This window comes from Nocardioides carbamazepini (assembly GCF_024614185.1).
Taxonomy (GTDB): domain Bacteria; phylum Actinomycetota; class Actinomycetes; order Propionibacteriales; family Nocardioidaceae; genus Nocardioides; species Nocardioides carbamazepini.
On sequence record NZ_JAHTLF010000016.1, the window covers coordinates 168100 to 395042 of the forward strand.

General features: G+C 72.0%; 213 protein-coding genes and 3 tRNA genes (2 of these 216 only partly in view). 158 read left to right on the forward strand and 58 right to left on the reverse strand.

All coding sequences use genetic code 11. From position 1 onward, the window contains the following. Positions 1–251, reverse strand: partial view of a type II toxin-antitoxin system TacA family antitoxin gene (locus KVF89_RS13570; RefSeq protein ID WP_257426168.1) — the 5' portion only. Its footprint begins 85 nt before the window's first position; the window shows 251 of its 336 coding nt (coding positions 1–251); the start codon lies at positions 249–251; its stop codon lies off the left edge, out of view. A gap of 72 nt (positions 252–323) precedes the next feature. Here KVF89_RS13570 and folP point away from each other — a divergent pair, with 72 nt between their 5' ends. The 11 genes from folP to KVF89_RS13625 all read left to right on the forward strand — a co-directional run bounded on the left by folP (position 324) and on the right by KVF89_RS13625 (position 13086). Continuing rightward, the gene (folP, locus tag KVF89_RS13575) at positions 324–1196 is read left to right on the forward strand and encodes a dihydropteroate synthase (protein ID WP_257426170.1); all 873 of its coding nucleotides are present in this window, start codon (positions 324–326) and stop codon (positions 1194–1196) included. A 2-nt stretch (positions 1197–1198) separates the two neighbouring features. Continuing rightward, positions 1199–1606: a dihydroneopterin aldolase gene (gene folB / locus KVF89_RS13580; RefSeq protein ID WP_257426172.1), complete on the forward strand. Its 408-nt coding sequence runs from the start codon at positions 1199–1201 to the stop codon at positions 1604–1606. Further along, positions 1603–2172, forward strand: coding sequence for a 2-amino-4-hydroxy-6-hydroxymethyldihydropteridine diphosphokinase (gene folK / locus KVF89_RS13585; RefSeq protein ID WP_257426173.1), 570 nt, complete (start codon positions 1603–1605; stop codon positions 2170–2172). Before folB ends, folK begins: the two co-directional genes overlap by 4 nt. A gap of 18 nt (positions 2173–2190) precedes the next feature. Then, positions 2191–2694 carry a DUF3180 domain-containing protein gene (locus tag KVF89_RS13590; protein WP_257426175.1) on the forward strand — a complete coding sequence of 168 codons (504 nt, stop codon included), beginning with the start codon at positions 2191–2193 and terminating at the stop codon, positions 2692–2694. Between the two features lie 168 nt (positions 2695–2862). Next, positions 2863–3459 (forward strand): hypothetical protein, encoded by a 597-nt coding sequence (locus KVF89_RS13595; protein WP_257426177.1) that lies wholly within the window; start codon positions 2863–2865, stop codon positions 3457–3459. 118 nt (positions 3460–3577) lie between these two features. Further along, positions 3578–7180, forward strand: a complete 3603-nt coding sequence (locus tag KVF89_RS13600; RefSeq protein WP_257426179.1) for a CDP-glycerol glycerophosphotransferase family protein — start codon at positions 3578–3580, stop codon at positions 7178–7180. Positions 7181–7219: 39 nt separating this feature from the next. After that, the gene (locus tag KVF89_RS13605; RefSeq protein ID WP_257426180.1) at positions 7220–8401 is read left to right on the forward strand and encodes a hypothetical protein; all 1182 of its coding nucleotides are present in this window, start codon (positions 7220–7222) and stop codon (positions 8399–8401) included. Beyond that, a complete protein-coding gene (locus KVF89_RS13610) occupies positions 8398–9261 on the forward strand; it encodes a hypothetical protein (RefSeq protein WP_257426182.1) in 864 nt (287 codons plus the stop codon). The genes KVF89_RS13605 and KVF89_RS13610 overlap by 4 nt, the downstream gene beginning before the upstream one ends. Then, positions 9258–10496, forward strand: coding sequence for a hypothetical protein (locus KVF89_RS13615; protein WP_257426184.1), 1239 nt, complete (start codon positions 9258–9260; stop codon positions 10494–10496). Before KVF89_RS13610 ends, KVF89_RS13615 begins: the two co-directional genes overlap by 4 nt. Beyond that, positions 10493–11650, forward strand: a complete 1158-nt coding sequence (locus tag KVF89_RS13620; protein WP_257426185.1) for a hypothetical protein — start codon at positions 10493–10495, stop codon at positions 11648–11650. The genes KVF89_RS13615 and KVF89_RS13620 overlap by 4 nt, the downstream gene beginning before the upstream one ends. A gap of 38 nt (positions 11651–11688) precedes the next feature. Further along, the gene (locus KVF89_RS13625; protein ID WP_257426187.1) at positions 11689–13086 is read left to right on the forward strand and encodes a bifunctional cytidylyltransferase/SDR family oxidoreductase; all 1398 of its coding nucleotides are present in this window, start codon (positions 11689–11691) and stop codon (positions 13084–13086) included. Positions 13087–13107: 21 nt separating this feature from the next. Here the strand turns inward: KVF89_RS13625 and KVF89_RS13630 are convergent, their stop codons facing one another. Then, positions 13108–14226: a hypothetical protein gene (locus KVF89_RS13630; protein WP_257426189.1), complete on the reverse strand. Its 1119-nt coding sequence runs from the start codon at positions 14224–14226 to the stop codon at positions 13108–13110. 198 nt (positions 14227–14424) lie between these two features. On the opposite strand from KVF89_RS13630, the gene KVF89_RS13635 reads away from it, so the two are divergent. The 9 genes from KVF89_RS13635 to KVF89_RS13675 all read left to right on the forward strand — a co-directional run bounded on the left by KVF89_RS13635 (position 14425) and on the right by KVF89_RS13675 (position 22611). Next, positions 14425–15336, forward strand: a complete 912-nt coding sequence (locus tag KVF89_RS13635) for a Rossmann-like and DUF2520 domain-containing protein (RefSeq protein ID WP_257426191.1) — start codon at positions 14425–14427, stop codon at positions 15334–15336. A 46-nt stretch (positions 15337–15382) separates the two neighbouring features. Next, on the forward strand, positions 15383–16264 hold the full coding sequence (panC, locus tag KVF89_RS13640) for a pantoate--beta-alanine ligase (RefSeq protein WP_308212721.1): 882 nt from the start codon (positions 15383–15385) through the stop codon (positions 16262–16264). 16 nt (positions 16265–16280) lie between these two features. After that, positions 16281–16700: an aspartate 1-decarboxylase gene (gene panD, locus KVF89_RS13645; RefSeq protein WP_257426193.1), complete on the forward strand. Its 420-nt coding sequence runs from the start codon at positions 16281–16283 to the stop codon at positions 16698–16700. 25 nt (positions 16701–16725) lie between these two features. Further along, a complete protein-coding gene (locus KVF89_RS13650) occupies positions 16726–18423 on the forward strand; it encodes an L-aspartate oxidase (protein WP_257426195.1) in 1698 nt (565 codons plus the stop codon). Beyond that, the gene (gene nadC / locus KVF89_RS13655) at positions 18420–19370 is read left to right on the forward strand and encodes a carboxylating nicotinate-nucleotide diphosphorylase (protein ID WP_257426196.1); all 951 of its coding nucleotides are present in this window, start codon (positions 18420–18422) and stop codon (positions 19368–19370) included. Before KVF89_RS13650 ends, nadC begins: the two co-directional genes overlap by 4 nt. Beyond that, positions 19367–20143 (forward strand): type III pantothenate kinase, encoded by a 777-nt coding sequence (locus KVF89_RS13660; protein WP_257426197.1) that lies wholly within the window; start codon positions 19367–19369, stop codon positions 20141–20143. The genes nadC and KVF89_RS13660 overlap by 4 nt, the downstream gene beginning before the upstream one ends. Positions 20144–20238: 95 nt before the next feature. Next, a complete protein-coding gene (locus tag KVF89_RS13665) occupies positions 20239–20574 on the forward strand; it encodes a histone-like nucleoid-structuring protein Lsr2 (protein WP_257426199.1) in 336 nt (111 codons plus the stop codon). Positions 20575–20707: 133 nt separating this feature from the next. After that, entirely contained in the window at positions 20708–21946 is a 1239-nt protein-coding gene (locus KVF89_RS13670) for a sensor histidine kinase (RefSeq protein ID WP_257426200.1), read from the forward strand. Then, the gene (locus KVF89_RS13675; RefSeq protein WP_257426202.1) at positions 21943–22611 is read left to right on the forward strand and encodes a response regulator; all 669 of its coding nucleotides are present in this window, start codon (positions 21943–21945) and stop codon (positions 22609–22611) included. Before KVF89_RS13670 ends, KVF89_RS13675 begins: the two co-directional genes overlap by 4 nt. A gap of 25 nt (positions 22612–22636) precedes the next feature. Here the strand turns inward: KVF89_RS13675 and KVF89_RS13680 are convergent, their stop codons facing one another. Further along, on the reverse strand, positions 22637–24178 hold the full coding sequence (locus KVF89_RS13680) for a hypothetical protein (RefSeq protein ID WP_257426204.1): 1542 nt from the start codon (positions 24176–24178) through the stop codon (positions 22637–22639). 235 nt (positions 24179–24413) lie between these two features. On the opposite strand from KVF89_RS13680, the gene KVF89_RS13685 reads away from it, so the two are divergent. Further along, entirely contained in the window at positions 24414–26978 is a 2565-nt protein-coding gene (locus KVF89_RS13685) for an ATP-dependent Clp protease ATP-binding subunit (RefSeq protein WP_257426205.1), read from the forward strand. Positions 26979–27157: 179 nt separating this feature from the next. Here KVF89_RS13685 and KVF89_RS13690 read toward each other — a convergent pair whose 3' ends face one another. After that, the gene (locus KVF89_RS13690) at positions 27158–28030 is read right to left on the reverse strand and encodes an HhH-GPD family protein (RefSeq protein ID WP_257426207.1); all 873 of its coding nucleotides are present in this window, start codon (positions 28028–28030) and stop codon (positions 27158–27160) included. A gap of 94 nt (positions 28031–28124) precedes the next feature. Between KVF89_RS13690 and KVF89_RS13695 the strand changes: the two genes are divergently transcribed. Continuing rightward, a complete protein-coding gene (locus tag KVF89_RS13695; protein ID WP_257426209.1) occupies positions 28125–28943 on the forward strand; it encodes a hypothetical protein in 819 nt (272 codons plus the stop codon). Positions 28944–29010: 67 nt separating this feature from the next. After that, complete coding sequence (locus KVF89_RS13700) at positions 29011–29403, forward strand: hypothetical protein (protein ID WP_257426211.1); 393 nt, start codon at positions 29011–29013, stop codon at positions 29401–29403. Positions 29404–29432: 29 nt separating this feature from the next. Here the strand turns inward: KVF89_RS13700 and disA are convergent, their stop codons facing one another. Together disA and radA are read right to left on the reverse strand one after the other, a co-directional pair. Beyond that, positions 29433–30506 carry a DNA integrity scanning diadenylate cyclase DisA gene (gene disA / locus KVF89_RS13705; protein ID WP_257426213.1) on the reverse strand — a complete coding sequence of 358 codons (1074 nt, stop codon included), beginning with the start codon at positions 30504–30506 and terminating at the stop codon, positions 29433–29435. 111 nt (positions 30507–30617) lie between these two features. Then, the gene (gene radA, locus KVF89_RS13710; RefSeq protein WP_257426214.1) at positions 30618–32048 is read right to left on the reverse strand and encodes a DNA repair protein RadA; all 1431 of its coding nucleotides are present in this window, start codon (positions 32046–32048) and stop codon (positions 30618–30620) included. 116 nt (positions 32049–32164) lie between these two features. Here radA and KVF89_RS13715 point away from each other — a divergent pair, with 116 nt between their 5' ends. Further along, positions 32165–33163, forward strand: coding sequence for a LacI family DNA-binding transcriptional regulator (locus KVF89_RS13715; RefSeq protein ID WP_257426216.1), 999 nt, complete (start codon positions 32165–32167; stop codon positions 33161–33163). A gap of 113 nt (positions 33164–33276) precedes the next feature. Here the strand turns inward: KVF89_RS13715 and KVF89_RS13720 are convergent, their stop codons facing one another. The 3 genes from KVF89_RS13720 to KVF89_RS13730 all read right to left on the reverse strand — a co-directional run bounded on the left by KVF89_RS13720 (position 33277) and on the right by KVF89_RS13730 (position 35501). Continuing rightward, positions 33277–33978 carry a class I SAM-dependent methyltransferase gene (locus KVF89_RS13720; RefSeq protein WP_257426218.1) on the reverse strand — a complete coding sequence of 234 codons (702 nt, stop codon included), beginning with the start codon at positions 33976–33978 and terminating at the stop codon, positions 33277–33279. 8 nt (positions 33979–33986) lie between these two features. Then, positions 33987–34625: a VOC family protein gene (locus tag KVF89_RS13725; RefSeq protein WP_257426219.1), complete on the reverse strand. Its 639-nt coding sequence runs from the start codon at positions 34623–34625 to the stop codon at positions 33987–33989. 114 nt (positions 34626–34739) lie between these two features. Next, positions 34740–35501 (reverse strand): DUF3109 family protein, encoded by a 762-nt coding sequence (locus KVF89_RS13730; RefSeq protein WP_257426221.1) that lies wholly within the window; start codon positions 35499–35501, stop codon positions 34740–34742. Between the two features lie 59 nt (positions 35502–35560). On the opposite strand from KVF89_RS13730, the gene KVF89_RS13735 reads away from it, so the two are divergent. The 6 genes from KVF89_RS13735 (at position 35561) to proC (ending at position 40302) form a co-directional block, all read left to right on the forward strand. Further along, entirely contained in the window at positions 35561–36499 is a 939-nt protein-coding gene (locus KVF89_RS13735) for a Ppx/GppA family phosphatase (protein WP_257426223.1), read from the forward strand. After that, on the forward strand, positions 36496–37320 hold the full coding sequence (locus tag KVF89_RS13740; RefSeq protein WP_257426224.1) for a sugar phosphate isomerase/epimerase family protein: 825 nt from the start codon (positions 36496–36498) through the stop codon (positions 37318–37320). The genes KVF89_RS13735 and KVF89_RS13740 overlap by 4 nt, the downstream gene beginning before the upstream one ends. Beyond that, complete coding sequence (locus KVF89_RS13745; protein WP_257426226.1) at positions 37317–37907, forward strand: TetR/AcrR family transcriptional regulator; 591 nt, start codon at positions 37317–37319, stop codon at positions 37905–37907. Before KVF89_RS13740 ends, KVF89_RS13745 begins: the two co-directional genes overlap by 4 nt. Positions 37908–37934: 27 nt before the next feature. After that, positions 37935–38651, forward strand: coding sequence for an ABC transporter ATP-binding protein (locus tag KVF89_RS13750; protein ID WP_257426229.1), 717 nt, complete (start codon positions 37935–37937; stop codon positions 38649–38651). Then, positions 38648–39382 carry an ABC transporter permease gene (locus KVF89_RS13755; protein WP_257426231.1) on the forward strand — a complete coding sequence of 245 codons (735 nt, stop codon included), beginning with the start codon at positions 38648–38650 and terminating at the stop codon, positions 39380–39382. Before KVF89_RS13750 ends, KVF89_RS13755 begins: the two co-directional genes overlap by 4 nt. Before the next feature lie 101 nt (positions 39383–39483). After that, positions 39484–40302, forward strand: coding sequence for a pyrroline-5-carboxylate reductase (gene proC, locus KVF89_RS13760; RefSeq protein ID WP_257426232.1), 819 nt, complete (start codon positions 39484–39486; stop codon positions 40300–40302). A 191-nt stretch (positions 40303–40493) separates the two neighbouring features. Here proC and KVF89_RS13765 read toward each other — a convergent pair whose 3' ends face one another. The 5 genes from KVF89_RS13765 to KVF89_RS13785 form a co-directional block, all read right to left on the reverse strand. Then, positions 40494–41186 (reverse strand): HAD family hydrolase, encoded by a 693-nt coding sequence (locus tag KVF89_RS13765; RefSeq protein ID WP_257426234.1) that lies wholly within the window; start codon positions 41184–41186, stop codon positions 40494–40496. 32 nt (positions 41187–41218) lie between these two features. Next, entirely contained in the window at positions 41219–42175 is a 957-nt protein-coding gene (gene trpS, locus KVF89_RS13770) for a tryptophan--tRNA ligase (protein WP_257426236.1), read from the reverse strand. A gap of 147 nt (positions 42176–42322) precedes the next feature. Beyond that, on the reverse strand, positions 42323–42934 hold the full coding sequence (locus KVF89_RS13775) for a TetR/AcrR family transcriptional regulator (RefSeq protein ID WP_257426238.1): 612 nt from the start codon (positions 42932–42934) through the stop codon (positions 42323–42325). Further along, positions 42931–43383, reverse strand: a complete 453-nt coding sequence (locus tag KVF89_RS13780) for a hypothetical protein (RefSeq protein WP_257426240.1) — start codon at positions 43381–43383, stop codon at positions 42931–42933. The genes KVF89_RS13775 and KVF89_RS13780 overlap by 4 nt, the downstream gene beginning before the upstream one ends. After that, complete coding sequence (locus tag KVF89_RS13785) at positions 43383–44813, reverse strand: MFS transporter (protein WP_257426241.1); 1431 nt, start codon at positions 44811–44813, stop codon at positions 43383–43385. Before KVF89_RS13785 ends, KVF89_RS13780 begins: the two co-directional genes overlap by 1 nt. A gap of 353 nt (positions 44814–45166) precedes the next feature. Here KVF89_RS13785 and KVF89_RS13790 point away from each other — a divergent pair, with 353 nt between their 5' ends. The 4 genes from KVF89_RS13790 (at position 45167) to KVF89_RS13805 (ending at position 48112) form a co-directional block, all read left to right on the forward strand. Then, on the forward strand, positions 45167–45382 hold the full coding sequence (locus tag KVF89_RS13790) for a helix-turn-helix domain-containing protein (protein ID WP_141005928.1): 216 nt from the start codon (positions 45167–45169) through the stop codon (positions 45380–45382). Positions 45383–45677: 295 nt separating this feature from the next. Then, complete coding sequence (locus KVF89_RS13795) at positions 45678–45779, forward strand: 30S ribosomal protein bS22 (RefSeq protein ID WP_008356322.1); 102 nt, start codon at positions 45678–45680, stop codon at positions 45777–45779. 79 nt (positions 45780–45858) lie between these two features. Then, positions 45859–46920, forward strand: a complete 1062-nt coding sequence (locus KVF89_RS13800) for an NAD-dependent epimerase/dehydratase family protein (RefSeq protein ID WP_257426271.1) — start codon at positions 45859–45861, stop codon at positions 46918–46920. Continuing rightward, positions 46913–48112: a lysophospholipid acyltransferase family protein gene (locus KVF89_RS13805; RefSeq protein WP_257426273.1), complete on the forward strand. Its 1200-nt coding sequence runs from the start codon at positions 46913–46915 to the stop codon at positions 48110–48112. The genes KVF89_RS13800 and KVF89_RS13805 overlap by 8 nt, the downstream gene beginning before the upstream one ends. Positions 48113–48147: 35 nt before the next feature. Here the strand turns inward: KVF89_RS13805 and KVF89_RS13810 are convergent, their stop codons facing one another. The 3 genes from KVF89_RS13810 to KVF89_RS13820 form a co-directional block, all read right to left on the reverse strand. Continuing rightward, positions 48148–49311 (reverse strand): DUF5667 domain-containing protein, encoded by a 1164-nt coding sequence (locus KVF89_RS13810; protein WP_257426275.1) that lies wholly within the window; start codon positions 49309–49311, stop codon positions 48148–48150. 133 nt (positions 49312–49444) lie between these two features. Continuing rightward, a complete protein-coding gene (locus KVF89_RS13815; protein WP_257426277.1) occupies positions 49445–50323 on the reverse strand; it encodes a sigma-70 family RNA polymerase sigma factor in 879 nt (292 codons plus the stop codon). Positions 50324–50476: 153 nt separating this feature from the next. Further along, complete coding sequence (locus KVF89_RS13820) at positions 50477–51358, reverse strand: HAD family hydrolase (RefSeq protein WP_257426278.1); 882 nt, start codon at positions 51356–51358, stop codon at positions 50477–50479. Between the two features lie 42 nt (positions 51359–51400). Here KVF89_RS13820 and KVF89_RS13825 point away from each other — a divergent pair, with 42 nt between their 5' ends. From KVF89_RS13825 to hemB, 9 genes are all read left to right on the forward strand, one after another. Continuing rightward, positions 51401–53020, forward strand: a complete 1620-nt coding sequence (locus KVF89_RS13825) for a class I adenylate-forming enzyme family protein (RefSeq protein ID WP_257426280.1) — start codon at positions 51401–51403, stop codon at positions 53018–53020. Beyond that, positions 53017–53268 (forward strand): glutaredoxin family protein, encoded by a 252-nt coding sequence (locus KVF89_RS13830; RefSeq protein WP_257426281.1) that lies wholly within the window; start codon positions 53017–53019, stop codon positions 53266–53268. The genes KVF89_RS13825 and KVF89_RS13830 overlap by 4 nt, the downstream gene beginning before the upstream one ends. 166 nt (positions 53269–53434) lie before the next feature. After that, complete coding sequence (locus KVF89_RS13835; protein ID WP_257426283.1) at positions 53435–54139, forward strand: redox-sensing transcriptional repressor Rex; 705 nt, start codon at positions 53435–53437, stop codon at positions 54137–54139. 76 nt (positions 54140–54215) lie between these two features. Next, positions 54216–55523, forward strand: a complete 1308-nt coding sequence (locus tag KVF89_RS13840; protein ID WP_257426285.1) for a glutamyl-tRNA reductase — start codon at positions 54216–54218, stop codon at positions 55521–55523. Continuing rightward, positions 55520–56551 carry a hydroxymethylbilane synthase gene (gene hemC / locus KVF89_RS13845; protein WP_257426286.1) on the forward strand — a complete coding sequence of 344 codons (1032 nt, stop codon included), beginning with the start codon at positions 55520–55522 and terminating at the stop codon, positions 56549–56551. The genes KVF89_RS13840 and hemC overlap by 4 nt, the downstream gene beginning before the upstream one ends. Then, positions 56548–58218 (forward strand): bifunctional uroporphyrinogen-III C-methyltransferase/uroporphyrinogen-III synthase, encoded by a 1671-nt coding sequence (locus KVF89_RS13850; RefSeq protein ID WP_257426288.1) that lies wholly within the window; start codon positions 56548–56550, stop codon positions 58216–58218. Before hemC ends, KVF89_RS13850 begins: the two co-directional genes overlap by 4 nt. 259 nt (positions 58219–58477) lie before the next feature. Beyond that, a complete protein-coding gene (locus KVF89_RS13855; RefSeq protein ID WP_257426290.1) occupies positions 58478–58999 on the forward strand; it encodes a SigE family RNA polymerase sigma factor in 522 nt (173 codons plus the stop codon). 28 nt (positions 59000–59027) lie between these two features. Continuing rightward, positions 59028–60377, forward strand: a complete 1350-nt coding sequence (locus KVF89_RS13860) for a hypothetical protein (protein ID WP_257426291.1) — start codon at positions 59028–59030, stop codon at positions 60375–60377. Between the two features lie 88 nt (positions 60378–60465). After that, on the forward strand, positions 60466–61461 hold the full coding sequence (gene hemB, locus KVF89_RS13865) for a porphobilinogen synthase (protein WP_257426292.1): 996 nt from the start codon (positions 60466–60468) through the stop codon (positions 61459–61461). Between the two features lie 187 nt (positions 61462–61648). Here hemB and KVF89_RS13870 read toward each other — a convergent pair whose 3' ends face one another. The 4 genes from KVF89_RS13870 to KVF89_RS13885 all read right to left on the reverse strand — a co-directional run bounded on the left by KVF89_RS13870 (position 61649) and on the right by KVF89_RS13885 (position 65556). Continuing rightward, positions 61649–62719, reverse strand: a complete 1071-nt coding sequence (locus tag KVF89_RS13870; RefSeq protein WP_257426294.1) for a glycosyltransferase — start codon at positions 62717–62719, stop codon at positions 61649–61651. After that, a complete protein-coding gene (locus KVF89_RS13875; protein ID WP_257426295.1) occupies positions 62716–63642 on the reverse strand; it encodes a Gfo/Idh/MocA family protein in 927 nt (308 codons plus the stop codon). The genes KVF89_RS13870 and KVF89_RS13875 overlap by 4 nt, the downstream gene beginning before the upstream one ends. After that, a complete protein-coding gene (locus KVF89_RS13880; RefSeq protein ID WP_257427610.1) occupies positions 63639–64175 on the reverse strand; it encodes a dTDP-4-dehydrorhamnose 3,5-epimerase family protein in 537 nt (178 codons plus the stop codon). Before KVF89_RS13880 ends, KVF89_RS13875 begins: the two co-directional genes overlap by 4 nt. 148 nt (positions 64176–64323) lie before the next feature. Then, positions 64324–65556, reverse strand: a complete 1233-nt coding sequence (locus tag KVF89_RS13885) for a lytic transglycosylase domain-containing protein (RefSeq protein WP_257426297.1) — start codon at positions 65554–65556, stop codon at positions 64324–64326. Positions 65557–65765: 209 nt separating this feature from the next. Between KVF89_RS13885 and hemL the strand changes: the two genes are divergently transcribed. Genes hemL through ccsB form a run of 6 tightly spaced genes read left to right on the forward strand, consistent with a single transcriptional unit; the run spans position 65766 to position 71795 of the window. Then, positions 65766–67088 carry a glutamate-1-semialdehyde 2,1-aminomutase gene (gene hemL, locus KVF89_RS13890; protein ID WP_257426299.1) on the forward strand — a complete coding sequence of 441 codons (1323 nt, stop codon included), beginning with the start codon at positions 65766–65768 and terminating at the stop codon, positions 67086–67088. Next, on the forward strand, positions 67085–67777 hold the full coding sequence (locus KVF89_RS13895; RefSeq protein ID WP_257426301.1) for a histidine phosphatase family protein: 693 nt from the start codon (positions 67085–67087) through the stop codon (positions 67775–67777). The genes hemL and KVF89_RS13895 overlap by 4 nt, the downstream gene beginning before the upstream one ends. Continuing rightward, positions 67774–68355: a TlpA disulfide reductase family protein gene (locus KVF89_RS13900; protein ID WP_257426302.1), complete on the forward strand. Its 582-nt coding sequence runs from the start codon at positions 67774–67776 to the stop codon at positions 68353–68355. Before KVF89_RS13895 ends, KVF89_RS13900 begins: the two co-directional genes overlap by 4 nt. After that, a complete protein-coding gene (locus KVF89_RS13905; protein WP_257426304.1) occupies positions 68348–69109 on the forward strand; it encodes a cytochrome c biogenesis CcdA family protein in 762 nt (253 codons plus the stop codon). The genes KVF89_RS13900 and KVF89_RS13905 overlap by 8 nt, the downstream gene beginning before the upstream one ends. Beyond that, positions 69106–70731: a cytochrome c biogenesis protein ResB gene (gene resB / locus KVF89_RS13910; protein ID WP_257426306.1), complete on the forward strand. Its 1626-nt coding sequence runs from the start codon at positions 69106–69108 to the stop codon at positions 70729–70731. Before KVF89_RS13905 ends, resB begins: the two co-directional genes overlap by 4 nt. After that, entirely contained in the window at positions 70728–71795 is a 1068-nt protein-coding gene (gene ccsB, locus KVF89_RS13915) for a c-type cytochrome biogenesis protein CcsB (protein WP_257426307.1), read from the forward strand. Before resB ends, ccsB begins: the two co-directional genes overlap by 4 nt. Before the next feature lie 36 nt (positions 71796–71831). Here ccsB and KVF89_RS13920 read toward each other — a convergent pair whose 3' ends face one another. Then, complete coding sequence (locus KVF89_RS13920; protein WP_257426309.1) at positions 71832–72071, reverse strand: hypothetical protein; 240 nt, start codon at positions 72069–72071, stop codon at positions 71832–71834. Positions 72072–72153: 82 nt separating this feature from the next. Between KVF89_RS13920 and KVF89_RS13925 the strand changes: the two genes are divergently transcribed. Then, complete coding sequence (locus KVF89_RS13925; protein WP_257426310.1) at positions 72154–72417, forward strand: DUF4229 domain-containing protein; 264 nt, start codon at positions 72154–72156, stop codon at positions 72415–72417. A gap of 40 nt (positions 72418–72457) precedes the next feature. On the opposite strand, the gene KVF89_RS13930 is transcribed toward KVF89_RS13925, so the two are convergent. After that, complete coding sequence (locus KVF89_RS13930; protein ID WP_257426311.1) at positions 72458–73339, reverse strand: 1,4-dihydroxy-2-naphthoate polyprenyltransferase; 882 nt, start codon at positions 73337–73339, stop codon at positions 72458–72460. 115 nt (positions 73340–73454) lie between these two features. Here KVF89_RS13930 and KVF89_RS13935 point away from each other — a divergent pair, with 115 nt between their 5' ends. The 24 genes from KVF89_RS13935 to KVF89_RS14050 all read left to right on the forward strand — a co-directional run bounded on the left by KVF89_RS13935 (position 73455) and on the right by KVF89_RS14050 (position 100507). Continuing rightward, positions 73455–74480: an AMP-binding protein gene (locus KVF89_RS13935; RefSeq protein ID WP_257426313.1), complete on the forward strand. Its 1026-nt coding sequence runs from the start codon at positions 73455–73457 to the stop codon at positions 74478–74480. Then, positions 74477–75445, forward strand: coding sequence for an o-succinylbenzoate synthase (locus KVF89_RS13940; protein ID WP_257426315.1), 969 nt, complete (start codon positions 74477–74479; stop codon positions 75443–75445). Before KVF89_RS13935 ends, KVF89_RS13940 begins: the two co-directional genes overlap by 4 nt. Next, a complete protein-coding gene (gene menD, locus KVF89_RS13945; protein WP_257426316.1) occupies positions 75442–77049 on the forward strand; it encodes a 2-succinyl-5-enolpyruvyl-6-hydroxy-3-cyclohexene-1-carboxylic-acid synthase in 1608 nt (535 codons plus the stop codon). Before KVF89_RS13940 ends, menD begins: the two co-directional genes overlap by 4 nt. A gap of 165 nt (positions 77050–77214) precedes the next feature. Continuing rightward, positions 77215–79080, forward strand: a complete 1866-nt coding sequence (locus KVF89_RS13950; protein WP_257426318.1) for a cation:proton antiporter domain-containing protein — start codon at positions 77215–77217, stop codon at positions 79078–79080. Between the two features lie 35 nt (positions 79081–79115). Next, complete coding sequence (locus tag KVF89_RS13955; RefSeq protein WP_257426320.1) at positions 79116–79754, forward strand: MBL fold metallo-hydrolase; 639 nt, start codon at positions 79116–79118, stop codon at positions 79752–79754. A gap of 92 nt (positions 79755–79846) precedes the next feature. Further along, the gene (locus KVF89_RS13960; protein WP_257426322.1) at positions 79847–80527 is read left to right on the forward strand and encodes a hypothetical protein; all 681 of its coding nucleotides are present in this window, start codon (positions 79847–79849) and stop codon (positions 80525–80527) included. A gap of 8 nt (positions 80528–80535) precedes the next feature. Next, positions 80536–81225: a demethylmenaquinone methyltransferase gene (locus KVF89_RS13965; RefSeq protein WP_257426323.1), complete on the forward strand. Its 690-nt coding sequence runs from the start codon at positions 80536–80538 to the stop codon at positions 81223–81225. Between the two features lie 67 nt (positions 81226–81292). Then, positions 81293–82486, forward strand: a complete 1194-nt coding sequence (locus KVF89_RS30405; protein WP_257426325.1) for an ATP-binding protein — start codon at positions 81293–81295, stop codon at positions 82484–82486. Between the two features lie 195 nt (positions 82487–82681). Continuing rightward, the gene (locus tag KVF89_RS13975; protein ID WP_257426326.1) at positions 82682–83038 is read left to right on the forward strand and encodes an NADH-quinone oxidoreductase subunit A; all 357 of its coding nucleotides are present in this window, start codon (positions 82682–82684) and stop codon (positions 83036–83038) included. 49 nt (positions 83039–83087) lie between these two features. Continuing rightward, positions 83088–83642: a NuoB/complex I 20 kDa subunit family protein gene (locus KVF89_RS13980; RefSeq protein WP_257426328.1), complete on the forward strand. Its 555-nt coding sequence runs from the start codon at positions 83088–83090 to the stop codon at positions 83640–83642. Further along, a complete protein-coding gene (locus tag KVF89_RS13985) occupies positions 83639–84370 on the forward strand; it encodes an NADH-quinone oxidoreductase subunit C (protein WP_257426330.1) in 732 nt (243 codons plus the stop codon). The genes KVF89_RS13980 and KVF89_RS13985 overlap by 4 nt, the downstream gene beginning before the upstream one ends. Further along, positions 84370–85713 (forward strand): NADH-quinone oxidoreductase subunit D, encoded by a 1344-nt coding sequence (locus KVF89_RS13990; RefSeq protein WP_257426331.1) that lies wholly within the window; start codon positions 84370–84372, stop codon positions 85711–85713. Before KVF89_RS13985 ends, KVF89_RS13990 begins: the two co-directional genes overlap by 1 nt. Further along, complete coding sequence (gene nuoE, locus KVF89_RS13995; RefSeq protein WP_257426332.1) at positions 85710–86417, forward strand: NADH-quinone oxidoreductase subunit NuoE; 708 nt, start codon at positions 85710–85712, stop codon at positions 86415–86417. The genes KVF89_RS13990 and nuoE overlap by 4 nt, the downstream gene beginning before the upstream one ends. Next, positions 86414–87724: an NADH-quinone oxidoreductase subunit NuoF gene (nuoF, locus tag KVF89_RS14000; RefSeq protein ID WP_257426334.1), complete on the forward strand. Its 1311-nt coding sequence runs from the start codon at positions 86414–86416 to the stop codon at positions 87722–87724. Before nuoE ends, nuoF begins: the two co-directional genes overlap by 4 nt. After that, the gene (locus KVF89_RS14005) at positions 87721–90168 is read left to right on the forward strand and encodes an NADH-quinone oxidoreductase subunit G (RefSeq protein WP_257426335.1); all 2448 of its coding nucleotides are present in this window, start codon (positions 87721–87723) and stop codon (positions 90166–90168) included. Before nuoF ends, KVF89_RS14005 begins: the two co-directional genes overlap by 4 nt. Next, entirely contained in the window at positions 90165–91487 is a 1323-nt protein-coding gene (gene nuoH / locus KVF89_RS14010) for an NADH-quinone oxidoreductase subunit NuoH (protein ID WP_257426336.1), read from the forward strand. Before KVF89_RS14005 ends, nuoH begins: the two co-directional genes overlap by 4 nt. Continuing rightward, complete coding sequence (gene nuoI / locus KVF89_RS14015) at positions 91480–92094, forward strand: NADH-quinone oxidoreductase subunit NuoI (protein WP_257426338.1); 615 nt, start codon at positions 91480–91482, stop codon at positions 92092–92094. Before nuoH ends, nuoI begins: the two co-directional genes overlap by 8 nt. Continuing rightward, the gene (locus tag KVF89_RS14020; RefSeq protein WP_257426340.1) at positions 92091–92903 is read left to right on the forward strand and encodes an NADH-quinone oxidoreductase subunit J; all 813 of its coding nucleotides are present in this window, start codon (positions 92091–92093) and stop codon (positions 92901–92903) included. Before nuoI ends, KVF89_RS14020 begins: the two co-directional genes overlap by 4 nt. Next, entirely contained in the window at positions 92900–93193 is a 294-nt protein-coding gene (gene nuoK, locus KVF89_RS14025; RefSeq protein ID WP_257426342.1) for an NADH-quinone oxidoreductase subunit NuoK, read from the forward strand. Before KVF89_RS14020 ends, nuoK begins: the two co-directional genes overlap by 4 nt. A gap of 10 nt (positions 93194–93203) precedes the next feature. Then, complete coding sequence (gene nuoL, locus KVF89_RS14030) at positions 93204–95162, forward strand: NADH-quinone oxidoreductase subunit L (protein WP_257426343.1); 1959 nt, start codon at positions 93204–93206, stop codon at positions 95160–95162. Next, the gene (locus KVF89_RS14035) at positions 95162–96679 is read left to right on the forward strand and encodes an NADH-quinone oxidoreductase subunit M (protein WP_257426344.1); all 1518 of its coding nucleotides are present in this window, start codon (positions 95162–95164) and stop codon (positions 96677–96679) included. Before nuoL ends, KVF89_RS14035 begins: the two co-directional genes overlap by 1 nt. Next, a complete protein-coding gene (gene nuoN, locus KVF89_RS14040; protein ID WP_257426345.1) occupies positions 96679–98289 on the forward strand; it encodes an NADH-quinone oxidoreductase subunit NuoN in 1611 nt (536 codons plus the stop codon). Before KVF89_RS14035 ends, nuoN begins: the two co-directional genes overlap by 1 nt. Next, the gene (locus KVF89_RS14045; RefSeq protein ID WP_257426347.1) at positions 98286–99308 is read left to right on the forward strand and encodes a polyprenyl synthetase family protein; all 1023 of its coding nucleotides are present in this window, start codon (positions 98286–98288) and stop codon (positions 99306–99308) included. Before nuoN ends, KVF89_RS14045 begins: the two co-directional genes overlap by 4 nt. Before the next feature lie 116 nt (positions 99309–99424). Further along, positions 99425–100507, forward strand: coding sequence for a Fic family protein (locus KVF89_RS14050; protein WP_257426348.1), 1083 nt, complete (start codon positions 99425–99427; stop codon positions 100505–100507). Between the two features lie 44 nt (positions 100508–100551). Here KVF89_RS14050 and rarD read toward each other — a convergent pair whose 3' ends face one another. After that, complete coding sequence (rarD, locus tag KVF89_RS14055) at positions 100552–101460, reverse strand: EamA family transporter RarD (RefSeq protein WP_257426350.1); 909 nt, start codon at positions 101458–101460, stop codon at positions 100552–100554. Positions 101461–101574: 114 nt separating this feature from the next. Here rarD and KVF89_RS14060 point away from each other — a divergent pair, with 114 nt between their 5' ends. Beyond that, a complete protein-coding gene (locus tag KVF89_RS14060; protein WP_257426352.1) occupies positions 101575–102012 on the forward strand; it encodes a hypothetical protein in 438 nt (145 codons plus the stop codon). Between the two features lie 97 nt (positions 102013–102109). On the opposite strand, the gene KVF89_RS14065 is transcribed toward KVF89_RS14060, so the two are convergent. Next, the gene (locus tag KVF89_RS14065; protein WP_257426353.1) at positions 102110–103234 is read right to left on the reverse strand and encodes a 2-oxoacid:ferredoxin oxidoreductase subunit beta; all 1125 of its coding nucleotides are present in this window, start codon (positions 103232–103234) and stop codon (positions 102110–102112) included. Beyond that, positions 103231–105249: a 2-oxoacid:acceptor oxidoreductase subunit alpha gene (locus tag KVF89_RS14070; RefSeq protein WP_372497935.1), complete on the reverse strand. Its 2019-nt coding sequence runs from the start codon at positions 105247–105249 to the stop codon at positions 103231–103233. Before KVF89_RS14070 ends, KVF89_RS14065 begins: the two co-directional genes overlap by 4 nt. Before the next feature lie 321 nt (positions 105250–105570). Here KVF89_RS14070 and KVF89_RS14075 point away from each other — a divergent pair, with 321 nt between their 5' ends. Genes KVF89_RS14075 through KVF89_RS14095 form a run of 5 tightly spaced genes read left to right on the forward strand, consistent with a single transcriptional unit; the run spans position 105571 to position 109755 of the window. Beyond that, positions 105571–106611: an extracellular solute-binding protein gene (locus KVF89_RS14075; protein WP_257426358.1), complete on the forward strand. Its 1041-nt coding sequence runs from the start codon at positions 105571–105573 to the stop codon at positions 106609–106611. Then, positions 106608–107456 carry a sulfate ABC transporter permease subunit CysT gene (cysT, locus tag KVF89_RS14080; RefSeq protein WP_257426359.1) on the forward strand — a complete coding sequence of 283 codons (849 nt, stop codon included), beginning with the start codon at positions 106608–106610 and terminating at the stop codon, positions 107454–107456. Before KVF89_RS14075 ends, cysT begins: the two co-directional genes overlap by 4 nt. Further along, a complete protein-coding gene (locus KVF89_RS14085; RefSeq protein WP_257426361.1) occupies positions 107449–108297 on the forward strand; it encodes a sulfate ABC transporter permease in 849 nt (282 codons plus the stop codon). The genes cysT and KVF89_RS14085 overlap by 8 nt, the downstream gene beginning before the upstream one ends. Continuing rightward, entirely contained in the window at positions 108294–109292 is a 999-nt protein-coding gene (locus tag KVF89_RS14090; protein ID WP_257426362.1) for a sulfate/molybdate ABC transporter ATP-binding protein, read from the forward strand. Before KVF89_RS14085 ends, KVF89_RS14090 begins: the two co-directional genes overlap by 4 nt. 10 nt (positions 109293–109302) lie before the next feature. Continuing rightward, on the forward strand, positions 109303–109755 hold the full coding sequence (locus KVF89_RS14095; protein ID WP_257426364.1) for a hypothetical protein: 453 nt from the start codon (positions 109303–109305) through the stop codon (positions 109753–109755). Here the strand turns inward: KVF89_RS14095 and KVF89_RS14100 are convergent. Beyond that, on the reverse strand, positions 109709–110194 hold the full coding sequence (locus KVF89_RS14100; protein WP_257426365.1) for an SRPBCC domain-containing protein: 486 nt from the start codon (positions 110192–110194) through the stop codon (positions 109709–109711). The two genes, KVF89_RS14095 and KVF89_RS14100, sit on opposite strands and share 47 nt — an antisense overlap. 43 nt (positions 110195–110237) lie before the next feature. Here KVF89_RS14100 and lhgD point away from each other — a divergent pair, with 43 nt between their 5' ends. Beyond that, positions 110238–111443, forward strand: a complete 1206-nt coding sequence (lhgD, locus tag KVF89_RS14105) for an L-2-hydroxyglutarate dehydrogenase (protein WP_257426367.1) — start codon at positions 110238–110240, stop codon at positions 111441–111443. Here lhgD and KVF89_RS14110 read toward each other — a convergent pair. Continuing rightward, positions 111416–112192 carry a lytic murein transglycosylase gene (locus KVF89_RS14110; RefSeq protein ID WP_257426369.1) on the reverse strand — a complete coding sequence of 259 codons (777 nt, stop codon included), beginning with the start codon at positions 112190–112192 and terminating at the stop codon, positions 111416–111418. The two genes, lhgD and KVF89_RS14110, sit on opposite strands and share 28 nt — an antisense overlap. A gap of 12 nt (positions 112193–112204) precedes the next feature. Then, the gene (locus KVF89_RS14115) at positions 112205–112696 is read right to left on the reverse strand and encodes a YajQ family cyclic di-GMP-binding protein (RefSeq protein WP_257426370.1); all 492 of its coding nucleotides are present in this window, start codon (positions 112694–112696) and stop codon (positions 112205–112207) included. 119 nt (positions 112697–112815) lie between these two features. Between KVF89_RS14115 and KVF89_RS14120 the strand changes: the two genes are divergently transcribed. From KVF89_RS14120 to KVF89_RS14130, 3 genes are all read left to right on the forward strand, one after another. Then, positions 112816–112897: transfer RNA gene (locus KVF89_RS14120), tRNA-Tyr, on the forward strand. A 257-nt stretch (positions 112898–113154) separates the two neighbouring features. Beyond that, positions 113155–114204 (forward strand): LLM class flavin-dependent oxidoreductase, encoded by a 1050-nt coding sequence (locus KVF89_RS14125; RefSeq protein WP_257426371.1) that lies wholly within the window; start codon positions 113155–113157, stop codon positions 114202–114204. 104 nt (positions 114205–114308) lie between these two features. After that, the gene (locus KVF89_RS14130) at positions 114309–115946 is read left to right on the forward strand and encodes a flavin-containing monooxygenase (RefSeq protein ID WP_257426373.1); all 1638 of its coding nucleotides are present in this window, start codon (positions 114309–114311) and stop codon (positions 115944–115946) included. A gap of 52 nt (positions 115947–115998) precedes the next feature. Here KVF89_RS14130 and KVF89_RS14135 read toward each other — a convergent pair whose 3' ends face one another. Next, the gene (locus KVF89_RS14135) at positions 115999–116781 is read right to left on the reverse strand and encodes an SDR family NAD(P)-dependent oxidoreductase (protein ID WP_257426375.1); all 783 of its coding nucleotides are present in this window, start codon (positions 116779–116781) and stop codon (positions 115999–116001) included. Positions 116782–116928: 147 nt separating this feature from the next. On the opposite strand from KVF89_RS14135, the gene KVF89_RS14140 reads away from it, so the two are divergent. From KVF89_RS14140 to KVF89_RS14180, 9 genes are all read left to right on the forward strand, one after another. After that, positions 116929–117876, forward strand: a complete 948-nt coding sequence (locus KVF89_RS14140) for a zinc-binding dehydrogenase (RefSeq protein ID WP_257426377.1) — start codon at positions 116929–116931, stop codon at positions 117874–117876. Positions 117877–117894: 18 nt separating this feature from the next. After that, on the forward strand, positions 117895–118806 hold the full coding sequence (locus KVF89_RS14145) for an alpha/beta hydrolase (RefSeq protein WP_257426378.1): 912 nt from the start codon (positions 117895–117897) through the stop codon (positions 118804–118806). Further along, positions 118803–119540: an SDR family NAD(P)-dependent oxidoreductase gene (locus KVF89_RS14150; protein WP_257426380.1), complete on the forward strand. Its 738-nt coding sequence runs from the start codon at positions 118803–118805 to the stop codon at positions 119538–119540. The genes KVF89_RS14145 and KVF89_RS14150 overlap by 4 nt, the downstream gene beginning before the upstream one ends. Positions 119541–119619: 79 nt before the next feature. After that, a complete protein-coding gene (locus tag KVF89_RS14155) occupies positions 119620–121194 on the forward strand; it encodes a sugar ABC transporter ATP-binding protein (RefSeq protein ID WP_257426382.1) in 1575 nt (524 codons plus the stop codon). After that, on the forward strand, positions 121191–122348 hold the full coding sequence (locus tag KVF89_RS14160; RefSeq protein WP_257426384.1) for an ABC transporter permease: 1158 nt from the start codon (positions 121191–121193) through the stop codon (positions 122346–122348). Before KVF89_RS14155 ends, KVF89_RS14160 begins: the two co-directional genes overlap by 4 nt. 71 nt (positions 122349–122419) lie before the next feature. Then, positions 122420–123574, forward strand: coding sequence for a sugar ABC transporter substrate-binding protein (locus tag KVF89_RS14165; RefSeq protein WP_257426386.1), 1155 nt, complete (start codon positions 122420–122422; stop codon positions 123572–123574). 87 nt (positions 123575–123661) lie between these two features. Beyond that, positions 123662–123910: a hypothetical protein gene (locus tag KVF89_RS14170; protein WP_257426388.1), complete on the forward strand. Its 249-nt coding sequence runs from the start codon at positions 123662–123664 to the stop codon at positions 123908–123910. Between the two features lies 1 nt (position 123911). Beyond that, positions 123912–124646, forward strand: a complete 735-nt coding sequence (locus tag KVF89_RS14175; protein WP_257426390.1) for an SDR family NAD(P)-dependent oxidoreductase — start codon at positions 123912–123914, stop codon at positions 124644–124646. 159 nt (positions 124647–124805) lie between these two features. Beyond that, positions 124806–125477, forward strand: coding sequence for a TetR/AcrR family transcriptional regulator (locus KVF89_RS14180; protein WP_257426391.1), 672 nt, complete (start codon positions 124806–124808; stop codon positions 125475–125477). A 17-nt stretch (positions 125478–125494) separates the two neighbouring features. Here the strand turns inward: KVF89_RS14180 and KVF89_RS14185 are convergent, their stop codons facing one another. Further along, positions 125495–126319: an acyl-CoA thioesterase gene (locus tag KVF89_RS14185; RefSeq protein ID WP_257426393.1), complete on the reverse strand. Its 825-nt coding sequence runs from the start codon at positions 126317–126319 to the stop codon at positions 125495–125497. A 55-nt stretch (positions 126320–126374) separates the two neighbouring features. Between KVF89_RS14185 and KVF89_RS14190 the strand changes: the two genes are divergently transcribed. From KVF89_RS14190 to KVF89_RS14280, 19 genes are all read left to right on the forward strand, one after another. Further along, a complete protein-coding gene (locus KVF89_RS14190; RefSeq protein ID WP_257426395.1) occupies positions 126375–127925 on the forward strand; it encodes an AMP-binding protein in 1551 nt (516 codons plus the stop codon). Further along, positions 127922–128875 carry a cyclase family protein gene (locus KVF89_RS14195; RefSeq protein WP_257426396.1) on the forward strand — a complete coding sequence of 318 codons (954 nt, stop codon included), beginning with the start codon at positions 127922–127924 and terminating at the stop codon, positions 128873–128875. Before KVF89_RS14190 ends, KVF89_RS14195 begins: the two co-directional genes overlap by 4 nt. Continuing rightward, on the forward strand, positions 128872–130098 hold the full coding sequence (locus KVF89_RS14200; protein WP_257426398.1) for an acyl-CoA dehydrogenase family protein: 1227 nt from the start codon (positions 128872–128874) through the stop codon (positions 130096–130098). Before KVF89_RS14195 ends, KVF89_RS14200 begins: the two co-directional genes overlap by 4 nt. A 31-nt stretch (positions 130099–130129) precedes the next feature. Continuing rightward, positions 130130–131260, forward strand: coding sequence for an acyl-CoA dehydrogenase family protein (locus tag KVF89_RS14205; protein WP_257426400.1), 1131 nt, complete (start codon positions 130130–130132; stop codon positions 131258–131260). Next, positions 131257–131631 (forward strand): hypothetical protein, encoded by a 375-nt coding sequence (locus tag KVF89_RS14210; RefSeq protein WP_257426402.1) that lies wholly within the window; start codon positions 131257–131259, stop codon positions 131629–131631. The genes KVF89_RS14205 and KVF89_RS14210 overlap by 4 nt, the downstream gene beginning before the upstream one ends. Then, positions 131628–132350: an SDR family oxidoreductase gene (locus KVF89_RS14215; RefSeq protein ID WP_257426404.1), complete on the forward strand. Its 723-nt coding sequence runs from the start codon at positions 131628–131630 to the stop codon at positions 132348–132350. The genes KVF89_RS14210 and KVF89_RS14215 overlap by 4 nt, the downstream gene beginning before the upstream one ends. Beyond that, complete coding sequence (locus KVF89_RS14220; protein WP_257426406.1) at positions 132337–133863, forward strand: class I adenylate-forming enzyme family protein; 1527 nt, start codon at positions 132337–132339, stop codon at positions 133861–133863. Before KVF89_RS14215 ends, KVF89_RS14220 begins: the two co-directional genes overlap by 14 nt. 74 nt (positions 133864–133937) lie before the next feature. After that, positions 133938–135068: a thiolase C-terminal domain-containing protein gene (locus KVF89_RS14225; protein WP_257426407.1), complete on the forward strand. Its 1131-nt coding sequence runs from the start codon at positions 133938–133940 to the stop codon at positions 135066–135068. Next, complete coding sequence (locus tag KVF89_RS14230; RefSeq protein WP_257426408.1) at positions 135065–136234, forward strand: thiolase C-terminal domain-containing protein; 1170 nt, start codon at positions 135065–135067, stop codon at positions 136232–136234. Before KVF89_RS14225 ends, KVF89_RS14230 begins: the two co-directional genes overlap by 4 nt. 11 nt (positions 136235–136245) lie before the next feature. Then, positions 136246–137196, forward strand: coding sequence for a Zn-ribbon domain-containing OB-fold protein (locus KVF89_RS14235; RefSeq protein WP_257426409.1), 951 nt, complete (start codon positions 136246–136248; stop codon positions 137194–137196). Beyond that, entirely contained in the window at positions 137193–137999 is an 807-nt protein-coding gene (locus tag KVF89_RS14240; RefSeq protein WP_257426410.1) for an enoyl-CoA hydratase/isomerase family protein, read from the forward strand. The genes KVF89_RS14235 and KVF89_RS14240 overlap by 4 nt, the downstream gene beginning before the upstream one ends. A gap of 66 nt (positions 138000–138065) precedes the next feature. After that, positions 138066–138911, forward strand: coding sequence for a cyclase family protein (locus KVF89_RS14245; protein ID WP_257426412.1), 846 nt, complete (start codon positions 138066–138068; stop codon positions 138909–138911). 16 nt (positions 138912–138927) lie between these two features. After that, positions 138928–139470, forward strand: coding sequence for an acetyl-CoA carboxylase biotin carboxyl carrier protein (locus tag KVF89_RS14250; RefSeq protein WP_257426413.1), 543 nt, complete (start codon positions 138928–138930; stop codon positions 139468–139470). 3 nt (positions 139471–139473) lie between these two features. Next, positions 139474–140841, forward strand: a complete 1368-nt coding sequence (locus tag KVF89_RS14255; protein WP_257426414.1) for an acetyl-CoA carboxylase biotin carboxylase subunit — start codon at positions 139474–139476, stop codon at positions 140839–140841. After that, a complete protein-coding gene (locus tag KVF89_RS14260) occupies positions 140838–142325 on the forward strand; it encodes a hydroxymethylglutaryl-CoA lyase-like TIM-barrel protein (protein WP_257426415.1) in 1488 nt (495 codons plus the stop codon). Before KVF89_RS14255 ends, KVF89_RS14260 begins: the two co-directional genes overlap by 4 nt. 93 nt (positions 142326–142418) lie before the next feature. Continuing rightward, the gene (locus KVF89_RS14265) at positions 142419–142856 is read left to right on the forward strand and encodes a MaoC family dehydratase (protein ID WP_257426417.1); all 438 of its coding nucleotides are present in this window, start codon (positions 142419–142421) and stop codon (positions 142854–142856) included. Between the two features lie 86 nt (positions 142857–142942). Then, the gene (locus tag KVF89_RS14270; RefSeq protein ID WP_257426418.1) at positions 142943–143986 is read left to right on the forward strand and encodes an LLM class flavin-dependent oxidoreductase; all 1044 of its coding nucleotides are present in this window, start codon (positions 142943–142945) and stop codon (positions 143984–143986) included. Beyond that, complete coding sequence (locus tag KVF89_RS14275) at positions 143986–144825, forward strand: mycofactocin-coupled SDR family oxidoreductase (RefSeq protein ID WP_257426420.1); 840 nt, start codon at positions 143986–143988, stop codon at positions 144823–144825. Before KVF89_RS14270 ends, KVF89_RS14275 begins: the two co-directional genes overlap by 1 nt. Positions 144826–144827: 2 nt before the next feature. Further along, entirely contained in the window at positions 144828–145304 is a 477-nt protein-coding gene (locus KVF89_RS14280; RefSeq protein WP_257426421.1) for a 2,4'-dihydroxyacetophenone dioxygenase family protein, read from the forward strand. A 43-nt stretch (positions 145305–145347) separates the two neighbouring features. Here KVF89_RS14280 and KVF89_RS14285 read toward each other — a convergent pair whose 3' ends face one another. From KVF89_RS14285 to KVF89_RS14295, 3 genes are read right to left on the reverse strand one after another with little or no spacing between them, the layout of a single operon-like run. Further along, the gene (locus tag KVF89_RS14285; RefSeq protein ID WP_257426423.1) at positions 145348–146022 is read right to left on the reverse strand and encodes an EthD domain-containing protein; all 675 of its coding nucleotides are present in this window, start codon (positions 146020–146022) and stop codon (positions 145348–145350) included. A 7-nt stretch (positions 146023–146029) separates the two neighbouring features. After that, complete coding sequence (locus tag KVF89_RS14290; protein WP_257426424.1) at positions 146030–146794, reverse strand: enoyl-CoA hydratase/isomerase family protein; 765 nt, start codon at positions 146792–146794, stop codon at positions 146030–146032. 4 nt (positions 146795–146798) lie between these two features. Then, the gene (locus tag KVF89_RS14295; RefSeq protein ID WP_257426426.1) at positions 146799–147596 is read right to left on the reverse strand and encodes an SDR family NAD(P)-dependent oxidoreductase; all 798 of its coding nucleotides are present in this window, start codon (positions 147594–147596) and stop codon (positions 146799–146801) included. Between the two features lie 108 nt (positions 147597–147704). On the opposite strand from KVF89_RS14295, the gene KVF89_RS14300 reads away from it, so the two are divergent. Next, complete coding sequence (locus KVF89_RS14300; protein WP_257426427.1) at positions 147705–147905, forward strand: hypothetical protein; 201 nt, start codon at positions 147705–147707, stop codon at positions 147903–147905. Between the two features lie 14 nt (positions 147906–147919). On the opposite strand, the gene KVF89_RS14305 is transcribed toward KVF89_RS14300, so the two are convergent. The 7 genes from KVF89_RS14305 to KVF89_RS14335 all read right to left on the reverse strand — a co-directional run bounded on the left by KVF89_RS14305 (position 147920) and on the right by KVF89_RS14335 (position 161316). After that, positions 147920–150796 carry a PKD domain-containing protein gene (locus KVF89_RS14305; protein WP_257426428.1) on the reverse strand — a complete coding sequence of 959 codons (2877 nt, stop codon included), beginning with the start codon at positions 150794–150796 and terminating at the stop codon, positions 147920–147922. Between the two features lie 120 nt (positions 150797–150916). Then, the gene (locus KVF89_RS14310; protein WP_257426434.1) at positions 150917–152350 is read right to left on the reverse strand and encodes an exopolysaccharide biosynthesis polyprenyl glycosylphosphotransferase; all 1434 of its coding nucleotides are present in this window, start codon (positions 152348–152350) and stop codon (positions 150917–150919) included. After that, a complete protein-coding gene (locus KVF89_RS14315; protein WP_257426436.1) occupies positions 152347–152850 on the reverse strand; it encodes a glycosyltransferase in 504 nt (167 codons plus the stop codon). The genes KVF89_RS14310 and KVF89_RS14315 overlap by 4 nt, the downstream gene beginning before the upstream one ends. Further along, complete coding sequence (locus KVF89_RS14320; protein WP_257426438.1) at positions 152847–153296, reverse strand: UDP-N-acetylglucosamine--LPS N-acetylglucosamine transferase; 450 nt, start codon at positions 153294–153296, stop codon at positions 152847–152849. The genes KVF89_RS14315 and KVF89_RS14320 overlap by 4 nt, the downstream gene beginning before the upstream one ends. A 119-nt stretch (positions 153297–153415) precedes the next feature. Then, complete coding sequence (locus tag KVF89_RS14325; RefSeq protein WP_257426439.1) at positions 153416–154102, reverse strand: response regulator; 687 nt, start codon at positions 154100–154102, stop codon at positions 153416–153418. Continuing rightward, the gene (locus KVF89_RS14330; protein WP_257426441.1) at positions 154099–155568 is read right to left on the reverse strand and encodes a sensor histidine kinase; all 1470 of its coding nucleotides are present in this window, start codon (positions 155566–155568) and stop codon (positions 154099–154101) included. The genes KVF89_RS14325 and KVF89_RS14330 overlap by 4 nt, the downstream gene beginning before the upstream one ends. A gap of 237 nt (positions 155569–155805) precedes the next feature. Beyond that, positions 155806–161316, reverse strand: a complete 5511-nt coding sequence (locus tag KVF89_RS14335; protein WP_257426443.1) for a PKD domain-containing protein — start codon at positions 161314–161316, stop codon at positions 155806–155808. Positions 161317–161563: 247 nt separating this feature from the next. Between KVF89_RS14335 and KVF89_RS14340 the strand changes: the two genes are divergently transcribed. The 5 genes from KVF89_RS14340 to KVF89_RS14360 are packed head-to-tail and all read left to right on the forward strand — an operon-like array spanning position 161564 to position 167792. Then, the gene (locus tag KVF89_RS14340) at positions 161564–162958 is read left to right on the forward strand and encodes a hypothetical protein (RefSeq protein ID WP_257426445.1); all 1395 of its coding nucleotides are present in this window, start codon (positions 161564–161566) and stop codon (positions 162956–162958) included. Between the two features lie 11 nt (positions 162959–162969). Further along, a complete protein-coding gene (locus tag KVF89_RS30410) occupies positions 162970–164463 on the forward strand; it encodes a lipopolysaccharide biosynthesis protein (protein ID WP_257426446.1) in 1494 nt (497 codons plus the stop codon). Next, entirely contained in the window at positions 164460–165335 is an 876-nt protein-coding gene (locus KVF89_RS14350; protein WP_257426448.1) for a sulfotransferase family protein, read from the forward strand. The genes KVF89_RS30410 and KVF89_RS14350 overlap by 4 nt, the downstream gene beginning before the upstream one ends. Further along, positions 165332–166606, forward strand: a complete 1275-nt coding sequence (locus tag KVF89_RS14355) for a class I SAM-dependent methyltransferase (RefSeq protein ID WP_257426450.1) — start codon at positions 165332–165334, stop codon at positions 166604–166606. The genes KVF89_RS14350 and KVF89_RS14355 overlap by 4 nt, the downstream gene beginning before the upstream one ends. A gap of 1 nt (position 166607) precedes the next feature. Further along, positions 166608–167792, forward strand: a complete 1185-nt coding sequence (locus tag KVF89_RS14360) for a hypothetical protein (protein WP_257426451.1) — start codon at positions 166608–166610, stop codon at positions 167790–167792. A 37-nt stretch (positions 167793–167829) separates the two neighbouring features. Here KVF89_RS14360 and KVF89_RS14365 read toward each other — a convergent pair whose 3' ends face one another. The 4 genes from KVF89_RS14365 to KVF89_RS14380 form a co-directional block, all read right to left on the reverse strand. Further along, a complete protein-coding gene (locus tag KVF89_RS14365) occupies positions 167830–169269 on the reverse strand; it encodes a cellulase family glycosylhydrolase (protein WP_257426452.1) in 1440 nt (479 codons plus the stop codon). A 281-nt stretch (positions 169270–169550) separates the two neighbouring features. After that, positions 169551–170474, reverse strand: coding sequence for a glycosyltransferase family 2 protein (locus tag KVF89_RS14370; RefSeq protein ID WP_257426454.1), 924 nt, complete (start codon positions 170472–170474; stop codon positions 169551–169553). Next, complete coding sequence (locus tag KVF89_RS14375; RefSeq protein WP_257426456.1) at positions 170471–171202, reverse strand: CDP-alcohol phosphatidyltransferase family protein; 732 nt, start codon at positions 171200–171202, stop codon at positions 170471–170473. The genes KVF89_RS14370 and KVF89_RS14375 overlap by 4 nt, the downstream gene beginning before the upstream one ends. Beyond that, on the reverse strand, positions 171199–173241 hold the full coding sequence (locus KVF89_RS14380) for a hypothetical protein (RefSeq protein ID WP_257426458.1): 2043 nt from the start codon (positions 173239–173241) through the stop codon (positions 171199–171201). The genes KVF89_RS14375 and KVF89_RS14380 overlap by 4 nt, the downstream gene beginning before the upstream one ends. Positions 173242–173464: 223 nt before the next feature. On the opposite strand from KVF89_RS14380, the gene KVF89_RS14385 reads away from it, so the two are divergent. Beyond that, the gene (locus KVF89_RS14385) at positions 173465–174277 is read left to right on the forward strand and encodes a hypothetical protein (RefSeq protein WP_257426459.1); all 813 of its coding nucleotides are present in this window, start codon (positions 173465–173467) and stop codon (positions 174275–174277) included. After that, a complete protein-coding gene (locus tag KVF89_RS30415; RefSeq protein ID WP_257426461.1) occupies positions 174255–174953 on the forward strand; it encodes a response regulator transcription factor in 699 nt (232 codons plus the stop codon). The genes KVF89_RS14385 and KVF89_RS30415 overlap by 23 nt, the downstream gene beginning before the upstream one ends. Before the next feature lie 28 nt (positions 174954–174981). Here KVF89_RS30415 and KVF89_RS14395 read toward each other — a convergent pair whose 3' ends face one another. The 7 genes from KVF89_RS14395 to KVF89_RS14425 all read right to left on the reverse strand — a co-directional run bounded on the left by KVF89_RS14395 (position 174982) and on the right by KVF89_RS14425 (position 184095). After that, a complete protein-coding gene (locus tag KVF89_RS14395; RefSeq protein ID WP_257426462.1) occupies positions 174982–176502 on the reverse strand; it encodes a sensor histidine kinase in 1521 nt (506 codons plus the stop codon). A gap of 78 nt (positions 176503–176580) precedes the next feature. Continuing rightward, positions 176581–177675, reverse strand: coding sequence for an ABC transporter ATP-binding protein (locus tag KVF89_RS14400; protein ID WP_257426464.1), 1095 nt, complete (start codon positions 177673–177675; stop codon positions 176581–176583). Continuing rightward, positions 177672–179015, reverse strand: a complete 1344-nt coding sequence (locus tag KVF89_RS14405; protein ID WP_257426467.1) for an ABC transporter permease — start codon at positions 179013–179015, stop codon at positions 177672–177674. Before KVF89_RS14405 ends, KVF89_RS14400 begins: the two co-directional genes overlap by 4 nt. Before the next feature lie 203 nt (positions 179016–179218). Then, positions 179219–180223 (reverse strand): iron ABC transporter substrate-binding protein, encoded by a 1005-nt coding sequence (locus KVF89_RS14410; protein ID WP_257426469.1) that lies wholly within the window; start codon positions 180221–180223, stop codon positions 179219–179221. Then, positions 180220–182790 carry an AMP-binding protein gene (locus KVF89_RS14415; RefSeq protein ID WP_257426472.1) on the reverse strand — a complete coding sequence of 857 codons (2571 nt, stop codon included), beginning with the start codon at positions 182788–182790 and terminating at the stop codon, positions 180220–180222. The genes KVF89_RS14410 and KVF89_RS14415 overlap by 4 nt, the downstream gene beginning before the upstream one ends. Before the next feature lie 46 nt (positions 182791–182836). Then, positions 182837–183316 carry a nitroreductase family deazaflavin-dependent oxidoreductase gene (locus tag KVF89_RS14420; RefSeq protein ID WP_257426473.1) on the reverse strand — a complete coding sequence of 160 codons (480 nt, stop codon included), beginning with the start codon at positions 183314–183316 and terminating at the stop codon, positions 182837–182839. A gap of 179 nt (positions 183317–183495) precedes the next feature. Beyond that, entirely contained in the window at positions 183496–184095 is a 600-nt protein-coding gene (locus KVF89_RS14425; RefSeq protein ID WP_257426475.1) for an RDD family protein, read from the reverse strand. A gap of 148 nt (positions 184096–184243) precedes the next feature. Between KVF89_RS14425 and mptB the strand changes: the two genes are divergently transcribed. Then, complete coding sequence (gene mptB, locus KVF89_RS14430) at positions 184244–185782, forward strand: polyprenol phosphomannose-dependent alpha 1,6 mannosyltransferase MptB (RefSeq protein WP_257426476.1); 1539 nt, start codon at positions 184244–184246, stop codon at positions 185780–185782. A gap of 122 nt (positions 185783–185904) precedes the next feature. Beyond that, positions 185905–186954, forward strand: a complete 1050-nt coding sequence (locus tag KVF89_RS14435) for a hypothetical protein (protein WP_257426478.1) — start codon at positions 185905–185907, stop codon at positions 186952–186954. Between the two features lie 80 nt (positions 186955–187034). On the opposite strand, the gene KVF89_RS14440 is transcribed toward KVF89_RS14435, so the two are convergent. After that, positions 187035–188171, reverse strand: coding sequence for a glycosyltransferase (locus KVF89_RS14440; RefSeq protein ID WP_257426479.1), 1137 nt, complete (start codon positions 188169–188171; stop codon positions 187035–187037). A gap of 82 nt (positions 188172–188253) precedes the next feature. Between KVF89_RS14440 and KVF89_RS14445 the strand changes: the two genes are divergently transcribed. From KVF89_RS14445 to KVF89_RS14500, 12 genes are all read left to right on the forward strand, one after another. After that, on the forward strand, positions 188254–189252 hold the full coding sequence (locus KVF89_RS14445) for a pirin family protein (RefSeq protein ID WP_257426481.1): 999 nt from the start codon (positions 188254–188256) through the stop codon (positions 189250–189252). Then, positions 189249–189641 (forward strand): CidA/LrgA family protein, encoded by a 393-nt coding sequence (locus KVF89_RS14450; protein WP_257426482.1) that lies wholly within the window; start codon positions 189249–189251, stop codon positions 189639–189641. The genes KVF89_RS14445 and KVF89_RS14450 overlap by 4 nt, the downstream gene beginning before the upstream one ends. Continuing rightward, entirely contained in the window at positions 189638–190345 is a 708-nt protein-coding gene (locus KVF89_RS14455; protein WP_257426484.1) for an LrgB family protein, read from the forward strand. Before KVF89_RS14450 ends, KVF89_RS14455 begins: the two co-directional genes overlap by 4 nt. A gap of 159 nt (positions 190346–190504) precedes the next feature. Then, a complete protein-coding gene (locus tag KVF89_RS14460; RefSeq protein ID WP_257426486.1) occupies positions 190505–191902 on the forward strand; it encodes an amidase in 1398 nt (465 codons plus the stop codon). A 62-nt stretch (positions 191903–191964) separates the two neighbouring features. Then, positions 191965–192037: transfer RNA gene (locus KVF89_RS14465), tRNA-Thr, on the forward strand. Positions 192038–192111: 74 nt separating this feature from the next. Continuing rightward, positions 192112–192185 (forward strand) — tRNA-Met (locus KVF89_RS14470). Between the two features lie 41 nt (positions 192186–192226). After that, positions 192227–192397, forward strand: a complete 171-nt coding sequence (gene rpmG, locus KVF89_RS14475; protein WP_028654832.1) for a 50S ribosomal protein L33 — start codon at positions 192227–192229, stop codon at positions 192395–192397. Positions 192398–192558: 161 nt separating this feature from the next. Then, positions 192559–192954 (forward strand): FAS1-like dehydratase domain-containing protein, encoded by a 396-nt coding sequence (locus tag KVF89_RS14480; RefSeq protein WP_257426491.1) that lies wholly within the window; start codon positions 192559–192561, stop codon positions 192952–192954. A gap of 11 nt (positions 192955–192965) precedes the next feature. After that, positions 192966–193367 (forward strand): MaoC/PaaZ C-terminal domain-containing protein, encoded by a 402-nt coding sequence (locus KVF89_RS14485; RefSeq protein ID WP_257426493.1) that lies wholly within the window; start codon positions 192966–192968, stop codon positions 193365–193367. Positions 193368–193370: 3 nt separating this feature from the next. Further along, on the forward strand, positions 193371–194405 hold the full coding sequence (locus KVF89_RS14490; protein WP_306809576.1) for a UDP-N-acetylmuramate dehydrogenase: 1035 nt from the start codon (positions 193371–193373) through the stop codon (positions 194403–194405). 142 nt (positions 194406–194547) lie between these two features. Further along, complete coding sequence (locus KVF89_RS14495; RefSeq protein WP_257426496.1) at positions 194548–195555, forward strand: hypothetical protein; 1008 nt, start codon at positions 194548–194550, stop codon at positions 195553–195555. Positions 195556–195757: 202 nt separating this feature from the next. Continuing rightward, positions 195758–197998, forward strand: a complete 2241-nt coding sequence (locus KVF89_RS14500) for a hypothetical protein (RefSeq protein ID WP_257426497.1) — start codon at positions 195758–195760, stop codon at positions 197996–197998. Positions 197999–198060: 62 nt separating this feature from the next. Here the strand turns inward: KVF89_RS14500 and KVF89_RS14505 are convergent, their stop codons facing one another. Next, positions 198061–198729, reverse strand: coding sequence for a class I SAM-dependent methyltransferase (locus tag KVF89_RS14505; protein WP_257426499.1), 669 nt, complete (start codon positions 198727–198729; stop codon positions 198061–198063). A 191-nt stretch (positions 198730–198920) separates the two neighbouring features. Here KVF89_RS14505 and KVF89_RS14510 point away from each other — a divergent pair, with 191 nt between their 5' ends. Beyond that, complete coding sequence (locus KVF89_RS14510) at positions 198921–199925, forward strand: hypothetical protein (RefSeq protein WP_257426500.1); 1005 nt, start codon at positions 198921–198923, stop codon at positions 199923–199925. A 263-nt stretch (positions 199926–200188) separates the two neighbouring features. On the opposite strand, the gene KVF89_RS14515 is transcribed toward KVF89_RS14510, so the two are convergent. Then, positions 200189–200458 (reverse strand): hypothetical protein, encoded by a 270-nt coding sequence (locus KVF89_RS14515; RefSeq protein WP_257426502.1) that lies wholly within the window; start codon positions 200456–200458, stop codon positions 200189–200191. On the opposite strand from KVF89_RS14515, the gene KVF89_RS14520 reads away from it, so the two are divergent. Next, positions 200433–201113: a hypothetical protein gene (locus tag KVF89_RS14520; protein ID WP_257426503.1), complete on the forward strand. Its 681-nt coding sequence runs from the start codon at positions 200433–200435 to the stop codon at positions 201111–201113. The genes KVF89_RS14515 and KVF89_RS14520 overlap by 26 nt on opposite strands. 61 nt (positions 201114–201174) lie before the next feature. Here the strand turns inward: KVF89_RS14520 and KVF89_RS14525 are convergent, their stop codons facing one another. Together KVF89_RS14525 and KVF89_RS14530 are read right to left on the reverse strand one after the other, a co-directional pair. Then, positions 201175–202197 (reverse strand): adenosine deaminase, encoded by a 1023-nt coding sequence (locus KVF89_RS14525; protein ID WP_257426504.1) that lies wholly within the window; start codon positions 202195–202197, stop codon positions 201175–201177. 75 nt (positions 202198–202272) lie between these two features. Next, positions 202273–203136, reverse strand: coding sequence for an alpha/beta fold hydrolase (locus tag KVF89_RS14530; protein ID WP_257426506.1), 864 nt, complete (start codon positions 203134–203136; stop codon positions 202273–202275). A gap of 249 nt (positions 203137–203385) precedes the next feature. Between KVF89_RS14530 and KVF89_RS14535 the strand changes: the two genes are divergently transcribed. From KVF89_RS14535 to KVF89_RS14630, 20 genes are all read left to right on the forward strand, one after another. Then, positions 203386–205392, forward strand: a complete 2007-nt coding sequence (locus tag KVF89_RS14535; RefSeq protein WP_257426507.1) for an oxidoreductase — start codon at positions 203386–203388, stop codon at positions 205390–205392. A 40-nt stretch (positions 205393–205432) separates the two neighbouring features. After that, positions 205433–206506 carry a class I SAM-dependent methyltransferase gene (locus KVF89_RS14540; RefSeq protein WP_257426509.1) on the forward strand — a complete coding sequence of 358 codons (1074 nt, stop codon included), beginning with the start codon at positions 205433–205435 and terminating at the stop codon, positions 206504–206506. After that, entirely contained in the window at positions 206506–206820 is a 315-nt protein-coding gene (locus KVF89_RS14545; protein ID WP_257426510.1) for a hypothetical protein, read from the forward strand. Before KVF89_RS14540 ends, KVF89_RS14545 begins: the two co-directional genes overlap by 1 nt. Continuing rightward, positions 206817–207197 (forward strand): nuclear transport factor 2 family protein, encoded by a 381-nt coding sequence (locus tag KVF89_RS14550; protein ID WP_257426513.1) that lies wholly within the window; start codon positions 206817–206819, stop codon positions 207195–207197. The genes KVF89_RS14545 and KVF89_RS14550 overlap by 4 nt, the downstream gene beginning before the upstream one ends. A gap of 65 nt (positions 207198–207262) precedes the next feature. After that, positions 207263–208366 carry an ABC transporter substrate-binding protein gene (locus KVF89_RS14555; RefSeq protein ID WP_257426514.1) on the forward strand — a complete coding sequence of 368 codons (1104 nt, stop codon included), beginning with the start codon at positions 207263–207265 and terminating at the stop codon, positions 208364–208366. A 51-nt stretch (positions 208367–208417) separates the two neighbouring features. Next, entirely contained in the window at positions 208418–209266 is an 849-nt protein-coding gene (locus KVF89_RS14560) for an ABC transporter ATP-binding protein (RefSeq protein WP_257426516.1), read from the forward strand. Between the two features lie 7 nt (positions 209267–209273). Then, positions 209274–210197 (forward strand): ABC transporter permease, encoded by a 924-nt coding sequence (locus KVF89_RS14565; protein ID WP_257426517.1) that lies wholly within the window; start codon positions 209274–209276, stop codon positions 210195–210197. Then, entirely contained in the window at positions 210194–210955 is a 762-nt protein-coding gene (locus tag KVF89_RS14570) for an SDR family NAD(P)-dependent oxidoreductase (protein WP_257426519.1), read from the forward strand. The genes KVF89_RS14565 and KVF89_RS14570 overlap by 4 nt, the downstream gene beginning before the upstream one ends. A gap of 35 nt (positions 210956–210990) precedes the next feature. Further along, complete coding sequence (locus tag KVF89_RS14575) at positions 210991–212352, forward strand: M20/M25/M40 family metallo-hydrolase (RefSeq protein ID WP_257426520.1); 1362 nt, start codon at positions 210991–210993, stop codon at positions 212350–212352. Continuing rightward, positions 212349–213182 (forward strand): alpha/beta fold hydrolase, encoded by an 834-nt coding sequence (locus KVF89_RS14580; RefSeq protein WP_257426521.1) that lies wholly within the window; start codon positions 212349–212351, stop codon positions 213180–213182. Before KVF89_RS14575 ends, KVF89_RS14580 begins: the two co-directional genes overlap by 4 nt. Continuing rightward, the gene (locus tag KVF89_RS14585; protein ID WP_257426523.1) at positions 213179–213604 is read left to right on the forward strand and encodes an Ohr family peroxiredoxin; all 426 of its coding nucleotides are present in this window, start codon (positions 213179–213181) and stop codon (positions 213602–213604) included. Before KVF89_RS14580 ends, KVF89_RS14585 begins: the two co-directional genes overlap by 4 nt. Before the next feature lie 49 nt (positions 213605–213653). Continuing rightward, entirely contained in the window at positions 213654–214439 is a 786-nt protein-coding gene (locus KVF89_RS14590; RefSeq protein WP_257426526.1) for an IclR family transcriptional regulator, read from the forward strand. Then, positions 214439–215665, forward strand: coding sequence for a CaiB/BaiF CoA transferase family protein (locus tag KVF89_RS14595; protein WP_257426528.1), 1227 nt, complete (start codon positions 214439–214441; stop codon positions 215663–215665). Before KVF89_RS14590 ends, KVF89_RS14595 begins: the two co-directional genes overlap by 1 nt. Positions 215666–215736: 71 nt before the next feature. Continuing rightward, on the forward strand, positions 215737–216579 hold the full coding sequence (locus KVF89_RS14600) for a cyclase family protein (RefSeq protein ID WP_257426529.1): 843 nt from the start codon (positions 215737–215739) through the stop codon (positions 216577–216579). Next, positions 216572–218011: an MmgE/PrpD family protein gene (locus tag KVF89_RS30420; protein WP_257426531.1), complete on the forward strand. Its 1440-nt coding sequence runs from the start codon at positions 216572–216574 to the stop codon at positions 218009–218011. The genes KVF89_RS14600 and KVF89_RS30420 overlap by 8 nt, the downstream gene beginning before the upstream one ends. 23 nt (positions 218012–218034) lie before the next feature. Continuing rightward, positions 218035–219501, forward strand: coding sequence for a dihydroorotase (locus KVF89_RS14610; protein WP_257426532.1), 1467 nt, complete (start codon positions 218035–218037; stop codon positions 219499–219501). Then, positions 219501–220418, forward strand: coding sequence for an HpcH/HpaI aldolase/citrate lyase family protein (locus KVF89_RS14615; RefSeq protein ID WP_257426534.1), 918 nt, complete (start codon positions 219501–219503; stop codon positions 220416–220418). Before KVF89_RS14610 ends, KVF89_RS14615 begins: the two co-directional genes overlap by 1 nt. Then, positions 220415–221287 (forward strand): DUF3891 family protein, encoded by an 873-nt coding sequence (locus tag KVF89_RS14620; RefSeq protein WP_257426536.1) that lies wholly within the window; start codon positions 220415–220417, stop codon positions 221285–221287. Before KVF89_RS14615 ends, KVF89_RS14620 begins: the two co-directional genes overlap by 4 nt. 305 nt (positions 221288–221592) lie before the next feature. Further along, the gene (locus KVF89_RS14625) at positions 221593–222855 is read left to right on the forward strand and encodes an FAD-dependent oxidoreductase (protein WP_257426537.1); all 1263 of its coding nucleotides are present in this window, start codon (positions 221593–221595) and stop codon (positions 222853–222855) included. 116 nt (positions 222856–222971) lie between these two features. Further along, positions 222972–224468, forward strand: coding sequence for an aldehyde dehydrogenase family protein (locus KVF89_RS14630; protein ID WP_257426539.1), 1497 nt, complete (start codon positions 222972–222974; stop codon positions 224466–224468). A 29-nt stretch (positions 224469–224497) separates the two neighbouring features. Here the strand turns inward: KVF89_RS14630 and KVF89_RS14635 are convergent, their stop codons facing one another. Next, on the reverse strand, positions 224498–225289 hold the full coding sequence (locus KVF89_RS14635; RefSeq protein ID WP_257426541.1) for an IclR family transcriptional regulator: 792 nt from the start codon (positions 225287–225289) through the stop codon (positions 224498–224500). Positions 225290–225444: 155 nt separating this feature from the next. Here KVF89_RS14635 and KVF89_RS14640 point away from each other — a divergent pair, with 155 nt between their 5' ends. Both KVF89_RS14640 and KVF89_RS14645 read left to right on the forward strand, forming a co-directional pair. After that, positions 225445–226539, forward strand: a complete 1095-nt coding sequence (locus tag KVF89_RS14640) for an ABC transporter permease (protein WP_257426543.1) — start codon at positions 225445–225447, stop codon at positions 226537–226539. A 41-nt stretch (positions 226540–226580) separates the two neighbouring features. Then, positions 226581–226943, forward strand: partial view of a sugar ABC transporter substrate-binding protein gene (locus KVF89_RS14645; protein WP_257426544.1) — the 5' portion only. The gene runs 795 nt beyond the window's last position; 363 of the gene's 1158 nt are visible here — the first part of the coding sequence; the start codon lies at positions 226581–226583; its stop codon lies off the right edge, out of view.

Sequence of the window (226943 nt, forward strand, 5' to 3'; positions counted from 1 at the left end):
GGAGGCTCGTCCAAGGCGGCGAGCAGCCCGTCGAAGAACTCGTCGCTGACGACCGTGCGGCGCATCAGGATCTCGTCGATCTGCTCGTTGGTTGCCCGAACGATCAGATCCGTCCCGCTGAGGCCTTCCTCGCGCGCGGCCTGTTCGAGGCGAGCCTTGAACTCTGGGGACACGCGAAGGTTCAGTCGCTCCGTGCGTGGCCCGTCGGTCCAGACGTGGTCGACCCTGCGCTTGTCCATGGGCTTGTCCATAGCAGCCTCCCGTGATGTCTGTGCATCGTACGTACATCGGACGGGTGCGGGCAAGCCCTTAGGGTTGCCGGCATGACTGCGCCGTCGGCCCCGCTGGTGATGGGGGTCGTCAACGTCACACCCGACTCGTTCTCCGACGGTGGCCGGTACGACGATCCGCAGCGCGCCGTCGAGCACGCCCGCGCGCTGCTGGCCGAGGGCGCCGACATCCTCGACGTCGGCGGTGAGTCCACCCGTCCGGGAGCGACCCGGCCGCTGCTCGCGGAGGAGCTCGACCGCGTCGTACCCGTCATCGAGGCGCTCGCCGCCGACGGTGCGATCGTCTCCGTCGACACGATGCGCGCCGAGGTCGCGGCGCGCGCGGTCGCGGCCGGTGCCCGGATCGTCAACGACGTCTCCGGGGGGCTGGCGGACCCGGGGATCCTCGAGGTTGTCGCCGGCACCGGGGCCACCTATGTCGCGATGCACTGGCGCGCCCACAGCGACCGGATGCAGCAGTTCACCGAGTACGACGAGCAGGGCGGTGTCGTCGCCGCCGTGCGCGCCGAGCTGGCCGAGCGGGTCGCGGCGATCCGGGCCGCGGGCGTCCGTGACGACCAGATCGTGCTCGACCCCGGGCTCGGGTTCGCCAAGCTCCCGCACCACAACTGGGAGCTCCTGCGCCGCCTCGACGTGCTGGCGGACCTCGGGTACCCGCTCCTGGTCGGGGGGAGTCGCAAGACCTTCCTCGGGCGGCTGCTCGAGGACGCCGCCGGCCGGCCGCGACCGGTGGGCGAGCGCGACGCCGCCAGCGTCGCGTTGAGCGGCCTGCTCGCGGCGGGGCTCGGCGGGGCACCGGTGTGGTGCCTGCGGGTCCACGATGTGCGTGCCCACCGCGACGCCCTCGCGGTTGCGGCACAGTGGGGGGCAGCCGCGGATCGGGCCGCGGCGCCGGAGAGGGACTGAGAATGAGTGACGAGCTGAGCATCCTCGGCATCGAGTGCTTCGCCCACCACGGCGTCTTCGACCACGAGCGACGCGACGGTCAGGTCTTCGTGATCGACCTGGCGCTCGGCGTCGACACCGCCCCCGCGGCGGCCTCGGACGATTTGCGCGACACCGTGGACTACGGAAGCCTCGTGGACCAGGTCGTGGCCGTCGTGACGAGGGATCCGGTCGACCTGATCGAGACCCTCGCGCAGCGGATCGCGGACACCTGCCTGTTGGACCCTCGTGTTGAATGGGTGCGTGTGACCGTCCACAAGCCGGATGCGCCGATCCAGGCGACGTTCGCCGACGTACAGCTCACCATCGTCCGACGCCGTGAGGCGGCAGGGGTGGGAGACCGAACCGGGAAGGCAGAGGGCCCAGCATGACCGAGACCCCCAATCCGAATATCGTCGACGCGGACACGCTGACTGGCGAGATGCGACCGATCCGTCGGATGGTGATCGCGCTCGGCTCCAACCTGGGTGAGCGGTTCGCGACCCTGCAGGGGGCGCTCGGCGCCCTGGCGGACACCCCGGAGGTCTGGGTCACCGGCGTCTCCCCGGTCTACGAGAGCGTCCCGGTCGACTGTCCGCCCGACGCGCAGAACTTCCTCAACGCGGTGGTCCTGGCCGACACCACGCTGTCGGCCCACCGGCTGCTCGACCGCGCGATGGCCATCGAGGACGCCTTCGACCGCGAGCGCGGCGAGGTCAAGAACGCGCCGCGCACGCTCGACGTCGACCTGATCGTCGTCGGCGACCGCCGCAGTGACACCGAGGAGCTGCGGCTGCCGCACCCGCGGGCCCACGAGCGGGCGTTCGTCCTGCAGCCGTGGCTCGACGTCGAGCAGGACGCCGTCCTGCTCGATCGCGGACCCGTGGCCGACCTGCTGGCCGTGATCGGTGCCGACGGCCTCACCCGCCGCGACGACCTGGTGCTCGCGAACGAGTGAGACCCGAGTGATCCGCGCGTGAGCCGGGACCCGATCCCTCGGCCCGAGGACCCCGAGCGGCCCCCCGGGCCGTCGCCGGACGGGCTGCGGCCGACGGGCCTGCCCACCCTGCTGGTGTGGGTGGCGATCGGACTGGTCGGAGGCTGGGCCCTCCATCCGCTGTGCGACCGGCTGGGCGTCGTACCTCCGCTGGTGTCGGCGGCACAGCCGCTCGCGCTGCTGCTGCTCGCCACGATCCTCGGCTATGTCGCCTGGGTGACGCACCGCGCCGTGCACGTGCGCCGTGAGCGACTCGAGGCGCATCAGGCCGTCAACCGACTGGTGCTCGCCCGCGCCAGCGCCCTCGTCGCGGCGCTGGTCACCGGCGGGTACGTCGGCTACGCGCTCTCGTGGGTCGGCGACGCCGCCGAGCTGGCCGACGAGCGCCTGGCCCGCTCGCTCGTGGCCGCCGCCTGCGCGCTCGCCGCGATGGTGGCCGGACTCCTTCTCGAGAGGGCCTGCCGGATCCACGACGACCGGTAGACGCACGCTCGCGCGTCGTACCGGACATCTCTGCTGTGAAATCGCTGGCTGGGGGACATTCCTGTCCGGTACGACGAACCCCCGGACCCGCCCGGCTGTGACGGTTGGGACGGATGTGACAAGCGTGTCTGCCGCGTCCGGGCCGTCTCGAGGCTTACCGTGCTGGGCATGACCTCCCCTGGCACGTCCGGCAACCGTCGCCGTCAGCGGTCGACCCGCGTCGTGGTCGCCGTGCTGCTCATCGTGCTCGCGGCGCTCGCCGTCGCCGGCACCGCCGTGACCGGCTCCTGGCTCCTGGTCACGATCGCCGCGACCGCCGCCGTCCTGCTGGGCGCGGCCGCCACCAAGATCACCCACACCGAGCTCCTGGACTCCCGTCAGGAGGCTGCCCGCGACCGCGCCGCCCAGGCGCGCGCCTACGCCGAGCTGACCGAGGTCCGCACTGCGGAGAACGTCGAGTTCGCCGCCGACATGACCGGCAAGGTCGCCAAGCGCGACGCCACCATCACCCGCCTCGAGAAGCGCCTCGGCGACGCCGCCGCCGAGCTGGCCGACGCCCGCCGTGAGCTGGCCGAGGCCGGCGACCGGGCGGAGGAGGCGCAGCGCACCGCCGACCGTCTCACCGAGCGGCTGGCGGACGCGGAGGAGCGGGCCGGCCAGGCCGTCGTCCGGGTCGCGGAGCTCGAGGCCGAGCTCGACGTACTCACCGCCCAGATCCACGCCCTCGAGGCCCAGGCCCGCGCGCAGGCCCGTCGCCCCGCCTGACGACGTGTGCGGCCTGCCGGCCGAGGTGCTCTCGGGTTCAGCCCTGACACCCCGTCGGGAGCGAGACGGTCGGTAGCATCGGGCGACCGCCCGTCGACCCCGGAAGGACGCTGCCGCCTTGGCATTCGACCGCGCCCGTGCCCAGCAGAGCCTGATCCGGCTCGCCAAGGCAGGACCCGGGAGGCTGCGCGGCCCGGTCGGCCGCGCCACCCGCAGGTTCCGCGGTGAGTTCGCCGGCCCGCTGGTCACCGTGGTGCTGCCGGTCAGCGACGACGACACCACCCGGATCGGCACCTGCCTGGACTCGCTGAAGGTGCAGACCTACCGCAACCTGGAGATCCTGGTCGTGCGCTTCGGGCGGCACGACCGGGTCACCGCGACCGTGCGCGAGCACGCGGCGGGGGACTGGCGGATCAAGACCCGGCTCCGCGTGGAGAGGTCCCTCGCCGCGGCCCGCAACGCCGGCGTCGCGGCAGCATCGGGGGAGCTGGTCGTGGTCGTCACCCATGCCGGTGACGACTTCGTCCACACCGGCATCGAGCGGCTCGTCGAGGCGCACCACCGCTCGAACTCGCCCCTGGTCGTGGGTGCGATGCGCGAGCCCGACATCGCCGGCTGGATCCCCGACTCGGCGTACGACGCCGCGCACCACACGCCCGTGCGCGGCACCACGCTCGCAGCCACGCCGGTCGCGGTCACCGACCTCGGCCTGGGCAACAAGCTCTTCACCCGGACGTCGTGGCGGCAGACCGGCGTGCGCTTCACCGACGAGTTCCCCGACGGTGCCGACGTCGCCCTCGCCCTGCTGGAGAAGGCGTCCGCCGTCGACCTGCTGGCCGACTTCACCTACATCCCGACCGAGCGTCGCGACGGCGTCCAGGTCGGCACCGTCCCCGATGTGCTCAGCGGGCTGGCCGGCTGGATCGACCGTAACGACCACACCTGGCACCGGGTCGAGGCGCTCGGCCTCCCCGAGGTCCGCGACTGGTTCCTGTGGGGCGTGCTCGACACGGCCGTGCAGCCGCTCATCGCGGACGTCGAGCGGGCCGACGAGAGCCAGTGGCAGACCCTGCGCGACCACGTCGCGATGCTCCTCGCCGCCGCCGACGAGCACGTCTGGGCGCGGCTCAACGCCGAGTCCCGGGTCAAGCTGTGGCTGCTGCAGGGCGGTCACCGCAAGGCGCTCGAGGACTTCCTCGGCGCCCGGCTGTTCACCCGCGGCAACCGGCCCACCGAGATCCGCGACGGCAGGGTCTGGGCACTCCTGCCGCACCACGACGACGCCGAGCTCGGCATCCCGCGCGAGCTGTTCGAGATGACCGCAGACGAGACCCGGTTCCGGGCGATGCTGCGCGAGGCCCGCTGGGTGGACGCCGCCACGCTCGAGCTGACCATCTTCGCGGCCATCGACTTCGTCCACATGACGGCGAGCCCGGCGATCTCCTGCGCCCTCGTCGACCGCGACGCCGGCCGCCGGATCCCGCTGGAGATCCGGCAGTTCCGCGACGCCCGCGCCAACCAGGCGCTGCGCCGCCACCAGGACTTCTCCTGGGGTGCCTTCGACGCCGTCGTCCCGGTCGCCGACGTGGTCGCGGCCGGTGCTGGCGGCGACGGGACCGCCACCTGGGTGGTCGAGGTCGACATCGACGTCGACGGCGTACGACGCTCCGGCGCCGTGCCGCTCATCGACGAGCAGGCCTCGGCCGGCTTCATCGGCCGCGACCACCTCGCGCCGCGCCCGGTGGCCGGCTCGGTGGTGGCCTTCAACCCGCGCTCCGACGTCGTTGGCCTGCGGATCCGCCCCGACCGTGGTCCGCGGCTGCGCACGCTGGAGGTGACCGGTCGCACGGTGTCCGGCGTCCTCGACCAGGCGGCCGACGGCGGGAGGGTCACCGGGCTGCGGGCGACCCAGGGCACCCAGCAGGTCCGGGCCGAGACCACCGAGGGTCCCGACGGGATGGCGTTCCGTCTCCAGCTGCCCGCCGCCTGGACCGGTCAGCGCCGCTGGCAGGTGCAGGCGCTCACCGCCGACGGCCGCGAGGTCGCACTCGGCTGGCCCGCGGCCGCGCCCCAGTGGCTCGGCGTGGGCACCGGCGAGGTGGTCGGCTCCCGTACCGCCGCGGGCGACACCGAGCTCTACGAGGCCGCCGGCACCCTGGTCGTCGACGACATCGTCGTGGAGGGTCTCCGGCTCGACGTGACCGGTCACTGGCTCGGCGCACCGGCACCCGGCGACGCGCGCCTCGCCCTGCTCACCCAGGTCGGCGGCACCGAGGTCCTCACCGCCGAGCTCCACCCCGGCGACGACCCCGGCGAGGTCCGCGCCAGCGTCACCCTGACCACCGACCGCTGGGGCCTCGGCGACCGCCCTCTCGCCCCGGCCTGGCTCTGGCTCGCCGTCACCACCGGCGACACCACGGTCCGGGCGCTCCTCGGCGAGCGCGGCATCGACCGGCTCCACCACTTCATGGTCGGGACCGACCACCCCGGCTATTCGGCCCGCGTCGTGCAGGAGGGCCGCGTCGCCGGCGTCGAGCTGTTGCCGGCCGTGCCGGTCGAGGAGCGGGTCCCCTACGGCCAGACCCAGCTCCAGGAGTGGTACGCCGACGGCGACATCCCGCTCGAGCCCGGCTCCGTCTACTTCCAGTCCTACGTCGGCGCCTCCGCGACCGACAGCCAGCTCGCGCTCCACCACGAGCTGCGGCGCACCCGTCCCGAGCTCACGCTCTACTGGGGTGTCGCCTCGGCGGCCTCCTGGGTGCCCGACGGCGGCGTCCCGGTCGTGATGACCACGCGCGAGTGGTACCGCGTCCTGGCCGCCGCCGGGCAGCTGTGCATGAACATCGACCCCGAGCGCTGGTTCCGCAAGCGTCCCGGCCAGCGGCTGCTGCAGACCTTCCACGGCTACCCGTCCAAGTCGATGGGCATCCGGATGTGGGACGCCAAGCACTATCCGCCTCGGCGCATCGAGCTGGAGCTGGCCCGCACCTCGAAGCAGTGGGACCTGATCCTCACGCCCGAGCCGGACATGGACCAGTACTACCGCCGCGAGTACGCCTACGACGGCCCGATCCACAGCGAGGGCTACCCGCGCGACGACGTCCTCGTCAGTGACCGGGCCGACGCCGTCCGCGAGGACGTACGCCGCCGGCTCGGCATCGCGCCGCACCAGAAGGCGATCCTCTACGCCCCCACGTGGCGCGACGACCAGGCCACCAACTGGCGCGCGGCCGACGCCGTCCACCACCTCGACATCGGCGCCGCCGCGCGTGACCTCGGGCCCGACTACGTCCTGCTGCTGCGCGGCCACCGGTTCCACAACCCGGCCGGCGACGGGACGGACCGGGCCGGCGCGACCCGGTTCCTCGACGTCACCGAGTACCCCGAGATCAACGACCTGATCCTCGCCGCCGACGCCGCCGTCCTCGACTACTCGTCGCTGCGCTTCGACTTCGCCCTCACCCGCCGGCCGATGGTCTTCCTGGTCCCTGATCTCGACACCTACGTCGGCGGTGTGCGCGGCTTCCTCTACGACTACGTCCCCACCGCCCCCGGACCGCACGTCGACACCGCCGACCAGGTCGTCGACCTGCTCCGCGACATCGACGGCCTCCGGCGGCGGTACGCCGACGCGACGGAGACCTTCCACCGGCGCTTCAACCGGTTCATGGACGGCCACGCCGCGGAGCGGGTCGCGGCCGCCTTCTTCGGGGGCCACTAGGATCAGACCTTCCGCCCGATCGAAGGAGTTGTCCGCGCGATGCGTTCTGTGGCCCTGCCCGACGCCCTGCCGGACGGCTCACGGTTCATCCACATCGGCCTCCCCAAGACCGGTACGACGGCTCTCCAGGGCGCTCTCGACCGGGCCCGGCCGCGGCTGGAGGAGCTCGGCGCGCACAACGTCGGCAAGGGCCGGCACGAGATGCGGGTCGGCCAGGTCGCGGCCGACGGCCTGGCCGAGTTCTGGCAGGGCAGCTGGGAGCAGCGCTGGCAGGAGCTGGCGCGGGACTTCCGCACCTCCACCGCGCGCTGCACCTTCTGGTCGAGCGAGTCGCTGAGCCACGCGAAGGGGGAGCGGGTCGCCTATCTCGCCGACGAGCTCGGTGCCGACACCCACGTCGTCGTCACCCTGCGCCCCCTCGCGCCACTCATGGTGTCCCAGTGGCAGCAGTGGCTGCGCCGCCGCGGCGTGCAGTCCCTGGAGGAGTGGGCGGCCAGCCAGTTCGAGGCGGTCTCCGTCGGCGGCGAGGTGAGCGTCGACTACATCCGGTTCGCCCCGATGCTGCACCGCTTCAGCCTGCGCCGGATCGTCGAGGAGTGGGGCCCGGTCTTCGGTGAGGACAAGATCGTCCTCGTCGTCCCCGACGCGAGGGACCGGGCGCGCACCCTCCGCGTCTTCGAGCACCTGATGGGGGTGCCGGAGGTGCTCGAGGCCGTGCCGGAGGGCAATGCGTCACTGCCCTACCCCGAGGCCGAGATGCTGCGGCAGTTCAACCGCGCCTATACCGACCACGACGGCGATCACGCCACGTGGATGGAGGCGATCGGCGTGCTGGCCCGCATCCCGCTGCGTGACTACACCAACACGCTGACCCCGCAGCCGATCCGCGCCCCGCGGTGGGTGGCCGAGCGCGCCAACGAGTACGCCGCTGCCTGGAACGCCGCCGTGGAGGCCTCGGGCGTCACCGTGGTCGGTGACCTCGCCGGCCTCCTCGTCGACCCCGCCGACTACGCCGAGGAGGTCGCGGTACCGACGGCCGTCGACGTGGCGAGCGCCGGGCGCCTGATGGACGTCGTCTTCTCGGCGGCGCTCCGGCACGCCTCCCACCGGCACGAGGCCGCCGCGGTCGCGCCGGGAGCGACCGACCTGACGGCGTACGGCGGGCGGCAGCTGCTCGGCGAGCTCGGCCGCCGCGCCCGGCGCCGGGTGACAGGTCGATGAGCCACCTCGCGAAGAGCCTGCTGCACGTCCCGGACGCCACGGGCGGGATGAACGCCTTCGCGGTCCCGACCTGGTGGGCCTCGCTGGAGGACGAGCGGGTCACCCGCGACGAGGACGAGCGGCCCGACGTGACCGTCGTCCATGTGGACGGGCTGCCCCACGACCGGACGCTGCTCGTCGTCGGGGGCGTCGCGGAGCTGCTGACCGAGCCCACGCTCGCCGGCCTCGAGTCCTGGGTGAGCGAGGTGCGGGCGATCCACGCCGCGGCCGCGGCGCCCGTGCATCTCGCGGTCTCGCTCGACGAGGTGACCTCGCTCGAGCAGCTGCTCGCCCTCGCGGCCGGCCGGCGCTGGCCACGGTTCGACGTCGCCGCCGCGGCCGCGCACACGCGACAGCCGGGCGCCGACCCGGTCCCCCCGCAGAGCGTCCCCGGCGGCCAGGACGCCGCCCGCGCGTACGCCGACGCGCTGGTCGCGCAGGTGGAGGTGCTGCTGCCGCCGGCCTGGCAGACCGCCGCCGACGGCGCCGCCGACGCGACCGCCTGCATCAGCCGGGCCCTCGACACCGACCCGGACGTCGGGCCCGCCGCGGCGCGGGTCCTGCGCGACGCCTGCCGGGCCGCGCTCGCCGGGCTGGAGGCCGACGGCGTCACCGTCAGCGGCCCGCGCGACGCGCTGCTCTGGCCGGTGCCCGCCGAGCGGGGACTGGTCCCGATCGACGTCGCCGCCGACGCGGCGCTCGAGGTGATGCTCGGCGTGCTCGAGCGTCCGGTCGACCTCGCCGCGGACCGGCCCGTCGTCGTACCCGTGGCGGAGCTGCCGGCCCGCGCGCTCCTCGCCCGACTGGGAGGAGGCCGATGATCCGGCCCCTGCCCGACGGCACCACCCTGGTCCACATCGGTCCCTACAAGACCGGCACCACCGCCATGCAGGGCGCGCTGTGGGAGGCCCGCCCGGCGCTCGCCGAGCACGGCGTCGCCTACCCGGGCGAGCTGGCGCACGAGATGAACGCGTCGATGGCGGTCGCCCTCGGCCGGGTCGACCCCGGCAAGGACCTCGACGCCTTCCGGCAGCGCTGGTTCGACCTGGTCGCGCAGCTGCGCGCCGAGCGGCCGCGGATCGGGGTGCTCAGCAGCGAGGTCTACTGCGAGGCCACCGCCGAGGGCGCGCGCACCGTGCTCGACACCCTCGGCCCGCGGACCCACATCGTGATCACGGTGCGCCCGATCGTGCGGCTGCTCGGCTCGCAGTGGCAGCAGTACGGCCAGAACGTCCCCGTGCCGCCCTACGACGACTGGCTGCGCGCGATCCTCGACCCGGCCGCCGTCGGCGAGCCCGACGGCCGGACCGGTGGCGAGGGGGTGACGCCGTCGTTCTGGCGGCGGCACCGCCACGACCTGCTGGTCGAGCGCTGGGTCGACCTCGTGGGCGGCGACCGGGTCACCGTGGTGGTGGTCGACGACCGCGACCACCGGGGGCTGCCGGCCGCCTTCGAGGGCCTGCTCGGGCTTCCCGAGGGGCTGCTCCGCCCGCCGGTCGACAAGACCAACCGGTCGCTCACCTTCGCCGAGGCGACGTTGATGCAGACGCTCGTGGACCGCACGTCCGGGGCGCCGTGGTCGAGCGCCGACCACGGCCGGTTCATCCGCTTCGGCGCCGCCCGCGGCCTGCAGGCCGCACCCCCGGACCCGGCCGCGGAGCGACTGCTCACCCCCGGCTGGGCGATCGACCGGGCTCTCGAGGTCGGCGCCGACATGGCCGTCCGGATCGGCGCGTCCGGCGCGCGGGTCGTCGGTGACCTCGGCCTGCTGTCGGACCGCGCGCTCGCGCCCGCGGAGGGCGAGAACGCACCGGTCGCCACGATCGACCCGGGCGCGGCGGCCGCGCTCGCCGCCGGCATCATCAGCAAGCTCACCGGCGTCCACCCCCGCCCCGAGCACCGTGACCTCGCCGGTCCTGTCGAGCGCGCGGTGTGGTCGCGCCACCGCGCGGTGGTCGAGGAGTGGGACGCCGCCCGTGAGCGTGAGGGCGCCCGCGCGAGCGCCGCCCGTGAGCTGGCCCGCCGCGCCCGCCGCCGGCTCGGGGGCGCCTCGTGACCACCGCGCTGCCCGACGGCGCGAAGCTGCTGCACATCGGGATGCCCAAGACCGGCACCACCGCGCTCCAGCACTCGCTGTGGGCGGCGCGCGCCGCCCTGGAGGAGCACGGCGCCCACAACGTCTCGCGCCGCGCCCACGAGCGGAAGGTCGCGATCACCGCCGCCGGCAACGTCCGCTCCTACTGGGCGGCCGAGCACGAGCGCTGGCAGCAGCTGGCCCACGAGTTCCGCACGTCCACCGCCCGGCGCACCTTCTGGTCGAGCGAGTCCCTGTCGCTGGCCGCGCCGGAGCGGATCCGCGGGCTGCGCGAGGAGCTCGGGCCGTCGTACGTCGTGACGACGATCCGCGCCCTCGCGCCCCAGCTCGCCTCGCGCTGGCAGCAGGGCCTGCGCCGCGCCGATCCGCTGCCGCTCGACGACTGGCTGCGCGCCCGCTTCGCCGAGGAACCGCTCGGCGGTGTCGGTGCCGGGTTCGTGCCCGGTCAGGCGCTGCGCCGGCTCAACCCGCGGCGGGTGCTGCAGGACTGGGGTGCGGTGTTCGGCGAGGAGAACCTGGTCTTCGTCGTGCTCGACCCGGGCGACCACGCCTGGTTGCTGCGCGCCTTCGAGGGCCTGCTCGGCGTCCCCGAGCTCCTCCAGCCGTCGCCGTCGCGCAACCTCTCCCTGCCGCTGCCCGAGGCCGAGATGCTCCGCCACCTGGCCGCGGCCTATCGCGGCCACGGCGGCGACCTCGATGCCTGGATGGCGACCGCCGGCGACACCCGCCGGATCAGGCTGCGGCCCGTCGTCGAGGCCGCCCCGCGGCACCAGACGGTCCGGGTGCCGCGCTGGGCGGCCGAGCGCGCCGACGAGTACGTCGCCGACTGGGTCGAGGCACTGGCGTCCTCCGGCGCCCGGGTGGTGGGCGACGTCCGCCACCTGTTCAGCGACCCCGCCACCCACCCGGTCGAGACCGAGGTGCCCGAGGTCGTCGACGTGGCGTCCGCCGGGCGGATGATGGACGCCTACTTCCGGGTCGGGCTCACGCTGCCGGCTCAGGATCCGGCGCCGGACCCCGATCCCGCGCCCGGCGCCGGTGGCTTGGAGGCGGTGAGTGGCCGGGACCTCCTGCGCGAGCTGCGCCGGCGGGCCCTGCGTCGACGGGCTCGTTGAGTGGGTCGCTGAGTGGCCCGCGTGGGAGACTGCGGCCCATGACGAGGAATGTCGCCGTCCTGCTCGCCGGCGGTGTCGGGAGCCGGGTCGGGCTCGACATCCCGAAGCAGCTCATCAAGGTCGCGGGGAAGACCCTGTTGGAGCACACGCTGCAGGCGCTGCACGACCACGCCGACGTCGACGAGGTCGTCGTGATGATGACGCCGGGACACACCGACGCGGTCCGCGACATCACCCGCAAGGGCGGGTACCCGAAGGTCACCGCCATCCTCGAGGGCGGCGAGACCCGCAACGACACCACGCAGCGCGCCATCGACCACCTGACCGCGGCCGGCGACCCCGCCGAGACCCGGATCCTGCTCCACGACGCGGTCCGCCCGCTGGTCACGCCGCGGATCATCGGCGAGTGCTTCACCGCGCTCCGGTCGTACCCGGCCGTCGACGTCGCGATCCCGTCGGCCGACACGATCATCGAGGTCGCCGCCGACGACACCATCTCCAGCATCCCGCCCCGCGCCTCGCTGCGCCGCGGCCAGACGCCGCAGGCGTTCCGGCTCGACGTCCTCGCCAAGGCCTACGAGGTCGCCGCCGGCGACCCGGACTTCACGGCGACCGACGACTGCAGTGTCGTGCTGAAGTACCTCCCGGACGAGCCGATCATCGTGGTCCACGGCGACGACCGGAACATGAAGGTCACCGAGCCGATCGACGTCTACATCGCCGACAAGCTCTTCCAGCTCACCGGCATCGACCTGCCTCGCGCCCGCGACGAGGCCGGCTACCGCGCGGCCCTCGAGGGCAAGACGATGGTGGTGTTCGGCGGCAGCTACGGCATCGGCGCGGACATCGCCGAGCTCGCCCGGTCGTACGGCGCCACGGTGCTCAGCTTCAGCCGCTCGACCACCGGCACCGACGTCGGCAAGCGCGCCGACATCGCGGCCGCGGCCAAGGAGGCGGTCGCCCAGGCGGGCTCGATCGACTTCGTCGTCAACACCGCCGGCGTGCTGCCCCGCGGCGAGCTCCTCGAGACCACCGAGGAGACGATCTATGCGGCGACCGACATCAACTACCTCGGCCCGATCTTCATCGCCCAGGAGTTCTATCCGCACCTGGCGGCCGCGCAGGGGTCCCTGCTGCTGTTCACCTCCAGCTCCTACACCCGCGGCCGCAGCGGCTACAGCCTGTACTCCTCGGCGAAGGCCGCCACGGTCAACCTGACCCAGGCGCTCGCCGACGAGTGGGCCGACGCCGGGGTCCGGGTCAACTGCATCAACCCCGAGCGGACCGCGACCCCGATGCGCACCAAGGCCTTCGGCCAGGAGGCGCCCGGCACGCTGCTCGACTCCCAGACGGTCGCGCACACCTCGGTCGACGTGCTCATCTCCGACCAGTCCGGGCACGTCTACGACGTCCGCAAGGACGACCCCTTCGCCTGACGCGCGTCGGGGACCCGGACATCACCCCCGGCGACCGAGCAGGCCCCGCCGCCCGCGGGTCGATCCCGGTCCCGGTGGCGCCTCCCGCGTCGGCGCCGCGGCCAGCCGGTCGGCCGCCAGCGCGAGCCCCGCGGCGAACCACGCGGCCACCGCGGCGTCGACCGCCCCAGGCGGTTCCGGCGTGGTGGCGACGTCCGCGACGCGCGTCGACGCTATCGAGTCGAGGTCGCCGTGGACCGGGACGCCGAGGGACCGGATGGTGTCCGCCATCTCCCGGCCGATGTCGTTGGCCTGGCGGATCGCCCAGTCCGGCGTCACCAACCCGGCCTCGCCGGGCGCGGGCTCCCGCGCCTTGAGGTGGTCCTTGAGGTGGCGGAACAGCCGTACGTAGTGCTCGGCTCCGAGCCCGAGGGCGGTGTAGTCGTCGTTGAAGCGGCGCAACAGCTCCGCCTCGTCCGCGGTCAGCGAGCGGTTCTCCTTCGCGTCCTGACCGGCCAGCGTCTCCGGGCGCAGGCCGAGCAGCCGCTCGAAGGTGTGCGGCAGGAACCGGTGGTCACCGGAGTCCAGGACGACCACCACCACATGGTCGCTGCCGACGTGCTCCGCCCAGCGCCGGACCAGCTCGTCGTGCCGGTGGCGGGTCCAGAACTCCCGAGGCTCCGGCGCGGTCACGTCGGTGAGCACCACGCGCAGCCATGCGTCGTACCCGTAGGTGCTCTGCCGCTGCAGGCCCTGCTGGTACTGCGACGACAGGATCCGGGCCAGCGGCCGCAGCGTGACCGCGACCCAGAGGTCGTCGGCGCCGACCTCCTGCACGATCCTGGCGACCTGCGCGTCCGACGCGTCGGAGAGGAACTCGCTGCTGAAGACGCGGCGCTCGCCGCCGTCGGCGGTCAGCTCCCCGACGACCGCGTGCCAGGCCCGCTCGGCCCGGGCCGGGTCGCGGCCGGGGACCGGGCGCCCGGTCACGTACCGCGCGGCCTTCGCGTCGTGCCGGCTCCGTGAGGCGTACCGGACACCCTGCCGGGCCAGCTCCGGCCGCGCCTGGTGGAAGGCGCTCTGAAGGGCGGTGGTGCCGGTCTTGTGCGGTCCGACGTGCAGCAGCCTGGCGCCGGCGGGCAGGGCGGACGGCGTCGACATGAGCCCGAGCCTAGGAGGCCACGGCGGCGTGTGATGCAGGCCACCGGACCGACCCGTTCCGGGGCTCCCCGCGCAGGCGTACCGTTGAGGTGTCCCGGAACCCCGGGACGACAACACTGAGCACAACGTCCGGTACCCACACCGGCTCCCTCCGCAAGCGGAGAGAGTGGTCGGAGGGACGGGAACGAAAGGTTCACGATGTCCCACGTCTTCCGTGTGGGTGTGGTCGGCGCCGGCCGGGTCGGCGCCGTTCTGGCCGCGGGTCTCCGCGCAGCCGGCCATCCCGTCGTCGCCGCCGCCGGTGAGTCCGACGCGTCGCGTCGTCGTGCCGCCGAGCTGCTGCCGGGTGTCCCGCTGCGCAAGCCGAGCGACGTCGCGCGCGAGGCCGAGCTGCTGCTGCTCACCGTCCCCGACGACATGCTGCCCAACGTGGTGAAGGTCCTCGCCGACAGCGGCGCCCTCCACGCCGGCCAGGTCGTCGCCCACACCTCCGGCCGCCACGGCCTCGCCGTGCTGGCGCCCGCCGCCGCGGTCGGCGCCCGCGTGATCGCGCTCCACCCGGCGATGACGTTCACCGGCACCGCCGTCGACCTCGAGCGGCTGCACGGCTGCGTCTTCGGCCTCACCGCCGGCCCGGCGGAGCGCGAGCTCGCCGAGGCCCTCGTGGCCGACCTCGGCGGCCGCCCGACCTGGGTGCCCGAGGAGATGCGCACGCTCTACCACGCCGGCCTCGCCCACGGCGCCAACCACCTGGTCACCCTGGTCAGCGAGGCGATGGGCCTGCTCAGCGCCGCCGGCGTCGACGACCCCGCTGGCACCCTGCGTCCGCTGCTCGACGCGGCACTCGACAACGCGCTGGCCAACGGCGACGCCGCGCTGACCGGTCCGATCGTGCGCGGCGACGTCCGGACCGTCGCGGCCCACCTGAAGGACATCTCCGCCAAGGCGCCCGACACCGTGCGGTCGTACGTCGCGATGGCGTGGGCCACGCTCGACCGCGCCGTCACCGACGGCCGGCTGCTGCCCATCCGGGCCCAGGCGATCGCCACGGTCCTCAGCGCCTACGGCGACCGCCGCGTCCTGCCCGAGCCCCGGGTGGAGTCCGCATGAGCACCCCGCTCCGCTCCGCCGCCGAACAACGCCGTAGGGACCCCGCGTGACGGTCCTGACCACGCCCGCCGTCGCACGCAGCCGGGCCGAGCTCGCCGGCCTGCTCGCGGGCCGCGGCACGGTCGTCCTGGTGCCGACCATGGGCGCGCTGCACGAGGGCCACGCGACGCTGATGCGGATCGCGCGCGAGCGCGCCGGCGCCGACGGCACCGTCGTCGTCTCGGTCTTCGTCAACCCGCTCCAGTTCGGCCCTGGCGAGGATCTCGACCGCTACCCGCGCACGTTCGACGCCGACCTCGCGCTCGCTGCGACCGAGGGCGTCGACGTGGTGTTCGCACCCGTCGTCGCCGAGATGTACCCCGACGGCGTGCCCCACGAGGGCGTTCCGTCCGAGGCGGTCACCGTCCAGCCCGGCCCGCTCGCCGACGTGCTCGAGGGCGCCAGCCGGCCGGGCCACTTCCGCGGGGTCCTCACCGTCGTGGCCAAGCTCTTCGGCCTGGTCCGTCCCGACGTCGCGGTCTTCGGCGAGAAGGACTACCAGCAGCTCGCGCTGATCCGCCGGATGGCCGCCGACCTCTGTCTCGGCATCGACGTCGTCGGCGCCGAGACGGACCGCGAGCCCGACGGACTGGCCCGCTCCAGCCGCAACCGCTATCTCGACGCCGAGCAGCGGCAGCAGGCGGCCACCCTGAGCCGGGCGCTGCGCGCGGCCCAGGAGCGGGCGTCGTACGGCGTCCCGGCGGCGCGCTGGGCCGCGATGAACGTCATCAAGGGGGAGCCGGGCGTGGAGCTCGACTACCTCGCCCTGACCACGACGGGCCTCGGTGAGCTGCCCGACTACCCCGAGACCGGCACCGAGGGCCGGATCCTCGTCGCCGCCCGGGTCGGCACCACCCGGCTCATCGACAACATGCCCCTGCAGTTCTGACCAGAGGGAGACTCCTGTGCTGCGCACCATGATGAAGAGCAAGATCCACCGTGCCACCGTCACGCAGGCCGACCTGCACTACGTCGGCTCGGTCACCGTCGACGAGGACTTGCTCGAGGCCGCGGACCTGCTGGCCGGCGAGCTCGTCCACATCGTCGACATCACCAACGGTGCCCGCCTGGAGACCTACACGATCGCCGGCGAGCGGGGCAGCGGCGTGATCGGCATCAACGGTGCCGCCGCCCGGCTGGTCCACCCCGGTGACCTGGTCATCCTGATCGGCTACGGCCAGATGACCACCGAGGAGGCCAAGGAGCACCAGCCGCACGTGGTGTTCGTGGACGCCGACAACAAGATCATGGCGACCGGCTTCGACCCCGCCGAGACGTTCGGCGACCCCAGCCTGTCCCGCGGTGACGTCACCGCGGCGCACTGACGTCGCGGGTCAGTAGTCTGCTGGGATGCCAGAACAGCTGCGCCTGCCCGGACGCCTCACCGCGCCGAGCCCGGGTTGGACCACGCGTGCCGACGTCGTCATCGTCGGCTCCGGCATCGCCGGGCTGACCGCCGCGCTGCGGCTGCGCGGCCGGGTCGACAAGATCCTGGTCGTCACCAAGGACGTGCTCAACGCCGGCTCCACCCAGTGGGCCCAGGGCGGCATCGCCGCGGCGCTCGGCCCGGGCGACACGCCCGAGCAGCACGAGGCCGACACCCTCGTCGCGGGAGCGGGGGCGTGTGACGGCGCCGCCGTACGCGTCCTGGTCAACGAGGGCCCCGAGGCGGTGCGTGAGCTGATCGCGCTCGGCACCAACTTCGACCACACCGACGACGGTGAGCTGTCGCTGACCCGCGAGGGCGGCCACCACCGCGACCGGATCGCGCACGCTGGCGGCGACGCCACCGGAGCCGAGATCCAGCGCGCGCTCATCGCCGCGATCGAGGCGGCCCCCGACATCGAGGTCATCCAGCACGCGCTGGCGGTCGACCTGCTGCTCGGCCCCGGCGCCACCGACGCCTCCGGCGCGTCCGGCCCGCGGGCCGTTGCCGGCCTCACCCTCCACGTCATCGGCGAGGGCGAGCGCGACGGCGTCGGCGCCGTCCGCTGCCGCGCCGTCGTGCTCGCCAGCGGCGGCCTGGGGCAGGTGTTCTCGCAGACCACCAACCCTGCCGTCACCACCGGCGACGGCATGGCGCTCGCGCTCCGCGCCGGTGCCACGCTGCGCGACCTGGAGTTCGTGCAGTTCCACCCGACGGTGATGTACCTCGGCCCGGACTCCCGCGGCCAGCAGCCGCTCATCTCCGAGGCGGTCCGCGGCGAGGGCGCCTTCCTCGTCGACGACGACGGCAACCGGATCATGCAGGGGGTCCACGAGCTCGCCGACCTCGCTCCGCGCGACGTGGTCGCCAAGACGATCATGAAGCGGATGCTCGAGACCGGCCGCCCGCACCTGTGGCTCGACGCGCGGCACCTCGGCTCCGACAGCGCAGCGTTCTGGGAGCGCCGGTTCCCGACCATCCTCGCCACGGCCCGGTCCCACGGCATCGATCCGGTCACCCAGCTGATCCCCGTCGCGCCCGCCTGCCACTACGCCTCCGGCGGGGTGCGGACCGACCTGCTCGGCCGCACCGACGTGCCCGGGCTCTACGCCACCGGCGAGGTCGCCTGCTCCGGCGTCCACGGCGCCAACCGACTCGCCTCCAACTCGCTGCTCGAGGGTCTGGTGTTCTCGCGCCGGATCGCCGAGGTGCTGCCCGGCGAGCTGTTGCCGTGGCGCGAGCCGTCCGCCGACGGGCGCACGCCGGGCATCGTGGCGGGTGACATCCGCCGCGAGCTCCAGGAGACGATGAGCTCGCGTGTCGGCGTACTGCGCTCCGCACCGGGGCTGGCCGAGGCGGGCGTCGTCCTCGACAAGCTCGCCGGTCACGCCGCCGAGACCGTGGACCAGGCCTCCTGGGAGGCGACGAACCTGCTCACCATCAGCGCGGCCCTCTCCGACGCGGCCGCGCTGCGGCAGGAGACCCGCGGCTCGCACTGGCGCGAGGACTTCCCCGAGCGTGACGACGTCCACTGGGCCGGGCACTTCGACGTGACGATGGAGGACGGCCTCACCAGGGTCGCCTTCGCCCCGGCTCCGGCCACCGACGGAGGACTCTCGTGATCGTTCGCACGCCCTTCGGTGACCTCCCCTCTGCGCTGGTCGACGAGGTCGAGGCGGCCGGGTTGGACGCCCACGCTGTCTACGACCACGTGGCGCTCGCCTTCGAGGAGGACCTGCCCGGCGGCGTGGACGACGTCACCAGCGACGCGATGCCCGACATGGGCACGGCGGTCGCGGACTTCGCCGCGCGCGAGCCGGGAGTCGTGGCCGGGCTGGCGATCGCCGAGCTGGCGTTCGTCTACGCACTCGGCGACACCGTGGCCGTGACCGGGCGGGTGCCGGACGGCACGCGGGTGACACCGGGCGATGTCGTCCTGACGGTGTCGGGACCGGTCCGCGGCGTCCTCACCGCCGAGCGGACCGCCCTCAACTTCGCCTCCCATCTCTCCGGCGTCGCGACCGCGACCTCCCACTGGGTCGACGCACTCGCCGGCACCCGGGCGCGGGTCCTCGACACCCGCAAGACGCTGCCGGGCTGGCGGGCGCTGCAGAAGTACGCCGTGCGCTGCGGGGGCGGCGTCAACCACCGGTTCAGCCTGGTCGACCGCGCGATGGTCAAGGACAACCACGCCGTCGCGGCGGGTGGCGTCGTCGCCGCCTACGAGGCGGTCGTGGCCAAGCACCCCGGCCTGCGGGTCGAGGTCGAGGTGATGGACCTCGACGAGCTGCGCGCGGTGCTCGCCGCGGGCTGCACCGAGATCCTGCTCGACAACATGAGCACCGCCGACATGGCCGAGGCGGTCCGGATCAACGCCGCGGTCGGTGACGCGGCCACCCTGGAGGCCTCCGGCGGCCTCACGATCGAGCGGGCCCGCGAGGTCGCGGAGACCGGCGTCGACTTCATCTCGGTCGGTGCGCTCACCCACTCGGTGAACGTCTTCGACCTCGGCCTGGACTTCCGGCCACACGGCGGCTCGGCCCCCGTGGACCCCCGGACAGGCGGATGAGTCTCCTCGCGGCCGACATCGGCAACGCCCACACCGTGCTCGGTCTCGTCTCCGACGGGGCCGTCCACGCTGACTGGCGGGTGTCGACCGCGGAGCACCGCACCGCCGACGAATGGGGCGTGCTGTTGCGCGGACTGCTCGGCACCCGTGCGGAGGAGGTCACCGGAATCGCGGTCTGCTCGACGGTTCCGGCGGTCCTCAACGCATGGCGCGAGATGCTGCCCGCACATTTCCCTGACATTGCCTGTGTCATCGTCGAGCCCGGCATTCGCACCGGCGTCCCCATTCTCGTCGACAATCCGCGCGAGGTCGGCGCCGACCGCATCGTCAATGCCCTCGCCGCGGCTGCCGATTTCGAATGCCCTGCCATCGTCGTCGATTTCGGCGGCACCGCCACGACCTACGACGTGGTCGACGCGTCGGGTCGCTATGTCGGCGGTGCCATCACGCCCGGGATCGAGATCTCCCTCGACGCGCTCAGTCGGGGCGGTGCCCAGCTGCGGATGGTCGAGCTGGTGCGCCCGCGCGGCGTGATCGGGAAGAACACTGTCGAGGCGCTTCAGTCCGGAATGGTCTTCGGAGTGGCCAGCCAGGTCGAGGGCATGGTCGAGCGGCTGGTCGCCGCGCTCGACAGCTCGGCGGGCGACGTCTCGGTGATCGCGACCGGCTATCTCGCCCCACTCGTCGTCGACGAGTGCCGCTGCTTCACTCATCGCGCGCCCTGGTTGACCCTGCGCGGGCTGGAAAAGGTATTCCTCCGCAATCAGCGCTGATTCATTTTCGCGCCCGCTTGTGCAAGGATTGAAATACCGCGTCGGCACGGGCGCGCGTAAACCTTGCAAAGCTATTCTCCGAGGAGTCCCACGCCATGGCACAGAAGGTCAACATCGTCCTCGTCGACGACATCGACGGCAGCGACGCCAACCAGACCGTCACCTTCGGTCTCGACGGTTCCAATTACGAGATCGATCTCAACGACGAGCACGCCTCCGCGCTGCGTGAGGCGCTGGCGCCGTACGTCGGCCACGGCCGCAAGGTCGGCCGCGGGGGCGGCGGAGCCAAGCGCGGGCGCGCCGCAGCCGCGGCGTCGGGCGGTGTGCCGGCCAAGGAGGTCCGGGAGTGGGCCCGCGCGAACGGGTTCGCGGTCCCCGAGCGTGGCCGGATCCCCGCCGACGTACGTGAGGCGTACGACAACGCGCACTGACCTCTCCGCTGAGCCGGACCGCGAGGTCCGCTCCGCTCGTTGTCGGCGACCGGGGGTCCCCCGCACGGGGGACCCCCGGTTCCGCTCGGGCGAGGGTGGTGACGCAGGTCGCGGCCGCCCGAGGATGGATGGCATGCTCTCCGCTCTGCTGAAGCCGCACGACCGGCCGATCCCGGCGTCGTACGTCGTGGCCGCCGTCACCGCGAGCGCGGTCGTCGCGATCTGCTTCGTGACCGCTCGCTGGACGCCCTGGTTCGTCGAGGACTGGGGGATCGGCTACGGCACGTACGGCGTGATCACGACGGCCGCCCTGAGCTTCATCGGGCTCGGCCTGGCGCTGGTCCTGGCGCCGGCCTGCTGGCTGGCCTTCCGGTGGCCGGCGTTCGCGATCTGTCTCGCGTGCGCGCCGCTGGTCGTCACGTTGCTCGACCCGAGCCGGGCGCCGCTGCACTTCGGCGTCGTGGCCAACCTCGGCGCGGTGGCCGTGACGGTGGCCTGGCGTCGCCCGCTACTGGCGGTGCTGGCTGTCGGCATCGCGTACGCCGTCGTCCTGGTCTGGCTACGAGGCGGGGGTGACATGGCGGCCCCGTTCCGCGCGTCGATCGAGCTGCAGTACTCGGAGCCGGTCCAGATCGGCATCGTCTACACCGTCGCGCTCGGCCTCCTGCTCGTCTTCGTGCTGTGGTTCCGCTCGACGGCGATGCGCGAGGAGCAGCGGGTGCGCCTCGTGGCGCGGGAGGGTGCCGTGACCGAGCAGGGCGCGGTGGTCGCCGAGCGGGCGCGGCTGGCCCGCGACCTCCACGACGTGGTGGCCCACCACGTGTCGCTGATCGCCGTGCGCGCCGAGACCGCCCCCTACACCGAGCCCGACCTCGACCCGGCCGGGCGCCGGGTGCTCGCCGAGGTGGCCGCCGAGGCGCGGCTCGCACTCGACGAGCTGCGGGGCGTGCTGGGCATCCTCGGCCGGGCCGGCGACGCCGAGCGCGCACCGCAGCCGACCCTCGCCGACGTCGCCGCGCTCGTGGAGCGCACCCGGAGGTCGGGGCAGGAGGTCCGTCTCGCCGGCGACGTGCAGGCACCGGTCGGCGCGGCGGCCGGGTACGCGGCGTACCGCGTCGTCCAGGAGGCCCTCACCAACGCCCGCAAGCATGCGCCGTCGGCCCCTGTCGACATCGAGATGGCGGCGACACCGCGGCTGCTGGCGGTGCGTGTGTCCAACCCGGTCGCGCAGCCGGCGACCGAGCTCGGGTCCGGCCGCGGCCTGGTCGGGATGCGGGAGCGCGTGGAGGCGCTCGGCGGCCGGCTCCGGATCCAGGCGGCGGGGGAGCGGTTCGAGGTGGAGGCCACGATCCCGACCGGAGGTCCGCGATGACGGTGGCCGAGCGGGCGGTCCGGGTGGTCGTCGCCGACGACCAGCCCGTCATCTGCTCCGGCTTCGCCGCACTGCTCGCCGCCCAGGCGGGCATCGAGGTCGTCGGCACCGCCGGCGACGGTCGCGACCTGGTGGGACTGGTCGCCCGCACGCGGCCCGACGTCGCGCTGGTCGACGTACGGATGCCGGAGATGGACGGCATCGAGGCCACCCGGCTGATCACCGCCGACCACCCGACCCGGGTCCTCATCCTGACGACCTTCGACCTCGACGCCTATGTGTACGACGCCGTGCGCGCCGGAGCGAGCGGGTTCCTGCTCAAGGACGCCACCGCCGAGCGGCTCGTCGAGGCGGTCCGGATGGTCGCCGAGGGCGCGGTCCTGCTCGCGCCCGCGGTCAGCCGCCAGCTCGTGGCGGCCCGCTTCGCCGAGGTCCCCGGAGCCAGGCCCGAGCCGGCCGCCTCCCGCGACCTCAGCCCGCGGGAGCGCGAGGTGCTGCTGGAGCTCGCCACCGGCCGGTCGAACGCCGAGATCGGCGAGGAGCTGCACATCGCGCCGGAGACGGTGAAGTCCCACGTCGCGGAGGTGCTGCGCAAGCTGGGACTGCGCGACCGGATCCAGGCGGTCGTGTACGCCTACGAGCACGGGCTGGTGCCGCGCGGCTGACGCCGCACGGACCGGTCGAGCGGGCTCAGCGCAGGCCGGGAGGAAGGACCGGCTCGGGCGGGGGCGGTGCCCAGTCCGTCTTGCCGCGCTCGAGCTCGTCGTTGAGGCCGGTGAAGTCCGCCTGGCTCCCCTCGTCGGCGCCCTCGATCCACCCGGCCGCGGTCGCCAGCTCCTTGCCCGCGTCCACCAGTTCGCGCGCCGAGCCGGTGGCGACCTTGTCGAACTCGGCCAGGATCTCGGCGAACCCCTCCTGCGGACCGCTCAGCCCGTAGCCCAGCGGCCAGCCGCGCTTCCAGATGTCGGCGGGTGCGAGGCCGTAGGTGTCGTCGGCCGCCTTGGCGAAGATGCTGGCGATGATCGGCACCTGGTTGATGCCCACGTCCTTGAGGGCGCCGGTGTGCACCCGGATCTGCTCGGCCGTGGTGATGCCCGCGTCGAGGCCGGCGCCGGGATGGATGTGGAGGTAGTCGAGCTTCACGGTGCCGATGTCCTCGTTGAGCCGGCGGGCGCAGTGGTACAGCTCCTCCTCCTGCGCGAAGGTGGCCCGCCGCAGGGTCAGGATCGCCTCCTCGAAGTTCTTGGCGACCTGCTCGGCCGTGCTCGCCGAGAGCGGCTTCGGCGGGTCGGGCTTCGCCTTGTTCTCCGGGATGACCGCCTGGAGGAACCCGACGACCCCGGACGCGCCGGTGACGAAGGGCTTGGCGGGCGGCGGGACGAAGATGCCGGCGAGATCGAGGAACGCCTTGACGATCTTCAGGTCGATGTTGAAGTTGAAGTCGGGCGGGTCGTAGTTGAAGGCGTTCTTGGCCGCCTCGCACAGCGCCATGATGTCCACTCCGGCGGACTTCCACAGCTCGGCCTCGCCGCCCAGGATGAGGGTCAGGCCGAGGGCGATCTGGCCCTGGTTCTGCATGACCGTCCCGACCCGGACCGGGCCGTACTTGCTGCGGAAGGCGTAGACCATGTTCGAGTCGACGTCGGCGCCGACGTACTCGGAGAAGAGGTCGAACGCCGTGGTCCGGCTCGGGTCCGTGAACGACGGGCGCCACTCGTCGGCCGTCGGCTTGTCGAAGCCCGTCGTGGGCGTCAGCTCCTGGAGCGCCTGGCCCGCCTTGGCGGCGTCCTGCGCGAAGCGGCCGTGGTCGGGGAGGGTGTCCCAGCCCTCGAGGATCGACTCGATCCGCTCCAGCCACGGTTGGTAGCAGGAGGTCCACGGGTCGACCTGGCAGACGTAGCCGGGGAAGCCGTTGACCTCCTCCTCGCGCACCAGCGTGGTGCCGGGCGGGAAGCTGCTCGACGTGAGGGCGGCCCCGTCCTCGCGGTCCCACTGGCCGTGGGCGTTCATCGACACCCCCGGCACGAAGAACTGCACGGTCCCCGTCGGGCCGCTGACCGCCGGCAGCGTGGTCCCCGAGAGAGCGGGGTAGGGGATCATCGATCCCTGGTTGAACCCGGTCGAGGCGTCGCCCTCCCAGCCGACGCCCTTCTCCTCGAACATCATCTTGATGGCGTTGTGGGCGATCGTCTTCTTGTAGTCGGTGATCGCCTGACTCGAATAGGTGGCCACGTGTTCCCTCCTGGTGGGTGCCCCCAGTGAATGTGCAGACACGTGCCCTGCCTCACGCCCGCCAAACAATCACCCGGATCGGGGTCCGCCGACCGCTTCCTGGACGCCGATCGCCGCGCGGGACCGAGGGCGTTCGCTGACAGCGGACGGATCAGGGTCCTTGGGCTGGAACGCGTAGGGTGTGAGAGGGGTTGTATCCCTTGAGCAACCCCGTGTGACGTGTGAGGAGCGTGCAATGTTCGAGCGGTTCACAGACCGTGCCCGCCGGGTGGTCGTGCTGGCCCAGGAAGAGGCCCGCATGCTCTCCCACAACTACATCGGGACCGAGCACATCCTGCTCGGCCTCATCCACGAGGGCGAGGGTGTCGCCGCCAAGGCGCTCGAGTCGCTGGACATCTCCCTGGAGGCCGTGCGCGCCCAGGTCGAGGAGATCATCGGCCAGGGCCAGCAGGCGCCGTCGGGTCACATCCCCTTCACCCCCCGCGCCAAGAAGGTCCTGGAGCTGTCCCTGCGCGAGGCGCTGCAGCTCGGCCACTCCTACATCGGCACCGAGCACATCCTGCTCGGCCTGATCCGGGAGGGCGAGGGTGTCGCCGCCCAGGTGCTGCAGAAGCTCGGCGCCGACCTCAACCGGGTCCGCCAGCAGGTCATCCAGCTGCTCTCCGGCTTCCAGGGCAAGGAGGGCACCGCCGCGGCGGCCAGCACCGGCAGCTCCGGCAGCGGCGACCAGCCGTCGTCCTCGCTCGTCCTCGACCAGTTCGGCCGCAACCTGACCCAGGACGCCCGCGAGGGCAAGCTCGACCCGATCATCGGCCGCGCCGCGCAGATCGAGCGCGTGATGCAGGTGCTCTCTCGCCGTACCAAGAACAACCCGGTGCTCATCGGCGAGCCCGGTGTCGGCAAGACCTCGATCGTCGAGGGCCTGGCCCAGGACATCGTCAAGGGCAACGTCCCCGAGACGCTCAAGGACAAGCAGATCTACACCCTCGACCTGGGTGCGCTGGTCGCCGGCTCGCGCTACCGCGGTGACTTCGAGGAGCGCCTGAAGAAGGTGCTCAAGGAGATCCGCACCCGCGGCGACATCGTGCTGTTCATCGACGAGATCCACACCCTCGTCGGCGCCGGTGCGGCCGAGGGCGCCATCGACGCCGCCTCGATCCTCAAGCCGATGCTGGCTCGGGGCGAGCTGCAGACGATCGGCGCGACCACGCTCGACGAGTACCGCAAGTACCTCGAGAAGGACGCCGCCCTCGAGCGCCGCTTCCAGCCGATCCAGGTCCCCGAGCCGTCGATCGCCGACACGATCGAGATGCTCAAGGGCATCCGCGACCGCTACGAGGCGCACCACCGGGTCACCATCACCGACGAGGCGCTGGTCTCCGCGGCCACCCTCGCCGACCGCTACATCTCCGACCGCTTCCTGCCCGACAAGGCGATCGACCTCATCGACGAGGCCGGCTCGCGGCTGCGCATCCGCCGGATGACGGCGCCCGCCGACCTGCGCGAGTACGACGACAAGATCGCCGAGGTGCGCCAGCGCAAGGAGGCGGCCATCGACGGCCAGGACTTCGAGGCGGCCGCGCGCCTGCGCGACGAGGAGAAGCAGCTGATCCTGGCCAAGTCCGAGCGCGAGAAGCAGTGGCGCGCCGGTGACATGGACGAGGTCGCCGAGGTCGACGAGGAGCTGATCGCCGAGGTGCTCGCCGTGGCGACCGGCATCCCGATCGTCAAGCTCTCCGAGGAGGAGTCCACGCGGCTGCTCAAGATGGAGGACGAGCTCCACAAGCGCGTCATCGGCCAGGAGGAGGCCGTCAAGGCACTCAGCCGGGCGATCCGTCGTACCCGTGCGGGGCTCAAGGACCCCAAGCGTCCGGGCGGCTCCTTCATCTTCGCCGGCCCGTCCGGCGTCGGGAAGACCTGGCTGTCCAAGACGCTCGCCGAGTTCCTCTTCGGCGACGAGGACGCGCTGATCCAGCTCGACATGTCGGAGTTCGGCGAGAAGCACACCGTCTCGCGGCTCTTCGGCTCGCCTCCGGGCTATGTCGGCTACGAGGAGGGCGGCCAGCTCACCGAGAAGGTGCGCCGCAAGCCGTTCTCCGTCGTCCTCTTCGACGAGGTCGAGAAGGCCCACCCCGACATCTTCAACAGCCTGCTGCAGATCCTCGAGGAAGGTCGCCTGACCGACTCGCAGGGCCGGGTCGTGGACTTCAAGAACACCGTCATCATCATGACCACCAACCTCGGCTCGCGCGACATCGGCAAGTCGGTCGGCCTGGGCTTCAACTCGGGGGATGCGGCCGGCTCCTACGACCGGATGAAGGCCAAGGTCTCCGACGAGCTCAAGCAGCACTTCCGTCCGGAGTTCCTCAACCGGGTCGACGAGATCATCGTCTTCCCGCCGCTGTCGCAGGACCAGATCGTCGCGATGGTCGACAACATGATCGCCGCGGTGGAGGTCCGGATGAAGGACCGCGACATGCGACTCGAGCTCACCCAGAAGGCGAAGAACCTGCTCGCCGAGCGCGGGTTCGACCCCGTCCTGGGTGCTCGCCCGCTGCGCCGCACGATCCAGCGCGAGATCGAGGACGTGCTCGCCGAGAAGATGCTGTTCGGCGAGGTCGGCCCCGGCCAGATCGTGCTCGTGGACGTCGACGGCGAGGGCGCGGCCGCGACCTTCACCTTCGAGGGGCAGAAGGTCGGCGAACTGCCCGACCTGCCGCCGCTCGAGACCGTCTCCGAGACGATCGCGGACGTGGGTGACGCCGCCGAGGGCGACCTGCCCGCCGCCGGCAACGACTGAGGTTCCGCGACCCGTCGCAGACTGAACTCGGATCCTCACCGACCCGGCGCACGTTGAACGGGAATCTGCATCGACCCGTCGCAGACTGAACTCGCCTGGTTCAGTCTGCGACGGGTCGGCGTCGTTTCTCGTTCAGTCTGCAACGGGTCGGCGTCGTTGGTGATTCAGTCTGCGCCGGGTCAGGGGAGGGCGTAGCGACCGTCGGGATGCACGGCGACCAGGCCGTCGGCGACCAGGGAGGCCAGCGCCCGCTCGCGCTGGTCGTCCTTGTCCCAGGCCAGGTCGAGACGGGGCTTCTCGACGGCCCCGGGGGCGTCGCGGAGCACGGCGAGGAGCCGGCCGCGGCACTGGCGATCCGTGCCGGCGTAGGTCTGCACCGGACGCGGCGGGCCGTCGTACGCCGGCGCGCCGGCCCGCTGCCAGGTGCACCGGTCGGTGACCGGGCAGCCGCCGCAGCGCGGGCGGTCGGCGGTGCAGACCAGCGCGCCGAGCTCCATCACCGCGACCGACCAGGTCGCGGCGGTCGGCGGATCCGCCGGCAGCAGGGCCGCTCCGAGGTCGCGCTCCGCGCGGGTGACCGAGCGCGGCGGGAACTCGGTGCCGGTGACGGTCCGGGCCAGCACGCGCCGCACGTTCGTGTCGAGAACGACCTGACGCTGCCCGTACGCGAACGCCGCGACGGCCGCCGCGGTGTAGTCGCCGATGCCCGGCAGGGCCAGCAGGTCGTCGTACGCCGCCGGGACCTCGCCGCCGTGCTGCTCGGTGATCGCCGTGGCCGCCGCGTGCAGCCGCAGCGCCCGGCGCGGATAGCCCAGCCGGCCCCAGGCGCGGACCGCCTCGCCGGACGACTCCGCCGCCAGCGCGGCCGGCGTCGGCCAGCGGGTCAACCAGACCTCATGGACCGGCAGGACCCGTGCCACGGGGGTCTGCTGCAGCATGAACTCGCTGACCAGGACCGACCAGGGGCTCGCGTCCGGGCGTCGCCACGGCAGGTCGCGGGCGTGCTCGTCGTACCAGCGCAGGATCGGCTCGACCAGGGTGCTCGTCGTCATAGTGGGTCCATGGTGACCTGTCGCTCAACAGCGGCCCGCACGAGCCCCGGCGGGTCAGCGAGGATCGCGCGGCACCGCTGACTACCGTCGTCCCATGCCGTCCAGGTCTGGGTCCCGCCGCCCGAGCCCCGCTCGCGGTGCGACGCCCGGCAGGTCACTCCCGTCGGCGGTGTACTGGCGGCGGCGGGTGTTCGTGCTCGGAGTCGCCTTCGCCCTCGTGTTCGTGATCGCCCGGGTGCTCACGGCCGGCAGCGACGCCCGCGCCGGCGACCAGCCGGCCGCGGAGCAGGCCGGCGGCCAGGTCGAGTCGGAGTCGGCCGGGTCCACCACCGGGGCGGACGGGGCCGGCGAGGGCGCTGGCGCGGGGTCCGACGACCAGCAGGCGGACGGGGCGGGGGCGACCGGGCCGACGGCACCCGCGATGCCGACCCTCGCCGAGCCCCAGGGCGAGTGCGCCCCGGCTGACGTCATCATCACGCCGTCCGTGGCGGAGGGCGCCCTCGCGGGCCGCGACGTACCGGTCACCCTGACCCTCCAGACCCGCGAGTCGGAGGCCTGCACCTGGCAGGTCAGCGCCGCGACGCTCGTCGTCAAGGTCGCCCAGGACGGTGGCGACGTGTGGACCACCCGGCAGTGCCCGCAGGCCGTGACCGAACAGCCCGTCGTCGTACGACGAGCCGTGACCACCACCGTCCAGGTCGTCTGGAACGAGGCCCGCGAGTCCACCGAGGGCTGCACCCACCGCGCCGGCTGGGTCCGGCCGGGCACCTTCACCGTCGCGGCCGCGGCGCTCGGCGGCGAGCCGGCCCAGGCGGACTTCGCGCTCGGTGCCCCCGTGCCGGAGACGATCCAGGTCACGCCGAAGGCGAAGAACACCAAGAAGGCCAAGCAGCCGAAGACGCCGACCAACTGACGCGCCCCGCCCCGCGCCTCGCCCCGCGCCTCGGTTTGGGGGCCGCAGCGCAGGGGAGGAGCGCCACGTGCACCTCTCACGGATTCTCGGGACCGGAGCGGCACTGCTGCTCGCCACCACGCTCACCGGCTGCGGGGGATCGCCCGGCGACGCCAGCGCGGACGAGTTCTGCGCCGTCTGGGCAGCTGATTCGGGGAACACCGTCGATGCCGCGCACGACCGGGCGAAGGCGCTCGACGATGTCGGCACCCCCGACGACATCGACGACGCGGCGCGGTCCGGGTTCGAGGTGTTCGTCGACCAGCTCGGTGACGTCGACGAGGCGCAGCTCCGGGAGCTCGACCAGGTCGCCGCCGACGCGGCCGGTCTCGCGGAGGTCTACGGGATCGACGAGGACGATGCCGCCGACGTCCTCGCCTTCTTCGCCTACGCCAACGGGGCGTGCGCCGACGCTGGGTGAGTCACCGTCGGTCGCTCCTGGGCTCGGGCTCAGACGTAGCGCTCGAGGATGGTCGACTCGGCCAGTCGGCTGAGCCCTTCGCGGACACTGCGGGCCCGCAATTCGCCGACGCCTTCGACCGCCTGGAGGTCGTCGATGCCGGCCGAGAGCAGCTTCTGCAGGGTGCCGAAGTGGTCGACCAGGCCCTCCACGACGGTGGCGGGCAGGCGCGGGACCTTGGTCAGCAGGCGGTACCCGCGCGGGGCGACGGCGCCGTCGAGGTGCTCGCCGGTCCCGATGCCGAGCACCTTGGCGACCGCGGACGGATCGACCAGGTCGGTGGACGAGAGCTGCTCCAGCTTCGCCAGCAGGTCGCCGGGCTCACGGCTGCGGCGCCGGGACGGGACGTAGTCACGGATGACCAGCGCGCGCTCGGTGTCGACGCCGGTCACCAGCTCCTCGAGCTGGAGGGCGAGCAGCCGGCCGTCGGTGCCGAGCTCGAGGACGTAGTCCTCGATCTCACGGGCGATCCGGCTGACCATCTCCAGGCGCTGGGCGACGACCGCGACGTCGCGGACCGTCACCAGGTCTTCGATCTCCAGCGCGGACAGCGTGCTGGACACCTCGTCGAGGCGCAGCTTGTAGCGCTCCAGGGTGGCCAGGGCCTGGTTGGCGCGGGACAGGATCTGACCGGAGTCCTCGAGGACGTGACGGGTCTCCCCGACGTACGCCGCGATGATCTGCATCGACTGCGACACCGAGATCACCGGGTGGCCGGTCTGCTTGGCGACCCGGTCCGCGGTGCGGTGGCGGGTGCCGGTCTCCTCCGACGGGATCGACTGGTCGGGCATCAGGTGCACGGCGGCGCGGACGATCCGGTTGACGGTGCCGTCGACGATGATCGCGCCGTCCATCTTGGCCAGCTCACGCAGCCCGGTGGCCGTGAACGGTACGTCGAGCTCGAAGCCGCCGGTGCACAGGCTGTCGACCAGCCGGTCACGTCCGAGCACGATGAGCGCGCCCGTCCGGCCGCGGAGGATCCGTTCGAGGCCGTCGCGCAGCGGCGTGCCGGGTGCGATGGACGCGAGCGCCTCGCGGAGTCGGAGATCGGCCGACGTGACCACTGGTGGTGCTCCCTGCTCGTGTGCTGCCCGGACGGAGTCACCCTATCCGCGCAGGGCACGCCTCATGCCGGGATATTCGACCACGGCGTCGTCGATGGTGGACGACGGGTCCTACTCGACCACCTCCAGCGCGTGCTTGGTCCGCTGATCGAGGTGTAGCGCCCGCAGGGCGGAGGCGACATCGGGCACCTCGATCACCCGCATCCCGTCGACGGTCCGCTCGCTCCCGGTGCGCCGCACGCCCTGCGCCGTGCCCGGGTCGGCGGGGACCACGGCCATCGCGAAACCGAGCCGGGCGGCCTCGGCGAGTCGCTGGGGAAGGTCGCGGACCCGGCGCAGCTCGCCGGACAGCCCGATCTCGCCGAGAGCGACCACTCCGGCCGGAGGAGCACTGACGAAGTGCGCCGAGGCGATGGCGATGGCCAGGGCGAGGTCGGCGCCGGGGTCGTTGATCCGCGCCCCGCCGACGGTGGACGCGAAGACGTCATGCTGGTGGAGCCGCAGCCCGCAGTGCTGCTGGAGAACGGCGAGGATCATCGCGAGCCGGGAGCCGTCGACGCCCGAGGTGGTGCGACGGGGGCGCTCGGCAGGAGAGAGGGTGACCAGTCCCTGAACCTCGGCCAACAGCGGCCGCCGGCCCTCCATGGAGACCGCCACACAGGTGCCGGCGACCCGGCCGTGATGGCGTTCGACGAAGATGCCGGTCGGGTCCTCGACGGTGCGGATGCCGTCGGGGCCGAGGTCGAAGCAGCCGACCTCGTCGACCGGGCCGAACCGGTTCTTGACCGCCCGCAGCATCCGGAACCGGGAGTTGCGCTCGCCCTCGAAGTGGAGGACGACGTCGACGAGGTGCTCCAGGACCCGGGGGCCGGCGATCGCGCCGTCCTTGGTCACGTGGCCGATCATCACGACGGTGACATCGCGGCTCTTCGCCATCCGCACCAGCGCCTGTGCGACCTCCTTGACCTGGGTGACGCCGCCCGGCACGCCGTCGACGCCGGAGGCGCTGATGGTCTGCACGGAGTCGATCACCACCGTGCTCGGTCGGACCTCCTCGATGTGGGTGAGCACGGCTCCGAGATCGGTCTCTGCCGCGAGGTAGAGCTCGTCGTGGATGCCGCCCGTGCGGTCGGCGCGCAGCCGCACCTGCGCGGCCGACTCCTCGCCGGTGACGTAGAGGGTGCGCTGGCGGGCGGCGGCGGTCCGGGCGGCCACCTCGAGCAGCAGGGTCGACTTGCCGACGCCGGGCTCACCGGCGAGCAGGACGGCCGCGCCGGGCACCAGGCCGCCGCCGAGGACCCGGTCGAGCTCGGGCACCCCGGAGCGATGGTGGACGGCGTGCTCGGCGGACACCTGCCCGATCGGCACCGCGGCGTGCGTGACCGGCGCGGCCGTCGTGCGGCGCGTCGGCCCCCCCGTCGCGGCCGCCACCTCGGACACCGAGCCCCAGGCCTGACACTCGCCACAGCGCCCGACCCAGCGTGCTGTCGACCAGCCGCACTCACCGCAGCGATAGGTCGAACGTACTTTCGAACCAGCCATGGCACGACAGTAGGACAGACGGCCGACACAAGTCCCCCGGCACGCGGCGGCTGTGGAGATCGACGTGGGAGAATCGGGCGGTGGACACCCCCCGACCGCCGGCCACCCTCGCTGACGTGGCTGAGCGGTCCGGCGTGTCCCGGCAGACCGTGTCCAACGCGATCAACAACCCGGACCTGCTGCGGCCCGAGACCCTCGCGCGGGTGCAGCAGGCCATCGAGCATCTCGACTACACCCCCAACCAGGCGGCGCGGCACCTGCGCACCCGCTCCTCGCACCTGGTCGGGCTGCGGCTGAGCCCGCCCCAGGAGTTCACCGCCAACATGGCGATGGACCGGTTCGTGCACGCCCTGGTGGAGGCCTCGCGCGAGGTCGGCTACCACGTTCTGCTGTTCTCGGGTGGCCGGGTGGCCGAGGGGGAGCGGCCGGATCCGCTCGGTGGCTACGACGATCTCCTCCGCTCGACCGCCGTCGACGCGTTCGTGGTGACCGACACCTACCTCGGCAACCCGCAGACGGTCGGGCTGGCCCAGCGGCGTGCGCCGTTCGTGGCGTTCGGGCGGCCGTGGGACGACGCGGCGGCGGACCATCCGTGGGTGGACGTGGACGGCGCGGCCGGGGTCGAGGCCGCTACCGAGCACCTGCGGAGCCAGGGGCACGAGCGGATCGCCTGGCTGGGCTGGCAGCCGGGCTCGCGGATCGGCGAGGACCGACGAGCCGGCTGGCACCGCGCCATGACGGCCCTCGAGCTCCCGACGGCAGGCCTGGAGGCCGCCGTCGAGGACGACGTGCTCGCCGGCGGTCGCGCGGCGGCGTCGCTGCTCGAAGCGAGCGCGCCGACGGCGTTCGTCTGCGCGTCCGACACGCTCGCGGTCGGTGTGCTCGGTGCCCTGTCCGATCGCGGCCTGCAGCCGGGCCGCGACGTCGCCGTCGTGGGGTTCGACGACTCGCAGGTCGCCCAGGTGATGGGGCTGTCCTCGGTGCGCCAGCCGCTCGAGGAGGTGGCGGTGCACCTGGTCGCGGCGCTGCGTGGGCTGCTCGCGCCCGCGCATCCCGTGACCGCCGGGGTGCTGCTCCAGCCGACGCTCCGGATCAGGGCGTCGAGCGTTCGGTAGCGGGCCGCCGTCGGCCGGCAGCGTGGCGCCCGCGCGCAGCGCATCGACGGCAAGCGTGGGCCCGAAGGGTCTGCGCGCCGCCGTTGATCGGCGACACGCTCGGCCCAAGTGGTTCAGAAGGTCTTGGACCAGAGGTTGACCGCGTAGTCGACCTCCAGCCCCTGGTGCTCGCGCAGGATCTCCTCGGCGACCTCGCGCGTGAACTCGATCCGTACGACGGCCTCCAGGTCCGCGCGAGACGCGAACCGCCAGCCCATGTCGACCCGGTCGAGGGTCCAGCCGCGCACACTCCAGAACCGCTCGGTGTCCGTCGGCGGGTCGAGGTGCGGATAGCCACGGCGGAACCAGCCGCCGAACGTGGAGCGCGAGCCGTCGTTGTCGATGATCAGCGCGACGCCGCCGCGACGTACGACGCGGTCCAGCTCGACCAGCCCGGGCTCGCTGCCGCGCCCGAAGAAGTAGGCCCAGCGGGCGTGCACCACGTCGACGGACGCGTCGGGCAGGGGGATCTCCTGGGCCGTGCCGCGGAGCACCTCGGCATGGGCGACGCCGCGGGTGCGCAACCGGCGCCCGGCGAGCTTCGCGAGGCCGGCATGCGGCTCGACACCGATCACGCGCGCCGCGGTCTCGGCGAACCGGGGGAGGTGGAAGCCGGTTCCGCAGCCCAGGTCGAGCACGACCCGGTCGTCCCAGGTGGCGCGCCCGCGCATCGCCGCCCAGAGGCGGCCGTCGGGGTCGGCCGCGCGGTTCTCGAGCTCGTAGGTCGCCGTGTGGTTCCAGATGTTGGGGCTCGGAATCGTGCCCCGGGGCTGCATCGGCAGGGTCAGATGCGGACGACGCCGCTCGGCGTGAGCACCTGGGCGGCGAGGATGCCGGGGGTGCCGTGCGGGGCGACCCACTCGACCTTCACGTCCTCCAGCGGCGCCTCGACCGTCTCGCCGAGCCACTCGCTGACCCGCTGCGGGTCGCCGGCGATCTCGATGCCCGCCAGCGACACGGTGCCGTCGGCGCCCGTCGAGGGGTGCAGGTCGGTCGGGATGTCCCACTGCAGGAAGAACGGGAGCTGCGGGTCGGCGATGAGGCCGTTGATGCCGATCTGCTTCCAGCGCAGCTCGGTGCCGTCGGGACGGTGCCGCGACCCTGGCACGGCCGAGCGGCCGAGGCGCTCCTCGACGACCGCGATGTCCGGGACCGCGACGGCCCAGCCGAGCCACCCGCCGCCGAGGCCAGAGCGGGCCTTCACTGCCTGGCCGAAGGGCGCCTTGTCGGATGCCGGGTGATCCAGCGCCTCGACGACCTCGAGGTAGGTGCCGTCGGTCAGGGGGAGGATCATGTTGCGGGTGCCGAAGCGCGGGTGGATGCCGCCGTCGACGAACTCACGCCCGATCGCTGCACCCAGGCGAGCTGCCGTGCTCGCAAGTCCGTCGGGGCCGGCGGCATAGGAGAGATGATCCAGGCGCATGCCAGACATTCTGAGCATGCCGGGAGTGGTCCGACGAATCGGGGTCCCTGTCTCTTGACGTCGAGAGGTGGGGCGTCAGGGTCCGGATGGCCGGTTGCCTACCGTGGTGAAGCGTCAGCGGGGGTCGGCGGGGTGCAGGGCCAAGGCCGATCGGGAGCGCAGGTGCGCCTCGCAGCGGCGCACCAGCTCGTCGTACGCCTCCTGCCCCATGAGCGCCACCAGCTCGGGCTCGTTGGTGACGTAGACCGGCTCGACGCCGACGTGGGCCTCGGTGTTGCCGGAGCAGTACCAGTCGAGGTCGTGGCCGCCCGGGCCCCAGCCGCGGCGGTCGTACTCGGTGATGGTGACCTCGACGTACGACGTGCCGTCCATCCGCTCGATCTCGCGGAAGGTACGCCGGATGGGGAGCTGCCAGCACACGTCCGGCTTGGTCTCCAGCGGGTTGCGCCCGAGCTCGAGCGCCAGCCCGTGCAGCGCGCAGCCGGCGCCGCCGGCGAAGCCCGGCCGGTTGGAGAAGACGCACGAGCGCTGGCCGTCGACCTCGTGCATGCGGGTCTTCCGCTCGCCGTCCTCGTCCTTCTCGACCCAGTCCTTGCGCTTGACCGGCCGGCCGGGGTGGGACTGCCAGTGCTCCGGCGTCAGCTGGTCGACGAAGGTCTTGACGCGCTTCTCGTCCTCCTTGTCGGCGAAGTGCGCGCCGAGCGTGCAGCAGCCGACGTCAGGGGAGTCGGCGTAGATGCCGGCGCAGCCGCTGCCGAAGATGCAGGTGAAGGACGACGTGAGCCAGGTGAGGTCGCACTTGAGGACCTCGGTCTCGTCGGCCGGGTTGGTGAACTCCACCCACGCACGGGGGAAGTCGAGTGGGACCTCGGGCACTCACCCCACACTAGTGGTCGCGTGGTCGTTTGCACGCCTGCGGCTAGTACCGTGGACGTATGCGTCTGGGTGTGCTCGACATCGGCTCGAACACCGGCCACCTCCTGGTGGTCGACGCCCATGGCGGTGCGGCCCCGCTGCCGGCGTACTCCTACAAGGAGCCGCTGCGCCTCGCCGAGCACCTCGACGCGAACGGCGACGTGTCGCCGACCGGTGTCGAGGCCCTGACCGCCTTCACCGCGCAGGCGCTGGTCGTGGCGGAGGAGAAGGGCTGCGAGGAGATGCTCCCCTTCGCCACCTCGGCGGTCCGCGACGCGGGCAACTCCGAGGCGGTGCTGGCCCACGTGGAGGCCCAGACGGGCGTGCGGATCGCGGTGCTGCCGGGCGAGGACGAGGCGCGGTTGACCTTCCTCGCCGTACGGCGCTGGTTCGGCTGGTCCGCGGGCCGGCTCGCCGTGTTCGACATCGGTGGCGGCTCGCTGGAGATCGCTGCCGGGTCCGACGAGCGCCCCGACGTCGCCTGGTCGCTTCCGCTGGGTGCCGCGCGGCTGGCCAGAGCGGAGTTCGCTGCGCGGCCCGACGAGGACCAGCTGCGTCAGATCCGGCGCCGGATCCGTGCCGACATCGCCCGCGACGCGGGCCACCTGCTGCGCGCCGGTACGCCGCACCGCGCGTCGGCGACATCGAAGACCTTCCGCTCCCTGGCCCGGATCTGCGGTGCGGCGCCCTCGGGCGACGGGCCGCTGGTCCCGCGCACGCTGCCGCTGGGCGAGCTGCGCCAGTGGATCCCCAAGCTGGTCGCGATGACGCCGGAGGAGATGGCGGCGCTGCCGGGGGTGTCCTCGGACCGGGCGCACCAGATCGTGCCGGGTGCGCTGGTCGCCGAGGCGTGCATGGACATCTTCGACCTGTCCGAGCTGGAGATCTGCCCGTGGGCCCTGCGTGAGGGCGTGATCCTCGAGCGGATCGACAAGCTGAGCGTCAACGACCCGTCATGACGACCGGCGCTCCGGGGCGTCCCCGGATCGGGCTCTCCACGAGCTCGGTCTACCCGGAGTCGACGGCCCATGCCTTCACGTACGCCGCCGCGGTGGGCTATGAGGCGGTCGAGGTGATGGTCGGCATCGACGCCCTCTCCCAGCAGGTGGATGCCGTCCGGCAGCTGTCCGAGCACCACGAGATCCCGATCAGCGCCATCCACGCGCCCTGCCTGCTGTTCACCCAGCGGGTCTGGGGCGTCGAGCCGTGGGGCAAGCTCGAGCGCTCCGCCGCGATGGCACGGGCCGTGGGCGCCGAGGTGGTCGTGGTGCACCCGCCGTTCCGCTGGCAGCGGGAGTACGCCCGCGACTTCGTCAACGGGATCGCCGCGCTGGAGGAGTCGTCGGGGATCGCGTTCGCGGTGGAGAACATGTACCCGTGGCGCGCCTCCCGCCGCCGGATGGAGATGTACCTGCCCGGCTGGGATCCCTCCGAGGAGCCCTACGCGAACACCACGATCGACCTGTCCCACGCGGCGATCGCCCAGTCCGACCCGGTCGCGATGGCCGAGCGGCTCGGCCCGCGGCTGCGGCACGTCCACCTGACCGACGGCACCGACTCCGCGAAGGACGAGCACCTCGTGCCGGGACGCGGCACGACGGGTGCCGACGCGTTCCTGCGGCAGCTGGCGGCCACCGGCTTCGCGGGCGAGGTCGTGCTGGAGATCAACACCCGGCGCTGCACGACGCGCGAGGAGCGGGAGGCCGACCTGCGGGAGTCCCTGGAGTTCGCGATCGAGCACCTCGCCGTCGTACCCGCCGACGCCGGGGACGGCGCGTGACCTCGTCGGTCCGGGGCCGGCGCCGCGGCAGCCCGGACACCCGCGCCGCCATCCTGGCGGCGGCCCGGGCCCGGTTCGCCGAGGCGGGCTTCGCCGGTACGACGATCCGCGGCGTCGCCGGCGCCGCGGGCGTGGACCCGGCGCTGGTGCACCACTACTTCGGCTCGAAGGACGACCTGTTCGTGGCCGCGCTCGAGCTCCCGGTGGATCCGCGGGCGGTGCTGGCCGACCGGGTCGCGGGTCCGCTCGAGGGGGCGGGCGAGCGGCTGCTCCGGGCGCTCCTGTCGGTGTGGGACGACCCCGCGGTGCGACCGGCACTGCTGGCGATGGTGCGCCGGCTGATCGAGCCCGGCGGCGACGCGCTGTTCCGCGAGGGCTTCCTCCCCGTGGTCCTGGTGCCGCTGGGCTCGGCGCTGGGCGTCGACGCGCCGGAGCGGCGGATGCAGCTGGTCGCGAGCCAGGTGATCGGCGTGATCGTGCTGCGCTACGTCGTCCGCGCCGAGGTGATCGTCGCGATGGACGCCGACGCGCTGGTGGCGGCGTACGCGCCGGTGCTGGACGGCTTCCTCGCGGGCCCCTTGCGCTGAGGTCGCGCCAGGCGCATTATTCAACACATGATGAATTCGGTCGTGGCGATCGAGGGGCTCCGCGTCGTGAGGGGCGGCCGGCCGGTGCTCGACGGTCTCGATGTCGCGATCGGTCCGGGCGTGACCGGGCTGCTCGGGCCGTCCGGGTGCGGCAAGTCCACGCTGCTGCGCAGCATCGTCGGCGTACAGCGGGTCGCGGCCGGCGCCGTGACGGTGCTCGGTGAGCCGGCGGGCAGCCGGCCGCTGCGCGAGCGGGTCGGCTACCAGACCCAGTCCGCGAGCATGTACGACGACCTGACGGTCCTCGAGAACCTCCGCTTCTTCGCCCGGGTGCTGGGCCTGCCGCCTCCCGCGGCCGAGGAGGCCCTGGCGGCGGTGGATCTGGGTGGTCACCGTGACGGGGTGGTCGGGCGGCTCAGCGGCGGCCAGCGCTCGCGGGTCGGGCTCGCCGTCGCCCTGCTGGGGGCCCCGGACCTGCTGGTGCTGGACGAGCCGACCGTCGGCCTCGACCCGGTGCTGCGGCGTGACCTGTGGGCGCTCTTCCACCGGATCGCCGACGCCGGCACCGCCGTCCTGGTGTCGAGCCACGTGATGGACGAGGCGGAGCGCTGCGACGCGCTGCTGCTCATGCGGGCGGGCCGGATCATCGCCCACGGCACGCCGGCCGAGATCAAGGAGTCGCAGGGGGCGGCCGACATCGAGTCGGCCTTCCTTGCCCTCGTCGAGCAGGGGGACGCGGCATGACGCCCCGGGTCACCGTGGCGATCGCCGTCCGCGTTCTCACCCAGCTGCGTCGCGACCACCGCACGCTGGCGATGCTGCTCGTGCTGCCCTGCCTGCTGCAGGCGCTGCTGTGGTGGATCTTCCAGGACACCCCGCTGGTCTTCGACCGGATCGGACCGGCCCTGCTGGCGATCTTCCCGTTCTTCGTGATGTTCCTCGTCACCAGCATCACCACGCTCCGCGAGCGCTCCGGAGGCACCCTGGAGCGGCTCTTCACCATGCCGATGGGCCGCCTCGACTTCCTCGGCGGCTACGCCCTCGCGTTCGGCGCGGTCGCCGCGGTGCAGGCCGCGCTCGCGGCCGGGGTCGCGATCGGGCTGCTCGACCTCGACCTGCGCGGCCCGGACGTGCTGCTGGTGGTGGTCGGTGTCGCCGACGCGGTGCTCGGCACGGCCCTCGGACTGTTCGTCTCTGCGTTCGCCCGGACCGAGTTCCAGGCGGTGCAGTTCCTGCCGGCCGTGGTCGTGCCGCAGATCCTGCTCTGCGGGCTGATCGTGCCGCGCGACCGGCTGCCGCAGGTGCTCGAGGCGGTGGCGAACGTGCTGCCGCTGACCTGGGCGGTCGACGCGATGGAGCACCTGGCGACCACGACCCGCACCGGCGAGGTCTGGCGCGACGTCGGCATCGTGGTGGCCTTCGCCCTGGCGGCGCTCGCCCTCGGGGCCGCGACGCTCCGGCGCCGTACCGACTGATCCGAGCCGTCGAGAGCCCCGTGTGACGAGGACGCGCTCGGCCGGAGTGGCGCAGCGTCCTGCCGACCTGAGACTCTTCCTCACGTCGTTGGTCTCCAGAAGTGAGTGAGCAGGACGTGGGCGAGAAGCGGACCGCTGTCATCGGTGCGGGTGTGATGGGGGAGACCCTGCTGTCCGGCCTGATCCGGGCCGGCCGGAGCGCGGCGTCGCTCGTGGTGGTCGAGAAGCGTGCCGAGCGCGCGGCCGAGCTCGCGGAGAGGTACGGCGTCCGCGTGGTCGACGGCGTCGCCGAGGCTGCGGCAGCGGACACGGTGCTGCTGGTCGTCAAGCCGCAGGACATGGCCGACGTGCTCACTGAGCTCGGCCCGACGCTGCGGCCCGGCCAGCTGCTCGTGTCGCTCGCGGCGGGCATCACCACCGGCTTCGTCGAGTCGCGCGTGCCCGACGGCGTCGCCGTCGTCCGGGTCATGCCCAACACGCCCGCGCTGGTGGACCAGGGCATGGCGGCCATCTCGCCCGGCACCCACTGCGACGAGAGCCACCTCGCCGAGGCCGAGGACCTGATGGCGTCGGTCGGCCGGGTGGTCCGGGTCCCCGAGAACCAGCAGGACGCCGTCACGGCGATCAGCGGCTCCGGGCCGGCGTACGTCTTCTTCGTGGTCGAGTCGATGATCGAGGCGGGCGTCCACCTCGGGCTGCCGCGGACCATCGCCCAGGAGCTGGTGATCCAGACCCTGGTCGGCTCGGCGACCATGCTCCGCGAGACCGGCGAGCACCCCGCGGTGCTGCGGGAGCAGGTCACCTCGCCCGGTGGTACGACGGCTGCGGCCCTGCGCGAGCTCGAGGTGCACCGGGTGCGAGCCGCCTTCCTGGCCGCGCTCGAGGCTGCGCGGGATCGCTCCCGGGAGCTGGGCAGCTGACTCGGTTGGCGTTGAGTCGTCGGTTCTGACCTGTTGAGTCGTCGGTTCTGACCTGTTGAGTCGTCGGTTCCGACCGGTCGAGTCGTCGGTTCCGACCGGTTGAGTTCGCGGCGACGGCGGGACAGATCTGGCGAGTCGACAGGTCAGAACTGACGAGTCAACAGGTCAGATGTGACGACTCAACCCCAAACTCAGGCCACCTGGGCCAGGCCGCGCACGGTCTGCACCCGTCCGCCGGCCCGGCGGCCGTCGTGGCGGCCGTAGCGGTCGAGCAGCCGCGCCTGCAGGCCCGCCCGCTGGGCGCCGACGACGTCGTGGCGCAGCGAGTCGCCGACCATGAGCGTCGCGGCGGGCGCGGCGCCGAGGCGCGCGCAGGCGGTGAGGTAGGAGCGGGGGTCGGGCTTGGCCGCCGGCAGTTCTGACGACGCGAAGACGGGGACGTCGGCGCGGAGCAGCCCGGTGCGGCGCAGCTTCTCGGTCTGGATGGCCAGCTCGCCGTTGGTGAGGATGCCGACCGGCAGTCCGGCCCGGCGGGCGCGCTCGATCGCCGCGGCCGCGTCGTCGAATGCCCGCCAGGCGGCGCGGTAGCAGCCGAGGAAGCCGGCGTAGACGTCGTCGGCGAGCGCGTCGTCGGACAGGTCCCAGCCGGGCAGGAAGTCGCGGATCCGTGCCCGCCGGTGCTCGGTGTAGGTCACCTCGCCGCGCTGGGCGCGCTCGTAGTGGCGTGCCTCGAGCACGAACCACCGCTCGACGTGGGTCTCGAGCTCGGTCGGTGACTCCGCCAGGCCGAGCCCGGCCAGCCACGCCCGGAGGCCGCGGTCGGCCGCGCCGCGATGGTCCACCAGGGTGTCGTCCAGGTCGAGGAGCAGGGCCTGGAACGTCATGCGGAGCAGTCTGCCAGCGGCCGCCGACACCCTCACAGCCCCATCGCGCTCCGCGCCGCCGTCAGGACAGGGCCGGTCACCTCGCGGCACCGCTCCGCCCCTCGGGCATAAACCTCGGCGACGTGGGCCGGGTCCGCGGCCAGCTCCCGGTACCGCTCCTGGAGCGGCCCCAGCTCCGCCACCACCGCGTCGGTCACGGCCGTCTTGAGGGCGCCGTAGGTCGCGATCCCATCCGCCGAGCCGCCGCAGGCGACCAGGATGTCGATCAGGTTGGTGACGCCCGGCTTGGCCGTGCGGTCGGTGCGTACCGCGTCCGGCCCCGTCTCGGAGTCGGTGACGGAGCGGGCGACCTTCCGGCGTACGACCTCCGGCGGGTCGAGCAGCGTGATCGACCCCGCCTCCGGGCCGGACTTGCTCATCTTGCGGGTGGGGTCCGCGAGGTCCATCACCCGCGCGCCCGCCGGCGGCACGGTGATCTCTGGGATCGTGAACACCTCGCCGTAGGTGGCGTTGAACCGCAGTGCGAGGTCGCGCGTGAGCTCGACGTGCTGGCGCTGGTCGTCGCCGACCGGCACCCGCGTGGGCCGGTAGAGCAGGATGTCGGCCGCCATCAGGACGGGATAGGTGAACAGTGAGGTGCGCACCGACTCCCGACGGCGAGACTTCTCCTTGAACTGGATCATCCGGCCGAGTTCGCCGGTGGTTGCGACGCACTCCAGCAGGTACGCGAGCTCGGCGTGCGCCGGCACCTGGCTCTGCCGGAACAAGATGCTGTCGTCCAGTCCCGCCGCGAGAAGCAGGGTGGCCTGCTCGGTGACCGCGGCCCGCAGCGTCTCGGGAGAGCGGGGTGTCGTGAGGGCATGCAGGTCGGAGATGCCGTAGAAGCAGTCCGCCCCGGCTTGTGCCGCGCGCATCGGGCGGAGGGCGCCGAGGAGGTTGCCGAGAGTCAGCCGACCGCTCGGCGTGAGGAGGGAGAGACGTCGGGGCATGGAGTGCTCCTGGGGTAGGCCCACGGGCGCCGGGACCGTCCGGAGAAGCACGACGGCCGCCCGTGGGCGGCCGATGATGGGTGTGTCGAGGGCGGCCGCCGTCAGGCGGCCCACCAGGTGAAGCTCATCGGGGTCGACACCCCTCGATCATCGCACGAGGCGCAGTACGCCGACGTCGGGGACCGTCTGCCCCGGCGGGGTCAGCAGCCCCAGCATCGTGGCCGCGATGGCGTGCGCGGCCTCGTCGGCGGGCAGCTCGCCGGCGTAGACCGACGTGGCGGCGGCGTGGGTGACGGTGTGCATCGTGGTCACCAGCCAGGACACCGGCAGATCGGTGCGGAAGCGGCCCAGGTCGCGGCCGTGGTCGATCAGTCGCTGCGCCCGCTCGCGCGGCTCGCTGTGGGCCGCGGCCATCTCGGCGACCGGCATGCTCTTCTCGGCGGCGACCACCAGGGCGCCGTACCGGAGGGTGACCTGCCAGGTCGCGTCGATCAGCCGGACCAGGGCGGCGGCGGGGTCGCCGGAGAGGTCGATGCCGCGCAGCGACGCCTCCGACTCCCGCATCGCCCGCTCGACGACCGCCGCTACCAGTACGGCGCGGTTCTCGAAGTGCCCGTAGAGGGTCACCCGGCCGACGCCGGCCGCCTTCGCGATGTCGTTGATGCTGGCGTCCGGGTCGCGGGCCAGGGTGGCGGTGGCGGCGTCGAGGATCGCCTCCACGTTGCGGCGCGCGTCGGCACGGCGTGGACGAGTGGTCACGAGGCCATCATCGTGGACGCCCGGTCGCTGCCGCCGCGGCGCGGGTGGCAGCCGGCGTACTCCTCCCAGCGCCAGGCCATCGCGGCCAGCATCAGCACGAACATCGCCACGTGGCCGACCAGCATCAGGCCGCCCGCGTCCAGGACGCCGGTCCAGTACAGGGGCAGCGCGACCGCGAAGCCGGCGTACATGACGGCGCACATCTCGACGATCGGTGCCCACCGGTGGCCCCGGAAGCGCATCCAGCCGGCCATCGGCAGCGCCATCGTGGTCGCCATCACGAGCGTCTCGACGCTCGCGGAGCGCAGCCATGACGAGTCGTCGGCGGCACCGGTCGCGAGCAGCCAGACCGGCCAGAGCAGCATCATGCCGATCAACATGGCGGCGACCATCTCGCCGTAGTGGAGCGCGAACCTGCGGATCTGTCGGGTGCTCGGTGTGGTGCTCATCAGTGCAGACCTCCGGTGGGGTGGGTGGCTCCGGGCGTGTGCCCGGGAACGGAGACGAGGGAGAGGACGGCCGCGGCGACCGCCACGCCGGCGGCCACCGCGAACCCGTGGACGAAGCCGGTGGTCGTGGTGCCGGCGATGCTGGCCGCGGCGACGCTCGAGATCACCGCGGCACCGAGCGAGGCGCCGAACTCGTGGAACGTGCTGACGATTCCCGAGACGATCCCCGACTCGTGGGCCTGGACGTGGCCGAGGGCCGTGGCCGACGCGGCCACGAAGAGGGCGCCCAGGCCGAGCGCGGCCCCGGTGAGGCCGAGGACCACGGCGGCCGAGCCGTCGACCAGGGCCGGTACGGCGAACCCGGCCCCGGCGACGAGGAAGCCCACCGTGGCGAGCGTCCGGCCGCCGACCCGTCCGATCAGATGTCCGCCGCCCGTGGCGCCGATGACCGTGGCGACGGCGATGGGGAGGAAGAGCAGGCCGGTGACCAGGGCGCCCCGTCCGGCGTGGTGCTGCAGGTAGAAGGTGCCGAGGAAGAAGCCCGCGACCATCAGCGCGGTCGCCGAGACGACGAGGAAGGTGCCGCTCGCGACCGGGCGCCGGGTGAGCAGGCGCAGGTCCATCAGCGGCGAGCCGGCGGTGAGCTGGCGCAGGCCGAACAGCACGTAGAGCAGGGCTGAGCCGGCGAGCAGGCCGAGAGTGCGTCCGCCGAGCCAGCCGTGGTCGCCGGCGCCGATGAGGGCGTAGATCGCGGTGCCGGTCGCCGCCGTGACCAGGGCCGCGCCGGCCAGGTCGAGGCGGCGCGCCGTCGTGCGGGACACGCCCGCCGAGCCGGCCGGGAGTCGTCGGGCGAGGCCGACGGCGACGACGATGCCGATCGGGACGTTGACGTAGAAGACCCACGGCCAGCCCGGGCCGGCGGTGAGCACGCCGCCGAGGAGGACGCCGAGCGCGGCGCCGCCGCCACCGAGGGCGGACCAGACACCGAGGGCGCGGTTGCGCTCCTCGCCCTCGAACAGCCGCAGCACCGCGGACAGGGCGGCGGGGGAGAGCAGAGCGGCGCCCAGGCCCTGGGCCACGCGGCTGCCGACGAGCACCTCGGGAGAGCCGGCCAGGCCGGCTGCCAGCGAGGCGGCGGTGAACAGGGTGAGGCCGGTGAGGACGACGGGGCGGGAGCCCAGCAGGTCGGCGACGCGGCCACCGAGCAGGATCAGACCGCCGAACGCGAGCGTGTAGGCGCTGACCACCCACGTGGTGGCGGCGCGGGAGAGGTCCAGGTCGGAGCCGACGTGGGGCAGCGCGATGGCGACCACGGTGACGTCGACGATGAGCATCAGCTGGGCGGTGCCCAGGAACGCGAGCGTGCCCCAGCGGCGGGGGTCGGGTGTGCTGGTGCCCGGTGCCGGGGCGGCGGTGGTGGGGTGGGACATCCGTACTCCTAAGTCGAACAGCAATGTTCAGAATCATAAGTCGAACATGCGTGTACGACAAGAGGGATTCACGGACGCCGCGGGGCGGGTCGGGCGCGGCTGCCCGCGGCCTGGCGGTTGGCCGGAAGGGGGCTCGGGCGGCGGCCGGGGGTACTGGGAACGGATGGCGTGGACGCGCGGGACGACGTCCCGAGTCACGCACCGGTCAAGTCGACACGCCGCACTGAGAAAGTTTCACTGACGAATCTCTTCCCCACGAGTCACATCTGGCCCTATTGTCACGCAAGTGGCGTCCGGTGTTCACAGCTGGGGAAGGCGGTGACGGACGCAGCACACAGAAAGCGTGGTTGGTCATGGCTCCTACGTCGCGCGAGCGCGCCGAGTCCCTCCCGGACCCGAAGTTCCTTACGATCGCCGAGGTCGCCTCGGTCATGCGCGTCTCCAAGATGACGGTCTACCGTCTGGTGCACAGCGGCGAGCTCCCGGCCGTCCGGGTCGGTCGCTCGTTCCGGGTGACCGAGGACGACGTGAACGAGTACCTGCGCAAGTCGTTCTACTCGGCTGGTTAGGCCGAGTGTGTCGCGCTGCCCTGCTGGGGTGACGCGCAGTGTAGGAATCGCCTCTGAAGAGGCGAAACTGTCGCTTCTTGACCGTTGCAACGGTCGAGAAGCGAGGGAATCGCCTCTTCAGTGGTGATTCCTACAACCCGCGCCACGGGGCGTGCGTGCGATCTGCGTCCCATCCCCCGCGCTGATTCTCCGCGCTCACGATGGTCCGGATAGGCTGACCGATGCTCCGGGGTCTCCCGGGGCGTCGTACGTCACGCCGAGCGCTGCCGCGCCCGGCGCTCTGGAGAGGTTCCACGTGGGTTCTGTCATCAAGAAGCGCCGCAAGCGCATGGCGAAGAAGAAGCACCGCAAGCTGCTGAAGAAGACGCGCGTCCAGCGTCGCAAGCTCGGCAAGTGACCCGAGCGAGCCAGTAGCTCACGCAGTCTCGCCTCGTCGGCGCCCTGGTGCGCCGACCTGAACCGAGGAGTCGGTGGAGATGGGCGCCGGACGCACGGTCCTGGTCACAGGGGTCTCACGAGACCTCGGCCGTACCCTTGCGCGCGCCCTGGCCACCGACCCCGGGATCGACCGGGTCATCGGTGTCGACGTCATCCCTCCGCGGGGTGACCTCGGCGACGTCACGTTCGTGCGTGCCGACATCCGCAACCCGGTCATCGCGAAGGTCATCGCGAAGGAGGACGTCGACACCGTCGTCCACATGAGCGTGATCGCGACCCCCGGCTCCGCCGGTGCCCGCGGCACCATGAAGGAGCTCAACGTCATCGGGACGATGCAGCTCCTGGCGGCCTGCCAGAAGGCCGAGGGGCTGCGCACCCTGGTCGTGAAGTCCTCGACGACGGCGTACGGCGCCAGCAGTCGCGACCCCGCCATGTTCACCGAGGACATGGAGCCCCGGCGCCCCGCCCGCACGGGGTACGCGAAGGACGTCGTCGAGGTCGAGCAGTACGTCCGCGGCTTCGCGCGCCGCCGCCCCGACGTGCGGGTCACCCTGCTGCGCTGCGCCAACGTGATCGGCCCGCGGGTGGCCAGCCCGCTGGCGTCGTACTTCCGGCTGCCGGTGATCCCCACCGTGCTCGGATTCGATCCGCGGCTGCAGTTCCTGCACGAGACCGACCTCTACCGCGTGCTGCGTCACGCGGTGCGTGAGGACCGCGGCGGGACCTTCAACGTCGCCGGCGACGGCCTGCTGATGCTCTCCCAGGCGCTGCGCCGCGCGGGCCGGCCCAACGTCCCGGTGCCCGGGTTCGCCTTCGGCAGCCTCGGCTCTGCGCTCAAGTCCGTCCGCCGTGCCGATCTGTCGCCCGAGCTGGTCGCGTTCTTGACCTACGGGCGCGGTGTCGACACCACGCGGATGCGCAGCGAGCTCGGGTTCGAGCCGCAGTACACGACGTCCTCGGCGTTCGCCGAGTTCGCCGCCTCGCTCCCGCCGGGAGCGCGCCGCACCGAACGCGTGCTCGGCTCGCTCGCCGAGCGCCTCCCCGCGGTCGACGACGACCGTCCCGCCCAGCTCACCCTCGCTGGAGGCACGGATGGCTGACGCCGAGATCATCCCGATCGGCACCCGCGGCCAGCCCGGCCGCGGCACCGGCAAGCGCCCGTCGGCCGCGGCCCGGGGGCTCGCGCCGAAGAGCGCGACGCCGCGCAAGGCCGCCCCGGCGAAGAAGCCGGCGACGCCGACACCGGACGGCGCTCCGGTCGAGGAGCGTCCCGTCGTCGACGACACCCCCGTCATCGAGATCCCGTCGCTGCTCGACACGCCGGCCGACGTACCCCCGACGACGTCGTCGACGGCGCCCGCGGCCCGCACCGAGGAGCGCGGCAGCAGTCCGCTCGCGGGCATCCCGGCCGGCGACTGGCTCTCGGCCTTCCAGCATGCCAGCAAGGAGCTGTTCGGCGACCAGTGGGAGCCCCAGCTTGCCCGCTTCCTCGCCTTCCTGCGGCGCCGGCTGACCGGCGACTACACGGTCGACGAGTACGGCTTCGACGCCGAGGTCACCGAGCGCTTCTTCATGGCGGCCCTGCGGCCGGTCGCGCAGAAGTGGTTCCGGATCGAGGTCCGTGGGATCGACAACATCCCGGCCGAGGGCGGTGCCCTGGTCGTCTCCAACCACTCGGGCACGGTGCCGGTCGACGGACTGATGACCATGGTCTCCATCCACGACCACACCGGTCGCTTCCTGCGCCCGCTCGGTGCCGACCTGGTGTTCCGGCTGCCGCTCGTGGGCTCCGTGGCCCGCAAGGGCGGTGCCACCCTGGCCTGCAGCGAGGACGCCGAGCGGATGCTGCGCGGCGGCGAGCTCGTCGGCGTGTGGCCGGAGGGCTTCAAGGGCATCGGGAAGCCGTTCTCCGAGCGCTACAAGCTCCAGCGGTTCGGTCGTGGTGGGTTCGTGGCTGCCGCGCTGCGCACGGGTGTCCCGATCGTGCCGCTCTCCGTGGTCGGTGCCGAGGAGATCTACCCGCTCGTCGGCAACATCCCGTCGCTGGCTCGGCTGCTCGGGGTGCCGTACATCCCGATCACGCCCCTCTTCCCCCTGCTGGGACCGCTCGGCCTGGTGCCGCTGCCGTCGAAGTGGCTGCTCGAGTTCGGCGAGCCGATCCGGACCGACGAGTACGACGCGGGCGCGGCCGATGACCCGATGCTGGTGTTCAACGTGACCGACCAGGTCCGCGAGACCATCCAGCAGACGCTCTACAGCCTGCTGATGCAGCGCGAGTCCGTCTTCCGCTGAAGCCGAGCCCCCAGGGGGACCGGGCTACGCGCCGGCTACGGCGTCTGGTTGGTGCCGAGCAGGCCGCCGAGCAGCCCGCCCACGCCTTCGACGAGCGTGCCCACCAGCGACGGCGGGGTCGACCCGTCGGTGGTCTGGGGCTGGCCGTCGAGGCCCAGGGCGCCGGTGAGGCCGCCGGTGACCTCCTCGACCGCCTTGCCGACGGTGTTGGGCGGCTTGGGGGCGTCCGGCGGGCTCGGCTGCGTCGGCCCCTGCCCCGGTGGCGGCGGGGGCGGGCCGGGCTGGCCGGTCGCGGCGGGCGGCGCCGGGTCTTCCTTCGCCGGCTTGTCCTTCTTCGCGGCGGGCGGCAGCACCTGGGTCGCCGACGCGCTGATGTCGCCGCTGAGGACCGCGCTGAGCGGCAGGGCGACGAAGTCGGGGACCTGTGCGATGTCGCCCTCGGCGCAGCCGGGGCAGGTCTCCCACGCGGCGGCGTCGATCTGGCGGATCGTCTGCGTCGCGGTGATCAGGATCGAGCGGCTCTCGGACGGCACGGCCGGGCCGAGGGCGCCGAGCACGTCCATGCTCCCGCCGGCGAAGGCGCGCAGGTCGGCGATCCGGTCGGCCTTGCCGGTGGCGGCGTAGTCGTCGAGCGCGAACTCGGACGCCTGGCGGGCCTGGTCGGTGAAGTCCTGGAGCGTCTCGTTGACCGCGTCGGCGCTCGCGTCGCGCGCCACGAGCGACTGGAACTCGTCGAGACGGGACTCGGCGTGCGAGATGAGGGCCTCGGCCTTGGCGGCACCGTCGGGCTGCAGGTTGGTCTGGGCGTTCTCGATCGCCCGCTTGACGGGGTAGAGCACGTCGCCGGGCAGTGCGTCCTGCGAGGCCATCGCCATCGACCCGGTGGCGGACACCACGGCGAAGCCGCCGATCACGGCAGCCAGGCGGCGCTCGCGGGAGCCGCGTCGTTGGCGCGGGGTGAGCCGGACGGCCAGGTCCTCCTCGGCCCGCGCGGGCTCGCGCTCGGCGGCGGCGACCAGCTGGGAGCGCAGGGAGGCGACGAACTCGGGGCGGGCGGTGACGGGAGGCACGGCCCGCAGGGCCGCAACCATCTCGAGCAGCTCGGCGTGCGTCTGGTCGTCGGCTGCGACGTCCCCGCCGCGACCGGAGACCAGCGCGTCGAACTCCTCCGCGCCGCGCGACCAGCCGTTCCCGCGCATCACAACGTCCGTCCTCGTGTCGGGAGGGTCGCCACGACCCTCGAACTCTCTCGAACATCCAACGACGGGTCGGTCCCGCTGGTTACGGTCCGGACGGATGGAGGGGCATAGTCCGAATTGATCATCCGCTCGATCATCGGATCCCCTCCGGCATCAGCTTCGCCAGGTTGCGCACGCCACGCAGCTGGAGCTGCTTGATCGCGCCGTCGCTGCGACCGAGCGCCGCGGCGGTCTCGGCGATGCTCAGGCCCTGCAGGAAGCGCATGATGAGGCAGTCCCGCTGCTCGTTGGGGAGCTTGGTGAGCGCCTCGAGCAGGATCTCGTTGGTCAGGCTGGCGAGGACGGCGTTCTCGGGGCCCTCGGTGGCGTCGTCGTGCTGACCCATGTCCTCGGTCGTCAGCTCGAGGCGGGTGCGGCCGGCCTTGAAGTGGTCGGTCGCGAGGTTGCGGGCGATGGTCATCAGCCAGGCGCCGAAGTCCTTGCCCTGCCACCGGAACGACGACATGTTGCGCAGCGCGCGGAAGAAGGTCTCCGAGCAGAGGTCCTCGGCGACGACCACGGAGCGGGTCCGGTAGTAGAGGAACCGGTAGACCGACGGCTGGTAGTGGTCGTAGAGCAGCCCGAACGCCTCCGCGTCGCCACCCCGGGCGAGCTCGACCAGCCCGATCAGCCGTTCGCGGGCCTCCGGGGAGTCCTCCGAGGAGGTCGCGAGCGTGGCGTCGCCGAACCCACCGGCGCCGTCGCGCTCGAAGCCGTCGGGGCTGCCGGGGCTGCCGGGGCTGCCGGGGCTGCCGGGGCCGGCCGGGTCGGCGGAGGTGTCGGCACTCGCCTCGCTCAGCAGCCGGTGGTCGCCCTCGGAGCGGCGGGCCGACGGTGTCGCGAACGGTCCGCCGGAGGGGCCGGTGGCAGGGACGCCGACCAACGCCGGGCCCAGGTCCGGGGTCAGCGCAGCGAGCACGGCCGCGCGCAGAGCGTCCAGCCCTCGCGACAGGTCAGTGCGCTGCCAGGTCATGCGGGTTCCCTCCCTACTGCCCCCGGAGGGGATCCTACGGCGGATCCGGGCGCCGCGATACCGGAACCTGAGAACCGGTCGGGGCGGGCCGCGGACCTCCCGCGCCGGAAGGTTACCGCCCGGTAGGGGTCGCCGTCACCGGTTGCCGGCGGATCAGGAGCGGTGCCGCTGGCGGCGTACGACGGCCCCGGCGATCGCTGCCCCGGTGGCCGCCGAGCCCATGATGATCCCGGCCCGGGCGGCCTTGCGGCCGGTCCGGTAGTCGCGGATCCGCCAGCCGTGGGCGCGGGCGTGGGCGCGCAGCTTCGCGTCGGGGTTGATGGCGCAGGGATCGCCGACGAGGCCGAGCATCGGCAGGTCGTTGGCGGAGTCGCTGTAGGCGGAGCAGAGGGACAGGTCGAGGCCCTCCCGCTCGGCGAGCGCCGTGACCGCGACCGCCTTCGCCGGTCCGTGCAGCATGTCGCCGACGAGCTTTCCGGTGTAGACCCCGTCGACGTGCTCGGCGACGGTGCCGAGGGCTCCGGTGAGACCGAGCCGGCGGGCGATCAGGCTCGCGATCTCGATCGGGGCCGCGGTCACCAGCCAGACCCGCTGGCCCTGGTCGAGGTGCATCTGGGCGAGGGCACGGGTGCCCGGCCAGATCCGGTGCGCCATCGCCTCGTCGAAGATCTCCTCGCCGACGTCCTCGATCTCCTGCACCGTGTGTCCGGCGATGAACGCGAGCGCGGAGTTGCGGGCCTCGGCGACGTGCTCGGGGTCCTCGACCCCGACGAAGCGGAAGTAGGCCTGCTTGTACGCCGCCCCGAGGATGTCGCGCGTCGTGAAGAACTTGCGCCGGTAGAGACCGCGGGCGAGGTGGAAGATGCTCGCGCCCTGCATCACGGTGTTGTCGACGTCGAAGAACGCCGCCGCGCGCGGATCGGCGGGGTGCGCGAGCGCGGTCTCGACCTCGGCGGCCGCGGCCGCCGCCTCGCCGGCCAGTCGGGACCTTTGCTGCAGGTTCAGCCGGCGGGGGCGGTCGGCGGGCGGCACCATGCGGCCCACCCTAGAAGAAATGCGCCCGCGTAGGATCCCTCCATGTCGTTGTCGGACGAGACGAGTGCTGTCCCCGACGTGGCCGCCCTCGTCGCGTCCGCCGCCGCCGAGCACCCGGAGCGGCTCGCCGTCGTCGAGGCCGGCGGTCGCGGACTCACCTGGTCCGACCTCGAGGACGAGGTCGGCCGGGTCGCGACCGGGCTCGGCCGTGCCGGCATCCTCGCCGGGCACCGGGTGCTGCTGGCGCTCGGCAACCGGCTGGAGTTCGTGACGTCCTATCTCGGCGTGCTGCGCGCCCAGGCCGTCGCCGTGCCGGTGAACCCCGGCTCCACAGCCACCGAGCTCGCGGCGATGCTCGTCGACTGCGGTGCCCGGCTCGTGGTCGCCGACGGGCAGACCGTCGTCGCCGTCCGGGACGCCGTGGCGCGCGCCGAGGTCGCGGCGGCGGCTCGGGACGAGCACCGCCCGGCGCCGCGGATCGTCCTCGTCGGCACCGACCCCCAGGACGACGAGGGCGCGTACGACGACCTCCGCTCCGAGACCGCCGTCCCGGTGCCGCCGCTGCTGGACCCCGAGAAGCTCGCCGTCCTGCTCTACACCAGCGGCACGTCCGGGCGACCGCGGGCCGCGATGCTCACCCACCGCGCCCTGCTGGCGAACGTCGACCAGGTCGCCGCCGTACGGCCTCCCATGATCCACTCCGACGACGTCGTGCTCGGCGTCCTGCCGCTGTTCCACGTCTACGGCCTCGGGGCCGTGCTGGGCGGGGTGATCCGGCACCGCGCCAAGCTGGTGCTCACCGAGCGCTTCGACCCCGAGGGCACGCTCGACCTGGTGGAGGACGAGGCGTGCAGCGTCGTACCGGTCGCGCCGCCGGTGTTCGCGGCCTGGCGCCACGTGGACGCGCTCGCCGAGCGGCTCGGGCCCGTCCGGATGATCCTGTCCGGCTCCGCCCCGCTCGCAGCCGAGACGGTCGAGGAGTTCGGTGCGCTGACCCGGGTGCCCATCCATCAGGGCTACGGCCTCACCGAGGCGTCGCCGGTCGTCACCAGCACCCTCCGCTCGGCCGAGATCAAGCCCGGCTCGGTGGGCGCCGCGCTCGACGGCATCGACATCCGCCTGGTCGACGACGAGGGCCGGCCGCTGGACGCGGCGGCTGCCGACGACCCCGGCGAGATCCAGATCCGCGGCCGCAACCTGTTCAGCGGCTACTGGCCCGACGGTCACGACGGTCCCGGCGACGACGGCTGGTGGTCGACCGGCGACGTCGGCTTCCTGGACGCCGACGGCGACCTCTTCCTGGTCGACCGGGTCAAGGAGCTGGTCATCGTGTCCGGCTTCAACGTCTACCCCACCGAGGTGGAGGCGATCCTCGAGGAGGTTCCCGGCGTGCGCCAGGCCGCCGTGCTCGGCGTGCCCGACGAGCAGACCGGCGAGGCCGTGGTCGCGTACGTCGTGCCCGACTCGGGAGCGGTGGCCGGTGCCGACGCGGTGGCGGTGGTGGCCGCGGTCGAGGCCGCGGCCGAGGAGCGGCTGGCGGCGTACAAGAGACCGGTCCGGGTGGAGGTCGTCGACGAGCTGCCGCGGACCGTGACGGGCAAGATCCGCAAGGGCGTGCTGCGTGGCGCCGAGCGGCGCAAGGCCCTGGGGATCCTGGAATGAGCGGCGTGCGCGCGCCCCGGGTCACCCTCTACAGCCGCCCCGGCTGCCACCTGTGCGACGACGCCCGCGCGGTCATCGAGGCCGTCTGCGCCGAGCTGGGGGAGAGCTACGAGGAGCTGTCCATCGACGACGACCCCGCGCTCGCCGACCGCTTCGCCGACGAGATCCCGGTGACCTTCGTCGATGGGCGCCAGCACGACTTCTGGCGGGTCAGCGCCGACCGGCTGCGCGCGGCACTGCGCGGCTGATCCGGTAGCTGAACCGCAAACCGCCCCGCCCCGAGCCGGTACCGGTGTGACGTACCAGTCGCCCCGTCGAGTTGCGCCTCCGCCCATTTTGTTCTCGCGTTCACAAACTCCTACAGTGATCGAGCCGCGCCACTGACGTTCGGTAGCGCGGCTGGAAAGTGGAGCTGTGACCACACGTAGTTCGACGGATGCCGCCCGGGTCATCCCGGAGGCCACGGTCGCCCGCCTGCCTGTGTACCTGCGGGCGCTGACGGCGCTGGCCGACAACGGGATCCGCACCTGCTCGAGCGAGGACCTCGCGACCGCGGCGGGCGTCAACAGCGCCAAGCTGCGCAAGGACCTGTCCTACCTCGGGAGCTACGGCACCCGAGGCGTCGGGTACGACGTCGACTACCTGCGCTACCAGATCGCACGTGAGATCGGCGTCACCCAGGACTGGCCGGTCGTCATCGTGGGCATCGGCAACCTCGGTCACGCCCTCGCCAACTACTCCGGCTTCCGCAGCCGCGGCTTCCGCGTCGTGGCGCTGCTCGACGCCGACGAGTCCGTGGTCGGGCAGAGCGTGGCGGGCGTCGTCGTCCGTCCCTTCCGCGACCTCGAGGAGATCGTCCGCGAGCACGACGTCGCGATCGGCGTGATCGCCACCCCCGCCGTCGCCGCGCAGGACGTCGCCGACCGGATGGTCGCGATCGGCATCACCAGCATCCTCAACTTCGCGCCGGCCGTGGTGGCCGTGCCCGAGGGCGTCGACGTGCGCAAGGTCGACCTGTCGATCGAGCTGCAGATCCTCGCCTACCACGAGCAGCGCAAGGCCAATGGCGCCGACGCCGCGGCCGCGGTCGCGGTCGAGACCGGGGGAGGTGCGGCGTGAGCGAGCGAAGCGAGCGAGCCATGTCACGCCGCGCGTCCTGCACCTCGTCGACTTCCGAAGCGAAGCGAGGACGTCGATGAGCGTGCTGGTCGTGGGCATCTCCCACAACTCCGCGCCGGTCGCCCTGCTCGAGCGGGTCGCGCTCGACCACGACGGCGTGCAGAAGCTGATCGCCGACGCCGCGTCGTGTGAGCACGTCAGCGAGGCGACGGTCATCGCCACCTGCAACCGACTCGAGATCTACACCGAGGTCGAGCGCTTCCACGGCAGCATCGAGCAGATCTCCCGGCTGCTGGTCGACCGGGCCGGCGAGTCGACCGAGGCGATGCTCCCGCACCTCTACGTCCACTACGACGACGGCGCGATCTCCCACCTCTTCCAGGTGGCTGCCGGCCTCGACTCGATGGCCGTCGGCGAGGGCCAGATCCTCGGCCAGACCCGCGAGGCGCTGCGCCGGGGCCAGGAGCTCGGCACCGTCGGCCCCGCTCTCAACCTGCTGTTCCAGCAGGCGCTGCGGGTCGGCAAGCGCACCCGCGCCGAGACGGAGATCGACCTGGTCGCCCCGACCCTGGTCAGCGCCGCGCTCGACGAGACGGCGAAGGTCGTCGGCTCCGTCGACGGCAAGCACGTCGTCGTGGTCGGCGCCGGTGCGATGGCAGGACTGGCGACCGCGACCGCGAGTCGTCTCGGTGCCGGGCGCCTCTCGATCGTGAACCGCTCCGTCGACCGCGCGGTCCGGCTGGCCGTGCAGTACTCCGGCGAGGCAGTGCGCCTCGCCGACCTCGGCGAGGAGCTCGCCCGGGCCGACATCGTGATCAGCTGCACCGGCTCCTCCGGCACCATCATCGACCGCGCGCTGATGGACCAGGCACGTCAGGACACGGATCGGCCGCTCGCGCTGATCGACCTCGCGCTGCCCCACGACATCGCGCCGGACGTCGCCGACCTGCCCGGAGTCAGCCTGGTCGGCCTCGCCGAGCTCGCCGACCTGCTCCACGGCGGGGTGACCGGTCGCGAGGTCCAGGAGGTGCGCCGGATCCTCGGCGAGGAGGTCACCGCCTTCCTCGCCGCCCGCCGCCAGGCCAGCGTCACGCCGACCGTCGTCGCGCTCCGCTCGATGGCCACCAACGTCGTCGACGCCGAGATGACCCGCCTCGAGGGCCGACTGCCCGACCTCGACGAGGCGACCCGCGAGGAGATCCGGCACGCGGTGCGACGGGTCGCCGACAAGCTGCTCCACGAGCCGACCGTCCGGGTCAAGGAGCTCGCCAACGAGCAGGGCGCCGTCTCGTACGCCGCCGCGCTCGCCGAGCTCTTCGCGCTCGACCCCGACGCGGTCGACGCCGTCACCCGCCCCGTCGTCAGCGAGGAGGGCCGGTCATGACCTCCACCCCGTCCACTCCGCAGCTGCTGCGCATCGGCACCCGCCGCAGCGCCCTCGCGACCACCCAGTGCGGGCACGTCGCATCGGCCGTCGAGGACCTCGGTGTCGCCACCGAGCTCGTCGAGATCACGACCGACGGCGACCGCAGCCAGGCCACCGGGACCCCGCTCGCCGGCGGCTCGTCGACGGGGGTCTTCGTCAGCGCCCTGCGCGACGCGCTGCTCGCCGGCGAGGTCGACGTGGCCGTCCACTCGCTCAAGGACGTCCCGACCTACCCGACCGAGGGCATCACGCTGGCCGCCGTACCCCTGCGCGAGGACCCGCGCGACGTCCTCGTCGCCCGCGACGGACTCACCCTCGGCGAGCTGCCGCCGGGCAGCAAGGTCGCCACCGGCTCGCCCCGCCGGGTCGCCCAGCTCGAGGCGCTCGGCCTCGGCATCGAGCTGGTCGGGGTCCGCGGCAACGTCGACACCCGGATCGGGCGCATCCGCGAGGGCAGGTACGACGCCGTGGTGCTCGCCCGCGCCGGCCTGGCCCGACTCGGCCGGCTCGATGACGTCACCGAGGTCCTCGACCCGCTGAGCGTCCTCCCGGCCCCCGGCCAGGGCGCCCTGGCCGTCGAGTGTCGCAGTGACGACAGCGTCACCCTGGCCCTGCTCGCCCGGCTCGACGACAGCGCCACCCGGGCCGCCGTCACGGCCGAGCGGACCCTCATGGCGACGCTCGAGGGCGGCTGCACCGCACCGATCGGCGCCCTCGCCGAGGTCGCCGAAGGCGATGAGGGTCCCGAGCTGTGGCTGCGGGCCGTCGTCCTGTCCGAGGACGGCGTGCTCGCCGTACGCCGCTCCGCCTCCGCCGCGCTCGCCGCCGATCCCGCGTCCTGGCCGGCCGCCGCCGCCGAGCTCGGCGGCAGCCTCGGCGCCGAGATGCTGGGCGACGGCGCCGCCGAGCTGATGGCCCAGCTGAACCGCTCCACCGACTCGAACTCCCACCCGTCCGCACGATCTGCAGAGGTGCCCAACCCATGACGCGAGCCACGCCAGCCAAGAAGGCTGCAACGACTCCCGCCGCCCAGGTCCAGTCCGGAGGACCCGGCTTCACCGCCTTCGTCGGTACCGGCCCCGGCGACCCCGACCTGCTGACCGTGCGTGCTGTGAGGTTGATCCAGGACGCGGACGTCGTCATCACGGAGGAACCGCGCCACGCCGACCTGGTCACCGTGGTGCGCGCCCGGGTCGAGCGCCCCGGCGACGAGGTGGTCGCCGAGCCGGAGGTCATCGACGGCGGCTTCGGCGAGGACGGCCAGCCGCTCACCCACGCCGCGCGCGCGAAGGTCGTCGTGAAGCAGGCCAAGCGCGGCCTGCGCGTGGTCCGCCTCCTCGGGGGCGACCCGTTCCTCTACGCCTCCGGGCCCGAGGAGGCCCAGGCCGTCGCCAAGGCGAACCTCGCGTTCGAGGTCGTGCCGGGTGTCTCGTCGGTCGGGGCCGTCCCCGCCTACGCCGGCATCCCGCTGACCACCAAGGACCACCGTGAGGTGGCCGTGGTGACCTGCGGTGACAAGGTCGACTGGACCCGGTACGCCGACACCCCGACCCTCGTCCTGCTGTCGGCCGTCGGTCAGATCGGCGACATCGCCAAGCAGCTGATCGCGATCGGCCGGTCGCCGGAGACCCCCGTCGCGATGACCCGGGTCGGCACCACGACCGAGCAGCAGACGATCACCTCGACGCTGGAGCGGATCGCCGCCGACGCCCGCGCCGCCCGGATCGCCCCGCCGGCGATCACCGTCATCGGCGCGGTCGTCAACCTGCGCGAGAAGCTCTCGTGGTTCGAGACCAAGCCGCTGTTCGGCTGGCGGGTGCTGGTGCCGCGCACCAAGGAGCAGTCCGCGTCGCTGTCGGAGCGGATCCGCGAGTTCGGTGGCGTTCCGGAGGAGGTCCCCACGATCTCCGTCGAGCCGCCGCGCAACCCGCAGCAGATGGACAAGGCCGTGCGTGGTCTCGTCGAGGGCCGCTACGAGTGGATCGCCTTCACGTCCGTGAACGCCGTGAAGGCGGTGCGCGAGAAGTTCGAGGAGTACGGCCTCGACGCCCGTGCCTTCTCCGGGCTCAAGATCGCCGCCGTCGGCGACAAGACCGCCCAGGCGATCGCCGACTGGGGCCTGCGGGCCGACCTGGTCCCCTCCGGGGAGCAGTCCGCCGCCGGCCTGCTCGAGGACTGGCCCGAGTACGACGAGCAGCTCGACCCGATCAACCGGGTCTTCCTGCCCCGGGCCGACATCGCGACCGAGAACCTCGTCGCCGGCCTGATCGACCTCGGCTGGGAGTGCGACGACGTCACGGCGTACCGCACCGTGCGGGCGGCTCCGCCGCCGGCGCCGACCCGTGACGCGATCAAGACCGGCAAGTTCGACGCCGTCGTGTTCACGTCGTCCTCGACCGTGCGCAACCTGGTCGGCATCGCCGGCAAGCCGCACCCGTCGACGATCATCGCGGTGATCGGGCCCGCCACGGCCAAGACCGCCGAGGAGCACGGCCTGCGGGTCGACGTCATGGCCCCCAAGCCGGACGTCGAGCTGCTCGTCGAGACCCTCGCGGGGTTCGGCGCCAGCCGCCGGGTCGCGATGCTGGAGGCCGGCGAGCCGGTCACCAAGCCGAGCGACCGCAAGCCCTCGGCCCGGCGTCGCAAGGCCTGACCCGGCGCAGGTTGAATCGCAGTTCCCACCGACCCGGCGCAGATTGAATCGCAGTTCCCACCGACCCGGCGCAGATTGAATCGCAGTTCCCACCGACCCGGCGCAGATTGAACTCAGACAAGTTCAGTTTGCGCCGGGTCGGCGAGGTTCTCTGCTGAGTTTGCGCCGGGTCGGCGTGGATTTCGGATCAGTTTGTGCCGGGTCGGTGCAACCTGGTCGGGTGGTCAGTGCGTTGGGTCCGTCATGGAGTGGATGACCGATGCGTGACGAGGACGAGTTCGTCGCCTTCGCCCAGGGGGCGCGCGACCGGCTGCGCCGGACGGCGTACCTGCTGTGCGGTGACTGGGAGCGGGCGGCGGACCACGTCCAGGATGCGCTGATCCGGGTGTACGTCGCCTGGCCGCGGCTGACCCGGGCCGGGCGCGAGTACGGCTACGCCCGCAAGGCCCTGGTGAGTGTCGTGTTCGACCATGCCCGACGGCGGTCGAGCACCGAGCTGGTCATGGAGGCCGATGTCCAGCGACCGGACGGCATCGACGTCGCCGACCTGGTCACTGCCCGCGCGACCCTGCTGCAGGTGATGGCCGAGCTGCCGCCACGCCAGCGGGCGTGCGTGGTGCTGCGGTACTTCGACGACCTCAGCGTCGCCGACACCGCGCGGGCACTGGGCTGCAGCGAGGGCACCGTCAAGAGCCAGACGGCGCGTGCGCTGGACCGGCTCCGCTCCGTGTTCGAGGACTCGTCGTTCGGCGAGCTGACCCTGGGAGCCGGAAAGTGGTGACGACCGTGGAGATGACCGTGGAGATGACATGGTGAACGAGATGCGTGCCCTGCTGCACGAGGCGGCGGCGACCCCGCCGGCCGACGACATCGACCTGGCCGCGGTCCTCGCCGGCGGCCGCCAGCGGGTACGGCGGCGCCGGGCCCGGCTCGCGGGCGGGCTGGCCGTGGCGGTGGTCGGCGTGGTGGCCGCCGGCACCCTGGTGAGCCAAGGGGCCGACGGCCGGGACACGCCCGCCGCGAGCGTCGTTCCCCGCCCCGACGGACCGGTCATCGGGCTCTCCGACGCCGCCCAGGCCAAGGAAGGCGTCGACTACGACGTGCTCGCGTCGTACACGAACGAGGACCTCGACGCGGCCAACGGGCAGTACTACGACGGCGTCACCGACGACGGGCTGATCCTGTTCCGCGACGGGCCGCACGGTCCGGAGAACAAGATCCGCTACGCCCTGCTCGACCCGGCCACGGGCGAGAAGGACTGGCTGCCGCCGGTCGAGCCGAGCGACCAGGTCTGGGCCGTCGAGCTCGGGGCCGAGCGGCTGGTGCTGGCCGGTGTCCGCCCGAAGGACGGCATGGACCTGACCGGTGCCCTCGTGGCGCACGTCTACGACCGGGGGACGCGTACCTGGTCGACCACCACCTGGGCGGGCCTGCCTGCCGTCACGGGGATCCGGAGCCCCGTGCTGGGGCCGGACGGGCGGCTCTACGTCCGTGTCCCCGCGACCCAGGGATCGCCGCCCCCGGGCGGCTGGCCGACGGGACCCGACGGCGAGGCCGACGACGCCGGCGCCGAGGGCGAGACGTACGACCTGTGGTCGGTGTCGCTGAGCGACCCGGCCGACGTCCGCGACGAGAGGCTGCGCGTCGGCTCGGTCGCCTTCACCGACGACGCGATGATCTGGTCGGCCGCGTCCAACGGCATCAACCTGCGCATCCATGTCCGCGACCTGGCCACCGGCGCCGAGCACGACTTCGACCCGAAGTCGGGGAAGCGGTGCAACCTGCTGGGCTTCGGCGCCGTGGCGGACCGGGTCGTGCTCAGCCAGTACTGCGGCACGTACGACAACGGCCGCGACGACCGGATCCAGGTCCTCACGACCGACGGTGACCTGGTCACCACGATCCAGGGCGACGGCATCGACGGCTGGGTCACCGGCGGCGTGGTCAAGGTGAGCTCCCACGACCGGAACCGGGCCGGGTTGTTCGTCTACGAGCCTGACAGCGGGCGCTTCACGCGCATCTCCGACGCCAACTCGTCGTACGGGCTCGGCGGACCGACGCCGGAGGGCTACCTCCTGTGGGACACCCCCGTCGGCAAGGCGAGCAGCCCCCAGGAGCCGATCCCGGGAGCCACCCAGTGGCTGGCGAGGTGGCGCTGAGGCTCGCTTCGCCTGGATCCGTGGGTGAGTGCCGCGTAGGAGGTGGCCATCCACGGATCCAGGCTCAGGGCTGCGCGACAATGGTGGGATGAACGAGATCCAGCACCCGATCGTCCGTCCCCGTCGCCTGCGGACCACGGCGGCGATGCGGGACCTCGTGGCCGGGAGCACGCTGCGGCCGAACCAGCTGGTGCTGCCCGCCTTCGTCCGCGAGGGCGCCGCGGAGCCCATCCCGATCGGCTCGATGCCGGGCGTGGTCCAGCACACCCGCGACTCGCTGCGGAAGGCCGCGGTCGAGGCCGCCGAGGCCGGACTGCGCGGGATCATGCTGTTCGGCGTACCGGAGACCAAGGACGCGACCGGCACCGGCGCCACCGATCCCGACGGGATCCTCAACGTCGCCATCGCCGACGTCGTCAGCGAGGTCGGCGACGCGCTGGTCGTGATGGGCGACCTGTGTCTCGACGAGTTCACCGACCACGGCCACTGCGGCGTCCTCGACGCCGCCGGCCGGGTCGACAACGACGCCACCTTGGAGCGGTACGCCGAGATGGCGGTCGTGCAGGCCCGGGCCGGCGCCCACATGGTCGGTCCCAGCGGCATGATGGACGGCCAGGTCGCGGTGGTCCGCGACGCGCTGGACGATGCCGGGTTCACCGACACCGCGATCCTCGCCTACTCGGCGAAGTACGCCTCCGCCTTCTTCGGGCCCTTCCGCGAGGCCGTCGACAGCGCGCTGCAGGGTGACCGCCGCACCTACCAGCAGGACGGGCGCCGCGATGCCGGCGAGGGTGTGCGCGAGGCCCTGCTCGACATCGAGGAGGGCGCCGACATCGTCATGGTGAAGCCCGCACTGGCCTATCTCGACGTGCTGCGGCGGGTGGCCGACGCCGCTGCCGAGCTCGGCGTGCCGACGGCGGCGTACAACATCTCGGGCGAGTACGCCATGCTCGAGGCGGCCGCCGCCCACGGCTGGATCGACCGCGAGCCGGCCATCCTCGAGACCCTCACCTCGATCCGGCGGGCCGGTGCCGACATCATCCTCACCTACTGGGCCACCGAGGCAGCCGGCCTGCTGCGCTGAGTCGCTGGGCCGAGCGTGTCGGAGATCGAGCTCGCCGCCCGGTCCTCGCTGCGCTCGGACCGCGGGCTTCGCGCGATGCGCTGCGCGCGTCCGCCACGCTGCCGGCCACGCGGTCGAGTCCAGCGGCACCACCGCAGACCTGGCGGCAACACCGAGTCGTTGGGCCGAGCGGGTCCGAGATCGAGCGCTACCGGTCGCGCCGGCCGGTGAGCCGGCGCAAGGGCGCGCTCAGCCGCCAGGAGCGCGAGGCCCGGATGGTCGCCAGCTCCTCGGCCAGGGCGGTGTTGCGGCGACGCAGGCCGGCGACCTGGGCGCGCAGCCTGCGGATCCGGGCGCGGCGACGCAGGCTCGCCTGCCGCTGGCGGCCGGCCTCCTCACCCGCCTGCACGAACGCGGCGTGGGTGGCCTCGAGCTGTGTCGTGAGGTCGGCGATCGCCGCGACCGCCCGGTCGTGCGCCTCACTGAGCTGGTCGCGGTGAGTCACCGCGGTGTCGAGATGGGCCCACAGGTCGGCGAAGGCGCGCTGCCGGAAGTCGTCGCGGGCGCCGGCCGAGCCGAGCAGCCCGGCGGCGACCCGCCGGCTCTCCGCGGCGCGCTCCGCCAGGTCCGCGTCGGTGCGCTCGGCCGCCGACAGGCTGACGCCCTGCACCGAGAAGCGGGTCGCCAGCCGGAGGCCGGGGGTGTCGAGGAACGCGCGCCACATGTGCAGGTCGCTCCAGACGTCCGTCGGAGCGGGCTCCCAGCCGTGGACCAGCCGGCGGTAGGCAGCGAGCCGGTAGCCCGCCACGCTCGGCCCGAAGAAGTTGAACGGCTCGGTGCGCATCCGCTCGCGCGCTTGTGGATCGGCGAGGTCGCCATGGTGCAGTGCCACGGCACCGTCCGGTGTCAGTCGCGCCTGCAGCAGGTTGCCGAAGTCGACGTCGGCCAGCAGCCGCTCGAGCTCGGCCAGATGCTCAGGGAACCAGAGGTCGTCGTCGGCCAACTGGGCCACCAGCGGGCGCTCCGACTCCACGGCCTCCTGGAGCACGCGGTGCCGGTGTGCCTCGCCGTGGCGCTCGCCCTTGGGCAGGTCGAGCACGCGGACGCGAGGGTCGCGGGCGGCGTAGTCCCGGGCGCAGGCAGCGGTCTCGGGTGGCGCGCCGTCGCAGATCACCACAAGGTCGAAGTCGGTCAGCGTCTGCGCCAGCACCGACTCGATCGCCAACGGCAGCATCGCCGGCGGGCGGTGCACCGGCAGCATCACCGTGAAGCCCCTCAAGCGGTCGCTCCCGGGAGCCCGGCCATGGTGCGCAGCGTGGCGATGGCGCGGACGACGGACAGGGCCTCGATCGCGCTGGAGCGGGGCGCGGGGCCACCGGCGAGATGTTCTAGGAAGGCCCGCAGCTCGGCCTCCAGCGGGAGCTCGGCCCCCACGGCGCGCTCGCGGCTCTCGGGGGTGATCCCGACACCGTCGACCGTGCCGGCCAGCAGGATCCGGTCGTCCCAGGAGTCCGCGAGCTGACCCGATCCGTGCTCGCCGACCACCACGACCGTGCGGCAGTTCACCGGATGGTCGGCGGAGACCTCACAGGTCACGAGCGGCCCGTCGTCGTCGCGCAGCACCGCGACCAGGCCGCTGCCCGAGGTGTCCGGTGCGGCCGCGAACCGCGGCTGAGGGAGCGAGCCGAGGATCTCGATCGCGATCGACAGGTCGTGCGGGAGCAGGATCCACACGGCGTCGACGTCGCGGTGGGGGTTGCCCCAGCCGAGCCGGTGGCTGGTGATACTGCGGATCGGGCCGAAGGCACCGGACCTGGCCAGCCGGGCGAGCTCGACGACCCCGGGGTGATAGCGCCACTTGTCCATCACGAAGATCCGCTCGCCGGCGGCGTCGACCAGCTCGGCGGCGGACGCGGGATCCGCGGTGAGCGGCTTCTCCACGAACATCGGCCGGCCGCGGGGGAGGAGCGCTCGGACCGCCTCGGCATGCCGCACGGTGAGGGGGGCGATGACATACCCGTCGGCATCGGGCAGATCGGCGGCCGTGGCCGCGACAGATGCAGCACCGGCATCGAGCGCGGCCGCTCGCGAGGACTCTGACGGTACGGCGACGTGGACCTCGGCGCCCAGGGCGCGCAGGTCGCGGAAGATCAGCCGTCCCCATCGTCCGAAGCCGACCAGGCCGACGGTGGGCGTGCTCACCGGGTGGAACCGGTGAGATAGGCCGCGCGCATCGTCGCGTAGTCCGGTGCGACCCGGTCGCGCTCGGAGAGCAGCGGGTCGGCGCCGACCGGCCAGTCGAGGCCCAGCGCCGGTTCGTCGTACCGGCAGCCGAGCTCGTCGGCGACGTTCCAGTACCTGTCCACGCCGTACAGGTGCACGCTCGGCTCCGGGAACCAGAACCCGTGGCCCACGCCGGGCGGGATGGCCACGGCGACCGGCGCGGCCGCGTCGATGGTCAACATCGAGGAGAGCCCAGCCGACGGGCTCTCGGGCCGCAGGTCGTGCAGACCGAGGACAAGGGTGCCGGCCAGGACCGTGAGGTAGTCGTGGTGGCTCACGTGGACGTGCACGCCACGCATCACGCCCGCATGGGAGCGGACTGCGTTCCATTGCACCGGCCGCAGGTCGGTGTCCCACTCGTCGCGGAAGACCTCGACGAACTGGCCCCGCTCGTCGGCGTGGGCGGTGAGCGGCACGACCCGTACGCCGGCCAGGCCGGTCTCCTCGCTCATGATCGTCACGCCGCCTCCTCGCCCTTCTGCTGACGGGTGCACACGCTAGCGCGGTCCGGCCAGGTCTTTCCCGAGATCTCGTCGGCACAGACGAGAGCCCCGGAAACCTGGGGGTCGGTCCGGGGCTCTCGTGGCTGGTGCGGGGTGACTACGGCGTCTTGAGGCCGTAGCTCAGCAGGCAGTTCAGCAGCTGCACCGTCTGGGTGAGCTTCGGGAACTCCTTCTGGCAGGCGGCCGCGGCCTCCTGCTTGGTGAGCAGGCCGAGGACACCGCTGATCACGTTCGAGGTGACCGCGCCGACGCCCTCGTCCACGCCGGTGACGACGTCGTCGAGCGGAGCCGGGAGCGCCGGGGCCGACGGGGTGCCGGGCTTGGGCTGGGTGGGCTTCTCGTTGCCGCTCCCGCCGCTGCCCCCGTTGCCGGCTCCCGCGGGCGGCGCGGGGACGGTCGGGTCGGCGGTGGGCGTGCCCGTGCCGGTCGAGCCCTTCGAGCCCTTCGAGCCCTTGTCCTTGTTGATCGCGCCGGGGCTGCGGACGTCGAAGCTCGGCGGCTCGGGGACGACGTAGCCCGCCGCGGTCGCGTTGTTCGGGACCGAGGTGAAGTCGCCCTCGAGGTAGGCGTTCATGATCTTCAGGACCAGGTCGACGTACGCCTGGCTGTGGTTGTAGCGGTAGACCGCGGCACGCTGGCCGACGACCGTGGAGAGGTCGCCGTCGCCGGAGCAGAGGTAGACCGCGGCCGCGAGGGCCGCGTCGTCGATGTCCTGCGGGTTGCGGGCGGCGTCGTCATCGGCGTCCACGCCCACGACCTGCCAGGTCGACGGGATGAACTGCATCGGGCCGACCGCGCGGTCCCACTGGGTGTCGTTGTCGTAGACGCCCGCGTCGGTGTCGGAGATCGCCTTGACGCCGCTCTGGCCGTCGAGCGCGGGACCGTAGATCCCGGGGGTGGCGACGCCGTCGTTGTCGAGGACGTTGCCGCCGAAGCGACCGTGGTTGGACTCCACCCGGCCGATCGCGGCGATCAGCTGCCAGGTGATGTTGCAGGACTCGTCGGCCGAGTTGATGACGGTCTCGGCCCGCTGGTAGGCGGCCAGGGCCGCGGCGGGGATCGCGTTGGTCGACGCGGCGGAGACGATGCCCGCCTCGTTGCCGTCCTCGAGGCCCTCGACCGAGGCCGGGTCCGAGAGGCTCGCGGGGTCGTCGATCGACTCCTCGGGCACGCTGGTGCCGTCGGTCACCTGACCGGGCGTCTCAGCGGCCTGGACGGGCGAGCCGACGCCGCCGATGCCCGCGACCGACGCGGTCCATGCTGCCGACAGCAGGGCGAGCGGAATGATGGTGGCGACGCGCTGCAGCCGCCCCAGACGCTTCCTCGACATGTCTTGACTCTCTCCCCTGGCCACGAGTGACCCCATCGCGTGGGCTCTCCCTCAGTGCCCACCTGTGCACTGAGTCAACGAATCGTGACACACCGACGTTACGGGTGTCACATGATCCAGCGCACAACTCTGGGGACGTGCTATGGGCCTGATGCACAAAGACAGACGGCGATGACGGGCCGTTGGGACCCATCGGCGACAATGGCGCGGTGTCCGCACCCCAGACATCCACCTCGGAGGCCCTCTTCGCTCGGGCGCGTGAGGTGACCCCCGGCGGGGTCAACTCCCCGGTCCGTGCGTTCAACGCGGTCGGCGGCACCCCCCGCTTCATCCGCTCGGCGGCCGGGCCGTGGCTGACCGACGTCGACGGCAACGAGTACGTCGACCTGATCTGCTCCTGGGGCCCGATGCTGCTCGGCCACGGGCACCCCGCGGTGGTCCAGGCGGTCCAGGCGGCCGTGAGCCGCGGGACGTCGTACGGCACGCCGACCGAGGGCGAGGTCGCGCTGGTCGAGGCGATCGTGGCGCGCACCCCGGTCGAGCGGCTCCGCCTGGTCTCGTCGGGCACCGAGGCGACCATGTCGGCGATCCGGCTCGCGCGCGGGTTCACCGGCCGCGACGTGGTCGTGAAGTTCGCCGGCTGCTACCACGGCCACGTCGACTCGCTGCTCGCCGCGGCCGGCTCCGGGCTGACCACCTTCTCCATCCCGGGCACCCCGGGCGTTCCGGCCAGCTCCACGGAGCTGACCCTCGTATTGCCCTACAACGACCGTGCGGCGGTCGCCGCGGTCTTCGCCGAGCACGGCGACCGGATCGCCTGCCTGATCACCGAGGCGGCCCCCGGCAACATGGGCGTGGTCCCACCGGCGCCCGGGTTCAACCGGTTCCTCGCCGAGACCTGCCGGGCCCACGGCGCGCTGTTCGTCAGCGACGAGGTGATGACCGGCTTCCGGGTCTCGAAGGCCGGCCAGTGGGGCACCGACGGCGCCGTCGAGGGCTGGGCGCCCGACCTGATGACCTTCGGCAAGGTGATGGGCGGCGGCTTCCCGGCCGCGGCGTTCGGCGGCCGAGCCGACGTGATGGCCCACCTCGCGCCCGAGGGGCCGGTCTACCAGGCGGGCACGCTCGCCGGGAACCCCGTCGCCACCGCGGCCGGCCTGGCCACGCTGAGCGCCGCGACCGACGAGGTCTACGCCCGCCTCGACGCGGTCGCCGATGCCCTGCGGGCCGGCATCGCGGAGAGCTTCGGCGCCGTCGGGCTGCCGCACGTCATCCAGTCGACCGGGTCGATGTTCTCGGTGTTCTTCACCGAGAGTCCCGTGAAGGACTTCGCGGAGGCGCAGGGCACCAGCGTGCCGGCGTACGCCGCCCTCTTCCACGCGATGCTGGACCAGGGAGTGCACCTGCCTCCGTCGGCGTTCGAGGCGTGGTTCGTCTCGTCGTCCCACGACGACCGGGCCGTCCAGCAGGTCCTCGACGCACTGCCCGCCGCCGCCCGCGCGGCCGCCGCGGCCCTGGAGGAGAACGCATGACCCCCGACACGATCGTCCACCTGGTCCGCCACGGCGAGGTCCACAACCCCGAGGGCATCCTCTACGGCCGCCGCGACGGCTTCCACCTCTCCACCCGTGGCCGCGCGATGGCCGACCGGGTCGCCGCGGCGCTCAAGGGCAACGACATCGCCCTGATCCGGTCGTCGCCGCTGGAGCGCGCGCAGGAGACCGCCGCGCCCCTGGCCGCCGCGCTCGGGCTCGAGGTCGGACGCGAGGCGCGGGTCATCGAGTCGGAGAACCGGTTCGAGGGGCTGACCTTCGGCAAGGGCAACAACGCGCTGCGCAATCCACTGCTGTGGCGCCACCTCTACAACCCGTTCCGGCCGTCGTGGGGCGAGCCCTACCGCCGGATCGTCGAGCGGATGATGGCCGCCGTCCACGACGCCCGGCGCGACGCCGCCGGCCACGAGGCCGTGCTCGTCTCCCACCAGCTGCCGATCTGGACGACCCGCCTGGCCGCCGAGAAGCGCTCGTTCCTGCACGACCCCCGCAAGCGGCAGTGCACGCTGTGCTCGATCACGTCCTTCGGGTTCGCGGGCGAGGACCTGGTCGAGATCTCGTACGCCGAGCCGGCGATCGACCTGATCCCGACCGGCGACATCGCGGCGCCGTTCTCGGCCGGTGACGCGCCTGAGGAGAACCGGCCCGAGGGGACGCCCTCGGCATGAGACGCGTCGCCCGTGCCGTCCTGCTCTCCGCTTCCCTCCTCGTGGTCTCCGCCTGTAGCAACATCGGGGGGACCGGCGATCTCGACTACATCTCCGGGGACGGCAAGGTCGTCCTCGTCGACGAGGGCGACCGCGAGGAGCCGCTCGAGATCAGCGGTACGACGGTGCAGGGCGAGCCGCTGGACGTCACCGACCTGCGTGGCAAGGTCGTGGTCCTCAACGTGTGGTGGTCCGGTTGCGGCCCGTGTCGCACCGAGATGCCGATGCTCGTCGACGCCGACAAGGAGCTGGCCGAGGAGCAGCCCGACCAGGTCGCCTTCGTCGGCATCAACATCCGCGACCTCGCCGCCGAGACGGCGGCGGCGTTCGAACGGGACCGGGGCGTCGACTACCCCTCGCTCTACGACCCCGGCAGCGAGACCCTGCTCGACATGGGGCGCTACGCGCCCTACGCGCCCCCGGCGACCCTCGTGCTCGACCGCGAGGGCCGCGTGGCCGCGCTCATCAACGGGGCGATCCCGTCGAAGACGACGCTGACGAGCCTGGTCGAGGACACCCTGGCGGAGACCGATGGTTGAGTGGCTCCAGGAGCAGGCCGTCGCCGGCTCGCTCGGCCTCGCTGTGCCGGTCGCCGTCTTCGTCGGTCTCGTCTCCTTCTTCTCCCCGTGCGTGCTGCCGCTGCTCCCGGGCTACCTGTCGTACGCCACCGGGCTCTCCGGCGCCGACATCGTCTCCGGTGAGGCCGGTCAGCGGCGTGGCCGGATGCTGCTGGGCTCGGTGCTGTTCGTGCTGGGCTTCGCGGTTGTCTTCGTGCTCATGGGCGCCGCCTTCGGGTCGGTCGGCCGGTCGCTGCGGCGGTGGGACGACGAGATCCAGATGGGGCTCGGGCTGATCCTCATCGTCCTCGGCCTGGTCTTCGCCGGCGCGCTGCCGTGGCTGCAGCGTGACCTGCGGGTCCACAAGATCCCGGCGGTCGGTCTCGGCGCCGCGCCGGTGATCGGCGCGCTGTTCGCCATCGGCTGGTCGCCCTGCGTCGGGCCGACGTACGGCGTGATCGTCAACCTGACCTACGTCGACGCCACGGCGATGCGCGGCGCGCTGCTCTCGCTCTGCTACGCCCTCGGCCTGGGCATCCCGTTCATCGTCGCCGGACTGGCCTACCGCCGCACGCTCGCCCTCACCGGCTTCGTCCGGCGGCACCAGAAGTGGGTGGCGCGGATCGGCGGGGCGTTCCTGATCCTGATCGGCCTCCTCATGCTCACCGGTTGGTGGGCCGAGCTCGTGCAGTGGCTGCAGCTCCAGCTCGTCCAGAACTTCGAGGTCTCCGTATGAGCACCCCGCCACGTCCCGACGCCGCACGGCGCCCGGGCGAGCTGACCGCGCGCGAGCTGCTGCGCTGGGCGTGGCGCCAGCTCACCTCGATGCGCACGGCGCTGCTCCTGCTGCTCCTGCTCGCGCTCGCCGCCATCCCCGGCTCGGTGATCCCGCAGGCCGACGTCGACTCGCTCGCCGTCACCCGGTGGAAGGACGAGCACCCCAAGCTGACGCCGGTCTACGAGAAGCTCGACCTGTTCTCCGTCTACAGCTCGCCGTGGTTCTCGGCGATCTACCTGCTGCTGGTGCTGTCGCTCGTCGGCTGCATCATCCCGCGCCTGTTCGTCTACTACCGCGCGCTGCGGGCCCAGCCGCCGCAGGCACCCCGCAACCTGAGCCGGATGCCGGTGCAGGCGTCGTACACGACGGACCTCGCGCCGGCCGACGTCCTCGACCGGGCCCGGACGGTGCTCGGCCGCCGGCACCGCCTGCGGGTGGCGGGCGACGGCGACGACTACGTCGCCGCGGAGCGCGGCTACGTCCGCGAGGCCGGAAACCTGGTCTTCCACCTGTCTCTGCTGATCGTGCTCGCCGGCGTTGGGATGGGCAGCCTCTTGGGCTACCAGGGCGGCGTGATCCTGGTCCAGGGCTCCACCTTCAGCAACAACCTCACGCAGTACGACGACTTCAAGCCCGGCGGCCTGTTCCGCCAGGGCCAGATGAAGAACTTCCGGTTCAGCGTCGACGACTTCTCGATCGACTGGCTCAAGGACGGTCCGCGCTTCGGCCAGGCCCGCAAGTTCGAGGCCGCGTTGACCTATCGGGTCGGCAAGGGCGAGCCGCGGGAGTACGGGCTGAAGGTCAACCACCCGCTCGAGCTCGACGGCACGGACGTCTTCCTGATCGGCCACGGCTACGCCCCGGTCATCACGGTCCGCGACGGCACGGGGCAGGTCGTGCACACCGGTCCGACGGTGTTCCTGCCGCGCGATGCCAGCTTCCTGTCGTACGGCGTCGTGAAGGTCCCGACCGCGAAGCCGGGGCAGATCGGGCTGGACGGCCTGTTCTTCCCGACCTTCGAGATGGTCGACGGCAACCCGGTCACCGTGTTCGGCGACGACCTCAACCCGACGCTGTCGATGCTCGCCTACACCGGCGACCTGGGACTCGACGACGGCCGCTCGCAGTCGGTCTACGTGCTCGACAAGGCCAAGGCCACGCCGATCACCCAGGAGGACGGCAAGCCGCTGCGCGTCGATCTCCAGGTCGGTGACACCGTCGAGCTGCCCGACGGGCTCGGCTCGGTGACCTTCGAGCGGGTCGACCCCTGGATCCGGGTGCAGATCAGCCAGACGCCCGGCAAGGAGGTCGCGCTGCTCGGCGTGATCCTCGCCCTGATCGGCCTGTGCTGCTCGCTGTTCATCCGGCCGCGCCGGGTGTGGGTGCGGGCGGTCCCGGTCGGCCACGGCGACCCTGGTGATCCGGCGGCCGCGGGCGAGGGCACAATGGACGGAACCGGCGGCACTGAGCCGATGACCACCAGGGTCGAGGTCGCCGTACTCGATCGCTCCGGCAACGGTGAGATGGACGAGATCCTGACCACCGTTCTGTCGCAGCTCCAGGAGGCATCACAGTCGTGAGCAACACCGCGTGGGAGACGCTGAGCAACCAGGCCGTCGGGGCGGCCGGCATCGTCTACTTCGTCGCCCTGGTCGTCTACCTGGCCGAGTGGGCGGCCCTGCGCCAGCCGGCCGCCGAGCGCGTCCTCGTCGGCGCGGGCAGCGCGGAAGCCTCGGACGGGGCCGCGGCGCCCGAGGCATCGTCGCCCGGGGCCGCGGCGCCACGTGCCGCGCGCGTGGCCTTCCTCGGCCGCCTGGGCCTGCTGCTCACGGCGATCGCCTGCGCGGCGCACTTCGTGGCCCTGGTGGGCCGGGGCATGGCCGCCGACCCCAACCGGGTGCCGTGGGGCAACATGTACGAGTTCACGCTCTCCGGCACCTTCGTCGTCGCGCTGCTCTACCTGGTGCTCTACAAGAAGTTCGCGCTCGGCTGGATGGGTCCGCTCGTCGTCGGCTTCGTCGTCGCCACGCTCATGGTGGCCGTGATCTGGCTCTACGACGCGGTCGCGCCGCTGACCGAGTCGCTCAACTCGCCGTGGCTGGTCATCCACGTGATCTCCGCCGTGATCGCCACCGGCGCCTTCAGCCTCGGCGGGATCGTCTCGATCGTCTATCTCGTCCGGATGCGCGCGCAGCGTCGCGCCGCGGCCGCCGGCACTGAGCTCGGCGGCTGGCTGGCCCGGGTCCCGCAGCTGGACGCCCTCGACCGCCTGGCCTACCGGGTCCATGCGTTCGCGTTCCCGGTGTGGACCTTCGCGGTCCTCATCACCGGGCCGATCTGGGCGCACGAGGCGTGGTCGCGCTACTGGAACTGGGATCCCAAGGAGGTGTGGGCGTTCATCACCTGGGTCGTCTACGCCGGGTACCTCCACGCCCGCGCCACCGCCGGCTGGAAGGGCCGCAAGGCCGCAGTGCTCGCCCTCGTCGGCGTGGCCACGCTGTGGTTCAACTTCATCGGCATCAACTACTTCTCGACCACGAGCCAGCACTCGTACGCGGCCGAGCGGGTGGTCGACGCGACGACCGGAGCTGCCGGGCAGGTGGTCGAGGCAACGATCGGATCTGTCGCAGAACCGCTGTTCTGAGGACGAATCCGGTAGTTGAACCGTCGGCAGGCCGGGTCAGGCGTCCGGGTTGTCCGGCGGCTGCGGCTGGTCCTTGTGCCGCTCCTGCTGACGGCGCCGCCACTCCAGATCGCGCAGAAAGCTGTCGTCGTCGTCCGGGGCGACCGGACGGGTCGGCGGCTGCGGCTTCGACGGACGCCGGCGAGCGGGCTGCTCGCCGTACCCGCGGTCCTGGAGCCAACGGACCGCGAGGTAGGTCAGCGCCGCGAACACGAGGACGACGAGCAACAGCTTCACCCCTCCAGAGTAGGCGGTGACCGGTTGCTTCGTGGTGGGTCCCGATGACGGTGGACAACCCGCTCGCGCCTAGGCTGGAAGGGTGAAGGAGTTCTGGATCTACACCGCCATGCGGGCCGGCCTCTTCGTCGGCGCGTTCTGCCTGGTGGCCGGTGTGTGGCTGCTGGTCGCCGACACGGTCAACGTGCTGTGGATCATCGTGATCGCCTTCCTGATCAGCGGCGTCGCGTCGTACCTCCTGCTCGAGCGGCAGCGCTCCGCGTTCGCCGCCAAGGTCGAGGGGCGCGCGGACCGGATCTCCCGCAAGTACGAGGAGATGCGGTCCCGGGAGGACCAGGACGACTGAGCCGGGTGGTCCGGTGGGCCGCGGGCCCTGCGTGCGGATCTCAGCCGAGGACCAGGCCCGCGCCGGCCAGCACAGCCCACGCCAGCTCCGCGACCCCGGTCTTCTGCAGCACGGGGATGAGGGCCGGGCCCTGGGCGCCGCCGACGACGATGCGCGCACCCGCGCCGCCGGGCAGCAGGAAGCCGAGGCCGAGCAGCGCCCACCAGGTGGTGAGGGCGGCGAGGACCACCACCGCCGCCGCGGAGGCGGCGATCAGGAGGGCGTAGAAGCCCCGGGTACGGCGATCGCCGAGCCGCACGGCGAGGGTCATCTTGCCTGCGATGCGATCGGTGGGGATGTCGCGCAGGTTGTTGGCGACGAGGATCGCGCACGCGAGGGCGCCGACGCCGGCACCGGCGGCGACCGCGGCCCAGCCGCTCGTGCCCCAGTGCTCGGTCTGCACCCAGGTGGTGCCGACGACCGCCACCAGGCCGAAGAACACGAAGACCATGACCTCGCCGAGCCCCAGGTAGCCGTAGGGCTTCGAGCCGCCGGTGTAGTACCAGGCCGCGAGCACGCTGACCACGCCGACGAGGACCAGCCACCACGATGTCGTGGCGGCGAGCGCCAGTCCGGCCACCGCCGCGACGCCGAAGGACAGGAACGCCGCCCGCTTCACCGCGCCCGGCGTCGCGAGACCCGAGCCGACCAGGCGCAGCGGACCGACCCGCTCGTCGTCGGTGCCGCGGATGCCGTCGGAGTAGTCGTTGGCGTAGTTGACGCCGACCTGGAGGGCCAGGCTGACCACGGCGGCGAGCAACGCCTTCCACCACACGCCGTGGTCGTCGTACACGGCGACGGCGGTGCCGACGACGACCGGCGCGACCGCGGCCGGGAGGGTGCGGACGCGGGCACCCGCGATCCAGTGCGCTGCTGTGGCCATAGCCGTCGATTCAAGCAGGCCGGGGGCGGGGCGCGCCCAGTCGGGGTCGACGAGCGACGCCGCGTCGCGAGTGGTCCCCCGGTCGCGGGCCCGAGCGGGCGATAGCGTCTGCCGGGTGGATCCCTGGACCGTGCGTGGTCGACCCGACGAGGTCGTCGATCGGGTCGGACGCTGGCTGGCCGCGGGAGACGGCGCGGACGACGCGCCGGTGGTCGTCGAGACCTCCGGATCCACGGGTACGCCGAAGCGGGTGCTGCTGACCCGCGCCGCGCTCCTCGCCTCGGTCAGGGCCTCCGCGAGCCGCCTCGGTGCGAGCGGTCCCTGGGTGCTGGCCCTCCCGCCGACGTACGTCGCCGGGCTGCAGGTCATCGCCCGGTCTCTGGTCGCGGGCCACACCCCGACCCTGCTCGAGCGCGACGGGTGGCCGTCGGGCGAGGGCTGGTTCGTCTCGCTGGTCCCGACCCAGCTGACCCGGATGCTGTCCTCCACGGCTGATGTCGGCGCGCTGCGCCGGGCGCACACCGTGCTGCTGGGCGGTGGTCCGATCGGTGGCGCCCTGCGGGCACGAGCGGCGGACGCGGGCGTGCGGGTCGTGGCGACGTACGGCTCGGCGGAGACCGCCGGTGGCTGCGTCTACGACGGCCTGCCGCTCGACGGCGTCGCCGTGGCACTGGGGGAGGGCGGCCGGATCCGGATCGCGGGCCCCACCCTGTTCAGCGGGTACGACGGGCGGCCGGACCTGACCGGCGAGGTGCTCGTCGACGGCTGGTTCGTGACCTCCGACGCCGGGCGGTTCGACGAGGACGGGCGGCTGGTCGTGCTCGGCCGGGTCGACGACGTGATCGTGACCGGCGGGCTCAACGTGCCGGGGCCGGCCGTGGCCGAGCGGCTGCGGCTGCACCCGGAGGTCGCGTCGGCCGAGGTGCTCGGCGTACCGGATCCCGAGTGGGGGAGCCGGGTCGTCGCGTTCGTGGTGGGCCCACCGGACCTCGAGACGATGCGTGCCTGGGTCGCCGAGGCACACCCCCGCGCGTGGGCGCCGCGCCAGCTCGTCCGGCTCGACGCGATCCCGCTGCTCGCCAACGGCAAGCCCGACCGGCAGGCCCTGCTGCGCCTGGCGGCGGGAGAGGCCGCCCGATGAGGATCGTGTCCATCCCGATGCGCACACGCTTCCGCGGCATCACCGTCCGCGAGGCCGCGTTGATCGAGGGGCCGGCCGGGTGGGGGGAGTGGAGCCCGTTCCTGGAGTACTCCCCGGAGGTGGCCGAGCCCTGGCTGCGCTGCGCGGAGGAGGCGGCGGCCGGCGACTGGCCCGCGCCGGTACGCGACCGGGTCCCGGTCAACGTGACCGTGCCCGCGGTCGGACCCGAACGGGCCCACGAGATCGTCCTGGCTGGGGGCTGTCGGACCGCCAAGGTCAAGGTCGCCGAGCCCGGCCAGAGCCTCGCCGACGAGATCGCCCGGCTGGAGGCGGTCCGCGACGCCCTCGACGTCCTCGGGCCCGGCGGCCGGATCCGCGTGGACGCCAACGGCGGCTGGTCGGTCGACGACGCCGTGGCCGCGATCGGGCTGCTGGACCGCGCCGCCGGCGGACTGGAGTACGTCGAGCAGCCGGTCGCCACCGTCGAGGACCTCGCCCGCGTGCGGCGCCGGGTGAGGGTGCCGGTCGCCGCCGACGAGTCGATCCGCCGGGCCGAGGACCCCTACCGCGTGCGGGAGCTGGAGGCCGCCGACATCGCGGTGCTCAAGGTGCAGCCGCTCGGCGGCGTACGCGCCTGCCTGGAGATCGCCGAGCGCATCGGTCTGCCCGTCGTGGTGTCGAGCGCGCTGGAGACCTCGGTCGGGATCGCCGCGGGGGTCGCGCTGGCCGCCGCGCTGCCAAAGCTGCCGTATGCCTGCGGGCTGGCGACCGTGCAGCTGCTGACCGCCGACGTGGCGGTCGAGCCGCTGCTGCCGGTCGACGGCGCGCTGCCCGTCGTCCGCCCGGTCCTGTCCGACGCGCGGCTCGAGGCGCTCGCCGCCGGTCCCGAGCGGGTCGCGCACTGGGATGCCCGGCTCGCCGAGGTGCGGGCGGTACGGACCGTGCGGAAGGATCAGCGTCCATGACGGACAGCTCGTTCGCGCTCGCGGACGCCCTCGTCGCCCGGCTCCGTCGGGCCGGCGTGACCGAGGTCGTGGTCGCCCCCGGCTCGCGCAACGCACCCGCCGCGATGGCGCTGTGGGCAGCGGCGCGAGCAGGGGCGTTCCGGCTGCACACCCGCATCGACGAGCGCACCGCCGGCTTCCTCGCGCTCGGCCTCACGAAGTCGGGCGCCCGCGCCGCCGTCCTCACGACCTCCGGGACCGCCGTCGCCAACCTCCACCCCGCCGTCCTGGAGGCGGTCCACGCCGGCGTCGGGATGATCGTCGTCTCCGCCGATCGTCCCGCGCGGCTGCGCGGCACCGGTGCCAACCAGACCACCGACCAGGTGGGCATCTTCGGCCCCCTCGTCCCGACGTACGACGTCGCCTCGGTCGCGGCGCTGGACGCCGTCCCCGCCGGGTGGGACGACGTGGTCCACCTCAACGTCCAGCTCGACACACCGCTCGTCCCGGAGGTGGCCGTCGTACCGGACATTCCGGTCGTGCATGCGCCCGATCCACGACAGGAACGTCCGGTGCGACGGGAGACCCCGCTGCCGCAGGGGCCGCGGACGGTCGTGGTCGCGGGCGACGACGCCGGGCCGCCCGCGCGGCAGCTGGCGGAGACGGCGGGCTGGCCGCTGCTGGCCGAGCCGTCGAGCGGTGCGCGGACCGGCGACAACGCCCTGCGCACCTACCGGCTGCTGCTGGCGACCGGCCTGGGCGAGCGGATCGAGCGGGTCGTGGTGTTCGGCCGCCCGACCCTGTCCAGGCCGGTGACTCGGCTCCTGGAGCGCACCGACGTCGAGGTGCTCGTCGTCCCGGCCCGCGGCGTGTGGCCGGTGCGCCCAGCCGGATCCGTCCCGGTCGAGGCGCCGGGGTGGATCGGCACGCAGCCCGACGACCCCGCCTGGCTCGATGCCTGGCGCGCGGCCGACCGCGATCTCGCCCGCCGCCTCGACCGGCTGCTCGCGGAGCAGCCCGCCCTCACGCCGTACGACGTCGCGGGGGTCACGCACGCCGCCCTCCCGGCCGGGGGGCTGCTCGTCGTGGGGGCCTCCAGCCCTATTCGGGACCTCGACGTCATGGTCCGCCCGCCCGCGGTCGGCACCCGCCGCAAGGTGATCGCGAACCGCGGCCTCGCCGGCATCGACGGCACGATCAGCACCGCCGTCGGTGCCGCGCTCGGCCGCCGCGAGTCGGCCAGGAACCTCGCCCTCATGGGGGATCTGACGTTCCTCCACGACCAGACCGCGCTCGTGCTCGGCCCCGACGAGCCGCGGCCGGACCTGACGATCGTCGTGCCCAACGACGACGGGGGTGCCATCTTCTCCTCGCTGGAGCAGGGGGCGCCGGCCCACGCGGCGTCCTTCGAGCGACTCTTCGGCACCCCGCACGGCCACGACCTCGCGAGCCTGTGCGCGGCCGCGCGGATCCCGCACCTGCGGGTCGGCTCGCGACCCGAGCTCGAGCAGGCCCTGGCCAGCCCCAACGGGGGCATCGAGGTGGTCGAGGCGACCGTCAGCCGCACCGGCCGCCGCGAGCTGGACCTGCGGATCCGCGCACTCGCCACCACCCAGGAGGACTGAGCCATGATCCGCCGATGGCTGCCTACTACGCGACACCCCACGGGCGCGCTCGCTGCGTTGCAGCCGCTCGATGGTGCAACCAGACCGCCGTCGCGACTGCGCCTTGCGATCGCACCCGTGGGATGCCGCTCGCAACGGCACCCATCGGCGGATCAGGGCTGACCCATGGAGATCGCGCTCCTGCTCGTCGCCATCGCGGTGGTCGTCCTGACGGTCACCGCCCTCTCCGAGCGGGTGGAGATCCCCGCGCCGCTGACCCTGGTCGTGGTGGGTGTCGCGGCGTCGTACGTCCCCGGCGTGCCCCAGCTCCACCTCGAGCCCGAGGTCGTGCTGCTCGGCCTGCTGCCGCCGCTGCTCTACTCAGCGGCGGTCAACACCTCGCTCGTCGACTTCAACGCCAACCGGGGCCCGATCCTGCTGCTCTCCGTCGGGCTGGTGGCGTTCACGACGGTCGGCGTCGCCGTCGTCGTGAAGCTCGTGATCCCGGACCTCGGCTGGGCGCTGGCCGTCGCGATCGGTGCCGTCGTCGCGCCGCCCGACGCCGTCGCCGCGACCGCGATCGGGCGCCGGATCGGGCTGCCCCGCCGGGTCGTCACGATCCTCGAGGGTGAGTCGCTGCTCAACGACGCCAGCGCCCTGGTCGCCCTGCGCACCGCCATCGCGGCCCTCGGCGCCACGGTCGCCGCGTGGGAGGTCGGGCTCGACTTCGCGGTCGCCGCCGGCGGTGGTGCCGCGGTCGGCGGCCTCACCTTCGTCGTGGTCGGCTTCATCCGCAAGAAGGTCACCGACCCGCTGCTCGACACCGCGATCTCGCTGGTGATCCCGTTCGCGTCGTACATCCTGGCCGAGGAGGTGCACGCCTCCGGCGTGGTCGCCGTCGTCGTCGCCGGGCTGCTGCTCGGCCACGTGGCGCCGGTGCTGCAGTCGGCCCAGTCGCGGATCGCCGAGCGCACGAACTGGCGCACCATCGCCTACGTCCTGGAGAACACGGTCTTCCTCCTCATCGGCCTGCAGGCCGACTGGCTGCTCGGTGAGGTCGGTGAGAGCGAGTTCGCGGGATCCCGGATCGCGGTGGCGTGCGCGGCGGCCTTCGGTGCGTGCGTCGTGCTGCGGCTGGTCTGGGTGTTCGCGGCGAGCGGCCTCCTCCTGCGCCGCTCGGACGCGGCGCGCGGCGAGGAGCCGATGCTGTGGCGCAGCTCGTTCCTGATCGGCTGGGCCGGGATGCGGGGCGTGGTCACCCTGGCCGCCGCGTTCACCGTCCCCGAGGACACCGCGCACCGCGAGGTGCTCCTCGTCATCGCCTTCACGGTCGTCGCCGGCACCCTGCTCGGCCAGGGCATGACCCTGCCGCTGCTGGCCCGCCGGCTCAGAGTCGCCGGCCCCGACCCGCACGACGACGCGCTCGCCCGCGCCACGCTGCTCCAACAGGCGGCCAAGGCCGGGATCCATCGCCTCGACGAGCTGGCCGCCGACGCCGACGACCCCCACCAGGTGCGCGCCCTCATCATCCAGCGCATCGAGCAGCGCAACTTCGCGGCGTGGGAGCGGCTCGGCACCACCGAGGGCGAGGAGAGCCCGAGCGACCTCTACTCCCGCTGGCGCGGCGACATGATCGAGGCGGAGCGCCGGCGGGTGCTGGAGATCCGGTCCACCGGGTCGGTCCCCTCGGAGATCGTCAGCGAGGTGCTGGCCATGCTCGACGTGGAGGAGTCGATGCTCGACGCGGCGGAGGCCGCCCGCGCCGACCTGCGCTCCACGGGCCGGCAGCAGCGCCACGACGGCTGCGAGCACCTCGCCAGCACCCCGCTTCTCGACCCGCCCGACGAGCCCGCCTGTGCGGCGTGCCTTGCCGACGGCACCCGGTGGGTGGCGCTGCGGATGTGCCTGTCCTGCGGCGAGGTCGGCTGTTGCGACTCCTCCCCGGGCCGCCATGCCACGGCCCACTTCCGCACGACCCAGCATGCCGTCATGCGGTCGGTCGAGCCCGACGAGGACTGGCGGTGGTGCTTCGTGCACCACCAGACGGGCTGAGTCCGGAGCGGACCGGCGGGACTACCGTGGGCACCATGCGCCTCACCAAGTTCGGCCACTCCGCGGTCCGGATCGAGCACGGCGGTACGACCATCGCCCTCGACCCGGGGGTGTGGAGCCAGCGCGAGTGCGTCGACGGGGTCGACGCGGTGCTGATCACCCACGAGCACCCGGACCACTACGCGCCGGACCTGCTGCGCGCCACCGACGCGCCGATCTTCACCATCGACGCGGTCGCGGCGCAGATCCGCGCCGGCGCGCCGGACCTGGCCGAGCGGGTCACCGTGGTCGCGCCGGAGGAGGTCTGGTCCGTCGGCGGCTTCGGCGTCCGCGCCGTGGGGGAGCTGCATGCCGTGATCCATCCGGAGCTGCCCCGCTTCCACAACAGCGGCTACCTCCTCACCGCAGGGGAGGTCACGATCTTCCACCCGGGCGATGCGCTGACCGGGCCCGGAGCTCCGGTCGACGTACTCCTCGCCCCGGTGTGCGCACCGTGGATGCGGGTCTCGGAGGGCGTCGACTTCGCGCGCCGGGTGGGTGCGGCCCGCAATGTCGCCATCCACGACCGGGTGTTCTCGGCCGAGGGACTCGGTGTCGCCGACGCCCAGTTCGGCCGCTTCCTCGAGGCGGCCGGACAGGACTACACGCGGCTCGCGGACGGCGCCGATCTGTGACCGGTCGCTGACCGGAGCCCGCACCGGTCGCCGCCGATCACCGGGAGCGGGCCGGTCAGCCGGCGCTCAGGCGGACCGGGCATGATGGCCCGATGCCGATCGCTCGATCCACCGTCGTGGGCGCCACCACCGGCGTCCTCCTCCTCGCCGGAGCCGTGGGCTTCGGCGTCGGCCTCCCCAAGGTCGTCGACGACGCGTCCGCGGCGTCCGCCGCCGACCTCCCGACCCTGCCGGACCGGCTCGACGACCGCATGGTCGCCCTGTCGGCCGTGACCGCCGAGGATGCCGGTCTCACCGACCCGGCCGACCTCGAGGCCATCGAGCAGGTCACCGACCGGGCCGCGACCGGCGACACCGAGGCGTCGAGCGAGCTCTCCGCCATCTACGGCGCCGCCCGGGTCCGTGCCTACGTCGACGCCGCGGTGATGGGCCAGAGCGATGCGCAGGTGGCGCCGGCCCAGATCGCCGTCACCATCAGTGCCGGCGGCGCCGGCCTGGTCATCCCGAGCGGCCCGTTCAAGATCGACCAGCAGGGCGGCTCGCACTACGAGCTGCGCGCGATCGACGGCTACCGCTGCGCCGTCGCGTGGCAGGAGGGCGCCGACCCCACGACGGGCGTGCCCACCGGCGGCGAGGTCCCCGCGGCCAACTACCAGGCCGAGTGCCGCACCGAGCGCGACGGCCTCAGCTACGACGTCTACGCCACCGGGCTCGCGCCCGAGGAGGTCGCGTCGTACGTCGACCGCGTGCTCGAGCTCACCGAGGAGGGCTGAGCACCCCGATGGCCCGCGCCGAGCTCGACAAGCAGCCCGCCGACGTACGCCGGATGTTCGACGCCGTCGCCCGGCGCTACGACCTGACCAACGACATCCTGTCCTTCGGCCAGGACCGCCGCTGGCGGCGCGAGGTGCTCGCCTCGGTCGACCCGTCGTACGGCGACCGGGTGCTCGATCTCGCGGCCGGCACCGGCACCTCGAGCCAGCCGTTCCTGGACGCCGGCGCCGAGGTCGTGCCGTGCGACTTCTCGATCGGCATGCTCCAGGTCGGCAAGTCGCAGCTGCCCCACCTGCCGTTCACGGCCGGCGACGGCACGAGGCTGCCTTTCCGGGACGGGACCTTCGACGCCGTCACGATCTCCTTCGGGCTGCGCAATATCGTCGACCCGCTGGCGGGGCTGGCGGAGATGCGCCGGGTCACCAAGCCCGGCGGCCGGCTGGTCGTGTGCGAGTTCAGCCACCCGACCTGGAGTCCCTGGCGCACCGTCTACATCGAGTACCTGATGAAGGCGCTGCCCGCCGTCGCGCGCGCCGTCTCCTCCGCGCCCGACGCGTACGTCTATCTCGCGGAGTCCATCCGCGCCTGGCCGGACCAGCGCGGGCTGGCCGACCTGATCGCCGAGGCCGGATGGACCCGCCCCCAGTGGCGCAACCTGTCCGGCGGCATCGTCGCCCTGCACCGCGCAACCGCCTGACGAAACCGCTGCTGTCCGCCCGACGAAACCGCTAGGGATAGCCCGACGAAACCGCTACTCTGGCCGGGTGGCCTACCTCCCTCGGATCGCTGATCAAACGCTGATGGCCGCGCTCGAGACCTTCCCTGTCGTCATGCTCGACGGCGCCCGGGCGACGGGAAAGACCACCTCTGCCTCGCGCGCCGCCTCGTCGGAGCTCCGGTTGCCCCGGGACCTCGCTCTCGTCGAGTCCGACCCGGCCCGCGTACTCACCGACGGAGGACGGCCGGTCCTGGTCGATGAATGGCAGCTCGCCGGCACCGGGCTCCTGTGGGCCGCCAAGGCGATCGTCGACGAGGATCCGACGCCGGGATCCCTCATCCTCGCCGGATCGGTCGAGCCCGAGGCCTACGGGCCGACCTATCCACTGACCGGCCGCAGCGTCCGGATCGCACTGCGCCCGATGACGCGCCGGGAGCTCGACGGAGCCGGAGCCGGGCCGCTGTGGTTGGAGCGACTGCTGGGGGGCGAGGTCACGGTGCCGGGACGGCGGCACCCGCGCATGGACGTCGCGGACCTCGTGGTCACAGGATTCCCGGCCGCGTCGGGACTGTCATCGAGCGCGGAGTGGTTGCGCTCCTACGCTGGGACGATCACCGAGCGGGAGGTCGGGGATCGGCGGGATCCGATCCGGGTCAACCGACTGCTCCGGGTCCTCGCCGAATCCGAGTCGCAGGCGGTGCCCGACGAGCACCTGTGGCGTTCGGCGGACATCAACCGGGCGACGCTGGCGGCGTACGAGCAGATGCTGACGCGGACCCACATCAGGGCGGATCTTCCTGCCTGGGAGAGCAACAGGCTCAAGCGCATCACGACATATCCCAAACGACAGTACGTGGATGCGGCACTGGCTCTCGCGCTCGCGCGGATCGGGCCCGACCAGTTGCGCCGCGACCCTGCGCTGGCCGGGCGCTATCTGGAGTCCTTCGTCGCCGCGCAGCTCCGCCCGGAGTGCGACCGGCTCGGCGGCGTCCTGCATCACGTGCGGACCAAGGGTGGCGAGCGCGAGATCGACCTGCTGATCGAGCTCGATGGCGGTCTCGTGGCTGCCGAGGTCAAGGCGGGCGTCGAGCCGAGGCCTGCTGACGCGCGCCACCTGGTGTGGCTGCGCGAGCAGCTTGGGGATCGACTCCTGGCGACGGTGGTCCTGCACCGTGGCGAGGCCACCTTCGAGCTGGTCGAAGGAGTCTGGGCGGTCCCCGTCACCTCGCTCTGGGCCTGACCGAGGGCGGCAGCGCCGCCGTCGAATTACGCAACCCTCGCATGCGTTAAATGCGCAGGTCAGCGCCGGTTTTCGCCGGTCCGGGCGTGGGGGAGCCGGCATTGCCGACCCCCCTGTGACGGCGCCCCGGATGGGTGGCAATATGTGCCCCACGCCACTAGTGATTCTGTTCACAAGATCACGAGAGGGAGGCTCATGGAGCTCTACACGCCGGTGCTGGTCCTGGCGGCCCTGGCCGCGTTGTTCGCGGTCGGTTCGGTCGCCATGAGCACGATGGTGGGGCCGCGGCGCTACAACCGCGCCAAGCTCGACTCCTACGAGTGCGGCATCGAGCCCACGCCCCAGGCGCTGACGGGTCGCTTCCCGGTGAAGTACTACATCACCGCGATGCTCTTCATCGTCTTCGACATCGAGATCATCTTCCTCTACCCCTGGGCCGTCCGCTTCGACGCGATGGCCTGGTTCGGACTGATCGAGATGGTCCTGTTCATCGCCACCGTCTTCGTCGCCTACGCCTACGTCTGGCGTCGCGGCGGACTCGATTGGGATTGAGGACCACGATGCACTGCAGCGGATCGCGACCCTCAACGGGAGGAAACTGATGGGTGTCGAGGAGAAGCTCCCGAGCGGAGTCCTGCTGAGCACGGTCGAGGGCCTGGCCGGCTACATGCGCAAGGCCAGCTTCTGGCCGGCGACCTTCGGTCTCGCGTGCTGCGCGATCGAGATGATGACGTCGGGTGGCCCGAAGTACGACCTCGCCCGGTTCGGCATGGAGGTCTTCCGGGCCAGCCCGCGGCAGGCCGACCTGATGATCGTGGCGGGCCGGGTGAGCCAGAAGATGGCGCCGGTGCTGCGTCAGATCTACGACCAGATGGCCGAGCCCAAGTGGGTGCTGGCCATGGGCGTGTGCGCCAGCAGCGGCGGCATGTTCAACAACTACGCGATCGTCCAGGGCGTCGACCACGTCGTGCCTGTCGACATGTACCTCCCCGGCTGTCCGCCGCGTCCGGAGATGCTCATCGACGCGATCCTCAAGCTGCACGACAAGGTCCAGCACACGCCGCTCGGTGCCAACCGCCAGGCGCAGATCCGCGAGCTCGAGGCCGACGGTCTCGCCGCCCTGCCGACCGGCGACATGAGGGGGATGCTGCGATGAGCGACGACAAGCCCGCCGGTCCCGAGAAGTCCGTCGAGCAGCCCGCGGTCGAGCAGTCGCCCGAGAACGTCCCCGAGGCCTTCGGGGAGCCGGGGCTCGAGGTCCGCGCCGTCGGCGAGCGCCAGGGCATGTTCGGCGTCCAGGGCTCCGGAGACACCAGCGGGTACGGCGGCCTGGTGGCTCCCGTCGTGCTGCCCGGTGCCGCGCAGCGGCCCTACGGCGGCTGGTTCGACACGGTGGCCGATGCGCTCGACCCGCTCATCGAGCAGGTCGTCATCCACCGCGGCGAGATCACCTTCCACATCCACCGCGACAACCTGCTGGCCGCGGCCCGGAAGCTCCGGGACGACCCCGACCTGCGCTTCGAGCTGCTGTCCGGCGTCAGCGGCGTCCACTACCCCGGTGACGCCGGCCGTGAGCTGCACGCCGTCTACCACCTGATGTCCTTCACCTGGAACCGCCGGGTCCGTGTGGAGACCGCCGCCCCCGACGGCGACCCGCACGTCCCGAGCCTGGTCCCGATCTACCCCGCCGCCGACTGGCACGAGCGGGAGACCTGGGACATGTTCGGCATCCAGTTCGACGGCCACCCGGCCCTCACCCGGATCCTGATGCCCGACGACTGGCCGGGCCACCCCCAGCGCAAGGACTACCCGCTCGGCGGCATCCCCGTCGAGTACAAGGGCGCGAGCGTGCCGCCGCCGGACCAGCGGAGGAGCTACAACTGATGGGCACCGACCAGGACTTCTACGCCGGCGGCGCCGACACCGCCGAGGGCAAGGTCTTCACCGTCACCGGTCAGGACTGGGATGAGATCGCCGCCGACATGGGCGACAGCGACGCGGCTGAGCGGATCGTCGTCAACATGGGTCCCCAGCACCCGTCGACCCACGGCGTGCTGCGGCTGATCCTCGAGATCGAGGGCGAGACGGTCACCGAGGCCCGCTGTGGCATCGGCTACCTCCACACCGGCATCGAGAAGAACATGGAGTACCGCTCCTGGACGCAGGGCGTCACGTTCTGCACCCGGATGGACTATCTCTCACCCTTCTTCAACGAGGCGACCTACTCCCTCGGCGTCGAGCGGCTGCTCGACATCGAGGACGACATCCCCGAGAAGGCCCAGATCATGCGGGTCCTGCTCATGGAGCTCAACCGGATCTCGTCCCACCTCGTGTGCATCGCCACCGGCGGCATGGAGATCGGCGCGCTGACCGTGATGACGATCGGCTTCCGCGAGCGGGAGCTGGTGCTCGACCTGTTCGAGCTGATCACCGGCCTGCGCATGAACCACGCGTTCATCCGCCCCGGCGGCGTCGCGCAGGACCTCCCACCCGGCGCGCTCGACGAGATCCGCTCCTTCGTCGCGCTGATGAAGAAGCGGCTCCCGGAGTACGCCGCGCTGTGCAACGCGAACCCGATCTTCAAGGCGCGCCTCGAGAACGTCGGCCACCTCGACCTCGAGGGCTGCATGGCGCTGGGCCTCACCGGTCCGGTCCTGCGCAGCACCGGCTACGGCTTCGACCTGCGCAAGGCGCAGCCCTACTGCGGCTACGAGACCTACGACTTCGACGTACAGACCTGGGACACCGCCGACTCCTACGGCCGGTTCCGGGTCCGGCTCAACGAGATGTGGGAGTCGCTGAAGATCATCGAGCAGGCCGCCGACCGGTTGGCGAAGCTCGAAGGCGCGCCGGTGATGGTGGCCGACAAGAAGGTCGCCTGGCCGAGCCAGCTCTCGATCGGCAGCGACGGCATGGGCAACAGCCTCGACCACATCCGCCACATCATGGGCGAGTCGATGGAGGCGCTGATCCATCACTTCAAGCTGGTCACCGAGGGCTTCCGCGTCCCCGCCGGGCAGGCCTATGTGCCGGTCGAGTCGCCGCGCGGGGAGCTCGGCGCGCACGTCGTCTCCGACGGCGGCACCCGGCCCTTCCGGGCGCACTTCCGCGACCCGTCGTTCAACAACCTCCAGGCGATGGGCGTGATGAGTGAAGGCGGCCAGATCGCCGACGTCATCGTGGCCATCGCGAGCATCGACCCCGTGATGGGAGGCGTCGACCGATGAGCACCACCGCCCCGTTGGACGACAAGACGATCGCCGAGCTGCGCGAGATCGCGGCCCGCTACCCCGAGGCACGCTCCGGCCTGCTGCCGATGCTGCACCTGGTGCAGTCCGCCCAGGGCCGGATCACCCCGGAGGGCATCGAGACCTGCGCGGCGATCCTCGAGATCAGCGCCGCCGAGGTCAACGGCGTCGCGACCTTCTACACGATGTACAAGCGCCATGGCGTGGGCGACTACCACGTCGGCGTCTGCACCAACACGCTGTGCGCGGTGATGGGCGGCGACGCCATCTTCCAGCGCCTCAAGGACCACCTCGAGATCGGCAACGACGAGGTCGCGGCCCAGCGCCAGGGCGACTCCCACACGGTCAGCCTCGAGCACATCGAGTGCAACGCCGCCTGCGACTACGCACCGGTGCTGATGGTCAACTGGGAGTTCATGGACAACCAGACCCCCGAGTCGGCCGTCCAGATGGTCGAAGCGCTCCGCGCCGGCCACGAGGTCAGCTCGACGCGCGGCCCGAAGCTGTGCTCCTGGCGGGAGACCGAGCGGGTGCTCGCCGGCTTCCCCGACGGCCGGGCCGACGAGGGACCGGCCGCCGGTCCCGCCTCGCTCGCCGGCCTCGAGATCGCCCGTGAGCATGGCTGGAGCGCACCGGACCCGGCGGCGACGCCGGCGGTCGAGGCGAAGGAGAGCGACGCATGACCGACGTGCTGACCCCGGTCCTGACGGACATCTGGGACGCGGAGCAGGCCTGGAAGCTGGCGACCTACGCCGAACGAGGTGGGTACGCCGCCCTCGACGCCGCCTTCGCCATGAGCCCCGACGACATCATCACCGCCGTCAAGGACAGCGGCCTGCGCGGCCGCGGCGGCGCCGGCTTCCCGACCGGCATGAAGTGGTCCTTCATCCCTCAGGACAACCCGAAGCCGAAGTACCTCGTCGTCAACGCCGACGAATCCGAGCCGGGCACCTGCAAGGACATCCCGCTGATGATGGGCAACCCCCATGTGCTCGTCGAGGGCGTCATCATCAGCTCCTACGCCATCCGCGCCAACAAGGCGTTCATCTACATCCGTGGCGAGGTCGTCCACGTCATCCGCCGGGTGCAGGCGGCCGTCGAGGAGGCCTACGCCGCCGGCCATCTCGGCAAGGACATCCACGGCTCCGGCTACGACCTCGACGTCGTCGTCCATGCCGGTGCCGGTGCCTACATCTGCGGTGAGGAGACCGCGCTGCTCGAGGGACTCGAGGGCCGCCGCGGCCAGCCTCGGCTGCGTCCGCCGTTCCCGGCGGTCGCAGGGCTCTACGCCAGCCCGACGGTCATCAACAACGTCGAGTCCATCGCCTCGGTGCCTGCCATCGTCAAGAACGGCGCGGCCTGGTTCGGTGCGATGGGCACTGAGAAGTCCAAGGGCCACGGCATCTTCTCGCTCTCGGGCCACGTGCGGAAGCCCGGTCAGTACGAGGCGCCGCTCGGCATCACGCTGCGTGAGCTGCTCGACCTGGCGGGCGGCGTACGCGAGGGCCACCAGCTCAAGTTCTGGACGCCCGGAGGATCCAGCACGCCGCTGTTCACCGACCAGCACCTCGACGTGCCCCTCGACTTCGAGGGCGTGGCCGGTGCGGGCTCGATGCTCGGCACGCGCGCGCTGCAGATCTTCGACGACACCGTGTGTGTGGTGCGCGCCGTCCTGCGCTGGACGGAGTTCTACCAGCACGAGTCCTGCGGAAAGTGCACCCCGTGCCGCGAGGGCACCTGGTGGCTGGCGCAGGCGCTCACCCGGCTCGAGAACGGCCAGGGCAGCGAGGCGGACCTCGACCAGCTGATCGACCAGTGCGACAACATCCTCGGGCGTGCGTTCTGCGCGCTCGGTGACGGCGCCACCAGCCCGGTGACCAGCTCGATCCAGTACTTCCGCGAGGAGTACCTCGCGCACCTGAGCCACGGCGGCTGCCCGTTCGACCCCGCGAGGTCGACGGCCTGGGCCGGAACGGAGGTGTCGGCATGAGCGCCCCCGAGATCGAGAAGACCGATCTGGTCACGGTCACGATCGACGGCGTCCAGGTCAGCGTCCCCAAGGACACGCTGGTGATCCGGGCCGCCGAGCAGGTCGGTGTCCAGATCCCGCGGTTCTGCGACCATCCGCTGCTCGCGCCCGTCGGCGCCTGCCGGCAGTGCCTGGTCGACGTGCCCGACGCCGGCAACGGCAGGGGCTTCCCGAAGCCCCAGGCGTCCTGCACGCTCCCCGTCGCCGAGGGCATGGTCGTCAGCACCCAGGTCAGCAGCCCGGTCGCCGACAAGGCCCAGCAGGGCGTGATGGAGCTGCTGCTCATCAACCACCCGCTCGACTGCCCTGTCTGCGACAAGGGCGGCGAGTGCCCGCTGCAGAACCAGGCCATGTCCAACGGCCGCGGCGAGTCGCGCTTCTCCGACGACCGCAACCGCGGCGTGAAGCGGACCTTCCCCAAGCCGATCAACCTCTCGCCGATGGTGCTGCTCGACCGTGAGCGCTGCATCGTGTGCCAGCGCTGCACCCGGTTCGCCGACGAGATCGCGGGCGACCCCTTCATCGCGCTGGTCGAGCGCGGTGTCCAGCAGCAGATCGGCATCGCCGAGGACGCGCCCTTCCTGTCGTACTTCTCCGGCAACGTCATCCAGATCTGCCCGGTCGGCGCGCTGACCTCCGAGCAGTACCGCTTCCGGTCCCGCCCCTTCGACCTGGTCTCGACCCCCGGCGTCGCCGAGCACGACGCGTGCGGCTCGGCGATCCGGGTCGACCACCGCCGTGGCACGGTGCTGCGCCGCCAGGCCGGCGACGACCCGGCGGTCAACGAGGAGTGGATCAGCGACAAGGACCGGTTCGCCTTCGCCTACGCGCAGGCCGACGACCGGCTCACCTACCCGCAGGTCCGCGACGAGGACGGCGCGCTGCGGCCGGCATCCTGGCCCGAGGCGTTCACGGTCGCGGCCCGCGGCCTCGCCGCGGCGAAGGCGGCCGGCGGCGTGGGCGTCCTGACCGGCGGTCGGCTGAGCGCCGAGGACGCCTACGCCTACGCCAAGCTCGCCCGGGTCGCGCTCGACACCAACGACATCGACTTCCGGGCCCGCCCCCTGTCGGCGGAGGAGGCGGACTTCCTGGCCTCCCACGTGGTGCTCACCGGTCCCGGGGCCGGCGGCGTCACGTACGCCGACCTGGAGTCCGCCGCCACGGTGGTCCTGGTCGGCCTGGAGCCCGAGGACGAGGCTGCCGCCATCTTCCTGCGGCTGCGCAAGTCGGTCCGCGCGGGCGGCACCGAGGTGATCAGCCTCGCGCCGTTCACGACCCGCGGTCTCGCCAAGCTCGGGGCACGGCTGGTCCCGACCGCGCCCGGCGACGAGCCGGCCGCGCTGCGGGCGCTGGCCGGAGAGCTCGACGCGACGGCGGTGCTGCTCGTCGGCGAGCGGCTGGCCGTCGTACCCGGTGCGCTGAGCGCCGCCGCCGAGATCGCGGCCGCCACCGGCGCCCGGCTGGCCTGGGTGCCGCGCCGTGCCGGTGACCGGGGCGCGATCGAGGCGGGCTGCCTGCCGACCCTGCTGCCCGGCGGCCGCCCGGTCGCCGACGCCGGCGCACGGGTCGACGTCGCCGCCGCCTGGGGCGTCGACGCCCTTCCCGCGACCCCGGGACGCGACGCCGACGGGATCGTCGCGGCGCTGGTCGCCGGCGCACTCGGCGGCCTGGTCGTCGGCGGCGTGGACCCCGACGACACCGCCGACCCGGCGGCCACCCGCGCCGCGATCGACGCGGCCGGCTTCGTGGTCGCCCTCGACGTGCGCCGCACGGAGGTCACCGACCGGGCTGACGTGGTCTTCCCGGTCGCGCCGACCACCGACAAGTCCGGCACCTTCGTCAACTGGGAGGGGCGGCTGCGCCCCTGGGAGGCCGCGCTGCGCAACCCGGCCTCGCTGCCCGAGCTGCGGGCGCTGGCCGGCATCGCCGACGAGCTGGGTGCCTCGCTGGGCTTCCGCACGGTCGACGAGGTGCGCGCCGAGATGGCCCAGCTAGGCCCCTGGGACCGGACAGACCGCGAGCGCAGCGAGCCTGGTCTGTCCGGAACGACGAAGCCCCCGAGCGAAGCGAGGGACGATGCCGTTCGCGCCGACGGCGCTGTGCGTCTGGCGACCTGGAAGCAGCTGCTCGACAACGGATCGCTCCAGGAGGGCGACAAGTACCTCAAGGCGACGGCCCGGACGCCGGTCGCGCTGGTCACGCCGGATGCCTACGACCGGTACGGCCCGACGGTCACCCTCACCGGTGACCGCGGCTCGATGACCCTGCCGGCCGAGATCTGCGACGACCTCGTCGACGGCGTGGTCTGGGTGCCGGCCAACTCGGTCGGCAACGGCGTCCTCGCCGACCTGGCCTCCCCGGGCACGACGGTCACGATCGCTGGAGCGGAAGGGGTGCACGGGTGAACGACTCTCTGTCGGCCTTCGGCAGCGATCCTTGGTGGGTCGTCGGTCTCAAGGCACTGCTGATCTTCGTCATCCTGGTGCTGCTGACCCTGTTCAACATCTGGTGGGAGCGGCGCGTCGTCGCCCGGATGCAGCACCGGATCGGCCCCAACGTGCACGGCCCCTTCGGCCTGCTGCAGTCGTTGGCCGACGGCGTGAAGCTGGCCTTCAAGGAGGACCTGATCCCGAAGGCCGCCGACAAGGTGGTCTTCGTGCTCGCGCCCGTCATCGTCGTGGTGCCGGCGTTCGTGACCTTCAGCGTCATCCCGTTCGGGCCCGAGGTGAACTTCTTCGGGCACCAGACGCCGCTGCAGCTGACGGACATGCCGGTCGCGGTGCTCTTCGTGATGGCGATCGCGTCGATCGGCATCTACGGCATCGTGCTCGGCGGCTGGTCCAGCGGCTCGACGTACTCGCTGCTCGGCGGCCTCCGCTCGAGCGCCCAGATGATCTCCTACGAGGTCGCCATGGGCCTCGCGCTCGTCGCGGTGTTCATGTACGCCGGCTCGATGTCGACCAGTGAGATCGTCGCCGCGCAGGACGACCTGTGGTTCGGGCTGATCCTGCTGCCGTCCTTCGTCATCTACGCGATCGCCATGGTCGGTGAGACCAACCGCGCGCCGTTCGACCTCCCGGAGGCCGAGGGCGAGCTGGTCGGCGGGTTCCACACCGAGTACTCCAGCCTGAAGTTCGCGCTCTTCTTCCTCGCCGAGTACATCAACATGGCGACCGTCTCGGCGCTCGCGGCCACCCTCTTCCTCGGCGGCTGGCACGCCCCGTTCTGGATCGACGAGGTCTGGGCCGGCGCCAACGAGGGCTACTGGCCGGTGCTGTGGTTCTTCGGCAAGGTCCTGTTCTTCGTCTTCATCTTCATCTGGCTGCGCGGCTCGCTGCCGCGGCTGCGCTACGACCAGTTCATGGCGTTCGGCTGGAAGCGGCTGATCCCGATCTCGCTCGTGTGGATCGTCGCGGTCGCCACGATGCGGGCCGCGCGCAACGAGGGCGTCTTCGACGAGGGCTTCAGCGGCAACCCGCAGTTCTGGCTGATCGTCGTCGGCGTCGTCCTGGTGGTCCTGCTGCTGACCTTCCTCGTCCCCGAGAAGGGATCGAAGGAGGGCGAGGACGACCTCGAGACCGCCACGGCGCGCACCGGGGGATTCCCGGTGCCGCCGATGCCGGCGGGTGGCGCCGTCCGCGGTGCCGCCGCGCCGCTCGTGTTCCGCTCGGCCCAGGACACCGTCAGTGAGACCGTCCGCGATTCAGGGGTGACCAATGGCTGACCAGCAGGGTTCGAAGAGGCCGGAGGAGAAGGGCCCGTCCCTCAAGGAGCAGCTGTGGGACCCGGTCGCGGGGTTCGGGGTCACCTTCCGGACCATGTTCCGCAAGGTCGTCACCGAGCAGTACCCCAAGGAGAAGCTGCCGACCGCGCCGCGCTTCCACGGCCGGCACCAGCTCAACCGCTGGCCCGACGGCCTGGAGAAGTGCGTCGGCTGCGAGCTGTGTGCCTGGGCCTGCCCGGCCGACGCCATCTACGTCGAGGGGGCCGAGAACGTCGACGGGGCGAGCGTCGACGCCGACGGCAACCCGGTGCCCTCGGGGCGCTTCTCGGCGGGTGAGCGCTACGGCAGCGTCTACCAGATCAACTACCTGCGCTGCATCCTCTGCGGACTGTGCATCGAGGCCTGCCCGACCCGGGCACTGACGATGACCAACGAGTACGAGCTCGCCGACGACAGCCGGGCCAGCCTGATCTACGAGAAGTCCGACCTGCTGGCCCCGCTGCTGCCGGGCATGGAGCAGCCGCCGCACGCGCAGCTGCTCGGCAGCGACGACGACTACTACCGCGGTGAGTTCAAGGCCGGCAGCGACGAGGAGGCCAAGCAGTGACCGCCTTCTGGATCCTCGCGCCGATCATGGTCGTCGCCGCACTCGGCCTGCTGTTCGTGCGCAAGGCCGTCCACGCCGCGCTGCTGCTGGCCGTGGTGATGATCAGCCTCGCCGTGCTGTACGCCGTCCTCGAGGCGCCGTTCCTCTTCGCGGTCCAGATCATCGTCTACACCGGCGCGATCCTGATGCTCTTCCTGTTCGTGCTGATGCTCGTCGGAGTCGACGCCTCCGACTCGCTGGTCGAGACGATCAAGGGCCAGCGGGCGCTGGCCTGGCTGGTCGGCCTGGCCTTCGTCGTGGTGATGGTCGTCGGCCTGTCCCAGCTCACCCTCGGCACGGCGACCGGCCTCGAGGAGGCCAACGCGGGCGGCAACGTCCAGGCCCTCGCCGACCTGCTGTTCTCGCGCTACGTCTTCATCTTCGAGGCCGCCAGCGCCCTGCTGATCACCGCGGCCGTCGGCGCGATGGTGCTGACCCACCGCGAGCGGCTCACGCCCAGGCGCACCCAGCCGGTCCTCGCGGCCGAGCGGATCCGCGCGTACGGCGAGACCGGTGCCCACCTCGGCCCACTGCCTCCGCCGGGCGTCTACGCCCGTCACAACGCGGTGGACACGCCGGCCCTGCTGCCCGACGGCAGCCCGGCCGCGGCCTCGGTCTCCCGGGTGCTCGCCGCCCGCGGCACCATGCGGTCGGCCGGTCTCACCGACATCGAGGCGATCAAGGAGCAGCTCGGCGTGGATCCCACGGCGAAGCCCGATGCGAAGCAGCCGGGGAGCGAAGCGACCGACGGCAAAGAGGACCCGGCATGACCGAGTACATCGTCCTGTCCGCGATCCTCTTCACGATCGGCTCGATCGGGGTGCTCACCCGACGCAACGCGATCGTCGTGTTCATGTGCGTCGAGCTGATGCTCAACGCCTGCAACCTGGCGTTCATCGCCTTCGCCCGCCAGCACGGCAACCTCGACGGCCAGATCGCCGCCTTCTTCGTGATGGTGGTCGCCGCGGCCGAGGTCGTGGTCGGGCTCGCGATCATCATGACCATCTTCCGGACCCGTCGCTCGGCCTCGGTCGACGACGTGAGCCTGCTGAAGTTCTGAGGACGAGACGATGAACGCACTCACCGCGCTGACCCTCAAGGCCAGCGAGACCACCATCCCCGTGGTCGCGCCGACCGACGCCGACGGCCCGTTCACGCTGCTGTGGCTGATCATCGCGCTGCCGCTGCTCGGGGCCGCCGTCCTGCTGCTCGGCGGCCGCTACACCGACAAGTGGGGCCACCTCCTCGGCACCGCCACCTCCGCGATGTCATTCGTGATCAGCCTCGTCCTCTTCGTCAGCCTCCTCGGCCGTGACGAGGGTGAGCGCCAGATCAGCCAGCACCTCTACGACTGGATCGACGCGGGCGGGCTGCACATCGGGCTGGACCTGCTCTACGACCCGCTGTCGGCGCTCTTCCTGCTGCTGATCACCGGCGTCGGCTCGCTGATCCACGTCTACTCGATCGGCTACATGGCCCACGACCCGCGCCGGCGCAGGTTCTTCGCCTACCTGAACCTGTTCGTCGCGGCCATGCTCATGCTGATCCTCTCGGAGAACTACGTCGGCCTGTTCCTGGGCTGGGAGGGCGTCGGCCTCGCGTCGTACCTCCTCATCGGCTTCTGGCAGCACAAGCCCTCCGCGGCAGCCGCGGCCAAGAAGGCGTTCGTCATCAACCGGGTCGGCGACATGGGCCTGGGCCTGGCGATCTTCTTGATGATCGTGACCTTCGGCACCACCAGCTTCAGCGGCATCAGCGCGCTGTCCGGCGGGGCCACCGAGACGACCCTGAACTGGGTCGGCGTGCTGCTGCTCGTCGGTGCCTGCGGCAAGTCGGCCCAGGTCCCGCTCCAGGCCTGGCTCCTGGACGCGATGGAGGGCCCGACGCCGGTGTCGGCGCTGATCCACGCCGCGACGATGGTGACCGCGGGTGTCTACCTGATCACCCGCTCGAACTTCGTCTTCGAGCTGGCCCCGGCCGCGCAGACGGCGGTCATCATCGTCGCCACCGTGACGTTGCTGTGGGGCGCGATCATCGGCTGCGCCAAGGACGACATCAAGAAGGGTCTGGCCGGCTCCACGATGAGCCAGATCGGCTACATGATGCTCGGCGCCGGCCTCGGCGTCGCGGGCTACGCCTTCGCGATCTTCCACCTGCTGACCCACGGCTTCTTCAAGGCCAACATGTTCCTGGGCGCCGGCTCGGTCATGCACGCGATGGACGACGACGTCGACATGCGTCACTACGGTGCGCTCAACAAGATGCTCCCCGTCACCTTCCTGACGTTCGCGATGGGCTACCTCGCGATCATCGGGGTGCCCCCGTTCGCGGGGTTCTGGTCCAAGGACAAGATCATCGAGACCGCCCTGGTCGAGAGCCCGATCGTCGGCATCTGCGCCCTGCTGGGCGCGGGCATCACCGGCTTCTACATGACCCGGATGATGCTGATGACCTTCTTCACCGACAAGCGCTGGGGCTCTACCGATTCCGGGGGAGACGTCCACCCCCACGAGAGCCCGAAGGTGATGACGATCCCGCTCATCGTCCTGGCGGCGCTGTCGGTCCTCGGCGGCCTGATGCTCGCCGGCAACTGGATCGTCGACTGGCTCAGCCCTGTCGTCGGCCACGCCGAGCACCACGAGCCCCCGCTCCCGGTCATCGTCATCACGCTCATCACGGTCGCCGTCGTCGCCGCCGGTGTGGCGCTGGCCTGGTTCCTGGTCGGCAAGCAGGAGGTGCCGCGGGTCGCCCCCGCCGACGTCTCGATCGCCACGAAGGCGGCCCGTGCCGACCTCTACGGCGATGCGATCAACGAGGGCCTGGTGGTCACGCCGGGCCGGGCCACGGTGCGTAGCCTCACCGCCGGCGACCGCTCGATCGTCGACGGCCTCTTCACCGGGGGCACGACGGTCCTCGCCGGCACCGGTGAGCTGCTGCGGCGGCTCCAGAACGGCTACGTCCGCTCCTACGCTCTCGGCATCCTCGGCGGCGCACTGCTCCTCGTCCTGACCCTGGTGGTGGTGAACTGATGCTCAGCCTCCTGATCTGGCTGCCGCTCGCGGGCGCGATCGCCGTCGCCCTGCTGCCGCGCACGCTCAGCAAGCCCGTCGGCCTCGGCGTCGCGCTGGCGACCCTGGTCGCGGGCGTGGTCGTCGCGGCGTCGTACGAGATCGACGGTGGGCGCCAGCTCACCGAGGAGCACGAGTGGATCGAGGCGTTCGGGGTGCACTACGCCCTCGGCGTCGACGGCCTCGGCCTGCTGCTGGTGCTGCTGACGGTCCTGCTCGTCCCGCTGGTGCTCGGCGCGGAGTGGTTCAAGGCCGACGCCGCCGGCTCGGCCGGCGCCCGCTCCTTCGTCGCCTGGACCCTCGCGCTGGAGGGCCTCTCGCTCGCCGTGTTCTGCGCGACCGATGTGTTCTTGTTCTACGTCGTCTTCGAGGCGACCCTGATCCCGGCGTACTTCCTGGTCGGCGGCTTCGGCCGCGACGGCCGTGGCGCGGCGGCGCTGAAGTTCCTGATGTTCCAGCTCGCCGGCGGCCTGGTCCTGCTGGCGTCGGTGATCGGGCTGTACGTCGTCTCCGCTCAGCAGGGCGAGCCGTCGTACCTCCTCTCCGACCTCGAGAAGCTCGACATCGGCACGGAGGCCGGGCGCTGGCTGTTCTTCGGCTTCTTCATCGCCTTCGCGATCAAGGCGCCGCTGTTCCCGCTGCACACCTGGCTGGCCGACACCACCGAGAAGGCGACGCCGGGCACCGGCGTGCTGCTCGTGTGCATCCTCGACAAGATCGGCACCTTCGGGATGATGCGCTTCTGCCTCGGCATCTTCCCGGAGGCCTCGCAGTGGGCGACGCCCTTCGTCATCACGCTCGCGCTGATCTCCGTGGTCTATGGCGCCCTGGTCGCGATCGGGCAGGACGACGTCTTCCGGCTCATCGGTCTCACCTCGCTGAGCCACTTCGGCCTGATCACGCTCGGCGTCTTCACGATGACCAGCCAGGGCGGCACGGGCGCGATCCTCTACATGGTCAACCACGGCCTGGGCACCGCCGCGCTCTTCCTGGTGGCCGGCTATCTCTACGACCGCACCGGGACGGCCTCGATCCGCGAGATGCGCGGTGTCGAGAAGGTCGCCCCGGTCCTCGCCGGCCTGCTGCTGGTCGCCGGCCTGGCCACGCTCGGCCTGCCCGGCCTGTCGCCGTTCATCAGCGAGTTCCTGGTGTTCGTCGCCGCCTTCGACTACGGCTGGTACGTCGGCGCGATCGCCGTCACCGCGGTCGTCCTGTCCGCCATCTACGTGCTGTGGATGTACCAGCGCACGATGACCGGCCCGACGCCCCCGGAGGTGGAGGGCACCACGGACCTCGGCGTCCGCGAGATCGCCGCCGTCGCCCCGCTCATGGTCGCGCTGGTGTTCTTCGGGTTCTACCCGGCGCCGCTGCTCGACGTGAGCAACCCGATGGTGGGTGACCTGATGCAGCAGGTCGGGGTCCAGGACGACGCACCGACGGTCGTCCATGCCGAGACCGAGGGAGAGGGGGCCCACTGATGGAGTTCGTGAAGCCCGAGCTCGAGTACGCCGAGCTGCTGCCGCTCCTCATCGTCTTCGGCGGTGCCTGCGTCGGCGTCATGCTGGAGGCTTTCCTGCCGCGCGGGACCCGGCGCCTGCCGCAGGTGGGTCTGGCCCTGGTCACCGTCGTCGCGGCGCTGGTCGCCACGGTCGTCGTCGGCATGGGTCTCGACGAGCACGCCGGCGCCGATGGCTCCGGCGGCAGCGAGGGTCGCGGTCTGGTCGGCGCGATGGGCAGCATCGTGGTCGACGGCCCGACGGTCTACCTGTGGGGCCTGCTGTTGGTCTTCGCCCTCGGCGGCGTCGCGCTCTTCGGTGAGCAGCGTCTCGAAGGTGGGGTCTCGGCCTTCACCGGCCAGGCGGCCGCGCTTCCCGGCACCGAGGGTGAGCGTGAGGCCTCGACCCGGGGCCTGGAGCACACCGAGGTCTACCCGCTGCTCCTGTTCGCCGTCTTCGGCATGCTGCTGTTCCCCGCGTCCGGTGACCTGCTGACCATGTTCGTCGCCCTCGAGGTGCTCTCGCTGCCGCTCTACCTGCTCTGCGGCCTGGCCCGCCGTCGCCGCCTGCTGAGCCAGGAGGCGGCGATGAAGTACTTCCTCCTCGGCGCCTTCGCGTCCGGCTTCTTCCTGTACGGCGCCGCGCTGGTCTACGGCTACGCGGGCTCGGTCAGCTTCGCCGGCATCAACGAGGCGGTGCGGGCCGGCTCGGCCAACCACGGCCTGCTGCTGGCGGGCATCGGCCTGCTCGCCGTCGGGCTGCTGTTCAAGGTCGGTGCCGCGCCCTTCCAGGCCTGGACCCCGGACGTCTACCAGGGCGCGCCCACCGCGGTGACCGCGTTCATGGCCGCCGGCACCAAGGTCGCCGCCTTCGGCGCGCTGCTGCGCCTGCTCTACGTCGCCTTCGGCGGCGAGCGCTGGAGCTGGCAGCCGATGCTCTGGGTGATCGCGATCGCCTCGATGATCCTCGGCGCGATCCTCGCCATCGTGCAGAACGACGTGAAGCGGATGCTCGCCTACTCCTCGGTGGCGCACACCGGCTTCATCCTGGTCGGCGTGCTCGGCGTGCAGAGCGCGGGCGACCTCGCCCAGGGCCAGTACACCTCGCTCGAGGGTGTGCTCTTCTACCTCACCACCTACGGCTTCGCCATGATCGGCGCCTTCGCCATCGTCACGCTGGTGCGCGACGCCGGCGGCGAGGCGACGGCGTACGACCGCTGGGCCGGGCTGGGGCGCACCTCGCCGCTGGTCGCGGGGGCGTTCGCGTTCTTCCTGCTCTCCATGGCCGGCATCCCGCTCACCGCGGGCTTCATCGGCAAGTGGGCGGTGTTCACCTCGGCGCTGTCCGCGGGCGCGTGGCCGGTGGTCCTGGTGGCGATCGCGTGCAGCATCCTCGCGATCACGTTCTATGTCCGGCACATCCGGCTGATGTTCTTCACCGAGCCCAGCCAGGACGGAGCCGGCGTCGTCACCCGGTCGTCGCTGCTCACGTCGGGCACCATCGTGGTGTGCCTGGCGGCGACCCTGGTCATGGGTGTCGTGCCGGGCCCGGTTCTCGATCTCGTGACCGGTGCGGGAGACTTCATCAGGTGACCTCCGCTGCGCGTCCCGCCGACCTGGCGCTGCCGATCGACGACCCCGCCCTCGCCGATCGGCTGCGGGAACGGATGGCGACGGTCGAGGAGGCGCTCTACGGGCACGCGTCGAGCCGGGCACCCTACGTCACCGAGGCGGCGCGCCACCTGCTCGCCGCCGGTGGCAAGCGGTTCCGGCCCCTGCTCGTGCTCCTGGCGGCCGAGGCGGGGCCTCGGCCCGACGCCGAGGAGGTCCTCACCGCGGCCTGCGTCGTGGAGATCACCCATGTCGGCTCGCTCTATCACGACGATGTCATGGACGAGGCCGCGCTGCGCCGAGGCGAGGACTCGGCCAATGCGCGCTACGACAACCTGGTCGCGATCCTCACCGGCGACTGGCTGTTCGCCAAGTCGTCGGAGCTGACCTCCCAGCTGGGCCCGGAGGCGGTGCGGATCCAGGCGGAGACCTTCACCCGGCTGGTGGAGGGCCAGATCCTCGAGACGGTGGAGCCCGGCCCCGGCGAGGACGCCCTCGCCCACCACCTCGAGGTGGTCGCCGGCAAGACCGGCTCCCTGATCGCGACGTCGGCCCGCTACGGCGCGCTCTTCGCCGGCGCCGCACCGGACGTGGTCGCGGCGCTCACCGAGTACGGCGAGCTGGTCGGCACGGCGTTCCAGCTCTCCGACGACATCCTCGACATCGCCTCCGAGAGCGAGGAGTCCGGCAAGACGCCCGGCACCGACCTCAAGGAGGGCGTCCCGACCCTCCCGGTGCTGATGGCGCGTGCCTCGACCGATCCCGCCGACGCCCGCCTGCGCGAGCTGCTCGACCCCGCGCGCACCGACCTCGCCGGCGACGCCGGGCTCCACGCCGAGGCGCTCGACCTGCTCCGCAAGCACGCCGCCATGGAGCAGGCCCGGGCGTACGTCGTGGCCCGGGCCCAGGAGGCCAAGCGGCTGCTGGAGGCGCTGCCCGAGGGTTCCGTGCGCGCCGCACTCGAGGCCTTCGCCGACGTCGTGGCGATCCGCTCCGCCTGACCTCTGGTCCGATCGCCGTCGTACGACATGTCAGGGAACCCGACATGTCGTCGGAACGTGTTAAGTTTTCCCCGTTCTTTTAACAGGTAGAGCAGATCTGTCGAGAGAGTTGACGTATGGCGTGGAACCCCGAGATCCCGTTCAACGATCTCCCCGCGTTGCCTCCCGAGGGGCTGGACCTCGAGCCGAAGCATGTGCTGAAGCTGGCGATCGAGGCACGCGCGGCGCTTGCGACCCTGGCCCAGGCGGGGCGACTCCTGCCGAACCCGCACGTCCTGATCCATGCGGTCCCGCTGCTCGAGGCGCAAGCGAGCTCAGAGATCGAGAACATCGTCACCACGGCAGATGAGCTGTTCAAGCACGTCGACTCGGGCGGCGGTGACCATGCGACCAAGGAGGCGCTGCGCTACCGCACCGCCCTCTTCGCGGGGGTCGACGCCATTCGGAACCGGCCGCTCTCCGCGACGACGGCAGCTGCCATCTGCTCTCGCCTTCAGGGGCGGGACATGGACATTCGGGCGGTTCCCGGTACCAGGATCGTCAACCCGAGCACCCGTGAGGTGGTCTACGCGCCACCCGAGGGAGCCGAGGTGATTCGCGAGAAGCTGGCCGCCTGGGAGCGATTCGTCCACGGCGAGGAGGACCTCGATCCGTTGGTCCGGATGGCCGTCGCCCACTATCAGTTCGAGGCGATCCATCCGTTCCACGACGGCAACGGGCGGACGGGTCGCGTCATCAACATCCTCATGCTCATCCAGTCCGGCCTGCTGGACGAGCCGATCCTCTACCTCTCCCGGTCGATCATCGCGCGGAAGAACGACTACTACCGTCTCCTGCGCGCAGTCAGCGCCGAGGGCGCCTGGCCCGAGTGGGTGTGCTACATGTTGGAGGTCGTGCGGGAGTCGGCAACCTCGACCACGCGGAAGATCGGCTCGATCCGCGCCTGCCAGGACGAGATCGCCGAGAGGGCGCGTGCGGCCACGCCGGGGGGTCGCGATGCCCAGTTCCTGTCGGTCTTGTTCGAGCAGCCCTACTGCCGTATCGGCGCTGTCGTCGACCGGTGTGATGTGTCGCGGCAGACTGCCTCGACCTGGCTGCATGCGCTCGTCAGCGCGGGCCTCCTCCACGAGGCGAAGGTGGGGCGCGAGCTGCTGTTCGTCAATCACGAGTTCCTCGACGTCCTCACACGCCCGGAGTGAGGTCAGCGCCTGACCCGCCGTCCCTCCAGGGCCGCTGAGGCGGTTCAGACGGCGCAGGACTCCGCCGCGCGGGCCAGCTGGCGACGCCGGTGGCGCAGGGCGTCGGCGGTGAACGCGATGAGGGCCAGCCAGACCAGGCCGAACCCGACCCACCGACCCGGCGGCATGTGCTCGCCCACCAGCGTGATCCCGAGCGCGAACTGCAGGACCGGGGTGAGGTACTGCAGCAGCCCGAGGCTGGTCATCGACACCCGGGTCGCGGCCCCGCTGAAGCACAGCAGGGGCACCGCCGTGATGATCCCGCTCGTGACGAGGAGGGCGACATGACCGGCGCCCTCGCTGGTGAAGTGCGCGCGGCCGGCGCCTCCGAGCCACACCAGATAGGTCAGCGCGAAGGGCGCGAGGACCGCGGTCTCGAAGGCGAGGCTCTCGATGGCGCCGACCCCGGCGGACTTCTTCGCGAGCCCGTAGGTGCCGAACGAGATCGCCAGCACCAGGGCGATCACCGGTGGTCGACCGTAGTCGACGGTCAGTACGATCACCGCGACGAACCCGATGCCGAGCGCGCCCCACTGGATCGGTCGGAGCCGCTCCCCGAGGAGCAGCACACCCATCAGCACGGTCACCAGCGGGTTGATGAAGTAGCCCAATGAGCCCTCCACCACGCGATCGCTGTTGACGGCGTAGATGTAGGTGCCCCAGTTGGCGGTGATCGTCGCGGCGGCGACGAGGAGCAGCAGCGTCGTACGACGGTCGCGCAGCACGGCGCGCAGTGCCGCCGTCCGCCGCAGGGCCACGAGCAGCAGGCCCATGACGACCAGCGACCAGACGATCCGATGGGCCAGGATCTCGACCGCGCCGCTGGGTTTGAGCAGGGGCCAGTACAGGGGAAAGGCACCCCAGAGCATGTAGGCGAGGAACCCGAGCGCGAGTCCCCGGCGTTGGTCCGACACACTGGGACCCTAGCGGCGTGATCCGGCTCGTGGGAGCGAGGTGGTTTCAGGTCGCGCCCGGGCGGGCACGAAGGCCGTGTCCACCAACGATCCTGATCACGAGGGGGAGTCCCTATGCGATTCGTTCGCACCATGTCCGTCCTGGTGGCCGCCTTCACGGCTGCCCTGCTGGGGCTGACGCTCGCACCGACGGCTGCTCAGGCCGATTCCATCCAGGTCCAGCCGGGCCAGGTCGTCGCGGCCAAGGGCGTCACGCCGCGCGCGGTCCTCATCGGCGACTGCGGCCCGCATCCCGAGGCCGGCTGCTACGGCAAGCGCCTCTGGGCCAAGTTCGCGACCGACCCGCTCGCCGCGGGCGTCAAGATGAAGGTCTACGTCAAGCGCAACGGCCGCTGGGCCCGCATCGCCAAGGTCAAGACCAAGGGCGACGGTCTCACCAAGAAGGTCTTCGTCCGCGCCGAGAAGGGCAAGAAGACCAAGTACAAGGTCGTCGCCAAGGGCGACGCGGTCTACGCCAAGGCCAGCTTCAAGTTCACGGTCACCCGCCGCTGAATGCGGTGACCACCAAGCGAAGCGCCGCCGAGCATCTGCTCGGCGGCGCTTCGCTTTTTGTCCGTGGCGGCCGGGGCACCCCTGGCCTGCCCGTCGGTCAGTCGACGGTCCAGGTGTCGCCGGCGTTGATGAGCGCGGTGAGGCGCTCCTCGGGCGTCCCCTGGCCGGCGACCGCCTCCGTGGCGGTGGCGACCTGGGCGCGCGCCTGGTCGTCGTACGTCGGGCGGTCGACCTGGCGGAAGATGCCGATCGGGCTGCGGTTGAGGTAGCCCGCGTCGGTGAGCCGGGAGATCGCGAACGCCGTGGACGGGTCGGCGTTGTGGGCGTCGTGGACGAGGATCGCGTCGGCGGGCACGGTCGCGGTGTCGGCGACGTCGACGCCGCCGGACGCGGCGCGGACCAGGGCCTTGTCGCCCAGGCCGGTCGCCTCGTCGAGCGCGCCGAAGGTGATCGGCTGGCCGTGGGTGAGCGGGATGATCGCGTGTTCCTTCTCGCCCTTGTGCTCGCCCATGCCCTTGATGGCGTCGAAGGCGCCGTCGTTGAAGATCGGGCAGTTCTGGTAGATCTCGACGAACGAAGTGCCGCGGTGGGCGGCGGCGGCGGCGAGCACGGCGGTGAGGTGCTTGCGGTCGGAGTCGATGGTCCGCGCGACGAAGGTGGCCTCGGCGCCGAGGGCGAGGGACACCGGGTTGAACGGGTGGTCCACCGAGCCGACCGGCGTGGACTTGGTGACCTTGCCGACCTCGCTGGTGGGGGAGTACTGGCCCTTGGTGAGGCCGTAGATGCGGTTGTTGAAGAGCAGGATGGTCATGTTGACGTTGCGGCGTAGGGCGTGGATGAGGTGGTTGCCGCCGATGGAGAGGGCGTCGCCGTCGCCGGTGACGACCCAGACGGAGAGGTCTTCGCGGGCGGTGGCGATGCCGGTGGCGATGGAGGGTGCTCGGCCGTGGATGGAGTGCATGCCGTAGGTGTCGAGGTAGTAGGGGAAGCGGCTGGAGCAGCCGATGCCGGAGACGAAGACGATGTTCTCGCGGCGTAGGCCGAGGTCGGGGAGGAAGGACTGGACGGCTTTGAGGACGGCGTAGTCGCCGCAGCCGGGGCACCAGCGGACCTCCTGGTCGGAGGTGAACTCCTTCGCGGTCTGGGTCACGCCCTCCTCGACGGCGGGTACCAGCTCGGTGCCGGTGCGGGCACCGGGGAGCGGAAGATCGATGGTCGTCATTTGACGGGTGCCTCCTCGTGGTCGGCAGGGGGGTTGAGTCCGTGCTCGCCGAGATCGACGTCCCTGCCCTCGGCCTCGCCGACGAGTGCGCCGACGGCCTCGGCGAGCTCGGCGGCCTTGAGCGGCAGGCCGTAGACGTGGTTGTAGCCGATCGCGTCGACGAGGTACTCCGCGCGGAGCATCTTGGAGAGCTGGCCGAGGTTCATCTCGGGGACCAGCACCTTGTCGTAGGACTTCAGGATCGTCCCGAGGTCCTTGGGGAACGGGTTGAGGTGGCGCAGGTGGACCTGGGCCACGTTGTGGCCCGCGCGGCGGACCCGGCGGCAGGCGGCACCGATCGGGCCGTACGTCGATCCCCAGCCGATCACGAGGACCTTCGCCTCGCCCGAGGGGTCGTCGATCTCGAGCGGCGGGAGGCCGTCGGCGATCCGGTCGACCTTCTCCTGGCGGATCCGGACCATCCGGTCGTGGTTGGCCGAGTCGTAGGAGATGTTGCCGTGGCCCTCTCCCTTCTCGAGGCCGCCGATGCGGTGCTCGAGACCGGCGGTGCCGGGGACGGCCCACGGCCGGGCCAGGGTCTCCTCGTCGCGCAGGTAGGGCCAGAAGTCCCTCTCGGGGTTGCCGTCGGCGTCGAGGGTCCCGGTGTCGTGGTTGGGGCCGGTCGCGAAGTCCGCGTCGATGAGCGGGAGGTCCGCGACGTCCGGGATCTCCCACGGCTCGGAGCCGTTGGCGAGGTAGCCGTCGGAGAGCAGGAAGACCGGCGTGCGGTAGGTGATCGCGATCCGGGCGGCCTCGACGGCCGCGGCGAAGCAGTCGCCGGGCGACTGGGGGGCCACGATCGGGACCGGTGCCTCGCCGTTGCGGCCGTACATGGCCTGGAGCAGGTCGGCCTGCTCGGTCTTGGTGGGCAGGCCGGTGGAGGGCCCGCCGCGTTGGACGTTGATCACGACCAGGGGGAGCTCGGTCATCACGGCCAGGCCGATCGCCTCGGACTTCAACGCGATGCCGGGCCCGGAGGTGGTGGTCACGCCGAGGGAGCCCGCGAAGGCGGCGCCGATGGCGGCGCCGATGCCGGCGATCTCGTCCTCCGCCTGCAGCGTGGTCACGCCGAAGCCCTTGTGCTTGCTGAGCTCGTGGAGGATGTCGGAGGCCGGGGTGATCGGGTAGGACCCCAGGAACACGGGAAGCTTCGACCGGACACCGGCGGCGACCAGGCCGTAGGACAGCGCCAGGTTGCCGGTGATGTTGCGGTAGGTCCCGGACCGCATCTTGGCGGGCTTGATCTCGTACTGGACGACGAACGTCTCGGTCGTCTCGCCGTAGTTCCAGCCGGCCTTGAACGCGGCGATGTTGGCGCCGAGGATGTCGGCGACCTTCGCGAACTTGCGCTCCAGGAAGGCGATGGTCGGCTCGGTCGGGCGGCCGTACATCCACGACAGCAGGCCGAGGGCGAACATGTTCTTGGCCCGGGCGGCGTCCTTGCGGGACAGCCCGAACTCGGCCACGGCCGCGACCGTGATGCCGGTGAGGTCGACGGGCTGGACCTGGAAGCCGGCCAGCGGGTCGTCGACCTCGCCGAGCTTGTCGAGCGGGTTGGTGGCGTAGCCGGCCTTCTCGAGGTTGCGCTTGGTGAAGTCGTGGGAGTCCACGATGATCGTCGCGCCCTTGGGCAGGTCGGCCAGGTTGGCCTTCAACGCCGCCGGGTTCATCGCGACCAGCACGTCGGGCCGGTCGCCCGCGGTCAGGATGTCGTGGTCGGCGAAGTGGATCTGGAACGAGCTGACCCCGGGGATCGTGCCCTGGGGGGCGCGGATCTCGGCGGGGAAGTTGGGCAGGGTCACCAAGTCGTTGCCGAACACGGCCGACTCCTGGGTGAACCGGTCACCGGTCAACTGCATGCCATCGCCGGAGTCCCCGGCGAACCGGATGATCACCCGGTCCAGCTGCTTGACCTGCTTGGTCTGGCTCACACCTGCTCCACTTCTCTCGACATCGACGGAAGCCTCGCGCGCGATGACAGCTTCAGGTGAGCCGATTCTAGAGCCAATCTAGAACACGTTCCACTTTTTGGGTGGGCACCTGTCCCGCTCGCGCCGGCCGCCCCGATCGATGCGGCTCGACGAACGCTCACCACGATAGTCCGCCGCCCCGGCGTACCGGTCGCCGTGCCGCCTGATGGGCGCTCCCGGGAGTGCCGCCGGTCTGTGATGTCGGCCATGACGACTCGTCGATTTGTCTAAGAGCGAGTCGCTTAACTCGCTAATATGTATTATTCCAGTCTAGTTTGATGGAACTGGCCCCCGAGAGGCCGGCCCGAACAGCAAGGAATGAGTGCGATGAAGCGAGTCATCAAGGCCGCGGCCCTGGCGGTCACCGGAGCGTTGGCGCTGACCGCCTGCGCGAGCGCCGACGGCGGCAGCGGGAGCGGCAGCGACGACGGGGAGCGGGTCAACATCGTCGGCTTCGCCGTGCCGGAGGCAGGCAACAAGGCCGCCGCCGCGGAGTTCAACAAGACCGAGGCGGGCAAGGACGTGTCCTTCTCCGGCTCGTACGGCGCCTCGGGCGACCAGAGCCGCAAGGTCGTGGACACCAAGGGCAAGGACGTCGACTACGTCGTCTTCTCCCTCGAGCCCGATCTGACCCGGCTGGTCGACGCCGGCCTCGTCGCCGACGACTGGAACGCCGGCCCGACCCAGGGCATCGTCTCCAGCTCGGTCGCCGTGATCGCGACCGAGTCGGGCAACCCGCTCGGCATCGAGGACTGGGACGACCTGACCCGCGACGACGTCAAGATCGTCACCCCGGACCCGGCCAGCTCCGGCTCGGCGAAGTGGAACATCCTCGCGCTCTACACCTACGCCAAGCAGAACGGCGCGACCGAGGAGGAGGCGGACGCCTTCTTGAAGAAGGTCTTCGGCAACGTCACCACCTGGGCCGCCAGCGGCCGCGAGGCGACCGAGGCCTTCAAGAAGGGTGTCGGCAACGTGCTGCTCACCTATGAGAACGAGGCCATCCTCGCGAAGCAGAACGGCGAGGACCTGGACTACATCGTTCCGGACCACACCTTCCTCATCGAGAACCCGGGCGCGGTCCTGAAGGACGCCAGCCCGGTCGCGCAGGACTGGCTGGACTTCATCCTCAGCGACGAGGGCCAGACCGCCTTCGTGTCGAAGGGCTTCCGGCCCGTCGGGGACCTGGACATCTCCGGCATCGAGGTCGAAGGGGCCAACGACCCGGCCGCCCCGTTCCCGACCCCGACGTCGCTGAGCACCGCCGCCGACCTCGGCGGCTGGAGCGCCATCAACGCGGAGTGGTTCGGCAAGGACGGCGAGAAGCTCCGCTTCGACCAGCTGTACGCCGAAGCGACCAAGCAGTGACGGACACCCTCGTCGCGCCCCCTGGACCGGCTCGTAGGACGAGCCGGTCCGGCGGGCCGTTCCGCCTCACCCCCACGTCGGGGGTGGGGCTGGGCGTCGCGCTGGTCTGGTTCAGCATCCTCGTCCTCCTGCCCCTCGCGGCGGTCGTGGGGGCTGCCGCCGACGGTGGGTTCGACCGCTTCTGGAACACCCTGACCGACGCCCAGACCTTCGCGGCGTTGCGCCTGACCGTGGTCGAGGCACTGCTGGTGACGGCGGTGAACGCCGTGATCGGCACCATCGTCGCCTGGGTGCTGGTCCGCGACCAGTTCCCGGGCAAGCGGATCCTCGACGTCGTCATCGACATCCCGTTCGCGCTCCCGACCATCGTCGCCGGCCTGGTCCTGCTCAGCCTCTGGGGACCCGAGAGCCCGATGGGCATCAACATCGTGAACACCCGGCAGGGCATCTTCCTGGCGCTGCTGTTCGTGACCCTGCCGTTCGTCGTCCGCACCGTCCAGCCGGTGCTCATCGAGCTCGACGCCGACGTCGAGGAGGCGGCGGCGTCCCTCGGCGCGTCGCGGGTCACCACCTTCCGGCGGATCATCCTGCCCAGCCTGGTGCCGGCGATCGCGGCCGGCTCGTCCCTGGGCTTCGCGCGGGCGATCAGCGAGTTCGGCTCGCTGGTGCTCATCTCGGGCAACACGCCCTACGAGACCGAGGTCGCGTCGCTGAAGATCCTCAAGTTCCTCGAGGGGGACAACCAGGCCGGGGCCGCGGCCGTCGCCGTCCTGCTGCTGGTCGTCGCCATCGTCACGATCGTGATCCTCGACGTGATCTCGAGGCGGGTGGCCCGCCGTGGCTGACACCCGACAGATCCGGGCCCGCAAGGGGCCCGTGACCTACCTGCTGCGGGCGTTCGTGATCGCCTATCTCGCCGTGCTGGTGATCTGGCCCCTCTTCGAGGTCGCCAAGCAGACCTTCGCCCCGGCGGACGTCGGCGACGAGGGCGGCGTCGGGGCCTTCTGGGAGCGACTCAGCGACCCGTCGGTGACCTACGCGTTCAACCTGACCGTCACCGTGGCGTTCTGGGCCGTGGTCATCAACACGCTCTTCGGCGTGGGGATCTCGCTGCTCCTCGTCCGCTACCAGTTCCCCGGCCGGCGCATCCTCTCGGTGCTCGTCGACCTGCCGATGTCGGTCTCGCCGGTGGTCGTCGGCCTGGCGCTGGTGCTCGCCTACAGCACGGGCAAGGGCTGGTTCGGTGAGGCGCTGGCCTCGGTCGGCTTCTACGTCATCGGGACCACGCCGGGACTGATCATGGCCACGGCCTTCGTCAGCCTTCCGCTGGTGATCCGCGAGATCGTGCCGGTGCTCGAGGAGATCGGCGCCGACGCCGAGATGGCCGCCCACAGCCTCGGGGCCAACGGCTGGCAGACCTTCCGCCGGATCACCCTGCCCAGCATCAAGTGGGCGGTCGTGTACGGCGTCGTGCTGAGCATGGCCCGCTCGCTCGGCGAGTTCGGAGCGGTCAAGATCGTCAGCCCCGGCGCCGAGTTCCGTGGCGAGACCGCCACCCTCCTCATCCAGAACCGCTACACCAACTACGAGGAGCCCACGGCGTACGCCGCTGCCTTCGTGCTCGTGCTGGCCTCCGTGCTCGCCCTCGTCGTGGTGTCGCTCATTCGCAAGGAAGATCACTCATGAGCATCGAAGTACGCGGTGTCGGCAAGCGCTACGGCGACTTCATCGCCCTCGACGACATCAACGTGTCCCTGCCCACGGGCCAGCTGACCGCCCTGCTCGGTCCCAGCGGTGGCGGCAAGTCCACCCTGCTGCGGATCATCGCGGGCCTGGAGTCCACCGACGGCGGCTCCGTGGAGATCGAGGGCGTGGACGCCACGAAGCTGCCGCCGCAGAAGCGCAACGTCGGCTTCGTCTTCCAGCACTACGCCGTGTTCAAGCACATGACGGTGGCCAAGAACGTCGCCTTCGGCCTGGAGATCCGCAAGCGCCCCAAGGCAGAGGTGAAGACGAAGGTGGCCGAGCTCCTCGAGCTGGTGCACCTGTCGCAGTTCGCGCACCGGCTGCCCTCGCAGCTCTCCGGCGGCCAGCGCCAGCGGCTCGCGCTCGCTCGCGCGCTCGCCGTGGAGCCGTCGGTGCTCCTGCTGGACGAGCCGTTCGGCGCGCTCGACGCGAAGGTCCGCAAGGAGCTGCGGGACTGGCTGCGGCGCCTGCACGACGAGGTGCACGTGACGACGGTCTTCGTGACCCACGACCAGGAGGAGGCGCTCGAGGTCGCCGACGAGATCGTGGTCATCAACGAGGGCAGGATCGAGCAGATCGGCAGCCCGGACCAGCTCTACGACGAGCCGGCCAACGACTTCGTGATGGGCTTCCTCGGCGCGGTGACCCAGCTCGGGCCGCTGCGGCTGCGTCCGCACGACATCGAGGTCGCGGTCTCCCCGGGGGTGCCCGGCTCGTCGCCCGGCGTCGTGCTCCGCGCGCTGCGGGTGGGCTTCGAGGTGCGGCTCACCGTCGAGATCGAGGGGCAGGCCGAGCCGGTGCTCGTCGTCCTGTCCCGCACGCACGCACGTGCCCTCGACCTCGAGCTCGGCAGCCAGGTGTGGCTGAGTCCCGCCACGGGCGCGACGACCGTGCCGGCGTTCGGGGTTCCACGCCCGGAGGCGGTCGTCTCCTAGTCTGGAGCGCGTGAGCTATCTGCGGGCGACACGCGTGCTGTGCTGGCTGCTCGGGATCGCGGTGCTGGTGTCGGTCGTCCACTACGTCGACAACTACGTCAACTACGACGACTACCCGGTGCCCGGTCCCGATGCGGCGGTGCCCGCGCCGTCCGCGACCCTGGTGGCCGTCGGCTGGTTCGTCTTCACCGCCTTCGGCGCGGTGGGGCTGCTGCTGTGGCTGCGGCGCCACATCACGACCGCGGCGATCGCGCTCACCGGGTACTCGCTGTCCGGCCTGATCGGCATCGCCCACTACACGGTGCCCGGGGCGACCGACATGGTCTGGTGGCGCCAGGGCCACGTCCTCGTCGACATCGTCTGCGGCGCTGCCGTGTTCGGGTTCGCGCTGTGGGCGGCGAGGAACGCGTCCGAGCTCATCCCTCCGGCCGCGAAGCAGCCGCCTGCTCCGCCTTCGCCTTGAGCCCCTCGGCGTGGCGGCGGAATCCGTCGGCCACGCGCCCCGGTCCGGCGAGGCGGACGAGCGGGCCGCGGAACTCCTCGACGGTCTCGTACGTCGTCGGGCCGCCGGGGCGCTGGGTGAGGCGCTGGTGGCGCACCCCCTTGACCAGCCCCAGCTTCGCGGGCAGGCCCTCGTAGACGTAGGACATCAGCGCGGTCGTCGTACCGGTCGCGGGGTCGGTGGTCGGAGCGTCGAGGGCGGTGATCCGCTCCGGGGAGCGGGTGCGACCCCCGGTGGCCCAGACGACGTGGAGCACGATCGGGTTGCCGACGAGGGGCGGTTGCGCGGTCTCGGCCCGCTCGACGAAGGGGTTCCACTCGGCGTACCGCTCGGTGTCGGTCATGACCTCCCACACGACGTCCAGCGGTGCGTCGATGTCGATCCGCGCGGAGGGATTCATGGCCCCATCATGGCGGAGCTGCCGGATCGGGGAGGATGGTTCCGTGGGTGCGGGCACGATCGGGATCGTCGGCGGCGGGATCCTCGGTCTCGCCGTCGGCCGTGAGCTGGTCCGCAGACGACCGGGCGTCACGGTCGTGGTCCTGGAGAAGGAGACGCGGCTCGCCACCCACCAGACCGGTCACAACTCCGGGGTCGTGCATGCCGGCATCTACTACCGGCCCGGCAGCCTCAAGGCGGAGCTGTGCACGCGCGGACGTGCGCTGCTGCGCGACTACTGCGCCGAGCACGGCATCGCGTACGACGAGTGCGGCAAGCTGGTCGTCGCGGTCGACGAGGCCGAGCTGCCGCGGTTCGAGGCGCTGGCGCGGACCGCGCGCGAGAACCGGGTGCCGGGGCTGCGCCGCCTCGACGCTGCGGCTATCGGCGAGGTCGAGCCGCACGCCGCCGGCCTCGCCGCGCTGCACTCACCGCGGACGGCGATCACCGACTACGTCGCCGTCGCCGAGGCGCTGTCCGCGGAGATCGTCGCGGCCGGAGGAGCGGTGCACCTCGGCGCCCAGGTCACCGTCGTCGACCGGGTGCCCGGAGGCCTCGAGGTCGGCACGGCGACCGGGCGGCACCGGGTGGACGAGCTGGTGCTCTGTGGCGGGCTCCAGTCCGACCGCCTGGGCCGGCTGGTCGGTGGGCCCGTGACGCCGCGGATCGTGCCCTTCCGCGGCGAGTACATGCGGGTCGCCCCAGCCAAGCAGGACCTGGTGCGCGGGATGGTCTACCCGGTGCCCGACCCGGCGTACCCGTTCCTGGGCGTGCACTTCACCCGCCGGGTCGGCGGCGGCCTGGAGGTGGGGCCGAACGCCTTCCTCGCGTTCAGCCGCGACCGCTACGGTCGGGCATCGGTCACGCCCCACGATCTCGCCGACACCCTGAGCTACGGCGGCTTCTGGCGCTTCGCCCGCCGGCACTGGCGCACCGGGGCCGGCGAGCTGCGCGGCGTGCTGTCGCGCTCGGCGTACATGCGCGCGGCGCAGTGCTACGTCCCCGCCATCGGCGCCGCGGACGTCACCCGCGCCGGTCTCGGCCTGCGTGCCCAGGCCGTCGAGGCGGACGGCTCCCTGGTGGACGACTTCGTGATCCACCGGGCCCACGGGATCACGGCGGTCCGCAACGCGCCGTCGCCGGCAGCGACCTCCAGCCTGGCTATCGCTGAGTACGTCGTGGATCAGCTGGAAGCGGCCCGGGACGCGTAGACGTTCGCCAGGTTCGCGATGTCGGCGACATAGGCGTCGGAGTGGTTGAAGCTGAAGATCGCGCGTCGCCAGGTCTCCGGGTCGGCGAGGTCGCCGGCGTGGCAGAGGTAGCGCGCGGCGGCCAGCGCCGCGTCGTCGATCTGGTTGGGGTCGGCCGCCCCGTCGCCGTCGCCGTCGGCGCCCCAGCGCTCCCAGGTGGACGGGATGAACTGCAGGGGCCCGATCGCCCGGTCCCAGGCGCGGTCGCCGTCGAGAGCCCCGTCGTCGGTGTCGCGGACGGCCCCGAACGCGCCGCCGTCGAGTACCGGGCCGAGGATCGTCGGCCGGGCCACACCGTCCTCCCCGAGGACGGAGTCGTGGACGCTGCCGTGTGTGGACTCGATGCCGCCGATCGCGGCCAGGCTGTTCCACGCCACCCGGCAGCCGGGCTGCTCGGCGGCGGCCCGGAGGTGCGCTCGCGCGTACGCCGTGAGCGCGCGCAGCGGGATCCCCGTCCGGCCGGCCAGCTGGGCCAACCAGGTGTCGTCGGGCCGGTAGGGGTCGGGTGCCGTCGCCGGTCGGTCGGGCGTTGCGGGCTGGACCGGGCCGGCGTCGGTGACGGCCGGCGCGATGCCGGTCGCCTCCGCCAACGGCGGCCGGCGTGACGAGCCGGCGTCGTACGCGAACGCCACGCCGACGCCGATCACGAGCGCGACCATGAGGACCGCGACGGTGACCGCGCCGACCAGGTAGCGGTCCGGTCGGGGCATCAGGGTGGGGTGTCAGCGGTAGTTGGTGAACTGCACCGCGAAGTCGTAGTCCTGCGCCTTGACCAGCGCCTGGACGGCCTGGAGGTCGTCGCGCTTCTTGGAGGAGATGCGCAGCTCGTCGCCCTGGATCTGCGCCTTGACGCCCTTGGGGCCCTCGTCGCGGATCAGCTTGGAGACCTTCTTGGCGTCCTCGGAGCTGATGCCCTCCTTGAGGGCGATCCCGATCTTCGACACCTGGCCGGACTGACGGGGCTCGGAGGCGTCGAGGATCTTGAGCGACTGGTTGCGCTTGATCAGCTTGTCCTGGAAGACGCTGAGCACGGCGCTCGCGCGGTCGTCGGCGGACGCGCTGATCTCGATCGCGTCGTCGCCCTTCCACTCGATCGTCGCGCCGGTGCCCTTGAAGTCGAAGCGGGTTGCGATCTCCCGGGCGGTCTGCCCGAGAGCGTTGTCGACCTCTTGGCGGTCGATCTTGCTGACGATGTCGAAGGAGGAGTCGGCCATGTGTGTCACCTGCGCTGTTTTCGGTCCGGCGGGGCTGCTGCGCTATTGTTTCGCGTCGTCGCCCACGCGCCAACTCAGGGTCCTTCGAGGGCCCGGATACGGCCCGCGGACGACAGCCCGGCAGGTTGCCCGAGCGGCCAAAGGGAGCTGACTGTAAATCAGCCGGCAATGCCTACAGTGGTTCGAATCCACTACCTGCCACGGCACCGAGAAGCGCCCCTGGCCTGCATGAACAGCAGGTCAGGGGCGCTTCGCGTTCCGGCCTCGGTGCTGCGAGCGAGCTACCGCTGGTCGACCGTCCCGACGGGCTGGCGGCCGGCCCGATGCCGGCGCGGCGGCTCCCCTCACCTCAGCACGTCCGCGCCCTGGAAGGCGGGGGCGCGCTCGTACGGGGGTTGACCTCCGGCGTGACGCGCGTCATATTTCCACCAAACGACCGATTGAAAGTGGTGGATCCGATGCGCGACCCCGAAACGTCCATGGCCATCTCGGTCGCCTTCGCCCCTTCGGAGGCGACACCTGACCTGATCGTCCTCGCCGAGGAGCTCGGCTTCCATCGAGCGTGGTTGTTCGACTCGCCGGCCATCTACGGCGACATCTGGATGACCTTGGGGATCGCGGCCGAACGCACGAAGCGCATCGGGCTCGGCAGCATGATCATCCCGAGCCTGCGACACCCGGTGGTCACCGCGAGCGCGATCGCCCAGCTGGAGTCCCTCGCGCCGGGGCGGGTCGCGGCGTCGGTGGGGTCGGGGTTCTCGGCCCGCTATGCACTCGACGACCCGAAGCCGATGCGGTGGGCCGACGTCGAGGAGTTCGTGGTCGCGTTGAAGGCGCTCATGCGTGGGGAGCGCGTCGAGTGGCAGGGTCACGTGCTGCAGCTGCTGCACAGTGAGGGGTACGTCGCGGAGCGGCCCCTCGACGTACCCGTCCTCGTGGCGGCGGAGGGCCCCAAGGGGCTCGGCGTCGCGCGGGCTGTCGGCGACGGAATGTGCTCTCAGTTCGAGTCGCTCGACGACGAGAAGCTGGCGTTCCCGTGGGTGACGGTGCATGCCTACGCGCTCGCGCTCGAGGAGGGGGAGTCCCTGCGGGACCAGCGGGTGATGGACACGATGGCCTGGCTCCCGGCGCTCTACCACCACGTGGCGTTCGAGCGGAACCAGTCCTACGACGCGCTTCCCAACGGCCAGGTCTGGAGGGACCGGATGTCAGCGGTGCCCGAGCGTGAGCGTCACCTGGCGATCCACCGTCGCCATATGGACGGCCTCAACGAGCTCGACGAAGGCGTCGTGACGCCCGAGGTCGTGGAGGCACTGCTGCCATCCGCGGCGATCGTCGGATCGGTCGACGAGGTGCGCAAGCGGTTCGACGAGTACCGACGTAGGGGGGTGGACGAGCTGATGATGTACGTCCCTCTCGCCCATGCTGAGCGCACTCTTCGTGACGTCGCCGCCGCGGCCGAAGGGGTCGCGGGGAAGCGGCCACTGCTCCGGGCTCGCGGCGAGTGACACCGGTCTTCCGAAGAGGTTGACCTACGTCACATCCGATGCCTATTCTTCAAACGACCGTTTGGCAGAAGTCCGGCGGGCCGTGAGCACGAAAGGGACGATCGATGGCACAGGCACCCAACGTCCGCGAGGTGGACGCGATCGTGATCGGAGCCGGGTTCTCCGGCCTCCACGCGACCAAGAGGCTGACCGACATGGGCCTGTCGGTCCGCGCGTTCGACGCTGCCGAGGGCGTCGGCGGCGTCTGGACCTGGAACCGCTACCCGGGAGCGCGCACCGACTCGCTCCACATGACCTACTGCTACTCGTTCGACAGGGACCTGCTCAACGAGTGGGGCTACAGCGAGGTCAACCCGCGCCAGCCGGAGGTGCTGGCCTACCTGCGCCACGTCGCGGACCGCTTCGATCTCGAGCAGTACTACACGTTCGGGACCTCGGTGACCTCGGCCGTGTACGACGAGGCCGCGGGTCGATGGGTCATCGAGACCGACCACGGCGAGACGGTCTCGGCGACCTACTTCGTCACCGGGCTCGGGCTGGTCTCCGCGCCCCTGCAGCCGACCGCGCCCGGCCTCGAGAAGTTCCGCGGCGAGGTCCACCACACCGCCCGGTGGCCGCACCACGAGGTCGACTTCGCCGGCAAGCGGGTCGCTGTCATCGGCACCGGCTCGAGCGGTGTGCAGCTGGTGGCGACCATCGCCGACCGCGTCGGCAGCCTGACGGTCTTCCAGCGCACGGCGAACTGGGTCGCCAAGACGCCCAACCGCCCGGTCGGTGCGGCCGAGCTCGATGAGATCCGTCAGGACTACGACACGATCTGGAAGCGCGTGCGTCACCACCCCGCGGGCTGGCCGTGGGAGATGCCCACGCGCTCCGCCCTCGAGACACCCCCGGACGAGCGGGAGCGCGTCTTCGAGCAGCAGTTCGAGGAGGGCGGCTTCGCCCTGCTCTACAACGCCTTCTCCGACCTCTCCACGGACAAGGCCGCCAACGACCTCCTCTGCGACTTCATGCGCAGGAAGATCCAGGAGATGGTCGACGACCCGGAGCTCGCGGCGAAGCTCACGCCGACCCACCCGTACGGCGCCAAGCGTCCCCCGACCACGGATGGCTACTACCAGGCGTTCAACAAGCCGAACGTCGGCCTCGTGGACCTGCGCGAGACGCCGATCGAGGCCTTCACCGAGAACGGGATCCGGACGTCGGCCGGCGAGCACGAGTTCGACATGATCGTGCTGGCGACCGGGTTCGACGCGATCACCGGGGCCTTCACCAGGATGCAGATCCGCGGCGTCGGTGGACGGGACCTCAACGAGTACTGGAGCGATGGCCCGAAGACCTATCTCGGTCTGGCGGTGCCGGGCTTCCCCAACATGTTCACCGTGGCCGGCCCGCAGACCCCGTTCTCCAACCTTCCTCCCGGAGCGCAGGCCCAGGGCAGCTGGATCAGCGACGCGATCTCCTGGATGCGCGAGCATGACCAGGCGGCGATGCACCCGACAGAGGCGGCCGCGGAGGGGTGGACCGCGCTGTGCAACGAGATCGCCGAGTCTCTGCCGGCCACGAGCGTCGCGGCGGACGCGAACTCCTGGTTCACCGGAGCCAACGTCGAGGGCAAGGCCGTGGCGTACAACATCTACTTCGGTGGCCACGGGTCGCACGCCGACCTGTGCGACGAGGAAGCGGCGAGCGAGTACCCCAGCTTCGCCAAGATCCCGGCGCTGGTCGAGCAGCCGGCCTGATCGCTCACCACGTTCGGCGCCCGCAGGCTTCGGCCTGCGGGCGCCGAGACGTTCACCGCGCCAGGTACCCGCCATCGACCTCGTACGCCGAGCCGGTGACGAACGATGCCGCGTCGGAGGCGAGGAAGGCCACGACCTCGGCCACCTCCTCCGGCGTGGCGAGCCGCCCGAGCGGGTGGAGGTCGGCGAGCCGCTGCTTCTGCTCCGGGGTTCGCGGCGAGATCGAGGTGTCGACGTAGCCGGGCACCACCAGGTTGCTCCGGATGCCGCGCGCGGCGTACTCGATGGCGACCGTGCGGGTGAGGCCGAGGACCGCGTGCTTGCTGGCGACGTAGGGCGAGGCGCCGGCGATGCCGGAGGCGGCGCCGATCGAGCCCATGTTGACGAGCGCACCGCCGTTGCCCGCGGCGACCATCGCGCGCAGCTCGGCGCGTAGGCAAGCCATCACGCCGTCGAGGTTGACGGACGTCACGCGTCTCCACTCGTCGACCTCGGTGGCGCCCACGTCGTGAAGGACGGGGACGCCGACGCCTGCGTTGTTGACGGCGATGTCGAGCCGACCGGTCGTCGCCACCGCCTCGTCGACGACGGCCGCGATCGCCGCCGGATCTCGTACGTCGAGCCGTGTGCCGACGGCGTCGTTCGGCAGCTCCGATGCCAGGGTCACGGCGCCGTCGCCGTCGATGTCCGCCACGGTGACGCGTGCGCCCCGCGCGGCAAGGAGGCGGGCGCAGGCGGCGCCGATGCCCGCTGCTCCTCCGGTCACCAGCGCGGTTCTTCCCTCGAGGTTCAGGCGTTCGAAGGCACCGCTGGGGAGGGATGTGAAAGTGCTCAATTGAAGATTCCTCGGAGAGTTGTTGTCAAACGGGCGTTTGGTGGATATGTTACCCGGCATATGACGTGCGCCACACCCTGGTGGGGCGATTCCACAGCAAGACCGGCCTCGGCGGACGCCGGGTCGTGAGCAGAGAGGAACGACGCGATGCATGGCTGGCAGTTCACCGGGGCGGGCGAACCGCTCCGTCTCGTCGAGCTCCCGACGCCCAGGCCGGGCCGGGGCCAGGTCGTCGTCGACGTGCGCGCCGCCGGACTGTGCCACAGCGACGTGGGCTTCGTCGACGGACACATCACCTGGATGCTCGAGCAGATGCCGATCGTGCTCGGTCACGAGGTCGCGGGTGTCATCAGCGAGGTGGGCGAAGGCGTCGACGGCTTCGCCGTCGGTGACCGGGTCGGCATCGCCGGCGACGGCCTCGACGCTCCGGGCATCGTGCTCGACGGTGGCTTCGGGGAGCAGTGCATCGGCAAGGTCGATCAGCTCGTGCCCATCCCTGACAACGTGAGCTTCGTGCAGGCCGCGTCGGGCACCGACGCCGGGATGACGTCGTACCACGCGGTCCGGGTCGTCGGTGGGGTCGGCCCCGGTCACAAGGTCGGCATCATCGGGCTCGGTGGTCTCGGCCTGACCGGCGCGAGGATCGCGGTGCTCGCCGGTGCGGAGGTGTACGCCGCCGAGATCGACGAGGAGAAGCACGAGGCGGGTCTCGCGGCCGGCCTCACCGCGGTGGTCGCCGATGCCAAGGAGCTCGCGACGTACGAGCTCGACGTCATCGTCGACTTCGCCGGCTTCGGCACCACGACCGCCGCGGCGGTCGAAGCGATCGCACCGGGCGGGCGGATCGTCCAGGTCGGTCTCGGCTCTGTCGACATGACGATCTCGAACCAGGCGCTGGTGACCAAGCAGCTACAGCTGCTCGGCTCGCTCGGGGGCAAGAAGGCCGACACGGCCGCGGTCTACGAGCTCATGGCGGCCGGCGACCTGGAGATCGTCACCACCCCGCTCCGCTTCGACCAGATCGCTGACGGCATCGACCTGCTCCGGGCCGGCGGCGTGCAAGGGCGACTCGTCGCCACCTACGACGCAACCTGAGGACGAGGAAGCAAGCTGATGACGAACACCACGATGAACGAGGACGAGCTCGCGCGAGCAGTTGCGATGTTCGTGGAGGCGACCCCACCGGTCGACGCTCCGATCTCCGAGTGGCGAGACGGGTTCGAGGCGATGTGCGCCACCTTCGACGTCCCGGTCGACGCGGAGATCTCCGAGGTCGAGCTCGGCGGCGTCGCGGGCCGCAAGGTCGCCGCTCCCGGCGCGGCGACGGACGGACGGGTGATCCTCCACTTCCACAGCGGCGGCTACGTCATGGGCTCCTCCCGGGCCTACCGCAACTTCGGCTATCGGATCTCCGCCGCCGCCGGGGTGCCGGTCATCGTGCCGGACTACCGCTTGGCGCCGGAGCACCCCTTCCCGGCCCCCGTCGACGATGCTCTGGCCTGCTACCGCGCTCTGCTGGACGAGGTGGAGCCGAAGGACGTCGTGGTCAGCGGGGACTCGGCCGGCGGTGGGCTGGCGATGGCTCTGCTACTGGCCATCAAGGAGGCCGGACTCCCGATGCCGGCCGCCGCCTTCGCGATCTCGCCACTGCTCGATCTCGCGGGCACCGGAGAGTCGCAGGTGACCAACGACGCCATCGACCCACTGATCAACCGCACGATGGTCGTGGAGATGGGGAAGGTCTATATCGGTGATCTCGACCCGGCACAGAACCCTCTCGCTTCCGCGCTGTACGGCGACCTCGCCGGGCTGCCGCCGCTCCTGCTGATGGCCAGCGCCACCGAGGTCCTTCGTGACGATGCCGTCCGCTTCGCCGCCAAGGCGGTCGAGCAGGGTGGCCAGGCCGAGGTCATGACGCCGGACGGCATGGTCCACATCTGGACCCTCTTCCCGTTCCTGCCGCAGGCGGGGGAGTCCGTCGCGGCGCTCGGGCGGTTCGTCCGCGATCACCTCCGGGTGTCATGAGCGGGCTGGCGGGGCGGTTCGCCGTCGTCACCGGCGGAGCGGGGGAGCTCGCCCGCGAGATCGCGCGACGCCTGCTCGCCGAGGGCTCTCGTGTCGCACTCCTGGACCGGGACGAGGAGGGCCTCGGGAAGGCGGCCGCCGATCTCGGTCACGACGCATTGAGCGTCCTGGCCGCGGATGTGACGGACGAAGGCGAGATGGCGGCAGCGCTCGCCGCGGCGGCGAGCCGTGGGGGCGGTGCCATCGACGTGCTCGTCAACAACGCCGGCATCGAGGGCCCGGTGGGCCGGATCGTCGACACCGACGTCGCCGACCTCGAGCGCGTCCTGCGGGTCAACGTGATCGGCGTCTTCCTGGGGTTGAAGCACGGACTGCCGGTCGTGAGGGACGGCGGTGTCGTCGTGAACGTCGGCAGCACGGCGTCGTTGCGCGGCGCGCCGCTCGTCGCGCCGTACGTGGCCTCGAAGCACGCCGTCGTCGGGCTGAGCCGGTCCGCGTCCCACGAGGTGGCCGATCGCGGCATCCGGGTCGTGACGGTCTGTCCGGGACCGTTGGATGGCCGGATGATCCGCGAGCTCGACGACCGGCGCCGGGCACGGGGACAGGTCTCCGGGTCGACCCTGCGCTACGGGCAGATGGGTGAGGTCGCGGCAGCAATCACCTTCCTCGCCTCCGACGACGCGTCCTTCGTCAGCGGCACCGAGCTCGTCGTCGACGGCGGTCGACTGGCGTAGCCCACGGTCTGGCGAAGGCTCGACCATGCCCTCATTTACCTACCAAACGGACGATCGAAAATTGAGAGGAGCGGGCGACATGACAGAAGTCGTTGCCAGCCCATCGCAGGGGGCTGAGGCCGTCGCGACCGTCGCGCCTGCCGTGTCGGTGCGCGGTGTGTCGAAGACGTTCGCCGGGACGCGCGCTCTCGACGACGTCGACCTCGACGTCCGGCCCGGAGAGATCCACGCACTCTGCGGGGGCAACGGATCCGGCAAGTCGACACTGATCAAGATCCTCTCCGGCGTCTACCAGGCCGACCCCGGCGGGGTCATCCGGGTCGACGACGAGGACGTCGCCGCCGACGCGGTGACGCCGGGTGACGCCTCGCGTCTGAGCATCTGCACCGTCCACCAGGACCTCGCCGTGTTCCCGGACCTCAGTGTCGCGGAGAACCTGGCGATCGGCGGTGGCTTCGAGACCGCGCTCGGTGGTCGGATCCGCTGGGGTCGTCAGCGCCGTCAGGCCGCCCGCCTGATCGAGCGGTTCGGCATCCCGGCGACTCCTCGCACCCGGCTCGCGTCCCTGACGGTGGCGGCACGCACCCAGGTCGCGATCGCCCGTGCCCTCCAGGCCGCGGGGGACGACCACCGAGGCCTCCTGATCCTCGACGAGCCGACCGCCGCACTCCCCGTCAAGGAGGTCGAGCAGCTCCTCGAGGGGCTGCGCAAGCTGGCCGCCCAGGGCCAGAGCATCCTCTACGTCAGCCACCGTCTCGACGAGGTCCTGGACCTCTGCGACCGGGTCACCGTGCTCCGCGACGGCCGCCGGGTGGCGACGACCGACACCGCCGATCTCGACGAGCAGGGCCTCATCGAGCTGATGCTCGGCCGTACGGTGGAGCACCAGTTGCGGCACGAACCGCGGCGGACCGACGGCGCGCCGCTGCTGGAGATCAGGCACCTCGCCTCCGGTCCGCTGCGGGACGTCTCGCTCACTCTCCACGAGGGAGAGGTGCTCGGCATCGCCGGTCTGCTGGGATCGGGACGCTCCACGCTGCTGCGTACCGTCTTCGGCGACCGCGCGCCGGACGGTGGTGACATCGCCGTCGGCGGACGCTCCGTCCGCTACCGGCGCCCGATCGACGCCATCGCCGACGGAATCGTGATGGTCCCGGAGAACAGGCTCCAGGACGCCGCGTTCACCGACCTCACGGTCGACATGAACGGCGCCCTCTCGGTGATCGGGGGCTACTGGCGTGGCGGCTTCCTGCGCGGCCGCCGGCTGCGCGAGGACGGGCGCGACCTCATCGCCGAGTTCGGGGTGAAGACGCCGACCGGCGCGGTGCCTCTCAGCGCGCTGTCGGGCGGCAACCAGCAGAAGGTCGTGATGGCGCGCTGGATGCGCCGCAAGCCTCAGGTTCTTCTCCTCGACGAGCCGACCCAGGGCGTCGACGTCGGGGCCCGGGCCGACATCTACCGCCTCGTGCGCGAGGCCACGGACAACGGCTCGGGGGCGATCGTCGTGGCCTCCGACTTCGAGGAGCTCGCCCACGTCGCCGACCGCGTCCTCGTGCTCCGCCGGGGCCGGGTCGTCGCAGAGGTCTCCGGCGCCGACATCACCGCACACCGACTCACCGAGCTCAGCCTCGTCGAAGGAAAGGCAACGTCGTGACCAGCACACTGCCCGCCGACACCGCGGTCGCGAGCGCGACCGAGAAGCCGGGGCATGCCGTGCTCCGTCGTCGGCCCCCGTCGATCACGACCGCGCTGGAGCACGCGGGCCTGCCGCTGTTCCTCGGTCTCCTGATCCTGTTCTTCGCGCTCAACGAGGCGTCGAGCACCGCCTTCCGGTCGAGCGCCAACGTCAACAACATCTTCGCCAACCAGTCCGTGACCGGTCTCATCGCGCTGGCGATGGTGGTCCCCCTGGTGTGCGGCTACTTCGACCTGTCGGTCGCAGCGATCGCCGGTCTGACCAATGTCACCGCCGCGGCCGTCATCGGGACCCATGGGCAACCGATCTACATAGGGATCCTCGCGGCCTTCGCCGTCGGCACGGCGGCGGGACTGATCAACGCCCTCCTCGTCGCCGGGCTACGGCTCAACGGGTTCATCGCCACCCTCGGCACCTACACCCTCATCGGTGGTCTGCTGCAGTGGTACACGAAGGGCCAGACGATCACCAACGGGATCCCGCGCGAGCTGAGCGACTGGGGCACCCAGGCGCTCCTCGGCATCCCGGTGCCCTTCTGGCTGCTGATGGCTGTCTCGATCGTGACCTGGTACCTGCTGATGCAGACACCGTTCGGTCGCCGGCTCGAGGCGATCGGCTCGAACGAGAGTGCTGCGCGGCTGGTGGGCATCCGGGTGGACCGTGCGGTCGCCCTCACCTTCGTGATCTCCGCGCTCCTAGCCACCGTCGCCGGCGTCTTGCTGACGATCCGGAGCGGCGGGGCGAACCCGACGTCGGGCACGGCGTACCTCTTCCCCGCCCTGGCCGCGGTGTTCCTCGGCGCCACGGCGATCCGGCCCGGCCGGTACAACGTGTGGGGAACGATCTTCGGCGTCTTCCTCGTCGCGGTCGCGGTCAACGGCTTCACCTTCATGGGCGCGCAGGCGTGGGTCACGCCCGTCTTCAACGGCTCCGCGCTGGTCCTCGCCGTGGCCGTGTCGACCCTCATGGGTCGAGCCAGGGACAACACGGCAAGGCGGAAGCTGCGCGACCGGTCGACCCGGCGGACGGGGGCGGCCGGAGAGCCGGGTCCGGGGGGAGGTGGCTCCACCGCGACGACCGACGACGCCGCGCGGACGACGATCTCGGGCTGACCGCAGCACCCCCCACAGTCGAGTGCCGGTCCGCCGGATCGCACTCACTCACCCACGCTGGAGAAACCGAAATGAAGAACCACAACCTGCTGCGCACCGTGGCGCTGCCGCTCATCGCGGTCGCCGCACTCGCGCTGTCAGCCTGTTCCGACACCGCCGAGGGCGGATCGACCAAGGACGAGCTGGCCGCCAACACCGATGGGCTCGACGAGCTCTTCGAAGGCACCGAGCACGAGCCCCCGACGACGGGACCCGAGATGTCGACCGACAAGTCGGTCTGGTGGATCTCGTGCGGCATGGCGATCCCGGACTGCTCGGTGCCGGCCAACGCGGCCCAGGAGGCCGCCCTGGCGATGGGCATCGAGTTCCACATCGCCGACGGCAAGCTGAACGTGGGCGGCGGCAACGAGGCGGCTGTGCGCACCGCGCTCGCCGCGAAGCCCGACGCGCTGATCATCCACGGCATCTCCTGCCCGATCGTCCAGGCTCCCTTGCAGGAGGCGGTCGACGCCGGCGTCGAGGTCATGGGTGTCGAGGCCCTCGACTGTGCTGCGACCGGAGGACCGCAGCTCTTCACCGCGGAGATGAACTATGCGGAGGGTGCGGAAACGGGTGAGGAGTACTTCAAGAGGTGGGGTGAGATCGGCGCCGACTACCTGGTGGCGGCGACCGAGGGCAAGGCGAAGGTCATCGTCAACGAGGGGACCGAGCCACTGCAGGCCCTGATCAACGACGCCTTCGTCGCGACGGTCGAGGAGTGCGAGGAGTGCGAGATCCTCGAGCAGATCGAGTTCGGCTCCGCGGACCTCGCCCCGGAGGGCACCTGGATCCAGCAGTTCCGTGCCTCGCTCGCACAGCACCCCGACGCCAACTCGGTGTTCCTCCCCTTCGACGTCAACATCTCGACGGCCGGTGGAGCCCAGGCGGTCAACGAGAGCGGGCTCGATCTGATCGGAGCCGGCGGCTCCGGGCAGGCGCCCGCCCTCGACCTGGTGCGCGATGACAAGTTCACCGCCGTGACGGCGGCACACTCCGCCACCTGGATGGGCTACGCGGCGATGGACAACATCAACCGGGTCCTGCAGGGAGAGGACACTGTCCCTCAGGGCGTCGGCTTCCGCGTGGTGGATGCCAACAACAACCTCCCGGAGAGCCCGGAGTCGCAGTACGAGACGCCGATCGACTTCGTGGCGGCCTACAACGAGCTCTGGGCGTCCGCGTCCTAGAGGTCCACGTCGCTCGCCCGCCGGACGTTCCGGCGGGCGAGCGACCTTCCCGTCCGCAACATGCCGATCGAACGAGGAGCGACAGGAATGAGCGTGATCGCCGTCGGACACCACGGCCTGACCGTGGGCGACCCGGACCGCACGGAGAGGATGCTCGTCGACGACCTGGACGACGTCCTCGCCCGTGCCGCCGGCCTCGGCTGGCGCCCGGCGGGCCGCGTCATGGGGATCACGACCGGCCCGCGGGCCGGAGGTCGGGCGGTCCACCTCACTGACGATGACGGTGTGGTCGTCGAGTTGGTCGAGCCGCCCGTCCCGACTCCGGCGGACGCCTGACATGGCGGTCGTCGTCACTGGTGGGACGAGTGGCCTGGGCCTCGCCGTGGCGCGGCGATTGGCCACGCCCGGGGGCGAGGTCTTCCTGACGTACTCCCGCGACAGCTCCGCCGCGGCGGATGCCCGCACGCAGCTCGGCTCGACAGGGGCGACCGTCCACCTGGTTCGGGCGGACCTGGCGGAGCGCGGCGGCGCTCGGGCGGTCGCGGACGCCGTACGCGCTCGTGTCGACGCCGTCAGCCACCTCGTCCACGCAGCGGCCGCCGGAGCACCGGGTGCCCTGCTGGAGCACGACGGCGCCGACCTCGACCGCGCGGTCCGGCTCAACGGCACGTCGGTCGCACATGTCGTGCGCGAGCTCAGCTCCCTGCTCCTTCCCGGAGCATCGGTCGTGTTCGTGACCAGCGCCGGCGCGCGGTGTGCGCTCGACGGCTACGGCCTGCTGGGCGCGCCGAAGGCGCTCGCCGAGCACCTGGTCCGCCACCTCGCCCGCGAGCTCGCACCGCGTGGAGTCCGGGTCAACTGCGTGTCTCCCGGTCCGATCGACACGAAGGCGCGTCGGGAGATGTTCCCCGACACCTGGGAGAGTCGACTCGCCGACCAGGTCGCGGCCACCCCCGCCGCTCGCGGCGTGACGGCTGAGGAGGTCGCGGGCGTCATCGCCGCGCTCGCCGGACCCGATTTCGCGATGGTGCAGGGCCAGGTCCTCACCGTCGACGGCGGCCTCACCCTGTGAGGTCGGACGAGGAGGTCGACAGCTTCCTCGGCGCGTTCGAGGACGCACTGAACGTCCTGGGGCACCCGCGCGACGCATCGGCGGTCGCTGGTCGCGTCTGACCAACCGTACGATTGAAATGGGGTACGATCGCCGCGCTCGGCAGAGGAAGAGGAGTCCATGGCAGCACAGCGCAAGACATCGGGGTCGGCGCCGGCGAGACGAGGACGACCGCCCGGCTCAGGGGTCAAGGACGCCCGCCGGACTCCGCTCGACGGCAACCGGTCACGGGACCAGGAGGTTCTCGGGGCGGCGGTGAAGCTGTTCTCCGAGAAGGGGTACGCCTCCACGTCCGTGCAGGATCTCGCCGACGAACTAGGCATGCTCAAGGGCAGCCTCTACTACTACATCGACACCAAGGAGACCCTGCTCCGCCGGATCTTCGAGGACTCGCACGCCGCATGCAGCGAGATCGCCGAGCGCCACCGCGCGGGTGAGGGCGCTCCGCTCGCGAGACTGGAGGCGTTCCTCGTCGAGTATGCGCTCTGGTACGTCACCCACCTCCAGCGCGCCAGCCTGTTCGCACGGGAGTGGCGTTACGCCAGCGACGACCTGAAGGCCTTCATGTCCAAGCAGCGGAAGTACTACGACACGGTCGTCGGCGAGTTCGTCAAGGCCGCTCAGGACAGTGGAGACGTCCGCGAGGATCTGGACGTCCGACTCGCGACCTACTTCGTGATGTCCGCCGTCTCCTCTCTGCCCGACTGGTTCAACCCCCGCGGGCCGCAGAGCGCCCAGAAGGTGGCTTCGGAGTACGCCCGCATGTCGATTGCGCTGATCACCTCGTCCTGAGGCCGGCCGGACCGGTGTCAGACGGTCCGGCGCAGGAGGCTCTGCTGCGCTGAGGTCGCGACCAGCTCGCCGTCGGCGAAGAAGCGCCCGGTCGACAGCGCGACCTCGTCGGCGTACGACGGGCTGCTGGTCTCGTAGAGCAACCACTGCCGGATGTCGAAGGGGCGGTGGTACCACGCCGCGTGGTCGAGCGAGGCGGCCTGACGGCGACCCGGCGACGACTCGTGCTCCAGGTCCGCCACTCTCGTGAGGCAGAGGTCGGAGACCCAGGTGAGCGCCACCGCCTGCTCGAGCGGCCCGGACAGGTCCGCCCGGTAGCGAACCCAGTAGCGCAGGAGGGGCCGGCCGTCCGGCCCGGGCACCGGCCCCGTGTCGGCGAACCTGAGGTCGAAGTCACGACGGGACGGCCGGTGCTCTCCGGGTATCGGGCCGCCCTCGGCGGGCCGGGCTTCTCGGGGCGCCGACGACGGAGGTGTCGTCGTGGTGGCGTGTCCCCGGCTCGGCCGCGGGCGGTGGAAGGACGCCGTGGCGGTCGCGACCGTTCCCCGGGGCTGGACCGCCTCGATCGCGACGGTCGTGAACGAGGGAGAGCGGCTCAGCACGCGGACCGGGAGGTCGAGGTGGTCCGCCGGTGATGCGGGCGCCAGGAAGTGCGCGTGGAGGGAGTGCGGCCGCTGTCCTGCGTCCGTCGGCCCGGCGGCTGCGCGCAGCAGCAGGGCAAGTGTGGAACCGCCGAACGCGCGGACCTCATTGCCAGGGACCAGCCCGGTGCCGATCGGCGTGCACGAGGTGCGCACCAGCCGGCCCGCAGGTGCAGCCTGGTTGTTGACGTCGGGGACCATGTCCACATATTCTGCCAAACGGACGGTAGAAATCAAAGAGGAGGAGGTGTCGGCGGTGGAGCCGTACTCGAGGTTCACCTCGGTCCCGCAGCTGCTGGTGCATCGCGCCGTGCACGATGCGGACCGCGTGGCGGTGACTTTCGAGGATGGGACCTGCACCTACGCCCAGCTCGATGAGCGAGCCGCGCGGGTGCAGACCTGGCTCGAGGGCGCCGGCGTCAGAGCCGGTGACCGCGTCGTGCTCCTCATGCGGAACTCGCTGGACTTCCTCTATGTCTGGCTGGGCGCGGCCCGGGCAGGAGCGGTCGGTGTCCCCCTCAACACCTCTTCGCTCGGGGAGGCCCTCGCTCACCCGTTGACGCACTCCGAGGCGGTGGGCGTGTTCGCCGATGACGACCTTCTGAAGATCGTGGCCGACTCCGCAGATGTGGACGGCCTCTGGCTCGTGGCGACGAGCGAGATCGGCGGCCTGATCGATGCCTCACACCCGGCGGTCTCACCGGCGGACGTCGCAGGCCCGGACCCCATGAACATCATCTACACGTCCGGAACCACGGGCCTGCCGAAGGGTGTGGTGCTGAGCCACACCAGCTACCTCAACACCGGCGGCTACTTCGCGCACCACCTCGGCCTCGACCGCGACGACGTGCTGCAGACCTGCCTCCCGCTGTTCCACTGCAACGCGCAGCAGACCACGTGCATGGCGGCATTCTCGCTCGGTGCCCGCGTCGCCCTCCACGGCAAGTTCTCCCTCAGCCGGTTCCCGCAGTGGTTGGCCGAGAGCGGCGCGACGGTGACGAACCTGCTGGGGTCGATGCTGGCCCTGCTCAGCAAGACGGAGTCGCGTCCCGAGGATGCGGCGACCGCGCTCCGGCTGATCGTGGCTGCGCCGGTCCCCGAGGACCTCCATGGTGAGCTGGAGCAGCGGTACGGCGTCCGCGTCGTCGAGGGCTACGGGCTCACGGAGACCGGGACCATGGCGTGCATGAACCCGCTGGACGACCGGCGGCCCGGCACCTTCGGGCTGCCGCTCGAGCACACCGAGCTCAAGATCGTCGGTGCGGACGGCGTGGAGCTCGACGCGGACGAGAACGGTGAGCTGTGGGTCCGCAGCGCCGTTCCCAACGCGTTCATGAGCGAGTACTTCCGCGATCCTGGGCGGACGGCGGAGGCCCTCGACCAGGGCTGGTTCCACACCGGTGACATCTGCCGGCGCCGGCCGGACGGCTACTACGTCTTCGTCGACCGGCTCAAGGACACGATCCGCCGGCGAGGGGAGAACATCAGCTCGTTCCTCGTCGAGAAGGCGCTGCTGGAGCACCCGGACATCCTCGAGGTCGCGGCCATCGGCGTGCCCTCGGAGCTCAGTGAGGAGGACGTCCTCGTCGTGGTCGTCGCGCGCGCCGGATCGGGGCTCGACGAGGCGGCCGTGCACGCCTTCTCGTCCGAGGTCCTCGGTGACTACATGCGCCCCCGGTACGTCGAGCTGCGCGACGACCTGCCGCGCACCGAGACCGGACGCGTGCACAAGTTCTCGCTGCGACAGGAGTCGCACGACCGGGCCTGGGACGCCCAGGCCCTCCCGGCCTCGGGGCGGACGCGATGACGGCGTCGGCGCCGGTCGTCACCGCCCACGAGCTCCCGACGTACGACGAGCTGCCGGTGGTGCCCGGGCTGGGTCTCCCGCACGCGTGGGACCTGCTCGACCACGACCGCGGCAGCCTCTCACTGATCGACGACGAGCGTCGCCTGTCCGCGGCGAGCCAGGTCCAGCGCGGCGAGTCGATCGGCCTCAACCTCCCCCTCGACGAGCTCGACCCGCCTCTCTTCGGCCGGGCCCGGATCCGCCACACCGTCATCGACGTCGGCCGGAACACCCACGAGGACGTCCTGGACGGCTTCAACCCGCAGGCGGGCTCCCAGTGGGACGGGCTCCGGCACGTCCGGGCGCGTGAGCACGGCTATTTCGGGGGGCTCGCCGACCTGCGGGACCCCGCCCCGCTGGGCATCCAGCACTGGGCGGCGACGGGCATCGTGGGCCGGGGCGTGTTGCTCGACGTGAGTCGCTGGGCCGCCGAGGGGGGGCGACCCCTCGATGCCTTCGCCGGGACCGAGGTCACGGCGAGCGACCTCGATGCGTGCGCCGCCGCGCAAGGGGTGAGGGTCGAGCCGGGCGACGTGGTCTGTCTGCGCTTCGGCTGGACGACCGCCTATCGGGCGCTCGAACCGGCCGCGCGCGCGGGCTCGGCTCTCGGCGCGGCGTTCTCGGGCCTGCGCGCCGACGACGCGACGGCGCAATGGGTCTGGGACCACCGCATCGGCGCGCTCTGTGCCGACAACCCGGCGCTCGAGTGCGCACCGGGCGACCCGGCGATCGGATCACTGCACCGCCGCCTCATCCCGCTCCTCGGCACCGCTGTCGCGGAGCTCCTCGATCTCGACCGGCTGGCGCACCGCTGCGCCGAGCTCGGCCGTTGGACGTTCCTCTTCGTGGCCGTCCCCCTTCCGCTGACAGGCGGCGTGAGCTCGCCCTCGAACGCATTGGCACTTCTATGACGACGTCACCGACCGCCTCCACCTCGCCGGCTCCGGGTGGTACCGCCACGCTGCTCGGCCACCACGTTCTCGGCCCCGAGCTGCCGGCGGTGCCCTACGACCACCCGTTCCGAGCTGAGTTCCGCGGCTGGCTGCAGCAGCACCCGCTCGGCCCCGAGCCGCTCGAGCAGGACGCCCGGATCGCCCACCGGCGCGCGTGGCACCGCGAGCTGGCCGCCGACGGCTGGGTCGGCCTGCACTGGCCGGTCGAGCACGGTGGTCGTGGTGCCGATGCACTGACCCAGTTCATGTACTACGAGGAGCTCGCCCTCGCCGGGGCACCGGAGCCGGCGAACACGCCCGGTCTCATCCTGCTGGGACCCACCTTGATGGTGCACGGGACCGAGGAGCTCAAGAAGCGCTTCCTCCCCGGCATCCTCGCGGGCGACGAGGCGTGGTGTCAGGGGTTCTCCGAGCCTGACGCCGGCTCGGACCTCGCAGCGGTCCGCACCCGCGCCGAACTCGTCGGTGACGAGTGGGTCGTCAACGGCCAGAAGATCTGGACCACCTTCGGCCAGTACGCCGACCTCGTGTTCGTGCTGTGCCGGACCACCCCGGGCTCCGAGCGTCACCGCGGGCTCTCCCTGCTCGTCGTGCCGGCCGACCAGCCGGGCGTCACCATCCGGGCGATCAAGCAGATCAGCGGCGACGAGGAGTTCTGCGAGGTCTTCCTCGACGACGCGCGTGCGCCCCGGGACTGGGTCGTCGGCGAGGTGGGCCAGGGGTGGGCGGCGGCGATGACGCTCTTCCAGTTCGAGCGTGGCGACCAGGGCTACACCGACCATGCACGGATGCTCGTGCGGTTGGCCGGTGTCGAGCGGCGACTGGCCGAGTCCGAGACGGCCGGGCTGGTCTCCTCGGTCCGCGCTGCGACCGCGCGAGCTCGCCACCGTGACCTCTGGGTGCGTATCCAGGGACTGCGGCTGCTCAACTACCGTGGCGCCGTCCTCGCGACCTCCGGGGAGGGGCTCGGCGCCGTCGGATCGATGACCAACCTCGTGTGGGGCGAGCTCGAGAAGGAGCTCGGCGCCGCCGTCGCCGAGGCCGTCGGTGCCTGCGGACTCAGGGCCGGTCGCCACGACACGCACGAACGGCTGCACACCCGCGCCGCCTCGATCTACTCCGGCACCAGCGAGATCCAGCGCAACATCATCGCCGAGCGCCTCCTCGGGCTTCCGCGATGAGCGCTCGAGCCCGGCAAGAAAGGCCCCGCCCATGATCACCGAGCCCGCGAGCGCGCGCGACCACGCCGAGGTCAGCGCCCTGGTGCGCGAGGTGGCGGCCACGACGTTCACCTCCGAGAAGGTCCGGGCCGCCGCCGCCACGGCGCTCGGCTTCGACGAGGTCGCCTGGAAGCAGCTCGTCGACCTGGGGTGGCCGAGCCTGGCGCTCGACCCCGCGATCGGGGGCGCGGGCATGGGCACCTTCGTCCAGTGCCTGGTGCACCGCGAGCTCGGCGCCCGGCTGGCCCCGTCGCCGTACCTCGCGTCGGCCGGGCTCGCGTCGGGCGCGCTCGTGTTGCTGGGGGACGACCGGGCGACCGACCTGCTGGCTTCCCTCGGCGCCGGGACACGCACCGCGGCGCTCGTGCTCGGGCACGGACGCGGATGGCCGACCGACGACGGGCCGGCCGGCCTCACCGCCACCGAGACGCCCGCCGGCTGGATCGTGGACGGACGCGCCGAGCTCGTGCTCGACGGTGCGCGGGCCGATGTCCTCGTCGTGGTCGCCCGGACCGCGGATGCCTGGGGCCTCTTCGAGGTCGACGCCCGGATCGGGGCGGTCAGCAGGACGCCGGCTGCCACGGTCGACGCCACCCGGGCCCTGGCCGACCTGCAGCTCACTGCCGCTCCGGCCCGGTGTCTTCGGAGCCGCCCGGTCACGACCGACGAGGTGTCCGGCCTCGTCGACCGGATGGCTGTGCCGCTCGCTGCCGAGATGGCCGGGGCCGCCGTCGCCTGCCTCGAGCAGACCTTGGAGTACCTGCGGACGCGCCACCAGTTCGGCCGACCCATCGGCTCCTTCCAGGCGCTGAAGCACCGGTGCGCCGATGTCGCCGTCGCGCTGACGGTGGCGCAGGAGATGGTCTTCGCCGCGGCGGAGATGGTCGACGCGGGCGACGTCGCCGGCCTCCGCATCGCCGGGCCCCTCCTGCTCGCCCGGTCCGCCGAGGTGTTCCTGCACGCAGCCGAGGAGGCGATCCAGCTGCATGGCGGCGTCGGATTCACCGACGAGGTCGACGTCGGCCTGTACTACAAGCGTGCTCTGGTCGACGGCGAGCTCCTCGCGCCGGTCGCCGACGCCTACGCCCGGCTCGACCTGGTCCGTGCGGAGGGGGCGGCGTGACCGTCGTACTGCGCACGCCCGCGATCGACGACCCGGCTCTCGACGCCCGGGGCGTGCGGGCGGCCCTGCTCGTCGCCTTCGGGCAGGTGCAGAAGGCGATCGGCGCCGACGAGGACATCGTCGTGGTGGTCCCGGCCGCCGACCTTCTCGGCCACCGGGGACCGGCCCGGGCGGCCCTGGTCGGCGGTCTCGTCGGCATCGTCCGCGCTGTCGCCTTCGAAGGGGCGCGGCCCGGCTGGCGGATCAACGCGCTCGCCCTCCCGGACGAGGTGGACCTCAGCGACGACACCGCCGTGGAGCGGGTCCCTGACGGCCTGAGCGGTCAGGTGGTCACGATGGGCACGGCGTTGATCGGGAAGGTGGCGCCATGAGCACTCGCACCGCGCTGGTCACCGGCGGAGCACGCGGCCTCGGGCTCGCCATCGCCCGGGTCCTGGCCGAGCGGGGTCATGCGCTCCTGCTCGTCGACCGTGACGACGCCGTCGTCGCGGCTGCGGAGGAGCTGGCGACCGACGGCCACCGCGCCCGGGCGGTCGTCGCGGACCTCACCCACGACACCGGTCTCGCGAGCGTCGTGGCGGCTGCCGCGGATGCTGGGGGAATCGACGTCCTGGTCAACAACGCGGGGATCACGCGGGACGCGCGGCTTCTGAAGATGACACCGGAGGACTTCGCGGCCGTCATCGACGTCAACCTCGTGGCGCCGATGCGGCTGGCCGAGGCACTCGCCGAGCACCTCCGCGAGGGTGCGTCAGTGGTGAACATGAGCTCACGAGCGGCGCTCGGCAACTTCGGCCAGACCAACTACGTCGCCTCCAAGTCGGGTCTCGTCGGCTTCACGCGCGGTCTCGCGCTCGCATGGGCGCCGCGGGTCCGCGTCAACGCGGTGGCACCCGGCCTCATCGACTCACCGATGAGCCGCGCGATGCCCGAGGACGTGCTGGTCGGGCTGGTGAACAAGATCCCGGCCGCCCGCATCGGCGAGGCCGACGACGTCGCCCGGGCGGTCGCGTTCCTCGCCTCCGATGACTCCTCCTACCTGACGGGTCAGGTGCTGACCGTCTGCGGCGGGCGCAGTGTCGCCCCGTGACGGCGTCCTCGGCCTGATCCTCGCGGTCGCGCGCACCAGCCCCGGCCACGTGGCCGTGGTCGATGCCGACGGCACGCCCACGACGTACGGCGCGTTGGTGGGGCGGTCCGCGCGACTCGCTCATCACCTCGTCGGGGTCGGTCTCGAGCCGGGGGACAGGGTGGCCGCCTGGCTCGACGACGGCGTGCCGTACGTCGAGCTCTACCTCGCGGCGGCGATGGCGGGTCTGGTCGTGGTGCCCGTGAACGCGCGGTACACCACACACGAGGCACGTGCCCTCATCGTCGACAGCGAGCCGCGCGCGGTGGTGTGGAGCTCGGCACGCGACGGCGCGGTCGAGGACCTCGCGGACGTGTTGCCGCAGACACGGCTCCGGGTCGGCGGCGGACCGCCGCCCCTCCTCGCGACCGACCGGGCGGAGGTGGTCGCTACCGGGTCGACCGCGCCGCTGTCGAGGGCGGGCGCCGACGACCTCTACGTCATCGGCTACACGAGCGGGACCACCGGCACACCGAAGGGCGCCCTCCTCACGCACCGGTCTGTCGTCGCCGTCGCGCGCCAGCACCGAGCCGCGTACCGGCTCGCGCCGCGCAGCACCATCGCGATGACCGGTTCGATGTCCTTCGTGTCGGTGGTCCCGGCCCATGTGCTGACCCACCTCGCCATAGGCGGCACGGTCGTCTTCCTCGGTCACTGGGACGTGCCGCACCTGGCAGCGGCGGTCGACCGGCACCGGGCGACCTTCACCTACCTCCCCAGCCCGGTGCTCGGCGACTTCGCGCGACACGCGGCCCGGGCTCCTGAGCGCTGGGCGTCGCTGACCACGATCCTCCACTCCGCGTCGAAGGCCGCGGCGGACAGCCTGGCCGCCGTGGTCGACGTGGTCGGGGACCGGCTGATCGAGGGCTGGGGGATGACGGAGAACTCGGGAGGGCTCATGACGGCGACCTCCGCGTCCGACGCCGGCGATCCGGTCCTCCTCGAGACGGTGGGGCGGCCGATCGACGGCTACGAGGTCCGCGTCGTCGACGACGAGCTGTCCGTCCGCGGTCCCGGGCTGGCGTCCGGCTACTGGCGCCGGCCCCGGGAGAGTGCCGCGGCCTTCAGTGAGGGCTGGTTCGCCACCGGCGACATCGGCTCGGTCGACGAACGCGGCTACGTGACCCTTCTCGAGCGGCGCACCGACCTCGTCGTCTCGGGCGGCATGAACGTCTACCCCGCGGAGGTCGAGGGAGTGATCGACACGGTGCCCGGCGTCGTCGAGGTCGCCGTGGTCGGTGTTCCCCACCCGCGGTGGGGACAGTCTGTGGTCGCGGTCGTCGTGCCCGGGACCGACGCCGGGCCGGACCTCCGTGACCGGGTGCTGGCGCGGTGTCGCGAGCGTCTCTCCGGCTACAAGAAGCCGACCGACGTGCTGTTCGTGGACGCCCTGCCACGGACGGTCGCGCTCAAGGTCTCGCGTGCCGCCGTGCGTGCTGCCGCGCTCGAGCGACTGTCGCTGGGCGCCGGCTGACTCAGCCCGACCGAGGCCCTCAGGCGTCAGACCGGTTCTTGATTTTCTACCAAACGTAAGGTTGAATCTCCGTCATGATGAACACCACTACCCGGCGGGTCGCGGTGGTCAACAGTGCCCAGACGGTGCTGTCGCCCGCCTGGCCCGACCGCCAGCACATCGACCTGATCTCCGAGGCCGTCGCGGGTGCCCTGAAGGGCACCGGGCTCCGCATCGAGGACGTCGACTTCGTCATCGACTCGGGTAGCGACTTCCTCGACGGCCGCAGCATCTCTAACTGCGGTTTCCTCGGCGCGATGGGCGCGCACCACAAGGAGGAGTCGCGCGTCGAGGAGGACGGTCTCTGGTCGCTCAGCTACGCGCATGACAAGATCGCCGGCGGCAGCGCCAAGGTCGGTCTGGTCATCGCCTACTCCAAGCCGTCGGAGAGCGACGTCCGCAACTTCTGGACGGGGCTCCTCGAGCCGTTCCTCCAGCGCCCGGTCGGTCTCGACCAGTTCAGCGCCGCGGGTCTGTATGCCCAGCGTTACCTCGCGACCGCCGGGCTCAAGGCCGACGACCTGCATGCGGTGAGCAACCGTGCGTGGGAGCGGGCGGTGGCCAACCCGTACGTCGACGTGGCCGAGGTGCCTGGCGACGCCGCGTTCTGGAACGACCCGGTCTCGACGCCGCTGCGTGCCAGTGACCTGGCCCGCCCGGCCGACGGGGCCGTGGCGGTGCTCCTCGCCTCGGCCGACGTGGCCGACCAGGTGTCCGCCACCCCGGTCTGGCTGACCGGGCTCGGGTCGGCGATCGACCAGCACTTCCTCGCGGCGCGCGAGCCCGACGCGCTGCCTGCGTGCGCCGCCGCCACGCGCAGCGCGCTGCGGATGGCCGGGCTCGACGACGTCCGCTCCTTCGACCTGGCGGAAGTCTCCGCGACCTCGACCGTCGGCGAGCTCATGGTGCTCGAGGCCCTCGGCTTCGCCGAGGCCCACCGTGGGCTCGACGCCTATGTCGGGGCCACGACCATCAACGAGTCGGGCGGCGCGCTTCCTGCCGACGTGATCATGGCGACCGGCCTGGTCCGGCTGCACGAGGCGGCGTCCCGCCTCGCCGGCCGCACCGGATACGAGACGCCGGGCGCCACCAGTGCGCTCGTCCACGGAACGGGAGGCTTCGCCATGCAGAACCACTGCGTCGTGACCATGGAGGTGGCCTCGTGAGCGGGCGTTCGAAGAGCATCGCGATCGTGGGCACCGGCCAGACCGTCCACGCACGTCGTCGCACCGACGTCAGCCAGGCGGGTCTCGCCCGGGAGGCGGTCGTCGAGGCGCTCGACGACGCCGGCCTGACCATGGACGACATCGACAGCGTCATCGTCGCCAGCGGCCCGGCCATGTTCGGGGCGGTCAACCAGCCGGAGAAGTGGCTGGTCGACGCGCTCGGTGCCCGGTACAAGCCGGTCGTCCGCGTGACCAGCGGCGGCGGCACCGGGCTCGCCGGCGCGCTCGCCGGGATGAACCAGATCAAGGGCGGCAGCGCCAAGCGGGTCCTCGTCGTGGCCTACGACAAGCTCTCCGAGGGCCAGCTGCAGGCGTCGATCTCGACCCTCTACGACCCCTTCTGGGGCCGCGAGTTCGCCGTCGGGATCATGGGCTTCTCGGCCGCCTACTGGCACGCGCGCATCAAGCGTCTGGGCCACACCGAGGAGGCGGCCGCGATGGTCGGCGTCAAGAACCGCAAGCATGCGCTGGCCAACCCGAAGGCCCACGTCAAGAAGGAGATCACGGTCGAGGACGTGATGGCCTCCCGTCCGCTCTGTTGGCCGATCAAGGTGCTCGACGTGCCGCCGATCTCCGACGGCGCCTGCGCCGTGATCCTGGCTGCCGACGAGGACGCTCTCTCCATCACCGAGAGCCCTGCGTGGATCCACGGCATGGCCTACTACTGCGAGGCGGACAACGCGGCCGACCGGCAGATGATCCAGTCCGAGCCACTGCAGATCGCGGCGGCCAAGGTCTACCAGGACGCCGGCATCACCAATCCGTTCCGCCAGTTCGACGTGGCCGAGCTGCAGGAGCCCTACACCTGCTTCGAGCTCTCCTACTACGAGGGCCTGGGCCTGTGCCCCGAAGGTGGCGCCGCCGAGCTGGTCGCGTCCGGCGAGACCGCGATGGGCGGCTCGTTGCCCGTCAACCCGTCGGGCGGATGCATGGGAGCCAACCCGATCGGCGCGACCGCGCTGATCCGTCTCGCAGAGGCGGCGATGCAGGTGACGGGCAAGGCCGGGGGACATCAGGTGCCCGGGGCGAGCAGGGCGCTGGTCCAGGCCGGCGGCGGCTGGGCCAATCTCCGCGGCGTCGCCGTGGTCGGCTCCGAGAAGCGATAGAGGAGGACGACATGACTGTGATCCACCAGCCCGAGACCGCTGAGGCGAACGTCGAGACGATGGACTGGATGGCCGCCCAGATCAAGATGCCGTACACACTGACCCCGGGTCAGGCAACGGGCATCTTCCTCGCCGAGCTCGCCGGGCGCCGGTTGATCGGCTCGCGGCACGGCGACGAGCTGATCGTGCCGGCCCAGGACTTCAGCGGCACGACCGGCGAGCCGGCGACCGGCTTCGTGGAGGTCGCCCCGGTCGGCACCGTGCAGGCGTTCACCACCGGCGCGACCGGCACCATCGGCATCATCCTCATCGACGGCTCCACGGTCCCCTTCGTGCACCAGCTGCTCGGCGTCGAGCCCGAGATGCTCGAGCTCGGTGCCCGCGTCGAGGCGGTGTGGGCCGACGAGCCCACGGGCGGGATGCTCGACCTCGCCGGCTTCGCGCCGCTCGGGTCGGCGGCCACGTTCGAGCCCAAGGATGATCCGGCCGACCTGGCCGCGGCGTTCGAGAAGGTCGACTACACGATGACCCTCGACTACCGGCACGCCTACGGCCCCTACTACGGAACCCTCTTCGACGGGGTGAAGGACGGCCGTCGGATCCGGGGGGTCAAGTGCTCCGCGTGCCGGCGCACCCTCCTGCCGCCGCGTGCGCTGTGCGACATCTGCCTCGCGCCCACCGCCGAGTGGGTCGACGTCGAGGCCGTCGGCACGGTGCAGGCCAGCTCGGTGGTGCACATCGAGTTCATCGGCCAGCGGCTCACGCCGCCCTACGTGTACGCCGAGATCGTGCTCGACGGGACCTCGACCCGGCTGATCCACATGGTCGGCGACGTCGACCCGGACGTGGCGCAGACCGCGGCCGCCCCCGGCGCCCGGGTCCGTGCCGTGTGGAGCGACCGGCACACGGGCAGCCTCGCCGACATCGACCACTTCGAGCTGCTCCCCGGGGACGAGACGTGACCGCGACCGCGACGCGGGCCGCCACGGACGCGCTCGGCATCGAGGAGCGCGACGGTGTCCTCGAGCTGACGCTGCAGCGTCCGGATGCGATGAACGCACTCAACCTGGAGCTCAAGCAGGCGCTCGCCGACGTGCTGCGCGACATCAGGTACGACGAGTCGGTCCGCGCGGTGCTCCTGACCGGCGCGGGGCGGGCATTCTGCGCCGGTGGCGATCTCTCGGAGATGGACCCGAACCGCACGCCGGAGCAGGCGCGCGTCCGTCAGCACCAGCTGCTGTCGGACGTCTTCGTGCCTCTCGCTCGGACGCCGAAGCCCGTGGTCGCCGCCGTCAACGGCCACGCGCACGGGGCCGGCCTGAGCCTGGCGCTTGCGTGCGACGTGGTCGTCACGTCGGCGGAGGCGCCGATGTCGTTCGGGTACGTGCTCCGCGGGCTGACCCCGGACTGCGGCATCACCTATGTGCTGCCCCGGCTGGTCGGCATGGCTCGGGCCAAGGAGCTGCTCTACACCGGCCGCCGGTTCACCGGTGCCGACGCCGAGCGGATGGGGCTGGTCGCGGAGGCCGTGCCGGCCGGTGACGAGGTCGACCGGGCCCGGGCCCTCGCGGCCGAGCTCGGCAGCGGGGCCACTGTCGCGCTGGGACTGACCAAGCGCATGCTGGACCAGTCGTCGCAGCTGAGCTTCGAGGACCTCGCCGAGGTGGAGGCCTACTCGCAGGCGATCACCAGGGCGACAGCAGACCACGCAGAGGGGATCCTGGCGTTCAAGGAGAAGCGCCGGGCCGAGTTTCGCGGCGCCTGACCCCGACCGAGCAGGAGCCACGCAGCGCCGACGTACGACCGGCGCACCGACGAACGGGAGAAATCGATGACTGGCTGGTCCGGCAGCTTCGCCGACATGACCATCCCCTGGCCCACGACGTCCGACGTCCGGATCTTCGACCTGGCCGTCCGGCTCGAGCCGGGCATGCCCAAGCATCCGTATCACCCGCCGTACAGCTTCGTGCTGGCCAAGAAGCACGGCGACGGCCTCTACCCCGGTGGCATCTCCTCCGCGATGGAGATGATCACCATGGGCGCACACGTCGGCACCCACGTCGACGCCCTCGGCCACGTAGGGCTCGAGGGCATGGTCCACGGCGACCGGCCGATCCTCGATCATCAGTCGTCCACCCTGGGCATCGAGCACGGATCGACCGAGGAGTGCCCGCCGTTGATCGGTCGGGGACACCTGGTCGACGCGGTCGAGCTGTTCGGGCGCGACCTGACCCCTGCCGACGGCATCGGTGTCGCCGAGCTCGAGAAGTGGTTCGCCGATCACGACGAGCCAGGCCCGGGGTCGGTGGTGCTCGTCCGCACGGGGTGGATGCGCCACTGGTCCGACAACGACCGCTACCTCGGGCTCCAGACCGGGTTGCCGGGCATGAAGCGCGAGGGAGCCGAGTGGCTCTCGTCCCGCGGCATCATCGCGACCGGCTCCGACACCGTGAACTACGAGCACAAGCCCGATGTCACCAAGGCCGCGCTCAGCGTGCACCAGCACAACCTGGTGGAGCAGGGGATCTACATCTTGGAGTGCCTCGACCTCGAGACGCTGGCCGAGCACCGGGTCCACGACTTCACCTTCCTCGCGCTGCCGCTCCGCATCGGCGGCGGCACCGGCTCGCCGCTGCGGCCGGTCGCGATCGCCCCCCGCCCCACCGAAGGCTCCTGAGCCGGAACGAGGATCGATGAGCACCACGCCGGACGGCAACGCCGCCGCCTCCACTCTCACTGCCGACGACATCCGACGCGTCCTCGAAGCGCTCGATGCGTCGGGCTGGGACGAGGCACTCATCACCGTGGGTGACCTACGGATCGCTGTGGCGCGCAACGGCGGGTCGCTGCCCCTCGAAGGCACCGCGCCCGCTGCGCCCGCTGTCCCCACCGCCGGCCCGGCGGGGCCGTCGGCGCCGGTCGCACCCGTCGCCGACACGCCCAGCCCGATCCCGGCGTCGGCTCCCGGCGCGTTCACCGCCGACGTGGCGGGCGAGGTCGTCACGGCGCCTTCGGTCGGCGTCTTCTGGCGCGCACCCGAGCCGGGTGCGGCACCGTTCGTGGAGGTCGGTGCGCACGTCGCGAGGGGCGACACCCTGTGCATCGTCGAGGTCATGAAGCTGATGAGCCACGTCGACGCCCCGGTGTCCGGCACGGTCGCCCACGTCCACGTCGAGAACGCCCAGTCCGTGGAGCACGGCGCACCGCTCTTCACCATCGTCCCCGACGGGTCCTGAGCCGTGCGCCGGGTGCTGGTGGCCAACCGCGGCGAGATCGCGGTCCGTGTGGTCCGCGCGTGCTTCGACGAGGGACTCGAGTCCGTCGTCGCGGTCTCGGAGGTCGACCGTGACTCGCTGGCCGCCCGGATGGCCGACGGCGTCGTGCAGATCGGTCCTGCCGCCGCGGCCGAGAGCTATCTCCGCGTCGAGCGGATCGTCGCCGCGGCACTGCACGCGGGATGCGACGCCGTCCACCCCGGCTACGGCTTCCTGTCCGAGCGCCCCGAGCTCGCCGAGGCGTGCGCGGAGAACGGGCTGGTCTTCGTGGGTCCGCCGGGCGACGTCATGCGTCGCTCGGGGGACAAGCTCCGTGCGCGAGAGGTGGCCGACAAGCTCGGCATCCCCACCGGCGGAGGCACGCCCGGTCTCCACTCGCTCCATGAGGCGCTGGAGGCCGCGGAGCGGCTCGACGCCTATCCACTGCTGATGAAGGCGTCGGCGGGCGGCGGCGGCCGCGGCATGACCATCGTCCGCGGACCCGAGGACCTGCGCCGAGCCTTCGAGCGGTCCCGGCTCGAAGCCGAGCGTGCCTTCGGTGACGGCACGCTCTATCTCGAGCGGTTCATCGAGCGGGCCCGCCACGTCGAGGTGCAGGTCCTCGCCGACGCGCACGGCAGCGTCCGTCACCTCGGAGAGCGCGACTGCAGCGCCCAGCGCCGCTACCAGAAGCTGATCGAGGAGGCTCCGGCCGTCGGCCTCGCCGACGAGACCGTCGCGGGACTGCGCGAGTCGGCGGTCCGGCTCGCCGAGGAGCTCGGATACGTCGGAGCCGGCACCATCGAGTTCCTCGTCGACGCGCAGCGAGGCGACTTCATCTTCCTCGAGCTCAACGCCCGCGTGCAGGTCGAGCACCCGGTGACGGAGGAGGTCACCGGAATCGACATCGTCCGCGAACAGCTGAGGATCGCCGCCGGGCGGCCGATCTCCTTCGCGCAGGAGGATGTCACGATCAGCGGGCACGCTGTCGAGTGCCGGATCAACGCCGAGGACCCCGGCCGCGACTTCCTCCCCTCGCCGGGGAGGGTCGACGTCTGGGTCGCCCCCCAGGGCCACGGCATCCGGGTCGACACCTTCCTCCAGCCCGGCGCGGTCGTGCAGCCCCACTACGACTCGATGGTCGCCAAGGTGATCACCCACGCCGCGTCGCGCACGGAGGCGCTCGCCCTGATGGACCGGGCTCTCGCCCGGCTCCGCGTCGAGGGCATCCGCACGACCACCGACCTGCAGCGCGCGATCGTCAGCGACGAGCGCTACCGGTCCGAGCCGATCCACACCCGATGGCTGGAGGACGTCTTCCTCCCCGGGAATCTCCACGAGGGGCAGGCATGAGCACGAACACCGGCGCCGGTCGGCACATCGACTTCGTCGACCAGACGCTTCGGGACGGACAGCAGAGCCTCTGGGGCATGCGGATGCGCGCGTACGAGGCCGCTCGCGCGCTCCCGCACATCGACAGCACCGGCTTCAAGGTGGTCGACCTCACCGGGGCCGGGATGTTCACCGTCCTGCTCCGGTCCTTCCGCGACGACCCGTGGGCGACCACGGACTTCCTGGTCCAGAACCTCCCGAGCAACGTCCGTCGCTCGGGGCTGCGCACGATCTCGGTGATCGGCTTCAAGCACACCCCCGACGCGATCATGGACCTGTGGGTGCAGACGCTCGTCAAGCACGGCGTCACCAGCTTCTGGATCTACGACTGTCTCTACGACATGCCGGTGATGAAGCGGCTTGCCGAGGTCATCCGGGCCGCCGGCGGCACCGCCGCCCCCGCGATCATGTACGGGCTCACCGGAGTGCACGACGACGAGTTCTTCGCCGCGCGGGCCAAGGAGATGGCCTCGTGGGAAGGCATCGAGTCGGTCTATGTCGAGGACGCGGCCGGCGTCCTCACGCCCGAGCGGGCGGCAACGCTGTTGCCGGCCATCCGGGCCGCCGCGGGCGACGTACCGCTGGAGCTGCACTGCCACAACACCACGGGCCTGGCGCAGCACAACTACATCCAGGGCCTCCGAGCCGGGTTCGACATGCTGCACACCGCGTCGCGACCGCTGGCCAACGGCCCGTCGCTGCCGTCGACCGAGAGCATGCTCACCATCCTCGGCAGCCTCGGCTACACGCATTCGCTGGACGAGTCCCAGCTGCCGCCGGTCGCCGACAACTTCCGGGAGGCGGCTCTCGCTGGCGGATACGAGCTCGGGCAGATGGCCGAGTACGACCCGCGCATGTACGACCACCAGTTGCCGGGCGGCATGACGGGGACGCTCAAGAGCCAGCTCGCGCAGCACGGGATGAGTGACCGCTTCGACGAGGTGCTCGAGGAGATCCCGCAGGTCCGCCTCGAGCTCGGCGAGCCGATCATGGCGACGCCGTTCTCCCAGTTCGTCGGCATCCAGGCGCTGCTCAACGTCGTGACGGGGGACCGCTACTCGATGGTCCCGGACGAGGTGCTGCACTATGCGCTCGGTCACTACGGACCGGTGCCGAGCCCGATCGACCCCGACGCCCTCGACCGGATCCTCGCCGCGCCGAAGGCGGCGGAGTACCAGCGATGGGAACGCCCGCAGCCGACGTTGGCCGAGATCCGCTCGCGCTTCTCCTCCGACATCAGCGACGAGGAGCTGCTCCTGCGGTTCATGTGCTCGGACGAGGAGGTCGACCAGATGATCGCGGCCGGCCCGATCCGGACCGACCCGCGCACCACCTCGTCGCGCATCGTCTCGCACATCGAGGAGCTGGTCGCCGAGAAGCGCAGCCTGAACGCGGTGTCGGTGACGTCCGGTGACCTCTCGGTGACCCTGCGCCGGAGATCCTGAAGCCCTCCGCCCTCTCCGGCGCACGTCTCGCCGGCACGGTCGCGCGCCCATGCCGACCTCACCCTGTCCCTGCTCGGCACCTCCTGGAGACGCATGAACACCTACCCCCTCAGTGACCTCGCCGCCCTGGTAGGAACCGAGCTCGGCACCAGCGGCTGGCTGGCGGTCGAGCAGGGCCGGATCGACCTCTTCGCCGACGCAACCGGCGACCACCAGTGGATCCACACCGACCCCGAGCGCGCGGCAGCCGGGCCGTTCGGCTCCACCATCGCGCACGGCTACCTCACGCTGTCGTTGCTGCCCGTGCTGGTGAGTGACGCATTCGCGCTTGAAGGCGTGTCGCGCCGGGTCAACTACGGGCTGGACAAGGTGCGGTTCCCCGCACCGGTCAAGGTCGGCTCGAAGGTGCGGGCCACGGTGACCCTGGTGTCGTACGACGCGGGCCGGATGAAGCTGCGCGTCGTGGTGGAGCTCGAGGGCGGGGAGCGTCCCGCCTGCGTCGCGGAGACCCTCACCGCCCTCTTCACGTGACCTGAGTCACCTTCAGGCATGGACTTCGGCGGCCCGGTGTTCTAAGGTTTTTCAACCAATCGTTTGGCATGTAATAGGAGGTAGTCGTGGGCACGCCCGTGACCTTCGGACTGATCAACACGTTCGGCAATCCATCGGAGTGGCGGCAGCCGTGGCCGCAGCGCTACGCCGCGCTCCTCGAGCAGATCGAGTGGATCGACCGTGAGACCTCGATCGACGGCGTCTATGTGACCGAGCACCACTTCTACGATGACGGCTACATCCCTTCGGCGATGGTGATGTGCGGCGCGATCGCGGCGCGCACCGGGCGGGTCCGGATCGGCACCAACCTCATCCAGCTCCCTCTGCACAACGCCGTGCGGCTCGCCGAGGACGCTCTCGTGGTCGATGCCCTGTCCGGCGGACGGCTGCGCCTCGGCGTCGGCATGGGCTACTACCACCAGGAGTTCGACGGCATGGGACAGCGGCTCGCCGAGCGCGTCAGCCGCACCGAGGAGGGCGTGGCGATCCTGCGCAAGGCGTTCGCCGGCGAGCCGTTCGAGTTCCACGGCAAGCGCTACGACTTCGGGACCATCAAGGTGACGCCCGAACCGGTGCGTCCCGGCGGTCCGGAGATCTGGATGGGTGGGTTCGCGCCGGCCGCGATCGAGCGGGCGGCCCGTATCGCCGACGGCTTCCTCGAGTTCGACCTGGGCACCCACCGGACCTACCTCGACGCCTGCGAGCGACTCGGCAAGCCGAAGGCGGAGCAGCGTCTCAACGTGACCTACTGGGCGATCATCGCCGAGGACCCCGAGAAGGCCTTCGCCGAGGCGGGCGAGCACTGGATGCACCTGCTCAACCAGTACATCCTCCGCGACGCCTACGCCGGCCGGACCCCGCCGCTCACTGAGCCGTACACGGATCCGCAGAAGGCGCTGGCCGACGGCCTGGTCATGCTCGCCGACGGACCCACCGCGATCGAGACGTTCAACGCCGACGTCGCCAAGGGCGCGATCGACATCAACCTGGTCACCATGATGCCGGGCGAGCCCGTCGACCAGGTCACCGAACGGCTGGCGTACCTCGACCAGAAGGTGCTCCCGTTCGTCAACCACACCGAACACCCAGCGGCAACGGAGCGCGACTGATGACAGGCAGGGTCGAGGGCAAGGTCGCCCTCATCACGGGCGGTGCTCGCGGACAGGGGCGCAGCCATGCCCTCCGGCTCGCGGAGGAGGGCGCGGACATCGCGCTGTTCGACTACTGCGGAGACGCGCCGTCGACCGAGTACGACATGGGCACGAAGGAGGACCTCGAGGAGACCGCCGAGCTGGTCCGCGGCCTCGGGCGGCGAGTCGTGTCCGCGGTCGGCGACGTGCGCGTGCAGGCGGACCTGGACGACGCCGTCGCCCGGACCGTGGGCGAGCTGGGCCGGATCGACATCGCCGTCGCGAACGCGGGGATCGTCAGCTGGGGCGCGATCCACGAGATCGGCGAACAGCAGTGGGAGGACACGATCGCGACGAACCTGACGGGTGTCTGGAAGACGATCAAGGCCGTGACGCCGACGATGCTCGCCCAGGGCTCCGGCTCGATCGTCGTCATCAGCTCCGGTGCCGGCATCACCGCTCCCAACAACCTGGCGCACTACGCCTCGGCGAAGCACGGCCTCGAGGGGCTGATGAAGGTCGCGTCGAACGAGCTGAGCCCGCAGGGCGTCCGGGTGAACTCGGTGCACCCGAGCCAGGTCGACACTCCGATGATCATGCACGACAGCATGTTCCGGCTGTTCCGACCCGAGCTCGACAACCCGGGGCGCGAGGACATCGTCGAGATCTCGACCAACCTGCACACGATCCCGATCCCGTGGGTCGATCCGGTCGACGTCTCCAACGCCGTCCTCTTCCTGGCTTCGGAGGAGGCGCGCTACATCACCGGGGTCATGCTGCCGGTGGACGCGGGCGGCTCGATCAAGTCGGTCTACTGACGGTGGAGATCAGCAGGTGGAGCCCGGAGGAGATCGTCGCCGAGGCGGTCGCCTCCGACGAGCGGCTCTGGGTCCCGACCGCGAACCCGGGCGTTCACGTGCGCCCGTTGCTCTTCGACACGGTCCGTGGTGCCTGGGTCAACGTGACCCGGATCCGCACCACCGGTGTGATCACGCGCCACGCCCACCCGTGCCCGGTGCACGCGCTCGTGCTCGAGGGGCAGTGGCAGTACGCCGAGCGGGAGTGGCCGGCACGCGCGGGCGACTACGTCTACGAGCCGCCGGGTGACATCCACACCCTGATGGGCGACGAGGCGGAGTCATTGACGATGTTCTGGATCACCGGCACCCTCGTCGAGCTGGACGAGGACGGCCGGACGACCGGCTACGCCGACGTCTTCACCCGGATCGAGCAGGCGGAGCGGCACTTCGAGGCGGTCGGGCTCGGCGCCGATCATGTCCGGACGTACATCCGCTGACGGGTTCCCGGTACGCCGGTGCCACCAACGCCGGTGCGAGCGCTCAGACGCCGAGGGCGGCGGGGTCGTAGAGAGGGCAGCGCACGCTGGCCACGACTCGCAGGTCGGTGATGAACGGGCCGGCTGCGAGCGTGAACGCGGGCAGCCAGTCGCGGTGGGCGCGGGCGGCGGCGGAGAGGTTCGCGAACCCGAGCTGGAGGAAGGCGCCCCAGTGGGCGTCGTCGTTGAGCGCGGGGGAGACGGCGAGGTGGCTGACGAGCTCGCGGAGCATTCCGTCGGCGGTCAGTCGGAGCTGGAGGTCGGACAGCGCTCCGGCCAGGTCCGCGGGTGCGGCCGCGCCGGCGACGAACGCCGCGACCGACACCGGGGCGGGCTCTCCGAACAGCGCGTGCTCCTCGACGAGCGCCTCCAGCGTGCGGGTCCGGGCGAAGGTGCGGGCTCCGTCCGCGCGGATCGGGCCGCGCACCTCCTCGCCGGTCAGCAACGCCAGGAGCGTCGCGGGATCGGCGCAGGCGATCTCGCCGAGCGCGTCGTACGCGGTCGATGTGCCCGGGAATGCCGCGAGGTCGTCGACCGGGTCGTGGTGGACATAGCGGGTCACGGCCTCGCGGAAGGCCGGTGACTCCAGGGCCAGTCCGCCGTGGGCCCGCCACCGGGCGAGGAACGACCGGCGGGAGGTGCCCGGCAACCGGGACTCGGCATAGAACAGCGTCGTCACGGCTCGGTCAGCCGCCGGTCCCCAGCGCCCGTTCGACTCCGGCGCGGGCCTCCGGGAGGGTCACGAGCTGGCCTGAGAGACCTTGGGCCAGGCGGTAGGCGTCGAGCCACCCCATGGTCTCGTGCTCGACGAACGCCTGCTTCCGGGCTCGGAGGACGGCGCGGCTCTTGGCCGCGATCTCTGCTGCCAGCGCCAGGGCGCGCGGCAGCACCTGGTCGCGCGGCACTGCCGCGTTGAGGAAGCCGCTCGCCAGCAACGCGGCGGCAGGGAGGCGGCGGCCGGTGTACGTCATCTCCCGGATCTGCGCCTCGGGGACGCCGAGGTAGTTGAGGAGGCGCGACGATCCCGCGATCAGGCCGAAGTCGACCTCGGGACAGGCGAATCCGGCGTCCACGGAGGCGACCCGAAGGTCGCACGCGGCGGCGAGCAGCACACCGATGCCGATCGCGTGGCCGCCGATCGCGGCCACGACCGGTGCCCGGAGCGACTGCAGCCGTGGGATCGCCGCGTTGACGACCTCGTACCGCTCCTTTCTGCGCGGCGCGTCCATCCCGCGGAAGTCCCGCAGGTCGGCGCCACCGCACCAGCACCGTGCCGACTCGTCCGCCGCGAGAACGAGGACCGAGATGTCCTCACGGCCGTCGACGTGGTCCACGAGATCCGTCAGTCCCTGGTAGGCGGCGACGTCGAAGGCGTTGACGGGCGGCCGGTCGAGAGTGGCGACGGCGACACGGTCGGCGACCTCGAGCCGGAACGGGCCGAACGCGCTCACCTCCTCAGCCGAGGTCACGACGGTCGGCGACGATCGGGGACGCGGCAGCGATGCCGCCGTCGACGGGGACGACATGCCCGGTCATGTAGCGCGACGCGTCCGAGGCGAGGAAGGCCACCACCTCGGCGATGTCCTGCGGCTCTCCGACGTACGGCGTCAGGCTGTTGCGCAGGTAGACGTCCTTGAACTCCGGCGGCATCCACTCGGTCGTGTTGCGCGTCATCACGAGCGCCGGGGCGATCGCGTTGCAGCGGACGCCGTACTTGCCGTACTGGACCGCGACCGCCTTGGTCAGCTGGATCACCGCGGCCTTGCTCATGCCGTACGCCGACAGGCTGGTCTCCCCGAGCATGCCCGACACCGAGGCCATGTTGACGATGCTCCCGCCGCCTTGGGCGAGCATCCTCGGCAGGACGTGCTTGGTGCAGAGGAACGGGCCGACCACGTTGCCGACGAGGGTCCCCATCAGGACCGAGGTCTCCAGCGCGGCGAGGTCGGGATCCTCCGCGGTGAGCTCCAGCGCGGCCGCGTTGTTGTCGAGGACGTCGATGCGTCCGAACCGGTCGGAGACCTCGTGGACCAGGCTCCTCACCTGGTCCTCGTCGGTCACGTCCACGACGATCCCGTGGGCGTCACCGCCGACATCTCGGATCTCCTTCTCGACCAGCGGCGTGCGCTCGCCGTCGCGGTCGGCGATCACCACGGTCGCGCCGCGCTGCGCCAGCGTGTGGGCGACGCGCTCGCCCATGCCGTTGGCGCCCCCGGTCACGATCGCGACCTTGCCCTCGAACTCACGTGTCACGGTCCAACCCCTTTTAAGCCTGCCGACTGTTTGGTAGAAAACACTCTCGATCAACGTGCGGGATGTGTCAACCGTCCGACGGACCCCGGAGAGCCCGCGAGGAGACTGATGAGCGACGCCTACCTGTACGCCGCCGCGCGCACGCTGTGCGGCAGGTTCGGTGGTGCCCTGTCGGACGTCCGCCCCGACAACTTGGCGGCGACCGCGCTCGACGCGGCCATGATCGCGTCGCGACAGATCGAGACCGGGGACGCGGACCTCGTCGTGGCGGGCCTGTCGATGCCGCGCGGCGTCCCAGCGGGGCGATGACGTACGCCGAGAGGTCAGCTCGGTGCCAGCAGGACGCTGAAGGTGATCGCGGCCGTGCCGCTGGTGTCGGCCGTGGCGGTCAGACCGCCCTGTGGCCCGGCGGGGAGCGGGCCGCCGCTGTCGGCGAGGACCGACGACACGTGGCCCGAGCCGTCGCCGGTGGCACTCGAGCGTCCGACCGCCCCGGGCGGCAGGGTCCAGGAGGTGGTCCCGCCGCTCTTGTCCGCCCAGTAGCTCACCAGCCAGTGCGACCCGTCGGGGGACAGCACGGCCGGGGTCACGTGCGCGGCGCCGCTGCTGGTCTGCACCGCGACCGCGCTGTCCGCGACCGGGGTCGCCGGGTCGTTGCCGCGGTAGCCGACGACGGTCAGCACGCTCTTGGCGTAGCCGCTGGAGGTGACGGTGACCGGGCTGCCCGCGTCCGCCGCCGTGGCCACCCGGGAGTACAGCCGGCCGACCGCCTTCGACCCCGCGATGGCCGTCTCGATCTCGGTCCAGCCGGCGGGCCCGGCGTACGTCGGCGTGGTGGTGTTCGCGACGAAGAACGCCAGGAGCAGGTCGCCGGGTCGGACCGATGCGGGGACCGTCGTGCGGTGGGCGATCCGGTTGCCGCTCGTCGAGTCGGCGGCGACGGCGATGATGCCGCCGGCGCCCTGCGACGGCTGGGCGGTGCGGGTCGTCGTCGCCGTGGCGCCGCCGTTGTCGGTGACGGTCAGGGTGACCGTGACGGCACCGCCGGCCGCGTAGGTGTGGCTGATGGTGGGACCGGCCGTGCTCGTCTGGCCGTCACCGAACGCCCAGGCGTGGCCGGTGACGGAGCCGTCGGTGTCGCTCGAGCCGCCGGCATCGAACGTGCAGGTGAGGCCGGCGCAGGAGACGGCGAACGTCGCCGTCGGCGGCTGGTTCACCGGCGGCGCGACCGGCGGTCCCTGGTAGAGGAAGAGCGCCCGGGACGACCAGCCCGAGCCGGAGGGGTAGATGGTCGTGGCGGTGCCCGAGACGGCGCCGTGGGCGGCCCAGTCGGCCCGGCTCAGCGCTCCGTTGCTGCTCGCGAACCACAGCTTGCCGCCGGCCACGAAGGCGCCCCGCATGCTGCTGTAGCTCACGCCGGTGACCGACGGCACCGAGAAGAGCTGCTGCCCGATGACGCCGGACTCGGGCTCGAACCCGCGACGGTAGAGCGCGGACGAGCCCGACTTCGTGAAGTAGATCCAGCCCCGGTCGTAGAACAGGCTGGTGATCGTGGGGATGTCGCCGTTGTGCCAGTCGTCCTGGTAGACGAGCGCGTCGGCCGCGTTCACGGTCGTCGCGGCGCCGTACGTCGCTCCGTCGAAGGTGCGCCGGGTGAGAGTGCGGTTGGCGTACGCCGTGTAGAGGTCGCCGTTGACCATGAAGGCGCCGACGGCGGTGCCCCAGCCGGTCCCGTTGGGTGCGTTGACGGGCGGTGTGGCCACGCTTCCGTCGAAGCCGCCCCGGACGAGCTGGGATCCGCCGCTCGCCACGCGGAACACGTCGCCGGGCAGCGTGCCGTCCTGCTGCGGGGGCAGCGTGGTGCCCGAGGCGAGGGGGAGGAAGGCGACCCTGCGGTGCGTCTCGCCGGCGAACACGTCGGTGTCCGAGCCGACGAAGAGTCCCTCCGGCGTGGCGAGCATGTCGCGGACGCCCGCGCCCAGGGTGCGCGTCGGGTTCCAGGAGTACGGCATGCCGGTGCGGGTGCTGAGCGCCGCGATGCCCGGCCGGGAGACCGCGCCCTCGTCGGCCGCGTCGCCCCGGGCCGGGTTGTTCTGCCAGCGCATGTGCCCGCCGGTGTAGACGACGTCGTCGGTGACCTCGACGGTCCACGTCGTGTCGCCGCCGGTGTACGCCGTCCAGCTGGGCCGCACGTCCGTGCCCGTCGAGCCCGACTCGAAGCGGGCCACGACGTCGCAGCCGCTGGTGCCGGCCATGCTGCCCGCGAAGCCGCCGTACGCACCGGTCGTGGAGACCACGAAGAAGCTGCCGCTGGGCGAGAACTCGACGTCGGTCATGTAGGTCTCGAACGAGGCGCTGCAGGCCGACTCGAACAAGGTCGTGTAGTACGGCGCGAGGGCGAGGGCTCCGCCCGCGATGTCGAGCACCGCGAACTGGTGGCGGCGGATGCCGTTGACGGTGTCGAAGTTGCCGATCGCCACCAACTTCCCGTTGGCGGGGTCGGTCGCGATCTTCTGCACGTTGGTCACGGTGCCGCGGTGCACGCCCGCGATGACGGCGGTGTAGTACGGGTCGCGGGCTCCGGTCGTCGCGTTGAGCGTGCCGAGCGCACGGCTCGGCTGTCCTTGCAGGTGGGTGAACTTGCCGGCGACCCAGAGCCGGTTGCCCGTCACCGAGACGTCACGGACCTGGCCGTTGATCGTGCCGGGCTGGAAGGCGGCGACCCGAGCTCCCGTGGCGACGCTGGCCTGGTACAGGCGGCTGACGGCGACCGTCGCGCCCCCGGACGTCGCGCTGGTGAACGCGCCGCCGACGTAGACCGACGTGCCGTCGGCAGCCGGTTCGAGGGTGTAGACACGGTCGTTCGGGTTGGGCGCGAAGGTCGTGCTGACCTGGCCGGTGAAGGCATCGAACGCGAACAGGTTCCGGCGCGCGATGTCGGTCGAGCTGCCGGAGCTGCGGACCCGCGTGAACGTGCCGCCGACCACGATCGTGTTGCCGACCCGGGCCATCGTGAAGACGTCCCCGTCCATGACGTGCGGGGTGAAGCCCACGGGGTCGTCGTCAACGATCCGGCCGGTCTGGGGGGCCGGGTTGCCCGTGTCGGCCGCCTGGGCCGGGGGTGGTGCCGCACCGGCGAGAACGGCCCCGACGAGGGCGCCGACGGAGAGCAGGGAGCACAACGTTCTGGACGCGATCACCCACACATCCGACCTGTTTCCGGCCGTCGGCGAATGACCCGTATTGGTGAATTCGCAGGGTCAGATGTGACGAGTCAACGGGTCAGAACCGACGACTCAAGGCACGACGGGGATCCAGGCTCAGTACGCGCCGCGGCCGCTGACGACCGCGCCGGCCGTGCGCAGCAGGATCCGCGCGTCGAGCAGGAGCGACCAGTTGTCGACGTACTGCTGGTCGAGGCGCACCGCGTCCTCCCACGAGAGGTCGGAGCGACCGGAGACCTGCCACAGGCCGGTCATGCCGGGCCTGACGACGAGCCGGTGGCGGTCGTCGGGGAGGTAGGCCGCGACCTCCGCCGGCAGCGCCGGCCGGGGGCCCACCAGGGACATGTGGCCGAGGGCGACGTTGATCAGCTGCGGCAGCTCGTCGAGGGAGGTGCGGCGCAGCCACCGGCCCACGCGGGTGATCCGCGGGTCCTGGTGGATCTTGAACAGTGGTCCGGCGGCCTCGTTGAGGTCGAGGAGGCCGGGCACGGCATCGGCCGCGTCGCAGGACATCGTCCGCAGCTTCCACATCGTGAAGGGGGCGTCGGCCCGCCCGATCCGGGTCTGCCGGAAGAAGGCCGGTCCCGGTGAGTCGAGGCGCACGGCCGCCGCGAGGACCAGGAGCACCGGCGCCAGGAGGAGGAGCGCCACCGTCGCCACGGCCCGGTCGACGAGGTGCTTGACCAGATGGGAGGGGCCGAGGCGGCGGGGAGCTCCGACGTGGAGCAGCGGGAGCCGTTCGCCGACGTCGAGGTGGATGCGGCCGGCCGGAGAGCTGAACAGCCCCGCCCACACGAAGATGGCGACGCCGGCGTCCTCCAGGCACCAGCACAGGCGCTGCAGGTCGGCGGCCGGGATCGCCGGGTCCGGGGCGAGGATCACGGCGTCGGCGCCACTCACCCGTGCCGTCGGGACGCACGCGGCGATCCCGGACACGACGGGGATCCCCGCGAGCGGGGGCCGGTCGCCGGCCTCTCCCGCGGCCACGCAGGCGCCGACCACCACGAACCGCTGCGTCCGTGACTGATGGAGGCGCTCGACCAGGCCGGGCAGGGCGTCGGCGGTGCCGGCCAGCACGACGCGATGGGTCACGCCGCTGAGGCGGACGCCACTGCGAGCCGCCAGCGCGAGGGCACCACGGGCGAGCCCGCCCAGGCCGGCGCTGGCGACGCACACCGTCGTCACGACGCCGGCGGACACCGGGTAGCCGATCGCCTCGGCGGTCAGCAGGGTGGCGGTGGGCAGGACCAGCGCCGCGACCGCGAGACGCCGTCCCCGCGCCGCCAGGTGTCCGGGCAGCTGGTAGTCGCCGGTGGTGGCCACGGCGGCCACCCACAGCGGTACGAACAGGAAGGCCGGCCCCGCGCGCGAGATCGCGTCCGGGACCAGGACGGCCACCAGCACGACGACGGCCGCCGCCGCGGCGTCGGCGAGCGCCAGGACCCGGCCGGTGCGGTGCACCGTCGCCGGGCCGCGCGTCTCCCTGCGCCCGGTCGTCACCGCCGTCGCGCGGGCCGAGAGGACGGTCATCGGTGGACGAGCTCGTCGGCCAGGGCCTCGAAGCGGGCGAGGGTGGGCGAGGTGCGGTGCGCGGCGCGGATGCCGCGCCCGGTGAGGACGGCGAGGGAGAGCCGGGCGGCAAGCTCCTGCTCGTCGTACGCCGTGACGATCAGGCCGGTCCGGGCGAGGAAGCGCGCGAAGCGCTGCTGGTGGTCGTCGACGTGCTCCCCGAGTCGCGGGTCGCGGGGGACCACGACGGGCAGGTGGCCGCGCCCGCGGGCGTCCATGATCGAGCCCGGCCCACCATGGGTCACGACCGCGTCGGCCCGGTCGAGCAGCTCGGTCAGCGCCGCCGGTCCGAGCAGCGGGGCACCGGTGAGCCACGACGGTGGCGGCGTCGCCCCGTGCTGCACGTGGAACCGGAACAGCCCCTGCTCCTGGAGGCGGCCGACCCAGGTGAGGACCCGGTCGAACCGGTGGTGGTCGGTGCCGAGGAAGACCGCGACGAGGGGCGGTGGCTGCCGGGTCACCACAGCTCCCCGACCAGGACCGACGAGCGGTAGAGGCGCTGCTGCTCGGGCCACTGGACCAGGAACAGGTCCGTGGCCGGCCGGCACAGCCGGCCGGTGAGCGTCCGGGTCTCCACGCGGTCGTACACCTCGAGGTAGATCGCCGACGTGTGCCGCCGGTGCCGCAGCCAGAAGTACGGGACCGCGACGGCGGCGCCGGTGGAGACGACGAGGTCGGGGGCGTAGCGGCCGAGGACCGTGCGGGCCTGCACCGAGTTGCGGGCCAGGTTGACCAGGTTGCGGGTGGTCGGGTGATGGGCCCACGTGACGTCCTCGCCCGCCAGCTTCGCGACGGCGTCGGCCGTGTCGAAGGTGACCCAGTGCCGGTCGTGCTTCTCCCACCACGGCCGCAGGCACATCAACTGCGCGAGATGGCCCCCTGAGGAGGAGACGAGCAGCACCCGCATGACGCACTCCCGGAGCTTGGTGGCTGGTGGGCGATCCCGACCCTAGGGAGGCGTCCGGGGCGTGACATGCCCCCAATGCGGTATCTCCGTCGCCGCGATGCCCTCAGCGGCTCAGTGGCTCAGCCCTGGGGCGCGTGCCAGCCGACCTTGTACGCCGCGCCGACGGCGGCGAGCTGGGAGCTCATCTCCAGCTTGGCCAGGATCGACTTCACCTGGGTGCGGACCGTCGCCTCGGACACCACGCTGCTGCGGGCGATCTCGCGGACCGGGGCGCCCTGCATCAGCGCGCCGAGCACCTCCATCTCGCGTCGGGTGAGGCGATCGAGCCGGGCGCGGATGTCGCGGACCTCGTCCCGGTCCTGGAGCGCGATCTCGATGAGCGAGCCCCGCTCCTGCGCGTTCATCAGGGGGAGTCCGTCCCGCGCCCGGCGGACCGTGGTGACCACCTCGTGCAGGGGACAGGTCTTCACCAGCACCGCCTTGGCGCCGCGGCGCAGGCACTCGCCCCGCCGGGCGACCTCGCTGCTCCCGGTCACGACGACGACCGCGACACCGGCCGCGGTCAGCGGGGTGATCAGCCGCATGCCGTCGCCCACATGACCGAGGTCGAGGTCGAGCAGGACCACGCGGGGGGCACCGCGCAGGGTCGTGGCGAGCACCGTCGCGAGGGTCGTGTGGTCGTCGGTCAGGTCGATCCGGCGGACGACGTAGCCCTCGGTCTCCAAGGTGAGGGAGACCGACTCGGCGAAGAGGGCGTGGTCGTCGACGATGGTGATCCGCATCGGCCGCGGCGCTCCGGTCGTCATCCGCGTGAGCCTGCGGCGACGGGCGGAGCGGTGTCCGGAGCGGTGTCCGGAGCGCTGTCCGGGTCGGGCGCGGTAGCGGAACGGGGCAGCAGGTGCGGGCCGGAGCCCGCATCGGCGTTGCGCAGCGTCACCACGAAGACCGCGCCCGCGTCGCCGGACTCCGACCGTTCGTGGTGCAGCGATCCGCCCAGCTCGAGCATCAGCCGATGGGCGCGTTGCAGGCCGATGCCCTGCCCGGTCGACGTGCTGCCGCGTGCCCCCCACTGGAAGAGCCGGTCCTGCAAAGCCGGCTCGATCCCCGGCCCCCGGTCGGACACGCGCAGCTCGACGGTGTCCCCGACCGCCCGCGAGACCACCGCGGTCGCGTGCCCGCGGGCGTGGCGATGCGCATTGGTCAGCAGCACGTTGAGGACCTCGGAGAGCGCGTCGTGCCTGCCTACGACGTGGTGACCACCGCCTCGCCAGGCCACCAGGTGGTCGAGCGCCCCGTGGGCGACGACGAGCGGCTCGACGACCTCGTCGACGGCGAGGACGTCGAGCTCCTCGGGGCTCTCGGCGAAGCTGCGGCCCAGGCGCGCCACCTCGGCGTCGACCATGTGGCTCAGCGCCATCCGGCGCGGACCCGGAGGGACCGTGTCGCCGTTCAGGAGGTGGACGCCGGCCACGATGCCGGCCGTCGCGGCCCGCATCTCGTGCACGACCTCGCGGTCGTGCTGCACCGTCGCCTCCGCCGCTGCCGCGCGGAGCAGCAGCTTGGCCTCGCGAACGGCCGTGTCCTGGAGGGTCGTGAGCAGGAGCCCGATCACCGTCGTGGCGAGGAGGGCACTGCACAGGACGACGCCGACCATGGCCAGCGGTGGCGGCTCCGACGCCTCGAGGAGGGTCGCCCAGACCCGCGCGGCGAAGAGGGCGAACACCCCGCAGCTGACCCGCACGGCCGCCCATCGGGGCAGGGGCGAGCGCATCAGGGCGACGGTGACCAGGACGATCCCGACGGTGATCGCCGCCAGCACCGCCAGGTCCGGACCCCGTCGCACCGACAGGAAGGGGGACGGATCGAGGACCAGCAGGCTCAGCCGGACGCCGAGGACGAGACAGCCGAGGAGGAGCCCGCCCAGCAGCGGGCTGAACCGCGGCGGGTGCTGGTCGCGGGTGCGGACGGTGAACACCAGGAGGATGACGAGCACGGTCGCCACATGGCCGGTGGTCAGGCGGTAGCTGTGGCCGCCATGGGTCGGATCGGCCACGGAGATGACCAGCAGTGGAAGGTCCTGGACGGCGACGAGGGTCGCTGCCGTGGCCATGCGGGCCCGGATCAGGCTGCGCCGCAGCCGGGCGTCGAAGGAGAGCACCAGCGCGCTCCCGAGCAGGACGAGATCCGCGAGGACCATGCAGATGTGACCGGCCGTCGTGATCGGGTCGATCGACGGGTCCTCCATGAGGAGGACCGCGTATGGGTGCAGCATCAGTCCGGCGAGCAGCAGTGCCCACCACAAGGGCGCGCGCTCGGTCGAGACTTCTTGACAAGGCGATGACCGTCGAGTGACCGCCCGAGAAACCCCCCACGGGTGACGGAACTGACGGCCCGATTGAGGACGCGTCATGTCGCGATTATGCGCGGCCTCCCGGATTCTCGCCGGTGAAGGCGGGAACGTACCCAATATTTGTCCGTCCGGAGCGGTTCCTGGTGGAGTATCACCACCTCACGGTGCCGTGACCACCACCTGCCGGGTGGCGGTCGTCGCGGCGCTCCAGCCGTCGGTCACCGTCAACGTCACGGTGTAGGTCCCGGCCGCGGGGAAGGTGTGCGAGGTGGAGGACGAGGTCGCGTTCGGCGTCCCGTCGCCCCAGACCCAGCGGTAGGTGATGGTGTCGCCGGTGTCGGGGTCGGCGGAGCCGACCGCGGAGAAGTTGCAGGACAGCCCGGCGCACGCCGGCGTGTTCAGCACGGCGACCGGTGGCCGGTTCGTCGGAGGTGTCGTGATCGTGACGGTCTGCGTCGCCGTGGCGGTCACTCCCCACTCGTCGCGGGCGGTGAGCGTCACGGTGTAGGTGCCCGGCGTCGTGTACGTCCGGGTGGGGACCGGGCCCGAGCCGCTGCCGTTGCCGAAGCTCCAGGAGTAGGTCAGTGCGGCCGGGCTCTCGTCGGTCGAGCCGCGGGCGTCGAAGCTGCAGACGTTCGCGGTGCAGGCCGTGGTGAAGCTCGCGACCGGCGGGTTGTTGGGCGGGTGCACGACCGTCGCGTGGCGTTCGTAGATCACGCTGACGAAGTCGTGCTGATCGATCGCCCGCACCCGGACCGTGTAGGCGCCGGGCGGGATCACGGGCGTCGTGTAGGAGAAGTTCGACCCGGGCGTCCCGGGACTGTTGAGGAACGCCGTGCGCCAGCTGGCCGAGGTGCTGGTGAACGCCCCGGACGAGCTCATGTACTGACCGGCGGCGTTGACGACGGCGACCTCGACCTCCTGCATCGCCTGGTCGTCCTCGGCCCGTCCGCTCACGAAGATCTTGCCGTCGAGGAACTCGGTGCCCTCGATCGGGTTGAGCAGCGTCTCGTTCATGACCGGCGGCTGATCACCCGGATAGATCGGGTAGCGCGCGGTGGCGCCGCTGGTCGACGGGTCCTGCTGACCGACGGTGTCCCAGGCGTAGGCCGTCACCGCCCAGTCGCCCTGGGTCGGCAGGGCCACGTCGAGCGTCCACGCCGTGCTGGTCGCACCCGGGTTGGCGAGGGTGGCGTCGAGCGTGGCGAGGTTCGCCGACAGGGTCCCGTTCGGCTGGAGGTAGCGACTGGTGTCGCGGTCCTGGACCGCCACCCCGACCCGGGCCACGCCCTTGTCGTCCGTGGCCGCGCCCGCGAGGTTGAGCAGCAGCACCTGCTGGCCGGTGATCGTCCCTGTCGGCGTGATCGTCGCGTTCGGCGGACTGTCGCCGGGGATCGCGGCATTGAGCGTGAGCCGGCCCTGGTTCGCCGACGAGGTGCTCAGCCCGATGTCGTCGGCGGCACTGACCGTGAACGAGTACGTGCCGGGACTGAGGTTGAACGGCGTGGTGTAGCTCCAGTTGTAGCTGGTCTGGTTGAGGTTGACCGGAGAGACCCGGTAGGAGCCGGCGATCACGCTGGTGCCCCACGTGCCGTCCGCGGCGAGCCGCTCGCCCGTGGAGCTGTTGCGCAGCGTGATCCACACCTCGGCGAGGCCCTCGTCGTCGTTGGCGGAGCCGGCGAAGGTGATCGGGCTGCCCGGAGTCACGGTGACCGTCTGCACCGTCGTCGGGGGCACCATGGTCACCGGCTGGGTGATCGACACCGTCGGCGGCTGCCCGTTCTCGGTCACGATCCATCGGCGGTCGGCGGTGTCGAGGTCCGACTGCCCGGCCGTGTCGGTGGCGCGGGCCTGCGCCCACCACTCGTCCTCGTAGGGCACGGTGATCTCGTAGGACCAGGTGGTGCTGGTCGCGCCGACCACGTCGGGGTCGACCTGGAAGGTGTTGTAGGTCCCCGAGACGGTGCCGTCGTCCTGCAGGTAGCGGTTCTGGCTGTCACGCATCGTGAAGCTGACCCCGTTGACGCCGAAGTCGTCGGTCGCGCTGCCCGTGATGGTGAACGTCAGGGCGGCCACAGGACTGCCGGGACCGTTGACGCTGGTGTTCGGCGGCTGGTCGCTGGTCCCGAAGGTCTCGAACTTCTTGGTGGCCTTCGTGTTGTCGGCCGTCCCGTTGCCCGCGACCGCGCGGGCCCGCACCAGCAGCTCGCGGTTGGCGGTCATCGTCAGCGGCAGCCGCCAGGTGCGGGTGGTCCCGGTGCCCGGGTCCAACGTCGCGTTGAACGTGTTGGAGGTGGTCGAGCCCCACGTCGTCAGGTCGTCGGCGAGATAGCGGCCGGACCCGCGGTCCATCACCTCGAGCTCGACCCGCTGGACGCCACTGGCCGCGGTCGCCGTACCGGTGAGCTCGAAGGCCTCGTCGACGGGCTCGATCCGGCCCTCGATCGGAGACGTGATCACCGTCTGGGTGCCGTTCTGGGCGGCGACGTTGGCGAAGTCGAAGAACGCGATGCGGCCCACGTTGTAGCTGCCCTTGGTGTTGCCGTCACCACCGACGAACAGCCCGCGCGGGGTGGCCTCGATGTGCTTGTCGCCCTCGTAGGAGTTCGACGGGGCGAACCACTCCAGGGCGTGCCCGTCGGCCGGGTCGAGGGCGGCCAGGTGGAAGCGCTTCACGACCGCGTCGCCGAGGGCGTACGCCGACAGGCCCTGCCCGGTGCCGTAGCCGACGTCGTCGAGGCCGGGCCACGGCACCGGTGCCGTCGCCGACTCCGCCCACTGGAAGTGGCCGCCGATGTAGATGCCGGCCTCGGTCGCGGCGACCGAGTAGACCGAGTCGAAGTGGCGGGAGATCCACAGCGGCTGTGCGTTGTCGTCGTCGTTCAGCGCGTAGGCGATGACCGTGTCGTTGATGGGCGGGCGGTCGCCGCCGGACCCGCTGGTCACCACGAAGTAGGAGTCGTCGGGGCCGATGTCGCCGCCGTAGGCACGCTGGATGCCGCCCACGAACTGGAGGTTGTCCTCCCACAGCGTGGTCTTCCAGGGGGTCAGCCTGTTGGTGCGGGTGTTGATGATGGCGACGCCGTACCGGTCCTTGCCGTTGACCTGCCGGCCGGTGTGGACGACGAGCAGCCGGCCCTCGTCGTGGGTCAGCTTGAGCCGCTGCACGGCGAGCTCGCCGTTGGTGCCGATGCCGCCGGTGATGTTGTTGACGAAGTCGGCGCGGACGGCGCCGGTGGTGCCGTCGAGGGCGGCGAGCGCCCCGCGCGGCACGTTGTTGACCGTCGTGAACCGACCGCCGGCGTAGACCGTCGTGTTGGTGACGGCGAGCTCGTTGGCCTTGCCGTTGGCGTTCGCGGTGAACGCCTCGATCGGGGCACCGGTCGTCGGGCTGATCCGGGCGATGGCCTTGCGGCTGACGCCGTTGACCGTGCCGAAGTTGCCGGCGATGTAGAGCTTCGTGCCGTCCGGGGAGGCCTCGACCGCGTCGACCTGGCCGTTGGTGAAGGTCGGCCGGAAGGTCGTGTCGACCTGCCCCGTGCTCCAGTTGTACGCCGCCAGGTAGGCCTGGTTGACCGTCGTCCCGTTGTTGGGCTGCCGGATCGAGGTGAACGACCCGGCGACGTACACGCGGTTGCCGACGACCTCGATGTCCCAGATCTCACCGGTGGTGATGGTGGGCTGGTTGGTGCGCGGGACGTCCGGCACCAGGGCGGTGTGGCCGGGAGGCGGGTTCGGCGTCACTGCCGTCGCGCTGCTCGTGGCCTGGTCGGTGTGTCCCTGGCCGTCGTCGACGGTGAGCGTGACGGTGCGGGTGCCGGGAGTGGCGTAGGCGTGCGTGGGGTTCACGCCGGTCCCGGTCTGGCCGTCGCCGTACTGCCAGGTGTAGGTCAATGTGTCGTGGTCGACGTCGAAGGAGTGGGCGGCGTCGAACTCGCAGGTGAGACCGGCGCAACCGGTCGAGAACTCCGCGACCGGCGGCTCGTTCGTCTCCGTGGCGTCGACGCCGGGATCGAGCACGACGGAGAACAGCATCGACCGCGAGGCCGTGGTGCTGGTCGTGGCCGTGCGCCCGGCGAGCGGCCCGACGGGAACGGCGCCGTCGGAGTCGCCGAGCACGGCGCTCACCTTGCCGGTGCCGGTCGCGGTCGCCTGGCTGCGGGCGGGTGTGCCGGTCGGCAGGGTCCAGGTCGTGGGATCGGTCGACTTCTCGCCCCACAGGCTGACCAGCCACGAGTTGGCGTGCGCCGCCGCCGTGGCCGGGGTGGTGTGGCTGGTGGCCGGGGCATCCACCCCCCCAATGGCGGACGCCCCGACCACGGCCGGTCCGGTGCTGCGGTAGGCGGCCACCGTCATCACGGACTTCACGTAGGCGCTGCCCGTGACGGTGACCGTCCGGCCGGCGTCGGCGGCGGTGGCGCTGCGGGTCCACGCGCGCCCGCGCACCCCGTTGCCGTCGCGGGACTGCAGCAGGTCCCAGCCGGGGAGGGTGCTCTCGATCGTGCTCGTGGTGGAGTTCGTGACGAGGAACAGGACCAGCCGGTCACCCGGTTCGACCGTTGTGGGGACGGTGACCGAGTGACCGGGGCGGTTGCCGGCGGTGCTGGCAGCGCCGACGTAGGTGACCTGGCCGGCCGTGACGGCGACGTCCGGGCTGACCTGACGGGTCGCCGTGTCCTGGTGGGTCCCGTCGCTGACGGTGAGGGTCACGGTCCGTGGCCCTGCCGTGGCGTAGGTGTGCTGGGGGGTGCGGCCCGTGCCGTCGGCGCCGTCGCCGAAGCCCCACGCGTAGGAGAGGGTGTCGCCGTCGGGGTCGGTGGAGCCGGAGGCGTCGAAGGAGCAGACCAGCCCGCTGCAGGTCGCCGTGAACGAGGCGTCCGGCGGGCTGTCGGTCAGGTCGCCGGGACCGATCACCACCGAGTACGTCGCCGACCGCGATGCGGCCGTGCTCGTCGTCGCCGTGCGGGCGGCGGCGGTACCGGTGGCGACCGGGCCGGCGGAGTCGCCCCAGACGCCGCTCACCTTGCCACTGCCGGTGGCGGCCGCCGTGCTGCGCTCGGTGACGCCGGCGGGCAGTGTCCAGGTGGTGTCGGTGGAGGACTTCTCGGCCCAGACGCCGACCAGCCAGGAGCCGGGGGCGGCGACCGTCGTGGCCGGCGCCACGTGGTCGGTCCCGGACGTGTCGGAGCCGCCGGCGACCGCCGTCACCGAGGGGGTGACGCCGGTACTGCGGTAGGCGCCGACCGTGATCACCGACTTGGCCGCGGCGCTCGTCGTGACCGTCACATCGGCGTTGCCGTCCGCCGCGGTGGCGGTCCGTGACCACAGCCGGCTGCGGATGCCGTTGCCGTCCCGGCCGGCGACGGAGGTCCACCCCGCCAGCGGGTCGGGGATCGTGCTGGCCGTCGAGTTCGTGGTGAGCGAGAGCAGCAGCACGTCGCCGGCCTGCACCGAGGCAGGGACCCGGACCGTGTGGGCGGTCCGGTTGCCCGCGGTGCCGGCGGCGGCGACGAACGAGATCTCACCCGGTGCCGCCTCGGCGGGCGGTGCGACTGGCGCGAGTGCGGGGACGACTGCGAAGGCGGTGATGATGGGGACGACCGCCCGGGCTATGCGCCTCCATCGTCGGCTTGGGACCGGTTGACGCCGACTGGTGGTGGTTGAACGCATTCTGCCTCACCGTCCCCGCACTCGCATGGCCCCTCGGTCCTGAGGGCGCTGCGATCGTGTCAACCGGTGCGGCCCACGGCATGACCGATATTGGGCAGGATTCAGGTGCTCCGGCGCGGACGGTCGTCGGCGGAGCGCGGCCCATCCCACAAATTGGGGGTATCCGCTCACCTGCAGTTCCGGAGCCGTCGGGGCGTCCCATAGTTGGGTCGGTCGTCGTCAGGATGACTGCAGGTGGGGAGGTGCCATGGGACAGCGCCGCATAACACGACTCGTACTGGTCGCCGTGCTGGTGGCCGGGCTCGGTGCGGGCGCCGCGGTCGCGTGGGCACGCCACCGCCAGGGCGAGCACGTCGCGACCGCCGTCATCATGCTGCACCCGCTGGAGGGCAACGCCTACAGCCCGGGGGGCCGGGGTGACGACCTCGTCAACCTCGAGACCGAGGCGCAGGTGCTGCGTTCGGACGCGGTGGCGCGCGCGGTGCTCGACCAGCTCGGCGTGAAGGGTGCGCCGAGCGACCTGCTCACGGCGGTCTCGGTCGCGATCCCTCCCAACACCCAGCTCTTGCAGATCACCACCCGCGGGCCGGACGACGCGACCGCGGTCGCTCGGGCGTCGGCCTTCGCGGACGTCTACCTCCGGTTCCGCAGGTCCCGCACCGAGTCGGCCGTGTACGAGCGGACCTCGCGGCTCGAGGAGCTCGTCAGCCTCCGCGAGGACGAGCGTGACGCCGCGCTGGCGCGGCTCGACGAGCTCGGCGCCAACGCCCCGGAGCGGGAGCTGATCGAGCAGCAGGTCCAGGAGGTCGTCGTACAGATCAGCTCGCTGCGCGCGCAGCTGGCGGCCGCCCAGGCCGTCGGCCTGGACCCGGGACAGCTGGTGACTCCCGGGCAGCTCGTCGCCGCCGGCCCGTGGGCGGACCCGGTCCGCTCCGGCCTCCTCGCCGCCCTGCTCGGGGTGCTCCTGGTGCTGTCCGTCGCGGTGGCCCGCGTCCGACGCCCGGCGCTCGGCCTGGGGCGCGGTCCGACCGGCCTCACCGCCGGTGCGGAGGGAGACCCCGTCCCGCTCGGCGTCCTCCGGGCCCCGGTCCGGGCCGACAGCGACGTGATCGCCCACGTGCGGTCCGTGGTGCTGGCTGTCGGCTCGGACCGGCCCCCGGTCGTGACCGTCGCGGTGCCCGGCAGGAAGTACCCCGTGGCCTTCGCCGCGTTGGTGGAGTCCCTGACCCGGGCCCGCTACGAGGTGGTGACCGTGGACCTCGCCCTTCCGTCGGTCATGGCCGCGATGGCGGAGCTGGTGCTGCAGGAGGCGGTGGTCGACGACGTCCTCGTCGCCGACGGTGACTTCCACAGCCGGCTGCAGCCGGTCACGGAGGCGACCCGGCCCCGTGACGACTTCGCCGACCTCGCCGCCTCCGCCGAGATGCGCCGCAGCCTCGCCGAGCTCGCCAAGCGGGCGGACCTCGTGCTGGTCCGCTCGCCGGGGCTGACCACCCCGATCGGCCGGGCGGTGCTGGCCGCCTCGACCGCCGTCGTCGTGGAGGTCTGGCGGTCCTCGACCCGGGCCGATCTGGATGCCGTGATCGTCGAGGCGGCACGGGTCTCCACCCACGTCGTGGGCGTCGTCGAGGTCGACTCTTGAGACACCCCGGCGTGAGCACCCCGCCCGCCACCGACGGCGAGCACCGCCACCTGCGCGCCGTCGCCCGGGGGAGCGCGGCCACCCTGGCCGGAGCGGTGCTCAGCACCGTCGCTGGGTTCGGCCTCGTCCTGGTGGTCACCCGCACCGTCGCCCCCGACACCGCCGGCCGCTTCTTCGCGGCCACGGCGGTCTTCCTGGTGGCGCTCGCGACGGCGGGTCTCGGCACGGACACCGGGCTCGCGCGGTTCGTGCTGCGCGACGACCGGCCGGACGTCGTACGCCACCTGGTGCGGGTCGCCGCCGGCCCCGTCCTGCTCGCCGCGTGCGGTCTGGCGCTCGCTCTCGCGGTCTGGGTGCCCGACACCCGCCCCCTGGTGTGGGCGCTGCCGCTCGCGGCGACAGCCGACCTGTGCCTGGCGGCCGTGCGGGCGCACGCGCTGTTCCGGTCGACCGTCGTCGTCGACCGGATGGTGCGCCCCGGCGTGCAGGTCCTGCTCGTGGTCCTGGTCCTCGCGCTGGAGCTCCCGGGTGCCTGGCTGGCGACCGCCTGGGCGGCGGCGTACGTCGGCAGCGCCGTGCTCGCCGGCCGCGCCCTGGTCGCGGTGACCGGCCCGGCCCGGCGGGGCGTGCGTGGCCGAGGGCAGGTCGGTCCGCGCGACTTCTGGTCGTTCACCTGGCCGCGGGCCGTCGCCCGGATCGCCCAGGTCGCCGTGCAGCGGCTGGACATCGTGCTGGTCGCCTGGCTGCTCTCGCCGATGCATGCGGCGATCTACACGGTGGCGACCCGGTTCGTGGTCTTCGGCCAGCTCGCCAACCAGGCCGTCTCGACGGTCGTGCAGCCCCGGTTCACGATGATCCTGGCCGGACCGCCCGACGAGGCGCCGGTCCTCGTCAACCGGGTCTTCGGCGTCACCACGGGCTGGAGCATCCTGCTCGCCTGGCCGGTCTACCTCGCCGTCGCCGCCGCGCCGGCCGCCTACCTCGGGTGGTTCGGGCCGTCGTACGTCACGGGGGAGGCGGTCGCCGTCGCCCTCGTGATGGCCGGCGGCATGCTCGTCGCCGTCGCCTCCGGGCCCGTCGACACGCTGCTCCTGATGACCGGACGGAGCGGGCGGAGCCTCGCGAACACGCTCGTCGCGCTGGCGCTGGACATCGGGCTGTGCCTGGTCCTCGTGCCGCGGATGGGCATCGCCGGCGCGGCCGTCGCGTGGGTGGTCGCCGTGGTGGTGCGCTGTGCGCTCGCCGTCATCCAGCTGCGTGCCGAGATCGCGCTGGCGCCTCCGCTCGGCCGACTGCTCCTCGCGGCCGCGCTGCCGGTCGGCTGCGTCGGACTGCCTGTCGCCCTCGCCGGCCTGGTCGGCCTCTCGCCGCCGGCCTGGCTGGCTGCCTGCGTCATCGCCGGCAGCGGGTACGCCGCCGTGGTGTGGCGGCTGCGCACGCGACTGGCCGTCGACGTGTTCGTCGCCGGGCTGCGTCCGGCCCGCGCCGTGGCGGTGACGGCATGATCCGCCGTCTGGCCGGCCGGCTGCGCCCCGTGCTCCCGCCGCCGCTGCGGCGCGCGGCCAGGGCACTGCTGCTCGCCTGGGGCTGGCTGAGCGCGGACCTGCGCCAGGAGCCGGGGATCGTCGTCGTCGGCGCGCAGCGGGCCGGCACCACGACCCTGTTCCGCCTGCTCAGCGAGCACCCGGACCTGTGCCGCCCGACGGTCGACAAGGGCACCGGCTACTTCGACGACGGCTACCGCCGCGGCCGGCGCTGGTACCGCGCGCACTTCCCGCTGCGCTGGAGCGCGCACGGGCGGACCACCTTCGAGTGCAGCGGCTACTACCTCTTCCACCCCCTGGCCTCCGAGCGCCTCGCCCGCGACCTGCCGGACTGTCAGGTCGTCGCCCTCGTCCGCGATCCCGTGGACCGCGCCTACTCCGCCCATCGGCACGAGAGTGCGCGGGGCTTCGACGACCTGCCCTTCGCCGACGCGGTGGCGGCGGAGGCGGTGCGCACCGCGGGCCAGGGCCGCCTGCTCGCCGACGACCCGGCGGCGACCAGCTTCGCCCATCGCCACCACGCCTATCTGCAGCGGGGCGAGTACGCCGTCCAGATCGCCCGGTACGTCGCGGCGCTCGGCCCTGACCGGGTCCACGTGGTCGACGCCGGCGCCCTGTTCCGCGACCCGGTCGGGGTCTACGTCGACCTCCAGCGCCGGCTCGGCCTGAACGTCCACCGGCCCGACGCGGTGGGGCGTTGGAACGAGCGGCCCGGCGACCCGCTGCCCCCCGACCTGGCGGCCGCCCTGCGCCGCCACTTCGACGAACCCGACGTCGCCCTGGCCGAGCTCCTCGGCAGGGCGCCCAGCTGGCGAGAGGAAGCCTCGACATGACCACCCTTCTCCACCGTTCCAGCCCCCTGCTGACCGCATCCCGGCGGCATCGGCTCGCCCGGGTCACCCGCTGGCGCCACGGACTCCGCGACGTGCCCGTGGCGAAGCTCCTGCTGGGCGGCCAGAACGGCATGACCGCGACTGAGTTCGCCGCCGCGATGGAGGACCCCCTGTGGCCCTCGCGGCGGGTGGCCGACGGGCCGCACGCCGGCCTGATCGCGCTGGCCGCACGCGAGGGCGGTCTCACCGACGCGCAGCTGCTCGCTACGCCGTACGCCCGGATGGCACGGACCTGCATCCGGCGCACGGGGCGCTACTTCGGCGCCGACGACGCGGCCGGGGTCGTCGCGCAGGCACGGGCGTTCCTCGCCGCCGGCGACGCCGTGGTCGACGTCGACGCCGAGGACGATGCCGAGGTCGGTACGCCGTCCCCGGGTGACCTGCACTCGCCGCCGGGGCAGCCGGTGCTCGTCGTACCCATCGCCCACTCCGACTGCTACCAGGTCCTCGACGGCCATCACCGGGTCGCGCAGGCGGCCGCGGTGGGGGCGGTGACGGTGCCGGTCCGGGTCCGCCGCGGCGAGGTGACCACGCCGCTGCAGGACCTGCTGGGACGGATGTCCTGGCTCGACGGCGGGCGCCAGCTCTACCAGCCCGTCGGCTCGCCGGAGCTCGCCGCGCACTGGCCGACGGTGCGCTGCTGCGTCGACCGGTTCGAGGCGATGGACGCGTTGCTGCGCCGGATCGTCGGACCCACGCTCTCGGGGAGCTACCTCGACGTCGCCAGCTGCTACGGATGGTTCGTCGCGGAGATGGGCGGCCTGGGCTTCGAGGCGGAGGGCATGGAGCGGGACCCGCTGGGCGCGACGCTCGGTCGCCTCGTCTACGGACTCGACCCGGCGCGGATCCGGACCGGCGACGCCGTCCGGCTGCTGCGGGGCACCCGGGAGACCTGGGACGTCGTGTCGTGCTTCAGCCTGCTGCACCACTTCGTGCTCGGCCGCGGCAGCTGCGACGAGGTCGAGCTGGTCCGGCTGCTCGACCGGGCGACGGGGCGGGTGCTCTTCCTCGACACCGGGCAGGAGCACGAGCGCTGGTTCCGGTCGTCGTTGCGTGGCTGGGACCCCGACCACATCCGGGCCTTCCTGCGCGAGCACACGACCTTCGACCAGATCCTCGACCTCGGTCCGGACCGGGACGCGGTCGGTCCCTACGCCGACAACTACGGCCGCCACCTGTTCGCCTGCGTCCGCACCGCACCGGCGGCCTGAGATGAACCGGCCCGCGACGTCCACGGACCTGCTCGACGCGGCTGCCGAGCTGTGGCCGGGCGCCGACCTGGTCCCGGCGGGCACCGTCGGCGACGGGCGACCCGTGCGGGCCAGGTACGCCGTGATCAGCCGCGGCAGCAGCCCGATCGTGCTGGTGCCGGTCGAGTCGTCGGTCGCGGCCGGTGCCTCGCTGCGCCGGATCAGCACCGCCTCGACGTGGTGGGACACCACCGCCCGGGTCGCGGCGGGGGCGATGGTCCGCGCCGTTCCGGGGCTGCTGCGGCACCGGGTCGAGGTCCGCGGCGGTGCGGACGGTCTCGCCGAGCACCTCTCCGGCGTCCTCGGCATGCCGGTCAGCTTCAGCATCACCATCGGCACGGCCCGGGTGAACCGGAAGCCGGTGCTCCAGGTGTTCGACGAGCAGGGACGGTGCCAGGCGTTCGTCAAGGTCGGCTGGTCCGGCAACACCTGCGCCGACGTGACGGCGGAGGGCCGGGCGCTCGCCGCGGTCACCGCCCGGCCCTACCGGTACGTCGTGCCGCCGGCGTTGCTCGCGCGGACCTCGTGGCAGGGGCGCCCGGTCCTGGTGGTCAGCCCGCTGGAGCCGTCACCGTGGCGGCGCCACCGGAACACGTGGACGCCGCCCAGCGCCGCGATGGACGAGCTCGCGGAGCGGTTCGCCTCCCCCGACTCCGAGCTCACGGCCGCCGACTGGTGGCACCGTCAGTGGCGGGCCACCGGCATCCTCCCCGATCCGGTGTCGCGCAGCCGGTTCGGCAGGGCGCTGGAGCGGGTCGCCGCGATCGCCGGGCACCGCGAGCTCCACTGGGGCGCCTGGCACGGCGACTGGACGCCGTGGAACATGGCTCCCGCGGGCGATCGGGTGCTGCTGTGGGACTGGGAGCGCTTCGAGACCGGCGTCCCGCGCGGGCTCGACGCCCTGCACTACGTCGTCAACGCCCTCAACTCGGGCGCTCCCGCGTCCGCGGAGGGAGTGCTGCGGGCACTCGCGCTCGCGTCGTACCGGGACCGGAGTCTCGGTGGCGCGCCGCACGTGCAGAGCCTGCTCTACCTGGTCGCGATCCTGACCCGGTACCTGCGGCTGGTCGACGTCCCGGGGGGTGAGCACATCTCCTCCCGGGCGATGCAGACGCTGGTCGCCCTGGAGCACCTGGCCGACGTGTAGGCCAGGCGCCCCAGGGCGCTCGCGTTCCTGCCGCTCGCTACTTCAGCGAGGGTGACCCGGCGAGGGCCTGTGCGAATCCGGTGCGCTTCGTGGTGGTGCTGAGCGTCCAGGGCGCCACGCTGTTGAGCGCGCTGTCGAAGTAGCTGTAGGCGATGCCGCCATAGCTCTCCATCAGCTGCACCGCGTCGGCGATCGCCGAGGGTCTGGCCTCGGCGGCCACGTCGGTCACCCCGGTCTCGCCGAGCGCCCACTCGACGCCGACAGTGCGGGACCAGGTCGAGATCGCCCGGTAGTACTGCTCGAAGTCGGTCCACTTGGTCGTGGTGCTGCCGTTCTTCGCGACGCCGTACTGCTGGTAGATGTCGAATCCGGCGACGTCGACCTTGACCCCGCGCGGCCAGATCTCCGCCAGGCTGTACTGCGCATCGCCGTAGAACTGGTTCCAGCCGGTCATCACGACGGTGAACGCCACGTTGGGGGCGGTCTTGCGGACGAGTGGGGCGAGGTGCTCCTGCATCCGCCGCCACTCCTGGATGTCCCCGTCGCCCTCGGGCTCGTGGTGGAAGGCGACCCACACCGGGCCGCCGACCGCGGCCAGGCGCTGGGCGAGGTCGGTCGCCCAGGCGTCGCCCTTGCCGTCGGCCATCTCGGTCCACGAGTAGGGCAGCTTGAAGCTCACCCAGGGCAGCCGGCCGGCCGTCAGGTCCGCCTGCGCGGTGCGCACCGCGCTCGCGACCCCGGTCGAGGTGAAGTAGGTGCGCCGGATGGCGAGGCGGTCCCCGAGCTGCTGCTCCAGCGTGCTCGGGTCGGTGTTCGAGCCGTGCGCGGCGCCGACGTAGGTGCCGCACGACGGGATGCCGCGAGCCGTGTGGCCGCAGCCGTTGGTCAGCTTCCCGACCATCTCCTCGGACGCGGCGGCGTCGCCCTTCGGCGCGACGCTCAGGTCGTCGACGAGCACCTTCTGGCCGGACTTCCCGTGCGGCGCCCGGATGCGGAGCTTGAGGACGGAGTCGCGCTTCTTCGTGGTGACCTGCGCCTTGAGGCGGGTCCAGGAGCCGGCCTTGGCGGTGGCGCGGGCGGTGCGCGCCTGGACCTTCTTTCCTTGGGCCACCTCCCGCACGCGCAGCGCGACCGGGTGCCCGGCTGTGGTCCGCACCCACACCCGGACGACGTACGCCGTCCCGGCGGCGTGCGTGCCGGCGAACCTGTGCCGGCTGACCGTGGCCGCCGGCCCCCGGCCCTTCGCGCGCACGACCATCGCCCGGCTGCCGCCCCGCCCCGCGCCGTCGCGGGACAGCGCGACCCGGCTCCCGTCCACCCCGGCGAAGCCGTCCAGGTGGGTCTCGAAGTCGCCCGATGGCAGGGACTCGCCGGCGGTCGAGCGCGACTGCGCCGGCGGCACGGCCGCCACTGCTCCGATCATCAGCATGGCCAGCACCGCGGCCAGCCAGGTCCATCGTCTGTGGGCGTTCTGCATGACGCCACCTTCCCGAATATGGCCGTGGGGGAGCCTGCGCACGGCCTTGTCGTGTCATTTCCCGATCGGCTCGATTGGACCCGCAGCGAGGAGTCGGAGCGAATCCCGTCCCCCAAATGGGGGAGCCGCGCCCCGCCGACCCGGCGCAGATTGAACGATGATCCCCGCCGACCCGGCGCAGACTGAACGAGAAGGCGCGCCGACCCGGCGCAGACTGAACGAGAAGGCGCGCCGACCCGGCGCAGACTGAACGAGAAGGCGCGCCGACCCGGTCGTCCGGCTCAGATCCCGTGGCCGCGCCGGTGGGCCAGGTCCAGCAGCCGCTCGGCGCGGACCACGTGCAGGGCGACCAGCGCGGCGAGATAGGCGCGCGGCTCCCGGGGAGAGGTGCGGAGGGTGCGGGCGGCGCAGCGGAGGGCGGTGCGGTCGCCGAGGGCGGCGAGGGCGAACGCCTTGCGGCCGAGGAGGCGGGCGTGGGCGCGGCGGTCCTCACGGAAGGCGGGGTGCTTGGCGAGGCCGTAGTCGATGGCGGCCACGATGGTCGCCCACTGGCGGGAGAACTGCGATCCGCCCCAGCGCACCCGGACGAGGGGCTCGGGTACGACGTGGAAGCCGCCGGCGGCGGCCGCGCGGATCATCCAGTCGAAGTCCTCGCCGTAGCTGCCGGGGATCTCCTCGTCGACCAGTCCGATCGTGGAGAGCAGCTCGTGCCGGCGTACGACGACCGTGGAGGGGTGCGCCTCCATGACGCGTCGGCGCACGAGGTTGCGCAGCTCGAGGGCGGCCGCGGTCGGGACGCGGGTCGTCGTGGTGCCGGCGTAGTCGATCTCGATGCCGGTGACGCACGTCGGCGGGCCGCCGTCGAGGAGGGCCCGGACCTGGAGGTCGAGCTTGCCGGGGAGCCAGACGTCGTCGTCGTCGCAGAAGGCGACGAGCTCGCCGTTCCCCTCGAGCACGCCGCTGTTGCGGGCGCCGGCGAGTCCCGGGCTCCGGTGGTTCTCGATCACGTCGACCACCCGGTCGTCCCCGCTGTCGGCACGGACCAGGTCGCCGTCGGGCGTCGAGCGGTCGAAGACGACGATGCAGCGGATCCGCCCGTCGTACGCCTGCTCGACGACGGCGGCGATCGCCTCCCGGACCAGGACCGGCCGGTCGTGGGTCGCGATCACGACGTCGACGTCCGGCAGTCTCCTGTGGCGACTCATGACGCCCCCTTCCCACCGGGCTCCCGGGCCCGTACGACGTCGAGCGTGGTCGCGATCCGCCAGCTCCGGCGCAGGTTGACGACGGTGGCGACCACATAGAAGGCGAGCGCCACCAGCAGGCCGGCGACCGCGGGACGGGGGCCGACGACAGGGAGCAGGCCGAGCACGAGCGTCTCGGCCTCGACCGCCCACGGCACCGGGCTCATCCCGAGCCGTCGGCAGATCCGCAGCCACGGGTCCAGCAGGGGCAGGTCGGTCCGGCGGAGCAGGTCGGACCCGCCGTCGCCGAGCCCGGCCAGCTCGGCGAGGTGCTTGCGGTGGGCCAGGGCCCAGCCGTAGGTGCCGAGTGCGGCCAGCAGCCCCACAGCCACCGGTACGTCGACGCGGTCGGTGCGCACGGCCCACCATGCGAGCCCGGCGTAGGACGCCGTCACGCACACGACGTCCGTCCCGACGTCGAGCAGCGCACCGCGCGCGGAGCTCGAGCCCTGCAGCCGGGCGATCTTGCCGTCGAGGCAGTCGGCGAAGAAGCGGAGCAGGAAGAGCAGGCCACCGAGTCGGAGCTGTCCGGCGGCCAGGCAGGCCGCGGCCGCGACGCCGAGGACGCCGGCGAGTGTCGTCACCCGGTTGGGCGTCACCGCGGTGTGGGGGGCGAGGAGGCGGGCGAGCGGGTCCGCCGACGGGTCGATGACCAGCCGGGTCCAGATGTCGCGCGGTCGGGGGCTCATCGCCGTCTCCGCGGCAGGTTCCAGGGCGCCCGGGTGCGGATCAGGGCGAGCGCGATCAGGCCGCCGACGGCCAGGCCGGTGGTGAGGGGGACGTCACGCCCGCCACCGACGGTCCGCGCGGGGCCGACCCGGATCACGCTGCCCACCTCGGGACGGTGCGTGGTGAGGTGGTCGATCGCGGCTCGCAGGTAGGTGCGGGTCGCCGCCCAGGCCGGGTCGTCCGGGTCCACGGCGGCCAGCCGCTCGCCCAGGCGCGCGACGAGGTCGGTGCGCCGCGTCTCGAGGAAGCGGGAGCGCTCGGCGAGATACTCCTCGGCCACGGCGAGCGCCGCGGCCGAGGCATCCGTCCGGCGGGAGGTCGTCACCGTGACGTCGAGGACGGTCGACAGCGGCGGCGCGGCGACCCCGATGTCGGCGCGGAGGGTGGCGGGCGCCAGGCCGACCCGTCTGCCCGCGCGCTCCATCGCGCTCTCGGAGCGCAGCAGCGCGGCCTCGGTGTCGATCGTCGCCGGGTCGGGCGGCCGGACCAGGGCGTCGCTGTCGGCCTCGCGTGCGACGTCGCCGACGTCGAGATAGGTCGGTGACGGGGTCAGGGCGACGGTGACCGTGCTGGCGACGTGACGTTCCTCGCCTCGGGTCGCGGTGGCGCCGACCGCGGCCCCGAGGATCCCGGCGACGGCCGCGGTGACCAGGGCTCGTCCGGTCGGGCGGCGCAGCGTCGTGCCGGAGCCTTCCTCGCGCCACGCCAGCGCCACCGCGGTCATCAGGATCATCATGGGGAGCCCGAGGGTGTCGTAGACCGTCAGCTGGAGCAGGAAGATCCCGAGGACGAAGGTCGCGACCGTCTGGTTCAGGGTGCGACATCGCCAGGTCCGGCGCAGTGCGAGGACGAAGAAGGTCAGGAAGAAGAGCGTCCCGATCCAGCCCTGCGAGAAGAGCACGAGCCAGAGCTGTCCCTGCGTCCCGAGGGGCGGTACGCCGCACGCGGGGCAGCTCGGGGTGGCCCCGCCGGCGATCGAGGTGAAGGTGCCTGCGACGTCCCGGGTGCTGCCGAAGCCGACGACGGGAGAGCCGCGGGTCATCGAGTCGACGGTGGTCACCAGGAGCTGGGAGCGTCGCTCGTTGCTGTGCGGGTTGTCGAGACGTGAGGAGACCGTGTCGCCCAGCGAGGTGGAGGTGGCGGCGACGCCGCCGAGGACCACGACGACCACCAGCGCCGCGAGGGCGCCGTGGTGCCGGCGCAGTGCCAGCAGGACCAGGAGCCCGAGCGCCCCGACGCCGAGGGCGAGCCACAGGCCGCGGTTGAGGCTGAGCACGATCGGGACGGCCGCGGCCGCGAGCACGGGCGCGGCCAGCCAGCGCGTGCGGGACCGGCTCGTCACGACGGCCGCGACGAAGAAGACCAGGGTCAGCGAGACGACGCTGCCCCAGGTGTTGGTGAACGGGAAGGGCGCCTTGGGGCGGGGTTCCGGGTCGCCGAGCACCTTCTGGATGTCGGCGGTCTCCGCCGACACCAGCGTGTTCACGAAGCCGTTGCTCCGCAGTCCTCCGGGCAGCAGGCGCTCGGCCAGCGTGGTGATCGCGAAGTCGGGCGCGAGCAGGCCGAGGATGCCGCCGGCGACGGCGACCACGAAGACCCACGCCAGGATCCGGTGCACGAGCCGGTCGGGGAGCCGGTCCGCCGGGGTGTTCCCGATCCAGATCAGCAGCACCGTGCACGAGAGGTACCACGCCAACCGGTAGCCGAACACGAGCAGCCGCCCGGTGCCCCCGTCGTCCACCGCCTCCGGCGCAGCGGCCCACAGCGTGCCGAGGCCGAGCAGGACCCACAGCAGGAACAGCAGCCACCAGCCGGCGTGCGGCGGCAGGGACACCCGGCGTCGTGAGCGCAGATCCCAGCAGAGGGGCACGGCGAGGGCCAGGGGAACCACGGACGCGACGCCCAGGAGCCACCACACGGGCAGGCCGGCGATCCCGACGACGAAGCATCGCTCGGCGACGCGCCCGGGCCGGTCCCCCGATGGCGTGGCGGACGTCATGGACCTAGGAGACCCCGTGCCCGACCCGTCGCGGCTCACCAATTTTGGGGGACTAACTCCGCGTGCGACGCGGGTCCGGACGGACCGTCCTACTGTCGCCCTGAACCCCGGTGATCGGCCGGCGGGGAGGGGAGGCGTCATGCGCAGGACTGCCGCCGTGCTCCTCTGCTGCCTGGCCCTAGGGCGGTCGGTGACGCTCGTCGCCGGACGGAGCGGCTGAGCCGTGCCGGCCCGGGAGGTCGTACTCGTCCTGATCGCGCTCGGCGTCGCCGGCGGGTGTGGGGTGAGTGACGGCGCCGTACCGCCGCGGCCGCACGACCCGGCGCGGGGACTGCGGGATGTCGACCTCGGTCTCGGCTTCGACCAGGTGGTCGTGCCGGGTGACATGGTCCCGGGGGCGGTGAACGACGGCACCGCGCCGGTCGACATCACGGTGGTCACCGCCGGCGGTGGCCGGCTGACCTGGACGCCGGGCCGGGGCGGTGGCGCGGCCGTGCGGACGCCGGCCTACGCCGCGGAGGGGCCGGTCCCGGCCGCCGCGATCCTGGTCCGCACCGACCCCACCGCCCCCGACCCGCTGGATCCCGGTAGCCGCGACCTCGTGGTCGGGGTGGACTTCCGTGCCGACCCGGCGACCGCGGGCCGGGCCGGGGACGACGGCGACAACCTCGTCCAGCGTGGACGCTTCGGCGAAGCCGCCCAGCTCAAGATCCAGCTCGACCACGGCGTCCCGTCATGCCGTCTCGCCGGCACCCTGGGCGAGGTGGTGGTGGCGGGCGACCAGCCGGTCGCGCCCGAGCGCTGGTACCGCCTGACCTGCACCCGGTCGGGGCCCTCGGTGCGCCTGCGGCTGGCGGATCTCGAGGGGACCACGGCGCCGCAGGAGTGGACGGTCGCCCGCGATCCCGGAGTGATCTCCTTCGCCCACGTCCCCCTGTCGATCGGAGCCAAGGTCGCGGACCGGGGCCGGATCGCCGGCGACTCCACCGACCAGTTCCACGGAACGATCGACCGTGTCCTCGTCGATGTCCGCTGAGGAGCCGGTCCGGCGGGTCGCGCTCGTCGCCGAGCGCCGCCTGGTCGGTCAGGCGATCGCGGCGGCACTCCACGGGCGGGGGATCGCCCCGGTGCTGTTCGACTGGCCCGAACGTGGCGGGCGGCTCTCGTTCCGCCGGGCGCTGGCGCGCAGCGGTGCCTCGGTCGGCGTGATCCTCTGCGACCTGCGTACGCCGGACCTCCTGCATGACGTCGAGCTGCTCGTCGCCCGCGGGCCGATCCGCTGGCTGGTGCTGACCGACAGCGATTTCGGGCCCCGTTGGGGGACGGTGCTCGACGCGGGCGCGACGGGCGTGCTGCCGACCACCACGACCACCGCCAGCCTCGAGAGGGCGCTCCGGGACACGATGGCGGGCCGGTCGCCGACGCCGCCCGCGCTCCGCGAGCGCGCCCTGCGCGCGTGGGAGAGCGTCGCCGAGGAGCAGCGGGAGCTGATCCGGCGGATGGAGCTCCTCACCCACCGCGAGTACGAGATCCTCGGCTCCCTGTACGACGGCATGTCGGTGCGCCGGATCGCCGATGCGTCGGGCGTGGCCGAGGCGACGGTGCGCAGCCAGGTGAAGTCGCTGCGCCGCAAGCTGGACGTGGACTCGCAGCTCGGGGCCGTCGCACTGTACCGACGCTCGCTGGAGGTGTTCCCGCGGGCGCGCCGCTGACCGAGGTGTGATCGAGGCGGGACCGTGGTCAGTCACCGTCGGTCGCGGTGACGGGTGCCCGCGGCAGGGTGATCACGAAGACGGTGCCGCGGGCAGCGTCGTCGTCGACCAGCTCCAGGCTCCCGCCCTGTTCGAGGATCAGTCGGTGGGCGCGGTGCAGTCCGATCCCCTGCCCCGCCGACCGGCTGCGGTGGGCGCCCCACTGGAAGAGGCTGGCCCGCACGGCCGGATCGATCCCCGGGCCGTCGTCGGAGACGACGATGACCACGCGGTCGCGGATCGCCGCCGAGAGGACGGTCGTGCCCCGCCCGCCGGCATGGTCGGCGGCGTTGTTGACGAGGGTGGTGAGCACCTCGACCAACGCATCCCTGCGGGCGACGACCCCGTGCCCGCCGGGGGTCCAGGTCACGGCGTGGCCGAGCGCGTCCTGGGCCAGGACGAGGGGCGACACCACGTCGTCCACCGCGACGACCGTGAGCGGCCCGGGCCGGGCGGCGACGGTCCGCCGCAGCCGGGCGGTCTCGCTGTCGACCATCTCCTCGAGGGCGTCGCGCCGCGGCCCGGGCGGCACCTGCCCACGGGCGAGGAGCAGGGCGGCCGCGGCGATGCCGGCGGCCGTCGACCGCACGTCGTGGGCGACCTCGCGGTCCTGCTTGACCTCCGCCTGCGCCTCGGCGGCCAGGCGGGCGTAGTGCGCGACCCGCGCGTTGGTCTGCTCGAGTGCGAGCCGCAGCAGGGAGGCGGCCGTGGTCGCCGTGAGGGCGCTGAACACTGCGACGCCGGCGACGGCCGCCGGCGGCGGGGTGGTCGCGACGGTCAGGGTCGACCACAGGCGGGCGGCGAAGATGGCGAGGATCCCGACCCCGATCCGCGTGGAGGCCCAGGCCGGCAGCGGTGAGTGACGCAGCTGGATCCCGATCGTCGCCAGCACGACGCCGATCAGGATCATGAGGGCCATGTCGACCGGGTCGCCGGTGCAGAGGAACCCCGAGCCGTTCTCCAGCGCCGCCGACAGGGAGTGCAGGCCCAGGGTCATGCCCAGTGCGGCGAGGCCGAGCAGCATGCCGACGGCGATCGGCCGCTGTGGCGGGGTCACCGCGCGCCGGCCCCGGTGGAGCACGACGAGCACGATCAGCACGGTCGTCAGGTGGCCGGTCGTCAGCCGGTAGGAGTGGCCGCTGAGGGCCGGGTCGACCATCGCCAGCACCACCAGGGGCGCGTCCTGCATCGCGACGAGCGTGGCGGCGATCGCCATGCTGCCGCGGAGCGGGTCCTGCGTGAGGCGGGCGTCGATGGCCAGCGCGGCTCCGGCGCCGAGTACCAGCACGTCGGAGAGCAGGATGCACGCCCGGCCGGCGAGCGCGAGCCGGTCGTCCCCGCCGTCGCCGAGGGCCGCGACCACGACGTACGGGTGCAGCAGCAGGCCGGCGACGGCCGCGCTCCACCACCACGACGAGTGGGCACGAGGCGGCCCGTCGTGGCGAACCCGCCGCCGGGAGCGGGCCCGGCGTGGGCGTCGACCCCGACGGCCCCCCGGATACGCCGTCATCTCATCATTGTGCGGAGCAGGCGCGCCCTCCCGTGGCGATTTCAGCAGGATGGGGCACCGCGGCCTGTGAACAGTGTGTTACCGCGGCTCCGGGCCGGCGGGGACCTCCGCGCTGGTCAGGGTGGGGAAGGCGAGTACGGCGCCGACGACCGCCACCCGCACCCGGTCGCCGGATCGCGGCACGGAGTCGGCCGGGGTGCGCGCGGTCACCTGCTCGCCGGAGGAGAGCCGGACCCGGATCGTCGCGTCGTGGCCGAAGAAGCTGACGTCGACCACCTCGCCGGAGGCGCCACCGGTGCCCTCGTCCGGCGAGGCGCGGACCTGCAGCTGCTCGGAGCGGACGGCGAACCGGGCCGGCCCGGGCGTCGTACCCCGGCCGGCGGCGGCGCGGAGGGCGACGTCGCCGAGCGCGCAGCGACCTCGTCCGTCGGCGAGCACCTCGCCCGGCAGCAGCGAGGCGTGGCCGATGAACGCGGCCACCCGGGGGTCGGCGGGGGTCAGGTAGACCTCGGCCGGAGCAGCGACCTGGAGGAACTGGCCTGCCACCATGACCGCGACCTGATCGGAGAGGGAGAGCGCCTCGCCCTGGTCGTGGGTGACGAGGACGGCCGCGGCGTCGGCCGCGCGGAGGGCGCGGACCACCGCGCGGCCGGTCTCCTCGCGCAGCGACGCGTCGAGGGAGGAGAACGGCTCGTCGAGCAGCACCAGTGCGGGCCGCGGGGCGAGGGCGCGGGCGAGGGCGACGCGCTGCTGCTGGCCGCCGGACAGCTCGTGGGGGTAGCGCTCGGCCAGGCCCGGGTCGATCTCGACCAGCTCGAGTGCCGCCGCGACGCTCACCCCGGCGTCGCGGCGCTGGGCGCGCGGGAGGCCGAAGGCGACATTGCGGGCGACGGTGAGATGGGGGAAGAGCGCCCCCTCCTGGGGGACGTACCCGATCCCACGGCTGCGGGCCGGCACGCTGCGGATGCCGCCCACGACCCGGGTCCCGGCGACGTCGATCGTGCCGGCCGTGGGCTCGACGAAGCCGGCGACCGCACGCAACAGCGTGGTCTTGCCACAGCCGGAGGAGCCGAGGATCGCAGTGACGCCGGACGTGACCCGGAGGTCGACGCCCTGCAGCACGGTGGTGCGGCCGTAGCCGGCCGCCAGTCCCTGGATCTCGAGTGCGGTCATCGGGTGCTCCTCGGGGCCCGGATGCTGAGCCGGGCCAGCAGCCAGGTGGACGGGACGGACAGGACGATCAGCGCGAGTGCGTAGGGCGCCGCCGCACCGTAGGCGATCGAGGATCCGTAGGACCAGAACTTCGTCGCCAGCGTCTCGGTGCCGAGCGGGGCGAGAAGGAGCGTCGCGGTGAGCTCCGTCGAGATGGCGAGGGCGACCAGCGCGGCGCCCGAAGCCAGGCCGGGTACGACGAGCGGCAGGGTCACCCGACGCGCCACCTCGGGGCCGGTGCAGCCGAGGCTGCGGGCGACCTCCTCCAGGCCCGGCGGCACCAGCTCGAACGTGCCGCGCACGCTGACCACCGCCCGCGGGAGGAAGAGGATCAGGTAGCCGGCCAGCAGCAGGGCGAGTGTCTGGTAGAGGTCCGGCACCGCACGGATCGAGACCGTCACCAGGGCCAGGGCGATCACGATGCCGGGCATCGCGCTCGCGGTGTAGACGCTGCGCTCGATCGCCGTGGTGAGGAGGCCGCGGTGGCGCACGGCCAGCCACACCACCGGGACTGCGGCGCCCGTCGTGATCGCGCCGCCGAGCGCGGCGAGCAGCAGGGTGTTGCCGAGGGCGCTGCCCAGCTCGCCGGTCTCCAGGCCGGCAGAGGTGCCGCGCACCAGCCACCGGCCGAGACTGACGAGGGGGACGCCGAGGGCCCACAGCGCCAGTCCGGTCAGCCCGGCCAGCACGACCGGCCGGCGCCGCCCCAGCCGGATCCGGGCGAACTCCCGGCTGGTGCCCGCGCCGACGCGCGCGCGTGGCCGCCGACCGCGCAGGAGCAGCTCGATGCCCAGCAGGAGCAGGCAGAACGCGACCAGCACCAGTGCCAGCAGCGTGGCCTCGGGGCCGTTGAAGACGGTCGCGTACTGCTGCAGGATCGCGGTCGTCAGGGTCGGGTAGTTGAGCAGCTGCAGGGCGCCGTACTCCGCCAGCAGGTGCAGCCCCACGAGCAGCGCGCCACCCAGCACGGCGGGGCTGATGGCCGGCAGGGTGACCCGGACGAACACCTGCCACGGGCCCTTCCCGAGCGCGGTCGCGACCTCTTCGACCGCCGGGTCCAGCCGACGCAGCGCGGCGACCGTCGGCAGGTAGACCAGGGGGTAGTACGACAGCGTCACCACCATGACCGCGCCCGGGAACGACTGCACGGCGTGGGTGGTGGACACCCAGCCGAAGCCGTTGACGAAGGCGGGTACGGCGAGTGGCGCACATAGCAGGCCGTGCCACCACCCCCGCCCCGGCACGTCGGTCCGCTCGACCACCCAGGCCCCCGCCACGCCGACGACGGCGCTGGTCAGCACGCCGACGACCAGCAGCCGGGTGGTGTTCCACAGCAGCTCCCCGATGCGGGGACGCCACAGGAACTCGACGGCCTCGCCCCGGCCGAGCTCGGCCGTGGTCCACAGGACGTAGCCGAGCGGGACCAGGGCGAGCCCGGCGATGGCCAGGCCGACGAGGAGGAGTGCGGGCGCCGATCGGGACGGCCGGTGGACGCGGTGCAGGCTCAGAGGAAGCCGACCTCCGTCAGCAGGTCGACCACGGCCTCGGCGTCGAGGTCGGAGACGTTGACCTGCGGCGGCTGGAGCTCGCTGAACTGCTTCGTGACGCCCTCGAGCTGCACGGCCGGGTTCAGCGGGTACTCCAGCGCATAGCTGTCGGCGAGGACCTGCTGGCCCTTCTCGTTCACGAGGAACTCGACGAACTCGCGGGCCTCCTCCTTCATGTCGCTCGACTTCAGGATGCCGGCGCCGGAGACGCTGACGAAGGCTCCGGGGTCGCCGCCGGTGAAGTAGTGCTGCGCGCTCTGGTCGCTGACGTCGCCGTTCTCCTTGCGGTCGCGCTCCCAGTAGTAGTGGTAGACGATGCCGACCTCGACCTCACCGGAGTCGACGGCCTCGAGGACGAGGTTGTTGCCGTCGTACACGGTGCCGTTGTCCTTGATGCCCTCCAGCCAGGCCTTCGTCGCCTCCTCGCCCTCCAGCTCGAGGACGGCCGCGACGATCGCCTGGAAGTCCGCGCCCGTGGGGGAGAACGAGATCCGTCCCTTCCACTCCGGCCTCGCGAGGTCGAGGATCGAGGCCGGCAGGTCGGCCTCCTGGATCTGCTCGGTGTTGTGGACGAGGACGGTCGACCGGGCCACGAAGCCGGTCCACAGGCCGCTGACGGGCCGGAACTGCGCGGGGATGACGTCGAGGATGTCCGCCGGCAGCTGGTCGAAGAGGCCGGCCGCCTCGACCTGCGACATGGCCGGGGAGTTCTCGGTGAGGAAGACGTCGGCGGGGGAGGCCTTGCCCTCCTGGACGAGCTGGTTGGACAGCTCGAGGTCCTTGCCGTTGCGCAGCTCGACCTCGATGCCCGTCTCCTCGGTGAACTCCGGTGCGAGCTCCTTGAGGAGGGGCTCGTGCTGGGCGTTGTAGATCACCAGCTTGGGCTCGTCCTCGCCGCACGCGGCGAGGAGGGGGGAGACCAGGGTGAGGGCGGTGACGCCGAGGGCCAGCTGCTTCTTCATCGTGCTTCCTCATCGGTTGGTTGGACGGGAGGGTAGTGAGGCCGGGGCGGGGTCAGGACGGCGCCCACGCGCTGGGCCCAGGCCGGCGCCCGGGTGACGAGCTGCCCGATCAGGACGCCGGCCGTGAGCGATGCGATCAGGCCACCGAGCGGCCAGCGGGTCTCGAACCACGGGTAGACCTGCCAGTGGGCCAGGTAGACGTAGAGCGAGGCGCTCGCGACCACCCCGGTGGCCCCGACCAGGATCCGAGGCCACGGCACGGTCGGCACCCACACCACTGCGACGCTGCCGGCCGCGATGAGCAGGTCGCGGGCGAGGCTGCCCGTGAAGCCCCAGCAGCCGGCGAGCAGGACAGCGGTGACGAGGACCCGGTCGCGCCGGCCGCGGGCGACGGCGGCGGCCCAGCCGCCGAGGAACAGCCAGGCGATGAAGACGGACGAGTGGATCACGTCCCCGCCGTACGACGCCAGATCGGCCCAGGCCCGCGGCAGGAGCGCCAGGACCGCCAGCCCCAGGGCCAGGGGGAAGCGGTGGCGACGCTCGAGCGCCATCACCCGGGGCACGGCGGTCAGCAGGCCGGCTCCGATCGCGAGGAGCAGGACGACCTCGATGAACCAGTAGTGCCAGGCCGGCTCGGACCAGTCGCGGGACCCGAGCACGTCGTTGAGCAGGAGGACGCTGCGCCAGCCGGGCTGTCCGGTGACGAGGGCGACCGCACCGATCCAGAGCACCGCCGGCACGGCGACCCGGCTCGCTGCCCGGGCGACGCGGCGCAGCCGCTCACGGGGGCCCTCGTCGGCCAGATGGAAGCGCGCGAAGTTCACGCCCGCGACGGCCAGTAGGACGTGTGCGCCGCCGACGACGACCCACAGATCGGTGTGGGAGCCGACGATGAGCACGATGGCCAGCGCGCGCAGCACGATCGTCGTGTCGACCCGGGCCCAGCGGTTGCTCCGGCCCGGTCGCGCGACGTCCGGTTCGTGGCGCCCCGCGAGCTCCGCCACGGTCCAGGTCGGCCAGTCGTCGGGAAGTCGGCCGATCCGGCTCTCCAGGCGCAGCGAGAGCTCGACGTAGGACAGCGAGTCGCCGCCCAGGCTGACGAAGGAGGCGTCGGGCCCGACTCGCTCGTGGCCGAGGATGCGACCGTAGAGCCGGGCGATCGAGGCCTGGGCGGAGCCGGCCTCCGGCGCGGGCGGAGGCCGGAGCCGCGACAGCGCCTGCTGGTCGAGCTTGCCGTTGGGCAGTCGTGGCAGCACCGCAACCGGTACGCCGAGCACCGCGTGCTCCGGGAGACCGGTGGCGATGGCGGCCGCGGCGACCGCCTCCGCCACGGTCGCCAGGTCGGGTGAGCCGGGGACGGCCACCACGAGCCGGCGTCCGTCGGCGGACTCGGCGCACCCGGCGTCGTACCCGCTGAGGCCGAGCAGCGTCTGCACCCGGTCCAGGTCGACCCGCTGCCCGAAGAGCTTGGCGAACCGGGACCGTCGTCCGACGATCTCGACCAGGCCCTCCGCGGTGAACCGGGCCAGGTCGCCGGTGCGCAGCTCGTCGAGCTCGGCGCCGCGCGCGAGGTCGGCGGGCGTCTCGGCGTACCCCAGCATCACGTTCGGGCCGCTGTAGACGAGCTCCCCGACGCCGGGCGCGGCACCGTCGACCGGGTCCAGCCGGAGCGTGCCTCCGGGGATCGCGACGCCGACCGCGCCCGGGTGGGCGGGGGCGAGCTCGGGCGGCAGGAAGGCGATCCGGGCGGTGGCCTCGGTCTGGCCATACATGACGACCAGCTCCCAGCCCTCCCGCGCGCCCTGCTCCGCGAGCGCGCGGACCCGGTCAGGGGCGAGCCGGCCACCGGCCTGGGTCACCTGGCGCAGGGTCGGCACGACCGGCCAGCCGGTGGAACCGAGCAGGTCGAAGGTGTAGGGAACGCCCGCGAAGGACGTCACTCCCTCGGCCCGGGCCCGGTCCCACAGGGCGGGGTCGGTCACGGAGCGGTCGTCGAGGACGAGGGCGGCGCCGGCCAGGAGATGGCTGTGCAGCACCGAGAGGCCGTAGCAGTAGTCGAGCGGCAGCGTCGTCAGCGCGACGTCGTCGCCGGTCAGGCCGAGGAAGTCGGCGATGGCGGCGGCGTTGGCGTCGAGGTTCGCCGCCGAGAGCCGCACCAGCTTGGGCGATCCGGTCGAGCCCGAGGTGCTCAGCAGCAGCCGCAGGTCGGGGTGGAGCCGGGGAGCCGGGCGCCCGGTGGCGTGCCAGGAGCGGCCCTCGCGCGCCACGGAGGTGCCGTAGGCGCGGGCCAGGCCGTCGTCGTGCGTGAGAAGGGTGGCGTGCCCGCCGGTGAGGGCGGCCAGCCACGCCGCGACGAAGTCGCTGGTCGCCGCCGGCCGCAGGTGCACGAGCTGCCGGAGGCCGGCGCCGACAGCGTCGAGATCCCTCCGCTCGGCGGCTACGCGACCGGCGAGCTCGGCGTAGGTGAGCGTGCCGGTCGTCGTACGCAGCGCCGGGTGGGCGCCGTGGCGGGCGAGGTCGTCGGCGATGCGCGCGACGACCTGTGCACCCGCTGTGCCTTCCCCCATGGGGGAAGGCTAAAGCAAGGCTGACCTTGCCACGGAGAGCCTGCCCTTACTGAGATGCGGTCCCCGGGTGGAGCAGGAAGACCGGGATCACCCGGTCGGTCCACTCGACGTACTTCGCGTAGTTCGGCCAGATCGTCAGCATGTGCGCCCAGACCCGGTCCTTCTCGGCGCCGGTCAGCTCACGCCAGGTGCAGGTGTGGTGGCGCCCGTTGTAGTCGATCTCGACCGTCTCCGCCGCGCGCAGGTTCGCCGACCATGCCGGTGGCTTCGGGGCGCCGAACGAGGAGCCTGCGATCAGCCAGCCGCCCTGCCACGGCACGCAGAGCAGCGGTGTCGAGCGGGGGATGCCGGTCTTGCGGCCCGGCACCGTCAGCAGCAGGCTCGGCAGCCCGGCGAGCCCGACCAGGCTGACCCGGCGCCCGGTGAGGCGCTGCAGGTGCTGGTCGGTCCAGGTGATCTGGGGGAGCAGCTTCGGCATCCACGGCTGGGAGCCGAGCTTGATCGCGACGGGGGTGAACAGGCCCATGACCGAACCCTAGAACGTGTTCTCGGATCCGCGGTCCCGAGACGCGCGACGGGGCGCCCTCCCGAGGGAGGACGCCCCGACGTACGGCGCAGGCGGGCGGAGCTGTAACTACCCGTCCTTGCTGGTGCCTGACCCGTAGACCGGTACGACAGAGGCAAGGACAGGTAGTTACAGCGTGGTCAGCCGACCTGCAGGACGCGGGTGCCGCCCGCGAACTTGTCGTGCCAGCCCTGGTGGTTGGGCTGGTCGCTGTTGAGCGTGATCGCGATGTAGATCACCGCTGCCAGCGGCACGGCCCAGCCGAGGAAGAACCACCCGATGAACGGGATGATGCTCAAGATGCCGAGCGCCGAGTAGGCGTTGCGCTTGAGGGCCTGCTCCATCGTCGGCTTGCTCTCGCCGTCGGGGCCGTAGGTGCGCAGCTTCATGACCATCTTGCCGACGGTCTGGCCGGAGTTGGACTCCATGAGGGCGAAGTAGCCGAGGTAGATGGCTGCCTGGAGGATCGCGGTGACCGTCCAGAACAGGAAGTACTCGCCGAACGAGTGCACGAAGCCGGTCAGGAAGATCCCGTTGAAGACGGTGTAGATGACGGCGTAGACCACCGCCAGGAGCACGTGGTCGATCAGCCGTGCCAGGAAGCGGTTGAGCAACTCGCCGGGACGCGGGACGCCGGCCGGCGCGCCGCCGAAGCCCGGCTGCGGCTGACCGCCGTAGCCGCCCGGCGGGGGCGGGGTCCCGCCCGGCGGGGGCGGGGGAGGCGGCTGGTTCTCGGACATGGGGTCTCCTCGAGTCATGGTGCAGGGGGCGCACCGGGATGGCAGCAATCTAGTGCCCTGGGCGGCCGCCGAGCAGGCATTGCGAGCGTTCTTGCCCTGTTGCCCCGGCGTTCAGCCCCGTGACAGCGGCTCCTCCTACGGTCCGACCGTGATCGCTCGCGGAACGCTCGGCAGCCTCCTGGTGCTGCTCGGGGGACTCGTCACGGCGACGCTGCCGGCGTCGACGCCGGTGCTCAGGCTGGGCACGCTGGAGGCGCTGCGCGCCCACGAGATCGGCCGGATGGCCGGCCTGGTGGTGGTCCTGGTGGGTCTGGGGCTGCTGGCGAACGCGTGGCTGCGGCTGTGCCGGACGGTCGCGGTCGGGGACCGCGACACCGTCGACCCGGCCGAGGGAGTGGCCCTGGTGCGGTTCGCCGCCGTCGTGTGGTCGGCCCCGTTGCTGCTCGCGCCGCCGCTGTTCTCCCGCGACGGCTGGTCGTACGCCGCCCAGGGCATGCTCGCCGAGGTCGGGCTCTCGCCGTACGTCGTCGGCCCGGGGGCGCTCGCGCCGGACTCCTTCCTCCCGCTGCCCGGCTGGATCACCGGTCCGCCGATCGTGCAGGCGGTCGACCCGCTGTGGTGGGACACCGCGACGCCGTACGGGCCGATGCCGGTCTTCCTCGGCGCGATCGTCGCCGGCGTCACCGGCAACCCGTGGATCCTGGTCATCGCGCACCGCGGGTTCGCGCTGGTCGGTCTCGGCCTGCTGGCCTGGGCGGTGCCGCGCCTCGCGCGGTGGGGTGGCGCGAACCCGGCCGTCGCGACCGCCTTCGTCCTCGTCTCGCCGCTGATGATGGCCAACGGCGTCGCCGGCCTGCACAACGACCTCCTGATGGTCGGCCTGATGGCCGTCGCGCTCGTCGTGGCCGTCGAGCGCGGCTGGGCCTGGGGGGCGGTGCTCGCCGGCATCGCCGCCGGCGTCAAGGTCCCGGGCGGCCTGGTGGCCGTCGGCATCGTGCTCGTCTCGTTGCCGGTCGGCGCCTCCGTCGTCGCCCGGCTGCGGCGGCTCGGTGCCGTCGGCGCGGTCTCGATCGGCACCCTGCTCGGGCTCGGCGTCCTCACCGGCATCGGGAACGGCTGGCTGCGCGCCCTCACCGTCCCCGGCGAGGTCAACACGCCCCTGTCGGCCACCACCCTGGTCGGCGGCGTCCTCGACTGGCTCGCCCTCCATCTCGGGCTCGGCACCGATCCCGCCCTCTTCCGCGACCTCGTCCGCGCCCTCGGCCTGCTCGCGGCCCTGGGGGTCGGCGCCTGGGTCGGGCTGCGCTGGCCCACCGGCTCCCGGCGTACGGCGCTCGCGGCGGTCGCGACCGTCGGGGCCGCGTTCGTGCTGCTCTCGCCCGTCGTGCACCTGTGGTACTTCCTGCTCCTGCCGCCGTTCCTCGCCGCCCAGCGGCTCCCGCGGCACGCCACCGGCGCGTTCGTCGCGATGTCCGTCCTGCTCGGCCTGGTCGCGCCCCTCGACTCCTCGCTCCACGGCGCCTACTACGCCATCGTGATCGGCTGCATGACCGTCGCCCTCCTCCTCCCCGTCCTGCTGCTCACCCCGCCGGCGCGGGAGCGGCTGGCCCGGATCGTCGCCCCGCTCGCCCCGCCGCTTGTAACTAAGGGTTACGGCGCGAAAACCGGCGCAACAACGCCCGGGTAGTAGCCACAGCACCCGGGTAGTCGCGTCGCGCGCGGCCCGACCGACCACCCGCCGTACGCGGCTGTCCACAGGTCCGCAGATCCGATGTGTCGAGGGCGCCCCGGTCGGCAACCGTTCGGGTCATGCATCCTCGGATCCTGGCCGTGATGGCCGCCCACGGTGGCTTGATCACCCGTCATCAGCTGCACGACCTCGGCGTCGGGCCGGGCCAGGTCCGCTCGATGCTGCGTCGACGCCGCGACGAGCCCGAGCCGCGCCTGCGGGTGCTGAGGCGCGGGATCTTCACTGCGACCGCGCACTGGAACACCCTCGATGAGTACGTCGGCCGGCCGCTGCTCCTGGCGCGTGCCGCGGGTCTGGCCGCGAAGCGGGACTGGGTGCTGAGCCACGATTCGTCCGCGCACCTCCAGCAGCTGCCAATCCTGCGCCCGCGCGACCCGCTGGTGCACCTGACGCGTCCGGGGTGGACGAACGCCTGGACCGAGTACGGCGTCAAGCACCACCTCGCTCGGTTCGATCCGGCCCAGGTGGTCGTCCTTGACGGACTCCGCGCGCTCGACCTCGCTCGTACGGCGGTCGACATCGGCCGCGAGCACGGCTTCCGTCATGGGCTGGTGGCGTGCGATGCGGTGATGAGGCGTGGCGTAGGTCGTGCCGAGCTCCGGCGCGCAGCCGACGTCATGACGTGCTGGCCGGGCGTGAAGGACGCACGCGCCGCCGTCGACCTGGCCGACCCCGGAGCCGAGAGCGTCCTGGAGACTCTGGCGCGCGAGCTCGTCATCGAGGCGGGGGTCGGAGAGCCGGAGACCCAGTTCCCCGTGCGCACGACTCGCGGTGTGGCGTGGTGCGACCTCCGCGTCGGCAACCTCATGGTCGAGGCCGACGGCGAGGTCAAGCTCACCTCGGTGGCGGACGGCGGGTTGTCCGAGGACCCGCAGCAGACCTGGTTCGACGAGAAGCTCCGGGAGCGGGCGGTCACCGACCGCGGGGTGATCGTGGTTCGAGTCGTCAACGACGACATCTGGAAGGGTCGCCGCCGCGCGGAGGCGATCCATCGGATCCGACGTGGGTACGCCGAGTCGGTCCAGCGATTCGGTGCCGAGCTGCACCCGGAACTGGCTGCCGAGGCCGCTGAGCTGCGCCGGCAGTACGGCGACCGGCGGTCGGCCTGAGCTCATCTACCCGGGTGCTGTGACACCTACCCGGGCGTTGTTGCAGCGAGTTCTTCGCTGTAACCCTTAGTTACAAGTGCTCAGGCGCTGAGCGCCCCCGTCCGGTCGCCGGCATGCAGCGCGAGCATCCGGGCAACAGCCCGGTCCCAGCCGAACTGCTCGGCCCGCCGACGTGCGGCGGTACGCCGACGCGGCTCCGGCAGCTCGAGCAGTCGCAGCACGGCGTCGGCGAGCGCTGCGGGGGAGGGCGCGCCCCAGGCGCCGCAGCTCGCGTCGACGAGCTCCCGGGCGCCGCCGCGGTCGGCGGTGACGACGGGGGTGCCGCAGGCGAGCGCCTCGAGCACGGCGAGCCCGAACGTCTCGCCGGGACACACCGACAACGACACGTCGGCGGCGGCGAGCCGGTCGCGCAGGGCGGTGCGGCCGTCGACGTACCCGTGGAAGTGGACGGGCGCACCACCGGCGAGCTGCTCGAGCTCGTCGCGGTGCGGTCCCTCTCCGTAGACGTCGAGACGGAGCGGGAGCCCGCGACGGTGCAGCTCGACGGCGGTCGCCACGGCCAGGTGCGGGGACTTCTCGCGGGAGAGGCGGCCGGCGTGCACCAGCCGGAGCACCCCGTCGCTCCGGACACTGCCGTCGCTCTCCTCCGCCCGCGTGGCGCCCGGCCGGAAGGTCGCCAGGTCGACTCCCAGCGGCACCCGCGCGACCGGGCATCCGGCGGCGTCGGCGACGGACCGGAACTCGCCCTCGGCGTACGCCGACGTCACGACCACCACGTCGAAGCTGCGCACGATCAGCCGGTTGAGCAGCCCGATCGAGACCTTCGAGGTGGTCTCCAGGCCGGTCCGCATCGCGAACATGTCGCCCATCCGCTCGTGGGACAGCAGCACCGAGCGCACGCCGTTGCGGCGCGCCCACCAGGCGACGGGCAGCAGGGTGAGCTTGTCGCTCCACTCCACGCTGGTGGGGGCGAACCGTTCGAGGACGTCGGTGACCCGCCACGGCTCGACGATCAGCCGGTAGCCGCCGCCCACCCGGGGCGCGCGCACCTGCACCACATCGCCCAGCGGGGTGGCGCGCACGGCGTCGACCGGCCCGGGGATGACGAGGAGCCGCTCGGCGCCGGCGGCGACGTACCCCCGGCCCAGCTGCTCGATCGCGGTCCGCATGCCTCCCGACGTCGCCCCGACGAAGTTGGCCAGCTGGGCGATCCGCACGGGCACACCCTTGCGGCGGCGGGTGAACCCTGTGCCACGGCCGGCCCACGGCCCGGTTGACGGGCGCGAAAGGATGGAGGGCATGAGCAACCCGGAGAGCAGCCCGGCCGAGGTCGTGTGCGAGGGCCGGCAGGCCGCCGGCGTGGAGCTGATGGAGCCGCGCGAGGTGCCGCTCGGCGGCCCGCGCGCGATGTCGGTACGACGCACGCTGCCGCAGCGGCACCGGTCGCTGATCGGCGCGTGGTGCTTCCTCGACCACTACGGCCCGGACGTCGTGAGCGAGAGCGGCGGGATGGAGGTCGCGCCGCATCCGCACACCGGGCTGCAGACCGTGAGCTGGCTGTTCGCCGGCGAGATCGAGCACCGTGACAGCGCGGGGAACGTCGCGATGGTGCGGCCCAAGGAGGTCAACCTGATGACCGCCGGTCGCGGCATCAGCCACTCCGAGGTGTCGACGCCGGACAGCACGGTGCTGCACGGTGCCCAGCTGTGGGTCGCCCTGCCGGACGCGGTCCGCGACACCGACCCCGGCTTCGAGCACTACGCGCCGGCCGAGATCGGCGGCGAGGGCTGGCGCGCCCACGTCTTCCTCGGCTCGCTGCTCGGCGACAGCTCGCCGGTCGCGACCTTCACGCCGCTGCTGGGCGCGGAGGTCGTCCTCGACCCCGGTACGACGCTGTGCGTGCCGGTCGACCCGGCGTTCGAGCTCGGGGTGCTCGTCGACCGCGGTTCGGTCGCGGTCGGCGGGGTCGAGGCCCGGGCGGCCGACCTCGCCTACGTCCCGCCGGGCGCCGACGAGCTCGTCCTGGTCGCCGGCGCCGAGGGCGCCCGGCTGTTGGTGCTCGGCGGGCCGCCGTTCGGGGAGTCGATCGTGATGTGGTGGAACTTCGTGGGCCGCACCCACGACGAGGTCGTCGCCTACCGGTCGGCCTGGCAGGAGCAGATCACCGGTGCCGACGGGGAGGTCGTCCCCGACGGCCGGCAGGTCGCGCCGGGCCGGTTCGGCGTCGTACCCGACCAGCCGCTGTCGCCGATCCCCGCTCCCGTACTGCCCAACGCGCGCCTGCGCGAACGCCGGTGATCGCCGGTCTCACCTGGCTGCTCGCCTTCCAGATCCTGGGGGAGGTGATCGTCCGGGTCCTCGACGTCACCGTGCCCGGTCCGGTCGTGGGGATGCTGCTGCTGTTCGTCTTCCTGCGGGTCAGGAGGTACGACGACAGCGGCTCCATCGTGCGCGCGGGCTCCGCGCTGCTGCGGCACCTGCAGCTGTTCTTCGTCCCGGCGGGTGTCGGGATCGTGGCCTACCTCGGTCTGCTCGGCGACCACGCCCTCCCGATCTCCGTGGCCCTGCTGGGCTCGTGGCTCCTCGGCCTGGCCGTCGTCGGCTGGACGGCGGTCGGCCTGGAGCGGCTGCTCGGCGCGCCGCGCGACGACCTGCCCGGGGCGGGCGAGACGGGGGAGGCGGCGTGAGGGACGACCTCCTCGACCTGGCCCGCTCGCCGCTCACCCTCCTACTGGTGACCCTGGCCGGCTACCAGGCGGGCCGCTGGCTCCAGACCCGCACCGGCGGGCACGCGCTCGCGCAGCCGGTGATCGTCGCGATCGCCGCGGCCGGTGTGACGATCACCGTGCTCGACGTCGACTACGCCGACTACCGCAGCGCCACCGAGCTGATCGCCTTCTGGCTCGGGCCGGCGACCGTGGCCCTGGCCATCCCGCTGCACCGCCAGGCCGACCGGCTCAAGGGGTTCGTCGTCCCCCTGCTCGTCGCGGTCTTCGTCGGAGCGGCCACGTCCATCGTGTCGGCCGTCCTCCTCGCCCGTCTGCTCGGCGCCGACGAGGCGCTCGAGAAGACGCTGTCGGCCAAGGCCGCGACCACGCCCGTCGCGATCGCCCTCACCGAGACGCTCGGCGGCATCCCGCCGCTCGCCGCGGTCTTCGCGATCACGACCGGCATCGTGAGCGCGATCATCGCGCCCGCCGTACTCAACCTGCTGCGCATCCGTGACCGGCGGGCCCGCGGCCTCGCCGTCGGCGCCGTCTCCCACGGCATCGGCGCCTCCCGGATGCTCCGCGAGGACGAGACCGAGGGCGCCTTCGCCGGGCTCGCCATGGGGCTCTCGGCGCTCGCGATCAGCCTGCTGGTCCCGGTCTTCGCGCTCGTGCTCTTCTGAGGGTTGCCGGCGGTCGGCTGTAACTATCTGTTGTTGCCGCTGCCGTACCGGTCTACGGGTGCGGTAGTGGCAACAACAGATAGTTACAGCCCACCGACCCGCCGAACTCCGACCCTGGTCGGACGCCGGGAGCCCCGACGAGGCGCTAGGTTCCCGTGCATGCGCGTGCATGCCTTCACCGACGATGCCCTCGGCGACCTCGACGCGGTCGGCCTGGCCGAGCACCTCGCCGCCGGCAAGGTCTCCCCCGAGGAGGTGGTCGACGCGGCGATCGCCCGGGTCGAGGCCGTCAACGGCGACCTCAACGCGATGGCGCACGTCGCCTTCGACCGGGCGCGCGCGGACGCGCGCCGCCCCCGCCCCGGGTTCCTGTCCGGCATCCCGACCCTGGTCAAGGACAACGTCGACGTGGCGGGGATGCCGACCCGCTCCGGTACGGACGCCTGGGAGCCGCGTCCGGCCAAGCGCAACGGCGACTTCGCCGAGATGTACCTGGCGACCGGGCTGGTTCCGCTCGGCAAGAGCCAGCTCTCGGAGTACGGCTTCAGCGCGTCCGCGGAGCACCCGCGCCTCGGCGCCGTCCGTACGCCGTGGGACACCGAGCGGACCGCCGGGGCGTCCAGCTCCGGCTCGGGCGCGCTGGTCGCCGCGGGCGCCGTACCGATCGCGCACGCCAACGACGGCGGCGGCTCGATCCGGATCCCCGCCGCGGTCAACGGCCTGGTCGGCCTCAAGCCGACCCGGGGCCGGCTCGCCCAGGACAAGGTCTTCCGCGACATGCCGATCCGGATCATCTCCGACGGCGTCGTCACCCGCTCGGTGCGCGACACCGCCGCGTTCTACCGCGAGGCCGAGCGGCACTACCGCAACCTCGACCTGCCGCCGATCGGCGACCTGACCCGGCCGATCAGGCGGCGGCTGCGGATCGCGCTCAACACCAGCGGCGTCGGTCGCAGCGCGGACGCCGAGACCCGGGCCCTCACCGAGCAGACCGCGAGCCTGCTCGAGGAGCTCGGCCACACCGTCACCGAGACCGAGGCGCCGGTGGCGCCGAGCTTCGTCGACGACTTCCTGCTCTACTGGGCGCTGCTCGCCGAGGTGATGCTCGTCACCGGTCGGCCCACCCACGGGCGCACCTGGGACCGGGCCAAGCACGACAACCTGACCCTCGGCCTGGCCCGGCACGCCCGGCGGAACCTGCACCGCGTCCCCGGCGCGATCACCCGGCTCAAGCGCGCCAACGCGAACGCCGCGGCCTACTACGAGAGGTACGACGTCGCGCTGACGCCGACGCTCGCCATGGCCACGCCCAAGGTCGGCCACCTCGACCCGACCCAGGACTACGCCACGATCATGGACCGGCTGCTCGACTGGGTCGCGTTCACGCCGTGGCAGAACGTCACCGGCGCCCCGGCCGTCTCCCTGCCGCTCGCGAGCACCGCCTCGGGGCTGCCTCAGGGCATGATGTTCGGGGCCGCTCCGGGGCAGGAGGCGGTACTCATCGAGCTCGCCTACGAGCTCGAGCAGGCCCGTCCGTTCGCGACGATCCAGGGCTGATCGGCCCCGGCAGGGCGCCGATTTCGCACCGTCCGGCGACGCGTGTATCGTTTCGCGGCGTTGCCCCTTTAGCTCAGTCGGCAGAGCGTCTCCATGGTAAGGAGAAGGTCTACGGTTCGATTCCGTAAAGGGGCTCTGAGATGGGGCGCCGCCGCACGACCCGCCTGGGCGATACTGGGCAGGAACAGCGGAGGGCGCCCTCCTCACGTGGCGGGATAGCTCAGACGGTTAGAGCGCACGACTCATAATCGTGAGGTCACGGGTTCGATCCCCGTTCCCGCTACCGAGTACCCGGCACCACCACCAGCAACTGAAGGACTTCCTGTGGCCAGCAAGAGCAGCGACGTTCGCCCCAAGATCACGCTCGCGTGCGTGGACTGCAAGGAGCGCAACTACATCACCAAGAAGAACCGGCGCAACGACCCCGACCGCATCGAGCTGTCGAAGTTCTGCCCGCGGTGCCGCAAGCACACCGCGCACCGCGAGACCCGCTGACTGTTCGGGCCGAGCGCGTCGCCTAGCGAAGGCGGCGCGCAGGCCCTTCGGGCCCACGCTTGCCTCCGATGCGCTACGCGCGGGCGCCACGCTGCCGGCTGGAACTCGTCCCATCCTGATGGGGCGGGTTCTTCGCATTTCCGACTCGATAGGGTGACGGCATGCCGATCGACGCCACCTTGGTGGGGCGGGCCTTCCCGCCGACCACGTCCGTGCCGGTGACCGCGGAGTCCGTGGCCGCCTTCGCGGCCTCCGTCGGTGGTCGAGGTGACGGACCGGTCCCGCCGACGTACCCGATCGTCGTGTCCTTCGCCGCTCTCCAGGACTTCCTGGCCGCCGAGCGGGTGGAGCTGTCCCGGATCGTCCACGGCGACCAGCGGTTCCGCTACGTGCGCCCGGTCGTGGTCGGCGACGAGCTCACCGCGACCCTCACCGTGACCGGCGTGCGCTCCATCGGCGGCAACGACATCGTGAGCACCTCCAGCGAGATCACCGACGCGTCCGGTGCCGTCGTCTGTACGGCGACCGCCACCCTCGTGCACCGCGGAGGTGCCTGATGGATCACCCGATGACGACCCTGCAGCCGGGCGCCGCCCTCGAGCCGCTCACCTTCGACATCACCCGGGCCGACCTCGTCGCGTACGCCGCCGCCAGCGGTGACCCCAACCCGATCCACCAGGACGAGGAGATCGCGCTCGCGGTCGGCCTGCCCGGCGTGATCGCCCACGGCATGTACACGCTCGCCCTGGTCGGCCGTGCCGTCGCCGCCTGGACCGCCGAGGCGGAGGTCGTCGAGCTCGGCGCGAAGTTCGTCGCGCCCGTCGTCGTACCCGCCGAGGGCGCTGCCCGGGTCACCGTCGGCGGCACCGTCGGCGAGCGCAACGACGACGGCCTGCTCGCCCTGGCCCTCCAGGTCACGGTCGACGGCACCAAGGTGCTCGGCGCCCCCAAGGCCCTGGTCCGCGCGTGACCGCTGGTGACCACTAGTCCCGCCCTGGCGGATCTCACCACCCTCCGCCTCGGCGGTCCGGCCCGTCGCTATGTGGCGGCCACCGACGCCGACGCCCTGGTCGCCGCGGTCACCGAGGCCGACCGGGCCGGCGAGCCGGTGCTCGTCGTGGGCGGCGGCAGCAACCTGGTTGTCGCCGACGAGGGCTTCGCCGGCGCCGTCGTCCACCTCACGGGTGGGGGAGTCCGGGTCGAGGAGGACGGCGACCGGGTCGCCGTCACCGTCGCTGCCGGCGAGCCGTGGGACGACGTCGTCGCCCGCGCCGTCAACGAGGGCTGGGTCGGCGTCGAGGCGCTCTCCGGCATCCCCGGCACCACCGGCGCCACCCCGATCCAGAACGTCGGCGCCTACGGCCAGGAGGTCGCCCAGACGGTCGCCTCGGTGCGCGTCTGGGACCGGATGCTCCGCGGCGAGCGGACCTTCTCCGGAGAGGAGTGCCGCTTCTCCTACCGCCACTCCCGGTTCAAGACCGACCCCCGTCGCCATCTCGTCCTCGACGTCACCTTCAGCTTCGGTCGCGGCGAGCTCTCCGCCCCCGTCGGGTACGCCGAGCTCGCCCGCACGCTCGGTGTCGCCGTGGGGGAGAGCGCCCCGCTCGCCGCCGTACGGGATGCCGTCCTGGGCCTGCGCCGTGGCAAGGGCATGGTCCTCGACGCCGCCGACCACGACACGTGGAGCGCCGGCTCGTTCTTCACCAACCCGTTCGTGGAGCCGGACCGCGTGCCCGACGGCGCGCCGTCGTACCCGCAGCCGGACGGGAGCGTGAAGACCAGCGCCGCCTGGCTGATCGAGCACGCCGGCTTCGGCAAGGGCTACGGTCTCGACCGCCCGCACGCCCGGGTCTCCCTGTCCACGAAGCACACCCTCGCCCTCACCAACCGCGGTGGCGCCACCACGTCCGCGCTCCTCGGCCTGGCCCGCGAGGTGCGGTCCGGGGTGCTAGACCGCTTCGGCATCGAGCTCGTCAACGAGCCGGTGCTCGTCGGCTGCGCCCTCTGACGACGACCGCCGGAGACGAACGTCCTCGATCTTGCGCAATCGGGCCCGCCTGGGGCCCAGGGCCACTAGCGTCGTCATGATCACCCCCTGCACGACGCCGTCCGAGGTGTCGTCCCTTCTCCCCTCTCGAGGAGCAATCTGCATGAAGCCCGTTCTCATCCGCCGCGCCGCGGCCGCACTCGCCCTGGGCGCGCTGGCCGCCACCGGTCTCGCCAGCGTCCCGAGCCCGGCGCAAGCCGCGATCGCCTACGCGTTCGTCGACACCGGCGTCTCGTTCTACGACTACGGCGACTCGCCGGAGTGCAGCCTGGCGGGTGTCCTGCCGGATCCTGACGACGCGGCGTGGAGCGACAACGGCGTCCCGGTGAGCCAGAGCTTCAGCACCTCCGGCACGTTCACCAACGCCGACACCGCGTCCGACATCGTCGACGTCCGTGCGTCCGGCTCCGTCACGGTCAGCTCGACGCCGTTCACCGGCGGCGCGGTGACCATCACTGGCACCGCTACGGCGTCGTCGTCGGCGACGTCCCGCCTCGCCTCGACCGAGTGCGATACCTCCGCCAGGGCCGAGCCGGGTGCGAGCGGCACCCTGGTACTCACCCAGCCGATGTGGGTCACCCTGACCGCGTCCGGCGACGGCAACGGCAACGGCGGTGCTTCGATCCAGGCGGAGGATGGCGGCGCCTTCATCGCGGTCGGCAAGCGCGGCAGCGGCAGCACGACCACGCTGCTGCCCGCCGGTGAGGTCTACTTCGACTTGGGTTCCTCTGCCTCGTCGAGCGCCTACGGCACCACGGAGGGCGCGCGCAGCTACACCGGCACCTACAAGATCGAGCTCCAGCCCGTCGGCACGGCATCGCCTCTCGCCGGCAAGGGCCAGGCCTACACCGTCTTCGGCGCCCGGGACTGCGCAACCGGCAACGTCAGCGCCGTCATCACCAAGAAGGCGGCGAAGAAGGCCAAGCAGGTCACGATCATGGTGAACGGCAAGAAGGTCGTGAACCTCAAGGGCAAGAAGCTGGCCAAGGCGAAGAACAAGACGATCGTCCTTCCTGCCGCCCCGAGCGGCGCGGCCGAGGTCGTCGCGAAGGTCAAGCTCAAGAACGGCAAGAAGGTGGACGCCACGCGGTCCTACCTGGCCTGTTCGTGAGCGCCTGATCCTCGCCTGACTGTTGCGGGCCCGGCCGACCTTCGGCCGGGCCCGCTTCGCGTCGCGGGTGACATGGTGGGTGACATGGTGGGCGACATATCTGGGGAACGCTCGCCGAACCTGGTGGCAGACCCTAGCCTGCGCTTACCAGGCGGCTGCCGCTCCCGTGCGCCGCCGTCCCTTCTCGAGGAGCCCCCCGCTCATGAAGAACGTTCTCGTCCGGCGCAGTGTCGCCGGGCTCTCCTTGGCTGCGCTGACCGCCTTCGGCCTGGTCAGCATCCCCTCCGCCGCCCGTGCCGCCGTCGAGGAGGGCATGATCGCTGGGCAGTACGCCATATCGAGCGGGAACTGCGAGGGTGCCGACGTGGGGTCCTTCGAGCCCGATGGACTGCCGTGGACCGACAACAATGCGCCGGTCTCGAAGAACACGTCCGGCTCCGCGACCTTCACAGGTGATGGCGAGGGCGACACGGTCGCCGCGACGACGTCCACCAGCGCCTCGATCACCGCCTCGCCGATCGGCAGCGGTCCAGCCACCATCACCGGCTCCGCCTCGGCGTCGGCGTCCGCCCTCGCGAGCAACCCCGAGACGGCGTGCGACGTCAATGCCCAAACCCAGTCCGTCGCCGCGGGCTTGTTCACGCTGACCCAGCCGATGTGGGTGACCCTGACCGCCACCGGCCAAGGTCATCGCCAGGGACGGGCCGCTGGCGCCAGCTATGTCGGCATCGGGAGCGCCCAAGGGATGGGTGGGTGGCTGGGAGAGGGCTACTTCGGTCTCGGTTTCGGCGGCGATGGCCTGATGGTGTCGGCCAGCAACCGCGGCTCGTCCGTCGCGGCTACGCTGCTGCCGCCCGGCCGGTACGGCGTGGCGTTCCTCGCCGTCGCCCTCGCCGAGACGGACCAGCCGTCGGGCGAGCCGGATGAGTTCGGCTCCTCCACGGCACACGACGGCAGCGCGTCGTACACCGGCAACTTCAAGGTCGAGATGAAGCCCGCCGGCACCGCGTCGGCGGTCACCGGCAAGGGCGCGCCGCTGGTCCAGTTCGCCGAGCGCGACTGTGCCAACGGCAACGTCTCCGTCGCCCTCAGCAAGAAGACCGTGAAGAAGGCCAAGCGCGTCGTGTTCAAGGTCAACGGGGCGAAGGCCACGGTGCTGAAGGGCAAGGGGCTCCAGGGCAAGAAGCCGAAGGCCAAGACGGTCGTCCTGCCGACCTCGGTGTCGGCTGTGACCAAGGTGAAGGTGAAGCTCATCCTGGCGAACGGCCGCCGCTGGCTGGCGCGGTGGTGGTACCGGCCCTCCATGTGTGGGGGTTCCGCGCGGGGCTACATGGGGGGGGGGAGGGGCCCGGTGCATACCGCACGGGCCCCGCTGCCGTTGGGCACGGTGTTCGTCCCCGATCTCGAGGAGCACCCCGTGGAGAAGCAACTCGTACGACGCAGCGCGCTCGGCCTCGCCGCCGGAGCCCTGGCTGTCGCCGGACTCAGCGCCACCCCGATGCCGGCAGGAGCGGCCATCGAGTACGGCGAGGTCCGCGCCGAGGTCGGCTTCAACAAGTGGGGCGACGCCGACTGCGCGATCGCCACCACGCCGGACTCGGGGTCGGTCGAGCTCGTCGACAATGGTGTGCCGGTCTCCCAGTCATGGAATAGGACGGGGACCGTCACCATCCCGGGCAACCCGGCCGACGTGAGCGACCTGTCGGGCTCCAGTCAGGTCACCGCCTCGCTGACGCCGATCGGGGCGGGGCGGGCCACCTTCACGGCCAGCGTCTCGGGCTCGGCGTCGGCGAGCTCCGATCTCGCCGACGGAGCCTGCTCGGGCGAGGCGTCGTCCCGGCCGGAGGCGCGCGCGGAGTTCGACTTGCCCCAGCCGATGTGGGCGACCATCACCGGAAGTGGCGACGGAGCCGGCGCTGCACAGGCGATGATCGGTGACATCCAGGGCAGTGTGGCCGCAGTGGTCGTGGGCACGCGTAGCGAAGGCTCGGCATCGATCCTGCTGCCGGCCGGACCGACCCAGATCCAGGTGCAGGGCCAGGTCCGGGTCGACACGGACGGCCCGGCCCGGACCCGCAGCTACGCCGGGTCGTTCACCATCGAGCTCAAGCCGGTGGGCGACGCTCCGGTTCCCGGTCCCGGTCCCGGTGGCGCGGCCTCCGCGGTCTCCGGCAAGAGCAAGGGCGTGGTCATCCTCGGCGCCCGCGACTGCGCCACCGGCAGTGTCTCCGTCGACCTCACCAAGAAGGCGAAGAAGAAGGCGACGCAGGTCCTGATCACGGTCAACGGCGCGAAGGTGGCCAAGCTCAAGGGCAAGAAGCTCAAGCCGCGCGCCGTGGTCGTCCCGGCCGCTCGGTCGGCGGCAGCCGAGGTCGTGGTCCAGATCAAGCTCAAGAACGGCAAGAAGGCGACCGTCACCCGGTCCTACCTGGCCTGCTCCTGATCCCCTGACCGCTCGTACGACGGTGGGCCCGGCCGATCGGCCGGGCCCACCGTCGTTCTTGGTCAGGCCGGACGCGGTGCTCCCACCATGAACGCCTGGGCGCCCATCACCTTCCACGCCAGCGGCACCTTGAGATAGAGGCTGACCAGCCGCGGTCCCGAGGGGAGCCGCGACTTGGTGGTGTAAGGCAGGAAGCGCGGGATGTTCAGCTCGACATCGAAGTCGGCCGCGGCGAAAGCCTCGATCAGAGCACGGTCGTCGACCGGCGTGATGTGGTCGAAGAACATCCAATAGTCGCGCGCGCAGTAGCGGACATTGGGCTGCAGCACGAGCAGCTTCCCGTCGGGACGTAGCACCCGGCGTACCTCCACGAGGGTCGACATGATGACCTCGCGTGGCACGTGCTCGAAGAAGTTGCTGATGAAGACCCGGTCGACGGACTGGTCCGCCAGGTGGTCCATCGCGTCGGACCGAGTGATGGTCGCCTCGACATCTGGTCCGGCCTTGTGCACGAGGTCGGGGTTCAGGTCGACCGCTAGCTTCCGTCGCGCCGTGATGTTGTTGATGAACTCGCAACTCCCGGCGGCGATGTCGAGCACCGTGCTCGACTCCGGCACCCAGCGCTGGAAGAAGTCCCGGCACAGAACCTCCCAGAGGTCCTGACGCATCTCGGACTGGCGGGCGAATCGGTTGCGGTACAGGAGCTCGAGCTCCGCGGGATCGTCGGTCATGGTGTAGGTATTCCCTTCGCGTGACCGCGCCGACGATAGCCGGGACCTGCCTCGCTGCGATTCTCGGGTCTGCCGAGGGTAAAGAAAAGACGAAGCCGACGCCGGGGCGTCGAGCGAGCACTAGCGTCGCGGGTTGACTCCCTGACGGTGCTGGACCGAGGCACCGTCGAACTCTGTCGAGGAGCATATTGATGAAGCGACTTCTCGTCCGGCGCTGTGCCGTCGGACTCACTCTGGGTGCACTGGCCGCGACGGGTCTCGCCGGAGTCTCGTCTCCGGCGCACGCCGCTGTCAGCGACGCGTGGCTCGTTGCATCCGCATCCGTTCACAACGACGGCAGCAACCCCGATTGCGTTGCGAGCGTGACGGGCGACAGCCCGGACTCGATCGCCTGGAGCGATAACGGCGTGACGGTGACCCAGAGCTACGCAGAGTCAGGCACCGTCACCGCTCCTGGTGGCGATGTATCGACCCTGGGTGCTTCGGGCAGCACCAGCGTCACTGCGACGCCCATTGGTGCGGGGCCGGCGACGATCACCGCGAGTAGCAACCTGTCTGCCTCGGCCGTTCCGAGCGTGCCGGCGACGGTGTGTCAGGGCCATGCGACGGCATCGGGTGAGGTCGACGGTGAGTTCGTGCTGCCCCAGCCGATGTGGGCGACCATCACCGTGACGGGGAGCGGCACCGGCACGGCCGAGGTAGGCGGCAGCATCAATCTCTCGCTTGCTGACGGCGCGATCTACGTCCAGGCCGCCAAGCGCTCGACTGGAACGATGACCGCGCTGATTCCGGCGGGCAATGTCGGCTTCGATTTCGATTCCTGGGCTGACGCCTATGCCCATCAGCCGACTCACCGTGCTGGCTCGTTCACGATGACGACGAAGGTCGACCTCCAGCCGGTGGGTGCCGCATCGACGGCGTCCGGCAAGGGCGCTGGCTACGCCCAGTTCGGTGCTCGTGACTGCGCGACGGGCAATGTCGCCGCGGCGATCACCAAGAAGGCCAAGAAGAAGGCCAAGCAGGTGCTGATCACCGTCAACGGCGCGAAGGTCGCGAAGTTCAAGGGCAAGAAGCTCAAGAAGCGGACTCTCGTGCTCCCGGCCGCGCCGGCCTCGGCTGCCGAGGTGGTCGCGACGATCACGCTGAAGAACGGCAAGAAGGTGACGGTCACCAGGTCCTACCTGGCCTGCTCCTGATCGACGGATGTTGCGGAGGTCCGGCTGACGTGTCAGCCGGGCCTCCGGCGTCGTTGGTGAGGCCTTAAGGTGACGCCTGGCCGCCCTCATCCCCCATTGCTCCTGGCGGCCGGGTCACGTCGTGGTCGGAGCGCGAGAGTTGGCTTCGTGAACATGTTCTTCCTTCGCCGTGGATCCGTGGCGCTCACTCTGAGCGCTCTCGCGGCCGCAGGGCTGGCCAGTGTGCCCGCTCCGGTTCACGCTGCTGTCGTCGACGCGGACAACTACTCCTGGTCCGTCGTTGGCAACAGCGGCGGCGGCGACGCCGCATGCACGACCAGTGTCACGTCCAACGACACGCCCATCCTGTCGTGGAGCGACAACGGAATTCCGGTGACGACGACCGAGTCCGACTCGGGCACGGCGACTGCGCCCGGTGAGACCACCGCGCTGAGCGCTTCCGCATCGACGACCGTCAGCGCGACACCGGTTGCCGGGGGCCCGGCGACGATCAGGTTCGCGACGACGATGAACGCCAGTGCCGTCCCGAGCAAGGAGAGCCCCCTTTGTGAGGGCTTCGCCTCCGTGGCGGGCCAGGCCCACGGGGAGTTCGCGTTGGCGCAACCGATGTGGGCCACGATCTCGTGGACGACCGGCGGCCAGGGGCCCGAAGGATCCGGCTATGTCGACCTGGCCCTCGAGGACGGCCGCCTCAGGGTCGAGACCCTGGTCCGGACGTCCGGAAGCATGACGGCACTCCTGCCCGCAGGCTCGGTCGCGCTCGACCTGTACGGCAAGACCAGCGCCTACGCCGACGACTCCCGATACCGCACGGCGTCGTACTCCTCGTCGATCGACATCGACCTCCAGCCGATGGGCGCCGCGACGGCGGCGGACATCGACCTCCAGCCGATGGGCGCCGCGACGGCGGCCGCGGGCAAGGGCAAGGGCTACACGCAGTTCGGTGCTCGTGACTGCGCGACGGGCAATGTCGCCGCGGCGATCACCAAGAAGGCGAAGAAGAAGGCCAAGCAGGTCGTGATCACCGTCAACGGCGCGAAGGTCGCGAAGGTCGCGGGCAAGAAGCTCAAGAAGCGCACCCTCGTGCTGCCGGCGGCTCCTGCCTCGGCTGCCGAGGTGGTCGCGACGATCACGCTGAAGAATGGCAAGAAGGTGACCGTCACCCGGTCCTACCTGGCCTGTTCCTGATCCTCCGTGTCACCACTGCGGGCCCGGCCGACAGGCCCGGTCCGCAGTGCTTCGTGCGCGGTCAGGGATGGGCGAGCCAGGCGTCGATCTCGGCTGTGGCGGCGTCGACGAGGTCCTTGGGCGCGCGGCTGGCGCGGAACGACATCCGCGCCAGTTCGGCGAGCTGGCCGTCGGTGAGATCGTGGGCGGCGCGCATGGTGGCGTACTGCCCGGCGAGGCGCGAGCCGAACAGCAGCGGGTCGTCCGCGCCGAGGGCGACGGTCGCGCCGGCCTCGAGCAGGGTCGGCAGCGGGACCGAGGTGAGGTCGGAGTAGACGCCCAGGGCCACGTTCGAGACCGGGCAGACCTCCAGCGCGATCCCGGCGTCGACGATCCGGGCGAGGAGCTCGGCATCCTCGGCCGCGCGTACGCCGTGCCCGAGCCGCCCTGCGTGCAGTGCGTCGAGGCACAACCGGATGTGCTCGGGGCCGCGCAGCTCGCCGCCGTGCGGGGCGAGCAGCAGTCCCGCGCGCTCGGCGATCGCGAAGGCGCCGGCGAAGTCGTCGGTGCGGCCGCGGCGCTCGTCATTGGAGAGGCCGAAGCCGACGACGCCGCGGTCGACGTACTGGCTGGCCAGCCGGGCCAGGGTCCGGGCGTCGAGCGGGTGGCGGGTGCGGTTGGCGGCGATGATCACGGCGATGCCGAGCCCGGTGCGGGCCGAGGCGTCGCGGACCGCGTCGAGCACGAGGTCGGTGAACGCGGTGATGCCGCCGAAGCGGGCGGCGTACCCGCTGGGGTCGACCTGGATCTCCAGCCACCGGCCGCCGTCGGCGACGTCGTCCTCCGCGGCCTCGAGGACCAGGCGGCGGACGTCGCCCTCCGTGCGCAGGACGGACCGCGCGACGTCGTAGAGCCGCTGGAAGCGGAACCAGCCCTTCTCGTCCGCCGCGGTCAGCTGCGGCGGCCAGTCCACGGCCAGCGCGTCGGGCAGGTGGATCCGGTCCCGCTCGGCCAGCTCGAGCAGGGTCGAGTGCCGCATCGAGCCGGTGAAGTGCAGGTGGAGGTGGGCCTTGGGCAACGCCTTGAGATCCCGCACGGGCGCCATCCTAGTGGCGTGGCGCACCGTGCGCGGCGGGCCTGCTGCGCGATGCCCGCACCCCTCCTCGGGCCGTGCGCGGCGTCAGGAACGCCCGGTCGCATCGAGGGCGAGCATCGCGGCCGCGACCTCCCCGACCGCCGCCTCGGGGATCGCCGTCGAGGCCTGGTCGAGGACGAGCAGCCGCGCATCGGGGATCTCGCGGGCGAGGGCCTCACCGTTGCCGACAGGGAAGAACGGGTCGCGGCGACCATGCACGACCAGCGTCGGCATGGTGAGCTCGCCCAGCCGCTCACGCCAGCGGGGCGCGCAGTCGAGATGGGCGAACACGATGCCCAGCTGGTTGGCCATCTGCACGGTGGGCGCGGTGCTCGGCGTGCGATCCCAGATCCGCCCGGCGACCGCACTGGCGGCGATGGGATCCTCGCCGAGGGCCTTCGCACGGTCGACGGCGAACGCCGCGACGGCGTCGCGGTCGGACCAGTCGGGCATGGGGTGCGAGAACAGCCGCTCCATCGTCGCCGCGTCGTGGTCGGGCAGGTCGTCGTCGACCGGGCCCGGAGCGACCGGCCGCGTCGCGGCGAGAGTGAGTGCGCCGAACGCGTCCGGATGGTCGAGCGCCGCGACCTGGGCCACCATCCCGCCGACGCCGATGCCCGCCAGGTGCGCCGGCCGGTCGTCGAGCCGGCGGGCGAGCGCTGCCGCGTCGGCGGCGAGGTCGCGCAGCGTGTACGTCGGAGCCTCCGGGGCGGCGGTGAGTGATGCGCCGGCATCGCGCAGGTCGTACCGCACGACGTGCCGTCCGCCGCGGGCGAGCGTCGTGCAGAGCTCGTCGGGCCACGAGAGCATGGTCGTGCCGCCCGCACACAGGATCAGCGGATCCGCTGGGTCGCCGAAATGCTCGACTCCGAGCGGAACGCCGTTGGCCTCGACCGTCGTCGGATGCACTCGTGAACCTCCAGGTCCGTGTCGTGGGCCAGGTGTGGCCCTGGGACGGTGGACCGCCAGCGCCGCGGGAACTCATCGGCACCGCGGGAACCTAGCCGTCGTCGCTTTACATCGCCGAAACCCGGGGCCGTCGTCCCGTTTCGGGTGCGTGAATTTCCGCTGGGGCCCTTGACCCCTGGCCCGCGCCATGAGCACACTGTTCGTGTGATCCGAAACACGTTCGGGTCATCCGAACGGGTGGGAGGCGGGATGTCCGAGCTGATGTTCTCGCCGATCGAGGTCGGCGGGGTGTGCCTGCGCAATCGGGTGGTGGTCCCGGGCCACACCACGAACTTCGCCGAGCACAACCTCCCGACCCGGCGCCACGCGGCCTACCTGGGTGAGCGGGCGCGCGGCGGCGCGGGGCTGATCATCACCGAGGCGATCCGGGTGCACCCGACCAGCGCCGGTCGTCACCTCAGCCTCGGCAGCTTCGACGACGCGTCCGTCCCCGCCTACGCCCAGCTGGTCGAGGCGGTCCACGAGCACGGCGCCGCGTTCTTCGCGCAGATCATGCACGCCGGACGGCAGGCCAACGGAGAGGCGACGCGTACTGCGGCGTGGTCGGCCTCCGCGCTCCCGTGGTCACCGTCGGCCGACATCCCCCACGCGATGGGCCACACCGACATCGACACGGTCGTCGCCGGCTTCGGTGCGGCCGCGCGCCGGATGGCTGCCGCGGGCTTCGACGGCGTCGAGGTGCACGCCGGGCACGGACACCTTCTCCAGCAGTTCCTCTCGCCGGCGACCAACCTGCGCGACGACGAGTACGGCGGCGACGCCGACCGGCGCCTGCGGCTGACCCGCGAGGTGCTCACCCGGGTCCGGGCCGCGGCGCCCGGCCTGCCGATCGGGCTGCGGGTGAGCGCCGACGAGTTCCTCGACGGCGGCCTGCGTCCCGACGACGTCATCGAGATCGTCGGTCGCCTCAGTGGCGAGTTCGCCCTGGCCTACGTCCACGTGAGCCACTCGGCCTACCAGGCGAGCTACTCGCTGTCGACGCAGATGGCCGACATGAGCTTCGGCCACGCGCCCTTCCGGGAGCACGCGGCCATGTTCAAGAAGGCGCTGCCCCACCTTCCGGTCGTCGCCGTGTGCCGGCTGGACTCCCTGGCGGAGGCGGCCGAGCTGCTCGACGCGGGGGAGGCCGATCTGGTGGCCCTGGCCCGCCCCCACATCGCCGACCCGCACCTCGTGCGCAAGGCCCGTGAGGGACTGCCCGCCCGAGGCTGCCTCGCGTGCAACCAGGGCTGCATCGCGCGGGTCGAGAAGAGCCTGCCGATCACGTGCGTGGTCAACCCCGAAGTGGGTGTCGAGGACCAGTGGAACGACGCCTGGCAGGCACTCAGCTCCCCGCGCCGGAGAAGGGTGATCGTGGTCGGGGGAGGTCCCGCGGGTCTGCAGGCCGCGCTGTCGGCCGCCCGGGCCGGCGACCGGGTCACCCTCGTCGAGCGCGCCGAGACCCTCGGCGGCCAGCTCGCGACCGCCGCCGCGATGTCCCACCGGGCCCGTCTCGGGCTCCTGATCCGCGATCTCGAGCGGGACCTGCGGTCCCACGACGTCGAGATCCGCGTCGGCACCGAGGTCGACACGGTGTCGATCCTGGCCGGCGGGTGGGACGACGTGATCGTGGCCACCGGCTCGGTGCCGCGTCGTCACGACTTCGGTGCCGGCGTACCGGTGCTGACCTCGGTCGAGGCGGCTGAGCAGGTCGCCGCCCGGAAGGATGTCGCAGGTCTGCGCTTCGCCCTGTGGGACGACGACGGTGACTGGACGTCCGCGTCGATCGCCGAGGGGCTGGCACTGCTCGGCGCCGACGTCCACATCGTCACGCCCACGCCCAGCCTGCACGCTCGGATCACGACGTACTCCCGGCTGGCGTTGACCCCGCGCCTGCGGGAGCTGCGGGTGCATGCCCACCTCATGCGCACGCTCGCCGTCTCCGGCCGGGGCCGGGTCGTGCTGACCGACACGCTCAGCGGCGACTCCGACAGCCTCACCGACGTCTTCGCGGTCGTCGACCTGGGCCGGCCCCGGGCCCGCGACGAGCTCTACCGCGAGCTCGAGCGGATGCCGGACGGCCCGCGCGTGCACGTCGTCGGTGACGCCAACTCGCCACGTACGGCGCTGGAGGCGGTCTTCGAGGGCCGGATCGCCGGCGCCTTCCTCGGCGACGCGGAGACCTCTGCCGCTCGCGCCGTCGTCGCCGGCCACTGACCCACCACCGCTCGAACCACCGAAAGGAACACCTCACTCCATGATCGATATCGAGGACCGCCTCACGCTGGACGAGCGGTCGACGGTCGACTTCATCCTCGGGCTGCGCAAGCGGTGGAGCGACGCCGTCTATCCCACGCTGGCCGCCGAGTTCGCCGAGACGGGCGCGCCCGCGGACAGTCCGGAGCAGGTCGGGCAGGTGATGCACGGGCTGCCGAGCTATCCGTGGTTCTCCCACCTCGAGCGGGTCCAGCAGAAGATGCTGTGGCGTGCCGCCGGTGATGCCGTCGTACGCCGCCGCGACGACCTGGTCGGCGACCTCGACGCCGCACCGGCCGACGGCGTGGGCACGCTGACGCTCGACCCGGAGCTGGAGCTGCCGACGTGGTACACCGACTACGACATCCACGTGCAGCCGGGCAGCTTCTTCTCCGACGACCTCTCCGCCTACGTCTACGAGTTCGGTGCCCGCATCGTGATGCTGCGGGACAACGACGGCTACAAGTTCCACAGCCTCTTCGCCCAGACGACGCTGCCGGACTTCCCGGACGCGACGCGGGTGCTCGACGTGGGCTGCGGCTTCGGCAAGAGCACGCGCCCCCTGGTCGCGAAGTACCCCACGGCCGAGGTGATCGGGGTCGACCTCGCCGCGCCGGGGCTGCGCCTGGCCCACGCGGAGGCCGAGTCGCTCGGTCTGCCGATCTCCTACGCCCAGGCCGAGGGCAGCCGGACCGGGCTCGCCGACGCCTCCTGCGACGTCGTGACGGGGACGATGGTGCTGCACGAGATGCCGTCCGAGGCCATCGTCGCGACCCTGCGCGAGGGCGCCCGGCTCCTCAAGCCCGGCGGCGAGCTGCACTTCCTGGAGTTCATGCTGACCGGCGACGCCTTCCGTGACGCCACGATCATCGAGCACGCCGAGCGCAACAACGAGCCCTACTTCCGCGCACTCTTCGCGACCGACGCGGTCGCGGCCTGTGAGGAGGCCGGCCTGGTCGACGTCCGGTGGCGCCCCTTCGACGAGCGCAGCCTCGGCGTCCAGCCGGACGGCTGGGGCGAGCGCCCCGAGTGGCACTTTCCCTGGGCGGTCCTCTCCGCGAGGAGGGCCGTGTGATGTCCGAGGAGTTCCAGTACCTCGAGAACCCGCAGACCGCGAAGCTCTTCGACCTCTTCCTCCAGCTCGCGACCGAGCTGCACGTCGAACGGCATCGTCTGCGCGCCCTGGAGGCGCTGCTGGTGCGGAAGGGGGTCCTCGCCGCCGACGAACTCGACCACTTCACGCCGACCGACGCCGAGACGCGCCTGCTCGACGACACCCGCAGCGACTACCTGGCGCGCCTGGTCCGGATCATCACCGAGAACGGGCCGGCCGAGCACCCGCTGCGCGAGCAGTGGGTGGAGCTCCTCGCCCGGAAGCGGGAGTCATGACCGACGCCGCGCGACTCGTCGACGCCTACCTCCAGCACTGCGAGGACCGTGAGCTCAACGAGGCGGAGCGCTACCTCGCTCCCGCAGCGCGCCTCGAGTTCCCGGGCGGGGCCAGCTACGCCTCGCTGCGGGCGATGGTCGCCTCGCCCAAGGCCTACAACTGGGTCCGCAAGCACCGGGACCGCTACGTCGTCAGCGTCGACGACGAACTGACCACGGTGGTCTCGATCGGCCGGCTCTACGGCGAGCGGCTCGACGGCACCCCGTTCGAGGGCGTCCGCTACGTCGACGTCTTCACGCTGCGGCAGGACCGCATCGTGGAGCAGCTCGTCTGGAACGACCTTCCCGAAGCCGGTCTCGTGCCGGCCACCACCTGATCTCGGGCCAAACCCACCGAAGAAGCACCGCCGGACTGCGGTCCACCACAGAAACGAGAACCAGCATGTCGCTTCGAATCCGCGCCAGCGCACTCGTGCTCGCCGCCGTCACACCGCTCCTCGCCGCCTGCGGTGGGAGCAGCGGGGGCTCCGACGGCGGTACGGACGAGCTCACGTTCGTCATCGCCTCCACGGTCATCGGTCCCAAGGAAGAGGTCGCTGTCTTCGCGGTCGCCCAGGAGATGGGCTACTTCGAGGAGGAGGGGATCACGGTCAAGACCGCCAACTCCGACGGATCGGTCGCCGCGGTGCAGGCGGTCGGCACCGGGAAGGGCGACATCACCGCCGCGGACACCGGCTCGATCCTCGCGGCGGTCGAGAAGAACGTGGGCGTGACGGCCATCGGCGGTCTCGTCCAGAACTGGCCGTGGCAGATGGCCACCCTGCCGGGCAGCGACATCAAGAGCGCCGCGGACCTCGACGGCAAGAAGGTCGGCGTCATCTCGCTCGCGTCCGGCAGCGCGCCCTACGCCAGGGCCTTCATCAAGTCGGGCGGCCTCGAGCCCGACGCCGACGTCCAGCTGCTGCCGGTCGGCGTCGGCGCGCAGGCCGCCACGGCGCTCACCAACGGCGACGTCGACGTGCTCGCGCTCTACAGCCAGGCCTACGCCGTGATCGAGAACGAGGGCACCGAGCTCGCCTACCTCGACAACCCGGACATCTTCGACGGCATCCGCTCGCTCAGCTTCACGGTCGGCAAGGACGCGCTGAAGGAGGACGAGGAGGTCTTCGAGGGCTTCCTGCGCGCTGCCTACAAGGCGATGCTCTTCTCCGCGGAGAACCCGGAGGCGGCGATGCGGATCGGGTACGAGGTGTTCCCCGCCATCCTCGGCGGCGAGAGCGTCGACAACCGACTCGCCAACGACGTGCGCAGCCTCGAGGCGTGGCTCGCGACGGGCACGCCCACGACGGGTGAGCCGGCCTCCTGGACGGACTGGGGCGCGATCCCGGACGCCGACTGGCAGAAGACGCAGGACTACACCCTCGAGGCCGGCCAGATCACCGGCGAGGTGGAGCTGGACGAGGTGTGGACCCCCAGCCTCCTCGAGGGCGCCAACGACTTCGACGCGGCCGAGGTCATCGAGCAGGCCGACGGCTGGACCGAGTGACCCGTCGCCGAGACGGACTCACATCACACGACTGAGCGAAGGATGACGGACATGAGCCACACGGCACCCATGGAGAGGGCGGCGGTCCCATCGGACGCAGCAGCCGGAACCGAGGCCGCGGCGGACGCGAACCCGTCGTGGATCCGGGTCGAGGGCCTGGACAAGGTCTACCACCCGAAACGGTCGGCGCCGACCCTCGCGCTGTCCGACATCGATCTGCACGTTCGTCGTGGTGAGTTCGTCTCGGTGGTCGGGCCGTCCGGCTGCGGCAAGACGACCCTGCTGAAGATCCTCGCCGGCCTGATCCCGCGGACGAAGGGAGAGGTCAGCATCGCGGGACGCGAGGTCGACCGGCCCATCCCCGAGGTGGGGATGGTCTTCCAGGCCGCGACCCTGCTGCCGTGGCGCACCATCCTCCAGAACGTGATGGTGCCCGCGGAGATCCAGAAGCTCGACAAGAGGAAGTCGCTGGCCCGTGCCCATGACCTGCTCGACATGGTCGGCTTGGGTGAGTTCAAGGACAAGTACCCCTTCGAGCTCAGCGGCGGCATGCAGCAGCGGGCCGGCATCTGCCGGGCGCTCGTGCACGACCCGGCGGTGATCTTGATGGACGAGCCCTTCGGCGCGTTGGACGCGATGACCCGGGAGTACATGAACCTCGAGCTGCTGCGCATCTGGAAGGAGAGCCGGGCGACCATCGTCCTGGTCACGCACTCCATCCCGGAGGCGGTCTTCCTCTCCGACCGGGTCGTCGTGATGAGTCCACGACCCGGCCGGATCGCCGAGGTCCTCGACATCGACATCCCCAGGCCCCGCGAGCTGCGCATGATGTCCAGCGACGCCGCTGGCGTGTACGTCGAGCGCATCCGCAAGTACTTCAACGCCAGCGTCATCGATTGAGGTCGACATGAGCAGCACCAACATGAGTACCAACGCGAGCACCGACCCGAGCATCGACCCGAGCGCCGCGGCGCCGAACCCGGCCGCCCAGGCCGATCAGAAGCCGTCCGACCAGAGCCCGCCCGGAGTCTCCTCCGGCCGGTCGTGGAGGCCTGATCTCCGCGGCAGGCCCGAGCTGTGGCTGGTGCCGGCCGTCTTCGTGGTCGTCATGCTGGCCTGGGAGTTCGGCGTCAAGCTGTTCGGCGTCAAGGAGTTCGTCCTGCCGCCGCCGAGCAGGATCCTCGAGCAGCTCCGGGTGCAGCTCGAGAGCGATCTCTTCTGGCGCCACGTGTGGGTCACCACCGAGGAGGCGATGATCGGCTTCGTCATCGGCGTCCTGGCGGCCATGGTGCTGGGCACGGCGATCTCGCAGCTGTCCCTCGTGGAGAAGACGCTGATGCCTTACATCGTGGCCTTTCAGACCGTCCCCAAGGTCGCGCTCGCGCCCCTCTTCGTCGTGTGGTTCGGGTTCGGCCTGACCAGCAAGATCGTGATGGCCGCCGTCATCTCGTTCTTCCCGATGCTGATCAACGTGATCGAGGGACTGCGCTCGGCCGACGCCGACCGGATCCAGATGCTGAAGGTGTTCGGTGCCGGGCGGTGGCAGGTCTTCCGCAAGGTGCAGATGCCCAGCGCGATGCCGTTCATCTTCGCCGGCATCGACATCGGCATCGTCTTCTCGATCCTCGGCGCGGTGGTCGGCGAGTTCATCGGCGCCCAGGAGGGTCTCGGCTACCTGCTGCTCCAGACCAACTACAACTTCGACATCCCGGGCATGTTCGCCGTCCTCGTGGTGCTCTCGGTGATGGGCCTCGTGGCGCACGCGGTGGTCCGCCTGATCCAGCGGCGGGTCACGTTCTGGGCCGAGCAGAGCCGTGTGATCGGGGCATGAGCGTCGTGGGACCCGGTGACTTCGCCGGGCGGGTCGCCCTGGTCACCGGCGCGGCGCGCGGCATCGGCCAGGCCGTGGCCGAGCATCTCGCCGCCCGCGGCGCGGCGGTCGCCCTGGCCGACGTACTGCCCGTCGACGCCTGGGAGCACCCGCTCGGCGCGAAGGACGACGGGCCGCACAGCCGCCACCGCCTCGACGTGCGCGACGAGGGCTCCTGCCGGGCCGTCGTCGAGGAGGTCCTGCGGCGCCATGCCCGGATCGACCACCTGGTCAACAACGCCGGCATCGTGCGCAGGGCGCCCGCCGCCGAGATGAGCGAGGCCGACTTCACCGCCGTCCTCGACATCAACCTCACCGGCACCTTCCGGATGACGCGAGCCGCCTATCCGGCACTGCGCGCGACGTCCGGCACGGTCGTCAACCTGGGTTCGACCAACGGTCATGTCGCCGTCGCCGACAGCGTGGGCTACTGCGTCAGCAAGGCCGGGGTCATGCACCTGGCCCGGGTCCTCGCCCTCGAATGGGCGGCCGACGGCATCCGCGTCAACGCGGTCGGCCCGACCATCGTCCCCACGGCCATGACCGACGACGTCCGCGGCGACGCCGCCTACATGGATGACAAGCTCGCGAGCATCCCGGCCGGTCGGATGGCGACGGTCGACGATGTCGCCCAGACCATCGGCTATCTGCTCGGCCCCGCCTCCGCCATGGTCACCGGCCAGATGATCTTCGTCGACGGCGGCGTGACCATCCACTGACCCGACCGGTCCCATCCCGTTCGAGAAGGAGAACAATGAGCTTCGACGTGGAGGCGGCACTCGCCGCCGTCGACGAGCACTTCGACGACTTCGTCACCGAGCTGCAGGAGCTGTGCCGCATCCGCAGCCGGCGGCACGAGCCCGACCAGATGGTGGCGACGGCAGAGTTCATCGCCCGCTCGCTCGAGCGCTGGGGCGGGTCGGCGAGCGTCGTGCCCTGGGAGCAGTCCCACCCCTACGTGATCGGCGAGCTCGCGGGCGGAGCGCGCCGGCTCCTGCACTTCAACCACTATGACGTCGAGGTCGAGCCGACCGGCGACGAGGACCAGTGGATCGTGCCGCCGTACGCCGCCGAGATCGTTGACGGGCGCCTCTACGCCCGGGGGGTGGGCGACGACAAGGGTGCGCTGATGTCACGGATCCACGCCGCGGCGGCCTGGCGGCTCTCCGGTCAGGAGCCGCCCGTGACGAGCCGCTACCTGATCGAGGGGAAGCAGTGGCTGCACAGCCCTGGCCTCGGTTCCTTCGTCGAGGCGCACCGGGAGCAGCTGGATGCCGACGTGGCGCTCTGGGAGAACTCCTGGCTCGACAACGACGGGCGCCTGCTCCTCAAGCTCTCGGAGAAGGGAGTGCTCTACCTGCGGCTGTCGGTCGCGACGATCAGCCGTGAGCTGACCAGCCAGAACACCGCGCTGCTGCCGTCCGCGACCGCGCGCCTGGTCTCCGCGCTCTCCGCGCTGGTCGACGCCAACGGTGACTGCCGTGTGCCTGGCTTCGCCGACGGCGTCGAGGAGCCGACGCCGCGGATCCGCGAGCTGCTCGAGGCGCTTCCCTTCGACATCGACTTCCTGCTCGGCCGCGCCGGGGTGACCCGGTTCCGGCACGACGAGGACGCGGTCGCCGCCGCGGCCGCGATCCGGATGCGGCCGACGCTCACCATCACCTCGATCGAGGGCGGCGACACCTCCGACGACGTGACGCTCGGCATTCCCGCGCGGGCCGCCGCCAAGGTCGAGATCCGGCTGGTGGCCGGGCAGGACCCGGACGCCGTGCTCTCGGCGATCGAGAAGCACCTCGTCGCCGAGGGGTTCGGTGACGTCACGGTCGACGTGATGGCCGTCAGCCGTCCCAACCGCACCGATCCCGACGACCCGTTCGTCGACCTTGTCGGGCGCACCGCCCGTGAGATCTACGGCACCGAGCCGGTGATCGAGCCCTACACCCAGTGGATCGGCAACCAGGGGGTCCTGGCCGGCATCCCGATCGTCGGCGTCGGAGTGTCTCGCGCCGACTCCGGGATCGACGGCCCCAACGAGAACATCCGGCTCGACGACTACCGCGACGGCATCCGGCATGTCATCGCGGTGATGGCGGAGCTCGCGAAGGAGGAGCGGTGAGGAACCTCGCGGGCAGCTCCACGCGCGACTACGCCCGACTGCCGTGGGGCCAGGTCCACCTGCGCCGCGCCGGGGAGCCGGACGCGCCGGCGTTGGTCATGGTGCACCAGTCGCCGCTGTCCTCGGCCACGTTCGAGGCCGCGGTGGAGCCGTTGGCCGCTCTCGGACTGCAGGTCATCGCTCCGGACACCCCGGGATTCGGCATGTCCGACCCGACGCCGGAGCCCTGGGCGATCCCGGAGTACGCCGCCGGCCTGTGGCAGCTCGTCGACGGCCTGGGCCTGGGCGACGTCGTGCTCCTCGGCCAGCACACCGGCGCCGTCGTCGCGAGCGAGGCCGCGATCCAGCGGCCCGATCGGGTCAAGGGGTTGGTCCTGCAGGGCCTGCCGATCTACTCCGAGGCCGAGCGCGCCGAGAAGAAGGCCGGCTACGCCCCGCCGTACGAGCCCGCCCTCGACGGCTCACACCTGCTGGTCATCTGGGATCGGGTCCGGCGCCTCTACCCCGAGCTCGCGGTCGACGAGCTCGACCGCCAGGTGCTCGAGTACCTCGCCACCGGACCCGACTTCGGCACCGCCTACCGCGCTGTCTTCGAGCATCGGCTCGACACCGAGGCCCTGCGCGGCACGCCGATCGCCCTGGTCCATGGCGAGCGCGACCTGGTGCACCGGTTCACCGAGCTGGTCACCTCGACCCTGGACTGGGCGGAGCTGGAGCTGGTCCCCGGCACCGACTTCGCCGCCGATGAGCACACCGGCGCGTTCGTGGCCGCCGTCGGCCGGTGGGCGCAGCGCTTCCACCAGACCGTGTCGGCGGGGGCCGGCCGATGAGCACCGAGATCGCCTACACGGCCACCGTCGCGGTGACCGGTGGCCGCGGTGGCCGCGCCACCTCGACGACCGGCTCCTTCGCCGCCGACCTGGCCCGCCCCGCCGAGCGGGGCACGGGGTCCGGCACCGATCCGGAGGAGCTCTTCGCGGCCGGGTACGCCGCCTGCTTCGACAGCGCGCTGCAGGTCGTCGCCCGCCGGGAGCGGGTCCGGATCGGCCCGACCACCACCACCGCGTCGGTGTCGCTGTGCATCACCGGCGGCGACCAGTACTCGATCGCCGCCGAGCTCGAGGTCGCCGCGCCCGAGTGTGCGCAGGCCGACCTGGACCGCCTGCTCCCGCTGGCGCACGAGACCTGTCCCTACTCCAAGGCGACCCGGGGGAACATCCCCGTCGCCGTCACCGGCACCGGCCGCACCTGAGCTTGTCGAAATCTCGGACTGTCGGACCTGAACGAAGGAAACTCCTCGGATGACCACTCCTGTCGACCCCAAGTCGGGTCTGCTGCGCGCCCTCGGCGTCATCAACCTGGTAGCCGCCCGCGCGCCCGAGACGATCGGGGTGTCCACCGTGGCCCGTGAGCTCGACCTGCCGAAGGCCGTCGCCCATCGGATCCTCAAGGAGTTCACGGCCGCGACCTTCCTGGTCTTCGACGACACCACCAAGCAGTACCGGCTCGGTCCGGGCAGCCTCACCCTCGGTCTGGCGGCGCTGCGCGACCTCGACGTCCCGAAGGTCGCGCGGCCCCACCTGGACCGCCTGGTCGCGGCGACGGGGGAGACCGCGACGCTGTCGGTGCGCAACGCCTGGTCCCGGGTGTACGTCGACCAGGTGCTGTCCCCCCACGAGATCCGGATGTCGATCTCGCTCGGCACCAGCCATCCACTGCACGCCGGATCGTCGTCCAAGGTGATCCTCGCCCACCTGCCCGCGAGCGAGATCGACCAGTACCTCGAGGACTCCGCGCTGGAGCGGGTCACGACGCACACCATCACCACCGAGGACGAGCTCCGCGCCGAGCTGGCCCAGGTCCGCGAGCAGGGCTACGCCGTCAGCATGGGCGAGCGGCAGGCCGGCGCGGGCAGCGTCGCGGCGCCCGTCCACCGGGCCAGTGGCGAGGTCTTCGGCTCGATCTCCCTGTGCGGTCCCCGGGATCGGTTCACCGCCGACGTCCGGGAGCGCAACGCCCGCCTGGTGATGAAGACCGCCGCCGAGATCAGCTCCGAGCTGGGCTACGCGCCCTCCGAGGAGGCCTGATGGGAGCCCCGGCCTCCGCAGCGGCCGTGGCCGCGCATCCAGGCCCCCTGGCCGGCGTACGGGTGCTCGACGTGTCCACCATCCTCGCCGGCCCACTCGCCTGTCAGATCCTCGGCGACTACGGCGCCGACGTGATCAAGGTCGAGCACCCGCGGCTCGGTGACAGCATGCGCGGGCACGGTCCCGTCAAGGACGGCGAGCCGTTGTGGTGGAAGGAGATCTCCCGCAACAAGCGCGGCATCGCCATCGACCTCGGGAAGCCCGACGGGGCCGTGCTGTTGCGCCGCCTGGCGCGGGAGGCCGATGTCCTCGTCGAGAACTTCCGCCCCGGCACCCTGGAGCGCTGGGGTCTCGACCCCGCCTCGCTGCTCGAGGACAACCCCCGGCTGATCGTGGTGCGAGTGACCGGCTTCGGCCAGAGCGGTCCGTACGCAGCCCGGGCGGGCTTCGGCACCCTGGCCGAGGCCATGAGCGGGTTCGCGCACCTGACCGGCGACCCCGACGGTCCGCCGACGCTCCCCGCGTTCGGCCTGGCGGACAGCATCGCCGGCGTGACGGCGTCCTCGGCGATCGCCATGGCGCTCTACGCCCGGGAGCGCACCGGCCAGGGCCAGGTGATCGACCTGAGCCTGCTGGCGCCGATCATGACGGCGGTCGGGCCGGGCCCGACCGCCTACCAGCAGACCGGCGTGGTCGGGATGCGCCAGGGCAACCGGTCCACCAACAACAGCCCGCGCAACACCTACCGGACCAAGGACGGCCACTGGGTCGCGATCTCGACCAGCGCCCAGGCCATCGCCGAACGGGTGCTGCGCCTCGTCGGTCACCCGGAGGTGGTCGACGAGCCGTGGTTCGCGAGCGGCCGCGAGCGGGCCCAGCACGCCGACCTGCTCGACGAGTACGTCGGCGACTGGATCGGACAGCGCACCCGGGCCGACGTCGTCACCGCGTTCGGCGAGGCCGGTGCGGCGGTCGCCCCGGTCTACGACGCGCGGGACATCGTCGAGGACGAGCACGTGCGCGCGACCGGGATGATCACCTACGTCGACGACGAGCGGCTCGGCCCGCTGGCCGTGCACGGCCTCCTCTGGGGCATGTCCCGCACGCCGGGAGCCATCCGCTTCCTCGGCCGCGACCTCGGTGCCGACACCGACGACGTGCTCGCCGAGGTCGGCGTCGAGGCCGCGGAACTCGACGACCTACGACGGCGGCAGGTGATCGCCTGACCGGCCCGTCCGCCCGCGCGAGGCGCACCACGGCACCACCACGAAACCTTGAGATGAACGGGGAACCCGCCATGACCACGACTGCCACGACGACCGACCCACTGCTCGCCGCAGTGCGCCAGGGGGTCGAGATCCACGACCTCGGTCGGCCGTTCACCGTCGGCATGTCCCAGTCGGCCAACCACCCGCCGTACTGGCACTCCCTCCCGCGCCGGCACGGCGACATGGTGCGCAGCGACGGCGGCTCCGCCGCCAACGACTTCATCTCGATGGGCACCCATGTCGGCACCCACATCGACGCGCTCGCTCATGTGTCCCAGGACGGGCTGCTCCACGGGGGCATCGACGCGCGTGAGGCGGGAGTCGGTGGCCGATTCCTCGAGCACGGCGTGCACACGATCAAGCCGATGGTCCGGCGGGGCGTGCTCCTCGACGTGCCGGCGGCGCTCGGGCTCGACGGCGGCTGCGCGGCGGGCTACGAGATCACCGCCGCGGACCTCGAGACGACCATCGCCCGCCAGGGCACCGCGGTCGGCGAGGACGACGTGGTGCTGATCCGCAGCGGCTGGGGACGGCACTTCGACGATCCGGATCCGGCGGTGTACCGCGGCGGGACCACCGGTGTGCCCGGGGTCGGTGAGGCCGGCGCCCGATGGCTCGCCGAGCGGCGGGTGCACGCCGTCGGCGCGGACACCATCGCCTTCGAGCAGCTCGCCCCGGGCGCCGGCCACGGATCGCTGCCCGCGCACCGCGTGCTGCTGGTCGAGAGCGGCATCTACATCATCGAGGCGCTGGACCTGGACGCGGTCGCGGCGGCCCGGGCCCACGAGTTCACCTTCGTCCTGTCCCCGCTCGCGTTCGTGGGCGCCACCGGCTCGCCGGTGCGTCCCCTGGCGGTGGTCGCCCGTGCCTGAGCCGGCAACACTCGCGCAGCAGCTCGCCTCCTTCGCGGACGCCGTACGCCTCAAGGGGGCGCCCGACGAGGTCCGGTCGAGCACCCGGCAGCGGGTGCTCGACATCCTCGGACTGTGTGTGGCGGCACAGCGGCTCGAGACCAGTCGGGCAGTGATCGACCTCGTCGCGACCCAGGGCGGTGCGCCCCAGGCGTCCGCTCTCGGCGTCGCGACCCGTGTGCCCGCGGCGCAGGCGGCCCTGGTCAACGGGGTGCTGGCCCACTCCCTCGACTTCGACGACACGCACCTGCCGTCGGTGCTGCACCCGAGCGCCGCGGTGGTGCCGACCGCCCTCGCGGTCGCGGAGCTGGTCGACTCCTCGGCCGACGCGCTGCTCGATGCGGCGGCCGCCGGGCTCGAGGTCGCCTGCCGCCTCGGCATGGCGGGCTACGACCTCACGCTCGGCAACTCGGTCTTCTTCGAGCATGGGCAGCACGCCACCTCGATCTGCGGCGCCATGGGTGCCGCCGTCGCGGCCGGCATGCTGCTGGAGCTTCCCGAGCGTCAGCTGACCGACGTTCTCGGCGTCACCGCGTCGATGGCGGCCGGGATCATCGAGGCCAACCGCACGGGCGGCACCGTCAAGCGGATGCACTGCGGCTGGGCCGCGCACTCGGCGGTGATGGCGGCGGAGCTCGTGCGCCGAGGCATCTCCGGCCCGCCGAGCGTGCTCGAGGGACGCTTCGGCTTCTTCGAGGCGTTCCTGCGGGGCGAGGCCGACCACGCCGCCGTCACCGACGGCCTCGGCAGCACCTGGGCGGTGCCGGGCATCTTCTTCAAGCCCTACCCGGCCAACCACTTCACGCACACCGGTGCCGATGCCGGGATGAGGTTCGCCGCGCGGGGCATCCGGCCCGACGAGATCGCCGCGATCGAGCTCGGCGTACCCACCGCGGTGGTCCGCACGATCGGCGAGCCGCTCGCCGTCAAGCAGGCACCGGAGACCGGCTACCAGGCCCAGTTCAGCGGCCCGTACGTCGTCGTGGCCGGCCTGCTCAGCGAGGGACGCGGCCTCGGGCTCGGCCTGGCCGACTTCACCGACGCGCTGGCCCACGACCCGCTCCGCAGGGACCTGATGGCGAGGGTCAGTGTCGTGGCCGACCCCGAGTGCGATGCGATCTTCCCGCACCAGTTCCCGGCCGTCGTACGGCTGACGACCACGGCGGGCGAGACCCACGTCGAGAAGGTCCTCGCGAATCTCGGCGGACCCCAGCGGCCGCTGACCGACGAGCAGCTCGCGTGGAAGTTCCGGGAGAACTGCCGCGACCTGCTGTCCGACGCCGACATCGACCGCATCCAGGACCTCGCCCTCTCCCTCGACGGCACGCAGCGGGTGCGACCGCTGATGGCCGCCGTCGCCGCGGCGGTGCCGGCGGCCGCCCCCCTCCGCTAGTCCCCTCAACGAAAGGCAGCACCATGTCCTCGCCCGACCTGATCCTCACCGGAGTCCACGTCGTCCACCACGACCACGCCGAGCCCCAGGCCTGGGATGTCGCCGTCACGGACGGCGTGATCACGGCCGTCGGCCCCGGCCTCGACACCGTCGGCGCTCGCGAGGTCGTCGACGGGGAGGGCCGGCTGCTCTTCCCCGGCGTGGTGGACGCCCACCAGCACTGGGGCATCTACAACGAGCTCGCCATCGACACCGAGACGGAGAGCCGCGCGTGCGCGCAGGGAGGCGTGACCACGGCGTTGAACTACATGCGCACCGGCCAGTACTACCTGAACCGCGGCGGCTCCTACGCCGAGTTCTTCCCGCAGGTGCTGGCCGCGTCCGAGGGCAGGGCCTACGTCGACTACGCCTTCCACCTGGCGCCCATGAGCAAGGAGCATCTGGGGGAGATCTCCTCGCTCGTCGGTGAGCACGGCGTGACCTCGTTCAAGATCTTCATGTTCTACGGCAGCCACGGCCTGCACGGGCGGTCCAGCAGCCAGAGTGACTTCCTGATGATCCCCGAGGACGAGCGCTACGACCTGGCCCACTTCGAGTTCGTGATGCGGGCGGTCCAGAAGGCGCGTGCCGACCACCCGGATCTCGCTGACGAGATCTCGCTCTCGCTGCACTGCGAGACGGCGGAGATCATGACGGCGTACACGAAGCTGGTCGAGGAGGAGGGGGCGCTCACCGGGCTCGCCGCCTACAGCGCCTCGCGGCCGCAGCACTCCGAGGGTCTGGCCGTGACCATCGCCTCCTATCTCGCTCACGAGACCGACCTGCCGACCATCAATCTGCTGCATCTATCGTCGGCGAAGGCGATGGACGCCGCACTGCGGATGGCCGCGACCTTCCCCGAGGTGGACTTCCGGCGCGAGGTGACGGTGGGCCATCTCCTCGCCGACATCGACACGGCCAGCGGTCTGGGCGCCAAGGTGAACCCGCCGATCCGGCCGCGGGACGACGTGGAGGCGCTGTGGCGCCACGTGCTCGCGGGAGAGGTCGACTGGGTCGTCAGCGACCACGCCTGCTGCCGCGACGAGCTGAAGTTCGGCGAGCCACGGGACGACGTCTTCGTCGCGAAGTCAGGCTTCGGCGGTGCCGAGTATCTCCTTGCCGGCATGGTGAGCGAAGGTGTCGCCCGCGGCCTGCCGTTGGGCGAGGTCGCCCGGCTGACCGCCTGGAACCCGGCGCGCCGGTTCGGTCTGCGCACCAAGGGCGCGGTCGAGGTCGGCCTCGACGCGGACCTCGTGCTGGTCGACCCGGCGCGGCCGTGGACCGTGCGGGCCAGCGACAGCGAGTCGACCCAGGAGTACACGCCGTTCGAGGGATTCGAGCTGACCGCCCAGGTCACCGACACCTTCCTGCGCGGCGTCCGGGTGCTCCACGACGGCAAGGTCGTCGGCGAGCCGCGGGGCCGGTACCTCAGCCGGCCGACCGCGCGCTGATGGTGGTGACCTCCCGCGCTCCGGCGCGGAGCCTGCTCTATGTGCCCGGCGACCGCCCCGAGTGGGTCGCCAAGGCCGGCCGGACGGCGGCCGACGCGCTGATCCTCGACCTCGAGGATGCTGTCGCCGCGGTCAACAAGGATGCGGCGCGCACGGCCGTCGGTGAGGTGCTTCGTGCAGCTGAGGCGGAGGACCCGGCCGCGTCGGACGGACCGGAGCTGTGGGTCCGGATCAACGCGTCGAGCGTCGATGACGACCTCGTCGCCGTCGTCGGCGCGGCCCTGCACACGGTGCTGGTCCCCAAGGCGGAGCCGGAGCTGCTGGCGTCCGTCGCGGCCCGACTGGACCGGCTGGAGGCGGAGCGCTCCCTGGCCGCCGGCGGGATCGGCGTCGTCGGCCTGCTCGAGACGGCGCACGGCGTGGATCAGGTCGCGGCCGTGGCGGCGATGCCCCGGGTCCGTCGCCTCTCGGTCGGCGAGGCCGATCTCGCCGCCGAGCTGGGCCTGGTCCCCGGCCCGGACCGTGCGGAGCTGGCTCCGATCCGGAGCCGACTGGTGGTGGCCTCCGCGGTCGCCGGTCTCGAGCGGCCGATCGGGCCGGTGCACACCGTGCTCGACGACCATGAGGGCCTGGTGACCACCTGCCGGCAGCAGTACCGCCAGGGCTTCCGCGGCCGCACGGCCATCCACCCCGCCCAGGTGGACACGATCAACGCCGAGTTCCTGCCGACCCCGGCCGAGATCGACCGGGCGCGGACGCTGGTGGCGTCGTTCGACGCGTCCGAGACGGCGGGCCTGTCCGCCTTCGCCGGAGCCGACGGCCACCTCGTCGATCCGGCCACCGTGCGCCGCGCCCGCGAGATCGTCGCCGCGGCCGATGCCGGGGGCGACGCCGTGACCCGAGGTGCCGGCGGATGATCGTCAACCGCCGGCCCGGCGTACTCGAGCTGATCGACCAGGTCGAGCACGGCCGGGTCGCCGGCGTCCTCGCCGAGGCGTGGGGGAACGAGAGATTCGCCGCGCCCACGCCCGCGCCCGCCGTGGCGCTCGCCGCGGCGCGGCACGACGAGGGTTGGCGCGCGGTCGACGGCGCGCTCCTCTTCGACGAGCTCGAGAAGCGTCCGATGCACTTCCTGGACATCGACGTCGAGTCGCACGTCCCGCTCTACCGCTCGGGCGTGGAGCGGGTGTCGATGCTCGACGCGTACGCCGGCCTGCTCGTCGGCATGCACTGGTCGGGCATCTACCGCGGGCGTTGGCAGCGCCCGGGCGCCGGGTCGCGCCTGGCCCGCAGCGACGCGGACCGGCGGCTCCAGGAGCAGGTCGTCCGCGCCGAGGAGGAGCGGTGGATCGAGGTGCGGGAAGAGGTCTGGACCGAGACCGAGCCTCGGGCGGTGTTCGAGACCCGGCTGTGGCATCACTACGAGCTGCTGCAGCTCTGGGACCTGCTGTCGCTCTTCTTGTGCGTCGTGCCGGATGAGCCCGCGTCCCCGGAGCCGGTGGTGCCCTGGGGGCCGCAGATGTCCGGCCTCGACCACCGCTCGGAGACGGTCCGGCTGCCCGTGGTCGGCGCCCGTCCCGGTGGCCCCCGCCTCGCCCTGGTGGCGCGGGTGGCGGCGCCCGGCAGGATCGAGGTCGACCCATTCCCCTTCGCAGGGGAGCTCGACGTCGAGGTCGAGGTCCGCAGCCTGCCCGATCGGGGGTGGACCCAGGCGGAGGCGATCGCGCACCTGGGCCGGCACCGCAGCCGGACCAGGCGCTGGCGGGTGGGTCCGCCCGCGCCGTGACCACCGGGTGAGGCCGCGCCGGACCGATCGACTGCCCTGCTCAGAGAAGGAGGACGCCTCCGTCGACCGGCACGCCGACACCGGTGACGTAGCGGGCGAGGGTCCCTGGCAAGTCTCCACGTCGCTCCGCCTTCTGCCCCTCAGAATTCCCTGTCCCGCCCCTGTGCTGTCAGCGACCGTTGCCGCATGACTTCGATGGACACCCCCGTGCGGTTGGCGGCGATTCCCGGACCGGCCGGCCGTCCGCACACCCTGACCGACGTCCCGGACCTCGGTCCGTGGCTCTGACCGCGGGAGGAACCCCCATGAGCACGACATCGACCCCGGACGTCATCATCGTCGGCGGCGGAATCGGCGGCCTCAGCACCGCCTTCGCGCTGACCCGGCGCGGCCTCGCGGTCCGCGTCCTCGAGCAGGCCCCCTCCTTCGGCGAGGTCGGCGCGGGCATCCAGCTGGCGCCCAACTGCACGCGGATCCTCGGCGACTACGGTCTGCTCGACGAGGCCAAGGAGCTCGGGGTGGTGCCGACGGCCATGGTCATGCGCGACGCGGTCGACGCGACCGAGCTGACGCGTCTCGATCTCGTCGACCTGGAGCGGCGCTACGGCTTCCCCTACCTGGTCATCCACCGCAGCGATCTGCACGCCCTGCTCCTGCGGGCCTGCCAGCGGGTCGGGGTCGAGCTGGTCACGGAGGCCCACGCGACGTCGTACGAGAACACGGATGCGGGAGCCCGTGTGATGCTAGCGAACGGCGGCGTCCACGAGGCCGGCGTCGTGATCGCGGCCGACGGCCTGCACTCCGTGGCCCGAAGGCTCCTGGTGGACGACGAGCCGGTCTCGTCGGCCTACGTCGCCTATCGCGGCACGGTCCCGGTCGCGGAGACGGCCCAGCGGGCGATCGACCTCTCCGAGGTGGTCGTGTACGTCGGCCCGGGCTGTCACTTCGTCCACTACGGCCTGCGCGGCGGCGAGCTGCTCAACCAGGTCGCCGTCTTCGAGTCGCCCAAGGCCCTGGCCGGCGACGAGGACTGGGGCACGCCCGACGAGCTCGACGCCGCCTTCGCAGCCACCTGCGACGCCGTCCGCGACGGTGTCCCCCACATGTGGCGGGACAAGTGGTGGCGCATGTACGACCGCGACCCGATCATGAATTGGGTGCACGGCCGGATCGCACTGCTCGGCGACGCCGCGCACCCGCCGCTGCAGTACATGGCACAGGGCGCGATCATGGCGATCGAGGATGGCTGGGTGCTGGCCGAGCACGTCGGCCGCCATCGCGCTGCGGACGGGAGCGTCGAGTGGGGCGCCGTCCTCGCGGCGTACGAGGCGGTGCGTCCCGAGCACTGCCGGCGGGTCCTCGCCACGGCCCGGGCGTGGGGGGAGCTGTGGCACCTCGATGGGACGCCTCGGCTCCAGCGCAACGTCCTGCTCAAGGCCCGTGACATCCACGACTACGCCTACACCGACTGGATCTATGGCCCGACCGCCTTGGTTCCCGAGGACGAGCCGGCGATGTACCCGCTCATGCCGCTCTCGGCCGCGGCGGACGTGGCTGGCGTCGGCTGACCCGACTTCTGCGGTGGGGAAAGTACTCCCGGTCAGATTCTGTCCTGCGCGAAGGTAGGACGGCACCGGGCGTCCGGCCCGCGGCTCTGCTTGTGGAGGAAGAGATGAACCGAGCTATGTCCGTCCCCGAAGTCCGTGCGCCCCGTGCTCGCTCGGCTGAGATCGCCGCGCTGGTCGGGCGCGACTGGCGGCTCCTGATCGGCGGCGCGCTGGTTCCGGCCACGGCGGGGGCGACCTTCTCGGTGAGCGATCCGTTCACCCAGGAGGTCATCGCGGAGGTGCCCGATGCCGCGCCGGCCGATGTCGACCGCGCGGTCGAGGCGGCCGCGGCGGCACTGCCGGGGTGGCGGGCGACGACGGCGCTGCGCCGGGCCGAGCTGGTCCGGCAGTTCGCCGATCTGGTCGAGGAGCACGGCGAGGAGCTGGCGCTGCTCGACACCGTCGACGCCGGCTCACCGATCTCGAACGCGCGCTTCGACGTCGAGATCGCCCTCGGACAGATGCGGATGTATGCCGGATTCGCGCTGGAGATGAAGGGGGCGACCATCCCGGCGAGCGCGAACCTCCACCTGACGGTGCGCGAGCCGGTCGGCGTGGTCGCGAAGATCTTCCCCTACAACCACCCGCTGATGTTCGCCTGCCGGATGGCGGCCCCGCTCGTGGCCGGCAACCCGGTCGTGGTCAAGCCACCGGAGGCCGCACCGCTCTCGACGCTGCGCCTGGCCGAGCTGGCCGACCAGGTGTTCCCTCCGGGGGTCGTCAACGTCGTCGTCGGCGACGGGCCGGAGGTGCCCGACCGGATCGTGCGGCACCCGGCGGTACGCCGGATCGGCTTCATCGGCTCCGAGCCGACCGGTCGCGCGATCCAGCGCGCCGCGGCCGAGAGCGGCGTCAAGCAGGTGACCCTCGAGCTCGGCGGCAAGAACGCGATGGTCGTCTTCGAGGACGCCGACCTGGAGAAGGCGGCGGCCGGGGCGGTCGCCGGCATGAACTTCACCTGGTCGGGGCAGTCCTGCGGCTCCAACTCCCGGCTGCTCGTGCACCGCTCGCTGCACGACCGGCTCGTCGACCGGGTCGTCGCGCTGGTGGAGGCGCGCACCGTCGCCGATCCGCTCACGGAGGGCTCGGAGCAGGGCACGATGATCAACCGCGCCCAGTTCGACAAGTCGATGGCCTACCTCGACGTGGCGCGCGAGGAGGGGGCGGTGGTTCGGACCGGTGGGGGTCGCCCCGCCGGCGAGGAGTTCGCCGACTCGCTCTTCGTGGCGCCGACAGTGCTGGTCGACGTCGCCCCTGGATCCCGGATCGCCCGCGAGGAGGTCTTCGGCCCGCTGCTCTCGGTGATCCCCTTCGACACCGAGGACGAGGCGGTCGCGATCGCCAACAGTGTCGAGTACGGCCTCACCGGCAGCGTCTGGACCAAGGACCTCGACCGGGCGGTGCGCGTCGCCCGGGCGCTGGAGGCCGGATTCGTCTGGGTGAACGGCTCGTCCCAGCACTTCCTCAACGTCCCCTACGGCGGCGTCAAGGCGTCGGGCGTGGGCGGCAAGGAGGAGTGCCTGGAGGAGCTGCTCTCCTATACCGAGGAGAAGGTCATCAACATCATGGTGTGAGGCGGTGGCCGGCGCCGGCGCCGCGAGGGTCAGAGCCCGAGGGCGGCGATGTCCACCTGCAGGTCGTGCTGGCTGGCCATGATCAGCTGGATCGACTCCGGCGCGAGCAGCTCGGTGAAGCGCGCCGACGGGGCCGACACCGACATGGAGGCGATCGCGCGGCCGGTCGCGTCGCGCAGGGGTACGGCGATCGCGCTGACCCCCTTCTCGGTCTTCTGGTTGGTGGTCGCGAAGCCGTTGCGCCGGCAGGCCCGGAGCTCTCGGAGCAGCGCGGCGAGATCGCGGTCGCCGAGGGCGTCGCCCATCGCGTCGGCACCCTCGCTCTGATAGAGCCTGCGCAGGGTGTCGTCCGCCAGGTCGGCGAGCAGCGCCTTGCCGCCGGCCGAGGTGCTGGCCGGCAGCACCGCACCCATGCGCGACACGATCCGCAGCGTGCGGTTGCCCTCCTGGCTCCACAGGAAGTGGATCTTGGTCCCGACCCGGACGACGAGGTTCGCCGTCTCGCCTGTGCGGTTCGACATCAGCTCGAGGTGCGGAACGGAGACGTCGCGCAGCTGCCGGGTCCAGGACAGGCCGACCGGGCCGACACCCAGCGCGAGGCCGGGCCGGTAGGCCTTGGACTCGTCCTGCACCGCGAAGCCGTGGAAGACGAGCATCGACATCAGCCGGTGGACGGTGGACTCGGCGACGCCGAGGTCGCGGGCCGCCGTGCGCAGCCGCAGCTCGCCGTGGTCGCGCAGCATCTGGATCAGCCGCAGGGCGCGGTCGACCGAGGAGACCATGTAGGCCGGCACTTCTCGCGACTTCTCAGGCTTCTGCATCCCAGAAGTATCTGGTCTTGGTTTCTGCAAGGCAACACAGTTGAGGAGCAAGCGTGACGGGCGTCACTCCGTTGGTCCGGGCCGATCACGGCCGCCCACGGACGTCCGTGCCGCTTGCTCTCGGGACGCCCACCACCACGGACGGATGACGTCGCGTGCCCACGAAGGAACGAGGTACCTCGATGGACAACGGCACCCCGCTCGGTGCGTCCACGACGCTGCCGGTGCGCCCCGAGCCCGCCGCGCAGGCACCGTCGGCACCGGACACCCCCCGCGCCCCGCGGCGCCGCAGCGCCGGATGGCGCTCGCTCGGCTACCGCTACGGCATCGTCGCTGTCTGGGCCGTCGAGATCGCCGTCTTCGCCGCGCTGGCGCCCGATACCTTCCCGACGGCGGCCAATGTCACGTCGCTGCTGAGCTCGCAGGCGGTGCTCCTCATGCTCGCCCTGGCGCTCGTCCCCACCCTGGTCACCGGCGAGATCGACCTCTCGATCGCCGGCACGATGACGGTGGCCGCCACCGTGACCGCCCAGCTCAACGCGGTCGAGGGACTCAACGTCTGGCTCGCCGTCCTGGCCGGTCTCGGCGCCGCGGTCGCGGTCGGCCTGGTCAACGCCTTCCTCGCGGTGAGGATCGGGGTCGAGAGCATCATCGTCACGCTCGGCATGGGCACCTTGCTGGTCGGACTGTCGGTGTGGCTGAGCGACTCCCTGACGATCAGTGGTGTCTCGCCCGACCTCGGCAACCTCCTGAACACCCAGCTGCTGCGGGTCAACACGGCCTTCTTCCTCGCGATCGGCGTCGGTGTGGCGATGTGGTTCGTCTACCGCCACACCGTCTTCGGCCGCGGCGCGGTCTTCGTCGGCAAGAACGCCGAGGTCGCGCGGCTCTCCGGTCTGCCGGTCAGCCGGATCAAGGTGCTCAGCTTCGTCGGCACGGCCTTCCTGGCGGGTGCCGCCGGCATCCTCGTGGTCGGGATCGCGGGCGGCCTCCAGCCCACGTCGCTGCAGACCCTGCTGCTGCCCGCCTTCGCCGCGGCCTTCCTCGGCTCCGCGATCGTGGAGCCCGGCACCTCCAACCCGATCGGCACCATGGTCGCCGTCCTCTTCCTCGCGACGGGGATCAGCGGTCTCGTGCTGGTCGGCATGGACCCCTGGATCCGCGACGTGTTCTACGGCGCCGCCGTCGTGGTCGCCGTCACCGTCTCGCGCATCGCCGCGATGGCCGCCCCCTCTGCGGGGCGTCCGTGAGCTCGGGCCACAACCCACCTCACCATTCCAAGGAGAAGTCGATGTCCTCAGCACCACGGACCGCCGGCAGGGTCGCCGCGGCCCTGTCCGCCGCCGGCCTGACCGCGGCGCTCGCCGCCTGCACCACGCCCGCCGACACCGCGAGCGGCGGCACCGGCGGGGACGTCCCCCAGGCCGTCACCGACAACGTCGCCGCGCACACCGGCCCGGTCGAGGCGTCGTACGCCGGTCCGGCCTTCGACGTCAGCGCGCTGCGCGGCAAGACCGTGTGGTGGGTGACGCAGTACGCCGGCAACCCGTTCCTCGCCAGCATCGGTCGCAACCTCACCGAGGCGCTGGGCAGTGTCGGTGTCGAGGTCACCACCTGCGACGGCAAGGGCAACCCGGTCGACGCGAACGCCTGC

Coding starts and splice junctions, on each gene's coding strand:
- KVF89_RS13895 (WP_257426301.1), top strand. CDS start 67,085: ATGACCCCCGACACGATCGTCCACCTGGTCCGCCACGGCGAGGTCCAC.
- KVF89_RS13885 (WP_257426297.1), bottom strand. CDS start 65,556: ATGTCGAGGAAGCGTCTGGGGCGGCTGCAGCGCGTCGCCACCATCATT.
- KVF89_RS14155 (WP_257426382.1), top strand. CDS start 119,620: ATGACAGAAGTCGTTGCCAGCCCATCGCAGGGGGCTGAGGCCGTCGCG.
- KVF89_RS13900 (WP_257426302.1), top strand. CDS start 67,774: ATGAGACGCGTCGCCCGTGCCGTCCTGCTCTCCGCTTCCCTCCTCGTG.
- KVF89_RS14205 (WP_257426400.1), top strand. CDS start 130,130: ATGATCACCGAGCCCGCGAGCGCGCGCGACCACGCCGAGGTCAGCGCC.
- nuoL (WP_257426343.1), top strand. CDS start 93,204: ATGAACGCACTCACCGCGCTGACCCTCAAGGCCAGCGAGACCACCATC.
- KVF89_RS14180 (WP_257426391.1), top strand. CDS start 124,806: ATGGCAGCACAGCGCAAGACATCGGGGTCGGCGCCGGCGAGACGAGGA.
- KVF89_RS14310 (WP_257426434.1), bottom strand. CDS start 152,350: ATGACCGTCCTCTCGGCCCGCGCGACGGCGGTGACGACCGGGCGCAGG.
- KVF89_RS13675 (WP_257426202.1), top strand. CDS start 21,943: ATGACGGTGGCCGAGCGGGCGGTCCGGGTGGTCGTCGCCGACGACCAG.
- KVF89_RS14525 (WP_257426504.1), bottom strand. CDS start 202,197: ATGGCGCCCGTGCGGGATCTCAAGGCGTTGCCCAAGGCCCACCTCCAC.
- KVF89_RS13670 (WP_257426200.1), top strand. CDS start 20,708: ATGCTCTCCGCTCTGCTGAAGCCGCACGACCGGCCGATCCCGGCGTCG.
- KVF89_RS14140 (WP_257426377.1), top strand. CDS start 116,929: ATGCATGGCTGGCAGTTCACCGGGGCGGGCGAACCGCTCCGTCTCGTC.
- KVF89_RS14380 (WP_257426458.1), bottom strand. CDS start 173,241: ATGACGTCCGCCACGCCATCGGGGGACCGGCCCGGGCGCGTCGCCGAG.
- KVF89_RS14225 (WP_257426407.1), top strand. CDS start 133,938: ATGATGAACACCACTACCCGGCGGGTCGCGGTGGTCAACAGTGCCCAG.
- folB (WP_257426172.1), top strand. CDS start 1,199: ATGAGTGACGAGCTGAGCATCCTCGGCATCGAGTGCTTCGCCCACCAC.
- KVF89_RS14130 (WP_257426373.1), top strand. CDS start 114,309: ATGGCACAGGCACCCAACGTCCGCGAGGTGGACGCGATCGTGATCGGA.
- KVF89_RS14555 (WP_257426514.1), top strand. CDS start 207,263: ATGTCGCTTCGAATCCGCGCCAGCGCACTCGTGCTCGCCGCCGTCACA.
- KVF89_RS14165 (WP_257426386.1), top strand. CDS start 122,420: ATGAAGAACCACAACCTGCTGCGCACCGTGGCGCTGCCGCTCATCGCG.
- KVF89_RS14350 (WP_257426448.1), top strand. CDS start 164,460: ATGATCCGCCGTCTGGCCGGCCGGCTGCGCCCCGTGCTCCCGCCGCCG.
- KVF89_RS14420 (WP_257426473.1), bottom strand. CDS start 183,316: ATGGGCCTGTTCACCCCCGTCGCGATCAAGCTCGGCTCCCAGCCGTGG.
- KVF89_RS13860 (WP_257426291.1), top strand. CDS start 59,028: ATGGTGAACGAGATGCGTGCCCTGCTGCACGAGGCGGCGGCGACCCCG.
- nuoI (WP_257426338.1), top strand. CDS start 91,480: ATGGCTGACCAGCAGGGTTCGAAGAGGCCGGAGGAGAAGGGCCCGTCC.
- KVF89_RS14115 (WP_257426370.1), bottom strand. CDS start 112,696: ATGGCCGACTCCTCCTTCGACATCGTCAGCAAGATCGACCGCCAAGAG.
- KVF89_RS14370 (WP_257426454.1), bottom strand. CDS start 170,474: ATGAGTCGCCACAGGAGACTGCCGGACGTCGACGTCGTGATCGCGACC.
- KVF89_RS13805 (WP_257426273.1), top strand. CDS start 46,913: ATGGCTGACGCCGAGATCATCCCGATCGGCACCCGCGGCCAGCCCGGC.
- resB (WP_257426306.1), top strand. CDS start 69,106: ATGAGCACCCCGCCACGTCCCGACGCCGCACGGCGCCCGGGCGAGCTG.
- KVF89_RS14060 (WP_257426352.1), top strand. CDS start 101,575: ATGCGATTCGTTCGCACCATGTCCGTCCTGGTGGCCGCCTTCACGGCT.
- KVF89_RS13880 (WP_257427610.1), bottom strand. CDS start 64,175: ATGAGCGAGGAGACCGGCCTGGCCGGCGTACGGGTCGTGCCGCTCACC.
- KVF89_RS13625 (WP_257426187.1), top strand. CDS start 11,689: ATGACGAGGAATGTCGCCGTCCTGCTCGCCGGCGGTGTCGGGAGCCGG.
- KVF89_RS14615 (WP_257426534.1), top strand. CDS start 219,501: ATGGTGGTGACCTCCCGCGCTCCGGCGCGGAGCCTGCTCTATGTGCCC.
- nuoE (WP_257426332.1), top strand. CDS start 85,710: ATGAGCACCACCGCCCCGTTGGACGACAAGACGATCGCCGAGCTGCGC.
- KVF89_RS14630 (WP_257426539.1), top strand. CDS start 222,972: ATGTCCGTCCCCGAAGTCCGTGCGCCCCGTGCTCGCTCGGCTGAGATC.
- KVF89_RS14550 (WP_257426513.1), top strand. CDS start 206,817: ATGACCGACGCCGCGCGACTCGTCGACGCCTACCTCCAGCACTGCGAG.
- KVF89_RS13765 (WP_257426234.1), bottom strand. CDS start 41,186: ATGACGTTCCAGGCCCTGCTCCTCGACCTGGACGACACCCTGGTGGAC.
- KVF89_RS13980 (WP_257426328.1), top strand. CDS start 83,088: ATGGGTGTCGAGGAGAAGCTCCCGAGCGGAGTCCTGCTGAGCACGGTC.
- KVF89_RS14035 (WP_257426344.1), top strand. CDS start 95,162: ATGCTCAGCCTCCTGATCTGGCTGCCGCTCGCGGGCGCGATCGCCGTC.
- KVF89_RS14185 (WP_257426393.1), bottom strand. CDS start 126,319: ATGGTCCCCGACGTCAACAACCAGGCTGCACCTGCGGGCCGGCTGGTG.
- KVF89_RS13930 (WP_257426311.1), bottom strand. CDS start 73,339: ATGGCCACAGCAGCGCACTGGATCGCGGGTGCCCGCGTCCGCACCCTC.
- KVF89_RS13940 (WP_257426315.1), top strand. CDS start 74,477: ATGAGGATCGTGTCCATCCCGATGCGCACACGCTTCCGCGGCATCACC.
- KVF89_RS14260 (WP_257426415.1), top strand. CDS start 140,838: ATGAGCACGAACACCGGCGCCGGTCGGCACATCGACTTCGTCGACCAG.
- KVF89_RS14275 (WP_257426420.1), top strand. CDS start 143,986: ATGACAGGCAGGGTCGAGGGCAAGGTCGCCCTCATCACGGGCGGTGCT.
- KVF89_RS13850 (WP_257426288.1), top strand. CDS start 56,548: ATGACGCGAGCCACGCCAGCCAAGAAGGCTGCAACGACTCCCGCCGCC.
- KVF89_RS14200 (WP_257426398.1), top strand. CDS start 128,872: ATGACGACGTCACCGACCGCCTCCACCTCGCCGGCTCCGGGTGGTACC.
- KVF89_RS14635 (WP_257426541.1), bottom strand. CDS start 225,289: ATGCAGAAGCCTGAGAAGTCGCGAGAAGTGCCGGCCTACATGGTCTCC.
- KVF89_RS13735 (WP_257426223.1), top strand. CDS start 35,561: ATGCGTCTGGGTGTGCTCGACATCGGCTCGAACACCGGCCACCTCCTG.
- KVF89_RS14435 (WP_257426478.1), top strand. CDS start 185,905: ATGCATCCTCGGATCCTGGCCGTGATGGCCGCCCACGGTGGCTTGATC.
- KVF89_RS13965 (WP_257426323.1), top strand. CDS start 80,536: ATGGCCCGCGCCGAGCTCGACAAGCAGCCCGCCGACGTACGCCGGATG.
- KVF89_RS14585 (WP_257426523.1), top strand. CDS start 213,179: ATGAGCACCGAGATCGCCTACACGGCCACCGTCGCGGTGACCGGTGGC.
- KVF89_RS13820 (WP_257426278.1), bottom strand. CDS start 51,358: ATGGTGCCGCCCGCCGACCGCCCCCGCCGGCTGAACCTGCAGCAAAGG.
- KVF89_RS13790 (WP_141005928.1), top strand. CDS start 45,167: ATGGCTCCTACGTCGCGCGAGCGCGCCGAGTCCCTCCCGGACCCGAAG.
- KVF89_RS14460 (WP_257426486.1), top strand. CDS start 190,505: ATGCGCGTGCATGCCTTCACCGACGATGCCCTCGGCGACCTCGACGCG.
- KVF89_RS13695 (WP_257426209.1), top strand. CDS start 28,125: ATGCCGTCCAGGTCTGGGTCCCGCCGCCCGAGCCCCGCTCGCGGTGCG.
- KVF89_RS14570 (WP_257426519.1), top strand. CDS start 210,194: ATGAGCGTCGTGGGACCCGGTGACTTCGCCGGGCGGGTCGCCCTGGTC.
- KVF89_RS14075 (WP_257426358.1), top strand. CDS start 105,571: ATGAAGCGAGTCATCAAGGCCGCGGCCCTGGCGGTCACCGGAGCGTTG.
- KVF89_RS14300 (WP_257426427.1), top strand. CDS start 147,705: ATGAGCGACGCCTACCTGTACGCCGCCGCGCGCACGCTGTGCGGCAGG.
- KVF89_RS13800 (WP_257426271.1), top strand. CDS start 45,859: ATGGGCGCCGGACGCACGGTCCTGGTCACAGGGGTCTCACGAGACCTC.
- KVF89_RS14355 (WP_257426450.1), top strand. CDS start 165,332: ATGACCACCCTTCTCCACCGTTCCAGCCCCCTGCTGACCGCATCCCGG.
- KVF89_RS14500 (WP_257426497.1), top strand. CDS start 195,758: ATGAAGAACGTTCTCGTCCGGCGCAGTGTCGCCGGGCTCTCCTTGGCT.
- menD (WP_257426316.1), top strand. CDS start 75,442: ATGACGGACAGCTCGTTCGCGCTCGCGGACGCCCTCGTCGCCCGGCTC.
- KVF89_RS13830 (WP_257426281.1), top strand. CDS start 53,017: ATGAGCGGCGTGCGCGCGCCCCGGGTCACCCTCTACAGCCGCCCCGGC.
- KVF89_RS14365 (WP_257426452.1), bottom strand. CDS start 169,269: ATGCAGAACGCCCACAGACGATGGACCTGGCTGGCCGCGGTGCTGGCC.
- KVF89_RS14590 (WP_257426526.1), top strand. CDS start 213,654: ATGACCACTCCTGTCGACCCCAAGTCGGGTCTGCTGCGCGCCCTCGGC.
- KVF89_RS14330 (WP_257426441.1), bottom strand. CDS start 155,568: ATGCTGCACCCATACGCGGTCCTCCTCATGGAGGACCCGTCGATCGAC.
- KVF89_RS14335 (WP_257426443.1), bottom strand. CDS start 161,316: ATGCGTTCAACCACCACCAGTCGGCGTCAACCGGTCCCAAGCCGACGA.
- KVF89_RS14520 (WP_257426503.1), top strand. CDS start 200,433: ATGAACGCCAGTGCCGTCCCGAGCAAGGAGAGCCCCCTTTGTGAGGGC.
- KVF89_RS13810 (WP_257426275.1), bottom strand. CDS start 49,311: ATGCGCGGGAACGGCTGGTCGCGCGGCGCGGAGGAGTTCGACGCGCTG.
- KVF89_RS14595 (WP_257426528.1), top strand. CDS start 214,439: ATGGGAGCCCCGGCCTCCGCAGCGGCCGTGGCCGCGCATCCAGGCCCC.
- folP (WP_257426170.1), top strand. CDS start 324: ATGACTGCGCCGTCGGCCCCGCTGGTGATGGGGGTCGTCAACGTCACA.
- KVF89_RS14510 (WP_257426500.1), top strand. CDS start 198,921: ATGAAGCGACTTCTCGTCCGGCGCTGTGCCGTCGGACTCACTCTGGGT.
- KVF89_RS14540 (WP_257426509.1), top strand. CDS start 205,433: ATGATCGATATCGAGGACCGCCTCACGCTGGACGAGCGGTCGACGGTC.
- nuoN (WP_257426345.1), top strand. CDS start 96,679: ATGGAGTTCGTGAAGCCCGAGCTCGAGTACGCCGAGCTGCTGCCGCTC.
- KVF89_RS13750 (WP_257426229.1), top strand. CDS start 37,935: ATGATGAATTCGGTCGTGGCGATCGAGGGGCTCCGCGTCGTGAGGGGC.
- KVF89_RS14005 (WP_257426335.1), top strand. CDS start 87,721: ATGAGCGCCCCCGAGATCGAGAAGACCGATCTGGTCACGGTCACGATC.
- KVF89_RS13785 (WP_257426241.1), bottom strand. CDS start 44,813: ATGTCCCACCCCACCACCGCCGCCCCGGCACCGGGCACCAGCACACCC.
- radA (WP_257426214.1), bottom strand. CDS start 32,048: ATGGCTGGTTCGAAAGTACGTTCGACCTATCGCTGCGGTGAGTGCGGC.
- KVF89_RS13990 (WP_257426331.1), top strand. CDS start 84,370: ATGGGCACCGACCAGGACTTCTACGCCGGCGGCGCCGACACCGCCGAG.
- KVF89_RS14565 (WP_257426517.1), top strand. CDS start 209,274: ATGAGCAGCACCAACATGAGTACCAACGCGAGCACCGACCCGAGCATC.
- KVF89_RS13630 (WP_257426189.1), bottom strand. CDS start 14,226: ATGTCGACGCCGTCCGCCCTGCCCGCCGGCGCCAGGCTGCTGCACGTC.
- KVF89_RS14265 (WP_257426417.1), top strand. CDS start 142,419: ATGAACACCTACCCCCTCAGTGACCTCGCCGCCCTGGTAGGAACCGAG.
- KVF89_RS13985 (WP_257426330.1), top strand. CDS start 83,639: ATGAGCGACGACAAGCCCGCCGGTCCCGAGAAGTCCGTCGAGCAGCCC.
- KVF89_RS14360 (WP_257426451.1), top strand. CDS start 166,608: ATGAACCGGCCCGCGACGTCCACGGACCTGCTCGACGCGGCTGCCGAG.
- KVF89_RS13855 (WP_257426290.1), top strand. CDS start 58,478: ATGCGTGACGAGGACGAGTTCGTCGCCTTCGCCCAGGGGGCGCGCGAC.
- KVF89_RS13650 (WP_257426195.1), top strand. CDS start 16,726: ATGCCAGAACAGCTGCGCCTGCCCGGACGCCTCACCGCGCCGAGCCCG.
- KVF89_RS14505 (WP_257426499.1), bottom strand. CDS start 198,729: ATGACCGACGATCCCGCGGAGCTCGAGCTCCTGTACCGCAACCGATTC.
- hemB (WP_257426292.1), top strand. CDS start 60,466: ATGAACGAGATCCAGCACCCGATCGTCCGTCCCCGTCGCCTGCGGACC.
- KVF89_RS13615 (WP_257426184.1), top strand. CDS start 9,258: ATGATCCGGCCCCTGCCCGACGGCACCACCCTGGTCCACATCGGTCCC.
- KVF89_RS14050 (WP_257426348.1), top strand. CDS start 99,425: ATGGCGTGGAACCCCGAGATCCCGTTCAACGATCTCCCCGCGTTGCCT.
- KVF89_RS13665 (WP_257426199.1), top strand. CDS start 20,239: ATGGCACAGAAGGTCAACATCGTCCTCGTCGACGACATCGACGGCAGC.
- KVF89_RS13825 (WP_257426280.1), top strand. CDS start 51,401: ATGTCGTTGTCGGACGAGACGAGTGCTGTCCCCGACGTGGCCGCCCTC.
- KVF89_RS13975 (WP_257426326.1), top strand. CDS start 82,682: ATGGAGCTCTACACGCCGGTGCTGGTCCTGGCGGCCCTGGCCGCGTTG.
- KVF89_RS13960 (WP_257426322.1), top strand. CDS start 79,847: ATGCCGATCGCTCGATCCACCGTCGTGGGCGCCACCACCGGCGTCCTC.
- KVF89_RS14375 (WP_257426456.1), bottom strand. CDS start 171,202: ATGAGCCCCCGACCGCGCGACATCTGGACCCGGCTGGTCATCGACCCG.
- KVF89_RS13905 (WP_257426304.1), top strand. CDS start 68,348: ATGGTTGAGTGGCTCCAGGAGCAGGCCGTCGCCGGCTCGCTCGGCCTC.
- KVF89_RS14195 (WP_257426396.1), top strand. CDS start 127,922: ATGACGGCGTCGGCGCCGGTCGTCACCGCCCACGAGCTCCCGACGTAC.
- KVF89_RS14245 (WP_257426412.1), top strand. CDS start 138,066: ATGACTGGCTGGTCCGGCAGCTTCGCCGACATGACCATCCCCTGGCCC.
- KVF89_RS14480 (WP_257426491.1), top strand. CDS start 192,559: ATGCCGATCGACGCCACCTTGGTGGGGCGGGCCTTCCCGCCGACCACG.
- KVF89_RS14620 (WP_257426536.1), top strand. CDS start 220,415: ATGATCGTCAACCGCCGGCCCGGCGTACTCGAGCTGATCGACCAGGTC.
- folK (WP_257426173.1), top strand. CDS start 1,603: ATGACCGAGACCCCCAATCCGAATATCGTCGACGCGGACACGCTGACT.
- KVF89_RS14175 (WP_257426390.1), top strand. CDS start 123,912: ATGGCGGTCGTCGTCACTGGTGGGACGAGTGGCCTGGGCCTCGCCGTG.
- KVF89_RS13595 (WP_257426177.1), top strand. CDS start 2,863: ATGACCTCCCCTGGCACGTCCGGCAACCGTCGCCGTCAGCGGTCGACC.
- KVF89_RS14090 (WP_257426362.1), top strand. CDS start 108,294: ATGAGCATCGAAGTACGCGGTGTCGGCAAGCGCTACGGCGACTTCATC.
- KVF89_RS13720 (WP_257426218.1), bottom strand. CDS start 33,978: ATGCAGCCCCGGGGCACGATTCCGAGCCCCAACATCTGGAACCACACG.
- KVF89_RS14485 (WP_257426493.1), top strand. CDS start 192,966: ATGACGACCCTGCAGCCGGGCGCCGCCCTCGAGCCGCTCACCTTCGAC.
- KVF89_RS14545 (WP_257426510.1), top strand. CDS start 206,506: ATGTCCGAGGAGTTCCAGTACCTCGAGAACCCGCAGACCGCGAAGCTC.
- KVF89_RS13755 (WP_257426231.1), top strand. CDS start 38,648: ATGACGCCCCGGGTCACCGTGGCGATCGCCGTCCGCGTTCTCACCCAG.
- KVF89_RS14425 (WP_257426475.1), bottom strand. CDS start 184,095: ATGTCCGAGAACCAGCCGCCTCCCCCGCCCCCGCCGGGCGGGACCCCG.
- KVF89_RS14325 (WP_257426439.1), bottom strand. CDS start 154,102: ATGACGACCGGAGCGCCGCGGCCGATGCGGATCACCATCGTCGACGAC.
- KVF89_RS14575 (WP_257426520.1), top strand. CDS start 210,991: ATGAGCTTCGACGTGGAGGCGGCACTCGCCGCCGTCGACGAGCACTTC.
- KVF89_RS13780 (WP_257426240.1), bottom strand. CDS start 43,383: ATGAGCACCACACCGAGCACCCGACAGATCCGCAGGTTCGCGCTCCAC.
- trpS (WP_257426236.1), bottom strand. CDS start 42,175: ATGCCCCGACGTCTCTCCCTCCTCACGCCGAGCGGTCGGCTGACTCTC.
- KVF89_RS14445 (WP_257426481.1), top strand. CDS start 188,254: ATGAGCAACCCGGAGAGCAGCCCGGCCGAGGTCGTGTGCGAGGGCCGG.
- KVF89_RS14400 (WP_257426464.1), bottom strand. CDS start 177,675: ATGACCGCACTCGAGATCCAGGGACTGGCGGCCGGCTACGGCCGCACC.
- KVF89_RS14395 (WP_257426462.1), bottom strand. CDS start 176,502: ATGACGGCGTATCCGGGGGGCCGTCGGGGTCGACGCCCACGCCGGGCC.
- KVF89_RS13660 (WP_257426197.1), top strand. CDS start 19,367: ATGAGTCTCCTCGCGGCCGACATCGGCAACGCCCACACCGTGCTCGGT.
- KVF89_RS14320 (WP_257426438.1), bottom strand. CDS start 153,296: ATGCGGGTGCTGCTCGTCTCCTCCTCAGGGGGCCATCTCGCGCAGTTG.
- KVF89_RS14340 (WP_257426445.1), top strand. CDS start 161,564: ATGGGACAGCGCCGCATAACACGACTCGTACTGGTCGCCGTGCTGGTG.
- KVF89_RS13840 (WP_257426285.1), top strand. CDS start 54,216: ATGAGCGTGCTGGTCGTGGGCATCTCCCACAACTCCGCGCCGGTCGCC.
- KVF89_RS14600 (WP_257426529.1), top strand. CDS start 215,737: ATGACCACGACTGCCACGACGACCGACCCACTGCTCGCCGCAGTGCGC.
- KVF89_RS14125 (WP_257426371.1), top strand. CDS start 113,155: ATGCGCGACCCCGAAACGTCCATGGCCATCTCGGTCGCCTTCGCCCCT.
- KVF89_RS14610 (WP_257426532.1), top strand. CDS start 218,035: ATGTCCTCGCCCGACCTGATCCTCACCGGAGTCCACGTCGTCCACCAC.
- KVF89_RS13685 (WP_257426205.1), top strand. CDS start 24,414: ATGTTCGAGCGGTTCACAGACCGTGCCCGCCGGGTGGTCGTGCTGGCC.
- KVF89_RS13690 (WP_257426207.1), bottom strand. CDS start 28,030: ATGACGACGAGCACCCTGGTCGAGCCGATCCTGCGCTGGTACGACGAG.
- KVF89_RS13815 (WP_257426277.1), bottom strand. CDS start 50,323: ATGACCTGGCAGCGCACTGACCTGTCGCGAGGGCTGGACGCTCTGCGC.
- hemC (WP_257426286.1), top strand. CDS start 55,520: ATGACCTCCACCCCGTCCACTCCGCAGCTGCTGCGCATCGGCACCCGC.
- KVF89_RS14150 (WP_257426380.1), top strand. CDS start 118,803: ATGAGCGGGCTGGCGGGGCGGTTCGCCGTCGTCACCGGCGGAGCGGGG.
- KVF89_RS13725 (WP_257426219.1), bottom strand. CDS start 34,625: ATGCGCCTGGATCATCTCTCCTATGCCGCCGGCCCCGACGGACTTGCG.
- KVF89_RS14535 (WP_257426507.1), top strand. CDS start 203,386: ATGTCCGAGCTGATGTTCTCGCCGATCGAGGTCGGCGGGGTGTGCCTG.
- KVF89_RS14235 (WP_257426409.1), top strand. CDS start 136,246: ATGACTGTGATCCACCAGCCCGAGACCGCTGAGGCGAACGTCGAGACG.
- KVF89_RS14250 (WP_257426413.1), top strand. CDS start 138,928: ATGAGCACCACGCCGGACGGCAACGCCGCCGCCTCCACTCTCACTGCC.
- KVF89_RS14145 (WP_257426378.1), top strand. CDS start 117,895: ATGACGAACACCACGATGAACGAGGACGAGCTCGCGCGAGCAGTTGCG.
- KVF89_RS14495 (WP_257426496.1), top strand. CDS start 194,548: ATGAAGCCCGTTCTCATCCGCCGCGCCGCGGCCGCACTCGCCCTGGGC.
- KVF89_RS13950 (WP_257426318.1), top strand. CDS start 77,215: ATGGAGATCGCGCTCCTGCTCGTCGCCATCGCGGTGGTCGTCCTGACG.
- KVF89_RS13740 (WP_257426224.1), top strand. CDS start 36,496: ATGACGACCGGCGCTCCGGGGCGTCCCCGGATCGGGCTCTCCACGAGC.
- KVF89_RS14625 (WP_257426537.1), top strand. CDS start 221,593: ATGAGCACGACATCGACCCCGGACGTCATCATCGTCGGCGGCGGAATC.
- nuoF (WP_257426334.1), top strand. CDS start 86,414: ATGACCGACGTGCTGACCCCGGTCCTGACGGACATCTGGGACGCGGAG.
- KVF89_RS14110 (WP_257426369.1), bottom strand. CDS start 112,192: ATGCCCCGACCGGACCGCTACCTGGTCGGCGCGGTCACCGTCGCGGTC.
- KVF89_RS13955 (WP_257426320.1), top strand. CDS start 79,116: ATGCGCCTCACCAAGTTCGGCCACTCCGCGGTCCGGATCGAGCACGGC.
- KVF89_RS14415 (WP_257426472.1), bottom strand. CDS start 182,790: ATGGGGGAAGGCACAGCGGGTGCACAGGTCGTCGCGCGCATCGCCGAC.
- KVF89_RS14100 (WP_257426365.1), bottom strand. CDS start 110,194: ATGAATCCCTCCGCGCGGATCGACATCGACGCACCGCTGGACGTCGTG.
- KVF89_RS14065 (WP_257426353.1), bottom strand. CDS start 103,234: ATGACGACCATCGATCTTCCGCTCCCCGGTGCCCGCACCGGCACCGAG.
- KVF89_RS13635 (WP_257426191.1), top strand. CDS start 14,425: ATGTCCCACGTCTTCCGTGTGGGTGTGGTCGGCGCCGGCCGGGTCGGC.
- KVF89_RS13610 (WP_257426182.1), top strand. CDS start 8,398: ATGAGCCACCTCGCGAAGAGCCTGCTGCACGTCCCGGACGCCACGGGC.
- KVF89_RS14215 (WP_257426404.1), top strand. CDS start 131,628: ATGAGCACTCGCACCGCGCTGGTCACCGGCGGAGCACGCGGCCTCGGG.
- KVF89_RS14410 (WP_257426469.1), bottom strand. CDS start 180,223: ATGAAGAAGCAGCTGGCCCTCGGCGTCACCGCCCTCACCCTGGTCTCC.
- KVF89_RS13605 (WP_257426180.1), top strand. CDS start 7,220: ATGCGTTCTGTGGCCCTGCCCGACGCCCTGCCGGACGGCTCACGGTTC.
- KVF89_RS14560 (WP_257426516.1), top strand. CDS start 208,418: ATGAGCCACACGGCACCCATGGAGAGGGCGGCGGTCCCATCGGACGCA.
- nuoK (WP_257426342.1), top strand. CDS start 92,900: ATGACCGAGTACATCGTCCTGTCCGCGATCCTCTTCACGATCGGCTCG.
- KVF89_RS14170 (WP_257426388.1), top strand. CDS start 123,662: ATGAGCGTGATCGCCGTCGGACACCACGGCCTGACCGTGGGCGACCCG.